A 230,686-nucleotide genomic window follows, 5' to 3' on the forward strand; every position below is an offset into this window, starting at 1 on the left:
ACGTAGCTACCCAGCGATGCTCCTGGCGGAACAACTGGTACACCAGCGGTGCGTCCATCCCGGTCCTCTCGTACTAAGGACAGCTCTCCTCAAATTTCCTGCGCCCACGACGGATAGGGACCGAACTGTCTCACGACGTTCTGAACCCAGCTCGCGTACCGCTTTAATGGGCGAACAGCCCAACCCTTGGGACCTACTCCAGCCCCAGGATGCGATGAGCCGACATCGAGGTGCCAAACCTCCCCGTCGATGTGGACTCTTGGGGGAGATCAGCCTGTTATCCCCAGGGTAGCTTTTATCCGTTGAGCGATGGCCCTTCCATGCGGAACCACCGGATCACTAAGCCCGACTTTCGTCCCTGCTCGACTTGTAGGTCTCGCAGTCAAGCTCCCTTCTGCCTTTGCGCTCTACGAATGATTTCCAACCATTCTGAGGGAACCTTTGGGCGCCTCCGTTACTGTTTAGGAGGCGACCGCCCCAGTCAAACTACCCGCCTGACACGGTCCTCCAGCCGGATGACGGCTGCGAGTTAGAGACTCTATGCATGAAGGGCGGTATCCCAAGGGTGACTCCTCCGAAGCTGGCGCTCCGGGCTCGACGTCTCCCGCCTATCCTGTACATCATGCACAAAGCCTCAATATCAGGCTGTAGTAAAGCTCCATGGGGTCTTTCCGTCCTGTCGCGGGTAACCTGCATCTTCACAGGTACTATGATTTCACCGGGTCTCTCGTTGAGACAGTGCCCAAATCGTTACGCCTTTCGTGCGGGTCGGAACTTACCCGACAAGGAATTTCGCTACCTTAGGACCGTTATAGTTACGGCCGCCGTTTACTGGGGCTTCGGTTCAAAGCTTCGCTTGCGCTAACCCATCCCCTTAACCTTCCAGCACCGGGCAGGCGTCAGCCCCTATACGTCATCTTGCGATTTAGCAGAGACCTGTGTTTTTGCTAAACAGTCGTTTGGGCCTATTCACTGCGGCTCTACATGTGTAGAGCGTCCCTTCTCCCGAAGTTACGGGACCATTTTGCCGAGTTCCTTAACGAGAGTTATCCCGCGCGTCTTAGAATTCTCATCTCGCCTACCTGTGTCGGTTTACGGTACTGGCGCCTTCCCCCTCACTAGAGGCTTTTCTTGGCAGTGTGAAATCGTGACCTACGTCCCTACGGGACTCCGCGTCGTTCCTTGACTTTGATGCCTGACGGATTTGCCAATCAGACGGTCTTGAAACTTGCACATGCACTTCCATCCGCATGCGTCACTATCCTCCTGCGTCCCCCCATTGTTCAAACGGTGGATCGGCGGTACAGGAATATCAACCTGTTATCCATCGCCTACGCCTTTCGGCCTCGGCTTAGGTCCAGACTAACCCTGAGCGGACGAGCCTTCCTCAGGAAACCTTGGGCTTTCGACGGAGGGGATTCTCACCCCTCTTTTCGCTACTCACACCGGCATTCTCACTTCCAAACGCTCCACTGCTCCTTCCGGTACAGCTTCACAGCGGTTTGGAACGCTCCCCTACCATTCCTTACGGAATCCGCAGCTTCGGTGGTATGTTTAGCCCCGTTACATTTTCGGCGCGGCGCCACTCGACTAGTGAGCTATTACGCACTCTTTGAATGGTGGCTGCTTCTAAGCCAACATCCTAGCTGTCTAGGCAGCGCCACATCCTTTTCCACTTAACATACACTTTGGGACCTTAGCTGGCGGTCTGGGCTGTTTCCCTCTTGACTACGGATCTTATCACTCGCAGTCTGACTCCCGAGTATAAGTTGCTGGCATTCGGAGTTTAACTGAATTCGGTAACCCTGTGGGGGCCCCTAGTCCAATCAGTGCTCTACCTCCAGAACTCTCAACCTCGAGGCTAGCCCTAAAGCTATTTCGGGGAGAACCAGCTATCTCCAGGTTCGATTGGCATTTCACCGCTACCCACACCTCATCCCCGCACTTTTCAACGTGCGTGGGTTCGGACCTCCAGTCAGTGTTACCTGACCTTCATCCTGGACATGGGTAGATCACCTGGTTTCGGGTCTACGACAACGCACTGAACGCCCTGTTCAGACTCGCTTTCGCTACGGCTCCGCCTCATCGGCTTAACCTCGCGCGTTATCGTAACTCGCCGGTTCATTCTACAAAAGGCACGCCATCACCCATTAACGGGCTCTGACTACTTGTAGGCATACGGTTTCAGGATCTATTTCACTCCCCTTCCGGGGTGCTTTTCACCTTTCCCTCACGGTACTGGTTCACTATCGGTCACTAGGGAGTATTTAGCCTTGGGAGATGGTCCTCCCGGATTCCGACGGGGTTTCACGTGTCCCGCCGTACTCAGGATCCACTCTGGAGGGAAAACAGTTTCAGCTACAGGGCTGTCACCTTCTTCGGCCGACCTTTCCAGGTCCTTCACCTACTGTCTTCCTTTTTGACTCCGTATAGAGTGTCCTACAACCCCGAAGAGCATGCTCTTCGGTTTGGGCTGTTCCCGTTTCGCTCGCCGCTACTCAGGGAATCGCATTTGCTTTCTCTTCCTCCGGGTACTTAGATGTTTCAGTTCCCCGGGTCTGCCTCACGCTACACTATGTATTCATGTAACATGTCCCATCCCATTACAGATGGTGGGTTCCCCCATTCGGAAATCTTCGGATCAAAGCATACTTACTGCTCCCCGAAGCATATCGCTGTTCGTCGCGTCCTTCATCGGCTCCTAGTGCCAAGGCATCCACCGTACGCCCTTCATACCTTGATCTAGCGTTGGTATTCTAAGAACACACGTCTAATGACATGGTTATAAAAAGTTTGATGTCTTGTTGATGTCTTCAGTTTTCAAGGTGCGAGTGTCTCTATCGAGACTGAGAGACGAGCTCTCAAAACTGAACGATGGGCATGTCCCGTAAGGGACGTTTTCCTTAGAAAGGAGGTGATCCAGCCGCACCTTCCGATACGGCTACCTTGTTACGACTTCACCCCAATCATCTACCCCACCTTCGACGGCTGGCTCCTTGCGGTTACCTCACCGGCTTCGGGTGTTGCAAACTCTCGTGGTGTGACGGGCGGTGTGTACAAGACCCGGGAACGTATTCACCGCAGTATGCTGACCTGCGATTACTAGCGATTCCGACTTCATGCAGGCGAGTTGCAGCCTGCAATCCGAACTGGGAACGGCTTTATGGGATTGGCTCCACCTCGCGGTCTCGCTGCCCTTTGTACCGTCCATTGTAGCACGTGTGTAGCCCAACTCATAAGGGGCATGATGATTTGACGTCATCCCCACCTTCCTCCGGTTTGTCACCGGCAGTCTCCCTAGAGTGCCCAACTAAATGCTGGCAACTAAGGATAGGGGTTGCGCTCGTTGCGGGACTTAACCCAACATCTCACGACACGAGCTGACGACAACCATGCACCACCTGTCACCATTGTCCCCGAAGGGAAAACTTGATCTCTCAAGCGGTCAATGGGATGTCAAGAGTTGGTAAGGTTCTTCGCGTTGCTTCGAATTAAACCACATGCTCCACCGCTTGTGCGGGTCCCCGTCAATTCCTTTGAGTTTCAGCCTTGCGGCCGTACTCCCCAGGCGGAGTGCTTAATGCGTTAGCTTCAGCACTGAGGGGCGGAAACCCCCCAACACCTAGCACTCATCGTTTACGGCGTGGACTACCAGGGTATCTAATCCTGTTTGCTCCCCACGCTTTCGCGCCTCAGCGTCAGTTACAGACCAAAGAGTCGCCTTCGCCACTGGTGTTCCTCCACATCTCTACGCATTTCACCGCTACACGTGGAATTCCACTCTTCTCTTCTGTACTCAAGCCTTCCAGTTTCCAATGGCCCTCCCCGGTTGAGCCGGGGGCTTTCACATCAGACTTAAAAGGCCGCCTGCGCGCGCTTTACGCCCAATAATTCCGGACAACGCTTGCCACCTACGTATTACCGCGGCTGCTGGCACGTAGTTAGCCGTGGCTTTCTCGTAAGGTACCGTCAAGGTACGAGCATTCCCTCTCGTACGTGTTCTTCCCTTACAACAGAGTTTTACGATCCGAAAACCTTCATCACTCACGCGGCGTTGCTCCATCAGACTTTCGTCCATTGTGGAAGATTCCCTACTGCTGCCTCCCGTAGGAGTCTGGGCCGTGTCTCAGTCCCAGTGTGGCCGATCACCCTCTCAGGTCGGCTATGCATCGTCGCCTTGGTGGGCCGTTACCTCACCAACTAGCTAATGCACCGCAAGGCCATCTCAAGGTGACGCCGAAGCGCCTTTCATCAGCGGACCATGCGGTCCGTTGAACTATCCGGTATTAGCTCCGATTTCTCGGAGTTATCCCAATCCTTGAGGCAGGTTCCTTACGTGTTACTCACCCGTCCGCCGCTCATTCCACTGCCTTCCCTCCGAAGAGTTCCGTCAGCTTCCTGCGCTCGACTTGCATGTATTAGGCACGCCGCCAGCGTTCGTCCTGAGCCAGGATCAAACTCTCCATAAAGTGTTTGACTTGCTCGTTGTTGTGACCGAAGTCACGATTGACGAAGCTTGCGCTTCATTCGTTTTTGTATTCCGTAGAATACGTTTTTGCCTCATCGTTCAGTTTTCAAAGTTCGTCCGCGCCTGTTTTGGCGACTCAATTAGAATACCAAGTCTGAAACAAGAAGTCAACAACTTTTTTAAAATTGTTTTTTACTTGTTTGCCGTAAGCGCTCGTCCTCTTGAGGACATGAATTAATATATCACGATAGTTAGACAGACGCAACTACTTTATTAAAATAATTTATAGTTTTTTAAAACATATAAAAACCGCAGACAAGAGTGGCTGCGGTTTACTTCATCATTAACGAGACGCGTCTTCTTTTCGCTTCGCTTATATAGAAGAAATACAGCGATTCCGCTAACTTCATTTGTGCTTCTAAGTCACCGTAATCGTCGTAACTGATTTCTAGAAGATGACGTTTCATTAAATAATCTTCTTTTGCTTTTGCTAATTCTTCTAACAAACGCTGATCGTACTCATTGCGAATTTTTTTTCGAAACCAACTCATAGTTCGCGGCGTCCCTCCATTGCACGAGATAAAGTTACTTCATCCGCGTATTCAAGATCTCCCCCTACTGGAAGACCATGGGCAATCCGCGTAATCCGAATACCTGTTGGTTTTAAAAGACGCGATAGATACATCGCCGTCGCTTCCCCTTCAATATTCGGATTCGTTGCTAAGATGACTTCTGTAATCGCCTCATCCGCTTGAAGACGTGTCAAAAGACTCGAGACATTGATATCTTCTGGACCGATCCCTTCCATTGGACTGATCGCCCCATGTAAGACGTGATACAATCCTTGATAATCTCGCATCTTTTCCATCGCAATGACATCTCTTGAATCTTGAACGACGCAGACGATTGTACGATTTCGGTGCTTATCTGTACATACATAACAAGGATCTTGATCCGTGATATTCCCGCAAACACTACAATAGGCAATATCACGCTTCGCACTGACTAAAGCCTTACCGAACATCAAGACATCGTCTTCTTCCATATCCAGGACATGAAATGCTAGACGCACTGCTGTCTTCGGACCAATCCCCGGTAGTTTCGTAAAACTTTCGATCAAACGACTAATCGCTTCAGGATATTGCAAGTGGTTTCCTCCTACGAATTAAAACATTCCCGGCAGATTCATACCTTGTGTGAATTTCCCCATTTTACTTGATACGAGTTCATCGACCTTCTTCAAAGCATCATTTGTTGCAGCTAAGACGAGATCTTGAATCATTTCAACATCATCTGGATCGACGACTTCTTCTTTAATGATGACATCTACGATATTTTTATGACCATCTGCAACGACTGAGACCATTTCTCCGCCTGCTGTACCTGTTACTGTTAAATCTTTTAGCTCTTCTTGTGCTTTTGCCATATCCTTTTGCATCTTTTGCATCTGTTTCATCATATTGTTCATGTTTCCCATTCCGCGCATCTGTATTCCTCCTCGAATTTAATCTTCGAACTCTACGATATCACCAAAACGACCAAGCGTCTCGGACAATAACTGATCGCTCTCCGATTCTTGTTTTGTTTCCTTCTCTTCTATACTACTACTATTTCGCTTAGCAACAAACTCTGCTTTCAGTTCATGCCAATCCTTCGAAAGAATCGCTAAAATTTCACGTTTGACGCCGCATACTTCATACAACGCTTCTTCAATGACGAAACGAGTTCGTTCATTCGTCATGACCTGTTCAAAGTGCCATCCCTTCCCATCATCAAATTCAATCAGCAACGTATCCGCTGAACAAAGAACAGGTTTACTCTCATGGAGTAATGAATAGATTGGTCCATCCTCTTTTAGGATCCACTTCAAGATGTGATCCCACCGTTCTTGAATTTCACGCAATTGGGCTTTCTCTGCCCGTCCTAACATTTGACGAATGCGCTCTTTCGCAATCCGTACAGTTGGTCGCCCTTGTTTCCGCTTCGGTTGCGCTTGCGGCGTTGTTGCTTCTTGAGCTGGAACACCGTTCGACTTCCATTGATGCATTTGTTCTTTCATCTCACGGACTTCTTGTTGCAACGATTGAACGATTTGTCCCGTCGTTCGACCTTGTTCTGCAATCTGAATGAAGGCAATCTCAACGAGGACTCGGGGGTGATTCGTTAATCGCATCTGTTGCTGGCAGTCATGCAACTGATCAATGATCGTAAAGCATGTCTCCGCTTCAATCGATTCGACGAATTGTTTGAACTCATCCGTCGGGCGAGCACGCTCTAGTAAATCAACAGCTGTAGGAGATGCTTTTAATAACAGCGTATCTCGGTAAAAGAAGACGAGATCCTCTACGAATCGCTTCAAGTCCTTTCCCGCTCGTTGCATCGTCTCAAGCGTCTGTAACAACTGGTCGACTTGATGTTCATGCAAGGCACGGGCAATGTTTAGTAATGCTTCATCTTCTACCGCACCTGTTACTTCAAGAACAGCTGCATCGTTTAGATCACCGTTTGAAAAAGCGACTGCTTGATCGAGTAGACTCAGTGCATCACGCATGCCGCCATCCGCTGCCCGAGCAATCAACCGTAAGGCCGTATCCGAATAATCGATCGATTGGTCTTTTAAGATATATTGCATCCGCTCTACGAGTTGATCGACTTCATGTCGCTTCACATCGAAACGTTGGCAACGTGAGATGATCGTCGCCGGAATTTTATGCGGTTCGGTCGTTGCTAAGATGAAGATCGCGTGTGCCGGTGGTTCTTCTAGTGTTTTGAGTAATGCATTAAAGGCACCCGTCGACAACATGTGTACTTCATCAATGATATAGACCTTGTAAGCTGCTTCTGAAGGTGGATATTTGACTTTATCCCGGATTTCTCGAATCTCATCTACGCCGTTATTCGAAGCCGCATCGATTTCGAAAACGTCCGGACTTGATCCTTCCGTGATTGCAAGACACGTCGGACATGTATTACACGGTTCTTTGACCGGAGCCTGCTCACAGTTGATCGCTTTGGCGATGATTTTGGCAAGACTGGTCTTTCCCGTTCCTCGAGGACCCGAAAATAGATAGGCGTGGGACATCCGTCCCTCCATCAATGCATTTTGGATCGTTCGGGTGATATGCGCTTGTCCAACGACTTCGTCGAATCGTTGCGGACGATATACGCGGTATAGTGCTTGATAGGCCAAGTTTGCGCCTCCTCTTTTTAAGTTCCTCATTCTATTTTACCTAAAAAAGTCTACAACCGAAACCGGCTGTAGACTTGTCTTTAAAAATTAAACTGCCGCGCACCATATTCTGAAATATGTTCAACATGCGTTACTCACGCAGCCTGCTCAGTCCAAGCACCCCTGCAACACACAGAGAGCACCACTTAAGGCTGCTTCCTTCCGGACCTGACCTGGTTCATGGGTATCTGTTGCGCAGGACTCAAACGTCAACGCTACTTACGTGAGGCAGACCACACCAATCATATCCCTCGACATGGAATTCAGTCTCGCTATAGCGGATTGCGAGTGACAGGGAACCGCTACATCCCCACCTAGCACGGCAAATGGTTTATCGATTTTTAGTGGCACCTTGTTTCAGTGCTTTTTCATTATACTGTTTCATCTGGTGTGATGCAACCCATTGCCCGCTTTCGTGCTTTCTTTTTCGCACGTAGTTCCCGAAAGAACGTCGTCAACATTTCACCACACTCTTTTTCTAATATACCGCTTGTCAGTTGCGAGACGTGATTGAACCGATCGTCTTGCACTAGATTCATCAACGTTCCGCAACATCCACCCTTCGGATCAACAGCACCAAAAATAACATGTTCGATCCGCGATAACATGATGGCCCCTGCACACATCGGACACGGTTCGAGTGTCACGTACAACTCACATCCTTCAAGTCGCCAGTTTCCGAGCTTTCGACATGCTTCTTCAATTGCGATCAACTCGGCATGTGCCGTCGCCTGTTGATCCGTTTCCCGGTGATTGTAACCAGTCGCGATGACTTCATCGTTTTTGATGATGACACATCCAATTGGAACTTCTCCAATCTTTTCTGCCTTTTTTGCCTCTTCGATTGCAAGACGCATGTAGTGTTCCTGTCGTTCCATCGATGATACTCCTCACTCTAAAAAAATTCTCCTTTTGAAACTTCAGCAAGTCGTACTTCTTTGTGCTAAAATATAAATTGCACTTTGCTGAACGGAGGGTCATTGTATATGTTCATAACGGTTGAAGGACCGATTGGTGTAGGCAAAACATCACTTGCGAACGCCATCAGTCACCATTTCTCTTTTTCTATGTTACGCGAAATCGTCGAAGAAAATCCCTTTCTTGGAAAGTTCTATGAAGATATCGAAGAATGGAGCTTCCAGACGGAAATGTTCTTCTTGTGCAATCGCTTCAAACAACTCGATGATATCGAACGTCATTACCTCAGTAAACAACGCTCTGTCGTTGCTGATTACCATATCTTTAAGAACTTGATCTTTGCACACCGCTCTCTCAAGGTAGAGCATCTCGAGAAGTACCAACAAATCTATTCGATCCTGACGACGGACATGCCAAAACCGGATGCTGTCATCTACTTGAACGCAAGCATCGACACCTTGATGAAACGTGTGGCGCTGCGCGGACGAGAAATCGAAGAAAATATGTCACGTGCTTATCTCGAACAATTGGCAGAGGATTACGAGACATTCGTCACGGAATATCAAGCTAAACATCCGGAAGTCAAAATCATCCGTTTCGATGGGGATGCACTCGACTTCGTCAAGCGACCGGAAGATCTCGAGTACGTCTTGACGACAATCCGGAACGAATTATATGAAGGAGCGAACCACGCATGAACTTGAAGCTACGCGAAAAATACAACATCCCGGCAGATGCCGTCATTACGATCGGCGGTATGGTTGGGATCGGTAAATCAACGATCACAAACGGATTAGCAGATGCCCTTGGTTTCCGGACGTCACTCGAAAAAGTCGATACGAATCCTTACTTGGATAAATTTTATCATGATTTCGAGCGCTGGAGCTTCCATCTCCAAATCTATTTCCTAGCTGAACGCTTCAAGGAGCAAAAGCGGATTTTCCAATACGGTGGCGGTTTCATCCAAGATCGTTCAATCTATGAAGATACAGGAATCTTCGCCAAGATGCATTTCGAAAAAGGAACGATGTCTCCAACGGACTATGAAACATATTCAAGTTTGTTTGACGCAATGGTCATGACACCATTCTTCCCACATCCGGATCTCTTAATCTATCTCGAAGGTTCGTTCGAGCAAGTTCTTGAACGAATTCGTCTTCGCGGACGTGAGATGGAGCAACAGACTCCAATCGAATATTGGGAAGAGATGTACGAACGCTATACGAACTGGATCAATAACTTCACGATCTGCCCGGTACTCCGTTTGTCGATCGATGAATACGATCTACTAAACGAGCCAGAATCCATCGACCGGATTCTTGCGAAGATTGAAAAACAACTCGAAGTTGCTCGCATTGCCAATACACGCTAACTGATCAGATCTGCCTCTTAGGTGGATCTTTTTTTGCACAAAAAAAAGGAGACGCGTCTCGCATCTCCCTCCTATTAACCAATCACTTGATTGATTTGTTTCATATGGTGTAAATCATGTTGAGTCATCGCTCCGAGGAACTGACCAATCGTCAACTCTTTGTCTTTAATGACGACTTTATCTTGCAGGCGATCTTCTGGAATCAATTCGACGGCACGACGCAATAAGTCACGGCTGACTAAAAACTCATCAATCGTCAAGATCCGCTGCTGCTCACGACTCATCTTCGCTGCTTCATCATTAACAGCTTGGCTATCCGGTGCGATGCGGAATGGTTCACCCGCGAGCAAATACGGGATACGTTCTGCGACCATGAACCGATCCCATGGTGATAAGTGACCAATGATTTCAGCAACCGTCCACTTATCTTCCGCATACGATGTCCGCCATGCTTCTTCCGAAATCTGTTCTAAATCTTTTACATATGTCATCGTCATCGCATAATGCGAAAGCAACGATTCTTTTGTTTGTTCGTTCATTTCGTCCACCTCTTCTTCGTTTTTCACGTAGGCAACCATAGCATGCACGAAGAAATTGATGCAACAAAAAAGCACCTCACAATGGAGATGCTTTATAAAAAGCGGAGTCGGTGGGATTCGAACCCACGCGAGCCTTGCGACCCCTAACGGATTTCGAGTCCGTCCCCTTCAGCCGGACTTGGGTACGACTCCATGATTATTGTTATTTTTGGGTAAAAAAAAAGAAGTGGAGGAGGCGGTGGGATTCGAACCCACGCACGGCTTTCGCCGCCTGACGGTTTTCAAGACCGTTCTCTTAAACCACTTGAGTACGCCTCCAAGCTATAAAACATGCATGTCGTTGTCAAAAAATAAAAATGGAGGAGGCGGTGGGATTCGAACCCACGCACGGCTTTCGCCGCCTGACGGTTTTCAAGACCGTTCTCTTAAACCACTTGAGTACGCCTCCGTACTTCTCATAACACTGTTATGATTCGGTTGTTTTCCTGACATTAATTATGATAGCATCTGGCTTTTACCGTGTAAAGCCCTTTTCTAAAAAAACTTTTTTAAAAGTAAAAAGGGGGGATCGCCCCCTTTTTAACTTAAGGTTGAATCACTTCAAGACCACCCATGTATGGACGAAGCACTTCTGGAATAACAACTGATCCATCCGCTTGCTGGTAGTTCTCTAAGATCGCAGCAACTGTCCGACCGACTGCAAGAGCAGAACCGTTTAATGTATGAACGAACTCTGGCTTCGCGTTCGCTTCGCGGCGGAAACGAATTTGCGCCCGGCGTGCTTGGAAATCTTCAAAGTTTGAACAAGAAGAGATCTCACGGTAAACGCCTTGGCTTGGCATCCAAACTTCGATATCATATTTCTTCGCAGCTGTAAATCCGAGATCGGCTGTACACATGCTCAATACTTGGTACGGAAGCTTCAGCTTTTTCAAGACTGTTTCTGCTTGTCCTGTTAACAATTCAAGTTGCTCGTAAGACTCTTCTGGTTTAACGAAACGAACGAGCTCAACTTTATTGAATTGATGCTGGCGAATCAATCCACGTGTATCGCGTCCAGCAGAACCGGCTTCTGAACGGAAACATTGGCTGTATGCTGCATAGCCGATTGGTAACTGATCTGCCGTTAAGATTTCTTCACGATGCATGTTCGTAACAGGAACTTCTGCAGTTGGTACGAGGAAGTAGTTCGTTTCTTCAATCTTAAACGCATCCTCTTCGAACTTCGGCAGTTGACCTGTTCCTGTCATTGAATCGCGGTTGACCATGAGTGGTGGCAAGATTTCTGTGTATCCGTGCTGATCTTGGTGAAGATCCATCATGAAGTTGATCAATGCCCGCTCAAGACGTGCACCGGCACCACGATAAAAGACGAAGCGGCTACCCGTGACTTTTCCGGCACGCTCGACATCGACAATTTTCAATTGCTCCATCAAGTCCCAATGTGGAACTGCTTCGAAGTCAAACGCTGGTTTGTCACCGACTTCACGTAAGACGACATTGTCATCTTCAGAAGAACCGACGGGTACGCTGTCATGTGGAATATTCGGGATACCAAGGAGAATCTGATTTAATGTCGCTTCAACGTCACGTAACTCTTCATCAAGTGTCTTGATCTCATCCCCGACACTGCGCATCGCGACGATTGCTTCATCTGCATTTTCTTTATTGCGTTTGAGTTCAGCGATTTTTTTCGTCGCTTCATTTCGTTCTGCTTTCAAGACTTCCGTCCGCGCAATTAACTCTCGGCGTTTTTCATCGAGCGCGAGGAAACGGTTCATGTCCGTTAAGTCCTCTCCTCGGTGCGCTAACTTTTCTTGAATGGCGTCAAAATCTTGGCGTAATCGTTTAATATCAATCATTTGTAATTCCTCCTTTATGTCATAAAAAAAGGCGACTCGTCTCTTTCCGGTATTTCTACCGAAAAGGGACGAATCACCTGGATCCGCGTTGCCACCCTCATTGCTAGACACATCTAGCCAACTTAAGACGCGATAACGGGCGTACCCGCACCTTGTTCGCAAGGTGTGCGATCCGGCTCGATTCAATCCATCGATCTGACTAGTTCACACCACCCACTAGCTCTCTTAACAGTATCGATACATCTACTTGGTCCGTTCATAGCATCTTTATGAGATTAGCTTTACTTTACACCATCGCCTTGGAGATTGACAAGAGCCGATTGTTGAATCGCTTGCTCAATCCGTTTCGACCAAGCTGTCCAGGCACGTACGAGACGTGTCGGTACACTTGCGAGTTGAACGGCAGTTGCACTATACAAATTCACGTGCGGTGTCTCAAATCCTGGTAGATAGACACCGTCATCCGCGACTTGCACCGTTCCGACAACTTCTTGTTTTGTTACAGGAGCTGTCGTTTTCGAGAATTCGAAACGTGGTTCACGTGTCGTCGTTTGCTTCGGTACCGTGACGTACAACGAGCCATCAGTGACGACATCTAATTTTCGAACGGTTGCGCCTTTAATCGGAAGGACGTCTTTGATGCGTTCGCCTTTTCCATAATACGTCAATGGCTCAAACGTCGCAAAACCATAGTCGAGTAGCTTTTTCGTTTCCTTGAAACGGGCTTGATCGGAATCCGTTCGCATGACGACTGTGACCAGTGTCATATTATCTCGCGTCGTCACACTCGCAAAGCAGTACCCCGCTAAATCTGTCATTCCTGTCTTCATTCCTCGCATACCATCGTAAGAAAACTTCTTCTTCGAAAGCATCTTATTCGAATTATTTAAGACCTCTCCATTAAGTCTCATTTTTGTTTTACTCGTTACATCCAGTACATCCGGGTAATCTTTAATATAGCGGATGATGAGTAATGCAATATCTGTCGCCGTCATTAAATTTGTTCCAGGAAGTGTCGCATCGACTGCATCAAGACCAGACGCATTTGCATATTCTGTATCGTTCATACCAAATTGTTTCGCTGCCTCATTCATTTTTTCAACGAACGTCGCCTCCGAACCGGCTACGGTCTCGGCCAACATGACGGCTGCATCATTTGCAGATTGAATGAACGCCGCGTTATACATTTCGCGAACCGTATACGCTTTTCTTTTAACTGGTACACGAGTGATACCAGACGTTTTTGCTAGTTTCAAGACTTTCTCGCTAGGTGTAATTTTTTGATCCCACGTCAGTTTTTTTAGTTCGATTTGTCGTCGGACGAGGTAAAGCGTCATCAGCTTCGTCATCGAAGCCGGTGGTAGAGAAACATCCGCTTCCGATTGAAGGAGGATTTTCCCTGTGACCGCATCGGCCATTATGTAAGACTCTGCTTGAATCGAAGGTGCCGCTTGTCCCGTTGTAGGAAAACCTACGACTAGTAGGATACTTAAACAGAGTAGCAAGATTCGTTTCATCGTGTCTCTCCTTCACTCAATCATTCATTTTACAAATAGTGTAGCACAAAAGAAGCACCTGACAGTAGAACCTGTCAGATGCTTCCACGCTTTACGAACGGATCGATTGACGCTGTTTAATTTTTTGTAAAAAATAGCGATGTAGTCGATTGTCCTCTGTTAATTCCGGATGAAACGAACACGCCAGGTGAAGCGATGTCTCAACGGCAACAATCTGTTCTTCAACCGTTGCGATGATACGTGTTCCTTCGCCGACAGATAGAATCAAAGGTGCCCGAATGAAGACTGCCTCAATCGGCTCTTCAATCCCCTCAACTGGCAATAGTCCTTCAAACGAGTCGATTTGCCGACCAAAAGCGTTACGACGGACCGTCATTGAAATCGTATTAAGGTGACTTTGCCCTGCTTCAACGACGGTTGCGAGTAAAATCATTCCAGCACATGTCCCGAACATCGGTAACGATGTCGCTCGCTCCCGAAGCGGTTCAAGTAACTCATAGCGTTCGATGAGTCGACGCATCGCTGTCGATTCGCCTCCCGGTAAGACGAGTCCATCGAGTCCGTCAAGATCGCTCACTTGTTTAACGAGAACGACATCGACACCAAGACCTTCAAGCTGCTGTTGATGTTCGCGGACAGCACCTTGAACATCCAGAATACCGATTACCATCCGCGTGTCGCCATCCGTTCCTCAAACGGCATCGATGTGACATCGATTCCCTTCATCGCTGTTCCAAGCCCTTTTGATAAAGAGGCAATCCGTTCAAAATCATCTTTATAGGTGACAGCCTCGACGATCGCGCGAGCGACACGTTCCGGATGCTCCGATTTAAAGATTCCCGATCCGACGAAGACGCCATCTGCTCCAAGATGCATCATCAAGGCAGCATCTGCCGGTGTTGCGACCCCGCCTGCTGCAAAATTAACGACCGGTAAACGTCCCTGCGTCCGAATATCGCGTAATACTTCGTACGGAGCACCCCATTCTTTCGCAAATGTCATCAATTCATCAGAACTGACATGCAAAATCTGCTTCAATTGCGCTTGAATTTGTCGCATATGGCGAACGGCTTCGACGACGTTTCCGGTTCCCGGCTCACCTTTCGTCCGAATCATCGCAGCTCCTTCGGCAATACGACGGGCAGCTTCCCCAAGATCACGTGCGCCACAAACGAACGGCACCGTAAACTCTGACTTCAATAAATGGTATTGCTCATCTGCCGGTGTCAGGACCTCACTCTCATCAATGAAATCAACCCCCATTGATTCGAGAACACGCGCTTCGACGATATGACCGATCCGGCATTTCGCCATGACTGGGATCGAGACCGCTCCAAGTACCTCTTCCGTAATCAATGGATCTGCCATTCGCGCGACACCCCCGTCGCGACGAATATCAGACGGCACACGTTCGAGCGCCATGACTGCAACAGCACCTGCTGCTTCCGCAATCTTCGCTTGTTCCGCATTGACGACATCCATGATGACGCCACCCTTTTGCATTTCAGCCATTCCACGTTTGACACGATCCGTTCCTTGTTGACGTTCCATATCCATTCCCCCTTGGTTGACTTTCACCCCTTTAGTATACGGAACGTTGACACTTTTAAAAGTATCAGTTTATGATGATTTCAACAGGTCAGATTATTATAAAGGAGTATACAAGATGGATATGCTATCGTTTCAACTTACACGCGATCAAGAGAAACCACTTTATGAACAACTTTATCAACAGATCCGAAATGAAATCATCGCTGGTCGTTTAGCGTACGGCACGAAATTACCATCTAAACGAAAACTCGGTCAATTTTTGAACTTAAGTCAAACGACAATTGAACTTGCCTATCAGCAACTCGTCGCAGAAGGGTATGTCGAATCCATCTCACGTAAGGGGTACTTCGTGCTCGCCTATGAAGAACTTGCCTACGTCAAAACCTCACCCGTCATCCAACCGCGCGTGATTACGGAAAGACCAGTCATCACATATGATTTTCATCCAAGTAAGATTGAAGGGATCTCTTTCCCGTTCGCGCGTTGGCGAAAGTATGCAAAAGACATCATCGATACCGATCACCACCCCCTTGTCTCACTCGGTCATCCGCAAGGCGATCTAGCGCTACGCGAAGAGATTGCAACCTATCTCTATCATTCACGTGGTGTCGTCTGTTCTCCAGAACAGATCGTTGTTGGTTCTGGGGTTGAGCAACTCTTACCGCTTGTCCTCTTCTTATTAGGGCGAAATGTCACGTACGGCATCGAGGATCCCGGTTATCATACGACACGTCTCTTACTCGAAAATCATGAGCGGATGATTGAGCCGATTCGTGTTGATGCAAATGGCTTACGGATCGATCAATTACAGGAATCAAACGTTGATGTCATGTACGTCACACCGGCGCATCAATTTCCATCCGGCAGTATCTTGTCCGTCAACCGAAGACACCAGTTATTGAACTGGGCGGCGATGGATCCGACCCGATTTATCATTGAAGACGATTACGATAGCGAATTCCGCTACAGTGGTAAATCGATTCCGTCTCTGCATAACATGGACAGTAACCGTGTCATTTACATGAGTACATTCTCAAAATCCCTCATGCCTTCGCTACGGATTGGTTATATGGTCTTACCAGAAGTCTTACGTGCACGGTATCAAACAGAATTATCACATTATACATGTAGTGTCTCGCGCTTTGATCAAACGATTTTAACGCGTTTCATGAAAGAAGGTGATTTTGAACGACATCTCAATCGGATGCGTAAAGTCTATCGAAGAAAACTGGATGTCCTCATTCAATCCCTTCGTCGGATTCCCGCCTTACGACTGACCGGGGAAAGTGCCGGACTCCACGTCGTCGTATCCGTCGCGAACGGAATGACAGAGCAAGAGCTCGTACAGCGAGCACAACAACAAGGGATTCAAGTTTACGGTCTCTCTCAATATGCGCAACTCCCTCTACTCTCCAATACACCTCAAATCGTCCTTGGATTTGCGAGTCTATCGGAGCAAGAATTAACTGCTGGATTACGATTATTGATGGATGCGTGGGACTTACGTATATCATCATGAGAAAAGCCTCGTCTTTCTACTGGAGAAAGACGAGGCTTTTACTTATTGACGTGTATAGTTAGATGCTTCTTTTGTAATTTGGATGTCGTGTGGGTGGCTTTCTTGCAACCCAGCACCTGTCATACGGATGAACTGTGTTTCTTCACGTAACTCTTCTAACGTTGCAGCACCACAGTAGCCCATACCTGAACGAATTCCGCCAACGAGTTGGTAGACAGAATCACCGAGTTTACCACGGTAAGCGACACGTCCTTCGATGCCTTCTGGAACGAACTTCTTGTCTGCTTCTTGGAAGTAACGATCTTGGCTACCACGTTTCATCGATGCTTCAGACCCCATGCCGCGATACGTCTTGAATTGACGTCCTTGGTAGATTTCCATCTCACCTGGACTCTCTTCTACCCCTGCAAGTAAGCTTCCGAGCATGACTGCATGTCCACCGGCAGCGAGTGCTTTCACGATATCGCCAGAGTACTTGATACCACCATCAGCGATGATCGAGACACCATGTTTCCGTGCTTCTGTCGCGCAATCGAAGACAGCCGTAATCTGTGGTACACCAACGCCTGCAACAACACGTGTCGTACAGATCGAACCTGGTCCAATACCGACCTTGATGACTGATGCACCTGCTTCAATCAAATCGCGTGTCGCTTCTGCTGTTGCAACGTTACCCGCAATGATTGGTAAATTTGGATATTCTTCACGTAATTCACGTACCTTGACGAGTACACCTTCTGAATGACCGTGAGCCGTATCAACGACGAGTGCATCAACACCTGCATCGACTAGGAACTTCGCACGTGTCGAAGCGTCTTTTGTCACACCAACAGCTGCTGCAACGAGTAAACGACCGAACTGATCTTTCGCAGCATGTGGATACTGTTCGACTTTTTCGATATCTTTTGTTGTGATTAATCCTTTTAGTACACCGTTCTCATCAACGAGTGGTAACTTTTCGATGCGATGTTTGTGGAGAATCTGTTCTGCTTCAACGAGGGACGTACCAACTTTTGCTGTTACGAGTTCTTCCGTCGTCATTACCGTTTCAATGACAGTCGAGTAATCCTTGACGAAACGGAGATCACGGTTTGTCAAAATCCCTACTAGTTTGCGCTCTGTTTCATTATTAACAATCGGAACACCTGAGATGCGATACTTACTCATTAAGTACTCTGCATCGTAGACTTGACGCTCAGGCGTCAAATAGAACGGATTCGTGATAACACCATTTTCAGAACGTTTGACGCGATCGACATGTTCTGCTTGTTCTTCCATTGACATGTTCTTATGAATGACACCAAGACCACCTTGGCGCGCCATAGCGATTGCCATTGGTGCTTCCGTGACGGTATCCATACCAGCACTGATCAACGGGATATTAAGTGTAATCCCTTCGCATAGCGTAACAGATAAATCAACGTCGCGCGGTAAGACGCTCGAACGACGGGGTACGAGTAAGACGTCATCAAACGTCAAACCCTCTTTAGCAAATTTGTTCTCCCACATGTTATCCACTCGCTTTCTCTTTTATAAAAGAATATTGATGTTATGGTAACAAGCAGAGGGTGTCATGTCAATGACTCGACCAATAATCAGAACAGTCTGAAGTTTCACATAACACAAAAAGACCGACCTGCAATCTGCAGATCGGTCAAGTGCCTGGCAACGTCCTATCCTCACAGGGGGAAGCCCCCAACTACTTTCGGCGTTCAAGTGCTTAACTTCCGTGTTCGGCATGGGAACGGGTGTGACCACTTGGCTATCGTCACCAGACGACGGGCTCGCGCCCTCAAAACTGAAGTCATCAACAAGCATCTGCTAGAACAAGGCCTCGACCGATTAGTATCACTCAGCTCCACATGTCGCCATGCTTCCACCCGTGACCTATCTACCTCATCGTCTCTGAGGGGTCTTTCTTGATTACTCAAAGGGAAATCTCATCTTGGAGGGGGCTTCATGCTTAGATGCTTTCAGCATTTATCCCGTCCGCACGTAGCTACCCAGCGATGCTCCTGGCGGAACAACTGGTACACCAGCGGTGCGTCCATCCCGGTCCTCTCGTACTAAGGACAGCTCTCCTCAAATTTCCTGCGCCCACGACGGATAGGGACCGAACTGTCTCACGACGTTCTGAACCCAGCTCGCGTACCGCTTTAATGGGCGAACAGCCCAACCCTTGGGACCTACTCCAGCCCCAGGATGCGATGAGCCGACATCGAGGTGCCAAACCTCCCCGTCGATGTGGACTCTTGGGGGAGATCAGCCTGTTATCCCCAGGGTAGCTTTTATCCGTTGAGCGATGGCCCTTCCATGCGGAACCACCGGATCACTAAGCCCGACTTTCGTCCCTGCTCGACTTGTAGGTCTCGCAGTCAAGCTCCCTTCTGCCTTTGCGCTCTACGAATGATTTCCAACCATTCTGAGGGAACCTTTGGGCGCCTCCGTTACTGTTTAGGAGGCGACCGCCCCAGTCAAACTACCCGCCTGACACGGTCCTCCAGCCGGATGACGGCTGCGAGTTAGAGACTCTATGCATGAAGGGCGGTATCCCAAGGGTGACTCCTCCGAAGCTGGCGCTCCGGGCTCGACGTCTCCCGCCTATCCTGTACATCATGCACAAAGCCTCAATATCAGGCTGTAGTAAAGCTCCATGGGGTCTTTCCGTCCTGTCGCGGGTAACCTGCATCTTCACAGGTACTATGATTTCACCGGGTCTCTCGTTGAGACAGTGCCCAAATCGTTACGCCTTTCGTGCGGGTCGGAACTTACCCGACAAGGAATTTCGCTACCTTAGGACCGTTATAGTTACGGCCGCCGTTTACTGGGGCTTCGGTTCAAAGCTTCGCTTGCGCTAACCCATCCCCTTAACCTTCCAGCACCGGGCAGGCGTCAGCCCCTATACGTCATCTTGCGATTTAGCAGAGACCTGTGTTTTTGCTAAACAGTCGTTTGGGCCTATTCACTGCGGCTCTACATGTGTAGAGCGTCCCTTCTCCCGAAGTTACGGGACCATTTTGCCGAGTTCCTTAACGAGAGTTATCCCGCGCGTCTTAGAATTCTCATCTCGCCTACCTGTGTCGGTTTACGGTACTGGCGCCTTCCCCCTCACTAGAGGCTTTTCTTGGCAGTGTGAAATCGTGACCTACGTCCCTACGGGACTCCGCGTCGTTCCTTGACTTTGATGCCTGACGGATTTGCCAATCAGACGGTCTTGAAACTTGCACATGCACTTCCATCCGCATGCGTCACTATCCTCCTGCGTCCCCCCATTGTTCAAACGGTGGATCGGCGGTACAGGAATATCAACCTGTTATCCATCGCCTACGCCTTTCGGCCTCGGCTTAGGTCCAGACTAACCCTGAGCGGACGAGCCTTCCTCAGGAAACCTTGGGCTTTCGACGGAGGGGATTCTCACCCCTCTTTTCGCTACTCACACCGGCATTCTCACTTCCAAACGCTCCACTGCTCCTTCCGGTACAGCTTCACAGCGGTTTGGAACGCTCCCCTACCATTCCTTACGGAATCCGCAGCTTCGGTGGTATGTTTAGCCCCGTTACATTTTCGGCGCGGCGCCACTCGACTAGTGAGCTATTACGCACTCTTTGAATGGTGGCTGCTTCTAAGCCAACATCCTAGCTGTCTAGGCAGCGCCACATCCTTTTCCACTTAACATACACTTTGGGACCTTAGCTGGCGGTCTGGGCTGTTTCCCTCTTGACTACGGATCTTATCACTCGCAGTCTGACTCCCGAGTATAAGTTGCTGGCATTCGGAGTTTAACTGAATTCGGTAACCCTGTGGGGGCCCCTAGTCCAATCAGTGCTCTACCTCCAGAACTCTCAACCTCGAGGCTAGCCCTAAAGCTATTTCGGGGAGAACCAGCTATCTCCAGGTTCGATTGGCATTTCACCGCTACCCACACCTCATCCCCGCACTTTTCAACGTGCGTGGGTTCGGACCTCCAGTCAGTGTTACCTGACCTTCATCCTGGACATGGGTAGATCACCTGGTTTCGGGTCTACGACAACGCACTGAACGCCCTGTTCAGACTCGCTTTCGCTACGGCTCCGCCTCATCGGCTTAACCTCGCGCGTTATCGTAACTCGCCGGTTCATTCTACAAAAGGCACGCCATCACCCATTAACGGGCTCTGACTACTTGTAGGCATACGGTTTCAGGATCTATTTCACTCCCCTTCCGGGGTGCTTTTCACCTTTCCCTCACGGTACTGGTTCACTATCGGTCACTAGGGAGTATTTAGCCTTGGGAGATGGTCCTCCCGGATTCCGACGGGGTTTCACGTGTCCCGCCGTACTCAGGATCCACTCTGGAGGGAAAACAGTTTCAGCTACAGGGCTGTCACCTTCTTCGGCCGACCTTTCCAGGTCCTTCACCTACTGTCTTCCTTTTTGACTCCGTATAGAGTGTCCTACAACCCCGAAGAGCATGCTCTTCGGTTTGGGCTGTTCCCGTTTCGCTCGCCGCTACTCAGGGAATCGCATTTGCTTTCTCTTCCTCCGGGTACTTAGATGTTTCAGTTCCCCGGGTCTGCCTCACGCTACACTATGTATTCATGTAACATGTCCCATCCCATTACAGATGGTGGGTTCCCCCATTCGGAAATCTTCGGATCAAAGCATACTTACTGCTCCCCGAAGCATATCGCTGTTCGTCGCGTCCTTCATCGGCTCCTAGTGCCAAGGCATCCACCGTACGCCCTTCATACCTTGATCTAGCGTTGGTATTCTAAGAACACACGTCTAATGACATGGTTATAAAAAGTTTGATGTCTTGTTGATGTCTTCAGTTTTCAAGGTGCGAGTGTCTCTATCGAGACTGAGAGACGAGCTCTCAAAACTGAACGATGGGCATGTCCCGTAAGGGACGTTTTCCTTAGAAAGGAGGTGATCCAGCCGCACCTTCCGATACGGCTACCTTGTTACGACTTCACCCCAATCATCTACCCCACCTTCGACGGCTGGCTCCTTGCGGTTACCTCACCGGCTTCGGGTGTTGCAAACTCTCGTGGTGTGACGGGCGGTGTGTACAAGACCCGGGAACGTATTCACCGCAGTATGCTGACCTGCGATTACTAGCGATTCCGACTTCATGCAGGCGAGTTGCAGCCTGCAATCCGAACTGGGAACGGCTTTATGGGATTGGCTCCACCTCGCGGTCTCGCTGCCCTTTGTACCGTCCATTGTAGCACGTGTGTAGCCCAACTCATAAGGGGCATGATGATTTGACGTCATCCCCACCTTCCTCCGGTTTGTCACCGGCAGTCTCCCTAGAGTGCCCAACTAAATGCTGGCAACTAAGGATAGGGGTTGCGCTCGTTGCGGGACTTAACCCAACATCTCACGACACGAGCTGACGACAACCATGCACCACCTGTCACCATTGTCCCCGAAGGGAAAACTTGATCTCTCAAGCGGTCAATGGGATGTCAAGAGTTGGTAAGGTTCTTCGCGTTGCTTCGAATTAAACCACATGCTCCACCGCTTGTGCGGGTCCCCGTCAATTCCTTTGAGTTTCAGCCTTGCGGCCGTACTCCCCAGGCGGAGTGCTTAATGCGTTAGCTTCAGCACTGAGGGGCGGAAACCCCCCAACACCTAGCACTCATCGTTTACGGCGTGGACTACCAGGGTATCTAATCCTGTTTGCTCCCCACGCTTTCGCGCCTCAGCGTCAGTTACAGACCAAAGAGTCGCCTTCGCCACTGGTGTTCCTCCACATCTCTACGCATTTCACCGCTACACGTGGAATTCCACTCTTCTCTTCTGTACTCAAGCCTTCCAGTTTCCAATGGCCCTCCCCGGTTGAGCCGGGGGCTTTCACATCAGACTTAAAAGGCCGCCTGCGCGCGCTTTACGCCCAATAATTCCGGACAACGCTTGCCACCTACGTATTACCGCGGCTGCTGGCACGTAGTTAGCCGTGGCTTTCTCGTAAGGTACCGTCAAGGTACGAGCATTCCCTCTCGTACGTGTTCTTCCCTTACAACAGAGTTTTACGATCCGAAAACCTTCATCACTCACGCGGCGTTGCTCCATCAGACTTTCGTCCATTGTGGAAGATTCCCTACTGCTGCCTCCCGTAGGAGTCTGGGCCGTGTCTCAGTCCCAGTGTGGCCGATCACCCTCTCAGGTCGGCTATGCATCGTCGCCTTGGTGGGCCGTTACCTCACCAACTAGCTAATGCACCGCAAGGCCATCTCAAGGTGACGCCGGAGCGCCTTTCATCAGCGGACCATGCGGTCCGTTGAACTATCCGGTATTAGCTCCGATTTCTCGGAGTTATCCCAATCCTTGAGGCAGGTTCCTTACGTGTTACTCACCCGTCCGCCGCTCATTCCACTGCCTTCCCTCCGAAGAGTTCCGTCAGCTTCCTGCGCTCGACTTGCATGTATTAGGCACGCCGCCAGCGTTCGTCCTGAGCCAGGATCAAACTCTCCATAAAGTGTTTGACTTGCTCGTTGTTGTGACCGAAGTCACGATTGACGAAGCTTGCGCTTCATTCGTTTTTGTATTCCGTAGAATACGTTTTTGCCTCATCGTTCAGTTTTCAAAGTTCGTCCGCGCCTGTTTTGGCGACTCAATTAGAATACCAAGTCTGAAACAAGAAGTCAACAACTTTTTTGAAATTGTTTTTTTCGTTTGTTTCAAGCGCTTGTCGTTGTTAAGGACATGTAATAATATATCATGCGTTTTATTATTGCGCAACACTTATTTTAAATTATTTTTAAAATCATGAGTAAGCCTCTTAAACCCTATAACAACGTCTTAAGAGGCTGCTCATTTTTACCATCAATCCATTAACTGAATAATACTATGTTGCCGTTCTTCCATTAAATCAATAATCGTCATCCGTCCTTGTTCTTCGTAGGAAATAACAGGTCGATCAAAAATCGGATTCTTTCGAACGATTGTTGCAATCTTCCCATTACTCATTAACACACGATCTCCGACTTCTATTGGTAGAAGTAACTGCCCGAGCAATAAGACATACTTCGAACAATATTGCATCGGTCGTGCTTTTAAGTGACGGTATGCGTCAAACGGTGTATAAGCTTCTCGGTACGGACGCCAGCTCGTCATCGCAGCAAAAACATCTGCGACAATAAAAAGTCGACTATGATCCGTAATCTTATCTCCTTTTACCTTTAAAGGATAACCGGTCCCATCTAAACGTTCATGATGTTGAACAATCAAACGATTAACCGTATCGGAGATGATCGTCTCCTTTTGCAATGCTTGATATGCCATTGCCGGGTGACGTTGAAAAATTTCTTGTTGCATTGCTTCATATCGTTTCGTGTGACGCCACTCCATGATCCGCGCTAGTCCGTAATCGGCAAAATAGGATGCCGTCCATAGCTCATGAATCATTTTCCGGTCTTTTCCGACTGCTTCAGCAAGCATTTGTGCAACGGCCCCTCGATAAATGGCATGTCGAACTGTATAAGCTTCTGTTCCACGCTCGAGGAAGAATGGTAAGACATCCTTTCTCGTAATTCGTTCTGGAACAGATTGTTTGACCCAGCTCAACGCGTCATACACATTCGGCTTCATTCCTTGTTCCCATGACATGAAGACTTTATTGTAAGAGCGAATGAATTCTTCAAAAGGGTGTTCCGTGTGGGCTTCAACTGTTTCTACCTGCACCTCTTCACCTTCTACAAGATCTGGTCGATCCTCAATGACGACTTCCTTGATCAAAAAACGTTGAATGCGTCGTAACTCATCGTTTCCTATTTTCTTTCCTGCTTCTACGATCGGATGATCCGTATGTAAATAGATGGATTCAGTCAAACGATCCCCGATGCGTAACTGGTTACTCGCTACTCGCATATCGCTTCGTTCCTTTCTCTTCTTTCTATATATGTAGATAAAAACAGCAGAGTGGCATCACTCTGCTGTTACAGTACTAACATCTTGCTTACTCTTCAGTCTCTTCTGAAGTATCCGATACGACTTCGTTCTCTTCTGATACGATGTCTGCATCGTCTTCCATCTCATCGGTCTCTTCTCGTTTTAGTTTTGCAACCGTTGCCACACGGTCACCTTCTTCAATTCGAATGACCTTCACCCCTTGGGTATTCCGACCGACACGTGAAATGTATTGCGAGTCTGTCCGAATGACGATACCGCTCTCTGTCATGATCATGATATCATCGTCGACATCAACGATTCGCATGGCAACGATTTGACCGACACGCTCCGTCACCTTACTCGCGATCAATCCTTTACCACCACGAGACTGGCTACGGAACTCTGTCATCGGAGTTCGTTTACCGAATCCTTTTTCGGTAATGACAAGAACATCTTGTGCATCACGTGCGAGTTCCATCCCGACGACAAAATCGTCTGGGCGTAACGTCATCGCTTTGACACCACGAGCTCCACGTCCCATCGAGCGGACATTCGTGATTGGGAAACGAATCGCTTTCCCGCTTGTCGAAACAGCAAAGACTTCATCATCCGTCGATGCAAGACGAACCGATGTCAACTCGTCGTCTTCAAACAACCGAATCGCAATCAAACCATTTTTATTGATCCGTGCGTAAGCAGACAACGGTGAACGTTTTACACGTCCTTTACGTGTCATGAAGATCAATGATTTTTGCTCATCTTGAACGACTTCTTCCGTTTCGAGCGCTTCTTCCGTCTCTTCAATTTCCCCTTCAATCACCTCGACAGGTGCTTCAGCAGCTTGTTGCTCTTCGAGGTAACGCTTGAAGTTGACCGGAATCATCGTCTCGACCTTTTCATCGCGTTCAATTTGGATGAGGTTGATGATCGGTACACCTTTTGATGTCCGGCTCATCTCTGGTACTTCATATCCACGAATCCGGTAGACTTTCCCACGGTTCGTAAAGAATAGGATCGTATCGTGTGTCGAACAAGACAAGAGACGCGTGACGTAATCCTCATCGTTCGTTCCGATCCCTTGAACGCCACGTCCACCGCGACGTTGTGTCCGGTACGAATCCGTCGTCATCCGTTTGATGTAGCCACTGCTTGTCAACGTGATGATGATATCCTGTTCCGGAATCAAGTCTTCATCTTCGAATTCGATATGATCCATCCGGATTTCTGTCCGACGTTCGTCGTTGAAACGTTCCTTCAACTCCTCAAGTTCTGTCCGGATCAAATCAAGCAAAACTTCCTCACTCGCAAGGATGCGGTTGAGTTCCGCGATCAATTGCATGATTTCGTCATATTCTGCTTCAATCTTCTCACGTTCAAGACCTGTCAGGCGTTGTAGACGCATATCGAGAATCGCTTGTGATTGTTTCTCAGATAATGCAAAACGCTCCATCAACTGTTCCCGTGCTGCGTCCGCTGTTCGGTTACCGCGGATGATTTGAATGACTTCATCCAAATGATCGAGTGCAATCCGTAGACCAGCGAGTAAATGCTCACGTGCTTCAGCTTTTTCGAGATCGAACTGTGTCCGACGACGGACGATTTCTTTTTGATGCTCGAGGTAATGATAGAGCATTTCCTTGAGCGTCAATGTTTTCGGACGTCCGCCAACGATCGCTAGCATGTTGACACCAAATGTCGTTTGCATCGATGTCTGCTTGTACAAATTGTTTAAAATAACACTTGCATTCGCATCACGACGAATTTCCATGACAACTCGCATACCACGGCGATCTGACTCATCGCGTAAATCCGTGATCCCTTCGATCTTTTTCTCACGGACGAGATCGGCAATCTTTTCAACGAGACGCGCTTTGTTGACTTGGTAAGGCAGCTCCGTCACGATGATTCGTTCGCGATCTTTTTTCGTCTGTTCGATTTCAGCTTTCGCACGAACGATGATCGAACCACGTCCAGTTTCGTAGGCACGGCGAATTCCGCTTCGTCCAAGAATCTCACCAGCTGTCGGGAAATCGGGTCCCGGAATGTGCTGCATTAATTCTTGAATCGTGATTTCTGGATCGTGAGACAGTGCTAGAACACCATCGATCACTTCACCAAGCTGATGCGGTGGAATGTTCGTTGCCATCCCGACCGCGATCCCGCTCGAACCGTTGACGAGTAAGTTCGGGAAACGTGACGGTAAGACTTCTGGTTCTCTTTCCGAACCATCGTAGTTATCTTTGAAATCAACTGTGTTTTTATTGATATCGCGGACGATTTCCATTGCGATTTTTGACATACGGGCTTCCGTATATCGCATTGCAGCCGCTGAGTCACCATCGACAGAACCAAAGTTTCCGTGTCCATCGACAAGTTCATAGCGGTAACTGAAGTCTTGCGCCATACGGACCATCGTGTCATACACAGCAGAATCCCCGTGTGGGTGATACTTACCGATGACTTCCCCGACGATACGGGCAGACTTTTTATGTGGTTTATCGGCACGAATACCGAGATCGTTCATCGCATAGAGAATCCGGCGGTGTCCGGGTTTTAAGCCGTCCCGTACGTCCGGAAGAGCACGTGCGACGATGACGCTCATCGCGTAGTCCATGAAGGACGTACGCATCTCTTGACTGATATTAATATCCTTGATGATTCCGTGATTTTGTTCGGACATGCTTCTGGCCACCCTCTCTGTTCAGCGTTAAATATCCAGGTTCTTGACGTAATGTGCGTGTGATTGAATGAAGTCGCGTCGTGGTTCGACTTGATCTCCCATCAAGATATCAAAGACTTCATCTGCTTCGATTGCATCTTGAAGCTCGACACGCAACATTTGACGACCACTTGGATCCATCGTTGTTTCCCAAAGTTGCTCTGGATCCATCTCTCCAAGACCTTTATAGCGCTGAATGTCGTACCGTGCGTTTTCAGGAAGTGCTGCAAGCGCCTCTGTCAATTCGCGTTCGTTATGCACATACGTGATGTTTTTCCCTTGCTTGATACCGTATAGCGGTGGCTGAGCGATATAGACATAGCCATGCTCGACAAGCGGACGCATGTAACGGTAGAAGAACGTCAACAAGAGTGTCCGGATGTGGGCACCATCGACGTCGGCATCGGTCATGATGATGACTTTATGATAGCGCGCTTTTTCGATGTTGAACTCAGAACCAATACTTGTTCCGAGTGCTGTAATGATCGTTCGGATCTCATTGCTTCCGAGAATCTTATCAAGACGTGCTTTCTCAACGTTCAAGATTTTACCGCGAATCGGTAAGATGGCTTGGAAATGACGATCACGTCCGGATTTTGCAGAACCACCCGCTGAGTCACCCTCAACAATGTACAGTTCAGAAATCGACGCATCACGTGACGAACAGTCCGCAAGTTTACCTGGTAGTGAGCTGACTTCAAGAACACCTTTACGCCGTGTTAGTTCACGTGCTCGTTTTGCTGCCATACGAGCGCGCGACGCCATCATTCCTTTTTCGACGATTGCTCGTGCGTTCGTCGGATTTTCAAGCATGAACTGTTCAAACGCACCAGAGAAGAGTGAATCCGTCACTGTACGTGCGTCAGAGTTACCGAGTTTCGTTTTTGTCTGTCCTTCGAACTGTGGGTTCGGGTGTTTGACGGAAACGATTGCGGTCATTCCTTCACGCACGTCTTCACCAGATAACGTACCGTCTGCATCCTTCATCAGACCAAACTTCTTCGCATAGTCATTGATGACGCGTGTCAGAGCCGTCTTGAAGCCTGTCTCGTGCGTACCACCCTCATGCGTCGGGATGTTGTTCGTGAACGAGTAGATGTTTGACGCAAATCCGTCGTTATACTGCAATGCGACTTCGACTTCAATGCCATCTTTTGTTCCGTGTACATAGACTGGTTCCGCGTGAACGACTTCTTTCGAACGGTTCAAATGTTCGACGTAAGATTTAATCCCACCTTCGTAGTGGAAACTACGCGTCATCGGCTCATCCGCACGATCGTCTGCGATGATGATCTTCAAGCCTTTGTTCAAGAAAGCAAGTTCACGAAGACGTGTCGCGAGTAAATCATAGTCATACTCGAGCGTCTCTTGGAAAATTTCAGCGTCTGGGAAGAAACGAATCGTCGTTCCTGTCTCTTCTGATGTTCCAATCACTTCGAGGTCTTGCGCTGGTACACCGCGATGATACGCTTGGTAATACAGCTTTTCATTCCGTTTGACGAATACTTCGAGTTTCGTCGACAATGCGTTAACGACCGAAGCCCCAACACCGTGTAGTCCACCCGATACTTTATATCCACCGCCACCGAACTTACCACCGGCGTGAAGGACTGTCAGGATGACCTCAACGGCTGGACGCCCCATCTTTTCTTGAATGTCGACTGGAATACCGCGTCCGTTATCTTCGACTAAGATCGAGTTCCCTGGTTCGATCGTGACCTTAATCGTGTCACAGTAACCAGCGAGCGCCTCATCGATCGAGTTATCAACAATCTCCCATACGAGGTGGTGGAGACCTTTTGATGCCGTCGAACCGATATACATCCCTGGACGTTTACGTACTGCTTCTAATCCTTCAAGTACTTGAATCTGATCGGCACCGTACCCTTGTTCCAATTCCATATCTTCATGATTACTCATCGGTTTTCTCACCTACTGTTTCTTTATATGATGTCTCTTCCAAATCGACCGTCCCTTGTTTCACGTGGAACAACTTCGCTTGGTTGATCGTTTCATGCGCAATCCCATCGACGCTTGTCGTCGTTAGAATCGTCTGGACCTTTTGTTGCATCGTATCGAGCAAATGTGTCTGACGATGATCATCAAGCTCGGATAAGACATCGTCGAGTAGAAGAAGCGGATATTCCCCCACTTCCTCATGAATCAATTCGATCTCCGCAAGCTTTAAAGACAGGGCTGCTGTTCGTTGTTGTCCTTGTGAACCATACGTTTGGACGTTTCGTCCATTGACTTCCATCTCAAAGTCATCGCGATGTGGTCCAAACAACGTAACCCCTCTTCGGATTTCATTTTCTTTTATTTTACCAAACTTCCGCGTGTAGGACGCAGTCATTCCTTCGACATCGAGTAATTCGTCGCCGAATGTGTCCGAACGATAGATGAGCGCGAGTTCTTCCTGTCCCCGACTGATTCCGTCATGAATCGGTCGTGCCCACTTTTCGAGCTGGGCCATGAAATGATGGCGGCGCTGAACGATTTTAACGGCTAGCGTAATCATCTGCTCCGTCAAGATATCAAGAAAGGTCTCGTCTCCTCCCTTCATGGACAGTTGTTTCAGTAGCGCATTCCGCTGCTTCAACACTTTTAGATACTGGCTCAATTCATGCAGATAGACCGGACTGACTTGACCGATCTCCATATCGAGAAATCGTCGGCGGACTTGTGGACTGCCTTTGACGATATGCAAATCTTCCGGGGCGAATAAAACGATGTTCAGTGCCCCGACGTAATCACTTAAGCGCCGTTGCTCTAGATGATTCAGCTTTGCTTTTTTCCCGCGACCCGAGATGACGATTTCTTGGACATGGGAACCCGTCCGTTTGACGACACGTCCTTCAACGCGCGCCGTTTCCTGATCCCAACCAATCAGTTCCTTATCATGCGTCGTCCGATGCGACTTCGCGAGAGCGAGAACATAGATCGCTTCCAATAAGTTCGTCTTCCCTTGTGCATTTTCACCAATCAGGACATTCGTTTTTTCGGAGAATGACAGTTCGAGTGCGTCATAGTTGCGATAATGACTGAGTCGGACTGAATCCAGCCGCACGTTAGTTGCCCTCGTTCTTGATGATGAACTGACCGTAGTCTTCTACATCAATGATATCTCCATCCCGTAATTTACGACCACGTCGCTGATCGACTTCGCCGTTGACTAGAATTGGCACCTCTGCTAAAAATGGTTTGGCTTGTCCTCCGCTTGAGATGATATCCGATAGCTTCAAGAACTGCCCTAACGTGACATATTCCGTTGTAATTCTGATTTCTTGCATGGATTGACTCCTCCTACCTACATATTATAAATGACGTACTCTTTATTGTACTAAACATTGGACGATTTAGCAAAATCCCCGAACGTATATACGGTATACGAAAAAGACGGATCCGATGTCGAAACAATCGAACCCGTCTTGTCGTGTGTTTTATGTTGATGCTTACGCTGTTCGGACTGGAAGAATCAGTTGCAGAACGTTGTCTTGATCGACTGGGTGCAAGATGAACGGACGAATCGAACCCGTAAACTGGATTTCGATATCAGTTGCGTCAAGTGCTTTCAAGGCGTCCATCATGTACTTCGAGTTGAACGAGATTTTGAGCTCTTCTCCTTCAAGTGAAAGGATGCTGACTTGCTCCGAGACTTTCCCGACCTCTGGTGAATGGGAAGAGATCTCGACAGCTGTCGTTCCTTCAGCAGCGAACTTGATGACGTTGTTACGGTCCTCACGTGCAAGAAGTGACGCACGATCAATTGCTTGGAGCAATTCTTTTGCGTTCATCCGGACGGCTGTCCGGTACTCTTCTGGAATCAAACGTGATGTATCTGGATAATTTCCGTCAAGTAGACGCGAGAAGAATAGAACATGCTTCATCTTAAACAGAATCTGTTGGTTCGTGATCGTGATATCCACATGACCATCCCCAAGCAACTTCGATAATTCGTTTAGGCTCTTTCCTGGAACGATGACGTTCTGGAACGAGATGTCCGTATCTGTCTCGAACTGAGCACGACGGAGGGCGAGACGGTGGCTATCTGTTGAAACACACGTCAAGATGCCTTTATCGGCTGAGAAGTTCACACCTGTTAGAACAGGACGTGTTTCTTGAACAGCGACGGCAAAACTCGTTTGGCGGATCATCGAACGTAAGAGATCAGCCGGTAAACGGAAACGTTGTCCCCCATCTACTTGTGGAAGACGTGGGAATTCATCTGGATCAAGACCGTTTAAATGGAATTCTGCAGTTCCTGACTGAATCCGTGTCATGAAGTTTGGTGAGACTTCGAGTGTCACTTCGTCTTTTGGCATCTTTTTGACGATATCGCCGAAGAAGCGAGCATTCAAGACGACACTACCAGCACGGTGGACCGTGACGTAAGACGTTCCGTTCTCTTCTGCATAGATTGTCCGTTCAATCGAGATTTCTGTATCGCTTCCTGTCAGCGTCATGCCATCTCCATGAGCTTCGAGTTTGATCCCTGTCAGAATCGGAATCGTCGTGCGGGATGAGACCGCTTTGGCTACATCTTGTACTGCTTGAATTAAAGCTTCGCGTTGAATGGTGATATGCATATCGTCGTTAGACTCCTCTCGAAAATAATGGGCATGCGCCCATCATAACATAATAATATATTTTTTTAATAATAGTCTTAGGGGCTGTGGATAGTGTGGATAAGTCGGTGGATAACTTGATATAAAGCCAAAAACGGTGTGGATAAGTTGTGGATAACTACCCTACTTTATCCACATGTTTATCCACAGTTTTACGAATGCTTCAATTCATGTTTGATTTGTTCGATGACTTTTCCCGTTTCACCATCTGATTTGATCAACATACTGATTTTTTCATGGGCATGGATGACCGTCGTATGGTCGCGTCCCCCGAACTCTTCCCCAATCTTCGGTAAAGAGCTCTCTGTCATCTCACGCGAGAGATACATCGCAATTTGACGGGGAAAAGCAATCGATTTTGTCCGTTTCTTCGCTTTAAGGTCATCAAACGGCAAATTGAAGTGCTTACTGACCGATTCCTGGATGTCACGAATCGTGACTTTACGCGGTTCAGCGACCGGCATGATGTTATGCAAGGCTTCTGCAGCTACATTTGGGTCGATTGGTCGTCCGACGAGATTCGCATAAGCAATGACGCGGGTTAACGCCCCTTCGAGCTCACGAATATTCGTATCAATCTGACTTGCGATGTAGAGCATGACTTCGTTTGAGACATCAAGTTGCTCAGCATTCGCCTTTTTACGTAAAATCGCGATTCGCGTTTCGAGATCCGGTGGCGTGATATCTGTGATTAATCCCCACTCAAAACGTGACCGAAGCCGATCTTCAAGCGTTGGAATCTCTTTAGGTGGTCGATCGCTTGAAATGATGATTTGTTTTTGGTCGTTATGCAGTGCATTGAATGTGTGGAAAAATTCTTCTTGCGTCTGTTCTTTGCCCGCAAGGAACTGGATGTCATCAATTAAGAGGACATCGATGTTGCGGTATTTATTTCGAAACTCAACCGTCTTATTATCGCGGATTGAGTTAATGAAGTCATTTGTAAAGCGTTCAGAAGAGACATAGGCAATTCGTGTCCCGAGATTTTGATCTTGAACATACTGTCCGATGGCATGCATCAAATGGGTTTTGCCAAGACCAACGCCACCATAGATGAAAAGCGGATTGTATGCTTTAGCAGGTGCTTCTGCAACAGCCAGTGAAGCGGCATGCGCAAAACGGTTCCCCGATCCGATGACGAATGTATCGAATGTGTACTTCTCATTTAATTGTCCGAGTTCACTCATCGTCAGCTCATCTGTTGGTCTGCGCATGTTCGATGGACGCGATTTTGGAGCCGGTGTTGCCTCAATCCGTTCCTCTTCTTGTCGATCGAGCATTTTCTTCGCTTGTCCCTCTTCAATGAACTGAATATCGAGTCGGCTTCCTGTTACTTCCTCAACTGTGTCTTCGAGTAAAGATAAGTACTGGCGCTCGAGCCATGTCACCGTGAATGCAGCTGGTGCTGAAACGAGTAGTGTCGTTCCATTTAGCGTGACGCCTTCTGTGGATTTCAACCACATATCATAACTAGCTTTCGGTGTTCGTTCTTCTTCCTCGATCACAGATAAGACATTATGCCAAAGTTCGGCAGCGTTTTTCATAAATACCCCCCTTTTTTTATCAAGATAGAAAATTTTTGTACACAGGCTTATACACAGACAAAGTTAATGAAGAAACTCGACTTATCCCCATAACGTAAAAACTGTGGATAACGTTATCCACAGGCAGTTGAATCTGTGTATAAAGTTATCCACAGGGTGTGTATAACTTGTTTTGTCCTGAACGATCAGGATCATGTTATGCACAATTAGTGTATCAAAAGAAATGAGCCCTGGCAATGGTTGGAATGATTTATCCACAAGTAAATTAAACCGTCCACAGGTAGTTACCCACAAGCTGTGGATAGTGTGGATAAATTGTGGATAAGAGGTGGATAACTTTTCGAAAGAGGAAGCGTCAAAAAAGAGTTATTCACAAAATGCAAAAGAAGTCGAAAAAGGGAATCCAAAATCGAGGATTGACGTTGATTTTAAAAAATACTATTGTAGACAAAGTGAAGAGTTATCCACGGAAAGTGTGGATAATGTGGATAAGTCTGTGGATAGGTGGATAAGTCTACAAGTTACCCTTTCATGATCCAGTCGCATTCTATCGCGTAATAAAGTTTACGCAGTGGAATCCTATCGCCTGTTTTTGAATCAATCTTCCCTTGAGCAGGACGAGAAATCTTCCGAACTTTCATTGACAATGCCACAATCAGTTTATATAATGTACAAGACTGCCTTAAAGTAGAAAATAACAATTGGTTATAAAGATCTTTTAAAGGAGGTGCAGACGAATGAAACCAACTTTCAACCCAAACAACCGTAAGCGTAAAAAAGTTCACGGATTCCGTGCGCGTATGGCTACGAAGAGTGGCCGCCGTATCTTGGCTGCTCGCCGTCTTAAGGGCCGCAAAGCCTTGACTGTCTAATGCATTGATGCATCCATCACTTCGGGCATGATCCGAGGTGATTTTTTTTTATGTTTTTTCGTGTGTTCCTGCTTTTGTCACATGCGCCCTATCGCGTCGCATGTTTATTCTATGATATGATGAGAGACGACGAATTTTCGTAGTGTCAGGATGGAGTGTGAATAAGGTGAAGAAGGAATACCGCGTTAAGAAAGACAAGGAGTTCCAAGCGGTGTTTACTAAAGGAGCCTCTGTCGCAAATCGGCAATTTGTCGTGTATGCCTTGAAAAAGGAGCAACAGGCTCACTTTCGGGTTGGTTTATCCGTCAGTAAGAAAATCGGGAATGCCGTCGTCCGGAATCAGGTAAAACGGTATCTTCGGGAAGCATGCCAGCAGCATGAGGCCTCGATTGCCCCGAATTATGATTTGGTGATCATCGCGCGCAATCCGGCCGCTAAGATGACCGCGCAAGAAGTGGCTGACAGTCTCCGTCACGTCCTTAAACGTTCCGGTGTCTGGATGCGATCAAAAAAATGAATCGTAGCAATGCATCCTGTTGATTTGTACGGCGCTCCCTTTCCTTGCCTTACTATAGAAGAAGATGGCGTTCGACAAAGCGTAAACAATTTCTAGGAGGAATTATGAACAAGAGAACTAAGATTTGGTTAACTCTCGGACTCATGTCCGTGCTCGCGATCGTATTATCCGGTTGTACACCTAGCACATACGGAACTGGTGAACCGATCACAGCAGATACAGAAGGTTTTTGGAAACATTACTTCGTTTGGCCAATGGCGTGGTTGATTCGTGAGATTTCACAGTTCTTTAGCGGTGATTACGGAATTGGAATCATCATCACGACACTTCTCGTTCGTCTTGTCATCCTTCCATTGATGATTAAACAAACGAAGAGTATGGGTGGGATGCAAGTCATTCAGCCTGAGATGGTGAAGCTTCGTGAGAAATACAGCTCAAAAGACCAAGAGACGCAACAGAAGTTGCAACAGGAAATGATGAAGCTCTACCAAGAGCATAATGTCAATCCACTTGCAGGCTGTTTACCAATCTTGATCCAAATGCCGATTTTGATCGCATTCTACAACGCGATCATCTATACACCGGCTATTTTCCAACACACATTCCTCTGGTTCGACCTTGGGAAACCGGATCCATTCTTCATTTTGCCAATCATGTCTGCGGTACTGACGTATCTGCAACAAAAGATTTCGATGGCTGGTCAAGAAGACAATCCACAAATGAAAATCATGCTCTATGTTTTCCCGATCATGATCTTCGTCATGGGTGTTACACTCCCATCTGCCCTTTCTCTTTACTGGGTCGTCGGTTACATCTTCTCGATCGTCGTCACGATCGTCATCATGAAACCAATGCGTGAAAAGATTAAGTTGCAGACAGAAGCAACACTTGCAGCGAAACGTGACAAGGAAACGGTACAAGCAGCACCGGCTCCTAAAAAGCCGAAAAAGAAACGCTAATATTTGAAGAGCGACGCTTTGTTTTGACAGAGTGTCGCTCTTTTTCTTTTGCGTCATTTCGTGTATAGTTGTTTCGTTATACCCATTGCAACGATTAAGGATTGAATACTCATAAAAAGACAGAAGAAAAACGAGGTGGAAAAACGGATGATGGAATTTGATACGATTGCCGCGATTTCGACGCCGATGGGAGAAGGGGCGATTGCGATCGTGCGCTTATCAGGTCCTGATGCAGTCGCTGTAGCCGACCGTGTCTATAAAGGGAGTAACCGCTTGACGGAAGTACCAACCCATACGATTCATTACGGGAAATTGGTCGACCACGAGGCGGATCGTGTCGTCGATGAAGTAATGGTGAGTGTCATGCGCGCACCAAAGACGTTTACACGTGAAGATGTCATCGAATTGAATTGTCATGGGGGAGTTGTCGCGGTCAATCGTGTCCTCGAACTCATCCTCGCCCAACCGGAAGTCCGGTTAGCGGAACCTGGTGAATTTACGAAACGTGCTTTTCTAAACGGACGAATCGACTTGTCGCAGGCGGAAGCCGTCATGGATCTCATCCGGGCGAAGACGGACCGAGCGATGCATGTCGCCGTTAGTCAGATTGAAGGGCGTCTTTCAAAACTCGTCCAAGACTTACGTCAACAATTGCTACAAACGATTGCTGCGATTGAAGTTAACATCGATTACCCTGAATATGATGCAGAAGAGATGACACAACAGATCGTTGAACGCGATGCTGGTGCTGTCCGTGCGATTCTGGCAGAGTTATTAACAACGGCACGCCAAGGAAAAATCTTGCGCGAAGGGTTATCCACAGCGATTATTGGTCGTCCGAACGTCGGAAAATCGTCTTTGCTCAACACATTGGTGCAAGAAGCAAAGGCCATCGTCACCGATATCGCCGGAACGACGCGCGATACGATTGAGGAGTACGTCAATGTTCGCGGTGTACCGCTGAAGTTGATTGATACGGCAGGGATTCGTGAAACGGAAGATATCGTCGAACGGATGGGTGTTGAAAAGTCACGTCAGGCTTTAAAGACGGCCGATTTGATCTTACTCGTCTTAAACGGAAACGATGTTCTGACGGATGAGGATGTCTTGCTGTTTGAAGCGATCAAAGGAATGAACGCGATCATTATCGTCAACAAGAGTGACCTGACGCAACAGATTGATTTGGCGCGTGTCACGGAGCTTGCTGATGGTCGACCAATCGTTACGACATCCTTGCTCGAAGAAGCAGGAGTCAACGATCTTGAAGCCGCGATTGCGAGTTTATTCTTTGAACAGGGTGTCGAGAGTCAGGATATGACATACGTCTCGAATGCACGACACATCCAGCTGATCAAACGAGCGAGTCAAATGATTGAAGATGCTCTCGGGGCAGCAGAAGCGGCGATGCCGATTGATATGGTACAGATTGATTTACGACGAGCGTGGGATACGCTTGGCGAGATCAATGGTGATACAGCACAGGATAGTTTATTGGATCAGTTGTTTTCGCAGTTCTGTCTCGGGAAATAATCCAAGACAACTGCGTGTGGAATAAGAAGGAGGAACCAGTACTATGGCTTATCAAGCAGGTGAATTCGACGTTATCGTCGTCGGAGCCGGACATGCCGGCATCGAAGCCTCTCTTGCTGCGGCACGAATGGGCTCGAAAACGGTCATGTTGACAATGAATCCCGATATGGTCGGATTCATGTATTGCAACCCGTCGATCGGTGGTCCTGCAAAAGGGATCGTCGTCCGGGAAATCGATGCGCTCGGTGGGGAAATGGCACGTGCGATCGATGCAACGTATATTCAAATGAAAATGTTGAACACGTCTAAAGGTCCTGCGGTGCGTGCACTCCGGGCCCAGGCAGATAAATTCGAATACCAAAACCGGATGAAAAAAGCGCTCGAAGATGAACCGAATCTTCTTTTGCGTCAAGCACTCGTCGAGCGGTTATTGATTGATGAAGAAGGACGCTGTGTTGGTGTTGTCACGAACACAGGGGCAGAGTATCGAGCAAAAGCGGTCATCATCACAACAGGGACGTTCATGCGCGGAAAAATCATCATCGGTGAATTGTCGTATGAGAGTGGTCCGAACAATCAGATGCCGTCGATCAATCTATCGAAACATCTTGAAGAACTCGGATTCGAGCTCGCACGTTTCAAAACAGGTACACCACCGCGAATCGACGGAAAAACGATCGATTATTCGAAGACTGAGATCCAACCAGGCGATGAGGTAGCACTTCCGTTTAGTCATGAAACGACACAGATGATTACGGAACAAATTCCATGCTGGTTGACGTATACGACGGAGTATACGCATCAGTTGATTGATGCGAACTTACATCGTTCACCGATGTTCTCTGGAATGATTAAAGGAACGGGTCCACGTTATTGCCCATCGATCGAAGATAAGGTCGTCCGGTTCAACGATAAACCGCGTCACCAAATCTTCCTTGAGCCAGAAGGTCGCGATACGGAAGAAGTCTACGTTCAAGGGTTATCAACAAGCTTGCCGGAAGACGTCCAACACGATATTCTCCGCTCAATTCCAGGGCTTGAAAACTCTGAAATGATGCGTCCTGGTTATGCGATTGAATACGATGCCGTCGTTCCGACACAACTTTGGCCAACGCTTGAGACAAAACGTGTTCCTGGTTTATTCACAGCAGGTCAAATTAACGGAACAAGTGGCTATGAAGAAGCAGCTGGACAAGGAATCATGGCAGGGATCAATGCTGGACTTCAAGTCCAAGGCAAAGAACCGCTCATCTTATCGCGTTCACAAGGCTATATTGGCGTCATGATCGATGATCTCGTCACGAAAGGTACGAACGAACCGTACCGTCTTTTGACGTCACGTGCCGAATACCGATTGTTACTCCGTCATGATAATGCGGATCTACGTCTATCAGAAATCGGACATGAACTCGGTCTGATTTCGGACGAGCGCCAAGCGAAATTGCTTGATAAACAGGAGCAAATCCGTCTTGAGATGAAACGTCTTGAGAAAGTCGTCATCAAAGCGACACCAGATGTGAATGCACAGCTAGAAGCGATTGGTGCGTCACCACTCAAGGAAGCTCTCCATGCCATTACGTTGTTGAAACGTCCAGAAATCACGTACGCGATGATCGCGCAAATGACGCCACCGGAAACACCTCTGTCTGCAGAAGCAGCGGAACAAGTCGAAATCCAAGTCAAATATGCCGGCTACATCGATAAACAACTCGATCAAGTCGAAAAAATGATGCGGATGGAGCAAAAACGGATTCCGGATCGTCTCGATTACGATGCGATCAGCGGATTAGCGATTGAAGCGAAACAAAAACTAAACCAAGTGCGTCCGCTCTCGATCGGACAAGCATCCCGGATCTCAGGGGTTAACCCGTCTGATATCTCGATTCTGCTTGTCTATATCGAGCAAGGCCAATACGCATTGACTGCGGAGTGAACGAGATGAACCAACAGCAATTCGTAACAGCATTGGCAGCACAGGGACTTGAGGTCTCAGAACATCAATTGCAGCAATTTAAACGATATTATGAACTGCTCGTCGAGTGGAATGAAAAGATGAACCTAACGGCGATCACGGATGAAGAAGATGTGTATCTCAAGCACTTCTATGATTCAATCACAGCAGCTTTCTATTTTGATTTCACGACAGTCACGACAGTGTGTGATGTCGGAGCGGGCGCTGGTTTCCCAAGTCTGCCGATCAAAATCATGTTCCCGCATCTCCAAGTAACGATCGTCGATTCACTCAATAAACGAATCGGCTTCTTGAATCATTTGGCGACGGAACTCGGACTTGAAGGTGTGGCATTCCATCATGGACGCGCCGAGGAGTTCGGTAAAAACAAACAGTTCCGAGAACGGTTCGACGTCGTGACAGCACGTGCTGTTGCTCGGATGTCCGTTCTAGCGGAATATTGCTTACCACTTGCAAAAGTCGGTGGACAATTCGTTGCCTTGAAGGCAGCGAAAGTCAGTGAAGAGCTCGAGGATGGTGCAATTGCCTTAAAAGTACTCGGTGGGAATTTACGGGAAAGTTTCCAGTTCCAATTGCCAGGCGAGGAAAGTGAGCGTAATATCGTTATTGTAGATAAAAAACGAACAACACCCGGGAAATATCCGCGTAAAGCGGGAACGCCTGCAAAAGATCCATTAAGCTAAACACCGTTTCACGTGAAACGATGACTGATAAAGGTGAGGTGCGCCAACGTGAGAAATGCATTTGCCAAGCTGCTCGGTAAGGGAGGACAACCTGCTGCGATCGAGCTTGATCCACAAGAGACGGTTCAGGAATTACCATTGACAGAACTTGTCGCGAACCAGTTCCAACCACGGACAGTGTTTGATGGGGACCGAATTGAAGAGCTAGCCGTTACGATCGCAGAGCATGGTTTACTCCAGCCGATCGTCGTTCGAAAACAAGGAACAGGATACGAAATCATTGCTGGAGAACGACGGTATCGAGCAGTGCGCTCGCTTGGTTGGGAAACGATTCCTGCCATCGTCAAAGAGATGACGGACGAGACGACTGCTTCACTAGCATTGATTGAAAATCTGCAACGCGAAGATTTGACACCAATCGAAGAAGCAGAAGCTTATGAGCGCTTGCTTGTGTTACAAGAGATCACGCAAGAAATGTTAGCTCGTAAGCTCGGACGTAGTCAATCGACGATTGCCAACAAGTTGCGTTTGCTTCGATTGCCAACGGATGTCCGTGAAGCATTAAAGCAACGGACGATCACGGAACGTCATGCCCGTGCGCTGTTACCGCTCAAAGATGAAGCGTTACAAGTAACGGTACTCGCTGAAATTCTCGAACGGGAGTGGAACGTCAAAGAGACGGAGCGTCGCGTGGAACGATTGATGACACCACAGCCACCGAAGAAAAAACGTCATAAGAGTTTTGCGCGGGATACACGAATTGCCTTAAACACACTTCGTGATTCCGTTGATATGATTGAGCAGACTGGATTGACGATCGAAAAAGAAGAAGTCGATTGCGAAGAATATGTAGAGGTGCGAATTCGCATCGTGAAGGCACGTCCGGAATAAGCGGTCGTGCCTTCCGCTACGTTTAGGAGAGAAGGCAAGTGAACGAATTACCTATTCGGGCGATTCGCCCGAATCCGACTCAACCTCGGAAACGATTCAATGAAAAAGCATTAGAAGAGTTAGCCCAATCGCTAGTCCGGCACGGGATGATTCAACCGATCGTTGTCCGACCGCGTGATGGTTACTATGAGATCATCGCCGGCGAACGGCGTTATCAGGCGGCGAGTCGCGCAGGACTTAAACGTGTACCGGTTCTTGTGATCGAAGCAGACGAGACACGCGTGATGGAACTCGCACTGATTGAAAATATCCAGCGGGCGGATTTATCGGCGATTGAAGAGGCGATGGCCTATGCAGAGATGATCGAGGAATTCGGCATCACGCAAGCACAGCTTGCGCAGCGTGTCGGCAAAAGTCGTTCGCACATTACGAACAGTCTTCGGTTACTGCAATTACCGCTCCTCGTTCAACAAGCTGTGATGGACGAACAGTTATCGATGGGGCACGCCCGCGCGCTCCTGTCATTAAAGCATCCGAAGAAGATCGAGCAGATGGCGGAACGTGTCATGGCTGAGAACTGGAATGTCCGTCGGTTGGAGCAGGCACTTCGGGAGCGGAAGGAATCGGTCCGTCCGCAGCAGGCGACGGCCGTTCAATTCGTCGAAGAATCACTTCGAGAAAAGTACGGTGCGACGGTCCGGATTAAACAAGGGAAACAGTCAGGGAAACTGGAGATCGATTTTGTAGATGAAGACGATCTCAACCGATTGCTCGACTTGTTATTGCCCGAATTAGATCAATAAAAAGAAGCGATCCGGTGACGGTTCGCTTCTTTTTGATTACATCGAACGCGGTGTAAAGGAAATCGTCGTCCGTGTGGATTCAGCGGATAGTTTCGCATCAAGTAAGTGGAAACTGTTCGCGACAAGTTCTGCTAATTCATAAACGAGATGTAGGCGTGTATTCTGGAGAATCATCATCTCCATGAACCCACTGACGTTGACGACAGCCTTAATGTTGAAATCACCGACCGCGGGTAATTCTTTTTGGACGCCAGCTCCTGGTGCAAGTGGACCTTCTGAGAAGAAGACATGTCCGACGCTTGAAAGTCGACCGAGACACGCATCGATCGCAATGACGAGTGGCCGGTAATGTGTCGTTTGGATCGAGTGAATCGTTTCAGCGAGATTGAGTGCATGGACAGGTTTAGCGAGTGTGCCGTAGACGTGGAGATGAGCAGGTGCTTGTTTTTCAAGAAATGTCCCGACGAGTGGACCGAGCGAGTCGCCCGTCGAACGATCAGAACCAATACAGACGAGTACGATCGGACGTTTTTCTTGGACAGCGGAGACTTGTTCGAATAGTTGTTCGGCTAAGCGTTCTTTCGCGAACGGTTCCGTATATTCTAAAAAGAAAGAATAGGGCTTGGGCTCGTGCGAATGAAAGCGGAAATTCATCGAAATCATCCTTTCTTCTCTTGGTGTCGGTGTCGTGGTGGGTTGGCAAGAGTGAAGGGTTCTTAGATGATTTTCCTTTCCCGGTTTTTCCAAAAATCTAACGTCAAAATCGGCTCTTTGGTTGAAACTCAACTAAAATCACGTATACTGTCGTAATAGAGAGAACAAGAAAGGATGGAGAGAATGGCTACCAATCAAGATGTACAAGAATCCGTCGCCCAAGTCGATAAACTAATCAATCAAGTAATGGATGCGGATATGTGGATTCGTTTTGGGATGAAACTACTGATTGCGCTCATCATCATCGCGGCGTTCTATGTATTAACGCGCGTTTTGACTGGGGCAGTCTCACGTCTCTTTACGATTAGGAAAATCAATGAACAGGACTATTTGGCGCAACGTCAGAACGAGACCCTGCTGAAGCTGCTCCAAAATGCAATCCGTTATGTGCTTGGAATCGTCATGTTGTTGACGGTACTCAGTCAATTCGGAATCAATATCACCGGTCTTGTCGCCAGTGCCGGAATCGCCGGTCTTGCGATTTCGTTCGGTGCGAAGAACTTAGTGCAAGATATCATTACCGGAGCGTTCATCATCTTCGAACGGCAGTTTAAAGTCGGAGATTATGTACGCGTCGGTGTGATCGAAGGTGTCGTAACGGAACTCGGGATTCGGACGACGAAATTAAAAGGACTCAATGGTGAGATCCACATCATCCCGAACGGTCAGATTTTGCAAGTCACGAACTATTCGGTCGACAACAGCTTTGCGCTCGTTGATGTTCAAGTCTCATATGACGAAGATCTCGAACGTGTCGAACAAGTCTTGCATGAGATTGCGGACCGGACGACGAAGAAGTATGTCGATATGTTCGTCGAACCGATTCAAATGCTCGGCGTCCAGACGCTTGGTCCTTCTGAAGTTGTCTATCGTTTGATGGCAGAAGTACCACCGATGCAGCATTTCCAAGCGGGTCGTCTCATTCGTAAGGAATTGAAGCAAGGACTAGAAGAAGAGAACATCAAGATCCCGTATCCACGGATGGTCATGATGAATCCAGAACAAAAGAATGGTGGACAGACTGATGATTCCAAAAACGTATCAACTCCATGATTATGTTGAGATGAAGAAGCAGCATCCATGTGGTACGAACCGATGGCAAATCATCCGGGTCGGCATGGATATCCGAATCAAATGTCAAGGTTGTGGGGCGAGCATCTTGATGCCGCGACGTGATTTTGATAAACGGTTGAAAAAAGTCTTACCAGAGTGACGAAAAGCGGATCTGATCTTTGTGATCAGATTCGCTTTTTGATTGTCTTTTGTAAGTCGAGCAGTTGCTTTCGTTTAAGGTGTGATTAAAAAAGACGGTCGAGCTCCTTGCTTAAAAAAATTGAACTATCTATAATTGTGAAAGATGTGCTGACGTGGTGTAATCATTCTACCCACTGCGGCCGCTAGCACGGATTTCCTAGGAAATACCGAAAAGGAGGAATTCCAAGTGGGATTAACAGCAGGAATCGTTGGCTTACCAAACGTAGGAAAATCAACACTTTTTAACGCCATCACACAAGCAGGTGTAGAGGCGGCGAACTACCCGTTCGCAACAATTGACCCGAACGTCGGTGTCGTTGAAGTACCAGATGCACGTCTTCGGAAATTGACGGAACTCGTCAACCCGAAAAAGACGATCCCGACAGCATTCGAATTCACGGATATCGCTGGTATCGTAAAAGGAGCATCAAAAGGGGAAGGGCTCGGAAATAAATTCCTCGCGAACATTCGTGAAGTAGATGCGATCTGTCAGGTCGTCCGTTGTTTCATTGACGAAAACATCACACACGTTTCAGGAAAAGTCTCACCGATCGATGATATCGAGACGATCAACCTCGAATTGATCCTTGCTGACCTCGAGCAGGTTGAAAAACGGATCCAGCGCGTTCAAAAACAAGTTAAGTCGCGCGATAAAAACGCAGCGGCTGAACTCGAAGCACTTGAAATCGTGTTGGCATTGCTCGAAGACGAGAAACCAGCACGTCTCGCTGAATTGAACGAAGATCAAGCAGCAATCGTCAAACACTTCCAGTTGTTGACGATGAAACCGATGCTTTACGTCGCAAACGTCGGCGAAGATGAAGTCGCAGATGCGGACAGTAACGAGAACGTTCGTCTTGTTCGTGAGTTCGCAGCTAAAGAAGGTGCAGAAGTCATCGTCATCTGTGCACGCATCGAAGAAGAGATTGCGGAGCTTGAGCCAGAAGAACGTCAAGAGTTCCTCGTCGATCTCGGAATCGAAGAGTCAGGTCTTGATCAATTGATCCATGCTGCTTACAGCACGCTTGGTCTTGCGACATACTTCACAGCAGGGGAAAAAGAAGTACGCGCTTGGACATTCAAAAAAGGCATGAAGGCTCCACAATGTGCGGGTGTCATCCACTCGGACTTCGAACGCGGATTCATCCGTGCAGAAGTCGTCGCGTATGACGATTTAGCAGCTGCAGGTAACATGACGACAGTCAAGGAACAAGGACGTTACCGTTCAGAAGGTAAGGAATATGTCTTCCAAGACGGCGATGTCGTCACATTCCGCTTCAACGTCTAATCGAAAACGAATCGTTATTGCATAAAGCAAAATACTTTGGTAGTATTAACGAATGTGAGTAATGAATTATTGCTCCTTGCTCGAACATTCGAGCCGCCAGTCCAAGAGGAGGTGACAGATATGCGTAAATACGAAGTACTTTACATCATCCGTCCGGAACTTGATGAGGAAGCACGCAAAGCAACAGTGGAGCGTTTTAACAAAGTCCTCACTGATAACGGTGGTACAGTTGATAAAACAACTGAAATGGGTAAACGTCGTTTCGCTTACGAAATCAATGATATGCGTGAAGGGTTCTACGTTCTTCTTAACGTTTCTGCTGAACCAGCAGCTACAAAAGAACTTGACCGTCTCATGAAGATCAGTGACGATATCGTTCGCTTAATGATCACAAAAGACGAGAAATAAGCTGAAACAGGAGAGTGATTCTGATGATTAACCGCGTCGTTTTAGTCGGTCGGTTAACTCGTGACCCGGAAATGCGTTATACGCAGAGCGGGATTGCGGTAACGCGATTCACACTCGCATGTGACCGTCCTTTCACAGGGCAAGATGGGAAGCGAGAAGCTGATTTCATCGATTGCGTCGTTTGGCGCAAGCAAGCAGAGAACGTTGCTCAGTATTTGAAGAAGGGTAGTCTTGCTGGTGTAGAGGGTCGCCTCCAGATTAGCAGCTACGACGATAAAGAAGGGCAACGCCGTTACCGTGCGGAAGTCGTCGCTGATAGCGTCCGCTTCCTTGAGTCACGTAACGCGAGCCGTTCATCGGATGGTAGCGAAGGCTACGCTTCATCTACTGGTGGAAACGGGAATGCTGCAGGATGGGGTTCACAGCAACAGCAGAACAACTCTTCCTCGCCAGCACCCGCTTCATCGAATTCGGGCTTCGGCGCTGATCCGTTCAGCGGCGGTAGTTCGATCGACCTTTCAGATGACGATCTCCCGTTCTAAGGAAATCGTCCTGAAAAATTTAACTTAAAAAGGAGGTTAATCACATGGCACGTCGTCCAGGTGGAAAACGTCGTCGTAAAGTATGTTACTTCACGTCGAACCACATCACTCATATCGATTATAAAGACGTAGAACTTCTCAAACGTTTCATTTCGGAACGCGGTAAGATTCTTCCACGTCGTGTGACTGGTACTTCAGCGAAATACCAACGTCCACTTACAATCGCAATCAAACGCGCACGTCAAATGGCTTTAATCCCATACGTGGCTGACTGATTTCGTAGCACCATCCTCATACGTGAGGGTGGTGCTTTTTTTCGCTTCTCTTTCATCCCCTCCTGCTTTTCGGTTATAATAAACAAGTTACTAAAAATTTAAATGAACCCTATAGAGCATAGAAGGAGGACACGATGGAGTCAGGTCAACAAGTATCACCGGAACGAGAACGGCGCATCGTTCGCTTCATTCCATATTTATTAATCGTCGGTCTGCTTCTCGTCGTCGCTGTACGTGAACCGATCATCTCTGCCATCGGAGCCGTCGTGACTGCCCTCCTCTTCGGACTGCATCTATTCGAAGAACGCCGTGCACGCAGAGCATGGGAAATGTACGTCGCTGGAATCTCGATGCAAGTCGAGGAGACAGGACAAGATGCGTTAACGAACATGCCAATCGGGATTTTGTTATACGATGAGGAAACGCTCGTCACGTGGTTTAATGATCCGATGCGGGAAATCTTCGATGATGTTTCGATGGGACAGACCCTCAATGAGCTCGATCCCCTATTCATCGAGATGGTTGCGACAAATGAGGATCAAGCGACGCTTGAAATCGGCGATGCCGTGTATCGCGTCTTTTCGAATCATGAGAATCGAACTTTTTATCTATTCGATATGACGGAAGAAGCACAAGTCGAACAACAACTCGTCGATAATCAAACGGTCATCGGTGTCATCTATCTTGATAACTACGATGAGATGACACAAGGTATCGAAGATCAGTTGCGCAGTGAGCTGAACAGTCGGGTTACCCAACTGTTGAATCACTGGGCAGCCGAACACGGAACGTATATCAAACGGACAGCGTCTGATCGGTATTTCATCGTCACGACAGAAGAGAATCTGCGGATCCTCGAACGATCGAAGTTCACGATTCTTGATACGGTTCGGGAAGAGACGAGTCAACGGGGTGTCCAGTTGACATTATCGATCGGAATAGGTTGCGGAAGTGACCCGATTCCAGCACTTGGTCTGATGGCCCAGTCGAGTCTTGATCTTGCGTTAGGACGGGGAGGCGACCAAGTCGTCATCAAACGGGATGGGAAAGTCCGCTTTTATGGCGGGAAGACAAATCCGACAGAAAAACGGACGCGTGTCCGGGCACGTGTCATCGCTAACTCACTTCGCGACTTGATGCAGGAATCGAGTCGTGTCCTAATCATGGGTCACCGGAACCCGGACATGGACTCACTTGGATCATCAATCGGAATCTTGAAGCTTGCGGAAATGAACGATAAGGAAGCCCATATCGTCTTACCGCCAGAAGAAATCGGGCGTGGGATCCGCCGGATGATGGATGAGATCGCTGAGGTACCGCAACTCGAGACACGTTTCGTCAATGCGTTTCAAGCCGATCAATTGATTGACGATCAGACGTTACTCGTCGTCGTCGATACACACAAACCGTCGCTCGTCGTTGTGCCGACGTTACTCGATCGATTCGAGCACATGGTCGTCATTGACCATCACCGGCGTGGTGAGGATTTCATCGAAGATGCGGTCCTCGTCTATCTCGAGCCATACGCGTCGTCGACGTCAGAACTCGTGACTGAGCTGATCGAGTATCAACCGACGAATCAAAAGCTATCGATGCTTGAGGCGACGGCGTTACTTGCCGGAATCATCGTCGATACGAAAGGCTTCGCCCTTCGGACCGGCTCCCGGACGTTCGATGCTGCATCCTACTTGCGTTCACAAGGCGCTGACACGGTACTCGTGCAAGAGTTCCTCAGTCAGGACCTTGAAACGTACGTTGAGCAGTCGCATATTCTCGAGCGATCTGAGGTCTACACGGAAGGGATGGCGATTGCGACAGCAGAACCTGGTGTCATTCACGACCAGGTCTTGATTGCACAAGCAGCCGATCAACTGCTGTCGCTTCAAGGCATCCGTGCCGCTTTCGTCATCGCGGAACTCCAAGATGGACGGACAGCGATCAGTGCTCGTTCACTTGGTGAGGTCAATGTCCAGTTAATCATGGAGACGCTCGGTGGCGGTGGTCATTTGACGAATGCGGCGACGCAGATGTCAGAATCGGTCATCACGGTTGCAGATGCCTTGCGCAAAGCAATCGATCAATATCTAGAAGATGAGACAAAAGGAGAGGAATCAGAATGAAGGTTATTTTCTTACAAGATGTAAAAGGACAAGGTAAAGCAGGAGACGTCAAAGACGTCGCCGATGCTTATGCAAATAACGTACTCTTCAAGAAAAAGTTGGCGCGTCCTGCGACGACTGGCAACTTGAAACAACATGAAGCGCACGAACGTAAAGCAGCAGAAGAAGCAAAACAGAACTTACTTGACGCGCAAGCGTTAAAAGAAAAGATCGAAAAAGAGACGATCGTCGTTTCGACGAAAGCCGGAGAAGGCGGTCGCGTCTTTGGTTCGGTCACAAGCAAACAGATTGCTGAAGCACTCAAGAGCATGGGCTACAAGATCGATAAACGCAAAATCGAGCTCGAGCATCCGATCAAGGCACTCGGCTTTACGAAAGTACCATTGAAGTTACACAACGAAGTGACAGCGACGCTGAACGTTCAGGTCAAAGAGGCGTGAGTAGAAAAGGGGATCGGTGATGAGTGAAGTCATGCAAAATATGCCTCCCCAAAGTATCGAGGCAGAACAAGCCGTCCTAGGGGCGATCATGATTGATGCGGATCGTTTGATCAGTGCATCGGAACGTTTGTTACCGCAGGACTTTTACCGTGCCTCTCACCAACGGATCTTCGAAGCGATGCTCGTGTTGTCCGACCGAGGCGAAGCAATCGACCTCGTCACAGTGACAGCCGAGCTAAGCACGCTTGGGATCTTAGATGAGATCGGTGGTCTACCGTATCTAGCGGAACTAGCCGAAGGTGTACCAACCGCAGCCAACATCAATTACTACGTCAATGTCGTTGATCAGAAGTCGACGCTTCGACGTCTGATTCGGACGGCAGGCGAAATCGTCACTGACGGATATGAGCGACAAAATGAGGTCGATGTCCTGCTGAATGAAGCAGAGCGGAAGATTCTCGAAGTATCACAAGGAAAAGGAAGTGCGAGCTTCATTCCGATCTCGGACGTCTTGACGAGTGCCTATGCAACGATTGATAAATTGCATAAGCAAAGCGGCGAGACGACGGGTATTCCGACAGGTTTCCAAGATCTCGATAAGATGACGGCTGGGTTCCAGCGTAACGATTTAATCATCGTTGCAGCACGTCCATCGGTCGGGAAGACCGCCTTCGCCTTGAATATCTCGCAAAACGTCGCAACACGTGCTGACGAGAATGTCGCCATCTTTAGTCTTGAGATGGGTGCCGAGCAGCTCGTCATGCGGATGCTCTGTGCCGAAGGAAACGTCGACGCCCAGCGTCTGCGGACCGGTCAACTTGAAGAAGAGGACTGGGGTAAGTTATCGCTTGCGATGAGTAATCTCTCTCAAGCCGGTATCTACATCGACGATACACCTGGTATTCGTGTCAACGACATCCGGGCAAAATGCCGTCGTTTGAAGCAGGAGCATGGTCTTGGCATGATCATGATCGATTACTTGCAGTTGATTCAAGGGAATGGTCGCTCAAGCGACAACCGCCAACAAGAGGTTTCGGAAATTTCCCGTTCCTTGAAATCGCTCGCGCGGGAACTCGAAGTCCCTGTCATCGCCCTATCTCAGCTCTCTCGTGGTGTTGAGAGTCGTCAAGATAAGCGACCGATGATGTCGGATATCCGGGAATCGGGAGCGATCGAGCAAGATGCCGATATCGTCGCCTTCTTGTACCGTGACGATTACTACAATAAAGAAACGGAAGATGCGAATACGATTGAGATCATCATTGCGAAACAGCGGAATGGTCCAACCGGTACCGTCAAACTTGCCTTCCGAAAAGAATTCAACAAGTTCGTGGATCTCGAGCCAAGCAACTCGTACGCGCCACCAGCTTAATCTAAGCTACGTCTTGTCTTCGATTGATCGGAGACAAAACGTAGCTTTTTTTGTTTTCACCTAAAGATTCTCAGTTTATTCATCAAAAACGATAATTAAACGAACGAAAGAGAATTGTAACAATTAATTGTTCGGTATTTGGTTGACTTCTTTTTTTTATCGCGTTACACTTAGTCGTGGTTTTGAATCGTACGTGGAGGTGGATGATAAGATGTCATCAGTAGTAGTAGTCGGAACACAGTGGGGCGACGAAGGAAAAGGGAAAATTACCGATTTTCTTTCAAAACAAGCCGATGTCGTAGCACGTTATCAAGGTGGAGACAATGCAGGACATACGATCGTATTCAATAACGAGACGTACAAATTGCACTTGATCCCATCAGGTATTTTTTACTCGGATAAGAAATGTGTCATCGGGAACGGTCTTGTCGTTAACCCGAAATCACTCGTCAAGGAATTGAAGTATCTACACGATCGTGGTGTCTCAACGGATAACTTGTTAATTTCGAATCGGGCGCATGTCATCTTGCCGTATCATCAGTTGCAGGATCAGTTAGAAGAAGAAGCGAAAGGCGACGCGAAAGTCGGAACGACGCTAAAAGGAATCGGACCGTGTTACATGGATAAAGCAGCACGAATCGGCATCCGGATGGCAGACTTGCTCGACAAAGAAACGTTCGCTGAGAAGTTGAAGATCGTTCTCGATCAAAAGAACCGGATGTTCACGAAGATGTATGACGCTGAACCTATCGCGTTCGACGAGATCTTCGAAGAGTACTACGCGTATGGACAAGAGTTCGCGAAATACGTCTGCGATACATCCGTCGTCGTCAACGATAGCCTTGATCACGGCGAAAAAGTGTTGTTTGAAGGTGCGCAAGGTGTCTTACTCGACCTTGACCACGGAACGTACCCGTTCGTTACATCATCGAACGCATCTGCCGGTGGTGTCGCATCAGGTGTCGGTGTCGGTCCAGCCCGGATCGACCACGTCGTCGGTGTCTGTAAAGCATACACGTCACGTGTCGGTGATGGTCCGTTCCCAACTGAATTGTTTGATGATATCGGTCATCAAATCCGTGAAGTCGGTCGTGAATACGGTACGACAACAGGACGTCCGCGTCGTGTCGGTTGGTTCGACTCAGTCGTCGTTCGCCACTCACGTCGTACAAGTGGTTTGACGGACCTTGCGCTTAACTCGATCGACGTTTTGACAGGACTTGAAACGTTGAAGATCTGTACATCATACGAATTCAACGGTAAACAGATCGATGAGTACCCAGCAAGCTTCCGTGATCTTGAAGCATGTGTGCCAGTCTACGAAGAACTGCCGGGCTGGAAAGAGGACATCACAGGTGTCCGTCGCTTTGAAGATCTACCATTAAACGCACAGAACTACGTTAAGCGGATTGCAGATCTCACAGGGATCTCACTCGTCACATTCTCGGTCGGACCAGGTCGTGAACAGACAGTCGTCTTACGTGATCTCTACGAAGAAGCATAAGTCGTTTCGACAGTCTCTTGCACCCTGCAAGAGGCTGTTTTTTGTGCAGAATGGTTCACAAACGGAAGCAAAAACAGGTATACTAGATACAGTGTTTCACGTGGAACCTCTCCCGTGAGACGACGAACAGCAGAGAGAGTGGCGCCGGGAGTTTCCGTCGCCACCTTTCTATATGCCGAAAAAACAGGTAAAATAGATTGAACAGAAATTTTTAAGGGGGCACACCCAGTGACGGAACGTAAAATTCTAGTCGTCGATGACGAGTTACCGATTGCAGATATACTCAAGTTTAAATTAGAAAAAGAAGGCTACCAGGTCGCAATTGCAAACGACGGCGTGGAGGCATTAGAAAAATTCGAAGAGTTCAAACCCGATTTGATGTTACTTGACATCATGCTTCCATTAATGGACGGGATGGAGGTCTGCCGGGAAGTCCGGAAGACGTCGAAGATTCCAATCATCATGTTGACAGCGAAGGATTCTGAGATTGATACGGTGCTTGGTCTTGAGCTTGGCGCGAACGATTACGTGACGAAGCCATTTAGCTCGCGTGAATTACTTGCCCGTGTCAAAGTCCACCTCCGTAACACGAGTCCGGAAGCAACACCACAACCTGCTGGTCCAGGTCCACTCAAGGTTGGAGAACTGTATATCGATACGAATTCGCATACAGTGACACGCAAGGATCAAAAAATCGAGCTGACGCAACGTGAGTTCGAATTGTTGCACTACCTCGCGAAAAACATCGGTCAAGTCATGACACGTGAGCATTTGCTGCAAACGGTCTGGGGCTATGACTACTTCGGTGATGTCCGGACGGTTGACGTCACGGTGCGTCGTCTCCGTGAGAAAGTCGAAGACAACCCAAGTACGCCAGTCTATATCATGACGCGTCGTGGTGTTGGCTACTATCTCCAAGACGGGGAGAATGAATAACGATGTTAAAAGGAACGAACTTCTTTAAATCCATCCAATGGAAACTCGTCGTCATCTATGCCTTATTGATTTTAGTGGCGATGCAGGTCATTGGCGTCTATTTCGTTCGTTCCCTTGAAAAGCAGTACATTACGAACTTCTCGAAGTCGGTCGAAGACCGGGCAGGTCTTGTCGCCTATAACGTCGGGAAGGAATTCGATAAAACAGGCGATGATGACGCCTCCAAGCGGCAGTTGTCCCAATCACTAGGGCAACTGCTGTCTGAGTTTAGTAATGGCTCCACCTCAAGGAACGACATCCTCGAAGTCCAGATCATCGACCAGGACTCGATCATCCAAGCGACATCGGATAACGAGAACCAATCAGCAGTCGGACAACGGGCGACGAATTCACTGATTAAAAAAGCGCAGGCAACGAGTTCGACCCGGACGGACACTGTGCTCGATCCGGAATCAGAGGATAAGATCCGAATCTTTGCTGTACCGGTCACCTCGGAACGAGATGGTGTGACGACCGGGATGATTTATGTCCGTGCCTCGATGGAGTCGATCTATTCGCAGATGCAACAGGTCACGCGCATTCTTGCGACCGGAACGGTCATCGCCCTCGTCATCACGTCGATTCTCGGTGTCTTGCTGTCGCGGACGATCACGCGCCCGATTTCTGATATGCGACGTCAAGCAATCGAAATGCGACGCGGGAACTTCTCGCGGAAGGTTAAGGTCTATTCGGACGATGAGATCGGGCAACTTGCTCGTTCCTTCAACGAATTAACAGATGAACTACTCGAAGCGAACGCGACGACGGAAGCCGAACGACGGAAGTTGACGAGCGTCCTCGAGAACATGACGGACGGCGTCATCGCGACGGACCGGACGCTTCGCGTCATCTTAATGAACGATCAAGCAAAGGATATCGTTGGTGCGGATGATGCGAGCGTCGTCGGAACGAACTTGAAGGACTTACTGGCACTTGGTGACGATTTCATGATTCCAGAAGACGGTACGATGCCACCGCGTCTACTTGATTTCAGTAGTGAGGATGAATTGTTCCTCGTCCGGGCATTCTTCTCGCCTGTCAAGAAACACAGTGGTCCGATTACCGGGATGATCGTCGTCTTGCATGACGTCACGGAACAGGAGCAGGTCGAACAGGATCGTCGCGAATTCGTCGCGAACGTCAGTCACGAGCTTCGGACACCGCTGACGACGATGCGCAGCTACCTCGAAGCCTTAGCAGAAGGAGCGTATCAAGACGAGGAACTCGCACCACGTTTCCTTGAGACGACACAAAACGAGACGGAGCGGATGATCCGCCTCGTCACCGATCTCTTACAACTGTCGAAGATGGACAGTAAGGAATACAAGATGAACAAGGTCCGCTTCGATTACATTCAGTTCTTGAATGAGATTCTCGATCGCCATGACATGACGAAACCGGAACGGATTCGTTTCCGTCGTAAGATCATGAAGCGGAAAGTCTACATCCGCGGCGATCAGGATAAACTGATCCAAGTCGCAGACAACATCCTGACGAACGCGATCAAGTACTCACCGGAAGGCGGAACGATCACCGTCCGGACGATGCTCCGGGCAAAACGGATCGTCATCAGCATCAAGGATGAGGGTGTCGGGATCCCGAAAGCGAATCTCCAAAAAATCTTTGAACGCTTCTACCGTGTCGATAAAGCCCGTGCCCGTAAAATCGGCGGAACCGGTCTTGGTCTGTCGATTGCGAAAGACGTCGTTTCCGCACATGGTGGCGACATCTGGGCAGAAAGTGAATGGGGACGCGGCACGACGATTTACTTCACGCTTCCGTATGAGGTGATCGAAGAGGTGGATGCCGGATGAAAAAACAACACTGGAGTTCGCTGTTACTCGTTCTGCTCGTTGCCGGTTCGATCGCTCAGACAGCGATGCTCTGGACCTATCATCCAAGCAGTGAATCGATCGAGCGGGAACAGGTCTCGTTCAACGAGATCGATGCCTCAAAGACGATTGAAAGCAACCAACTGATTAATCCAGAACTACTCGTCTATACGGATCAGGAAGGGATCTATCAGACGCAAATCATCGGTCGGACCTTCCTCAACCGAATCGGTGCGTCGTTTAACATCGGTGTTCTTGTCCTGACCGATAAAGCAAATAACATTCCGGTCGGTGACCGAAGTGTCGAGATGATTTTTCCAACGCCGATCAGTGCGACAATTCTTGAAGAGTTGCTCGGCGAAAAACAGATCGCCTTCTCGGAACCGATCAAACGGCTTTATTTGCTTGATTACGATGGACCAATCCTCCGTCTCGAATCAGCGACAGGTCGCCTGAAGGACTTTAAGCTCGTCGGCGATGAGACGGTTCTGAAACGATTGTTCGCGCACGATAAGAAAAAACCGATGATGCGTGTCGAACTTAAAGGTGGCGATTATACGTATGTCGCGAGCGGCACGACACGTCTGGAGCAAGTCTTCGTCTACGACGAGGTCGGGCAATCGCCAAAACCGCTCGACCGCATCCGCAGTGCCTTTTTTGCAGAGAATTCGAACGTCCAGCAAATCAAGAGTCGGGACGATCTCGACGTCTTGACGGACGGCGTCAGTGTTTCGACGTATGACCGAAACTACAATGTATACCGTTTCAATACGTTATCGCCAAACACCCAAAGCTCGACCGTCGATTACAGCACCCTCGTCAGCTATGTCAACATTCATGGGGGTTGGCTCGATCAAGATACGCAACGCAGTGGCTTCCGGTATTACTTCGATCAGATGAGTAAGAAGGATGATGAACAGACAGCAACGTTCCGGTTGTACTTGAACCGCTATCCTGTGTTCGGAGAGAGCGGTCCGCTACTCGAACAAACGAAGTTCGATCTTGCGACACTCAAGATCATGTATGAGGAAAATCAAGTCCGGTCGCTCAGTCGTAGCATGCTTCGGGCGAAGCGGAAGCTCATCCTTCGGGAAGAGACGGTACCGGCTGTTGAAACGGTCCTCGAACGTCTCAAGCGCGCCGATCTCTTGACAGAGATCAGTGGAATCCGGATCGGATATGAGATGACGTATAAGATTTCAACGAGTCGCTACGCCGTTTTTGAGCCAACATGGTTCATTAAGGTTGATGGTGTCTGGCAATCGATCAATCAAGCTGTCGGGAATGAGGGGTGAGGATGAATGGACTGGAGTAAAGCGAAGACCTTATTGATGCTGACCTTTTTGATCCTGAACGTCTACCTCGCCATTCAATTGATGGACCGGATGGTCGAGCCGCGGATCGTCGCAACGAGCGCGACCGGTAAATCAATCTTGAAGGATCGCCAAATCGATGAGAAGAAACTGCAGCCGGTCACGCGTGACATTGGTTATTTAACAGCCGAAGTCGACGCGCGGACGCTGGCACCACTTGCGAGTTCACCGATTCGGGACGCGGTCGCCTCCGTCAAAAATGATGTCGAGTGGTCGGTTCGGTTAACGAAACCGTACCCACTCGAAGCGAAGACGATGCGGGATTCCGCCTCATCATTCGTGCAAGCATCAGTCCGGTACGGCGCCGAATATACATTTTGGAAGTATGATAGTAAGTATCAGGAGATGACATTCGTTCAGACGTATAAAGGACAACCGCTCTATTCGACACCACAACAATCGCGTGAAGATGATGCGATGATCGGACCGTCCTTACTCGTCTTGCAGCTGAATGATGCGAAGGAAATCGTCAGCTACAAACAACGCCACTTGAACAAGGTCGTCCGTCAAGCACAGGACGTGACGTTATTATCGGCAAGTGAAGCCATCGTCCAGTTGTCGGAGCAAGGCTTGTTCCCGGCATCGAAGCGGTTAACGAGTCACAAGCTCGGTTATTTCTGTCTCGTCACGGAAGGAACGGAATCCGTCCAAATCCTACCGCCGACGTGGCAAATCGAACTCGATAATGAAGAAGTCTACTTCGTCAATGCGATTGACGGCGGTGTCCAGACCGTCGAACGATTGGATACAGTCTCAAAGAAATGAGGAATGTACGATGAGCCTACACTACAGCGTCATGGCCAGTGGCTCGACGGGGAACGCCCTCTATATTGAAAGTGAACAGACCCGGTTGCTCGTCGACGCGGGACTGACCGGCAAGGCGATGCTCGCCTTGTTCGACCAGATCGATCGGTCGCCGCATGGCATCGATGGTCTGTTCGTCACCCATGAACACTCCGACCATATCAAAGGCGTCGGCATCATGGCACGCAAGTACAATATCCCGCTCTATGCCAATGAAAAGACGTGGGCGGCGATGGAAGCGAAGATCGGCAAAATCGATCCGGCGCTGAAGTTCCTCTGGGAAGTCGGAGAGATCAAGCAGTTCGGTGACATCGAAGTTGAATCGTTCAACGTCAGTCACGATGCGGCGGACCCGATGTTCTTCCAGTTCGCGCATGAAGGAAAACGCTTGGCACATATCACCGATACCGGATACGTCTCGGACCGGATGAAAGGTGTCATTCGCGGCGCCGATGCCTATATCTTCGAAGCGAACCACGATATCGGCATGCTGCAAATGGGACATTATCCATGGAGCGTCAAACGGCGGATCCTTGGTGACTACGGACACGTCTCGAACGAGGACGCCGCGATCGCGATGAGCGAGGTCCTTGATGACCGGACGAAACGGATCCACATGGCCCACTTGAGCAAGGACAACAACATGAAGGAACTCGCCCGGATGAGTGTCTCCCAGACGCTTGCGAGCCGTGATGTTGATCTGAGTAAGATTCAGCTTCTCGATACGGATCCGGTCATTCCAACTCCACTCCTGAAGCTTTGATTATGGGAAATTACTGAATATGCTCAAAAGACCCCCACATTTGGCTCACTTGCCACGTGATGGGGGTATACTTGTGTAAAGAGAGTCATAAAGGAGGCGTATGTCGATGGATCGACCGGAAGAACCACGGAACGAATCCGAACAGCATGAATCATCATCCGATGAGAGCGGCTTCCCGCCCCGTCAGCCGGCAACGAGCGAACCGGTCAGCCCTTATCGTGAACCATATGAAGAACAACCAGAACCACCGCGTCGTCGCGGTGCCGGAAAAGCCTTTTTCGTCGGTCTGATTGGCGGAATCGTCGGAGCCTTGTTGATTGCGCTCGTCGCGTGGCCGTTCGTCCGTGATGAGATGACGAGTCCGACTTCCGTTTCATCGACGACAGCGGAACAGACCGCGACACAGACGACAGAGGATGAAGCCGACATCGTCGGTGCTGTCGGTAAGACGAAGGAAGCCGTCGTGAGCGTGACGAACCTTCAGAGCTCGTTTCAAGGAACGGATCAGGAAACGGGTGCGGGGTCCGGCGTCATCTATAAAAAAGACGGGAATAAAGCCTACGTCGTCACGAACTACCATGTCGTTGAAGGCGCGAGCCGCTTGTCTGTCACGTTATCCGACGGAACAGCACTCGAGGCAAAAGTCCTCGGGGAAGATCCGACGTATGATTTAGCCGTCTTGTCGATTGATTCATCGAAAGTGACACAAGTCGTAAAACTGGGGGATTCGGATACGTTACGTGCCGGTGAAACGGTGCTTGCGATCGGAAACCCGCTCGGAATCTTTGCAAACTCAGTCACACGTGGTGTCATCAGTGCGCAGGAACGGACGGTTCCAGTCGATACGAACAAGGATGGACAGCAAGACTTCAATACGGAAGTCATCCAAACGGATGCGGCAATCAATCCGGGTAACTCGGGTGGAGCGCTCATCAACACTGCTGGTCAATTGATCGGGATCAACTCGATGAAGATTGCGGAAGCGAGCGTCGAAGGAGTCGGGTTTGCGATTCCAATTAACGAAGCGTTACCGATTATGCGTGATCTTGAGCAAAACGGTGAAGTCGTTCGTCCACAGCTCGGAATTCAGATTCGCGACGTGCAGGAATTCCCAAGCGGGTACCGGGAAGATCGGTTGAAATTACCGAACGATGTCACGAAAGGGATTGTCGTCGTCGGTTTGACGCGTAATAGCGGAGCCGAAAAAGCGGGTATGAAAGCAAACGATGTGATTGTTGAGATCAACGGAAAAGCAATTGCATCGTTCGCTGATCTAAAAAGTGTTCTGTACCGGGATGCAAAAGTTGGTGAAACGGTCAAAGTCACGTTCTACCGGGGCGGTGAAAAGCAGACAGCAGATGTGAAGTTGTCCGCGCAGTCTCCGACCGTTCAGTAAGGCGTAATCTCAAAACCATCCACAGGTCCGACCTGTGGATGGTTTTTTTTGAGTGAGGAAACCTGCGGCTTTTTCGGTCAGGAAGGTTGATATTTGTTATACTGGAAGCGGATAAATGTGGATAAGTGAAAGGAGGAGACAACCTGTGGATAAGTACGTTTGTTTAGAACATGTCGAGCTCGCACTTGACGAAATCGTAGATGAAACAGAACAATACCCGATTCTCGATCAGCTAAATCCAGAAAAAAACATCACCTGTGAATACTGCGAGGCGCCGGCAACATATCTTGTGTCAAGCAAAAAATAAATATCAACATGTGGATTTGTGGATAACTCTGTGGATAACTCCTGAATTTTCTGTCAGAAAGCGAGAAAAAAGATGCAAATTACCATTATTACGGTCGGGAAGCTAAAAGAGAAGTATTTGAAGCAAGGCATCGCCGAATATACGAAGCGTCTCGGCGCCTACTGTTCGATCCAAGAAATCGAGGTCGCGGACGAAAAGGCACCGGAGCAGTTAAGTGAAGCGGAGATGGCGCAAGTGAAGAAAAAAGAGGGCGAACGGATTTTAGCGAAGATCGGACCGGACGTTCACGTTCTCGCACTTGCTATCGAAGGAAAACAACGGACGAGTGAACAGTTCGCGAAAGAACTTGATCAACTCGCGACGTATGGCAAGAGCAAGATTGCCTTCGTCATTGGCGGATCGCTTGGTCTCGCACCAGAAGTGATGCAGCGTGCGAACGATACGATTTCATTTTCGAAGATGACGTTCCCGCATCAGTTGATGAAGATGATCCTCTGTGAACAGATTTATCGGGCGTACCGGATTAATCGGAATGAACCGTACCATAAGTAAATGAGGTTTTAACTAAAAAAGTAAAAAAATAACTCAGCAAGAGTAATCTATATTACTCTTGCTGAGTTTATTAATTATTAAAATAATCTTTTAAAAAGCATAAGAGTTTGTCAAAATGTTCTGGATTTGCAGTAGAGGTAAAATGAGAGTTATCAAAAATAGTAGAAGTTACTTTATGTCTTTTAACAAAACCAGCCCCATCAATAATATAGACTAATCTATGGTTAGCATCATCGATACTTCGATATAGTCCATTAACTGCTTGCTTTGCTTTCCTCTCGATAACAGAGTTTGTTGTTTCTTGGAAGGCAGTCTCAATAACGACCCATTTCCAATCCCTCTGTTCTGTACTCTCGTTTCTTTTTAAAAGAACTAGGTCAAATTGTTGCACTCCTAAATATCGATTGTTACTAGCAATTTCAACACCTAGCCCAGTTAGTGATTCAACAATTTTATTTTTCATATTTCTTTGAAGACCGTTACCATATGAAACAGCTCTAAGTTGCTTTATTTGTGAACTATTTTCAATTGAACGACTTAAATAAAATTCTGATAAAGCTTCAACATCTCCTGCGAGAGTAGCTAATCGGAATCCTTTGAAACTAGTATATCTACTAAACTCATTAGATACATCAGCATATAACATTAAGTTGATTACGTCTTCAAAAAAGTCATCATTTGAAATAGCTAACTTGTAAATATTATCATTTGATAATGCTCTTGAAAAGCTAGGACCGAATATTTTGAACTCATAATTACCAAAACTACCGCTTAACTGAGTAATATTATTGTGATAACAGTATAAAGCTACTCTATCAAGAATCTCAGCAGAAACATCAAGTAAAATCATCAGATTTTTAAGAATAAGGGAACGAGGAACATAATTTCCTTGCTCATCTTGAAGTACCTTAAAAATAGTAACGAGCTGTTGAGGTTGATGGTTTTCTAAAGTTTCTCGAATTAAAGGAGATATTTTTAACATCTCTTCTGCCAAAGTGTGTTCTTGTTGTTCTCCAATCAAATCTGAGGACCAAAACCAGCTTGCTTCTTTCAAAAAATCCTTAAAAGTACGCTGTTCATTTAAATTCTTCATTTTTATATTCCTCCTTAAATAAAGTTACAATATCAATTTGTAGCAAAAAGCATATTTTCAATAGAGTATCTAGCTGTGGATTTCCTTCTAAGTTTACAAGACGATAAAGAGCCTTTTTTGAGAGTGGAGTCCAGCTAGAATCTTGCGAAGTATGATGCATCCAGCTTTGTTGAAGATGTAAGTCATGTAATGAAGTAAATCCTTTTTGATGAATCACTTCACTAATTTCTTTTCTTAACAATCGTAGATGTTTTTTATAATATTCATCATACGTAGTCACGTTTTCACACCCTTATTTATTTGTAAAATTTTCTATATTTATACTTTATCATACTTTGATGAGGATATTAATAGCCAGTAGTTTCTTAAAAGAAACTACTGGTCGTTAGTGTCTGACAATTTTCATTAAAATAAAAATCATGTATATTTAATATCTAGGTATTCATCAGGGGGTTATTTTTAATATGAAACATTTAGCTGAAGTTAGTGAAAACTTCATTCAAAAAAATATAGTGGTAAGTAATAAAAAAGAATTAGAAGAAGAACTGCTAATCGTTGAAAAAAACGCAGCTGTTGTACTAAATCTTTCTCTTATAAAAGAAAGTCCAAATTTAATTTTTAAAAATTTAAAAGAATCAATATCAAAAATGCCGAAAAATTCAATTATCTGCTTAATAGGAAATAACAAGCAAATTGCAATTCTTGCGTATTTACTTTCAGAAGGAATCAATTTGAATTATCAGTATTGGATAACGCTTAGAACCCAATTGAAAAAAGAAGAAGGAAAAGTGTTACCTTCAGAAACAATGTCAGTTTTGGTAATTTCAAAAAAGAAAAAAATTAAAATCAAACGTGTACTTTTACCGTACACATATTGTCCGGTGTGTGGGAAAACTACAAAAGATTATGGTGGAAAAAAGCATACATTCCATGATTTCGGAACTACTATGAGTGATGTTTGGAAGGATATATATTTTGATGAAATGACTTCACTATCTAGTGAAAAAAATAGAATTATTGTTGAAAGATTAGCTTTGATGCTGTCTTCTGAAGAAAGAACTATCTATGCATTGGATTTTTCACAAGAATTCTTATGGAATAATAATGAAATTGAATTTATTGAAGAAGTAAAGTTTCCAACTATAATAGAAACCACAGGACATTATGATGAAAGCTTTGATTTAGGTTCACGTATTGTTCAGGGAGACTCATTAAAAACATTGAAAACTATTCCTGATAACACTATCGATTATGTATTTGTAGACCCACCATATAATTTAGAAAAGAAATATGGTTCTTATAGTGATGATTTAGAAATTCAAAATTATTTCACATGGTGCGATGAATGGATACAGGAAAGTATAAGAGTATTAAAAGAAGGAAGTTATTTCTCGATTCTAAACATTCCTCAATGGTCTATTCGCCATTTTGCTTATTTGATACAAATAGCAGAATTTGAATCTTGGATTACTTGGGATTCTTTATCAAAGCCTTCAGGAAATATAATGCCAGCAAACTATACAATATTAACGTTCAAAAAAAGAAGCGAAAATTCTGAACAAGTAAAACAGGTTAATAATGAGCCAAAATATATGAAGCCTCTTGCAGACACGTACTGTTTAAGAGCAGGCTGCGTGAAGAAAAGAGGGGATAATTTTCATAAGCCCTTAACAGATTTATGGACAGATATTCATAGACTGAAGCACAATAGTTCTAGATATGACCATCCTTGCCAACTTCATCCTGATTTAATGAAGAGAGTATTTGAAGTATATTCAAAGCCAGGAGACTTAACTCTAGATTTCTTTAATGGTGTAGGAACTAGTACTCTTGCGGCGGAGCTAGTTGGAAGAAAATATATTGGGATTGATTTAGATGAAAAATATGTTTCAGTAACTCGCGAGCGCCATAAAATGATACTAGAAGGAGAAGACCCTTTTGGTAAAAATAATCAAAAAGCTGAAAATAAGACTAAAAATAATACAATAAAAAGAGTAAAAGTTAAAAAGAAAGAGCATAATCATCTTAGTAAAAAAGATGTACAAATGAAAATAAAAACACTTGCAATTGAATTAGGAAGAAATCCGATTATTGAAGAAGCTTTAATGAGATATCCTGAGATTCCTAAAGAATTTTATGACTTGTATTTTAACTCTTGGTCAGAAGTTTTGGCAGCAGCAAGGGTAAAAGGTGTTAATGAGAATAAAAACATTGAAGATAACTACAAAGGAAACTTAAGCAAAAAAAGAAACGTTCAACAATCTTGGAAATTAGAAAATTAAAATATGCAAAAGAAGAGACTTATATCCATCAGAATATGAGTCTCTTCTTTGTGTATTTAAAGTATTGTATTTTAGGAGGTTAAACTATGAATTTATACAGTGATAAATATTTTATTAAATCTTTGTTCTTAAAATTTGGAATAGATATAGGAAACGAAAATGTTGGAGAAGAATCAATTCTTTTAGACAAAGAAGAGATTGATGAATTTCTTGTTTCAGAAGAACTGCTTATTATCACCCCAAAAGTAGTAATGATACATTCTTATATTTACAATAATGAAGAACATGAGTGGTTGGTTTGTGTAGCATCTGATGCTAATACGAATCAACCACTCTTTTTGTTATGTCTAAAAAATGGATTAAAGGTCTATGAAGAAATTCTAATAGGAGGTAATGATAGTGGAAATGATTCAAAAGAAACGTTCTAATAGATGGCACGTACTCATCAGTGAATTAGAGGAACGCTCTTTTCAGAATGTTCAATTTGATATGGAAGATATGTCCTTTGTGTACTTTTTAGCCAAAGAAGAAAATGAGGTTATTGAAATAGAAGTATGCTTTGAAAATTGTAATATCTATAAAAGAAAACTAGGCTTCGAAGATTGGTGGTATGTAGGTTATTCAGAAACACTTCTTTCTTAATGAACGAAAATAAACTAGGGTAAATGTCCTTCACCCTAGTTTATTACGTTATTCACCATTAAACAGCTCCAAAAACTCCTCTGTAATTTCATCTTCGTCTGCAAAAATCATAATACTATCCAAGTCGATTATGGTCTTTAGGACAATCTCATCAAAAACCTCCTCTATAAGTATCGAAAGCTCCTGTGCTTTTCCTTTATCTGTTTTAATAAAAAATGTTTTGACGTTCCTGCATGTCGCTGCATTGTTGCTATGAAGTAGTTCATAAAGAGTACTAAGAGCATATTTTTTTTGTTTTTCTTCAGAAAGTGAAAAATAACCATGATTGTTTTTTTTAAAACCAAGTGTTTGTAAATCTCTTTGTACGGTTGATTGACTAGTAACAATCCCTTGATTTTTTAGTTCTTGTAAAATGTCGTCATGGGTAAAGAAATCATTCCTATCCAACATATTTCGAAGGACTTTTTGCCGAGTATTTTTATCAGAATTTCTTTGTTCATTAATAGATTTGATACTTGAATCCATGAAGTATATCCTCCTTTTGGAAAATTCACATTTTAGACACATTCAATAGAATATCGTTTAATTACCTCTTTTTATTATCAATTGTGGATTCCCGAATGAATAATCGTCAACACATAAGGGACTCATTGAGTTTACTCAAAAGAGACGACAAATGAAAGTCATAAATGAATATTTTATTGAATAATATATAAAAAAATGAATTTTAATTTTTTTTATATATTCGTACGTAAGAAATCAATTGGTCAAAAGATGAATAATTTGATGTATATTCATTTGGCAGGAGAAAACGAATGGAGGAATTAAAATGAAAAGTAACAGAACAAACTTTGAAATTGCTAACTCAGCTATGAGTTATGCAAGAAGCGACCACTATAATGGCGTAAACGCAATCTATCGTTTAGCGGCATCTGTGCCACTTTCCCAAAAAAACTGTACAGATAGTGGAAAAAATCAAGTGAAGTGGTTAGTGGGAAAACTGTCAGAGTTAAAAGTTAAAGCTAATCGAGTCAATGTTCTTGAAGAGACCTTAGAAATAGACTTTTATCCCAAAGGATTTCAAATGGTTATGACTAAGGGGCAATACGTTGGACTGCTGCTAGAGTTTGCTGAGTTTCTCGACAACTCAGGTATCTTGGGAATTAAAATTCAGGAGAATTGTTACAATGATGCACCTGACGATTCAGTAAAAGGCGTTAGAAATAATCAAATTAACTTTTTCCCGGAATTCGATTCTAATTGTTTTGGCTTGAATGACCACGAAAAAATTAAAATCAGAGACTGTTACTTGAATATACTTAGTAAGGAGGTGGCGTAATGGCACTTAAAAAGGTGAAACGTCAAACCATCCATAGAGATGAATCAGAAATGAAAGAAAAGATTCCAGGTATGTTTGATTTCAGAAACAAGACGGAAAAAATGTCGAACCTAAAAGAAAATATTGAAGAAAAAAATATGCATGATTTTTTATCATTTCATACAATTCGTAAAGTAAGATTGCTCCAAACATCTCATAGTCTTAAGGGCATCATCAGCGAACTTCACATCTCTGAAAAATACTCATTGTTGGTTACTGCAATTCGAATGGTGGCAAATGGTGAAGAGGAATCGACTTTTATCGCTTTGATGGAGCATGTGAACGAAGTCACCATCCTTAAATCAATTGAAAAATTTAGAGAGTGTCAAACCATTTCAGAATCATTAGTTCCAGAAGGGTTGCTTGTGGAAATAAGACAAGTCATAAAAATCGGAAAGGCGGAGGAACGAGGATTTATTTATGATGAAAGTAAAAAACGATACGCTTTCAATGCCAACATCTTTGCCAAGCATTTTCTGGAGCGTTGTCACATGCGTTCTACTAAAGATGGAAGACTTTTTATCTACAACAAGATGGGTGTGTATGAAGAACTTATCGACATTGTTCTTGGAAAGATAATTAGGACAGTCATGCATGAAGGCAAAAAAGATAGTTGGAAAAGCACCTATGAATCAGAAATTATTCGAGTTCTTCAACGCGAAGCACAGGTTGTGGACGAGATGAATGAAGACCGTAGCTATATTAACGTGAAAAACGGTATGTTAAATCTTTCAACCTACAAATTACATGTGCATTCACCAAAGTATCATTCAACCATACAAATTCCTATCTATTTTGATATCAATGCTACCGCAACAAAGTTTGATTCATTTATGCGTGACATCACATTGAATGATGATGAGTTAATAGCGATTCATCAAGAGCTAATTGGTTACTGGCTTACCGGTGAGACTAAAGCCGAGAAAGCAGTCTACTACTACGGAAGTGGAGCAAATGGTAAGAGTGTACTAGCATCCATCGTTACTGAGCTTGTTGGAACCCAAAATGTCAGTAGCGTTCCCTTATCTAAGTTTAACGACCAGTTTGGAATGGAAAGTATGGTGGGGAAATCACTCAACATATCTGCTGAAAATGAGATGGGGGGAAAAGCACTCAAAACTGAGAATTTTAAAGCCATCGTTAGTGGAGATAACATCACGATTAACATCAAATATCGTTCTGCTATCAATTATCGTCCGTATTGCAGATTGGTTTTTCTAGTCAATAATCTTCCCGATTCTTCGGACGTAACGGAGGGGTACTTCCGAAAACTTATTATCGTTCCCTTTCCAAGAACTTTTAAGAAAGAAGAAAGAAATGTGAATTTGAAAGAAGAGTTGCTAAGTGAATTACCAGGGATTCTTAACTGGTCACTGAGAGGATTACAGAGATTAAGAAGCAATAACTATCAGTTTAGTGCGTGTAAAGCAATTGAGGAAACTGAACAATCTTATCACAATGAACAAAATCCTGTGAGAGATTTTTTCCAAGCCCATGTGCTCCAAGGCGATGGATATCGCACGAAACAGGCTGATTTTTATAATTTGTATAGTCGATGGCTAAATGTTCAAGGAATTGACGATAAGGGAACCAAGTCTCGCCAAGTCTTTTGGCGTTATTTCAAAGTGATTCTAGAGAGTCAAAACATCCCTCTTGTAAAGAAAAAAGTAAAAGGAATCGTTTATTTTGATGGCATTAAGCTAAAGGACGTAGAAGAGTTTAAGTTCCCTGCTTTAGAAATGGAAGACATTTAAGCTTAAGGGGGGGAAGGGTGGCAGAGCCAATGGTAAAAAGACCAATGCAAAGAGGTTGAGAAATAAAAGTCATGCATAAATTTTCGTTTTGCCTGACCACCCATGCCCCCGTTTTTACAGTGAAATCAAATATATATTATTGATTGGATGAGGAGAAATTTCGATGGAACATAAAGAAGATTTTAATTATGAACACCAGAACGTTGTAGACATATTAGCAGAAATGGTTTCAAAGGTCATTTTAGAAAAGTTACAGGGAGAGAAATCCAATGATTAATAGAAATGAGTTATCTAGGCTTGAAAGAGAGCTTATTAAAGATGATGTGGAACTGTTTTCTGAATTTGAAAACGTAGATATTTCTACGCTAGAAGGAAGAAAAGTTTTTGAGTGCATGTGTCAGTTAATCAATACGAAGCATGTAAGATTAGCAGCCATTCAAGAAATCCCATTGTCCCAAGTAGCGAAGTGGCAGATTGAAGATGGTAGTTGTAGTGGGGGTGAGATGCATGTTGAATCAAGCTCGACAGTCGAACCATCGGCTTAACGAACCAAATCGAACAGGAACACAGAAAAGAGCAGCAATTTATGCTCGAGTCTCTACATTGGAACAAGCAGAAGAAGGATACAGCATCGATGAGCAAGTTCGAGTATTGAGAGAAATGTGTGAACGAGAAGGTTTTATTGTCCATAGGGAATATGTAGACCGAGGAAAAAGTGGGAAAAATATTAAGGGGCGACCTGCATTACAACAGTTGCTCCATGATGCTAAGAGCAAAGAATTCGATTTAGTACTCGTTTGGAAGGTGAATCGCTTTTCTCGTAAGACGAAAGATTTACTGAATATTGTTGAAGAACTTGAAACGAGAAATATTGTGTTCCACTCTTTTACGGAGCATTATGAAACGGAAACACCAGCAGGAAAGATGCAATTTCGTATGTTAGCAGTCATCGCTGAGTTTGAACGCGATAATATTGCTCAAAACGTAAAAATGGGAATGTTAGCACGAGCAAAGGAGGGTTCTTGGAACGGTGGACAAGTTCTTGGATACGACGTCGTGAGTGTTACAGGAGAGAACCGTAAGCGCAAGGTCTCCACACTCGTAATTAATCTTTCTGAAGCACAAACGGTTCGAAAAATATTTGACCTTTATGTTGAAGGAAATGGCTACAAATCTATTGCGAACAGACTCAACAAAGAAGGGTATCGTACTAAGCAGAACAAGGATTTTTCAATCAATGGTATCAAAACAGTTCTTTGCAATCCTCTGTATGCGGGATTCATCCGTTACAACGTTCGGAGAGACTGGAATGAAAAAAGAAGAAACAACATCAATCCTAATCCTGTGATTGAGAAGGGGAAGCACGAAGCTATTATTTCAAAAGAAGTATGGGAAAAAACGAAAACAATCATGGCAAGCAGAAGTGGAAAACCTAATCGAATTCATGATGGGGAATTTCCACTCACCGGCATTATGAAATGCCCTGTTTGTAACGCTGGAATGGTGATTGGAAGAACAACAAATAAGCGTAAGGATGGTACTAAGAGAGTCCTAGAGTATTATGTATGCGGAGCTTGGAAGAACAAAGGTACAGCCGTTTGTCGTTCAAATGGTGTAAGAACAGATTATGCAGATAAGTATGTACTTGAAAAATTATCAACTTACGCTACAAATGAGACCCTTATGAAGCAAATTGTTGAACGAATCAATAACAAGAAGGAAAGAGATTCCGAACCCCTCCATCACGAATATGAGACGTTAAAAAAAGCGTTGCAGGTCAATCAACAAAAGAAAGAAAAGGTTCTTGGTCTGTATGAAGATGACTTGATTCAAAAGGCAGACCTTGTTCATCGATTGTCCACGTTGAATGAAGAAAAAGAAAGACTAGAAGAGCGAGTTTTGCCGATTGAACTTCAAATGGGGCAAGGTGGCAAGCGACAGGTAGACTTTTCTATGGTTAAGCAGGTCATGCAGAGCTTTAAAGGTGCTTACGAAGAAGCATTGACTAGAGAGCAACGTAAAAGGCTGATGCATCTTCTTATTCGTCAAATCACTATTGGTCAGGACCGAAAAATTGAAACGATTCAAGTACAACTAAACAAAGAAGTTACTAAGCACTTTACTTTAAAAGGAGGAGAAAATTCATCCATCACGGATGAATTTTCTCCTCCTTTTTCTATATTAATCGACTTATGAAAAGGGGCTAATCAAAATATGAGCGTTATTAATGTGTTTCGAACCTATTTAGAGAAACACCATCCACACTTAGCTGAAAACGATTGGCAGGCAGATGTTAGGACTCTTTCAGTAGATGATATAAGGAACACGAAAGTTAAAGCATCTATTCCGGATGAAGATAAAGCAAGACTAACATGTTGGATATTTTTCTACGATGGTGGTACGTCGAACGTAGTTTACCTATTACAGGATGTACAAGGTTTGAAAAACATCGGAATTGGTCTTTTGAGGGATGGCGAACTCATCAAACCCGTTAGCTTTGTAAACATGGTATGAAAAGAAAAAATACAACAATCAGACAATCTTCATATTTTTTAAAGGAGGTGAAATTTATGAAACCGATTGAGTTATTTAAAGCTGGTGTTGCATTTGGAGTATCTGTCTACTTTCATTTAAAGAAAAATGGTACGACTAATAAATAAAGGAGGAATTGAAATGCAATACTTTTTAATGGGAACGGTGGTAGGCATCGTAACTTGTTTAGCATCAGAAGTACTTCAAAGTCCTTTGCAGAACTATCGTTAATATTAAGAACTGTCAAAAAATATGTTGAAAATGAAATCCATATATTAAAAAAAGATATTGAGCTAATGGTCAGCCTGTTGTTTGAAATAAGAGTGACTGAAAGAATTAAAGTATAATGAGTTAAGACTTGAAATAGCGAAAAATATTAAGGAGGAAACGAAATGAAATTTGTTTACTACAATGATACTGGAAGAAGAGTAGGCATTCACCCAGCTACTGAAGAACATGGTACAACGTGTAATATGAATACTATTGAACCATTGGAAGAAAGAATTTTTCATTTACCAGAAAACACATACCCATGGGTTAAGATGTGGGATTATGGACAAGAGCGGGGTCTGAGTATATTGGTTTCTCCAAGACAAAACGATTGAACTAGAAATCAAAAGTTTCCTAACGCTTTATTGCCAAAGAAGTAATTTTAACTGTTAATTCAACTAAAAACCTCATTTAGATGTACTACGGAGAGCCGTATCATAAGTAAATGAGGTTTAAAGAGCTATCAATGAATATTCAGACTGAAGGAAGTACAAATCTACTTACAAATATTGAATAAGTTACGTATTTACTGTTTATGAAAGGCTTAGATGAAAGTGAGCTGGCTAAAGAGTCGGATGCTGAGTTACTGGGATTAGAACATGAAAGTATCTTTCTAAAAGATAAGTCATATTTATGCTGACACATACTCAAGAATCTTGGAGACGCTCCGGTCTGTATACCATTATGATGAGTGGGAGATATCCCCATTCATCAAAGGTCTTGAACGAAAAGGTTGAACACTATCTAAAATCAACATCAAGATTAATTAGCTGTATACAAATTGTGCCACAACGAACTACTGATAAAACAAGACACGGATACTCTCAAAAGATTGATTTAGGAGGAAATGGAAATAGGGGAACAGTATGAGAAGGATTATGGTGATACATCAATCACTAGTATGGTAAGTATCATCGTCGATCTTTACCGACAAGCAGCTTTTGAAGTTTTTTTTAGTGTTTCTTTCTGATAATTGACTAAATATGAAACAAGCCCATTTTGTTCGCCTCATCGTTGATTATGTAGTGAAAAATGAAATTTTAGATAAACGAATTCTTCAAGAAAATCCTTTCAGGACTTTAGGGAGTATTGCATCTTTTTCAAAGAGAATATCATCGATGCTGAGCGAATTTTGAGTATTGTTGATCAGATCAATCAAAATGCGGATGTTGTTTTATAAGAACAAAACATAGTATTTAAAATTTACAAATCGACTGTCCAATAGTATCATTGTGCAAAGCGTCATATAGAAACGAAAGAAATATTTTTATGATTTTTGTCAATATTTCATCTGTAATATTATGTTTTATAAGAGAAATTATATTAAAGATTAAAAGGTTTTGACGACTAAATATTTAATATAGTTTAGTAAGGGGTAATCATGTATTCTGAAATGTTATTTCATGGTTCTAATAAACGTAGGGGAGAAGCATTGCTTCAGACTCAGATAATGCCGATTACTAGAGGGAGTACGCACTGGTTAGGAGACGGAAGTTATTTCTTCACTGAGGAAATTCATGCTTATAAATGGATAGTGGATATGTATAAAAAAAAGTACTTTGGTAGTTTGAATCATACTAAATTACTCACCCATTATATAATTGTAGAAACTCTTTTAACCGTCCCTAAAGTGAGAGTATTTGATTTAACAAAAGCGGAACATAAAATAATATTTGATACAACTCTTAAACTAATGATGGAAAAGAAACAAATTCCATCAAACGAGATGGCTGAAGGGGTAGTTTTAAATTATTTATTTAATAGTATTGGTTACTCAAAAGATTACGATATGGTGAGAGCTCTATTTGAGATGAATAGAAACAAATATAAAGGTGTTAGATCTAGATTAGGGTACTTACCACAAGAGCAAATATGTATAAAAAATGTAAACGTTCTTGACCAAATTAGAGAATACGATTTCGCACCTAAGATTAAATCATTTGACACTATTTTAGAGAATTACTATTTTTGATATTAATGAATAAGTATCATACAATGAAGAGAGAAAGAGATAATAAGTTTCTTGTTCTATATAAACGATGTATAAATTCATTTAAGGAGGTTTTTAATATGGATTTATCTAAAAAATTGAGAGAAATTGAACAGCATTTCGAAAAAATAACTAATGAAGAGTTTGAAAGAAATCTTTTAAAAGCGGGGTTTGACGAGATAGAGCATAGTAGTTCTTCTCATATGCAAATGCTAGCTATAGGAGAGTTTCAAACATTAGGAATGGAACAAGTTGAGAATACAGTAACTTATTCAAGTAATAGAATAAATTATAAATTTGATATACTTCCTAATAAGACTACAGAAAGTCTCTCTATTTTGGTGGCATCGTAATGAAAGAAAGTATAAAAAGCGGTTTAAGATTCGTAAATTATCAAGTAAATGATGTTAATTTTCATTTAAATAATCGTTATGTAGATAATTCTCATACAGTCGAGTTTAATATTGAGAGATACGTGCAATATTTAGAAGATGAAGAGAATACAATGTATGTTACTTTAATTCTCAATATATTTGAAAATGCTGAAGAGAATAATTATCCGTTTTCTATTTTTTTAGATGTTACCGGGATATTTCAATTAGACAATATCGAGAGAGAACGTAGAGAAGATTTTGCAGAAGTTAATGCAGTAGCAATTTTATTTCCTTATCTAAGATCTTTAGTTTCAACCTACACTGCTAACTCTAATGTTCCAGCTTTGATCCTTCCTCCAATTAATGTGATGAAGTTACTTGAGAGTCAAGAAAATAAATTTAAATCTGAATAATATGATTTTAAAGGAGGGATAGTTAATATCCCTTCTTTTTATTGTTACTTATTTAACATTCTAAAGAGATTTATTGTTAGTAGTGAGGGAAAAAATAATAAGTTTTTTAGTAAAAAAAGAATAGGAATTCATTTAGAACTAACACAGTGAACCATATCATAAGTAACTAAAAGTATGTGTTTTCTATAGATTCAGTCAATATTGAATGGATCTCTTCTTATAAATATTCATACACTAACTGTAAAAATTGAAATATAGCTGTATAAAAAAAAATCTAAAGGGAAAAGTATAAGATCCGAAGAAATAAAGCTATAAGCAATAAAACTATTTCTAAAAGATTTGCTAGCAATAACATTCTTAAATTGAATAGGATGATCTAATTGAAGAATCAATATATGTTGATTGATTACAATAAAAATGTTCAATCTAAAATTGAAATTAAATTCAATTCTAAATTGAAAGTGTTTGAGTATAAATTAAATCAAACACTTTTTGACGGCGCCGTGATTAGAGACATTTTATATTTCGTAAATAACTTGGAACAAAAGTTTGGCAGAGCTAAACTTCCAGTGTACTTCGATCTAGGTTTGATTGAAATTAAAGATAAGCTGACTTATATTATTTTTGAATGTATTTGCGAATATTTAATCAGGGTTAAAAATAGAAAGGTACTTGTAGATTTTAAAGCCGATAAAAATATAGTAACTGATGGTATAGCCTCATCTCCTTTAAAATTTTTAAGTATAGGGTACAAACAAAAAAATAAATTTGAATTATATGGTGAGAAATTTAAAAAAGAAATTCATAATTCTCATTACAGAAGATTGATAGCCGTGGAAGAGGAAGAAGATCCTTATTTATTATCTAAGATTATGGGAGATATTGATTCCTTTTTGAAACCATTTAATGTAAATAAAGATAATAGACATACGATTGCTGAAGTAATTACTGAATTAGTAGGTAATGCTTTAGAGCACACTAAAACAGATTGTCTAATAGATTTAGATGTTGCTAGTGATTATATAAAAGAAAAAGAACCTGGAAATTTTTATGGTTTGAATATAACAATTGTTAACTTTTCAAATCAATTATTAGGTCATTCTATATCTCAAAAGTTAAAAAATATAGATATATTAAACGAACGACATCTTTGTTTGTTAGATGCTTTTCAAGAACATAAAAGAAAATTTGATAATGATTATATTGAAGAAGACTTTTACAACATAGCTTCTTTTCAACATAAAATAACAGGTAGATCTAAAAATGAAACCACTGGAGGAACTGGACTAACAAAGCTAATTCAACGACTTGAAAAACAATCAGATGATTATTCTTGTTATATGATAAGTGGAAAAAGAGCACTTTTTTTCCATCATGAGTATCTATTTTATAACGAAGATAATTGGATTGGCTTTAACAATACAAGAGACTTTTTTAATGAAATTCCTAACGAACGTACATTTGGTCCAAACAATATCAACATGCCCGGTACAGCTTATAACTTACACTTTGTCATGAAAGTTGAGGATTAATAAAAATGAATAATACTTTTGAATTAAATATTGATAAAATAATAACAAAATTAGCTGGTAATCCCTTAGGAAAAAGAATTTTTCAAGAACAGATAAAAAGTGAAATTAATTATAGTGAAGATATTGTAATAATAATCCCAGATAGGATTGATTCAATAGCGTCTTCGTTTATTCAAGGTTTTTTTGAAGAGATAGTTAAGAATATTGGGATTGCAGGAATTGAAGAAAAAATAACTATCCAATCTTCGATTCCGAATTTAAAACAATTGATAATTCAAAACTTAATATAATAGTTTTTATCGGGGGTATTAGTATTGGCATTAGTAGCTATAATTATATCTGTAATATCTGTAATAGTTACAATCTATTTTAGTGTCGTACAACATTTAAGAGAAAATAGACTGAATCAAACAAATTTGGAGTCGGTCTATTTTAACGATATCTATAAAAAAATACTCATAAAAGACATTCCTACAGGTCTTAAGTATATGCACATTAGTACAACAGGAGATATAAAAGACACTAAAAGATTAAGGGAATCATTACAACAAATGTTTCAAGTTTCTGTGTATTATCAATATAATGATGAAAATTTTTATAATACATTAAGATCAAAATGTGAAGAAATAGAGGATTATATTTTAGAAAAGCAGGAGCGACCTTTATCAACAACTGATATAGAAATATTTAATACTAAAATTCGGCGTCAAATAAAAGAATTGTACCAAATAGTAAATGATAAATTTTTAGGAACTAAAAAATATAGATTGAGGTTTTTTAAAGTGTCTCTTAACAGAACCAAATTTATTTATAAAATTACCTCTATCTTATTTATCTTTTTAATTTTATCAACAATAATAATTTCTATTCAGCGTCATTATAATTCTATTGAGATCAAAAGATTAATTCGATACTCCCAAGAAAATAATCTTGAATATAAAATAAAAATAAATAACTCTATAACTAAATCATTTTATTTTGAAACTAGTTCTACAAAGTAGTGTAACTATTTTTTATCCTAATATAATGATTAGTAATCGAAAATAAACTACGCTTATCTAAATGCGTAGTTTATTTTTATTTATGAATTTCTTTCTAATACACTTATTAGTATTTTATGAATGACTTCATGATCCCGAACGTCATGGACACGATAAGTGCCGGGTAACGTATAGACGTCTATCGCCCCGACGTAAGCAATCTTTAGTTCTAACGTTCCGTCCTCTTGACAGATCGTCCGGAGTTCCAGTTCACCGCTGATGACACCGACTTCTTGCGTCATGACACCATGTGTGGCGGTAAAAGTAGAGGTTTTCGTTTCCATCGAATCGACTCCTTTTTAGTATGTACATGTGTTCAACATTGTTTGTAAGGCTGTTTTTTCACTCGACTGTAAGCTGAGGTTCCATCGGCTCTTCGTATTGATCCACATCTTCGAGTAGGCACAACTCGCACCTGCCCGTGTCGGCTTCCATGTCGACGGATCCTGGTCCCCTTTTGAACGGTTCGAGCTTGCAGAGACAGCGATCAACTGTGGACCTGTCAAATCGTTTGCGAACGCTTGACGTGTCGTCGTCGTCCAGCTGCTTGCTCCTGAGCGCCATGCTTCCGCAAGCGGTACGACGTGATCAATGTCGAGGTCAGACGGGTTCGTGAATGTCAGTCCGTCATAGTAACTATACCAAGACCCGGATGTAACGGGGCACGTTCCGACATATGAATCAGCATCACGTTTTAAGACGACTTGTCGTGTATCACAGCCGCCTCCTTGACTGCTCCAGTGCGGGAACAAGTCACGCGAATAACCAGTCATGCTGCCTTCTGTTTTAACCGTTAAAGCATCGAGTTGAGACTGAGCCGTCGCTTTCGACGAGATACCTGAGGGTAGTGCAGAAACGGATGTCGTATCGAACTGGAAAGCGGTCAGGCAGACGAGTGCAGTGATGACGATGGACTTGATGGCTTTGAACACGTGTCATTCCTCCTATGTATGAGACGAGATGATGTGAAGACACCCTTCACATTTTTTAGTATGGCATCACTTATTTAGGAAAAAATAAATATCGTGTAAATGTTACTAAAATTAAATTTTTGTCATTATATAGAAGGGTCTGATGTTAGGATTTAGGTGGAGAAGAAAGGGGACTACATAATGAACGAACGAATCAGAGGATGGTTGATCGTGTTCGGCGTATTTTTAGTCGTAAGTGGCACATTGACGGAAGCACAGCGTTATTTCAATACGAAAGAACTAGATAATTGCATCGCACAAGCTCGCGCTGCCCACCAAGAATATGAATATGAGATCGTTAATCCCGTCACACGCGCTTATTCGTTCAGTGCACACTGATTTCCTAAAAGATGTCGGGTCATCTCGCATATGGTACGCTTTTCAGGAAGCAGGATTTTAATGATTCGAGGAGCTGGTATGCATGAATAAAAAAGACATCGCCGACATCCGTCGTCACTTCAAGATGGATGCCGATTTACTAAAAATCCATGAAATCTACAACGTCTATATCCGAAAAGAGACGAGCGAAATCTATCATGAGGAAGCCCGACCATTTCCATTGCTTGATCCGGAGCAACAGGAACTTTTCCTCGCGAACTTCAAGAAGGTACTAGGTGGAAAACTCGACGTCAAGCTGTTCGAGGTCAAGTTCACCCATCCGGAAGAAGGGGAGACGGGTCATACGCAACAGCTCCTTTATGAAGGACTGTATGCGGAAGAGCCGGAGGACTGGGTCGAGCAGATGCAGACGATGGCGCTGAAGATGGTTCAAGACGTCCAGTATGAGAATGATCTCGTCGTCACGTTCATTCGTGGTCAATACTATAAAACGACAAAACGCCAAGCGGATGAGACGGAAATCGATCCGAATGACGACGTCTATACGACACCATTCATTCTCGGTAGCCTGAACTTAACAGAGCTACCGAAGCAATCGCTCGTCTTTGATTTTGTCGAACGGGAATTCAAGTCGAACTTATTCATCAATCCGGTTATCAAACTCGCGTCACCGATTGGTGGATTCCTCTTCCCGACCTTCACGGACAACGCAGCAGACGTCAATCACGTCTTGTATGCAGCAGGTAAGCCGAATAAACCGGATTTCGGCTTCCTTGAAAACGTCTTGAACGGTCTACCGATCGTCACAGCAGATGAGGATAAAGCAATTTTCGAGGAAATCGTCAAATCGGTCGTCGGCGAATCGATGGATACGAAGACGCTAGCCGGTGTCTATGAAAACATCAATCAGTTGATCGTTGTCGAAGAGGATCAAGATGAGGAAGAAGTACCGATGCTCGACGTCCAGGAAGTCGAGCGTGTTCTGAAGGCGAGTGGTGTCGAAGACGTCAGCACGGAGCAGGTCGAACGAGCGTTCAAGACGGTCGTCGACGATCCGACGTACGAGATGAAGGCGAGCAACATCGTTCCGAACTATGAAGCGAAATCGATTAAAATTAATACGAAGGTCGCAAACATCGCGATCAGTCCGCAAGACTTGAAGTACGTCAAACAGGTCAACTATCAAGGTAAACGCTGCCTGTTGATCGAGGTCGAGGAAGATACAGTCATCGATGGCTTTACGATCGTTTCACAAGAACAATTACGATGAAGATCAGCGCAGGCGACTGCGCTGATTTTTTTTGGATGAAACATTTGCTTCTCCTGTCAAAGACAGGTATATTGTGATGTAAGCGGTCTCTTTTTTGAAAAAGAGGCATTCGAAATTTTTTTAACGGTTATCGAAAGCGCTTTCGATAACTATTTGATAAGAAAGGAAGCGATCTATTTGTCTACCACATCAATGCAAGATTTACTGCGGGAGTTACGAAATTGTTCACCTATCTATCAAGATGGTCTTGAAATCGTCGATAAGCCGATTCCCGACGTCTCGACTCCAGGAACACTTGATCCGCGTGTCCGTGAGGTCGTCCTCACGCAGCGTCCATCGGTCTCGATTTCAGAAGGTGCGTCGCCAGTCGAACTGGCGCGTGCCGGCATGGGCTGGGACAACGAAGACGTGACGACACGGCAGATCTCAACGGACGTCCTCGCAATTCCAAGACCCGGTACCACGATTGAAGGACGACTGTATCGTCCGGAAGCGGCACGTCCGCTCCCGCTCGTCGTCTACTTCCACGGCGGTGGTTTTTTCGGTGGCACGCTCGAGACAGTCGAGAATCCATGTAAGGCATTAGCTGATAAGGGGAACGTCGCCGTCTTATCGGTCGGCTATCGATTGGCGCCAGAGCATCCGTTTCCAACAGGGCTCGAGGATTGTCATACGGCGATCGATTGGGCAGTCGAACACGCCGATCGACTCGGAATCGATCCAAGTGCGATTGCTGTCGCCGGCGATAGTGCGGGTGGGAACTTAGCGACGGTCTGTTGTCTGCTCGACCGCGAGCGTCCGACGCCGTACATTCGCTATCAAGTCTTATATTATCCGGTCGTTAATGTCGGCGAACATCCGAATCCGGAATATGACTGGACGCTTAAAGCATACGACCGACAAACGGAACCCGAGCTACTCGAACAAATCATTCTCGCGCTTCAAGATGCAGAAGGTGTCCTCGAGCAATGGTATGTCCAAGCAAGTGATTCGACGGATCGCCGGATCTCGCCGTTGTTCGCGACGCTCAACGATTTACCAGAGGCACTCGTCATTACAGGAGAGTTTGATTACTTACGTCTTGAAGGTGAAGCGTATGCGAAAAAGCTCGCGCGCGCCGGCGTCAAGACTCGTTATCTCCAGTACCGCGGGATGGAACATGCTTTTCTTGATAAACTCGGTCTGTATCCGCAAGCCGAAGACAGCTTAGACGAAATCGCGAAAGACTTAAAACGACTTTTTTCTCAAACTAACTAACAAAGGTGGATGACGCATGACATACACGCTCGAGTGGCAAGCCTATACAAAGCTCGCACGACAAACCGTTGCGGAAGGAGCGGTGCTCTTACAAAACGATGGTGTACTCCCGTTGCAACCCGCATCGACGGTTGCGGTCTTCGGACGCAATCAGTTCAACTACTATAAAAGTGGCACAGGATCAGGCGGAATGGTCAACGTCACGAACGTCGTCAGTCCGCTCGATATGCTAAGCGAAGACGTGACGTTGAACACGGACGTCCTCAAAACGTATGAGACATGGCTTGAAGACCATCCGTTTGATCAAGGTGAAGGCTGGGCAGCCGAGCCATGGTCACAAGAAGAGATGTCGCTTGACGCGACACTCGTTCAGCAAGCAGCACTTGATTCCGATGTTGCTGTGATCATGATCGGTCGCACGGCTGGGGAAGACCGTGACAATACAGCGGATCCAGGAAGTTACTTCCTGACGGAGACGGAACAGGAGATGCTTCGTCTCGTGACGACACACTTCAAACGGACCGTCGTCGTCTTGAACGTCGGAAACATCATCGATATGCGCTGGGTCGAAGAGACGGCGCCAAGTGCTGTCCTCTACGCGTGGCAAGGGGGAATGGAAGGGGGAACTGGACTGAGTGATCTCTTACTCGGACGCATCTCGCCGTCTGGGAAACTACCGGATACGATTGTTCGTTCACTCGATGATTACCCGTCAACACCACACTTCGGTCACGCCGATCGCGCGTTGTATCAAGAAGACATCTATGTCGGATATCGTTATTTCGAGACGTTCGCACCGGAAGCAGTCTTGTATCCGTTCGGGTATGGATTATCGTATACGTCGTTCAACCTGACGACAGATGTGACGACGTCAGCTGATGCCTGGACGATTACAGCGACGGTGACGAATACCGGGCAGACGAACGGGAAGGAAGTTGTACAAGGATACCTTGAGAAACCACAAGGACAACTCGGGAACCCAACGCGTCAACTCGTGACGTTCGGAAAGACAAAAGAACTCGCACCAGGTGAGCAAGAGATTCTCACGCTCGTCGTACCGTGCGCTTCGTTTGCGAGTTATGACGATAGTGGCGTCACTGGACATAAGTCGTCTTATGTCGTTGAACCCGGGACGTATCAGCTCTATCTCGGAACGGACGTCCGGTCGGCGGTTCTAGTCGCAAGCCATTCTGTCGAGACGCTTGACGTCACGGACGTCTTAAGTGAGAACATGGCACCGGTGACGGCATTCGAACGCATCAAACCGCAAGCGACCGAAACGGGATATACGGTGACGTATGAAGCGACACCACTGCGGACGATCGATCCGGAACAGCGTCGTCAACAGGAGCGTCCCGTTGAACGGACGCAGACGGAAGATGCTGGTTGGAAGTTAAGCGACGTTAAAGAAGACCGAGTCACGCTTGAGACGTTCCTCGATCAATTGACGGATGCGGATCTCGCGGCAATCGTTCGGGGTGAAGGGATGAACTCACCGCGTGTTACACCAGGAACGGCGGGCGCTTTCGGTGGCGTGACGACAGAACTCGAAGCACTCGGTATTCCGGCAGGCTGCTGCGCGGATGGTCCGTCTGGAATCCGGATGGATATCGGGACAAAAGCCTTCTCGTTACCGAACGGAACGTTGCTTGCCTCGACGTTCAACACGACGTTGATCGCGGATCTATTTGAGATGACAGGTCTTGAGTTGCGGAAGAACGAGATTGATACGTTGCTTGGACCCGGGATGAACCTCCATCGTCATCCACTCAATGGACGGAACTTCGAGTATTTCTCGGAAGATTCATATCTGACTGGAAAAATGGCAGTAGCACAGCTCGACGGGATGCACCGTGTTGGTGTGACAGGAACGTTGAAGCACTTCAGTGCCAACAACCAAGAGTTCCACCGGCATGATCTGGATTCGATCGTGTCAGAACGGGCGTTACGTGAGTTGTACCTGAAAGGGTTCGAGATGGCAGTCAAGGAAGGGCAAGCGTACTCGATCATGACGACATACGGTGCCGTCAATGGCATCTGGACTGCTGGCTTGTACGATCAGAACACACGGATCCTACGTGATGAGTGGGGCTTTGACGGAATCGTCATGACCGACTGGTGGGCGAAGATCAATGCGGAAGGATTAGAAGCAAATCGTCAGCAAACGGCGACGATGGTCCGTTCGCAAAACGACCTCTATATGGTCGTCGGGGAACCAGGAACGAACCCGTTCGAGGATGATACGTTGACGGCTCTTGCCGACGGGACACTTCGACGTTCGGAGTTACTGCGGAGTGCCGCGAACATCTGTCAGTTCTTACTTCAGTCACCGGTCATGGACCGGGTGATGGGAACCGCGACATCGATTGATGTCCTCGGGGCACCGGTCGAAGAAGAGACACTCGAAGAGCAAGCCGTCTCGCACCAACGTCTCGTCAGTGGAGATGCCTTCCCGTTAACAGACGTTACGACGACGACAGGTAGTAGTCACGTCTTCGCTGTTACAGCAGAAGAGACAGGGATGTATCAGGTCACGTTGACGGCACGTTCGAACGCCGGCGAACTGGCGCAAATGCCGGTGACACTGTTTGCAAATAACATGCCGGTCGCAACGTTCACCTTCAACGGAACGAACGGCGAGTGGGTCAGCCAGACGAAGGACGTCTTCGTCTTCAACCCGCACAACTATTTAAAACTCTACTTTGCACTCGGTGGTCTGGAGTTAAAAGAGTTGACGTTTACGCTTGCGGAATCGTTTCATATGAAGAACGGCTAATTGCATTAGCTGGACGGAAAGGACGGATCGCTTGCAGTTTTCCATCATCAAAAAACGGGTCGAGCAACTGCTCGCCCCGTCATTACAAGGACGGGTTGCTTTTCACGCCGCCGTCTACCGGATTCAAGACAGTCCTAGTCGCGTCTGGGTGGCGTTTGACGGAGAAGAGATTCTCAGAGCGGACGACTTTCGTTTCGAACGAGAAGTCGAGCGGCGTTATGCATTACAAGCTACACAATTACCGGAAAGACCAAATGGATCGTTTCAAGAACTATGGCAGTCCGACTGGTTGAAGCAGTCGCATGCGTTATCGGCTGACATCGAACGACAGGTCAAACAAGACGGGTATCTAGAGAACTATGAGATGCAGCAAGATTTGTTACAGTACCCGAATCTCGCGTTTGAACAAGCGCTCGTTCATCCACATCCTTTCATCCGCGGTATCGCGCGGCTCGATCGACGACTCGGGAAACGACGTTTCTTGTTACTGACACATGCTTCAGACTTTGAACAGTGGTGTGCGCATACGCGCCAAACAGTTGAAGGCTGGTGACACCAAAAAGCACGCTTCCTCAAGAAGAGGAGGCGTGCTTTTTATTCCATCATGGCGTTTGTTTCGTGATCGCTAACGCGACTTCGCGAACAGTGACGTCTTGTGGCATAGAGTAGATGAAGAAGACCGTATCTGCTACATGACGTGGATCAAGCGTCGTGCCACCAATCGTTGATTTCCACTCTTCGATTCCTGAGACGAGTGTGTCATTCGTGACATGATTCAGTAATTCCGTTTCGGCGTATCCAGGAGAGACGAGTGAAACGCGGACATTGTGCTCGGCGACTTCTTGACGAATCGTTTCCGTTGCTCCGTGAACACCGAACTTACTTGCGACATATGCAGCATGATTCACGAACGCTTTGAAGCCGGCAATGGAAGACATGTTGAGGATCGTTCCATGCTGACGTTTTTTCATATCTTCAAGCACGATTTGCATCCCGTTCAATACACCTCGGACATTCGTATCCAGCATCGTCTGCCATTCGTCTGGTTGTTGCGTCTCGATGTTACCGAGTAACATGACACCGGCATTATTGATGAGGAGATCGGTTTTTCCATACCGTTCTTCTGCTTCCCGGACGGCAGATTCAAAAGCGGTAAGATCTGTCACGTCGACTTGTTTGAGAAGAACATGCTCAAAATCGAGTGGAAGTTCCTCCATTTTCTCAAGACGTCTTCCGAGTAATAAGAGTGGGAACCCTTCCTGGTTAAAACGTTTGGCAATTTCAGCACCGAATCCTGAGCTAGCACCTGTAATGACGACTAATGGTTTATTCATGAGATAAATCCCTTCTTTCTGTGTGATTATCTCGACCTTATCGGTTAAACCTTAGTTTAAGTCAACCCCTATGCTCATCAAGACGGGTTAAAGCGTCGATGGATTGTTCCGTTGCTAAAAGACGCTCGAATTGTTCTTGAAGATCCGGTTGGAATAGGGTCGTACCTGGTATGAAGTGAAGTGATTCCGTTCCAGCTTCGATGGCTGTTTTGTAATACCACTTCTTGAAGCGAAGAAAGGCTTGTTGTGCTTGCAATTCTTCGATTTTTGCTTGTAAATGTTGTTCCTCTTCATCCAAATAGTCGTATCGCTGACGAAGAGAGGCATCGCCTTGCATACATAATTCAATGAATGCCGCGATCGTTTTAATCGGCACACCACTCCGTTTCAGACAATCAATTGTTTCGATATAGTTGAAATCATTTTCCTTGAACTGTCGTCGTCCGTGCTCATCCCGGTCGACGAACGGGAGTAACCCTTTTCGATCGTAAAATCGGATTGCGGAAGTTGAAATCCCCATTCGTTCTGCTACTTCACCGATGCGCATACTCATTTGTTAGCCCTCCTATTCAAAAAAGAGAAGTCGGACTCGACTTCTCTTTTACGTATTATGAAATTGAAAACGAGTTGACCTCGTGAATGCCTTCTTCTTCAACGAAAGCGTCGAGTAAAGCACGCACTTCGTCCGTTGAGTTCGTCTCCATCAATTTGACACGCAGTTCACTCGCACCGCGGAATCCGCGGACGTAAATCTTGAAGAACCGGCGTAATGGTTTGAAGAGGCGTGGCTCGAATTGAGTCGAATAGTGATCGTGTAGATCAAGTTGTAGACGTAACAAATCGAGGAGTTCTTGGCTCGAATGTTCTTTTTTCTCGACTTCGAACGCAAACGGGTTGTGGAAGATCCCGCGCCCGATCATGACGCCGTCGACACCGTACTTCTCGACGAGTTCAAGACCATGTTGGCGATCATTGATATCTCCATTGATCGTCAGTAACGTCTGTGGTGCAATCTCATCACGTAACTTCTTGATTTCCGGAATCAATTCGAAGTGCGCTGGAACGGCACTCATCTCTTTACGTGTCCGGAGGTGAATCGAGAGGTTCGCGATATCTTGCTCGAGAATGTGGCGCAACCAATCGTGCCACTCTTCGACCTTCGTGTACCCGAGACGCGTTTTGACGCTGACTGGGAGACCGCCTGCTTTTGCAGCTTGGATCAATTCAGCCGCCACTTCCGGACGATTGATCAAGCCAGAGCCTTTTCCGTTAACAGCAACGTTATGGACGGGACAGCCCATGTTGATGTCGATTCCGCTAAAGCCCATCTCTGCCATACCGATACTCATTTCGCGGAAATATTCTGGTTTGTCGCCCCAGATATGAGCAACCATTGGTTGTTCATCTTCCGTGAACTCGAGACGTCCGCGGACGCTCTGTTTGCCTTTCGGATGACAATAGCTTTCTGTATTCGTAAATTCCGTGAAGAACACGTCCGGACGCGCCGCTTTTGCGACGACGTGACGGAAGACGACATCGGTGACGTCTTCCATTGGTGCTAAGACGAAAAATGGTCGTGGTAGGTCCTGCCAAAAGTTCTTTTTCATAGTATATTAAACCCTTTCCTTAAGGTAATGCACATGTGTGATTAAAGAATTTCATCAACTATACACTTTAAGCGCTCTCGCTAAAAAGTGCAAGTGAGTGCTATTCGTTACCTCGAGGAAAGAGAGTGGTGTACCATATGCCGTGCCATCCAGTCTGGTCCCGAAATCAGGTGTCCGGCTTCATCCTTGTAGATGACGTGCTCCGGGCGAAGTTCCGTCGGTGAGACGAGTCCTGCTGCCGCCGTCAGGTTATAGAGACCTTCTCTTAACGAAATGATGTAGTTCGTCACGCGGAAACTCTTTTCGTCGACAATCAGCGCCTTTTGTAGTTTTGGATCGGTCGTCGCGACACCGACTGGGCAATGATTCGTATGACAGACTTGGGCTTGGATACAGCCGACATTAAACATCAAACCACGCGCGATGTTGACGAAGTCAGCGCCGAGGGCGAGGGCGATCGCAATCTTATCAGCACTGATCAGCTTACCGGACGCAAACACTTTGACCTTGTCGCGTAAACCGGCTTCTGTCAGGAGTTGATGGACGAACGGCAAGGCGGAAAAGAGCGGTAGACCGGCCGCATCGGCGAGTTCCTAGAACGTCGCACCGGTTCCCCCTTCGCCACCGTCGACCGTCATGAAGGCCGGATGACGTCCAGATTCTTTCATATAAGCAATCAACTGCCGCATATCTTCGAGATTACCGACGACGACTTTAATCCCGACCGGTTTGCCGCCGACTTCGCGGAGACGTTCGACCCAGTCGAGCATCGTCTCTGGTGTCGTGAACTCGTTAAAGCGATTCGGACTATCGATGCCAACACCGACTTTGACTTTCCGGACAGCAGCAATTTCTTCTGTGACCTTTGCACCTTCTAAATGTCCGCCGCGCGTTTTAGCTCCTTGGGCGAGCTTGAGTTCGAAGGCTTTGACTTGCGGTAACTCACTTTTTTTCTGGAATTCGTCGAATGAGAAATCACCGTCCTCCGTCCGGACACCGAACAGACCGGGACCGATCTGACAGATGATATCGACGTCACCTTTGAGATGAAAATCGGACAAACCACCTTCACCAGTATTCATCCAGCTGCCTTTAGCGCGACCGAGTCCGATCGAGAGCGCAGTGATGGCCCGGTCACCGAGTGCTCCAAAGCTCATTGCCGATTGACCGATCAGCCCTTGGATTTGATAGGGGTGTCGACATGTCGTCGCGCCAATGACCGGTGCATCCTCCATTTTCAAGAGATAGGGTGAGATTTGCTTCGCAACGAGATGTTCTTTACGTGTAAATAGTTCGTCACGGTCGATTTGATAGATGTGCGTATCAACACGTTCTGATTGATCGATGCGTAGTTCATTTCGATTCGTTGGAAAGAGGGCGTTTTGTACATAAAAACCGGCTTCTTCAAAGTCACGTTCCGATCCAAAACCGAGAATCCGACTTTGGTATTTTCCAGAAAGGACGGCTGTCTTGTATTCATTGCGGGAGAAGGGCTTGCCTTCGTTATTGTTGAGAAATAAGTATTGGCGGAGTTCCGGTCCCATGTTCTCGAGGATGTAGCGCATCTTTCCGAGGACGGGGAAGTTGCGCAGGACCGCGTGTTCTTGCTGGCGACGATCGGCTCGCCAGACATGCCAAAAGAGAAGGGGCGGGACAAGGATGATCAACAGGGCGATGGCGAGCAGAATGAAGAGAACAATCGTATCGATGGACATCAGAATTCCTTCTTTCCCGTAAATTCGTGGTATGTAAGTTGATACCACTGAAAGTCCGGACACAAACGATAATTTCCAGATATTGAATCTTTTCCGTCAATGATCGCGTAAATGAAACTATACATTAAAGGAGGAGACCGGTATGCATACACTCTATATGAAACAAAAAGCCTTCAGTTTACGTGGACGATTTGCGATTCAGGACGAAGCGGGACACGATGCGTATCACATCGAAGGCAGTTTTATGAAATTACCGAAGACCTTTTCCGTAACGAACCGAAACGGAGAAGTCGTCGCCGAAATCGAGAAGAAAACGTTTAGTTTCCGCCCTGTCTTTTATGTCGAAGCAGCAGGACAATCATTTGAAATCATTAAAGAACTTACCTTCTTCAAGGACCGTTATACGATCAACTCGGATCAGTTCGAAGTGACGGGCGACTGGTGGGATGTTGATTTTGAAGTCCTACAACAAGGGCAACGGATTGGTCGCGTTCAGAAGAAATGGATTTCTTGGACTGATCAGTACATGATTGAAGTCGAAGATGAAGCGATGGAAGAGTTATTGATTGCCCTTGTCGTCGCGATTGATTGCGTCAAGGCGGAGGAAAGTTCAAACAACTCGTCTTTCATCAATTGAAAAGGGGAATGATGCAAGATGGAGCAATGGGATGTATACACAGCGGACCGCAAGAAAACAGGACGGCTCTGGACACGGGGAACACCGCATACAGCGGGCGATTATCACATGACGATTCACGTCTGTGTCTTTAACGCCAAGGGAGAGATGCTGGTCCAGCAACGGCAACCGTTTAAATCCGGCTGGCCGAACATGTGGGATTTGACGGTCGGGGGTAGTGCGATCAGCGGGGATACGAGTCAGATGGCAGCGCAACGTGAACTGTCGGAAGAACTAGGACTCGATATCGATTTCACGGGTGTCCGTCCCCATCTGACGATTCCTTTTGAAATCGGTTTTGACGATTATTATCTCGTCGAGCAGGAAGTGGATTTGACGACGCTAACGTTACAGGAAGAAGAAGTCCAGCGCGTCGCCTGGATGACAGAAGAAGCGATCGTTAATGGAATCGAAGAAGGCTGGTTCATCGGTTATCATGAATCATTGATTCGACTGTTATTTGCTCTTCGTCATAGCTACGGCGCGCATAACGAAGCATAAAAACAAGCCCTTCCGGTGATTCCGGAAGGGCTTGTTGCTTGATTAAGCGGATTTTCGAACTGCATTCGTCCGTTTTGGTTTCGTTTCTGGTAAGAAGAACGTGAAGAACAGGTAAACGGAACAGCAGAGGAAGAAGACGATCATCGAGACCGTATATCCAGCATGTCCGAGTGCGTAACTCCAAATGATCGTAAAGATCGTCTGCGTCGCATAGGCGATCGCCCAGAAGAGACCGAACAAGACAGTGATTTTTTGCGGCGTCATGCCTTTTCGTTCGTGTGCCAAGTTCATGAAAATCGGATACTGGATGTACATCGCAAATCCGGAAATGAACGCAAAGACATACGAAACGAGTGGCGAGATGTTTCCGAACAAGACAGTGACAAGGAAGCTCGCAATCATGACCGTCCCGCTGATTAATAGAATCGGTTTACGTGGTGTGCCCTTGTTACCGATCCGTAGACCGACGAACGTACCGATGATTCCAGCACCTGAAACCAACAGGTTGACGAGTGAACCGTTCAACTGCGTATACGTATCGAAAACGGGTTTCAAGCCGACGAGCGATAAGATATAGAGCGTCAAGAAACCACCGAAGGCGATTGCATATTTCCAGAGGAACGAATCGCGGACAGCGTCTCCATAACCGTAAGGCGTTTCGTCCGCGTCCGAAGCATCGTTCAACTCGAACGACTCACTACCGATCCACCACGCGAAGAAGAGAATCGCTGTCAGACTCGCGAAGATCGTCAACGTCAGTTTCCAGTCACTGACGAATTGATCGGCGAACAACGTGAACAAGAGCGAAACGACGAATGCACCGACGTTATAGGAGACGGTGTTGAAGGCATTGATCCGTAATTTTTCAGCTGGATCTTGAACGTAACGTGTCACGACTGGGTTCATGTAAACGATGACCATTGAACCACCGAGTCCCATGACCATGCGAGCGACCGTATACGCCCAGTAGTTCGGCAGATAGATGGCGACAATCGACATCATCAGGAACAACAGTGCGAGTAGCGGTGCTTTTTTCGGACCGAGCTTCATCAAGATGAGCGCGGCGAGAATGTTGGCGAAGACACGTGCCGTCGTGATCGAATAGTTGACGAGTTGTGAGATGAGAGGGTCAACGGTCTGATTACCGAAGAAATGCGCCGTGATTTGTGGCGTCAACGACGAACCGGCGACCCAGTTCATGGCGAAGGTCGCATAGGCGAACCAGAGGACGATCATCATGAAATAGCCTTTTTTTGTGGTAGACATAAAAATCCCTTCTTTTCTGAAGTTCCGCTTCATACATGAATCGAAAACTACTTAACTTTGTTATCAATTCGTTTAATATAAAGCCGTTTTGAAGGGAAGTAAAATAGATAGTTCTTATGAAATCTATAAGCAAATTGAATGAGTGGAGTTCGTTATTATTCTTCAAAGGAATAATAATAGAAAGTTAAATGGTTATAATTGTAATAAAAGGAGGTATTCGCTTGAAACCTAATATTTTTGATTATGCCACCAGTGAGTTATCGCAAGATGCCTTTCTATGTTGGTTATTGAAGTGGGCGGAAGAAGGAGTACGAAGTCACGATCCACAACTCCATGCGATGGCGAATGAGTTTGTACGTGAAATGTTCCACCTTCATGATTGCCCATTGCGGGAACCCATTCACAGTGTCCGTATTAGAAGACAGTTCAATAGTCTAGATATATTAGCGGTCATCAATGAGACATATGCCATTCTGATCGAGGATAAAGTCTTTACGAAACATCATTCGAACCAATTAAATCGATATCTTGACATGGTCAAAACGCATCCCGAGACATGGCATTTGAAGCCGATACCGATTTATTACAAAATCGTAGAACAAGGCGATTACTCCGGTGTGACAGGAGCAGGATATCAAGTATTCACACGAACGAAGATGATCGAAGTACTGAGCGGCTTTCATCCTTCGACGACCAATGAGATTTTGAATGATTATCTTCAGTATCTCAAGCAGATCGACACCTCAATCGAATCCTATAAATCACTACCTCTCACGGAATGGAGCAATTTCTCTTGGCAAGGATTCTTTAGAGATCTGCAAAAAGAATTGCAGAACGGAAACTGGGGGCGCGTGGAAAATGCCCGCGGTGGATTTTGGGCATTTTGGTGGAAAGGGAAATGCAGTCAGCACTATTGGCAGTTAGAAGAATCAACGTTAAAAGCAAAGGTAGAGGCTACTGATAGTCAAAATATGAGAGCGTACCGAGATCAGTGCATGCAGGCGTTATTAGAGTATTCTCAAACGAATGAGTTGAATTTAAGTCGACCGAAAAGTGTTCGTAGCGGAAAAACGATGACGATTGCACAACGCTCCGATTACATACAAGTCTTTGATGATCAAAAAATTGATTTTGACCAAACCGTATTCGAATTGAAGCGTTATGCACATTTAAGTCAGACTCCGTTAGTATAGATCGATTTGTTGAAAGGATATGACACCATCGATTTGTGTCACCTTAAAAATATCCGGATTCTTCAGCTGTAAACTTTCTTCAAATCCGAACGTTGGGTCGAGCGCATGTAAATAGAGAGATAACAAATTCCCGTGTGTCACGAGGATCGATACATCGTGTTGCTGCAAGGCTTCTTCGACGACACGGATGATGCGACCCGTTGCTGTCCGACTGGATTCACCACCAGGACACGTATAGTCTGGATCGACGAATGTTCGACGAAGATGATCCTGCCAATCTTCAAGTGGAACAGCACTTAACCGTCGCTCTTTTAAGTCATCTTCTTGTATGATCGATAGTTGTAGGGCAGTCGCAAGTGGTTGAATCGAGTCAATGGCACGGCGATACGGACTTGAAATGATGTGACTGATCGGAAGCTCAAGTAGTTGTTCGCACAGTCGTTGTGCTTGGTCCTCTCCTCGTGACGTTAATGGGGCATCAGGTGCCTGACCGGTCGTTTCGCAGTGGCGAATCATGTAAATCGTCGACATGAATGTTTCATCCTTTCGTGATGAAGTAGTGCTGTATGATTTCTGGAAAAGATGGTAAAGTCCTTTTCATGAATTGAAAAATCATTTTGAGAAAGGCGTTGACAAACGCTGTCGAGATTACTAGAATTAGAAACAATTCATCGATGCAGCGACGCATCGGATAATCAAATAAAGAGAAAGCTATGATTGTCATGGGTCACACTATGGCAGGAGCAGCTTCTGGAGAGACCGTGTTGACACGGCGCCGAAGGGTTCACAATCTCAGGCAAACGGACAGAAGAGTAATCACATGCAGCGACGGGCATTCATAGAATGTCGTAGTGGCGTGTATGGGTTATTCCTTTGATTTTGTTGAGATTGGACATTCGTCCAGTCTCTTTTTTTCTTTTTCAGGACCGACAGAACGGTCTGAAGTGTAGAGAAATCATCACAAGGAGGAGTTCAGGTTTGGAACAGCAAGGATTAAAGCGGGATTTATCGAATCGTCATGTACAGTTGATTGCCATTGGTGGAACGATCGGAACAGGTTTATTTTTAGGATCAGGAAAAGCGATTCAACTCGCCGGACCATCGATTGTTTTTGCCTATTTACTCGTCGGGATCGCGATCTTCTTCGTCATGCGGGCACTTGGAGAATTGTTATTGTCAAAAGCAGGTTATCAGTCACTTACGGATATCGCAGAAGATTATCTCGGACCACGTGCCGCGTTCGTGACGGGTTGGACGTATTGGTTCTGTTGGATCATGACCGCGATGGCAGACATCATCGCCGTCGGTGTCTACGTTAAGTATTGGTTTGATATCCCGCAATGGATTCCAGCCGTTCTTGCGCTCTTGATTTTACTGGGCTTTAACTTGTTGACCGTTAAATTGTTCGGTGAACTCGAATTTTGGTTCGCGTTGATTAAGGTCGTGACAATCCTTGCTTTGATTGGTGTCGGAATCGTCTTGCTCGCGATCGGGTTTAAAACAGACGCGGGTCCCGTGACCGTCTCGAATCTCTGGTCACATGGTGGCTGGATGCCAAACGGAATTACAGGATTCTTGCTATCGTTCCAAATGGTCGTCTTCGCCTATGTCGGTGTTGAGCTCGTTGGGGTATCCGCAGCAGAAACAGCGGATCCGAAGAAGAACATTCCATCCGCGATCAATAAGATTCCACTTCGGATCTTATTCTTCTATGTCGGTGCCTTACTCATTCTCTTGATGATCAACCCATGGACAGGATTAAATGCGACAGAGAGCCCGTTCGTCAAGACATTCAGTTTGATCGGGATTCCGCTTGCAGCAGGAATCATCAACTTCGTCGTACTGACGTCCGCTGCTTCGGCGTGTAACAGCGGGATGTTCTCGACGAGCCGGATTCTATATAACCTGGGAAATCAACAGCAAGCGTCGAAAAAGTTCTCGAAGTTGAACAAAAACCATGTCCCAGCAAACGCCTTGTTCGTTTCGACGATTGTTGTCTCGGTCGGTGCCTTACTCAGTAAACTGTTACCGGGTCAAGCGTTCAGTATCGTTACGACGATCAGTGCGATCTGCTTTATCTGGGTCTGGGGTGTCATCCTTGTCTGTCATCTTCGGTACAAGAAACAAAATCCAGAATTACATGCGGCGTCGACATTCAAAGCGCCACTGACACCACTCGTCAACTATCTCGTGCTTGGATTGTTTGCAGTCATTCTCGTCGTCATGCTGTTTGCTGACGATACACGTCCTGCCTTGTTGCTGACACCGGTCTGGTTCCTCGGACTATTCGGACTGTATCATCTCCGGAAAAAGAAACAACAAACAGCTAATCAAAAAAGTGCGTAAGCTAAAACAAGCCGGTCGGATATTCATCCGACCGGCTTGTTTTATGGTGTATCGAAAACACCGTCCTGTAGTTGTTTCCGAAGTGCTTTGGCTTTCTTGCGAATATCGCGTTTGCTGTCGGCATCCCGTTTTTCCCATTGTCGATACATCATCGACATTCGTGGATTATCAGCGAAGCGCTTTTCGTGCCGATCGATGAAATCCCAGTACAAGGCGTTAAACGGACAGGCGTCTTCGCCAAGCATGTCTTTCTGATGGAACGGACATCCCTTGCAATAATCACTCATCTTATTAATGTAATTCGCCGAGGCAATGTACGGTTTGGTCGATAACGTTCCCCCATCGGCATGAAGCGCCATTCCGAGGACGTTCGGTAAGACGACCCAGTCGTAGGCATCAATGTACATCTCATTAAACCAGTCTGCTGTCTGTTGTGGTGAGATTGCAAACAGATTGGCAAAGTTCCCGAGCACCATCAAGCGCTGGATATGGTGATTGTGCGCATGTTCGACGACGGGACGTAACGATTCAGCGACACAGTGCATATTCGTTTTTCCGGTCCAGAAAAAGTCTGGTAGATCCGCTTCGTGATGCAGCGCATTGACGGAAGCATAGTTCGGCATCTCGGCTAGATAGACGGCGCGCATGTATTCGCGCCAGCCGAGGATTTGACGAATAAAACCTTCAACCGCATTGAGCGGAGCATCTTGATCTTCGAGTGCTGCCTCGACTTGACGAATGACCTCTTCCGGTGTCAGTAAGCCGAGATTGATTGCTGCCGATAAAAGCGAGTGCGATAGCGTATCTTCACCAGTCAGCATGGCGTCTTGGTACGTCCCAAACGTCTCGAGCCGTTCGTCAATGAAACGATGGAGAGCCCGCGTCGCTTCTTTGCGTGTGACCGGCCAATGAAACGCGTCAAGTGCTCCCGGGTGATCAGAAAAATCCCGTTCGACCTTTTCAATGACGTCCTTTGTGATGCGATCCGGACGAAACTGAATTGGATCCTTAAACGTCGTACCGGACTTCGCTGGTTTTCGATTATCGGCGTCAAACGACCATTTTCCACCGATCGGCTTGGAGCCGTTCATGAGAACGTTTCGTTCCTTGCGCAGTTTGCGATAAAAACGATCCATCTTGTATGGCTTGTCACCGATTGCTTCAATCGCTTCTTCCTGCGTCAGTAAAAACAACGGCACGTCGGAACAAACCTCGACCGTGATTTTCTTCGGTAAACTGTCTTGCCACTTGTGCATCGCCTTGCGCATCGGTTCATCCGTGATCGCCGTATAGAGTACATGATTTGGATCATGCTCTTTACGATGCGCCTTGAATGCCTGATCGAACGAGTCGGCTTCCCGGTAATCAACGGTGAAGCCTTTCTCGCGTAGTTCTTCCGCGAAATGCCGCATCGCCGAGAAGACGAGGATGAGCTTTTGTTTATGATACGTCTTCCATTTGGAGCGTGAGGTCGCTTCGACCATCAGGATGACGTCATCTTGTTTGTTTGCTTCCTGCAATAAGGGGAGATCGTGATTCAATTGATTACCAAATATCCAGCGTGTCGCCATTAGAGTTCCTCCTTTACCTTTGCTATATGATTACCGTTTTTGGATAAATTTATACGTTGGCATGTGTTCAAACCACGCTTGCAGAATCGTAAAATTTTATTTATACTATGTATATTTTACATTTAAAACCATTATCGTTTATAAATTGAATCACCTTTGCGAACGAGGAGTGAGACACGTGGGATCGAATATTTCATCACTACCGAAAGACTATGAGGTGCTCAATAAAAAACGATTGAGACGTCATGTCGCTATTACAGTCATCATTCCAGTGTACGACGCGATTATCTATCTTGAACGAACGATTAACTCCGTTTTAGTACAGACAATCGGTATTCGAAACGTGACGATCATTGCGGTAGATGATAAATCCACAGATGGCTCACGTCGCCTTTTACGACGCTTATCCGCCTTATATCCTCAACTTGTCAGCGTACTGCTGAAAAAAAATACAGGTACGCCTGCGATGCCACGTAATCTAGGTTTGACTCTGGCACGATCGAAATATGTCACGTTTTTGGATGCCGACGATTGGTTAGCACATGACGGATTACGGATTCTAAGTGAGACGATGAATCGAACCGGAGTAGACTATGCCGTCGGGCGTACCATTCAAGTATCGACGAATCAACCGAATCGAATCATTGGTGTTCACGAATCCAATCGCGATCGTGATCACGTCTCTCCGTATACTTTAAAGCACGCTTTTTATCATCTCGGCCCACGTGCCCGCATGATGCGTCGAGATTTCCTGTTACGTCATGCTATTCAATTTCCTTCGATGAAATTCGCCGAAGATAAACAATTTTTTATCGATGTCTTAGTACGAACAGATATGATCTCGACAGTTACTGCCCCCATCTATTATTTGAATCGTCTCGACGAGAATGACTCATTAACGAAGCAGACCGACATTATGGAAAAGATGGAAACGAATCTTATCGTCTTACGTCGTGTGTTGGAATATGACTTATCTGCTGAAAAGGAACGACTTATCCTCAATCGACTGATTGAGTTTGACTGTATCACACGCTTTTATGATCGTAAGCACTTTCTCAAAAGTAATGATCCATCAGTCTATCATCAGATGTTTGCGCGTGTCGTCGCCTTGTTTACGCAATATCGTTCCTATCCTATCGATTCATTGATTGAAAAGCCGTTCAATCGTCTGTTGTATCACTATTGGAAAGCTGAACGTTTTGATGATCTTTTGGATGCTGTTAAGTGGTCGAAATCGAAAGAAATAAAGAAAGTCGAATGGGTGAATGATCAACCTTATTGGAATATTCCATTAGGCAATGGTCAGACACAAATGCTAGCGCTCCCTCTATATGTGAAGGTACACAAATTAGAACGGACAGAAGATGGACTAAATCTAACGGTTCAAACACTTGGAGATCGACAAATTCGAGTAGAAGGGATTACGTTACAACATCGTACATGGATGGAAGAAACACATCTTTTGACGACGCATGTTACAGATCTTGAAAATCATTATTATCACTTACGGATAGAACTACCCAAACAAATCGAAAAGGGGAGTTATCTTGTTTATTTACGCTTTGATGACTATGGACAGCAGGTGATGGCTATTACGATGGATGAGCCAGTAATTCAACAATGCCACCATACATTTCGCTGGTATGAAACCGTTAAAGGAAACTTAGGATTACGAATCAAATGAATGCAATCGTCTGCTTCGAAAAGAGGCAGACGATTTTGTAAAATCGGCTACTGCAGCACATTTCTGAATGTAAAAGAAGTTCCTTTCTGTGCAAGCTATGATAGGGTTATAATGGAAAGGTAAGTTGTCGTCATGAGGGGGAAGTTTTTCATGACAGGTAGTCCATAATATCAACGGGGATAGGAAGGATATCATGAGCAGTATGCCTAAAAAAACAGACGTTATTTTAATTGGTGCCGGAGTCATGAGCGCGACGTTAGGGGTCTTATTAAAAGAACTCGCGCCTGAGATGAACATCAAGGTATTCGAGAAACTCGCGAGTGCCGGGGAAGAGAGCTCGAACGAGTGGAACAATGCAGGAACAGGTCACGCCGCACTGTGTGAACTGAACTATACGACGGAAAACGCCGATGGTTCGATCGATATTAGTAAAGCGGTCAAAGTCAACGAACAGTTCCAACTGTCGCGTCAATTCTGGTCGCATCTCGTCAAGGAAGGGGTCTTGCCGAATCCGAAAGAATTCATCATGCCGATTCCACATATGAGCATGGTCGAAGGGACGGAAAACGTCGAATTCCTGAAAAAACGATTGGAAGCGCTCTCAGCAAATCCGTTGTTTGCAGGGATGGAGTATTCGGAAGATCCAGCAAAATTAGCCGAGTGGATTCCACTCATCATGAACGGTCGGACGTCACCAGAGCCGATCGCTGCGACAAAAATCGATTCAGGAACGGACGTCAACTTCGGTGCGTTGACACGGATCCTGTTTGAATATCTCGCACAGCACGATGTAGAGATCAACTACCAGCACGGTGTCGAGGACTTGAAACGTGTTGACGGTGGTTGGGAAGTCAAAGTGAAGAATGAGCGCGATCACCGGATCGAGCATCATAAGGCGCAGTTCGTCTTCATCGGGGGCGGCGGTGGTAGTCTACCATTGCTCCAAAAAACAGGCATCGAGGAATCGAAGCAAATCGGTGGTTTCCCGGTCAGCGGCTTGTTCCTCGTCTGTAAAAATCCTGAGATCATTGAACAGCACCATGCGAAAGTCTACGGAAAAGCGAAAGTCGGAGCACCACCGATGTCAGTACCGCACTTGGATACACGATACATCGATGGAAAGAAATCGCTCCTCTTCGGACCGTTTGCTGGCTTCTCACCGAAGTTTCTCAAGACAGGATCAAATCTTGATTTGATCGCGTCCGTCAAACCAAACAACGTCTTGACGATGCTTGCTGCGGGAGCAAAAGAGATGGGATTGACGAAGTATCTGATCGAACAAGTTCTCTTGTCGACGGAACAACGAATGAACGAATTACGAGAGTTCATTCCGAATGCGAAGACGGAAGACTGGGATGTCGTCGTTGCTGGTCAACGTGTCCAAGTTATCAAGGATACACCGCAAGGAAAAGGAACACTCCAGTTCGGAACAGAGGTCGTCAGTGCTGCCGACGGATCTGTTGCTGCTTTACTTGGAGCTTCTCCAGGTGCTTCAACAGCGGTTCCAGTCATGCTCGAAGTACTCGGCAAATGTTTCCCGTCCGAATTACCGGCGTGGGAAGCAAAAATCAAGGAGATGATTCCGTCTTACGGGATCTCACTCGTTGAACATCCGGAGTTGTTCGAACAGATCCATGCAGAAACAGCAAAAACGCTTGAGCTTGAACAAGGTCAACCGATTCGCTAAACGAAAACCGTCCGACTCTACAAGAGCCGGACGGTTTTTTTGATTTAGCGGAAGTTACGGAAGAAGCGCGTTTTCTTCAGTGCGATCCCGACTGGAATCGCGACAAGGATTCCGAGGACGTTTTGAATAATGTTTCCTGTAATTGAACCGAATGGTGCGACCCAGTTGCTGAATGCAATTCCTTCATGCACGAAGTAAACGAGTAGCATAACAGGAACGGAAGCGATCATCCCGATTAAGTTGAACGTGACATTCGTTCCGTTACGACCACCTGACCACGCGATGTAACCAACAATCAATCCTTGAAGTCCGCGTGCGATGATTGTACCAGGGGCCCAAATCGTATAGCCCAATAGAAGATCAAACAAGCCCATTCCAACAGCACCGGCAAGCAGTGCTGTCCGGGGACCGAATAAAATGGCAACAAGAAAGAGCATCGCTGTTCCCATATGAATGAGACCACCGTTTGGAGCGATGGGTAATTTGATATTGATGAACATTGTTGCAACAAGAACAAGTGCGATCGACATCGCAGTGATGACAAGCTGGCGGGTACGAGTGCTAGAGTACGGTGCTGCTTTTTGCATGTGGCTAACCTTCTTTATGATAGATTTTAAGATATCTTCAATCTATCAGATGACTGGACTAGTCAAAAGTGTCAACTTTGAATTATTTATAGGGGTCAGATTGACTGAACAATCGTCATTCGTTCTTAATTCCAGAAGAGTTTAATCTATTCATACAATCTTGAATGAAAAAATCTTTAAAACGGTTATCATTTTCGAATCTATTCCTCGTTTTTTTCGTACAATGAACAGCGAAAGGAAGGGGAAGTCTATGAAATACCAGATCGCGACAGCCGTTGTCATACTTGCTTCGTTGTCACCAGTCACTTCAGAGGCAAAGGATCAGACGACACAACATCAACGTTATTACGCGGCATACGAGAAAATCGTGCGAGAACTGAATCGGACACATGAAAATGCGGACGTCACGTTGCTTGCAGCGGATCAGTTCGCAGATGAGGACTGGGTTTCACCGGAACGTTTTCAGGAACGGGCAATCAAACGGTTAAAGCCATTACATGTCCAAACGAGCTTAGAGTGGGATAGTGAACGAACGCTTGAACGCATGGAACGTGGAAACGATGTCCGGATCATGGGAAATTTCGAGACGGAACTCTTGGAACAGAGTAAACGACAACGATTATCCGATGTCTTTTCGATGACGTCTCTTGCAATCGATGGTGGAAAATGGACGCAAACCGGATTCTCTGGTACTCCAATCGATGCTTGGCAAACAATGGTCGTAACAGTCAGTGGTACATACGCGAAGCAGGGCATCTTAACAAAACACCACATCACGAAAGAATATCATTGTACCTGGTACGGTGAAATCTACTATTGAGATAGAAAAAGAGCGAAACTCGGACGAGTTTCGCTCTTTTCGTATTAATTCCGAATCAAGTGATCGAAAGCACCCAGTGCAGCGGTTGCACCAGATCCCATCGAGATGATGATCTGTTTATATGCGCTATCCGTGCAGTCGCCTGCAGCGAAAACACCTGGTACGTTCGTTGCGCCGTGACGATCAACTTGGACTTCACCGAACTTGTTACGGCTCACCGTTTCACCGAGCCAGTCCGTGTTTGGTACGAGACCGATTTGGACGAAGACACCTTCGAGCTCAACATGACGTTCGACGTTCGTTTCGCGCTCGATATAAGTGATACCGTTCACTTTATCCGTTCCTGTGATTTCCTTCGTCTGTGCGTTGACGACGACCGTGACGTTCGGAAGCGAAGCGAGGCGTTCTTGAAGAACAGCATCGGCTTTTAGTTCCGGTGCGAATTCAAGGACCGTGACATGCTTGACGATTCCCGCAAGATCGATTGCTGCTTCGATCCCTGAGTTTCCGCCACCGATGACTGCGACACGTTTTCCTTCGAACAATGGACCGTCACAGTGTGGGCAGTACGCGACGCCTTTGTTCTTGAATTCGAGTTCACCTGGGACACCGACGTTACGCCAGCGTGCTCCTGTTGAAAGGATCAAACTCTTCGTCTTCAAGACGGCACCGTTCTCAAGCTCAAGCTCAAGGAGGTCCTTCTTCTCAAGACGAGTTGCTCGTTGCAGGTTCATGACGTCGATGCCATATTCCTTAACGTGCTCCTCAAGACTTGCGACGAGTTTTGGTCCTTCTGTGTACTTCATGCTGATGAAGTTCTCGATGCTCATCGTATCCATGACTTGTCCACCGAAGCGTTCTGCGACGATTCCTGTCCGGATCCCTTTACGGGCTGCATAAATCGCAGCACTCGATCCAGCAGGACCACCACCGACGACGAGGACGTCGTACGGATCTTTGTCGGCGAAATCAGCAGCATCGGCACCTGTGCCAAGCTTCGCCAAGATTTCTTCAAGTGACATCCGTCCGTTACCGAACGCTTCACCGTTGACGAAGACCGTCGGAACAGCCATGATCTCTTTTTGTTCGACTTCTGCTTTAAATGCCGCACCATCAATCATCGTGTGACTGATGTTCGGATTGAGGACGCTCATGACGTTCAACGCTTGTACGACATCTGGGCAGTTATGGCAGCTCAAGCTGATGTACGACTCGAAGTGGTACGTTTCTTGAATGCCTTGAATCTGCTTGATGACGTCCGCGTCGACCTTCGGTGCTCGACCGCTGACTTGGAGAAGTGCGAGAACGAGGGACGTGAACTCATGACCGAGTGGAATTCCCGCAAACGTGATGCCGCTCGTTTCACCGACACGGTTGACTGTGAAACTTGGTGTCCGGGGAAGACTTGCCTGCTCGACGGAGATGCGTGGTGTCATGCTTGCGATCTCTTCGACGAGTGCGCTCATCTCAAGCGAGACGGCGTCTGTCCCAGCACTAACAGCTAGGACGAGATCGCCTTCGAGAAGCTCGAGGTATTGCGCGAGTTGTGCTTTAATGTCTGGGGCTAAAGCCATCGCGAATCCGCTCCTTAAATTTTTCCGACGAGGTCAAGGCTTGGTGTAAGTGTTGCAGAGCCTTCTTCCCATTTCGCTGGGCAAACTTCGCCTGGATTGTTACGTACATATTGTGCTGCTTTGATTTTGTTGACGAGCGTGCTCGCATCACGACCGATACCGCCTGCGTTGATCTCAACTGTTTGGATGACGCCATCTGGATCGATGATGAACGTACCGCGGTCAGCAAGACCATCTTGTTCGTTCAAGACTTCGAAGTTACGTGAGATGACGTGTGATGGATCACCGATCATGACGTACTCGATTTTACCGATTGTTTCTGACGTTTCGTGCCATGCTTTATGTGTGAAATGCGTATCTGTTGAAACAGAGTAAACTTCAACGTCAAGCGCTTTGAGTGTTTCGTATTGGTTTTGAAGATCTTCGAGTTCTGTCGGGCAAACGAATGTAAAGTCTGCAGGGTAGAAACATACGACACTCCATTTACCGCGAAGGTTGGCATCCGTTAGGTCAACGAATTCTCCGTTGTGGAATGCTGATGCGCTAAATGGTTTTACTTCACTTCCGATTAAAGACATGATAAAAATCCTCCTCAAGGGTTCTATATTTAGAATCTGTCCTAGTGCATACAGTTAATCTGTATTTATCACACTAGAATAATTCTAATCTAATACTAATTTCATATAGACCAACACTTTTGTCAAGGTATAATCGGTAAATTCTTATTTCAATAAAGATTGTGTGAACAAAAAAAGAAATCCCGACGCCTAAATGAAACAGGAGTCGAGATCTGTATTCCTTATTGCCAGTCTGTATGGAAGATGCCTTCGCGGTCTGTTCGAGCATACGTGTGAGCGCCGAAATAATCGCGTTGCGCTTGCAACATGTTGGCATTTGAATTTGCTGTCCGGTAGCTATCATAATACGTCAACGACGTTGATAGACATGGTAGGGCGAAACCAGACAGAGCACCCTCAGCGACAACATGGCGTAACGATTCTTGATACGCCTGTACTTTCTCAGCGAAGAACGGTGCAAGCATCAAGTTTGAGAGATTCGCATCATTTTTGAACGCTTCACTGATGACGTTCAAGAAGTCTGCTCGGATGATACAGCCGCCACGGAAGATCAAGGCAATCTCTTCAAGCCGTAGATTCCAGTCGTACAATTCAGACGATGTCCGGTACTGGGTAAAGCCTTGCGCGTAAGCTGCGACTTTCCCCATATAAAGCGCTTGACGAATCCGTTCGACCCACGCGTCTCGCTCAAGCGATGACAAGTCTTCTGGTCCCTTCAAGACAGCAGACGCTGCGACGCGTTCTTCTTTAACAGCCGAGAGGTAACGCGCGAATAAGGCTTCCGTAATGATCGAAGAGGCGATCCCATTATCAATGGCTTGCAGGCTCGTCCATTTTCCGGTTCCTTTTTGACCGGCTTGATCGAGAATGACATCGATTAACGGTTGTCCTGTCTCGTCATCCGTTTTCCGGAGGATATCCGCTGTGATCTCGATCAAGTAACTTTTCAGTTCGCCTGCATTCCACTCAGCGAAGATGTCTGCGACTTCCGTGACATCAAGTCCGAGACGGAAGCGAAGGAAACTGTACGCTTCTGCAATCAGTTGCATGTCGGCGTATTCAATGCCATTATGAACCATCTTGACGAAGTGACCAGCGCCTTTCGGTCCGATATAGACGCAACATGGATCACCTTCGACGTGAGCGGCGATTTTCGTCAAGATCGGTGCCACATGGTCGTACGCTTCTTTTGATCCACCCGGCATGATCGCAGGACCGGTCCGTGCACCGACTTCACCACCCGATACGCCGACGCCGATGTATTCGATCCCGTGGCGTTGTAGTTCATCAAAACGACGCTCTGTATCGAGGAAGTGCGAGTTCCCACCATCCATGATGATATCACCTGTTTCGAGATGCGGAAGTAATGATTCGATGACCGAATCAATCGCGCTACCAGCCGTAACCATCATGAAAATTTTACGCGGGCGAGCGAGTGACTGAACGAATGCTTCAATGTCGTAGTACGGATGGAGTGGTAATCCTTCATCATGTGCGACGAGATCATCCGTTAAATCACGTGTGTAGTTATAGATGGCGACTTCTTCTTGATGACTCGCCATGTTCAATGCTAAGTTGCGGCCCATGACACCAAGACCGATGACTCCAATAGAATGTTGCATAAGTAGAACGACTCCTTTTTTTAGACGACGAGGCTGAGGAGAAGAACGAAACCAAGTCCACAAACGGAAATGATCGTCTCAAGCACAGTCCATGTCGCAAACGTTTCTTTTAATGATAATCCGAAATACTCTTTAAACATCCAGAAACCAGCATCGTTGACGTGTGAAGCGATCAGACTACCTGCACCAGTCGCGAGAACGACGAGCGCTAAGTTGACGTCGGATTGCTCAAGTAGCGGAATGACGAGACCTGCCGTTGATAGGGCAGCGACTGTAGCGGAACCGAGTGAGATCCGCAGAATCGCAGCGATCAACCAAGCGAGTAGAATCGGAGATAACGCTGATCCTTCAAATAATTGGGCGACGTATTTCCCGACACCACCATCAATCAAGACTTGCTTGAATGCACCGCCACCACCGATGATCAATAGCATCATCCCGATTTGGGCGATCGCCGTCGTACAAGATTCCATGACCGATTGCATCGGAATCTTGCGGGCGATTCCCATCGTGTAGACCGCGACGAGTAGTGAAATCAACATCGCCGTTGAAGCGTTCCCGATGAATTCAATCGCTGAGATGACACTGTTTTCACCCCAACCGAGTGTTTCTTGTAAAAGTGTGAAGATTGTTGCGATCGACATTAAGAGGACCGGTAGCATCGCAGTGAAGACACTGATGCCGAAGCCTGGTGTCTCTTCTAAATCAAATTCTTTTTGTTCCCCGAGTGACGCGATGTTTCCTGTCCGTGTAAACGATTCAGGTACGAGTCGTTTCGCGATTTTCGTAAAGACTGGACCGGCGATGATGACGGTTGGAACAGCAACGATGAAACCATACAATAAGACTTCCCCGATATTTGCTTTATACTCCCCAGCAATGACGGTCGGACCTGGGTGAGGTGGTAAGAATCCGTGCGTGACGGATAGGGCAGCGACCATCGGAATCCCGAGATATAAGATCGAGACACGAAGTTGACGTGAAATCGCAAAGACGATTGGAATCAACAGAACGAGGCCGACTTCGAAGAAGAGTGCGATCCCGATGATGAACGAAGCGACGACGACTGCCCATTGGATGTTCTTTTCCCCGAATCGTGCAACAAGTGTCATGGCGATTCGCTGCGCCCCCCCGGCGTCAGCGATCAGCTTTCCAAGCATGGCACCAAGACCAAAGATCAGTGCTAGGTGACCGAGCGTTCCTCCGATACCAGCTTCGATCGTTTTGACGATCTGATCGAGCGGCATGCCGAGTAACAGTGCAACGCCAAAGGACACGATGATGAGTGAGACGAACGTATTTAATTTCAACCCCATGATGAGAACGAGCAACGCAACGATCCCAATTCCTACGATGACTAAAGGCATGATGACTTCCCCCAAAAGATTAAGTTAGTTTTCTTCTTGAATCAAGCTCCGTTGATACGCAGCAATCCGTTTATGATCCGCGGACAATGTCCGCGCCAAGCTAATGAAGATCGGTAATAACTGACGGTATTCATGCATCGCTTCTTCATTTGGTACATGGCGATGTGTTTCCCCAATCATCTCGGAGACGACTTCGAACGAATCGACTTCCCCAGTCGCGTACAGTCCGAGAATACAAGCACCGAGACATGAACTTTCAAAACTTTCCGGAATGACGACTTCCGATTCAAAGATGTCCGCCATCATTTGGCGCCAGACTTCAGAACGAGCAAAGCCACCCGTCGCCTGAATCCGTGTCACGGGACCGTCCATGCACTCAATTAGAGCAAGGAAGACGGTATACAGATTGTAGATGACACCTTCAAGTGCTGCCCGGATCATATGCTCTTTTTTGTGCGAGAGCGTCAAACCGAAGAATGAACCACTGACATCCGGATTCCAAAGCGGTGCTCGTTCACCGGACAAGTAAGGGTGGAACAACAGTCCATCAGATCCCGGACGGACGCGCTCGGCAATCTTCGTCAGGACAGCGTACGGATCGATGCCGAGACGTTTCGCTGTCTCGACTTCTGCTGAAGCGAGTTCATCTCGGATCCACCGTAAAACCATTCCACCGTTATTGACAGGTCCGCCGATGACCCAGTGGTCTTCGGTCAGGGCGTAACAGAACGTCCGTCCTTTTTCATCGGTCTGCGGTCGATCAATGATCGTCCGGATAGCACCGCTTGTTCCGATTGTGATCGCAATTTCCCCCTTGCGAATCGCGTTGACACCTAAGTTAGAAAGGACACCGTCACTGGCACCGACTAAAAATGGTGTATCAACGGACAGTCCCATTTGTCGTGCATAATCGGCATTCAGTCCGGTGCATGACGTCGTCGTCGGTACAGGTTCCGATAAATAGCTCGCATCGATTCCGGCGACGTGTAACGCGCCCGTATCCCAGGCTAATTCATGAATATTGAAGAGACCTGTTGCTGAAGCGAGAGAATGATCGATGACATATCTGCCGAATAGTCGTTGGAAAACGAATTCCTTGATCCCGATATATTTTTTCGTCTGAGCATGGAGTTCCGGACGATCTTCGACGAGCCAACTGATTTTACTGAGCGGTGACATCGGATGAATCGGTGTACCGGTCCGATGATAAATCGACAGACCGTACTGTTCCTTAATTTTGTTCGACCATGCTTCACTCCGACTGTCCGCCCACGTGATACAGGCAGTCAATGGTTGGTGTTGTGCGTCCATTGCAATCAAACTGTGCATGGCACTGCTGAATGCGACGAACTTCGGTGGCATGCTCGGATGACGTTTTGTGATCAAGCGGATCGATTCGAGTACGGCATCAAAAATTTCTTCCGGATCTTGTTCTGCCGTCGAACGATTCGGCGTATGGAGTGGATAACCGACATTCGTTTGTCCGATGACCTCTCCTTTTGTCGTAAATAAGACCGCCTTCGTGCTCGTCGTTCCGATATCGACGCCTAACATGTATTCAGTCATGTGAATCGACTCCTTTCGACATCATTTGTTGCGTTTTCCAGAGATCTTCGACTTCCTGGACATCATCAAAGTTCTGATGCAAGGAAGCGACCATCCGTTCACGATCTCCTGTCTCGATCGCTTCGATGTACAGGGCGTGGTTCGCGAGGATGCGTTCGAAGTCTTCGATGTCTTCCTCGAATCGTACCCGCATCGATAGGAGGATGAAACTTTCCATGACCGGTTTAAGGTTTTGCCAAATCATACTGACATACCCGTGGTCAATCGAGCGAATGATTGTTTCGTGAAACAGCACATCTTGGAATGAAAATTCATCGGCATCCTTATATTTAATAGCGACCTTCATCATTTCGAGAATTTTGCTGAGTTCACGAACGAGCTCCGATCGTTCGATCTTGACGAGTCGCTCAAAGACGAACGTCTCGATGAGCAGCCGGACATCATAGATTTCCTGGATATCGCGCTCGGATAAACCGACGACGACCGCCCCCATCCGTTCCAATCGAATCAACTGTTCGGATGCAAGGATCTTTAACGCATCACGGATGGGTGAGCGACTAACGGAAAAGTCAGAGGCTAACTTGTTTTCAGATAAAATGGTACCGCTTTCAATACTTCCTGAAATGATGCGCATCCGTAGCTCGTATGCAACACGATCGCCAGCGGAAGCTTTTGATAACCATTTCAAGGGATATAACAGTTCTGACATGGAATCACCTGATTTCTAAAGTTAGTATACTTGTATACAAGTTAGTATAAACGTTTTTTTCTGAAATGCAAACGCTTAACTTAAATTTTAGTGATTCAAGCAGGAATCAGGAAAATCGTTTTCGATATGTTAGGGTGAAGAAGTAAGTGACGTGTAGAACAAATAAGGAGGAGATCGTACATATGCATATTTTAGTCGTAGGTGCAGGGGCAGTCGGAGGATATTTCGGAGGTCGTCTTGCTGAAAAAGGTGAACAGGTGACATTCCTCGTTCGTCCGAAACGTTATGAACAGCTACAAAAAACAGGACTGCAAATCACTAGTCCTCACGGTGATATCACGATCACGCCTCAGTTAGTGACGCGCGACATGCAACCGGATCATACATTCGACGTCGTCTTGCTTTCGACGAAGGCTTATCACTTAGATGACGTATTGAAGGATCTTGCGCCATTCGTTTCGGAGGATACATATATCATTCCGTTATTAAACGGGATGCAACATATTCGCCGGTTAACAGAAGTCTTCGGAGAAGATCGAGTGCTCGGTGGTCTTTGCTTCATTGAATCGACGCTTGATACAGAAGGGCGTATTGTACAGACAAGTCCGTCACACCGGCTGTTATTTGGTTCACGGATCGGTAAACCAACAGCTCGTCTGGAGGAAATTGCAACACGTTTTGCGAAAGCAAAGGCGCCGATGGCGTACTCAACGCACATCATGGATGACATGTGGCAAAAATATCTGTTCATTTCGACATTCGCTGGCGTGACGACACTATTTCGCTCTGCCATCGGTCCGATTCGGCAAGAACCTGTCGGGCGTCAGATGATCATAGACGTCATGAAGGAATCGAAACAGGCAATGGAAGAACAGGGTGCGGTCTTCAATGATGATGTAGAAGCTGTACTGATGAAACAAATGAATGCAATGGAAGATAAGATGAAATCGTCGATGTTGCGGGATATGGAAAAAGGTCAACGAGTAGAAGTTGATCACTTTTTTACTACTTTACTAAAAACAATGTCTCAACGTCATCTTCAACTCATCGAGTCAAATTTAGGAATCTATCAAAAAAATCAAGAAATGCATGTTGACTGAATTATCTGCATTCTGATATGGTTAGGAACAATTACATACTTATCCAGAGAGGTGGAGGGACTGGCCCTATGAAACCTCAGCAACAGGTCGAAAGATACTGTGCTAATTCCTGCGGGTGCTGCACCCGATCGATAAGATTTCCGAATTGTCGACCGACGCATCCGTGAGGATGCGTTTTTTGTTTGAAATAGGTGGAATGAGGAGGAAATGGATTCATGAAAACGAGCGGGGCTTTTCGACGAAAGATGGAATCACGTCATCTGATCATGCTGTCGTTAGGTGGTGTTATTGGAACAGGATTATTTTTAAGTACGGGTTATACATTGGAACAAGCAGGGCGCGTCGGAACGATTCTGTCTTACTTAATTGGGGCCGTCGTCGTTTATCTCGTCATGTTAAGTCTCGGTGAACTGGCTGTACATATGCCGGAAACTGGTTCATTCCATAAATACGCGACAAAGTATATCGGACCCGGCACAGGTTATACAGTGGCTTGGCTCTACTGGCTGACGTGGACGGTCGCCCTCGGTTCAGAATTCACGGCAGCAGGCATTTTGATGCAGCGTTGGTTCCCATCCGTTCCTGTCTGGGTGTTCAGTGCATTATTCGCTACGATGATCCTTGGTATTAACGTTTTGAAGGTCCGTGTCTTTGCTGAAGTCGAATTTTGGTTCTCCGCTATTAAGGTCGTAACGATCATTGCTTTCATTTTACTTGGTGCAGGAGCCATCGTCGGCTTCATTCCACTGCAAGATGGTAGTCCAGCCCCATTCTTTTCTTCGTTAACCGAAGGTGGATTGTTCCCGAATGGCGCTTTCGTCATCTTCATGACGATGCTCGCAGTGAACTTTGCTTACTCGGGCACAGAATTAATTGGTGTAGCAGCGGGTGAAGCAGTCGATCCGAAACGGACGATTCCGCTTGCAATCCGGACGACGATTCTACGATTGGTTCTCTTTTTCGTTGGTACGATCATCGTATTAGCCGTCTTGTTGCCAACGGAAGGAAAGGGCGTACTCGAAAGTCCATTTGTAGCCGTATTTGAACGGATCGGTATTCCCTACGCAGCAGACGTGATGAACTTTGTCATTTTGACGGCGATCTTATCGGCAGCGAACTCGGGACTTTACGCGGCCTCACGGATGCTTTGGTCGCTTGCGAACGAACGGATGATTCCGCGCTTCTTCGCCCAGGTGACGCCAAGCGGAGTTCCACTTCGAGCTGTATTGTTCAGCATGCTCGGTGGAGGACTTGCCTTGCTGTCTAGCATCTATGCAGCAGGAAGTGTCTATATCGCGCTCGTCTCGATTTCCGGACTTGCTGTCGTCGTCGTCTGGATGAGTATCAGCGTTGCGCAATATCGCTTCCGGAAACAATTCCTCCGCGAAGGGCATACGGTCGACGAATTGGTCTATCGTACACCACTGTTTCCATTCGTACCGATTGCAGCCTTCGTTGTCTGTTTGATTTCCCTAATTGGGATCGGATTTGATCCGACACAACGTATTGCTTTGTACTGCGGTATTCCATTCATCGTGATCTGTTATGTCGTTTATGCGTTCACGAATTCTTCTCAGAAACGGAGTGTTGAAGATGTCCCGAATCAAAAATCCAGTTGACCAACGATTACAGAAAGTTCCCTTCCTGATTTTAGATGGAGCGCTTGCGACCGAACTCGAACAAAAGGGATTTGACCTGAACGATCCGCTCTGGTCAGCGCGTCTCTTGATCGAAGCACCAGAACAGATTGAGCGTGTCCATAACGATTACTTCGAAGTAGGTGCCGATGTCGCGATCACCTCAAGCTATCAAGCAAGTATCGAAGGGTTCAAGCAACGTCACATCACAACCGAGGAAGCAGAGAAACTGATCCGACAAACGGTCACTCTTGCGCAAGACGCACGGACGCGTAGCGGAAAGAATGCCGCACTAATCGCGGGATCTGTTGGTCCTTATGGTGCCTACTTAGCAGATGGATCTGAATATCGCGGTCATTATGGTGTGTCAGCTGATGTGCTAGAAGCCTTCCACAGACCGCGGATCGAAGCATTGATTGAAGCGGGTGCGGATCTGCTGGCGTTCGAGACGATTCCGTCACTTGAGGAAGCTGTCGTGTTGTTCCAGATTCTCGAAGCGTATCCGGAAGTATCTGCTTGGCTGACGTTCTCGCTTCAAGATGCGACGCACATCAGTGAGGGAACACCACTTGCGACATGTATCGAGACGATCGGACAACATCCGCAACTTGCAGCGATTGGTGCAAATTGTTTTCCGGCATCTTACACGACCGATTTCATTCTTCATGTCAAAGCATTGACGAACGTACCGATCATCGTCTATCCGAACTCCGGCGAGGTTTATGATCCGGTCGCGAAGACATGGTCGGGTACGAATCAGTGCACATCGTTCCAAACTGTCGCAAAGACGTGGTATGAAGCTGGGGCACGATTGATTGGCGGTTGTTGCCGGACGTCACCCGAACATATTGCGCAAATTCGTTCGGTCTGCCGAGTTTCTCAAACATGATGAATGATGGACGAAAAAAGAACGGACGCGAAATCAATCGATTTCGCGTCCGTTCTTTTAGATAAGGTGTGATTCCGTTACCGTTCGCGCAAGGCGCGATTGAATTGTTGCAACAGGCGTCCGAAATCTTCCGCATCATCCGAAGGCCAATCCGTCAATAGACGTTCGATGCTCGCGAGACGTGCTGTTCGATAAATCGTGAGTTCTTGTTGTCCTTTATCCGTGATGTGATAGAAGAAGGCCCGTCCATCCATCGGATCTTTTACTTTTTCAACGAGTTGTTTCTGATCGAGTGCCGCTGCTTGGCGACTGACGGTCGAAACATCGAGCTGAAGTTCGCGGGCAAGTGTTTTGACACCGACGTTGCCGGAATCTGATAGTTGACGCAGTAAGAGATAGGAAGCACGATCCAAATTGCGATTGTCTGCCGTCGCTGTCGTTAAGCGCCGGATCAGAATCGCTAACTCCAATTCAATGGTTTCGAGTGATTGTTGAGACATCGGGTATCTCCCCTTTCGAAAAGTCTCTCTGTCCCTCATGATTACCCAATGTGGATAAGCTGTCAATGCGAAAAGCAGGAGGCTTGACAGAGTTGTAGTTGTATTATACAATCATTTTTGTTCTTTTAATTGTATCATACAACTTTAGTAGATGAGAAACGAACGACAAAGGAGAATTCAGATGAAAGCTTATGAGTCGATGAAACAAGAGGTCATCACAGTAAACGATACAGATCCGATTCGTACGGTCATCGAACGATTCATTCAATCTGGTATTAGCGGCGTACCCGTCATCAATGCACAGCAGGAGGTCGTCGGGTATATCAGTGACGGAGATATCATGCGAGCGATCGGGAAACACAAGGACATCATCGTCGATACATTCTTATATGTAGATGTTATCAAAGGAGACGAAGAAGATTATGAAGATCGGATTCGTCATATCTTGAATCGATCTGTCATGGAACTGGCACGCCGGAAGGTCGTAACAGCGGACGCTGACACAGAAATGGAAGAGATTGCAGCGACACTCGGCGCAAAACGAATTAAAAAACTTCCGATTCTCAAAGCAGGACGTCTTGTTGGAATCATCAGTCGAGGCGACGTCATTCGCCATTCGTTTAAACAATTTATGTAACACATTCAATAGAAAGAAGGGACACTATGGCACTTGCTGAAAAAACAACTACGCTTGAGCCGGAAACGGTATTAGCAGAAAGCAAACACGGATTATTCCATCAGCCAGTTGCTGTCTGGGCAGTCTTTTTTGCCAGTATCACAGCATTCATGGGAATGGGGCTCGTCAATCCGGTCTTACCAACGATTGCCGAGAATTTAGAAGCATCCAAAAGTGAAGTAACGCTCTTATTTACAAGTTATAACGCTGTCATGGCATTCGCGATGTTAATTACAGGCGCGATCTCATCACGGATTGGTCAAAAAGGAACATTGATGCTCGGGATCGCTGTGATCGCAACTGTTGCTGGTTTCGCTTCACAAGCAGATAGCATTTGGACACTCGTCGCGTTACGCGGTGGATGGGGACTTGGGAATGCTTTGTTCGTAGCAACAGCGCTCGCTGCGATTGTTTCCTTATCATCCGGTGGAACAGCAAAAGCTATTATTTTGTACGAAGCAGCGGTTGGTCTTGGGATTTCAATTGGACCACTGTTAGGCGGAACGCTCGGATCGATTACATGGCGCGCCCCGTTCATGGGTGTTGCGACAATCATGGTCATCGCGTTTCTCGTCTTGCTCTTCTTGATGCCAAAACCAGCAGCATCTGCTGCACCGAAACAGAAGTTATCATTAAAAGCACCGTTCCAAGCGATGAAGCATCGTTCGCTGCTGACACTCGGAATCGTTGCGGCACTTTATAACGTCGGTTTCTTTACAATCATGGCTTATGCACCGTTTGTTATGAAATTACCAGCTAAAGGACTCGGATTCGTCTTCCTCGGCTGGGGTATGTTACTTGCGATCACATCAGTCTTGACAGCTCCGAAATTGAAACAATGGTTCGGAACAATCAAAGCGATGGTCATGATGTTGGTTTTATTCGCGATCTTACTTCTGTTGATGGGGATTTTCACAGAAACACCAGCTGTCGTCATCGTCTGTGTCATCTTGGCGGGAGCTGTACTTGGGAATAACAACACACTCATCACAACAGCTGTCATGGACGCAGCACCTGTCGAACGTTCGACAGCATCTGCGGCATACAGTTTCCTACGTTTTCTCGGGGCAGCCATTGCGCCATTCATGGCCGGTAAATTGGCTGAAATCTTCAACGCAAACCTACCGTTTTATGTCGGAAGTGGATTCGTTCTCTTATCCGTCATCATCATCGGGGTCAATCTCAAACACATTCGCCATATCGACCGGACAGAAGGCGGACATTAATTCGATAACAGGACAGCCGAAGCGAATCCGCTTCGGCTGTTTTTGAGTAAAATCAAGAAGGGTATATAGTTTTTAACGTATGGATCGAGTGCTCAATCATCGCTCGCAACACGTCTAAGTCGATGTCAGTCAGTTTTTTTACGTAGATGCAGGACTTACCGCGTCGATACGTACCGAGAGTGGTAAGCAGTCGTTCTGATATGTCGTCTTCACCAAGTGCGAGATAAAGGACGAGATTCGTCTTACGCGGAGAAAAGCCGACATAGAAGCTGTCGCCCTCGCGACCTGAGGCATAGCGATAATGATAGGCACCATAACCAATCAAGGAAGAATCCCAAAGAACGGCTTCATATCCCGTCACATCTTCGAAAAACTGACGCAAGGTAATACCATCTGCTTGACGTTGCGGCGGTTCGACTTGTGCTAGAAAAGCGTCGACGGACTGTTCAGTAGGACCTGTTTTTGGAGGATCAGACATAAGCAGTCTCCTTTCGCATTGAGAAGATATCGGTTACTTTCGAGAAAAGGAAGCGAATATCCTGTATAGGGAAGGGAGAGAATCGGATGGTGCATCGAATCGCATTCAGAGGAGAAGGACATAATGTAAAGTGGGAGATTTTAGACGTAGATTCAGTCAAAGAGGAATTGACGATTCGGATGACAGGAGAAAACAGTGAACAACGGTTTTCCATCTCGTTTGTAGCATACGATGCGTTCATTCGCGATTTTGCCCGCATTCATGAGTCGTTACAGGGGGAAGTTATATTTGAGCAGGATATGATTCATCTTAGCTTACGTTACGACCGACTTGGTCATGTCTTCATCACTTGGTCTGACGGGGAAACAAATCATCAGTTTCGCAGTGACCAAAGTTATGTAAGTGAGGCGTTGGCTCAGCTTGGTGTGTACGAATAGATACTAAAAAAAGAAGAAGGGACGATTTTCGATATGTCATCCGAAAATCGTTCCTTCTTTGTTTAGTGCGAGTGAAGTGGTGTTTTGATCAAGTTGAAACAAAACGCAATCGTTTGTTCATATTCCGACAACGGAATCGATTCATCCACTTGATGCGCAAGACGGAAATCATGGAAAGAAGCGATCGCAATCGGGAATGATTTTTTCGATTGGCTGAACATGGCACCGTCCGTACCACCCGGAATAGCGATTTTTCGTGGTGTCACGCCGCTGACCTGCTCCATCGTATCTGCGACCTGTTGTAAGAAAGGCGCGTGTTCGTCCGTTTCACAGGAAGGGATATCCTTGATGACCGTCACATTCATTGCGAAATCGGGATCTTCTGCAACAAGACGACGTTCGATATCTGTAAAGGTAGCAAGAACATCCGCTCGACCGAACCCGGGAATCGTCCGGATATCCATATAGAATGAAGCCTGACTCGGAACGACGTTTGGTCCTTCGCCTCCTGAAATCGAGGTGATTGACGCAACGACTGGACCGAGTGCTGCGTGATGATTCGTCGTGATCGAGAAGCGTTCCGATTTCACTTCCTGAATGACGCGATACATATCATCAATCGCATTGCGTCCGAGTTGCGGGGCAGAGCTGTGTGCACTTTTCCCGCGGCATGTCACTTCGATCCCAACGACACCTTTTTGTGCATAACCGATCATCCCACTTGTCGGTTCTGTGATCAGTAGAGCATCTAAATCGTCCGCATGCCCTTGTTCGGTCAAATGACGAGCCCCTGTCATCCCGTTTTCCTCATCGGATGTAATCAGAAGTTTGACGGTGTTAGGACGGTCTTGGCATTCTCTATATTGAATCAGTGCTTGCACCATCGCCATGACACCTGATTTCATATCTGAAGCACCGCGACCATAAATGCGTCCGTCTTCGATTTCACCACCGTATGGATCTTTCGTCCAGCCGTCTCCTTGGACAGGAACCGTATCGAGATGACCAGATAATCCGAGTACAGTAGGACGTGAAACCTCCTCGCTTGCAGGAACGGTCGCGACGAGACAGATTCGTTTTGGTGAGACCTCAATCCATTCTGTCGCGATTTGATGATCCACCAGTACATCGTACACATAACGTGCGACGGCTTCTTCTCCGTCCATCGGATTGACGCTTGGAATTTGAAGACACCGTTGTAAGTAAGTAAGTGCTGTTTGCATAAGTATTTCCCCCTTTACCTATCATTTACCCTGATAAAAATACTTCAGGGAGGTAAACGAATTCGGAAAATAATTTACTGGGCTGAACGTCTTGAGATAAAAGAAAACGGTGCAACCAGAGGGTTACACCGTACCTTGCTCATTCACTTTTTTCTGCTTCATCTTTCCACTTTGAATCGATTAACATTTCCCCCGGCCATGTATAAGCCATGATGCCGCCGTCTGCTGTGATGTCCTCACCTGTGACATATGAGCTGTCGTCAGAAGCAAGGAAGAGGGCGACCGTTGCCATCTCACGTGGTTTACCGAGACGTCCGAGTGGTGTGATCCAAGCGTTCGCATCGCGGAATTGTTTACCTTGCTCTTTTTCTTTTTCACCGACGAGCGTATCGATGAGCGGTGTTTCGATCGTTCCTGGTGATAATGAGTTGACACGAATGCCGTGACGCGCGTAATCAATTGCCATCGCGCGAGTAAAGTTCGCGATCCCGCCTTTCGCTGCGTTATAACCGGACCGGTTCAAGTCAGCTGCTCGACCAGACATTGATGATGTATTGATGATTGAGCCACCATTATCGAGCATGAGTGGAATCAAAAACTTACTGACGAGGAACGTTCCGCGTAAATCAACAGCGATGATCCGGTCGAAGAGATCGATTGGATACTCGTGAACTTTCCCGCCTTGTTCATCGATTCCGGCATTGTTGAAGAGGACGTCGACCGTACCATATGTGTCTTTGACGTGCTTCGCAAGTTGCTCGACACTCTCGACATCTGAGACGTCGACGTGGACTGCTTCCGCTTTTCCACCCTGTTTTGTAATTTGTTCCACTGTTTGTTGTGCTTTTTCAAGTGAGACATCGGCACAGACGACCGTTGCTCCTTGTTCTGCGAAGACAAGCGCGGTCGCTTGTCCAATTCCTGTTGCCGATCCTGTAATAACAGCTACTTTTTGCTCGAGTCTACCCATTGCTAAATCCCTCCTAAGTCGTATCGTTCACCTTATGAAACATTATGAAACATTCCCGGAGAAATGGAGATTAAACCCATCGATGCGTCTAGTGATAGAGGATAGGGGGTACATCTACAACAACACAATCGTTGTATAAAAGGAGATGAGAACGCTGACATCTGATCAATGGCAACTTGCCAAAAAATTATTACAAGAAGCCGTTCAGTATCAAATGACACTTGAAAAGAGTGCTTTTTCAAGCGAGTTGATTGACCAAACGACACCTGTCCTCTGGTTTGGTGATGCGACGCAGAGTAGCTGGTTGACGATTGCAACAAATCCGTCCCGAGCACAGTTTTTAGACCGAACGGGAGCGCTACGGTTCGATGAGTATGGTCCGCTTTTCATACGTCCACAATCCATGATATGGGATGATTATCTACAAGAGGAGGTACTGACGGAATCGATTCGGCGCTTCAACGATTATTTCAAACAACCGAATATTTACCGGACATGGTTCGGGCGACCAGGTGGCGGTAAACTTGAAGGATTCTTGAATGGATTTAGTGCATCGTTTTATGAGAAAACACTTGATCCAGTCATTCATCTGGACTTTTTTCCGTTTCCGACGCACCACTACATGGGAGCGATCAAGGAACGTGGCGTGTTAGAAGATGGTCCATTCGGTCAGACATTCCTATTGCGCCTGCTTGAACTGTTTTCGATAAAAGGAATCATCCTGCTTGGAAAGGAACACACGGAACGATTTGCAAAGCTTGAACCAGACATCGATTGGACGACCTATCAACCGACGGATTATCCAGACGCGATCTTTCAAATCGGTTTTTCGTCACAATTTCAGGTACCTGTGATCGGACTCCACTTCAAACCAAGTGAGCAGTTCATTGGTCTTGGAAATCGGAAGGATAAAAACGACATTAGCCACGGCACATATGGGGCAGCAGAACACTTGTGTCAAATCGGACGATTCGTCCGTGAAAAAGTCGCGAAGTATAGTGAAAAAGGAGATTGACAGATATTTTGAACTCCCTAATAATAGGAGATGAAATTAGCACTCTATATAATTGAGTGCTAAAAAAGGGAGGCTGAAATAGTATGGAAACGAAACAATTTAAGGCGGAATCAAAACGATTGCTCGAGATGATGATTCATTCCATCTATACGCATAAGGAGATTTTCCTGCGCGAATTGATTTCGAATGCAAGTGACGCCATGGATAAGATGTACTATAAAGCGTTGACGGACGAGACGATTTCGTTCGAGAAAGAACACTACAAAATTACGATTGAACCAAATAAAGAAGCGCGTCAACTCATCATTCGTGATACTGGAATCGGAATGACGAAGGATGAACTAGAAGAGAATCTCGGTACGATCGCGAAGAGTGGCTCGCTTGCCTTCAAGGCAGAAAACGAGGCACAAGATGGTCATGATATCATTGGTCAATTCGGTGTCGGATTCTATTCCGCATTCATGGTCGCAGACGTCGTCACTGTCGTTACGAAACCATTCGGTAATGCAGTCGCTTATAAATGGGAATCGCGTGGTGTCGAAGGCTATACGATCGAGGAAGTCGACAAAGAAACCGTCGGAACGGAGATTACGCTCCACATCAAGGCGAATGAGGACGAAGAATCGTATGACGAATACCTCGAGACGTATCGTCTGCGCAGCATCATCAAGAAATACTCCGATTTCATTCGCTATCCAATCGAGATGAAGGAACTCGAACGTCAGCCAATCGAAGGCAGTGACGAGACGGAAGATGTCGAAGTCGTCAAGACAATCAACAGCATGGTACCGATCTGGCGGAAGAACAAACGGGAATTGACAGACGAGGACTATACGAACTTCTACCAAGAGAAACGGTATGGTTTCGACAAACCGGCAAAACACATTCATATCAGTGTCGATGGTGCCGTTCGTTATCAATCAATCTTATTCATTCCAGAGCAGGCGCCGTACGATTATTATTCGAAGGAATTTGAAAAAGGCCTAGAGCTTTACGCGAACGGTGTCTTGATCATGGAAAAATGTAGCGACTTGCTGCCGGACCATTTCAGTTTCGTCAAAGGAATGGTCGACTCGGAGGACTTATCGCTCAACATCTCGCGTGAACTTCTACAACACGATCGTCAATTGAAGCTGATCGCGAAAAATATCCAAAGTAAGATTAAGACACAACTTGAAGCCCTTCTGCGCGAAGATCGCGCGAAGTACGAAACGTTCTATCAAGCGTTCGGACGTCAGCTGAAGTTCGGTATGTATAATGATTATGGCATGCACAAAGAACAAGTGCAGGACCTCATCCTCTTCTACTCAGCGAAGGAGAAGAAGTTGATCACGCTTGCGGAATACGTCGCAGCGATGCCGGAAGATCAAGCGCATATCTACTATGCGGCTGGTGAGAGTACGAATCGTTTAGATAAGTTACCGCAATCCGAGCTCGTTCGTGATAAAGGGTACGACATCTTGTACTTCACGGAAGAGATCGATGAGTTCGCGATCCAGATGCTCGTGACGTACAACGAGAAGACGTTCAAGTCGGTCACGAGTAGCGACTTAGGGATTGAAGCAGAAGAAGCAGAGACGACGGACGCACAAGCGGAGATGTTCCAAGCGATGCAGGAAGTGCTAAGTGGACAAGTCAAGGAAGTCAAAGCATCGACGCGTCTAAAATCTCATCCCGTCTGTTTTGCGACAGACGGCGCCGTCTCGATCGAGATGGAGAAAATCCTTAAGGCAATGCCGAATAACGAAGGAGTAGAGGCGGTCAAGATTCTCGAATTGAACCCGTCACACGCAGTGTTCCAATCCCTTGAAACAGCGTATCAAAACGATCGTTCGAAATTCGAACACTATACAAAATTAATGTATCAGCAAGCGTTGCTTGTTGAAGGACTTCCGCTTGAAGACCCAGTAGCGTTCGCAAATGATGTGTGTTTATTGATGGTGTGAAACGAATGAGTATAAGAAAAGGCATTGGATGCGCGCATCCAATGCCTTTTTTCGTACAGTGTTACATTAATCCGTCTGTAAATCCGAAGCGGTTTCTCCTTTTTTCGAGAGAACGTTTAAGACGACGACGAAGAGTGCGAATGTGACAAGAGCTCCGATGAAACCGAAGACCGAAGACTCCGTGAAACCGATGACTAAATAACCAACAGCGGCAGTAACTGCACCGACTAGCGCATACGGTAACTGTGTCGTGACATGATCGATATGATGGGATCCAGCCCCAGTCGAACTGAGAATTGTCGTATCAGAAATCGGTGAACAATGGTCACCGAAGACAGATCCGGCAAGAACAGCAGCAAGCGTCGGTAACAAGAGAGAAGCGTCGACCGCCATGACGAGATCCGCACCGATTGGCAACATGATCCCGAATGTGCCCCAACTTGTTCCTGTCGAGAATGCCATCAAGCCGGCAATTAAGAATAATAAGAACGGCAAGTACGAAGCAGAAATCGAGTTGCTAACGAAACTTGCGAGATAGTCACCTGTTTTCATATCACCGATGACAGCGATGATCGTCCAAGCGAACAACAGGATGACGACTGCCGGCCACATCGAACGCATACCAGCAACGATGCTTGCACGGTAATCGCGTCCCGGAATCTTCCGTCCGATCAACATCAGGAAAGCAACGATTAAACTAATGACAACACCAGCGACGAGTGAACGTGTGACATCTGTTGCTTCAAACGCGCCGATCAAAGTGAACGGGCGATTGTCGGCTGCAAGTGCCTGAGCACCTGTTCCGAGTAACGCGCTGATCGTAGCTATGACGAGAACAACGATTGGAACGACGAGATCCCGAACTTTTCCGTTCGTGTGTTCCTTGACCTCTTTTGCCATCCCCATCGGTGTGCCTTTTGAGGCATCGAAGAGTTCACCTTTTGCAGCACGGCGTTCGTGTTGTTTCATCGGTCCGACAGAGATGCCAGAGTAAGCGATGTAAAGTGTTAACAGAAGAGCAAAGATTGCATAGAAGTTCATTGGAACGATCATCATGAAGGCGCTAAACGCCGAGTAATCCGTAATCGAGTGCGTCGTTAAGATACCAGCAATGATGGAGATGATAAATGCTCCCCAGCTTGAAAGCGGACTGATGACACAGACAGGTGCAGCCGTTGAGTCAATCAAATAGGCAAGTTTTGCACGTGATACACCACGACGATCCGTAAGCGGACGACTGACGTTTCCGACGGCGAGACTATTGAAGTAGTCATCGATGAAGATCAAAATTCCGAGGCCGAATGCGACCAAACGAGCACCACGTGCCGTTTTGACGTGCGTTGCTGCCCATTCTCCGAAAGCGCGTGCACCACCTGACGTTTGGATCAACGTCGAAAGGACACCAAGCAATAACAAGAAGACAAGCAATAAGACGTTCCATTCGTTCAAGGCACCATCTGCCCAAAATAGGCTGAAGATGTTCTTACCAAGATAGGTCACCGTATCGATCGGGTTAAAACGGTGGAGTAGTAGGGCACCGACGAGAATGCCGACACCTAGCGAAAGAACGACCTTTCGCGTAAAGATTGCCAACAAGATAGCTAATAAAGCAGGTACAAGGGCGATGATGGAATCTGAATAGTTGACCATAAAAAATATCCTCCTCTTTAATAAATAACTTAAAGATGAGACCCCGCGGCATAAAAAAAGCAAGGGCACCGGCAACAAAGCCGACACCCTCGCTGGATGCGTCTTTCTTAGCCGAATTGGAGCGCTCCATACAACTGCTATGTATGGCAATCGATCGGGTGTTTCCCGAATCGACCAACGACGATATGTTGGACACATATTATCATTTCGGCGATGTCACCTTTCCTGTAGTCGTCTTCGTTGTCATCCTCGGACCAAGTACTGATTGAAATCGCGCCTCTACCTCATCGATAGAATAGTCATATTCTGTTCTTATGGACACTTTATCATGTATTTCAGAAGCGATTCAACCATATATTCTGATAATTTAAGATAAAGTTATTTATTCGGCAAAATGTTGAATAAGCTGTTTCATTAAGTACGGTTGATTCTCTTCAAACTGTTTTTTTCGATGACCGTTTGCACCAGAGGGATGAGGGAAGCCGGAAAGAAGCTGATGCTGTTCAATTCGTCCGTCATGAATCAAGCTACGAATTTGTGCTTCGACGACACGACCGAGCGGAATCAACAGCGCTGATTCATGTAATTGATTGATCTCAGCAACGAAATGTTCCTCTGCATAGTGTCTCAACAAAGGACTACGATTGATTTTCGGTTGATGCCCTGAATAATTTTTTTCTCGATAAAAGACGGGTTGTTTTAATAACGACGTCGGATGCAGTAATTGCTGATGTTGATGAAATAAGGTAGCCGTCGTCTCGATTCCGAGTAATGCTGGAAGTTCGAGTGTATCAAGCATTTGGACGAGGTTGCGTCGCATCGTTCCAGCAAAGCTTGCCGTATATTTGACGAGGCGTGCCGTCTCTTCCAATGAAACGCTATGATGAAGTGCATCCGTCGCTTCTTCGAAAGCGATTCGCATCTGTTCAAATCCTGGTGTGATCCCGATGATGACGACTTTTGCTTTGGTATTGACGTACTCACCAATCGGAGAATAATAAACGGTCAGTTCGTTCTCCTGTTGCAATAAAAAGGCATCCGTCCATAATTCATCACGTCGTAATGTACGGTCGTCAGGTAAGGCACGAATAGCATGTTCAAATATAGTTAACGAATTCATGTAAGATCCTCTCTCTCTGTAATGGCATTATGATAACAAATAATACCATTTGAGACAATTAAACCCTTTCTCTTTTTTTTATACAGGTACATAAAAAGGACTCATATCGAGTCCTTCTTGGTTTATTGCGCGCGTTCTTTTACGGAAGCGACTTCATAAGTCAGAATTTCGCTGCCGAGCATCGGAGATTCTCCAGCTTCACTACTCGCAGGTCGACTATGTGACGCTTTGAAATCGTCACTCTCCCGCCACGCTTGAAAACTCTTCATGTCTTCCCAGTACATGTTGACGTTCATCTCATCATGCTCTTCGATGTTTTGTGTCAATAAGACTTCGACACGGATGAAACCATCCATCGTATCGAGTCCACTTGGACGTGTAAAACGAGGAGCGAGGGCAGCAGCCATCCCTTTTTTGACTTTAATCCGGTTCGTAACGACGATCATCATAAAATCCCCTTTCAAAAAACGAGTAACGTACTTCTTCAGTATAGTACGATGAGGGAAAGAATGCCGGAAAGAAGGAACAAAATACAATGAATGAGCAAGAATACGATCAACAATTACGAATCGAGACGATCGAGATGCAACACCTTTATGGTGTATTTAGTCACTACAATCGCTATGAACCAACGCCTTATGCAGCACTAGACGAATTATGCGAAACCTATCTGTTTCAAAAACAAGACACTGTCATTGATTTTGGTTGCGGAAAAGGACGATTGAACTTTTACTTACACGATCGTTTTGACTGCTCCGTCATCGGAATCGAGATGAATGGACAATTTTACGAAGATGCGCTCCGGAACATGGCGAATTACGAAAGTCGACGTAAGCGACGTTCGGGAAGTTTACGATTTGAACAGGCGTATGCCGAACAATACGTCATTCCGGCGGACGCGAACAAGTTTTATTTCTTTAATCCGTTCTCTTCCCAAATTTTCATGAAAGTGATCGATCACATTTTAAGTTCGGTCGAGCGGTCCTCGCGTTCGGTTGATCTCATCTTGTACTACCCAACCGATGAATATCGAGAATATTTGGAGCGACATACCGTATTCGAGCAAATTGATGAGATTCGATTACGAGACTTTTATGACAAAAATCACGACGAACGATTTGTCATCTATCGTTTTGATCCGAAGAAACTGCTTCAAAACGGGTATGAATACAGTGATGAGAGAAATGGAAAATAAGGAGGTCGGATGATGATTCGCTTGGAGCATGTCACGAAAGAGTTTGCACCGGGGCGTGGAATATTCGATGTCAGTTTTACGGTTGAGCCGGGAACAATCTTTGGTTTCATTGGACCAAACGGATCCGGAAAATCAACGACGCTCCGACATTTGATGGGATTGATGGCTGCGGATGATGGAAAGGCGACGATTGGCGGCTTTGATTGCTGGACACAAAGTAAAGAAGTGAAGCAGTTGGTCGGTTACTTGCCGGGCGAGATTAGTTTACCTGGAGATATGACGGGAGCAGACATGCTGGATTTGATGCAACGGTTGCATGGCAGTGATCCGGCACGACGACAACTGTTGTTGAAACGATTTCCGTTTGAGACGAAGACAAAAATCCGTAAGATGTCAAAAGGGATGAAACAAAAACTGGCACTCGTCGGTTGTTTCATGAAGGATGCACCAGTTTATCTACTCGATGAGCCGACCAGTGGACTCGATCCTTTGATGCAAGAGCGTTTTTTAGAGTGGATCGAACAGGAGAAGCAAGCGGGAAAAGCGATTTTGATGAGTTCGCATCACTTTCCGGAGATGGAAAAGTCTTGCGATCGAGCGGCTTTAATCAAAGCGGGTCGTATCATCGTCGAATCGGATATCCATGAGTTGGTTCGATCGAGTCGCAAGACGTACACAATCGTCTTCCGAACTGAGGTGGAGGCGGCACAGTTCGCGATGCAGATCGGTACGGAATCGAAGCGAACAGAAGTCAGTTTTCAAACGGACGAGACGCTGAGCTTAAATCAGGCGATTGCTTACCTAACCCAATATGATGTACAACTGATCCGTCCGTCAGCAGATGATTTAGAACAGGTCTTTTTGCATTATTACGGAGAGGAGGAGTCATCGTGATATTGTTGATCCGTTCGTTGTTCAAGCAAGTCAGAAAGCCCGTGCTTGCTTATGCGATTGGAACGAGTCTCTACTTATTGATGCTTGCGCTACTTTATCCATCGATGATGAAGACGGGTTTATTAGAAGCAAAACTGGAAGCATTACCCCCCGAGGTCTTGAAAGCTTTCCAGTACGATAAGGTGACAGGGTTTGATAACGTGCTGGATCTACTCGGCGGCAACTATTACGGACTGATCTTCCAAGTCATTGTGAGTCTCTTCCTGCTCTCATTAGCGGCACGCTTGGTTGCCCGACCAATTGATAATGGGGAACTGATCGTTTATCTCGCAGCACCTATAACGCGACATGCATACACACTGGCTGTTGCTGTCGTCATGGGCATCGCTAGTACGCTTCTCGTAGGACTAAACGGACTTGTACTGATGGTTGCTGACTGGTGGATGACCGGTATTTCAATCGATGATGTCATCTTATGGCGGATTCAAGTCAATGCTCTCTTTTTACTCTTTGCGATGGGTGCCTTTACGTTATTCATTGCGACGTTATTCGACGAAGAACGACGTGCTTTTTCACTTTCAGGTAGTGTATTAGTCCTCTCTATCGTTTTGACAATCCTATCCGAATTGAGTGACAAGACAGAGTGGCTCCGTTATCTATCCGTCTTCTCCTTATTTAATACGACGCAGTTATTAGAAGGAACGGACCATTTTCTTATCCACTCGGTTTCCTTACTCGTCCTTTGTCTTGTTTTCTTGACGGGAGCGTTCGTTCAATTTGGACGTCGTAGTCTATCGATTTGATCGAAAGTGACGAAAAAACTTTACAGAAAGTGAACATTTAGGATTTGAACGTTGCGTCAAGCGCTGATTTTTACTAAGATAAAGGAATGTTGTAGTTCTGGAAAAAGAAATGAGGTCTTTTGAAATGAATAAACCATCCATTTATGGATTAACGCTTGAGCAGATGACAGAATGGTTATCGAATCAAGGGCACAAACCATTCCGTGCCAAACAAGTATGGGATTGGCTCTACCGTAAACGTGTCACGACTTTCGCGGAAATGACGAATGTCAACAAGGATTGCCTTGAGTTGTTAGATCAGAGTTTTACGATTGACTCGATGACAGAAGCGGTCAAGCAAGAATCAGCAGACGGAACAATCAAGTTCCTCTTCAAATTATATGATGGCAACTTGATCGAAACGGTTTTGATGCGTCATAAATACGGTCTTTCTGTCTGTGTTACGACACAGGTTGGCTGTAACATTGGCTGTAGCTTCTGTGCAAGTGGTCTCATCAAGAAGAGCCGCGACTTGTCGGCAGGCGAAATCGTTGAACAGATCATGAACGTTCAACATCACCTCGATGCAGTCGGTAACGAAGAACGTGTCAGCCACGTCGTCGTCATGGGTATCGGTGAACCGTTCGATAACTTCGACAACATGGTCGACTTCTTGAACGTCATCAAAGATCACAATGGTCTTGCGATCGGTGCACGTCACATCACGGTTTCAACAAGTGGTTTGGCAGACAAGATTTACAAGTTTGCTGACTTGAAACTCCAAGTCAACTTAGCAATCTCGCTTCACGCACCAAACAACGAATTGCGTACGCAAATCATGAAAATCAACCGGGCGATCCCGCTTGAGAAATTGATGCCAGCGATCGATTATTACGTTCAAACGACGAACCGTAAAATCACGATCGAGTACATCTTGCTCCGTGGCGTCAACGACCAAAAAGAACACGCGGTCGAACTTGCGAAATTGTTCGAAGACAAACGTCACCTGACGTATGTCAACTTGATTCCGTACAACCCAGTTGATGAGCACGGTCAATATCAACGCAGTACGTCTGAAGACATCACGACGTTCTACGATACGTTGAAAAAGAACGGCTTGAACTGTGGTGTTCGTCTTGAACACGGAACAGACATTGATGCTGCGTGTGGTCAATTACGTAGTAAGCAAATCAAAAAAGATAAAGTAGCATCCAAATAATTCGTTGGGCTTCTCATCGTTTCGGTGGGAAGCTTTTTTTACGATAAGAAATGAGGACATCCTATGACACGTACACGATTCAATGATTTTAACTTAAGCGCACCGATTCTCGATTCAATCGAGCAACTCGGTTATACGACACCAACCGAAGTTCAGCAATCCGTCATTCCAGTCGTATTGTCTGGAAAAGACGTCATCGTCAAATCACGGACAGGGAGCGGGAAAACGGCATCGTTTGCGATTCCGCTGTGTGAACTCGTCGAGTGGGAAGAAAATAAACCACAAGTTTTAGTCTTAACACCAACACGTGAGCTTGCTTTGCAGGTCAAAGAAGATATTATGAACATCGGACGCTATAAGCGGATCAAAGCGACTGCTGTCTTCGGAAAACAACCGTTCCGCGGACAAGTGACAGAGCTCAAACAAAAGACACACATCGTCGTTGGCACACCAGGACGCGTACGCGATCATATCGAGCGGGGCACGTTATCACTTGAGAAAGTGCGTTACGTCGTTTTAGATGAAGCGGACGAAATGCTGAACATGGGCTTCCTCGATCAAGTCGACGCCATCTTGTCCGAGTTACCGAAGGAACGGATGACACTATTGTTCTCTGCGACTTTCCCAGAAGACATCGAACAGTTGAGTGACCGTTACATGGAGGCACCAAAACGAATCGAAGCAGGTGAGACGGTCGTCTCAACGATCACGCATAGCTATATTCCGGTGACGGATAAGACGAAGTTCGCCATTTTAAAAGATGTCCTCGTCGCTGAAAATCCGGATCGTTGCATGATTTTCTGTCGGACGAAAGAACATGTCGATTTCGTCGCGAATGGCTTGCGCGCACATGACTATCCGGTTGAAGCGATTCACGGTGGAATGGAACAAGATGACCGACTCGATGCGATGAAAGCGTTCCGTGCCGGTAAGTTCCGGATTCTTGTTGCAACAGACGTCGCGGCACGCGGAATCGATATCGAGAACATCACACACGTCATCCAGTACGATCTCCCTGTCGAACGGGAAAGCTACGTTCACCGAACAGGTCGGACAGGTCGTGCGGGAGCTACTGGACAAGCAATTAGTCTTGTCACACCAGCAGACGAACGTCGCCTGAAGGAAATCGAGCAATATCATGGGAAGCTGACACGTCGACAAGCACCGACGGAAAAGGACTTGATGCGGACAGCGGATGCGTTCGAGGAGAAGATGGCGACGGAAGATACGCGTTCATCGAAAACGGAACAGCTCGATGCCGACATCATGAAGTTGTTCTTTAATGGTGGGAAGAAGAAGAAACTCCGTGCCGTCGACTTCGTTGGAACGATCGCGAAGATTGAAGGCGTCACAGCAGACGACATCGGAATCATCTCGATTCAGGATACGTTGACGTATGTCGATATCCTGAACGGGAAAGGTCCGCTTGTCTTACGAGCAATGAAGACGACGAAGGTCAAAGGGAAACAATTGAAAGTGTACGAAGCATTCAAGAAATAAGACAAGCCGGTCATTCTCCGCTTAGGCGAAGAGGGACCGGCTTTTTTGTGTCAAGGCATGTCCAAGATGGAGTCCGCTAGCGGCTGCCTGAGCAAGAGAGTGTGTTGCACCGGAACAATCACCGATTGCATAGACACCGGGACACGTCGTCTCAAACGTTTCGGACGTTTCAAGCATCGGTGCGTAAAACTTACCATCTAGTCCGTAAAGTAACGTATCTGCAGGGAGTTCCGTCTCAAGAAGTCGTTCGAGGCGTTCTAAAAAACCTTCTAAGACGAGACAATCTTCTACAGGAACTTCCGCGTGTAAATCTCCCGGGGAAGCACTTAGAGAAGGAATGATTTCGTTACGAGTCAATTGCTCCATTGTCGTCGCTTGTAATTTTCGAAAATCACCGAGTCGTTGGACGACGATGCGATCCTGTCCTTGGTTGATCTTGCCGATGACACGCGTCGCATACGCATTGGCTTTCGCTAGTGTCGAAAAATAACGTGGGAGAAACAGTGTAAAGTTCAGATTCGTCGATCCGTCTGCTGTCTCGTGGACGTTTTGACCGTCCGGCATGACGAGGCCTTCTTGATATTTTCGAATGATCCGTCCACGCGGATTCATGCAATAAGTGACGGCTTGACCATGAGGAGAGTCGTAGCCGAGCTTCGTCTCGAACGTGTCCTGTAGCAACGTTCGAAAGAGGACTTCCTCTGTTTCAATCCGCACACCGAGATCAAGTCGAGTTCGCTGTGGCGTGACACCAAGCGTAGCTAACTGGTGCAGTGTAAAGTCTGCACCGGAACGACCTGTCGCGAACACGATCCGTTGACTGACGAATGTCTCGTTCGTTGTTTTGATTGTAAACTGCTCGGACTTCGTGATCTGCTCGATTGTCGCTTCGAAGCGAGCATCGAGTCGCGGTAGTAAGGCATCCTCAAACGCTGTAAAGACGGTAGCAGTCCGTGCTGTGCCTAAATGACGTACCGTTGTTTCGACTGTGTGGAGACCGGCACGACGGGCACGAGACGCTACAGTAGGCGAGTGAGTGGAATAGCTTTCGATTGTATCTGCACCATATGTACATAAGAGGTCATCGACTTCTCGGAATAGTTGTTGCGTCGTTTCTACGCCGATTTTTGAGACGAGCTCTCCACCGAATCCCGTTGCATAATTGAATTTCCCTTCTGATTTTCCGAGCCCAGCGAATCCAAGATACGCATCTTCTGCCGTTCGTTCACGAATCGGTTTTCCGGCATCGAGCAATAAGACACGCTGTCCATGTTCAACGAGCTGATGAGCAAGAAAAATTCCCGCTACACCAGCTCCGATAATCGTGACATCATACATCAAAGACGCCTCCTTTTCTCTGAGTATACAAAAAAGCCGGATTCCTGTGAAAGGAATCCGGACTGGTTGATATTGCTTATTTCCATTCTGTGATGTCAGCGATTGGTAGACGAACAGATGGGTATCCTGCGTCAACTGCTTTACCGATTGAAAGCAACATGACTGGGAGGTAACGCTCTTTTTCAAGACCGAATGCTTCTGCAATTTGGTCTTTTTCGTAACCACCGATTGGGTTTGTATCATAACCATGTGCACGAGCCACGAGCATCAATTGCATTGAAACAAGACCTGAATCAATCAAAATGCTATCACGTAATGTTTCAACGTCTTCTGGACGGTAGAAACCTTTGATTGCTGGTACTTGGCGATCGCGTACTTCTTGTGGCATAAGACCTTTTTCAACAGCCATATCGTAAATTGTCTCGATGCTATCGACCGCGTTCATGTCACCGAAGACAGCGATGACAGCAGAAGATGTCTCGACTTGGACTTGGTTGAATTTCGCGAGTGGTGCAAGTGTTGCTTTGCCTTCTTCGCTATCGATGACAAGGAAACGCCATGGTTGCATGTTAACTGAAGATGGAGCAAGTGTTGCTTCTTCAAGGATTTGTGTCATTTCTTCTTTTGAAATTTTTACGTTTGTATCGTAGTTACGGATCGAGCGACGTCCTTTGACGATTTCCATGAAGTCCGTAGTTGTTTGAGTAGTCATAATTATTCAATCTCCCTTGTGTGTGTTCTCTGTTTTATAGTGTGAAAAACTTATTTCCAGTCTGCGATGTCAGCGATTGGCAGACGAACAGATGGGTATCCTGCATCAACTGCTTTACCAATCGATAGCAACATAACCGGTACGTAACGCTCTTTTTCAAGACCGAATGCTTCAGCGATTTGATCTTTTTCGTAACCACCGATTGGGTTTGTATCATAACCATGTGCACGAGCGACGAGCATTAATTGCATTGAAACGAGACCTGAGTCAATCAAGATGCTGTCTTTCAAATCGTTCGCTGATACGCTGCTGTACATCCCTTGAATTGCTGGTACTTGGCGATCGCGTACTTCTTGTGGCATAAGACCTTTTTCAACAGCTGTATCGTAGATGTTCTCAAGTTGATCAACGGCGTTCATATCACCGAAGACAGCGATGACAGCAGAAGATGTCTCGACTTGAACTTGGTTGAATTTTGCGAGTGGTGCAAGTGTTGCTTTGCCTTCTTCGCTATCGATGACGAGGAAACGCCATGGTTGCATGTTGACGGAAGAAGGTGCAAGTGTTGCTTCTTCAAGGATTTGTGTCATTTCTTCTTTTGAGATCTTCACGTCTGTATCGTAGTTACGGATTGAACGGCGTCCTTTGACGATTTCCATGAAATCTGTTGTAGTTTGCGTTGCCATATTAAATCGACTCCTCTTTTAGTTTAGGTAATGTATCAGCGTTCGCTTCGATGCGTTGAATCATCTCAGCTAACGTCCGTTGTTCTTGAGCAGAGAATCCTTCGAGTAAATTCTCGAGGAACTCATCTTTTTGTTCGCGTAATTGTGCGATGCGCGTCGCTCCTTGTTCCGTTAAAGAAACAAGAATCACCCGATTGTCAGCGGCTGAACGCTCGCGCGCAATCATCCCGGTCGATTCCAGATGCTTCAGGTGACGGGTCACTGCCGCATGATCGACATTAACGCGTTTTTGTAATTCTTTTTGACTGATCGTTTGATCAACTTGCAGTTGAGCGAGCAAATCCATTCGAGTCTGACTGAATCCGTCCGTACAGAGATCGAATTTTTGAGCAATCGTCTTATTGACGGAGACGAGTGCATAAATCAAACGTCCTTTTTCGTTGCAGGAAATACTCAATCCATCACATCCTTCCCTTCGTTCGAAGAAACCTTTGACGTATCAAAGATTGATATGTAAACGAATATAACGTGTTTAATTTGATGACGCAACTTATCTGCTTTCAACATAAAAAAAGATATCATTCGCGCGGAATGATATCGAGTCAGGCGACTTAGCTAATTTGGCGTTCAGACGCCGGAAGTCCTTTTGCATCAATCGCTGCGATAATACGACGGAAATAAAACAACCAAAATTGCAAGAATGGTCCGATTAAGAAGATCGAGAGAATCGTACCGAAGAAAACAGGACCACCGAGCAACCAGCCGATGCCGCATGCCGTAACTTCCATAATTGTCCGCATCAGGCGAATCGAGGTTCCAAAACGCTCTGCAAGCGTCAGCGTCAAACCATCACGTGGACCAGCCCCGTAACCGACGGCGACATATAGACCGGCACCCATGCCGATGATGAAGATCCCGAAAACGAGCCAGAGTGTATTCAACCAGATCGACTCAAAAGACGGTAAGAGATGAGAACCAAGCACAAGATTCATAAAGACGCCGACGAAAATCGCGTTAACAAGTGTACCGATTTGCGGCGTGACGCGGTCTAATGCGTACTTAACGAAAACGAGTAAGAGACCAACAAGCAAGATGATCGTTCCTACGGATAGCGGTGTTTTCTTTTGGAGGCCAAGATGTAACACATCCCACGTCGAGACACCGAGTTCCGCTGTGATCATCATCGATGAGCCAAGGGCGAGTAAAAATAAACCGAGTAGGAAGAGTCCCCACTTTAACGTAGCGCGTAATAACCAGGAAGCACGATGACGCGTCATGTCTGGCACCTCATTTCTTAAAAATAATTGATTCGTTAACTGTATCATGAGGAAAGTGGAAGAAGAAAGACGAAATTTTCCGTTTTTTCCATCCTAAGAAGGAGGGGAAGGGTGAAAGAGAAACGTATACTGGAGAAAAAAGGAGGTAACAGGATGAAAGCGATCCGACATCTGATTCGTTTTACATATATAGAAGCCATCTGTTGTGTCTTTCCTGTGATGATTTTCGCAGCGCTTGCTCTTTCGCGTTATTTGCCGACTGAACCGATCGCGCGATACGATCTCTTGTTGCTGTGGTGTATTCTCGTTCAAATCGCGTTACTTGTCAGTCGTTATGAAACGAAGGAAGAATTCAAACTGATTTTATTGTTTCACGTTATCGGTCTAGCACTTGAACTATTCAAGGTGAACGTCGGATCGTGGAGTTACCCAGAAGATGCTTGGACAAAAGTAGCAGGTGTTCCACTGTATGCAGGGTTCATGTACGCAAGCGTCGCAAGTTATGTGTGTCAGGCGTTCAGGAGATTTCATTTACGATTCACAGCATTTCCTCCCCCATGGCTTGCGATTAGTGTCGGGAGTCTCGTCTATTTAAACTTCTTCAGCCATCACTGGATTTTCGATGCGAGGTGGCTGCTAATGGTCCTCGTCGTTTTCGTCTTCTATAAGTCATGGGTTCACTTTACAATCGAGCAGACGGTTTACCGGATGCCGCTTGTCCTGTCCTTTTTACTGATTGCTTTCTTCATTTGGATTGCTGAGAACATCGTGACTTTTTTCAAAGGCTGGGTCTATCCGCATCAAGAAGGAGGCTGGGCAGTCGTTGATTTTGGTAAATTGTCTTCTTGGTTTTTACTTGTCATCATCACCGTCCTGATCGTCATCGTTGCGAAATACAAGCGTCATGATCCGGCTGTGGAAATCAATCAACGGACCTAGTTAAAAAAACAACCTGGTTATTTATTTGATCTACTTCCGCGTTTTTCCGTTGCTATAGTGTAAAAAAACGCAAAGGAAGTGGTTACGGATGATGCAACAGGTGATGGAACGGGCAACTGAATTGGTTCAAATGAAGTTAGCAGTCGTCGAACGATACGAAGACTGGCAACTTTGGCTCGACGAAGTAAACGGAATCGATGAGTGGGTCAAGATGTCAGCTTATTATGCACCACGCCACGTACAGGAAACAACGTTCGTCGACGAAGTGGTAGGGGTAATGCCAGAGCAAACTATCGAAGTGCCGTCACAAACATCTATCGAACCTGTACGAAAGCTGCGTTATGCTTACACGTTTCAGCGAGGGTTAAAAGGTGGCTCTTTACTAGAATGGTCCGGTAGTCATATTTCAGAACGAGACGTGCGTGACTGGAATCTCGAGCATGGCATGGAGGTCCGTGTCCGTGTCGATCGTCAGGATGACCAGAAAACGGTGTGTCGCATCGAAGCTGTCGTCTCAACGGAACGGATGAAAGAGAACCCGGAACGTGTCGTGTTTGAACAAGCGATCGTCAAAGTACACGGCATTGTTGAAGAGACGGTTAACGGTCCGCTACAAGATGAAGCAGGAAAACCGTTCTACTATGTCGTACCGGTAGAGGACATGCGCTATTTTCGACTAGAAGCAGGACAACTCGTCGATCTCGTCATGTGGCGGGGACGGAAAGAGAGCTTGACGATTGTCTGGAAGCATCAGTTTACCTACGAAAAACCGGTTGTCAACGAACCATCAGATCGCCCGATAAAATTAGAACAACTAGTAGAGAAGGTAACTGTTACAGCGAAAAAATCGGACCGGTATGCACGAAAAATGAAACGGCAAACGGCTCCAAAACCTAAAAAAGCGCAGCGTCGCATTCGTGTTCAAAAAGAGCGAAAGATTGAACCAATCGTGACGACAGCTGTACCTGGACAATTGATGGATTTCGTCGATAAGACACCACTTGATTTCACGCGCTTCACAGGTATGCGCCTCGTCATCGTTGGAAACGAACAACAAACAGCTGTCTATCGTGAGTTCTTTGCGCCAACTGGAATTGAATTGATTCATCTCGCAGGAGACGCACAATCCGCGAAAAAGATTGCCTGTCTCGCCAAAAAGACGGATGCGATCGTCGTCGTGACGAGCCGTGTCTCTCATGCAGCGAGTGCGCATGTCATCGCACAGGCGAAAAAACATAGTATTCCGTTCGCGATGGAACGCCTCGATGGTCGTCGTTCATTATATACAGCATGTGAGCGACAACTTGAGCGTGCTTGGCTCAAACAGCAACAAGACGGGAAATTATTGAAAAAAGAGTGAAACATTAGAAGTTATTAGCCGTAGAGTAAGGTGAGAACTTATTTTTCAAGGAGGACCTTACTCATGTCATCTCAATTAAAAAAAGCGGCAAAGGCGTCGTTAAGCGGTCGTTGGGGATTCGCAGTCCTAACATTTATTCTGTTTAGTATTATTCAAGGTGTACCTGGGTTATTTGGATCAGATATGGATGAACCAGCTAATACCATGGATCTCGTCGTATCGTTGGTATCGATTTTATTGATTCCGGTTGGAGTCGGTTGGACTTGGATTGCGATGTCAATTGCTCGTGGAGAAGAAACGAAAGTAACGGATTTATTTGAACCATATGGCATGTTTTTCAAAGTGATTGGTCTAGCCATCGTACAATTCTTTTTTATCTTCCTATGGTTACTGCTATTAGTCGTACCGGGAATCATTAAATCATTTTCTTATATGCTAACGTTCTATATTTTGCGAGATGAACCATCAATTGGTATCTTAGAAGCCATTACACGCTCTCGGAAAATGATGGACGGGCATAAAATGGAAGCATTCATGCTCTTACTATCGTTTATTGGTTGGGCTCTTTTAGGAATCGTTACCTTAGGTCTAGCATTCCTGTGGATTACACCGTATTTCAGCGTCACCTTTGCAAAATTCTATGATCGTGTTCGTGGTGAACAAACGCCAGAGCCGACATCAGATTTCGTCGCACCATATTAATACCGGATCCCGACATCATGTCGGGATTTTTTTGTCTAAAACAATTCCGATGGGAAAAGACGGTTTAATGGTTGCTTTAGTTCAATGAATTCTGTACGATGAATGCAACACATCTTATCTAGAGAAGTCGAGGGACTGGCCCGAAGACACTTCAGCAACCCCGCCATGGCGGAAGGTGCTACTTCCAGGAAGGGATACCTTCTGAAGATAAGAGCGGACAGGACAAGATACCGTCGCTCTTTTCGAACTTCGAAAAGGGCGCTTTTTATTATAAGGGGGATGATGGAGTGGAGTATGGTTTTTGGTTACCGATTTTTGGGGGATGGTTACGGAATGTCGAAGATGAACAGATGCCGGCGACATTCGATTATGCAAAACAAGTCGCACAAACAGCTGAACGCATCGGTTTTTCGACGACATTGATCGCAGAATTGAACTTGAACGATATCAAAGGAATAAAGGAACCGAGTCTTGAGGCATGGACGACGGCAGCGGCAATCGCTGCAACAACAGAACGCCTTGAAATCATGACAGCGGTTCGTCCCGGGTTCCATAATCCGGCGACGACGGCGAAGATGGCAGCAAACATCGATCAGTTGAGTGGGGGACGTTTTACGCTGAATGTCGTCTCGGCCTGGTGGGCAGAGGAAGCGAAACAGTATAACGGTATCTTTACAGCGCACGATGAACGCTATGCGCGGACGGAAGAATTCGTCACGGTCATGAAAGGACTATGGGCAGACGCTTCGCCGTATAGTTTCTCAGGCAATCACTATACGATCGAGCAGGCAGAATTACACCCGAAGCCGGTTCAGCGTCCGGGGATTAAGCTCTACGCCGGTGGAGAGAGTGAAGCCGGAAAACGAACAATCGTCGAACACTGTGATGCGTATGTCATGCACGGGGGCACGGTCGAAGAAGTCGCTCACAAAATCAACGACATGAAAGTACGCCGGGAAGCGACGGGACAAGCTCCACTCGAAAGCTTTGGTCTTGCGGCTTACATCATTTGCCGGGATACGGAAGAAGAAGCGCTTCTAGAATGGCAACGGATTACGGATGTAAAAGAAGATAGCGCTGGTTATGCCGGTTATCAAGACTTCATTAGTAAATCGCAACTGGAACAACAGGTCGAGCGAAATGATTATTCCGTCTCAAACCGCGGTCTACGACCGAACTTGATCGGCACACCGGAACAGATTGCGGAACGTATTCTAGCGTTCGAAGCTGTCGGTGTCACGTTGCTCTTGTTACAATTCTCACCACAACTTGAAGAAATGGAACGCTTTGCTCGTGACGTAATTCCACTTGTCGAAGCGAAACGAAAGGTAGGTCAACAATCATGACAAAAATTCATATTCTCCACGAAAATCAAGAATGGACGGACCATCTCATCAAACGACTCGAAGAACTCGAGTTACCGTATGAACAGTGGCACTTGAATGAAGGAATCGTGCCACTCGATGAAGTACCACCAGAAGGTGTCTTTTACAGCCGAATGAGTGCCTCTTCGCATACACGTGGACATCGCTATGCACCGGAGTTGACGGAAGGAGTCCTCGCTTGGTTAGAAGAACATGACCGGACTGTCTTTAACGGAACGCGTGCACTCCGTCTTGAAGTCAGCAAAGTCAATCAGTATACAGCACTACGCAAAGCAGGCATTCGTGTACCGAAGACGACAGCTGCCGTTGGACGTGATCAAATCGTCCAAGCAGCAAAAGAGATTGGTGTTTCGTCATTCATCACGAAGCATAACCGTGCCGGCAAAGGACTCGGTGTCCAGTTGTTCCACTCGATTGAAGCACTTGAAGCTTATCTCGACGGTCCGACATTCGACGAACCGGTCGATGGCATCACGTTGATTCAAGAGTACATCCAAGCACCAGAACCGTACATCACACGTTGTGAATTCGTGGGTGGAAAATTCGTTTATGCGGTTCAAGTGGATACGTCAGAAGGGTTTGAGCTCTGCCCAGCGGATGCGTGTGTAATTGACGATTTATTCTGCCCAGTTGGGGAAGAAGCGCCGCAAACACCGATGAAGTTCCAAATCGTTGAAGGTTTCAATGATCCAATCATTGAAAAGTACGAAGCGTTCCTCCAAGCGAACCAAATCGCGGTCGCCGGCATTGAGTTCATCAAGGATGCGTCAGGTACGATCTATACGTACGACGTCAATACGAATACGAACTATAACTCGGACGCTGAAGCAGCGGCAGGACGTTACGGTATGCTCGAACTAGCGAAGTTCCTTGGAGCAGCACTTGAAACAAGCACAGTAAAATAAGAATTGGCTCCCGCCCTGTCACCGGACGTTACAAGACCGGATGACGGGGTATTTCTATATAAAAGGGGGCAGGTGTATGATTACGTGGAAAGAAGAACGACAGCTCGATATTCCAATTGAAGAAGCATGGCACTTGTTTGATCATACGCGGCTACAACGTTTGATTCCAAATGTCGTCCAACATGAGGTGATTGAACGAAAACCGGGTGTCGTCGGTTCGACGTATCGTCAAACGTATATGCAGGGTAATCGACTTGAAACCTATATTGTGACCGATTTAGCCTATACGAATGAACCTGACTTCAAACAAAATACGATTGGATTCACGTTAGCACGGATTTTCAAGATCGAGATGACCTTTACACTCAAACCACTCGGACCTGATCAATGTCTGTTGATTTATACGGGAAAAAATGAAGGAGCGAACTTTGTTGGGAAAAGTCTGTTGTCACTCGGTGGCGAACGAGAGAACGAGAAAATCGTTCACGGGTTGTTGCAACGTGTCGAAGAAGAAGCGGCGAAACAAAAGAAGAACAATGCATGAAAAAACGGATTCCCGTGCTTGGGAATCCGTTTTAGCATCTTATCGATTCGTATACGATTTGTGACCACTTGGTAAACCAGAGAGGTAACCGACACCACCTGTTTTTTGAATACCGATGCCGTCTTTCATCGCTTGTTCAAGCGCCTTTGGATCGACGGCAGTGATTTGTTTTCCTGTCAATGCCTCACCTGGGTGCTGGTAGTTGCTTAAAAGATAGCTATATCCACCAACATGATCAAGTGAACGAAGACCAGTTGCTTCCGCTCCGACTGGAACTGACAGGATACGTGATAACTTTTTCGTTTTCAGGTTATACGCCCAGACGAAATTGTTCGTGTGAAGGGCACTGTCTTCTCCGATGAAGAGCGTATCGGATGTCGCAGAGTATGCAAGGTTATCCGGATTCGCAACAAGATCAGGGTTCGCTGTGTTACCGTAAGCATCTGGCTTCGCTAAATCTTCGCCAATGACGAGTGCTTGCATATTCGTTGGTACATAACGGCTGTCGATGCCTTTTGCACGTCCGAGATTGATTTCGAATGTCGCACCCGATTCACGTTTTTCAAGCTGGATATCGTCTTGGACAGCACCTTCTTGTTTTTCGGTACTACCTGACACATAAGACAAGGCGATGTAGGCTTTTTTGTCCTGTTCGTTGACCGTGATGCCTTCCATCTTGTTGAATTCTGACGTCGCGCCAAGCAACGCACCGTAACGACGTGATTCGAGGAAGGCAGCTTCTTTTTCCTTACCAGGCTTTAGCTTCAAGTATTCGACTTTTTTGCTGGCAGCTGTTTTGACCGCTTTAAAGCCAGGTGTAGGTGCATCAGCTGTTTCGAAGATATCGCTGAATTTTGTTCCTTTATCAATCAAGCGTTTGACTTCTTTATCAGAAGCATGACCAAGCTTGATCCACTCAAGATCACCGGCTCCACCTTCTGTTGCACGTGTCTGTTTGAACTTCGCCGCGTAGAGCGTTCCTTTAGAGAAATCACGTTTTTTATCTGCGACGTACATGAACATCATCGTGTTGTTGCCATCGTCACCGAAAATCGCCGTCTTTTGATCCGGAAGAATCTGCATCATCTCGTGCGAGAAGCGACCTGTGCTGTAATGTTTGACCGCTGTCGCCTTTCCTTTACGGTCGACTGAGATTTCAGGTGTATAGCCGTAGAAGTACGGATTCGCTTTTTTAGTCGTTCCGAAATAACGCTCAGCGAAGGCATTGACTTCTTTATAGGCAGACGAAGTCTTATCTGACTCGAAAGCACGGGCATCTGGTTCATATTCCTCTGATCCAAGGTGCGTTCCCCATGGCGTCGTGGAACCGTTACATGGTGTCCAGAGTCCATTGACGTTTTCAAAATCAATTTTGCTCGCTTTTTTGACAGCCAATTTTCCTGTCTTTTTGTCTTGGACGACTTCCGTTAATGTCATCGATGCCGGAAGTCCTTTGACTTCATTGCCAGCGTTATCGATTGAGTCATATTCGAAGTGAGACACCATATATTTTTTTCCGTGCACTTCAAGTAGGCTGTTCGAGTCTGGTGCGTCAGAAACGAATGCTTCCGGTTTGTCCGGTACACTGCGGTCGATGATTGGATTACCTTTGGCATCGATTGGTGTTCCCGCTGCAATCATTTCACCTTTGTTTTCGACGATTTTGTCTTGCGAGAGGAATAATTGATTATAGTTCAACGGCTTTACTTCTGTTTTACCGTTCGTATAGGTGACTTTGACTTTTGCTTCTGTATAGGTTTTCACCATTTGATCGATTTTCGTCGGTGCATTCATCGACAAGAATTCGACCTTCTTGATGTTGCGTGTAGTATGAGAAGAGCTGTGGGCATCCGCGAACATCGGGACCATACTTGATGACAAGACCGCTGCTGATAGACCAACCATGAGTGTTCGTTTCATTTTCGTTTCCCCCAAATGAGTTTGTATTGTTGCTACATTTCCATTTAATCAGTCGATTGTGTAGAGGGTGTAAAGAAACCTAGTCAGTTATGTCTCACTTAGTTAATGTTTCCTTTACAGTAAGTTCAGTAAACGAGCAATCTGTGGATCATCTTGCATATCTTTCAATGGTCGGAAACGGACGGCTCGTAATTCCTGTTGATCAAGTGGTAGTTCGGGATCAATCCCGAGCCGAGGTACGGAACTATTCGTGACACGTTGGACGAGAAAACACGTCTCCGTCCCTTGACGGATCGAAATCTCGTAGAGTTGTCGTTCGACCGTGACGTGAAGATGTGTCTCTTCTAATACTTCGCGTACAATAGCTTCTTCTTTTGTTTCATTTCTCTCGACACCACCACCCGGTAATGTCCAAAATGCCCGGGAAGAGGTGTGTAACTCAACCATTAATGCTTGTTGCTTTTCAATCAACGCCGCGCATACCCGATGACGCATGACTTATTCCTCCTCCAACGTATTCAAAAAAGAGACCGAAACGACAGTTCCGGTCTCTTTTAACATCATTGTGCGTATAACGCTGTTAATTGCTGCTGGATCGTATCATTGTTCAAGTACTCGTCGTATGTCGTTTCTTTATCGACGATACCGTTCGGCGTCAATTCGATGATACGGTTCGCGATCGTTTCGACGAACTGATGGTCATGCGAGCTAAAGAGCATTGCGCCTTTATAAGCGATCAACCCATCGTTGAGTGCTGTGATTGATTCGAGATCCAAGTGGTTCGTTGGATCGTCGAGCACGAGGACGTTTGCACCGCTAAGCATTGCTTTTGAAAGCATACAACGGACTTTTTCGCCCCCAGATAAGACAGATGCTTTCTTCATGACTTCTTCACCTGAGAAGAGCATCCGACCGAGGAATCCACGGAGGAACGTATCACTCTCATCTGCCGGTGAATACTGACGGAGCCAATCGAGGATCGTTTTATCCGAGCCTTCGAAGAATTCCGAGTTATCTTTCGGCAAGTAGGACTGAGAAGTCGTGACGCCCCATTTGAATGTACCGCTATCCGGCTCCATCTCACCCATGAGGATTTTGAACAGTGTCGTGATCGCGATATCGCTCTGACTGATGAACGCAACTTTGTCCGTCTTGTTCAACGAGAAGCGGACGTTATCGAGGACTTTGACGCCATCGATCGTCTTCGAGATACCGTCGACCATCAAGAGATCATTTCCGATTTCACGTTCTGGTGTGAAACCAACGAACGGATACCGGCGTGACGATGGACGAATGTCGTCGAGTGTGATTTTATCAAGCAACTTCTTCCGTGACGTTGCTTGCTTCGCTTTCGAAGCATTCGAGCTGAAACGCGCGATGAAGGCTTGAAGTTCTTTGATTTTCTCTTCTTTTTTCTTGTTTTGATCATTTGCCATACGTGAAGCAAGCTGACTTGATTCGTACCAGAAATCATAGTTTCCGATATAAAGCTGGATTTTACCGTAATCGAGATCTGCCATGTGCGTACAGACGTTGTTCAAGAAGTGACGGTCGTGGGAAATGACGATGACCGTGTTTTCGAATCCGATTAAGAATTCTTCGAGCCATTTGACAGCCTTCAAATCGAGTCCGTTCGTCGGCTCATCGAGTAAGAGAATGTCTGGTTTACCGAATAAAGCTTGAGCAAGCAAGACTTTGACCTTTTCCGATCCAGTCAACTCTGCCATCGTCTTCGAATGAAGGTTTTCTTTGATGCCGAGTCCTTGAAGAAGCATGGCAGCTTCAGACTCCGCTTCCCAACCGTTCATTTCAGCGAATTCACCTTCGAGTTCAGCAGCACGCATGCCGTCCTCATCTGAGAAATCCTCTTTCATATAGATAGCATCTTTTTCTTTCATGACTTCATACAGACGCTTATGTCCCATCATGACAGCTTCGATGACTTGGAATTCTTCGTATTCGTAATGATTCTGACGAAGGACGCCTAAGCGTTCGCCTGGTGTGATGATGACATCGCCTTGTTGTGCCTCGATGTCGCCAGCGAGAATTTTCAGGAATGTTGACTTACCGGCACCGTTTGCACCGATTAGACCATAACAGTTACCTGGTGTGAACTTAATGTTGACGTCTTCGAATAATTTGCGGTCTGCAAAGCGAAGACCGACATTTTGTACTGTAATCATATAGAGATGAACCCTCGTTTCTAGTAAGTGATGTGCTCATTCGAGTGTACCACAAATCGTGATCTGTCGTAGAGCAGGCAAAGTTCCCTCCATATTAGGACAGAATTTAAAAATAAGCAACCAGACTTTTAAAAAAATGAAACATTTTCCAGATGGTTGCGTAAAAGAAGATAAGGAATTCGTTAGAGGAGGGTTTAGATGGCTATCTTTTTCACTGTATTATTTTTCGCCCTCATCGTTTTGCTTGGCATGGAACTCTACCGCTATATCCAAGAAAAAATCGATAAAGGAGATTCAGAATGAGAGAAATCAAACCGAAGAAAAAAATCCGCCCATCGATGATCATTGCCGGTGTGCTCGTATTAGCGTTACTGGCAACGACACCGTTCATCGTCGAACAAATCGAACCCGGACAAGTAGGTGTCGTCTATACACCATCAAGTGGTGTTAAAGACGAGACGCTCTCACAAGGCTGGCATGTCGTTTCACCGATCACGCGTGTGACGGAGTACCCGATTCGGACACAGACGAAGTCGCTTGAAAACATGACGCTTGCGACCAAAGACGGAAAAAACATCGTCGTCGACTTTACATACAGCTTCTCCGTCTCACCGGATAAGGTGACGAAAGTCTTCAACAAGTTCGGACCGATCGAAATCGATGAGATTGCAAAAGGTTATTTGAAACAACGTCTTTATGACGCATCACGTGAGCAGATCTCGAAAGTCACGGTCCTTGAACTATTTGGTGAAAAGTCAGGAAACGTTTCGACGAGCATTCAAACGCAGTTTGCGGAAGACGTCAAAGAGATTGGTTTCATCATTGAAGATGTCGCACTTGGTGCGCCAAAACCAGATGAGAAGACACAGGAAGCGATTGATGCACGTGTCAAAGCATCGCAGGAACTCGATAAAAAGAAAACAGATCTTGAAATCGCAAAAGCAGAAGCAGAACGTCTGCGCGTCGAAGCCAAAGGGGCAGCCGATGCCCGTTTGATCGAAGCGCAAGGTTTGGCAAAAGCTCAAAAAGAATTACAAAAGACGTTGACGGAAGAAATGATTCAATATGAAGCCGTCAAGAAGTGGGACGGGAAGTCACCACTCGTTAGCGGATCAGGGAGTATGGTTCAATTACCGATTCCAGATGCTACAACAGAAGAAAAGAAATAAAGTAGACCTAATTTTTAGGTCTATTTTTTATGCTTTAATAGTAAATCAGTAGATTAGAGATAGATATGTTACTAAATTTTAGTATATAGATAAAAAAATTTTTATTTTATATCTTTTAAATGTAAATTTTATGGTTTAATTTCCTTATTTAGAAGGAAAACGAACGTAAAAGAGGATGGTTTAATTGAAATAGGAGGGGATAATTTTTGTATAAAAATCGATCACCAAATACATTTATTATCTTCATGATTCTATTTGCGACAAGTTTTTCGATTCCGCACAGTCATGCGACGATTGAGGAGCTAGAAATATCAAACCCTTTGACGTCATCGTTTTGTGAAGAGACGTTGAATGATCCAATGAAAGAGGACTTGTTGAAGAAAGAAGAACGGATACAATGCGAAGAACTCTTAGAACTAGAGCAGACATCCCCACCTGAGAGTGAAGATCTACCAACATTCGAGACATCCCCACCTGAGAGTGAAGATCCACCGACATCCGAGACATCCCTACCTGAGAGTGAAGATCCACCGACATCCGAGACACCCTTACCTGAGAGTGAAGCCCCATCGACATCTGAGACACCTCCACTTGAGAGTGAAGCCCCACCGACATCCGAGACATCCCCACCTGAGAACGAAGACCCAACGACACCTGAGACTTCGCCAACTAAAGAAGACGAAACAACAGTAATTGAGCAACCTCAGTCAAATGACAACGAAGAAAACACACCTAATTCTGAAACATCGAAATCAGACAAAGGAAAAAATACAGTAGTTCCTAACTTACTTTCCATAAGTTTATTAGGTACTTCAAGCTTAACCGCAAGCTACCAAGAGGTTCAAATTGAAAATGACGGTACTAGAAAAACGATTGAATTAACGAATCGATTTTCCGCACTTCTTAGTTTGGGATTGGGGCTTTCTGATAAACAATATATTGTTTTTATTATTCCACCAAGTATCATGGATAAAATTAAAACAGAGAGTGCTTATTTAGAATATTCCAAGTCAGGAAATATTGTTAAAAAGGAAGATGTTACCATTGATAAGATAAATAATTCAATTTATTGGAATACGTCTTCGATCATTTCGGTAGGGTTGCTAGGGTTATTAAACAATATCGACTATAAACTGGTTTTCGAAATAAACAATTTAAATATCAATTCTACAAACAAATATACATTTAAAAGTGCTGTCATCGATGGAGCGATTGATTTAAGTATTTTAAGTAATAGTACAGCATCAGCGGATTTAATGATTGGCTCAACATTTCGTTTGACGACTCCGAACACTCTTGATTTCGGTAGTCATGAGTTGACGGGGCAAGAGAAGATTATTCCTCGTTTATCCCCAATGACGATTGCGATCTCTCACGAAAACGCCACAGGATCTAACTGGAAGTTACAAGCAAGTCTCAGTCGTCCTTTAACGAGTACAACAGGTGATGTCTTAACTGATGTTCTTTATTTTAAGACCGCTTCGAAAACCCAATTGCTGCAAGCAACCGCTATTGAAGTGGCTACGGGAACGATGTCAGCGAGTTCGAATCAGACACCTTTGACGTACGCTGAAAATGAAGGCATTGTTCTCGATTTAACAGGAAAATATCCGAAACCTTTATCGTATAGCGCAGACATTCAATGGAGTTTAGTCAATGCACCATGAAAAGGGGAGAACAAAGATGAAAAAACGCTTTGCTTTTTCAACAATCTTGATAAGTACTGCTTTCATGTTAGGAACGACTTCTGCGTGGGCTGCAAACACCTCAACGGGAACATCCAAGGCTGAAATCACATTTACGACGAATGCAGCACCTATCATCGTCAATCCAGACTCACCAAACCCGAATACTCCATATAAACCTCAGGATAACGGAGGAAATACACCAACCGGAAACACAGGACCGCTCACACTCGATTATGCGCCTAACTTCAATTTTGGCTCGAACGAATTACTTGTTAATAAAGCACTTTTTAAAGCAAAAGATCAAAAGCCCTTTTTACAAGTAACGGATCGACGTATTCTCTCTACGAAATGGGATGTCAAAGTAAAACTCAGCACCTTTAAAGATAGTGGTGGGAAAGATTCCTTGGCTGGATCAACGTTAACGATCAATGCGGGTGATGTACAAACCTTGATTGGAATGTCGAATACCGCAAAACCTACTACAGGCGATATTACCTTAACACCTGGTAATCCGGGAGATGCAAAAGTTATTCTAGCATCAGCTGCTGGAACGTTTTCGACGTGGCAAATTTATTGGAAGGGAAACGGGACGGATAACGAACGCATTACGCTGAACGTCCCTGTCAACGCTCAGGTCGAAGGAACACACACTGCTACGCTCGATTGGACGCTCTCTGATGTCGTAAATTGATGAGAAAAATGGGGGGAGAGAGATGAAACGATGGGGAGTCGGTTGTCTAATCGTTTTGCTTTATGGATTCTTTGTCTGGATGACACCTTCAGATAGTTTCGCGGAAGATCGTGTTAATTTTTCGGTCGAAGCGGTTCCGAATGCGTATCAGGTCGATTCCGGTGTGACCTATTTCGATTTAAGGATGACAGCGCAACAAAAGACGAATCTTCAAGTTCGAATCTATAATCATGGACCCGCTGATCATACGTTTTTAACTTCAATCCGAAATGCTACAACGAATAATAACGGTTTGATCGTCTATGATCAGAAAAAATCCGTTCCATTAGCATCGACTTCGTTGACGGATCTCATTAAGCCGAATACGCAATCAACATTCATTAAAGGCGGAGAATCGAAAATCGTTTCTTTACCACTTGAAGTGTCAAATGAGTTGGATGGGACATTGCTTGCCGGTATTCGGATTGAGAGCAAGCCGGAAGGTGAAACGACCAACGACAATACAATCGGCATTCAAAATCGTCATTCCTACGTCATTGGATTAAAAGTTCGTTCTTCAATCAAAGAGACTGCACCCGTCATCACATATGAGGGAGTGCAGGCAAAGTCCTCTTTTTCAAGACCTACTGTTTTCGTTAAATTAGCGAATCAAGCACCGACCATTAGTAAAACGATGAAATTCGAAGCAATCGTCACGAAAGGAAAAAAAGTCGTGGTTCGAAAACAAATGGACGTTCGATTCGCACCATCGATTTATATGAAAACACCGATTGAAACGACAGGAATCCTAGAACCTGGCACGTATCATATTAGTATCCGCGTTGAAGGAGAAGAAAAGACATGGAAGTGGAAAGATAGCTTTAAAGTTACAAAGCGTCAAGCGAATCAGATGAAAGAACAGATACCCGATCGAGATATCGAAGAAAATTCTAATTCATTCGTCGGAGAATGGTCGAAGGAACTCATGATTGCATCGACCTTAATCATCTTCCTATTAATCGGTTATATCTATCGTTTGAAAAAACAGCAACGCCAAGCATGAAAAAAGCAGATTCTCAGAGCTGAGAATCTGCTTTTTGATTAGCGTGAGGTTTGTTCGAAACCTTTAGCAATGGCGATGATGACTTGCGTCGCTTTCACCATGTTATCAACGGAGATAAATTCGAACTTACCGTGGTAGTTCTCGCCACCAGTGAAGATGTTGGGCGTCGGAAGACCCATGTAAGAAAGTTGTGATCCATCCGTTCCACCACGTATTGGTTTGATGATTGGCTCGATATCAAGAGATTCCATCGCTGCATGAGCGATATCGACGATTTGCATATGAGGCTCGATTTTTTCACGCATGTTGTAGTACTGATCATGTAAGTCAATTTCAACACTACCAGCACCATATTTTTTATTCCATTCCTCAACGAGTGCAGACAAGAAGTGTTTGCGCCCTTCGAATGCTTCACGATCAAAATCACGAATAATGTAGTTGAGCGTTGTCTTTTCAACAGAACCGTCAAACGAAATCAGATGGAAGAATCCTTCGAAACCGTCCGTGAATTCAGGAGACTCCTCTCCAGGCAGACGATCGTGGAACGCCATCGCATGCTTCTGCGAATTGACCATCTTATCTTTCGCTGTTCCCGGATGAACATTCGTTCCGTGGAAGACGATTTTAGCAGCCGCTGCATTAAAACTTTCGTATTCCAGTTCTCCAAGTGGTCCCCCATCAACCGTATAGGCGTACGTTGCATCGAAGGCTTCGACGTTGAAATGATGTGGTCCGCGACCAATCTCTTCGTCTGGTGTGAAGGCAACACGAATACGACCGTGCTTGATTTCTGGATGTGTGATTAGATAGTGCATCGCTGTCATGATTTCTGCGATACCGGCTTTATTATCGGCACCGAGTAATGTCGTCCCATCTGTCGTCATCAACGTATGACCAACATAGTTGCCTAATGCTGGGAAATCAGTTGGTGATAGAATCACGGATGGTACTTCACTTAACGTGATCGGATTTCCGTCATATGATTCGACAAGTTGCGGACGGACATTCGTGCCTGTGAAGTCCGTTGCCGTATCGAGGTGAGCGAGGAAACCGATTGTTGGGATGTCTGCGTCTGTGTTGGCAGCTAATGTTGCCATGACATAACCATTGTCATCGACAGTTATTTCTTCCATGCCAATTGTTTTTAATTCCTCTACGAGCAATCGAGCCAGTGTCCATTGTCCTTCAGTCGTTGGAACTGTCGTACTTTCATAGTTCGACTGTGTATCGACTTTCACGTATGTAGTAAGACGATCAATCAATTCTTGTTTCAAATCAAAAACGTCCCTTCTCGTCATAAGATATATTCATCATAGCATGAAGACCTAATGTGAGAGAATTTTGAATCATGATAGACTAATAACGATAAGGGGGAATTTTTCATGAGAGCATTCGTAGTCGATCAGTACGGAAAAGACGCATCACTTACAGAAAAAGACGTCACACCTGAAAAAGCGGGGAAGTACGAATTACGCATTCAAGTCGAGGGATCGAGCATCAATCCACTTGATACGAAGATGTTCTTCGGACATGTGGCAGCGGCATCGACGACTGGAATTCTCCAGGGCGATGTAACGGGGAGAGTCATTGAAATCGGCGAGGGTGTGACGTCTTTTTCTATCGGCGATCGTATCGTCGCATTCGGTGGTGGACTTGGAACACGTGCCGGTGCGTTGGCAGAGGAAATGCTTGTGCCTGAACAGATGGCAGTCTTGCGGCCGGAAGGAGTCTCGGCTGAAGTTGCTGGGTGTTTACCGGTGATCGGGTTGACGGCGATGGAGATTTTAAAGGAGCGAATCGCGATTCAACCTGGTATCCGTATATATGTAGCAGGAGGAACAGGTGGGGTAGGACATCTGACCGTTCAACTCGCTCGTCATTATGGATGTGACGTCACAGCAAGTGCCTCTTCTGACGAGAAGGCAGCTTGGCTAGAAGCGAAAGGAATTCGCGTTCACCGGTACAAGGAAGAATCAGCTGAAGCGTTGATCAAACGACTGAATCTCGACGGATTTGATGTCATCATTGATACAGTCGGTGGCGATCATTTGCAAGAATCGTTCATACTCGCAAAAGAGCGTGGACGCATCGTTTCAATCGCAACACGGACAACGCAAGATTTAACGATGATGCATAGTAAAGCCTTATCACTTGAAGCTGTGTTCGTTGCGCTTCCGTTACTCAAAGGAAAAACGGATGAGATGAAGCAACAGCAAAAGCATCTAGCAGAACTTGTACAATTAGTAGAAGAAAGTATAATCGAGATTCGGATTGAAGAGCAGATTCCTTATGAGCATGATGCGTTAAATGATCTCTATCAACGATTTGATCAGACATCACATTTTGGTAAAGTAAGTGTGCATTCAAGTCTTAAAAAATGATTCTCCATTTATTTTACATTTCCTGTTAAAAAAATAAAAAATCCGCTACTGAAATTTTCGGTAGCGGATTTTTTAGATAACACGTCATTTACGGCGAACAAGAATACTTTTTGGAGCGAGTTGCGGCATGGAAGGAGGAATCGGGAAATCTTTCTGCTCCGGTTGCTCCCAAACAACCTCGAATTTTTGGCGCAATTTGTTGAAGGCCTGCTCTACAGCTTTTTTCAATTGTGAAGCATCAAGAGCAGGACTGTCTGTCGTAATCGCAAGGAGTCCTCCGCGATTCGTCAAATGAATAACTTTTTGGATCCAAAGGGAAAGATCCTGCTCCGTTCGAAACTGACGCGTCCGTGTATTGACTTGTACGGGCGGATGGAACAAGACGACGTCAAAACGAGTCTTTTTATCTGCTTGTTCGATATAGTCGAACGCATCTTGGATTAAAATTGTTTGTTTTTCAGGAGTAAAACTGTTCAACGCAAGATTATCTATTGTCTTATTTCGACTACGTGTCGAGAAATCAACACTTGTTGTTTGAGAGGCTTCACCCTGAAGTGCAGCTACTGTCAAAGTTCCTGTATCAGAAAAGAGATTCAGTACGTTCTTTTCTTTCACTGAATCTATCAGAACTTTACGGAGTTCACGTTGCGCGATATCGAAGCCTGTCCGCATGCCTGCGTCAAGATCATATGCATATCGTGCCTCAAGTTCCTGCAGCATTTCTGGAAAATCACCACGTTCCCCTACTAAAAAATCGTCGCCTTTGACGGGTTGGAGATCGATGAGAAAATCGCGTTTTTCATAAATACTCTTATAGTGAACAAGCGATTCAAACGCCTCAAGAATCATTGGACGAAATGTATAGATTCCCTCATTTTCGAATGTGATGAGGTAATGATGGTCATAACAATCAATCGACAGTCCACCGATACCATCACCTGCACCATTAAAGATACGGAAAGCTTCGGACTCTTCTTCAAAAAAATCGTTTCTTTTGTCTAGAGCTTGTTCAAAAAGCTGTTTGAAGAAAGCAACATCAATCGTGTCCTGTTCATCCATCGAGAGTGTCCAACCAACACCTTTTTCTTGCTTGCCAAAATAGCCAGTCGCGAGGTATTCTTTATGTTCTGTCATCAGATGAAGCAGTCCGCCTGCATCTTTGACATGTTGCAAGGACTCGAACATTTCCTTGCGTAACGCGGGATAACCGCTTTGAATCGTTTCAATCCATTCGGGTTTGACGACGATGGGATAGAGTTCACGGGACATCTAATTTCCTCATTTCTACTTGTGGATAAGTGCCATTAGTATACCATAAATGGGGTTATCCACATGTGGATAACTAGATATAAAATAAAACCGCTATCCCTTGTATGAGTCAAAGGAATAACGGTTTTTGTTATGATAAGCAAAGATCATAAAACTTATAATAACTTGGAGTGAAAAAAATGAAAAAACATGTTCAAGTTGTGGGAGCGGTTATTCGCAACCATCGTAATGAAATTTTATGCGCACTTCGTAGTAGCAAGATGTCATTACCAAACTTATGGGAGTTTCCTGGTGGGAAAATTGAGTTACATGAAACGCCATCACAGTCTTTAATTCGCGAGATCAATGAAGAGTTAAAATGTAATATTAAGGTTAAACACCCCGTAGAAAAAACGACTTATGAGTACGATGCTATTATTGTTACGCTTCATACGTTTGAAGCTGAAATCGTAACAGGAGAACCGATTGCTGTAGAACATGCAGAGCTTCGCTGGGTGTCTGTTTCAGACCTTGATCAGCTTGAATGGGCTCCTGCCGATATTCCTGCAGTTGAGTACATTAAGAAAGAGTTTGCCACTCCTTAAACAGTTCAATTGATAGTGGAGAATGAAGTGACCAAGTCACACTAATCGGTTTAGAGCCTGTACTTTGAAGATGCTTTAACTGGCCAAAGTATGTGAACGGTAGCGTTTTTCCTTGTTCTTTATCTGCTTTACGCATAAACAAATGAATACGAATTCCTTCGCTCTCATGGTTTTGATATAAAGTACCGGCTTTACCTGTAGCAGTTGCATTACTTTGAGACTGCCAATGGAAACGATATTGATCTAAGAAATAATCGTTATATTTTAGTTGCTCATTAATGGCTTCATCTTTGTGTAAATTCACAAATAAAATGTAGTCGTCACCAGCTTGAGCTACGCCTTCACGCCAAGAACCTTCCTGACTTGGTGAACAGAGAAGGCGTTGGATAATAGAACGATTGTATGTTTGATGTAATAGAAACGCCTGGTCTTCGATCAACCAATTAATTCGATCTGGTAGTTGATGAAATGCAAGTAGACCTGCTTGGATAAAATGCATCATATATGAACGTAATTCAGTTGATTGTTGAAGTGCTTGGACGACTGTATTTGAAAAGCGATAGCGCTCTTCTAATACAGCATCTAGCAATTGAATACGATCATTTTTAAACGCAGTAGACCAGCGTTCAAAAAGATGATGAATAATAGGTCGCTTTAAAAAAGAGTGATTCGTCGATAAGGCGAATTCTTTGAAAACTTCTTGTTCAATATCTTGTACTGAAGCAGAAGGATGATTTAGTAAATGTTTTAAAATCAATAAACTGAAGGGCTCACGAATTGGGAATAGTCCTTCGAGCTGTTCAACAATTTTGCGTGTAGTATCATCTTGTAATAAACGTAATTCTTCCTTGGTAGCATGTTTTTCAAGTTGTTTAAGACGTAATGTACTTCTCCATTGCTGAACAATACTTTCAATAGCTGGTGCGTCTTTATGCGTAACTAAATCATTTAAACTTGGAGGATTTCCGATCATGCGTGTCAGTCTTTGATAACTTTCACGGAGCTGTTTGCTAGCTGAAAACTCTATTTTTTTCATTTGTTCAATAATAAATCTTTCTGTAATTGAATCTAGAATGGCTAAAGACCCTTCCGGTAAAATCGGAAAATGCTGTTTTACAGCAGTAGCAATTTTATAACGATCAATAGAATGAAACGATTGTTGACCAGACAACACAAGTGGTGCAACAAAAGCCTTTTGACTATTTCCGATAAAATCTAAAATCGTAACAAATTCTTTTGAGCTATGTTTACGTAAGCCTCTCCCCAATTGTTGAATAAAAATAGTAGGAGACTCCGTTGGACGTAAAAATAGCATTAGATTGACTTTTGGAATATCAATTCCTTCGTTAAACAAGTCAACTGTAAAAATATATTGCAGTGGATCTTGATCGTCCTCTAGTCGGCGAATGGCCTCTTCGCGTTCATCTTCGGACTGTTTACTTGTAACAGCCATTGCTTCAATCTGATGTCGTTTAAATTCTTGCTCCATAAACTCTGCATGATTGATATTGACGCAGAATCCTAAACCAACAGCTTGATTACCACTGAATCCAAATTTACGAATCATTTCAATAATATAATCTGTTCGTGTTGATCGTTCGAGTGCAACAACAAGATCTTGTTCTACATAAAAGCCGTTTTGTTGAGGAATAAGAGAATAATCAATCGATTCATCATCTTGAATCCCAAAATAATGGAATGGTGAAAGTAAATCTTGTGCTAAAGCATCATACAGACGTACTTCGTAAGCAACATTATAGTCAACAAGCTGGAAGATATTTTGACCATCCATTCGTTCTGGTGTTGCCGTTACGCCAAGCAAAAATTGAGGTGTAAAATAGTTAAGAATGTTTTGGTAAGAAGAAGATGAAGCGTGATGGAATTCATCAATAATGATGTAGTCAAACGTATCCTGTAAAAATTGATTAAGATGAACCTCTTTTGAAAGTGTTTGAACCGTAGCGAAGGTAAATTGTGCATCTTGAATTTGTTGTGATCCTGAATATCTACCAAATGTATAACTTTCATTTGAAAAAACTTGCCTAAATGTATGCTCAGCTTGTGATAGTAACTTTCCACGATGTGCAACAAATAATACCTTTTTAGCCTGAGCTTGACGTACATCAAATGCTGCTAAGTACGTTTTCCCCGTTCCTGTTGCCGCAATGACCATTGCTTTTGTTTCTTTTCGCTCACGCAAACGATCCAGTTCTTCTAAAGCCGGAATCTGCATGAGGTTTGGTTCAATAACGGTGTAATCGACAGCGGTTTCGGCAATTGTATCGCGGATAGAAAATGATTTTATAGGTGGTGTTTCTCGTTGGTACCGTTCGTATTGAAGTAATAATTCTTCTGTACATATAGTAGCTTCGTGGCTATTCCAAAGCTGCTCAAACAAGCTTTTCGCTTGAGTGACTAATGTTGTGACGGGTGTAGAAGGTATACGAATATTCCATTCCAGACCGTGTGTTAAAGCCGACTTTGATAAATTAGAGGACCCAACAATAGCACTATCCAACTGATCAGGACGAGAAAATAAATAGGCTTTCGGATGGAACGCATGATTTTTTTTTATCGGTTCATAAATTTTTACTTCGATATTACTGAATTCCATCAACTGTCGGATAGCCTTCGCTTCTGTAATATTCATATAAAATGAAGTCAAAATGCGGATTGGTTTATTTTGAGCTTCTGCTTCTTTTAAGGCTGGGATAAGCGTCTGGATTCCAGAATGTCGTGTAAAACTCACCATCCAATCAGCAGCAGATGCTGTCCATAATTCTTGATTAATATGATGCAATAACTGTTCCTGTTCAAGTTGGCCAGGAGCAATGAGTTCCCAAGCACGCAAAGAATTTTTATATTGTGTAGGTAAAGCATGTGTTGTGCTAGTAGTGAGTTCACGATGAAGCGGCGAGTCGATCGGAGGTTGATTTAAATGCAGGAGCCATTCATTGACCGTTTCAACCATTTGATCAGATTTATCTTGTTTTTGTAAATGGTCTAAAGATTGATATAGTACTTGATTAAGATGCGTAAGCAATTCTGTTGTATAGTCATGTGCTGGTACAGAGACACTTGTGGTATCGGATTGTGAGTTAGTTTCAGTTGAAGAACGTAGTGTTTCATAATAAGACATAGTTATCCTCCGAATGATAGTAAATGGTATTTATAATGAGTAATTCATCAATAATATACCAATAAATAGATAAATAAAGTAAAAAAATCATCGTTTAACTAAAAAGTTAAACGATGATTTTTGTTTGTTAATTTGTGATTCGCTCCACGACAGCCTCAAGCGATACTTTGACATTACCAGCTAGTGCCCGCGTAATCATACATGAGCCTTCTGCTTTTTCAGCAAGACGTCGCGCCTTCTCCATATCACGATCTGACAGATCGGATGGTAATAAAAGTTTCGGACGATGAATGATCGCATCATATGTGAAGACACCGTTCGTGACATCGACGATACCTTCAGATTCCATCGTTAACGAGACTTTAGGAATGTGACTACGCTCGAGCATCGCGGCAAGCGTGATGATATAACACGTAGCAGCAGCCCCAAGTAACATTTCGTCCGGATTCGTGCCAACACCCGGACCATTCATGGCATCCGGAATTGAGATTTTTGTTTTTAACTCACCCGTCTCGATCTGACCGACGTCATTACGATTACCCGGCCAGTCTGCGGTTAAATGAAAGTGGTGCTTCATGATCAATCGCCTCCATGCCTCCATCATACGAAGTTCAGCATGATTTTTCGCCTTTTCTGCTCATCTGCATGAGGAAGCAGCACGTTAGCTAAAGATCTGATCGATTTTTTTGATATCGTCTTGCGACAACTGAACATCTAACGTACGCAACGTATCCGTCACCTGATCCGGTCGTTTTGCACCCGGAATGATGGCATCGATGCCGTCCTGTGCCAAATACCATGCGAGTACGATGTGTGCGACTTCCGCATCATGCGCTTCTGCGATCGGACGCAGTTGATCGACTTTTGCGAGGTTTTGTTCGAAAACCTCTTTTTGGAACAACGGATCGTTTTTTCGTAAATCATCAAACGTCGTCTCTTTTGTATATTTCCCAGCCAATAATCCAGCAGCGAGTGGGAAGTAAGGGACGAACGACATACCGTTCTCAACGATGTACGGTAAAAGTTCTTTTTCTGCGTCCCGTTTGAATAGATTATATTCCCCTTGATAGACATCGACATGTCCGTCTTTGTTCGCTTCCTTCAATTGCTCGAGTGAGAAATTCGAGACACCGATTGCGCGGATTTTCCCTTCTTTTTTCAGTTCTGCGAGTGCAGCAACTGCTTCGTCCTTCGGTGTTGATTCATCTGGAAAATGAATGTAATACAAATCGATATAGTCTGTCTTAAGACGTTTTAAACTCTCTTCGACCGATTGACGGAGAAAGTCTGGTGAGTTGTTCATGACGACATTCCCGTCAACAAACTGATGCGCACCTTTCGTTGCGAGGACGACATCTTCTCGAGCGACCGTGTCATTCCAGACCTCACCGACGAGTTCCTCCGAACGTTCTGGTCCGTAGATGAATGCAGTGTCCAGGAAGTTGATCCCTTGTTTTAAGGCGACGCGGACGAGATCGCATCCAGCCTGTTCGTCAAGGTTCGGATATAAGTTATGTCCACCGACGGCATTCGTACCGAGACCGATTGGATGAACGAATAGATTAGATTGACCGAGTTGAACATGTTTTGTCATGAAAATGACCTCCTTAAACGATATCGAGTGGTTCTTTTTGTGTAGGTGCTGGGAACGCTTGATCGAGTGCGGCGAGTTCTTCCTCTGTTAAATTCAGGAGTGCGGCGCGACCGTTCGCTTCGACGTGATGGGCTTGTCCTGCCTTTGGAATCGCGATAACGTCGCCTTCACGAATGACCCATGCGAGTAGGATCTGTGCTGGATCAACACCGTGTGTTTCAGCGAGTTCTTCGACGGTAGGATGATTTAAGAGTTGATCGCGTAATGAACCACCTTCAGCTAGTGGGCAATACGCCATCACTGGAATACCATGCTCGCGTAGTAACGGGAGCAGTTCGTACTCGATTCCGCGTGAGCCGAGGTGATAGAGTACCTGATTGACAGCACACTGATCACCGTTTGGTAGCGCCAACAGTTCTTTCATGTCTGATACGTCAAAGTTTGATACACCCCAACGGCGAATCTTGCCTTCTTGTTTTAAGGCTTCCAGTCCTTCGACGGTTTCTTTCAGGGGAATATCACCACGCCAGTGCAGGAGATAGAGATCAAGATAATCCGTACCAAGGCGTTTAAGCGTTTCGGAACAAGCTTTCTTTAACGCTTCTCCACCGGCGCGATGTGGGTAGACTTTCGAGACGAGAAAGACTTCTTCGCGTCGATCTGCGATCGCGTCACGAATCAATTCTTCAGAAGTACCTTCTCCATACATCTCTGCTGTATCGATGAGTTCCATCCCACTGTCGAGTCCGACACGGAGCGCTTCGATTTCAGCCTCATATTTCTCCGACTCTTCTCCCATCCGCCATGTGCCTTGTCCGAGTGCGCGTACATGTGTCTGATCGGGAAACGTCACCGTTTTTTGCTTCAATGCAGCAAGTATCAACGTCTTTTCTGTTGCGTTCATCGATTTTCCTCCTTTAAGTAGAGAGACAATAGTAGGGTTTACCACGCCAACTGCGAACAAAAACGTCTTCTTTAAGAGAATGAGACGTCACCAATGCTCAAACAAGGGACCGTGATCGCCGAATACAGGATCTTGATTTGGGCGCACGACTTGAGCAATTCGTTTTAAATTATCAGGGCGTTCATTCGCGTTGCCGGTCAACGTATCGTAGTGTTGACCGTTCGGATAGGCACCGATCACTCGAAAGTGTCGACTCGTATCGAGTGCTTTGTGTCCGGTGCCAGCAGGAAGTAAAAGAACATCTCCGCTCGTTAAAGTGAACGTCTTACCGAGCGGACCGCCGAGTTGAACGGTCGCGTGTCCTTCAAGAATACCGATTACTTCGTGCGCGATACTATGATAGTGATGAAAGTCAAAAATGCCATCCACCCAGCTGTTACGCCAGTCGTGTGCATGGAAAGTCTGTTCAATCCGTGAGGTTTCGTCAAACACATGCCGATAAATCAATACTGGAAAAGTAGGGTTGTTTGGAATGTGTCCGTCATCCTCAAAATAAAATACCTCCAAGCGCATCTTCGTTGCTCCTTTCTTTGATGTGGCACAAAGTAATAATTACCTCTGTAATTACCCGTAATTAAATATCATCAATCGTCCGAGCATCTTTATGGCATAACGAATTGGGAGGTGCTAAGATGCTTAAGTTAACGAAATTTCAAAGGAGGCTTTACGATGATTGCCATCGAAGCAAAATTAGAAGTACAACCAGCAAAACGAGAAGAATTTTTAGAAGCGACAAAAGCATTAGTGGAAGCATCACGCAATGAAGCAGGAAACATCGGCTATGATCTATTTCAAAGCACAGAAGACGAAAATGTCTTCATGATGATTGAAAAATGGGAAGATCAAGCTGCAATCGAAGCACACAACACAAGTGCTCATTTCGGACAATTCGTTGCATTTGCTCAAACGGCTCTTGCTAAACCGTTAGACGTTCAATCGTTCCAAGCATGATTGTAAGCAACTGACCTAACACATCAAAAGGAAGATATTCTAGGTTCATGACCTAGAATATCTTCCTTTTTTGTTTCATACGATATGATTGTTCAGAACATCTATTTTTATCGAGACTTTAGTTAGAAGTATTCCACTTTTCTTTTACAATCCTATGACATTTCATTGAAACTGTTAGTTTTTCCCTGAATAGGGCATTATTCTGATAAAGACACAACAAAGGAGGCTTTTATCATGAATGAACGAACGGATGCACCAGAGTCGAAGCGATCATTCTTCAAGATGCCTCATACATATGCCATCATTATGGCAATTCTCATCATCTCAGTCATCTTGACGTATACGCTCCCAGCAGGACAATTCGATCGTGAAAAGCAGGACGGACAGACTGTCGTCATCGATGGTACGTATCGCGCAGTAGAATCTGCACCGGTCAATCTCTTTGGTTTATTTGAAGCGATCCCTAAAGGAATGGAAGCAGGCGCCGCGATCATCTTTTATATTTTCTTAGTCGGTGGTGTCTTCGGAATTATTCGTCAAACAGGCGCCATTGAAGCAGGAATCAATCAATTGATTCGCAGGTTTGGTCAACAGGGGCACATCATGATTCCGATGACGATGTTCGTCTTTTCGATTGCTGGGGCGACGATTGGTATGGCAGAAGAAACGATCATCTTCGTACCGATTGGGATCATGCTCGCGCGTGCGCTCGGTTATGACGCGATGACAGGAGCCGCGATTGTCAGTTTAGGAGCGGCCGTTGGTTTTGCCGGTGGGATGTTGAATCCATTTACGGTAGGTGTTGCTCAATCGATTGCCGAAGTTCCACTCTTTAGTGGTCTCGGTTATCGGACCGCTGTCTATGTCGTTTTTTTAATCGTAACGATTCTTTATGTCATGAACTACGCTCGGAAGGTCAAGCATGACCCAACGCGTAGTTTAGTTCATGATCTTGAACAAAGTCGTGCGGAAGAAGCAGCGACGACGATTTCACGCTTTTCGAAACGTCATGCCTTCGTCTTACTCGTTTTAATCGGTGGTATCACACTCAATGTCATCGGAATCTTCGAGTGGGGCTGGTATTTGACAGAATTGACAGCTTCCTTTCTCATCATCGGGATGGTGGCAGGAATCGTCACACTTGGTGTGAATGGGACGTTTGAAAGTTTGATTGACGGTGCGAAAGCGGTAACGTTCGGTGCATTGATCGTTGGATTTGCCCGTGCGATCGTCGTCATTCTCGAAGAAGGACGTGTCATTGATACGGTCATTTACGGCTTATCGAATGCTGTAGGACATTTACCGACGTTCTTCGCCGTCATCGGGATGTACGTCGTTCAGCTGATTACGAACTTCTTCATTCCATCGGGGAGTGGACAAGCGGCGACGACGATGCCAATCATGGCACCATTGTCTGATTTACTCGGAATCGAGCGTCAAGTCGCTGTCTTAGCATTTCAATATGGAGATGGACTGACGAACATGATTTTCCCGACGAGTGCGCATTTGATGGCGTTTCTCGCAATTGCAGGAATTCCTTATGAAAAATGGCTTCGTTTCGTCTGGAAGCTCTTCGCGATCTGGATTGCCTTAGCATGTGCCGCCTTATTACTTGCTGTAACACTTGGTATTCAATGATGTTGACCTTCCGGACAGACGTCCGGAAGGTTTTTTCGTTGCAGGAATCGGGAAGCGTTATCACGAACGGATAGAGAATGACTAAAGGGGGAACTGAAGTGACATATTCAATCGTCGGTTATTGTGAAAAAGAACAAGCGTGGGGCGTTGCCGTTCAGTCGAAATTTTTAGCGGTCGGGAGTGCTGTACCGTTTGCGAAGGCGGGAGTAGGTGCTGTCGCGACACAATCGTTTGCGAACACGACGTATGGTCCAGAAGGGTTACGGATGATCGAACAAGGCGCTTCTGCTGACGAAGTGTTACGGCGATTGACGGAAGCAGACGAAGGGCGAGCCGATCGTCAAGTCGGGATCATCGATGCTACAGGAAAGAGTGCGACATTCACGGGAGAAGGATGTAATGACTGGGCAGGCGGTATCGCCGGGAAACATTTTGCAGCGCAAGGTAATATCCTCGTAGACGGCAATACGGTCAAAGAGATGGCACGCGTCTTTGAATCGACGCAAGGTCCGCTTGCAGAACGATTATTGCGTGCGTTAGCAGCTGGGCAAGCTGCAGGTGGTGATTCACGCGGGATGCAATCAGCAGCACTGCTCGTCGTCAAAGAAGGTGGCGGATACGGCGGATTTAACGACCGCTATATTGACTTACGTGTTGACGATCACCCGAGTCCAATTGAAGAACTCGAGCGCATCTATCAACTGCATACGCTCTACCTACAACCGAGTAAGCCAGAAGAAATCAAGCCGATTGATGATGCGCTTGAGTCAGAGTTGATGGATAAATTATTAGCTCTTGGTTATCGAGGTGATTTCGCAGACGCGTTCCGGACATATCTGCATACAGAAAACTTTGAGATGCGCGAACAAGAAGATCGTGCGATTGATACACGTGTTCTCGCCTATATTCGATCACAATGAAAATGACAAGATGGACTGCGGTGCGGTCCATCCTGTCATTTTGTTCATGCTTGCGTCGACTGGGCCCGAATCGGTACTTTAAATCCAGTCGCAATGAAACGTTCCATCTCCGGTTCCGATTTGGCATTCAAGCCAACTGTCCCGTCTCCTTTGAGTGCCACATTCGTTAACTTAACGCGAGTGATGTCAGGACCAATCGTAATCCCGTGCTTGGCGGAATCCTCGATTCGAATATCACGAAGGCATACATCCTCAGCACCGTTTTCTCCACCAAAGATTTGAATATCCGTTTTAGCTTGTCGGAATCCGCTCATTTTCAACTGGCTGATCGTGACGTTCCGTGCCTTATATTGAATCCCGATCATTGGTTGTTCTTGGTAGTCATAATACGGATCACCGAGTACCGTAAAATCGTGAATGACGACATTACGGTACGCCGAAACGACGAGTGCACGCGGCTTTGAATTCGCATATAACTCCGTATACTGAGGAGTCTGCGCAATCAAGCGCGTTGCGACGATATTGTAAGCCGTCTGAGACGTTGGATCACTTGCTTGATGGTGCCCGATGTGACGGAAGTTAAAAGCACGATGATCATCAATCGATAGATGACCGACGATTTTGACGGTGGAGGCGGCAGAAGAGGTCGCATGTGCCTTGATTTCGAGCCCACCGAAGCAACGGCTTGTTGCGTTATTGAATAACCAGACGTCGCGTGATCCATCATCGATTTCAATCCCGTTTGAATTGGAAAAGCCTTCTGCATGGGCGCGTCCACTCGGGTCATGCATGAAACAGTTTGAAATGAAGAGGTGGTCACTATGATGCGTCGTGATCCCGTCGTCTCCGAACCCGTAACCGGTTAATCCATCGAACCAGATGAATGAACTACTTAAGTTCGCTCGAGCCCCGTCCCCGTTGTAATTGTAATACGGTGTCGAGATATCAAAACAGTGGAGTCCTGGGTTGGCGGCTTCGACATCAAAGACCCAGCCATAGGTGACATGCGCGTAGGTGAGGCAGCTGGAGTGATTCCCCCATGTACTGCTTTTCTTCGCGTCACCGATGCGTTTAATGTTCCAATCGAGCGTCATTTTCTCAACGAGCAGATGATGATTGCCGAGGAGGTAATTTTGGTTCGTCACGAGACGACGACCTTTTGGCGAATCATCGTGCATCTTTAAGATCGTCTTTCCTTTTCCTGCCCCCGTTAAGATCGTGTAACTAGGTAAGCGAATCCCTCGAACGATGTACGTACCGGCTGGGACATGGACTTGTCGATGTCCATCACCGAGTGCGTCGATGAACGCTTGAGTATCATCTGTTTGTCCATCACCAACCGCACCGTAGGTGGTGACATCAACGAGTTCGACTTCGCTAATCAAACGTTCGAACTCATGATTGAGTCGACCGAACCAACTTGGACGAATCTCATCGCGTGGCGTTACGAAAGCCGGTGTCAACGGTAGAATATATTTATTACGATTCGTTAAAAATAATGGTGAGATCATTGAACGGAGCGTCCGACTGAGATTGGGATCACGTCGTGGTGCGACGAATGCACTATCGTGTAGCAGTTGTTCCGCTTGCCGAACAGCTTGTTCATTGGTTGACGTTTCAACGTATTCCTGAATCAACGCCGCATTTTGATACGGATCATGCGTGTGATCGAGTTTTAACATGAAATGGTTCCCCTCTCTAAATAGGTCTGTCTACCCTTTTCCCCTCTCTTTGAACAATCATTCCTCGTTTCATAACATCCATTAAAATACACATAAAATTTTAAAATGGATTATAATGGATTTTAAAAAGGGTGGGCTTCTGATGTCACTTCGCAAACGACTCGTAATGGGTATCGGACTGATTTTGCTGATATTAGGAATCGGTAAGCCGCTGACGGAAGCGGTTGTTCAAGCATTAAAGCCAAAAGCGGTTCAAACGTCCGGGACCGATACACCTAGACTATGTAAACAAGACTGTCCAGAAAACGGCAAACCGCTGAATATTCCATTTCGTTCATGGTTTTCTAAAAAACCTGTTCAGGATGACGAAGATGGGCGTGCATGGAAAACGAATCAAAAGACTGAGCCAATAAAAAAAATCAAACGAAAACCAAATAATGTGATCATTGTAGGATTCAAAAATGTCGAGCAGATCTTGAATGGAAAGGGACGATCGTCCTTATCGATGCTACTTATGAGCCTGCTTGTTCTTCCTCTAGTCATAATAAGCTATATCGTTTGGCGGAAACGTCGAAAGACCAAGAAACAAGACGAGGAATCGATAAAAGCTGACATCCCGTCACAGTCCCTAGCTAACGACTTTGTTTCAACTGAGAACCCGATCGAGCTACCAGATGCCTGGATTCGCAAACAACTCATCCAGTTCAATCACATACTCCCGGTCCGCTTACAGCGACATGATACAGAAACACTTCAGGAATGGTGCCTGCGTATCGGATTCCAACCTTCACCTATCCTAACAAAAACCTATCTCTTAGAACGCTACACAGAACGAGCTACTACGATATCGGAGATGGACAAGCAAACGATTCAGAGAGAATTCGGAGCCTTCTTCCATCAGTTTGATTGAAACTTTTTGAAACGAATGACGTAAATGGAACAGGAAAGGGGAGATGATGATGTACCTAGCAGATGCCGTGAAACTAAAGAGTATTTTGAGGAAGCAACTCGATCAACTAATCGAAGAAATGGAGCGCGTAGCGTTCATTGATTTAGAGAAGGGAGAAGCACTCCCCGCGCAACAAGGACGGACCTTAATCGACGTCGAAGCCGCAATGGATATCGTACGTCATGATATGCGAGTCTTGGATCGACTCGTCTATACGGCGAATCTAAACACCGTGATCGTGACAGATGAAGGAGAAATGCCGCTCGTCGAAGCAATCGAGTGGGCTACCCAATTGCGGGCCAAATCACAAAACTATCAGATGCTTGCAAGTCGACCGAAACGCGAGTTCCAATATGGATTTGAAGGGACGACAATCATTCGTCATGCCTTATTTGATCCCGATGCCTATCGCCTAAAAGCGGAAGAAGTGGAACGCCAAGCGCATAAAGTATCCAATGCGATTAATGCTGCGAACTACCAGACGACGATTGATTTTGACGGTGGACGTTATATGTAACTCCTTGACGCGGTGAGACTCCTCGTCAAGGGTAAGGGACGGACCTCAATTTTCCTCTGTGGAGAAGAGATGGCGACGGCAAACCGATGACCACGAACCATTGACAGAATGACCTGTTACCTTTTACCACCTATGGAACCCTGATGCTTTTTTCCGTCCCCGGTCCTTGTCGTTTCTTTGAGAAACGGCAGGGATTTTTAGTGTGTCGATGGAAACAACAGGGTATAGAGAAGCACAAGAGAAAGGAGAGAAATCATGGAACACACTTTTTCAGCATTCGTCGTACGAGAAGTAGACGGATCATATGAGGGAATAATCGAGACGAAACATGTCGATGATTTACCAGAGGGAGACGTCCTGATTCGTGTCACATACTCATGCGTCAACTATAAAGATGCTTTATCGATGTCTGGTAATCGAGGGGTGACGAAATCTTATCCACATACACCAGGCGTTGATGCAGCAGGATACATCGAACAGACGACAGATGCACGGTTTCAAACGGGGCAAGCCGTCGTCGTCAATGGCTTTGATTTTGGAATGAACACTTCTGGAGGGTTTCAAGAATACATACGTGTGTCAGCCGAGTGGGTGACGCCACTCCCGGAAGCAATCACTCCGTTAGAAGCGATGCGACATGGAACGGCAGGGTTGACGGCAGCACAATCGATCGATGAACTGTCACGAATTGTCTCGAAAGAGGCAGGACCGATCCTTGTGACAGGCGCAACGGGTGGCGTCGGTACGATTGCGATTGCTTTACTCATCCGCCTAGGATACACAGTACATGCCGTAACTGGTAAACGAGCAGAACAAGAACGGTTGCTTGAAAAAGGTGTTGCTGAGGTATTAGACCGCGCTATGTTCCTAGAAGAAACGGAACGTCCATTAAAAAAAGGAACATATGCCGGCGTCATTGATACGGTGGGTGGACCATTACTCGCATCCGTCATTCGCTTCGTACAGTATGGTGGTGTCGTGACGACATGTGGGAACGTCGGTGGAGCAGAGATGACGTTGACAGTCTATCCCTTCATTCTACGTGGCGTTCGTTTGATCGGAATCGATGCGGTCCAAACTCCGATTGCATACCGAGAAAAGTTATGGCAACGTTTAGCAAATGAGTGGCAAGTCAGTCTTGCGTCAGAAGTCGACGTCAAAGCACTAAAAGACTTACCAGAAATCGCAGAAGCCTTGCTGACTTCTCGTCATCGTGGTCGAACTGTCATCGAAATTTAAATATTTCGAGTAAACATTGGTGGTATAGTGGGAAAAAACTGTGTCGACTTTTCAGGAGGAACCATACATGAGTGAACACCAACAAGAACAAGAACGACAGTCTCGTCGAGAAAGACGGAAACAGAAACGCAATCGTCGAGGGATTGCTTTCGGCGGTATTCTAGCGACGGTATTCATCGTCGGTGGTTGGTTGTATATGTTAACGAATAACGATGCTTCTCAAGCAACATCCACGCTTGAAAAGCCGAAAACAACGGATCAAGCAACGAAAAACGATGAGTCAAAGAAAGAAACAGCGGCGACGAAAGATAAAAAAGAAGCGAAAACAGAGAAGAAGAAAACAAAGAAAAAAGCAGCGGAGTATGCGCAAGCGGCTTGGGTGACGCGTCCGTTCGCGAACGTCTACGGCGATACGAGTCGTAGTAGTGTCATCTACAAAGCGGATTTAGGTGATGTCTATGAGGTACTAGATGCAAAAGACGGCATGGTCCATCTCAAGCTCAATGACAGTATCGAAGGGTACTTACCGGAAAGTGATGTTCGTTTGGAAGCACCGAAAGGAACATCAGACAAAGCAGTCCTTACGGCACTCTCGCAAGCCGTTGCTAACCAACCCATCGACAAGCCGGAGCAGTATCTCGGAAAACCGATTGCTGAATTCGAAGCGAAATACGGTGCTGTCGGTAATACACAAAAGGATGCCGTCAATACGTATTATTTCTCGAATGCAGGGTATTTGCTCGTCGTCTCGGATGGAATCATTGAAGCAATCGACTGGACGAACGCTTCAACGAGCGCGCTGTCAACGCTTGGTGAGCCCGTCGTTGATACGAGCTATGGGACATGGTATGAGGGAGATTCATTACAACTAAAAGTGTTCCCAGATAACGGCAAGATGCGTCTACGCCTTGCGCGTGATCCTGGTCAAGAATGAATGAAAGACGAATTCGCTTCAAGCGAATTCGTCTTTTTTTTTGCACAAAAAACCTCCCGAGTCCGACACTCGGGAGGAAATATGAAAATCCTTTGGGAGGAGATTTTCTTAGTAGACGCCTACTGCATCAAATGATTTCGCTGCAGCTGTTGCTTCTGCACTTGTTGAACCGTAAAGGTCTTTCGCCGATTGAACGACTGCTGCACGGAGTGAGCTGAAGTTCGAGTTCGGAGTCAAGTAAACAGTGAGAGCACGGTAGTAGATCGCACCAAGTTTTGGTACACCGACACCTGTTACAGTTACGCCTGTGTGTGTTCCACCGTTACCGAGGAGGTAAGCGGCTTTGTTGACGATACCAGAGTTCGTGTGGACACCACCGTTATCCTGTGTACCTGTGTAGCGTTTTGAGTAGTGATCAGGATCGCCGTAAGCAGCTGGGTTCGACATCGAACGGAGTGCGTCACCGCTGACTCCTGGTGTGTAGATGTCTTCCCCTACGAGCCAGTCGAAGTTCGATCCGACAGAGTACTCAGCTACTGTACCCATGATATCAGAGATCGCTTCGTTGATTGCACCTGACTCGTTTTGGTAAACGAGACCAGCCGAGTATTCTGTGACAGCGTGTGTCAATTCGTGAGCGACGACGTCAAGTGCGCCTGAGAGGTACGTGAACGTTGAACCGTCACCGTCACCGTAGACCATCTTCGTTCCATCCCAGAATGCGTTGTTGTAGCTCGTCGAATAGTGAACAGATGAGTTCAAGCGTGCGCCAGCATTGTCATAACTGTTGCGGCCATATGTGTTCTTATAGAAGTCATATGTTTTCGCAGCGTTGACGTGTGCACTGACAGCAGCGCGATCGTATGTTGCGTTAAAGACGTTATCTGCGTCAGCCCAGAGTGTTCCTGGAAGTGACGTACGGTTTTTCGCGTCGTATGTGTAGATGCCTTTACCGCGTGTCGTATCTTGGAGGTAGTACGTTGAACCGCTGAGTGTCGTGTTGAATGTGACACTGCGTCCGAGAACGTCTGTACCTGTTGCGTGAGCGAGTTGATCGAACTTGTTAAGTACTTTACCAGAGTTCGCATCGATGAAGTACGTCCAACGTGATGGCTCTTTGCCAGCGAGGACAGTCGATGTGACTTTATACGCATAGACAGCATCATCTTTTACTGGATAGATGACGAGCTCTGCTTTTGGAGCGACTTCGAATTTAGAAGCTTTGATTGCTTTTTGATAAAGCTTGATGGCTTTCTTTTCAGAAAGTGTCGCTTTTTTTGCGAGACCAGGTTTTCCTTTGACGTTGACCGCATCGTTTACGACCGCTTTCAAAGTACCGTCTTTCGCAACGTTCCCGACGACGACACTACCAAAGACAGGGACGCCATCCACTTCTTGTTGGAGACGTACGATCTGTGAAGATCCGTCTTTTTCGACATTCTGTACAGCGAAATCACCTTTTTTGTTCACGAAATCTTTAACGATCGTTGCAGCGGGTTCTGATGAAGCTTTTGTGAGCTTACCAGACTGAAGTCCTTCTGCACCTACGACCGTAGGAACAACAAGTACACTTGCGACAAGCGATGTAGCGAGAAACTTTTTCAAAATAAATCGCCTCCTTGTTTGGGTTGAGTCTAACTATGCCAAAGAATCAAGAAAGCGAGAATAAGTCATTCGGATTAAATAGAATTTTCTGAATATAGTCCGTAGTACCTGTACTGAATTATTAAGTGTAAAAGATATTTCAGCACAAAAAAGAACCATTCAAGAGAATGGTTCAGAGAATCCGTTGATAGAGATGATGAACGTCATCTCGTGTCTCATCAATCTTAAAGTCATGTGGATCGAGTTCGATTCCTTGTTTTGAAGCAAAACGTTGGATTTTCTCAAATGACTTCCAAATTTCGATATCCGGTCCTTCGTGCTTCCAAAAAACATAACGTGCAGCAGGAATCCGGTGACCTTTCATACCTTTGGGAATCTGTTCGAGCGACGAAACAGGATATCCGACGCATTGCGAATATTTGGTTCCATGTCGTTCGAGCGAGATGTCGAGCGGATAACTGTCCAGTTTTGCAGGTATCTCATGCGAACGTCTTGAAAATTCACGCCAGAGTTCCGGCATCAATGTATGCAACTCGTTCTCTTCACAAGTCAGTCCAAGTCCAACAAAATAAAATTCATGGCGTTCAACAATTTTTGGATGCATCAGAAACTCCCTTCCTTCTTATGACACGTCCTCGACGGGCGAACGCTTCAAGCTTAGAAATAAACGCGTAAAGGTGGCGTCCCATTGTGTGCCCATACCTTCTTCTAAAATCGATAAGGCTTTTTCTGCGGGCATTCCCTTACGATAAGGACGGTCGGATGTCATCGCATCATATGCATCAGCAATAGCCATGATTCGACCGAAGAGTGGAATGTCCTCTCCTACAAGACCTTCCGGATACCCCTTTCCGTCATAGCGTTCGTGATGGTACTTTACCCCGGGAAGAATCGGTTGTAACGTCTTTGGAAGTTGAACTTGCGATAGAATGTGCACGCCGATGACTGGATGTTGCTGTATGATTTGAAATTCTTCGTCAGTAAGACGACCTTCTTTTAATAACACATCGTCCCGAATACCGATTTTTCCAATGTCGTGTAATAGCGCTGACTTACGTAACAATTCAATTTGTTCAATCGGTAAATTAGCAGCGGTAGCGATTTCAACTGAGTAGGCGGCAACACGAACAGAATGACCTGCCGTGTAAGGATCTCGGGCATCCAGTGTCGCAGCGAATAAGGTGAACAGGCTATCGAGTAACTGTTCATTTTCTGTATCCCGCTTTTTGATTCCTTCCATCATCAGGTTAAAACCCGAAACGAGGTGGGAGAACTCGTCCGAATACGGATTCGGCAACGAGACGAGTTGATTATTTTCGACATCTTGAATCCCTTGTTGAAGAGTAGCAATGGGTTTACGGATGTTTTCATAGAGAAGCAAGCTACAAAACGTCGCAACGGATAAGATGACGACTAAAATGAGCGTCGCCCAACTCCAGTAGGAACGAAGGCTTTCATTTTCTGTTAGCTGAACAGCTGAAGCGAGGACGAACAGCATGATCGGAAAAACACCGATGATCAGTGTACTAATGAGCATTTTTTGCCTTAGCGTGACGACCGTCGTTTTTCTAGGGAAATCAAATCCGTGTTCGAACGCGTACTTCTCTAGTGTGAGTAGCATGTGTTCAGTAACACGATAAGTAAGAAAAAATTCAATTAAAGCATGCAGAATTGCGACAAGAACGGCACCAAAACAAGCAAGACCAATCAAATAATACGGCATCTGTAACCACCCTTGAGAAATCGCGAGTGCTGTTAGCAAAGATGAGGGAATCGACAGACCTAAAAAATGTGGCCCCATGATACGTCGGACAGTCAAGACCGGAAAACGATGTACCGTTTGATAAGCTTCTTGAAAAGAGACGAGTGAAGGAATGTCGTTTTGAAAAAATCGGCGTAAAGAAGCGACATGTCGGGAGTAGACTGTGTACTCCAGTAAAAACATCAGGCTAATAGACACGGTCATGATACCGATTAAAGTCAATTGTTCTATTCCAGTGAAGGTAAGCGTCTCAAAAATAAACAGACACCCGACGCCGAACACAGCGACGAATGAACCAATCAGATAGTTTCTAAGTAAGTGACGTTCAAAACGTTGTAAAGTGCTCATTGTATTCTCCTTATTCTGTAATCAAAGTGCTTTCAGCGTACCGTGAAATAAAGTATGAAACATGGTCATTTTTACAAAAAAGGAAAGTGATTTTAAAAACTGATTAATTTAAATTCCAAAAAATAGGTCTGGTCGAAAAGAACTAATTATCTTAAAAGAGATTGATTAACGAAATAAAATAAACTAAGATTTGAATATTCAGAAAAGTATAGTAAACACGTACTTTTCACTACTACATAGGGGGTCAATTCACGTGGGGAAAAAGAAACAGCTTAGCGTAGCCGTGTTGTCTGGAATTACGGCAGCAGCCTTTGCTGTTGGTCCGGTCTTACCTGGTGGGCAGGTAACATCGGTACAAGCAGCAGAAAAGGCAACAGTCGGTGCACCAATGGATTTAAACACGATCGATCAGGATCGACTAGCGAAGGTGCTTGAAAAACGTGGGGTCATTTCAAAAGCAGCATCAGCAGAAGCGAAGCAACAAGCCGTCCAAAAGTATCTGGACAAAAAAGCAAACGGTAAACCAGCAGGTGATCATGAACACGAATCAAGCAAGGAAGCAGCTTTTGATAAAAAAACGAAGGACTTTTTGACGAAACAAAAAGATAAGCTTGCGAAGCAATTGAAGAAGAAGCATGGTAACTATAAAAAAGGCAATCCAAATGGCTTCGTCAAAGTGGACAAAGCAAAACAGGCAGCCTATAACGGTGCAACACGAACGGATAAAGTCCTCGTTCTTCTCGTTGAATATAGTGATTTTAAGCATAATAACGTCGTTCAAGAGCCAGGATATATGTATTCGAATGACTTTAATCAGAAACACTATCAGGATCTTATGTTCGGAGACAAGGAGTTTGAACTCTTTAACGGAGATAAGGTAAAGACGTTTAAACAATTCTATGAAGAACAATCTGGTGGAAGTTACACAGTAGACGGTACGGTTTCAAACTGGTTGACGGTTCCGGGAACGGCGAAGGATTATGGTTCTGATAATCCAGCTGGTGGAAATGATAACTTACCGGGAGCAAAAGGACCACGTGGTCTCGTTAAGGACTCCTTAGCTGCTGCTGTTAAAGCTGGAGTTAATTTAGCAGATTATGATAAGTTCGACCAATATGATATGGATGGAGACGGCAACCTGAACGAACCAGATGGTCTTGTCGATCACTTGATGATCATCCATGCTGGTACAGGACAAGAAGCAGGTGGCGGTACGCTTGGTGACGATGCAATCTGGTCACACCGATGGACGTTAGATGGTGTTCATCCAGTAGCGAATACGACAGCAAGTGTTGATTACTGGGGTGGAAAGATGGCTGCTTATGATTATACAGTGCAGCCTGAGGATGGTGCAGTTGGTGTCTTTGCACACGAATTCGGTCATGATCTCGGATTACCGGATGAGTACGATACGAAGTACACGGGGCAAGGTGAACCAGTCGCTTCATGGTCTATCATGAGTGGTGGTAGTTGGAACGGAAATATCGCAGGAACAGAACCAACAAGTTTCTCACCACAAAATAAAGAATTTTTCCAAAATGTGATGGGCGGGAACTGGGCGAATATCCAACAAATCGATTTTGATTCTCTCGATAAGTTAGGAACAGCTTCGTACCTCGATCAAAGTGTTACAAAATCGAAAAACCCAGGCATTATCAAAGTCAACCTACCGAAAAAACCTGTAAAAGGTATTGCACCGGCATTTGGTAAAAAGTACTACTATAGTACGAAAGGAAATGATTTGCATACGTCGATGACATCACCAGAGTTTGATTTGACGAATGCAAAAGAAGCAAAGTTTGATTTCAAAACACTTTATGATGTCGAGTACGATTATGACTTCTTGACTGTTACAGCAACTGCGGATGGTCAATCGAAAGTCATCGATACGATTGGTGATGAAGATACAGATGGCGATCAGCGTGCAGAATCAACAAAAGGAGCATGGGTGGATAAATCCTATGATTTGAGCGAATTCGCTGGTAAGAAAGTCACATTGAAATTTGATTACGTTGGGGATGCTGGACTTGCACTTGACGGATTTGCGCTTGATAACGCGAAGTTGACAGTCGACGGTAAAGTCGTCTTTGAAGACGATGCAGAAGGTACACCGAAATTCACGCTTGACGGTTTCGTTACATCAGACGGTTTTTCTTACGCAGATAACGCATACTATCTCGAATGGCGTAACTATGCAGGTTCGGATAAAGCACTCGAACATGCACGCGGCGTGAAGTATAACACAGGGCTTGTCGTTTGGTACGGTGATTCAAGCTTCGACGATAACTGGGTTGGTGTACACCCAGGTGAAGGATTCCTTGGAGTTGTTGACTCCCATCCTGAAGCAATCGTCGGAACACTCAATGGTAAGCCGGTTACGACAGGAAGCACACGTTACCAAATCGCAGATGCTGCGTTTAGCTTTGATAAAGCACCTGCATGGTTGATTGATTCCCCATCACGTGGAACGTACGACTATAAAGGTCTTCCAGGTGTGACGAAATTCGATGATTCAAAATCGTACATCAATCAGTTAATTCCGGATGCAGGAAAATTGCTTCCGAACAACGGCTTGAAGATTGAAGTCATTGGTGAAGCAAAAGATAACTCTGCTGGAGCTGTCTGGATCCACCGTTAAAATAAAAAACTGGTTCAGTTTCGGCTGAACTGGTTTTTTATTTTAGTTACGTATAATAAGTGGAATCAATTGGAAAAAACATTGGTCTGACAACTTGACTTTTAAAGCGCATCCATTCTATACTTACGTTAGCTTAATATTGTTATTGTCATTACGGATTCACATCGTGTCACGAACAATCTTTTCGTTGCTCCATGTATTTCGGGACAATAATGAATTCTTTTCATATGCTCAGCATATGTATTAAGTAATTTATTTTTGGAGGTTGTTCCCATGAACACAGGTAAAGTAAAATGGTTTAACGCAGAAAAAGGTTTCGGTTTCATCGAAGTTGAAGGCGGAGAAGACGTATTCGTACATTTCTCAGCAATCACTGGTGAAGGCTTCAAAACTCTTGACGAAGGTCAAGAAGTTGAGTTCGAAATCACTGAAGGCGCACGTGGAGCACAAGCTGCTAACGTCGTAAAACTTTAATTTCAACTATTCAATCGTCCCTTTTCGGAGGGACGGTTTTTTATTTGACTAATATCTTTAATTCAAGATATTAGTGCGTTATACTTCAATTACCAAATCATTAACAGGGAGTGACGAAGATGGAACTACTCGGAATTCATCATGTGTCGATCTTAACAGGCATGGCAGAACGGAATTATCAATTTTACACGCAAATACTAGGTATGCGTCTAATCAAAAAGACCGTCAATCAAGATGATACGACGTCGTATCATTTGTTTTATGGCGATGCGGAGGGGAATCCAGGAACCGATTTAACTTTCTTTGATATTCCGCATCTTGGAACGGGTGTACCGGGAGCATCAAGTATCTCTTCGACATCCCTTCGTGTCAAAACGACAGCTTCCCTTCAGTTTTGGCAGAAACGGTTTAAAGAAAAAGAAGTGGATTACGATGCGATCGTCGAACGGGCAGGTCGCCAAACACTGGCGTTTCGTGATCAGGAGGGGACGCGCTTGATTCTTGTTGCAGAAGACGGTGAAAAAGGCGTCGCAGGTGGTGTACCATGGCCGCAAGAAGAGATTCCTTCGGAGCACGCGATCGTAGGACTTGGAGCCGTAACATTGACAGTCAACGATCCGACGTTGACCGTTCGTGTACTGACGGAAGTCATGGGCTTCCGAAAAGTAGGAACATATCCATCGTTAGCAGGTGATTTTGCTCCAATCGAAGTCTATGCGACAGGAGAAGGGGGTATCGGGGCAGAGGTTCATGTCGAAACGCGTCCAGATCTCGATCGGGAACGTTTAGGCCGTGGTGGTGTGCATCATGTCGCATTCCGTGTACCGAACAGCGATGAGTATGAGAAATGGGTCGAACGCCTGAATGCCTATCACTTACCGAACTCTGGAAAAGTCGATCGTCACTATTTCCAAGCCCTTTACTTCCGAGAACCAAATCATATCTTATTTGAACTTTCAACGGACACGCCAGGATTCGCAACGGATGAGTCAGTTGAAAAGTTAGGTGAGAAACTAGCATTACCACCGTTTCTTGAACCAAAACGAGCCGCGATCGAAGCACGGTTACGACCACTCGAAATCTGACAATCCTGTGACACAGGTCACAGATGGATCGTCCATCCCGTATACTAAGAACAGGAATTAAGAAAAAGGAGTGACGGGATGTTAAGAACTACGCTTGGGCAATTCCGAATGATTGCGATATTAGAAGGAATCTCGTTTTTAGTCTTGTTGTTGATTGCGATGCCGTTAAAATATATGGCAGACATTCCACAAGCCGTATCTGTCGTCGGTGCACTTCACGGTGTCTTGTTCGTCATGTACGCTGTCTGGCTCGCAGTTGTAAAATTTAAATACGATTGGTCGATCGTCAAGGCGGGTATTGCATTTATCGCATCATTCATCCCGTTCGGTACGTTCGTATTAGACCGGAAGTTAAAACAGGAAGCAACAAACGCGTAAATTGTGTATACTGAATAGAGCACGGCTGTGGATAACTGTTTTTGTCTATGCGAAGCAGGTTATCCACAGCTTTTTTCTGTGGATAATTTTTAGGAGGATATATCATGTCAACATTTGAAACATTACACATCAGCGATCTGTGGATAAAAAAATTACAAAAACAAGGCATTAAGGAGCCGACACCAATTCAACAGCAAGCGATTCCATCATTACTTGAAGGACGCGATTTGATTGGACAGGCACAAACGGGAACAGGGAAAACATTAGCGTTTCTCTTACCGATTCTTGAGCAAATCGATGTCGAATCACAAACGGTTCAAGCACTGATCGTCGCCCCGACACGTGAACTTGCGCGACAAATTGCCGATGAGACACATAAACTGATTCGGAACACGGAGCAGTATCGTGCCCTTGCTGTATACGGTGGACAAGACGTCTTTAAACAGATTCAACGTCTGGGTCGGATGCCACAAATTATCATTGGTACACCAGGACGGATTCTCGATCATGTTGGTCGTGGAACACTTGATTTAAGTGAATTACGGACGCTCGTCTTAGATGAAGCAGACCAAATGCTGCAAATTGGTTTCTTACCAGAAATCGAAGATATCATCGCAGCGGCACCAGTTGATCGTCAATTCATGATGTTATCAGCAACGATGCCACCTAAAGTAGAAGAACTCGCGAAAACGTATTTGCGTAACCCGGTCGAAGTCCAGGTGGAAGCGGAAAGTATCACCGTAGAAGCGATCGAGCAGTTCGTCGTTGAGACGACGGATCGCCGGAAACAGGCGACACTACGGACGATGCTTGACGAGATGCGTCCGTACGCGGCCATCATTTTCTGCCGTACGCAACGTCGCGTTAGTAAATTGAACGAAGAGATGCAAATGCAAGGGTATCCGACGGATGAATTGCATGGCGGGTTGACGCAAGGGAAACGTGAAAAAGCGATGGCGAAGTTCTATCAAGGAAAAACACAATTCTTGATCGCAACAGACGTCGCTTCTCGTGGACTGGATGTGACAGGCGTGACACACGTCTTCAACTACGATTTACCAGATGATGCGGAAAGCTACGTTCACCGGATTGGTCGGACAGGGCGTGCCGGGAACGACGGGATTGCGGTCTCGATCGTGACACCAAAAGATGGTCGGACGTTCCGTGATATGGAGCGGGAATTGAACATCTCAGTCACGCCAATCGTCGTTGAATTGTCTGAAGAAGCGATTCGCGCACAGCATGACCAAAGTAAAGGAACTCGGAAAGAAACGGAAGGACGTGGAAACACACGTCGTTCGAACAACCGTCGCCCGGGACGCGCACATCGTAAATAAATAGAAACAATATAAAAAGAGCCGGTCTACTTCTTTCGTAAAAAGAGAAATAGACTGGCTCTTATTTTATTTGGCATATACCATCTGACCACCGAGGTGTCCAGTGTAAGCGAGTAGCGCACTACCGACGATCGCAACGATGAAACTGAGCAACAAGAATATTTTTTTATTCGAGCGATAACCAACTAAAAGGAATAAGAGCGAAACACCGAATGCAACGAGACTGAACAGGGCAAAATGTTCATGATTTTCAATTGCCGCATGTGTGACACTACTTAAATTTGCTTCCGCATATTCCTCTGCTCCGTCTCCTGAAAGATAGGCAGCGACTCCAGAAATCAGACCCGCGACTAACGTAAAGAGGGCGAACAGTTTGAATTGTGTCCATTTCAGACTGACGAGTAATAATACCGTTGCGAATAATAAAAGTGCGATTGGTGCATGGACGAGTAATGGATGAAGCGGTACATTTCCTAACATGACAAAGACCTCCTTGGATAAGTATGGTAAAGAATAATTTCACTTTACCCTGCTTATCTGACAGATAACTGACACGATTTAAAGAGTTGGGAAATGAATAACGAATCGCGTGCCTTCACCGAGCGTCGAATCAATAGAAATCGTACCGCCATGCTGTTCAACAATTGATTGAGCAATCGATAAGCCGAGACCGGTCCCTGTTCCGTGACGTGAATGATCGCCTCGGTAAAAACGCTCGAATATTTTTGCTTGTTGATCGGAATCGATTCCGATTCCACGATCATGAATGGTCAATTGACGTTCTGTCCCTGTTTCTTTAAGCGATACATCAATGGCATCATCGCTGTAGACGAGTGCATTCTCAAGAAAGACCGTCAATAAACGATTCAGTTGATGACCATCACCTATCATGCGTAAGTTTGGCGTAATCGAGGCATGGATGACGCGATCAGAGTAGGCGTGTTGAAAACGTTCAACGGTCTTTTGGACAAGCGAACTGAGATCAAGCTCTTGTTTTGAGGAAGATTGTCCTTCTCGAGCGAGCAATAATAAATCGGAAACTAAGTACTGCATGCCTGCTGTCTCCGCTTTAATGTCCTCTAAAATCGTTCGTCCTTCGTTTGAAAGGTGTTCGGCTTCGAGTAATTCAATTCCGCTATAGACGATTGTCAGTGGTGTCCGTAGTTCGTGTGAAGCATCGGACGTAAAACGACGTTGTCGATCAAATGCTTGTTGTACCGGAATGACGGCTCGACCGGCCAAAAAATATCCGATGAGCGTTAGAACGATTGTTGCGAGAACAGCAATTCCTGCAAGAATAGCGATCAATCGTTGTAATGTGTCTGCTGTCGACGAGATATCTTTTAACAAAAGGAGTTGTCCTTGTTCTGTATTCCGTTGATACAGCAAGAAGTGTCGATCGTCCCATTCTACTTGTTCTGTCATATCATTCGAGTTCAAGAAATGACGTAGTATCTTTGTCTCGACGTTTGGTGGCAAACTCGCATAGCGCTGTTTTCCTGAAGCATCAAGGAGTTGAAAGTAGATTGGATTTCGGATGAATTGATCTTCTCCGTGTTCGATCCGTTCGAAGATATCCCGATCCGAAACTCCCTTCAATTGATTCAATTCCATTCGATTCAACAATTGAGCGTTCGTGACATACACCCCGATTAGGATGAGAACTAATACAAGAAAAAACGAACCACTGAATAGTAACGTAAGTCTTTTTCGAATTGATTCAAGCATGGGGATCACCTAATCGATAACCGAATCCACGGACCGTCCGAATCAAATTGGGTGCTCCGACAGCATCTAATTTTTTTCGAACGAGGCGGACGAGCGCATCGAGGGCGTTATCCGTAATATCAGCACCGATTCCCCATACAACTTCGATGATCAATTCCCGACTCATTACTTGTTCGGGTCGTCTTAACAGTAAGGAAAGAAATTCAAACTCACGTCGTGTTAAATCGATTGGCTGTCGCTCGTAAGATATCGTTTGCGAGGACATGTCGAGGACTAGCCCGTGAAAAGTGACTGTCGAAACAAACGCTTTTTGCTGACGACGACTAAGCGCACGCAGTCGTGCCAAAAGTTCATTTGATTGAAACGGTTTGACGAGATAGTCATCGGCACCGCTATCAAGACCATGGACGAGATCGATTTCCGTATCGCCAGCGGTTAGCATCAAGATGCCACCTTCAAACTGTTTTTGTCGTAAGGTAGCAGCGACTTCAACCCCACTCTTACGAGGCATCATCCAATCGAGAACGAGTAAGTCATAGTGATACATCTGACATTGAAGGAGCGCCTCGGCTCCATCCTGCGCAACATCAACCTGATATCCTGCCCGCTCCAAATGGAGTCGTAACATCTTCGCAAGACGCTGATCATCTTCTGCCACCAATACCCGCATGAACATCTCTCCTCTTTTTTCTCATTATCCCATAGTTGCCGTCAGTTAGTTGTCAGTTTTTTTCGATACAGTAAACATAACAAGAAGGGAGAGGAAACAGATGAAACCAAAACCATTTGCGAAATGGCTCGTCGGACTCAGCAGTTCCGTCTTCATCGGACTTGCGATTGGTCAATTAAGTGTCAGCTCGAACGATTCCTCGACAACACCTGTTTCGACAGGGGATACGTATTCGAATGATACGACGTTACCATCCGAAGGAAATCAATATAGTGATGATGAAGGCGAGTATGGAAAAGATGATGGATACTACGAAGATGACGATGACGGTCAATGGCAAGGAGATGAATCGTCTGGCTTCAGTCAACCGGGTGGATCGAGTGATGGTCAGTCCAGTCACTCAAGGTAAGGAGGAGAAAAATGGAGCGACAATTGTATGCGATGCATAATCAGGTACGTTTCGTGACGGATCAGCCGATTGATGAAACAGAGTGGGAGGAACTCGTCCGTTTTTTCAGTTATGTGGACCGACAGTGGTCACGCTTTGATAATCAGAGTGAGGTCAGTCGTTTGAATCGATTGCGAATCGGAGACACGTTATCGGTGTCCTTACCGTTAGCACGTTTGTTAGCACGAGCGACACGATACTTCGAACAGACGGAACGTTATTTTTCTCCATTCCTGTTAGCGCAACAACAAGCCAATGGCTATCGTCAATCATTCCCTTTTACACAAGCCGTCGCGTATGACGAAGTCGATCCACCAGAAATCGCCCCTTTCATTATTGAAGGATGTGACGTAACGAGAGTCGGAGGCGGTTTTATCGATTTAGGTGGAATCGGCAAAGGCGCGGCTGCGATGATTGCAGCGCAACGACTGCGAAAAAACTGGAACCGTGGATTGATTGAAGCGGGAGGAGACGTCATCGTCTGGTCTGATAGTGAGCCGTGGAATATTACGATTACTCATCCTGAGACGGAACAACGTGTCGCAGACATTCAATTTCGACAAGGCGCTGTCGCGACATCAAACCGCGTCTATCGATCGTGGAAGACGGACAATCAAACCCATCATCATTTGTTAGATGGACGAACAGGGCGTCCGACGATAAGCCCAATTCTTCAAGTGACGGCATCTGCTCCGCAACTCTATGAAGCGGAAGTCATGACGAAGCTTGCCTTTCAGATGACAGAAACAGAACGTCAAGAAAAGCTATTTCGTTGGTTTCCAAAAGGACGATTATTAATTTTGGATACTACTGGGGAATGGCGAAGTGAACAGAAAGGAGCGAGTGAGATATGGACTGGATGAAATGGTTATTTTCGACCTGGACGATGATTCGGTTGAGTGGATTAAGTGGACACTTCTTCATGACGATTTCTGTCCTGGCTGGGTTGCTTGGTTCATATCCGGCACTCAAAAAACAAAAAGCACGATTACATCATGTCCACTTATATAGTGGCTGGGCAGGATTACTGGCAATCGTCCTACATGCGACCCTCATCATTGTGGATTCATATGCACCACTGACGATCTTTGAGGTCTTGATTCCAGGACAAGCTTCTTATGAGCCGCTTTGGAATGCGCTAGGAACAATCAGTCTCTATTTATTCGGATTCGTTCTCGTGACTTCGGATTTTTTGAAAGAGACGTTAGGTAAGACGCTTTGGAAATTGACACACTGGCTCGTCTTACCTGCTTGGCTTTTGATGACGGCACATGGTCTATTCATCGGTACGGATACCGGCACACTGTTTACAACGATTTGGTATGCCGTCTCGACATTGACGATGTTCACGCTCGTCCTATATCGAATGCGGATCCGTCCCGTGCGACGGACACCAGCAAAAGAGCGCTCAGTCGTACACTGAGCGCTCTTTTCATTGTTGGACGAGCCAAGTGGTCCATTCCTTAAAGGCAGCGTCTCGATTCTCGATGTAATTGTGGTCACTGTCGACGATCGCTTCCTCAAACGGACTGTCTGATAGCAATAAATCATGATGGAGTGCTTTGATTGAGGTTTCGTCCCGCTCGGATGTCATGAGCAACATCGAGCGATCGGCTAGACGTTCTTTTAACGTCAGTAAGTTCCATGTCGTATGATGCTGCTTTAACTCGTCAAGTAACACGTCAGCAGCGGCACCATTTAGGAAAGCAGCCCCTCGCTCGAGTACGCCGTGAAGCACGGTGTCGTATTCTGGATGTTCGAGGACAAGTTGACCGACGAGCCCGAAATTAAACGGAGAAATTCCGACATAATGTGCAGCTTCCGGTGTCTCAGCAAAGGCATGCAGACCGGCGAAGCCCCCCATGCTATGACCGACAACGGTAACCTGATCTGCTTTGATCCCATGTTCGGTTGTAAAAGATTCAGAGCAGACGTAACGTAATGTCGCCGTCGCGTCTTCCAAAACATGCTGGAATCGAAATGTTCCAGGACTACCGATTGTTCCACGATACGAGGTAACGAGCACATGATACCCCATGTTTTGCAGTTGTACTGCCCAGTCCATGTTCAACTGTTTCCCGGGAAATCCGTGGAATAGGACAACCAACGGTGCATCCTCTGTATGTTCCGGTGAATAAAGGCGGGCAATCAACTGTTCCGAGCCGCCACTTGGAACATGTAGATAGGACAGTGTTGCTTTTTTCGTGATCGTTTCCAAAAAAACACGCTCCTTCATAACCATTTTCTAAGTCCTAGTGTGCGTGAAGATGCACAATCATGCAATGATTAAGTGTATGAACTAAAAAGATGGGATCCCCTTCTGGGCATCCCATCTTTTTGTAAAGCGTCGCTTAGAATACTTTTGTCGTCCATGATTCACAGTTCCATAAGTCTGTTGCAACTGCTTCATAGAATTCTGGTTCGTGTGAGATCAATAGGACTGTTCCTTTGTACTCTTGTAACGCACGTTTTAACTCTTCTTTTGCTTCGACGTCCAAGTGGTTCGTCGGTTCATCGAGTACGAGAATGTTCGATTCCGTATTCATCAATTTACAAAGACGGACTTTCGCTTTTTCCCCACCGCTGAGCACTTCGATTTTCGATTCGATGTGTTTCGTCATCAGACCACACTTCGCGAGCATAGCGCGAACTTGTTGCTGTGTCAGAGACGGGAACGTATTCCAAATCTCTTCGATACACGTATTCGAATTCTTCTCTTTGACTTCTTGTTCAAAGTAACCGATATGCAGGTTCTCACCACGCTCAACGACACCCGATACAGCTGGGATTTCACCAAGCAAACTCTTCAGTAACGTCGATTTCCCGATTCCGTTCGCACCGTGCAAGGCAATCTTTTGTCCACGTTCGATCGTAAGATCAAGAGGACGCGAAAGTGGCTCATCGTATCCGATAACGAGACCTTTTGCTTCGAACATCAATTTACTTGGTGTCCGTGCTTGGAGAAAGTGGAATTCTGGTTGTGGACGTTCTTGCGCGAGTTCGATGACATCCATCTTATCGAGTTTCTTCTGACGTGACATCGCCATGTTCCGTGTCGAGACACGCGCTTTGTTCCGAGCAACGAAGTCTTTCAACTCAGAGATTTCCTGCTGCTGACGCTTGAACGCAGACTCGAGTTGTTTTTTCTTCGCTTCGTGGATCGTGACGAAGTTATCGTAGTCACCTACATAACGATTCAATTCTTGATTTTCCATATGATAAATCAAGTTGATGACACTGTTGAGGAATGGAATATCGTGCGAAATCAAGATGAACGCATTCTCGTATTCATTCAAGTAACGTTTCAACCATTCGATATGCTGGACATCGAGATAGTTGGTCGGCTCATCGAGTAAGAGAATATCTGGTTTTTCGAGCAGTAGTTTTGCGAGCAAGATTTTCGTCCGCTGTCCACCACTGAGTTCCTGTACATCTCGGTCGAGCCCGATCTCATCAAGACCAAGACCACGTGCGATTTCTTCGACTTTTGCATCAATCGTATAGAAGTCATTGTTCGACAGAATATCTTGTAAGACGCCAACTTCTTCAAGCATCTTTTCGAGTTCTTCTGGCTCGACTTCTCCCATTTTACCGTATAGATCATTGATTTCCTGTTCGATGTCGAACATGTACTGGAATGCACCTTTAAGTGCATCTCGAATCGTTAATCCTTTTTCAAGGACGGCATGCTGATCCAAATAACCAACACGTACATGCTTTGCCCACTCGACTTTTCCATCATCCGGCTCAAGTTGCGACGTAATGATGTTCATGAACGTCGATTTCCCCTCACCGTTTGCCCCGACGAGACCGATGTGCTCGCCTTTTAACAGGCGAAAAGAGACATTTTCGAAAATGGCGCGGTCACCGAATCCGTGACTTAAGTTAGATACCGTTAAAATACTCATAATTACTCCTTATTTCATGAATTCCTGTGATTTAGACGCCTGTCCGTTTTTTCTGGTTGTTTGCTTTTTTCGTCTGTTGGCTTGTCAATTGTTTCGTTTGTGTCCCTTGTAAGCCAGTCGGACGTTTTGTTTGCGCTTGTTTTTTTGCTTTCAAGCGTTCGACCATTGCCTCTTGCAATGATAGTTTTTTTGGTTGTTCACTCATGTTCGTTCACCTCGATTGATTCGTTCTTACCTTCTAGTATGCCAAAAAAAACGTCTCTTGGAAATGAAGAGACTTGATTTTACTTCTTAAAGTGTATCTGAGAGATAGACGACGTAACAATTCCGATCGATATCGATTTCGCAGCTGTCTCGTTCAAAAATGCCGTGTCCTTCGACTTCAATCTTGTCCTTGATCAAAAAACGCATCGCTTGAACGTGGTTTGGAACCATGGATGTTTTTAAGAGTGGTTGGGCGCTGTCTGATAGAAACTGCCTGAATTCAATATGGATTTGATGAGGTGGATAGACGCGTTCTTCTGTTGCACGTGGCGATGCTTTGATATGGTCGACGATCAATTGATCGTATTCGCCTGCCATCTCATTGGAGCGGAGCTCGTATTGATGTCCCTCGATGATATGAAATTCACAAAGTTGATGGGCGATGATTTCTTCCGGTTCAATCGCATAGCGATCGTATTGATAAATCGGATGGAATTCACCATTTTCTTCAACATAATAGGCAAGTGACATGTGTAAATCCTCCTTTTTGTTCTATAGATACTATTACCACGTTCGAGGAAAAAAAGTTCCAGCAGAACAAAGAAACTTTTCTCTCTGAAAAAGCGTATACTATCCATAACGAGAGTAAATAGAAAGGGGACTGAGACGGTGAATTGGATGAAACAAGCGACATTAGCTGCAACACTGTTGATTGGAACGACACTGAGTGGTTGCGGATCGGATGATGCACGAGCGGAACGACCAGACGATCCGGATTGTGATGACTATGAATATGATAATGATGAAGGCGTTTGGTACTGTGATGATAGCTCGTCGACCCATTCAGGATACTATTACTGGGGTGGTAGTTATTTCGCATCTCGTGCCTTGATGCATAGTGCGATGCGAACAAAAGGATATACGCCGAAATCAAAAGCAGTGAAGAGTTATAATACGAAGACAAAAGGATTCGGGACAGGCTCGTCTTCCGGCTTTTTCGGCGGATGAACAAGCGGGAAACGTTTTATGGAGATATTGATCGTTTTTGGGATGTGCTAGACGGGGAACCGTACGCTGTGACGGAAATCATGCCCATCTCAGATGAACGAATTGATCAACTGCATATTGCAGCACAAGAAGTTTACCAGATATTCGAAAAAGTCCTTCCGATTCTTCGATCGATGGATGATGAGGCACTGCTCGAGCTGGGCTTCCCGTCCGAGAGTCTCGCTTTTTTACGACTTGAGACGATGCGACCGTTGACCGTCATCGGACGATTTGATTTCATTGCGACAGATGATCGCATTTCACTCATGGAGTGGAATGCAGATACGCCGACCTTCATCAAAGAAGTATTTGAAGTCAACGATGTCGTAGCGAATAAACAAGGTTTTAAAAGCGTAAACGACGGGGAAAACAAATGGCTGAAGGCAACCGTCCATCGAGCGATCGAAGCCGCGAGACACCGGACAAAACAAAATCCGCATGTTGTTTTCACCTCACATGGTGACCATATCGAGGACCGATTAACAGCTGAGTACTTACAGTCGTTTTGGGATGAAGCGACTTACTGTCCGCTTGATGCATTAGAGATTCGTCCGGAAGAGGGCTTGTACGATGAGGCAGGTAGAAGAATTGATATCTTGTATCGTCAAACCTTTCCGATCGAAATGGCGTTACTTGACCGAGATGAAGATGGGCGAAATTTAGGGCAATTACTATTGCAACTCGTCGAGACGGGACGACTTGAAATCATCAATCCCCCTTCTGCCTTTTTAATGCAAGCGAAGTCGGTCCTTGCATTGATTTGGATGTTACACGAAACCAATCATCCGTATTTAAGCGAAACGGACCACGCGATGATTGCGCGTTATTTTTTACCGACGTACTTATCAGCTGATGCGTTCATCGCAAGCCGGCAACCCTTCGTTAAAAAACCGATATTCGGACGTGAAGGGGATACGGTGACGGTACATGATGGTCAGGGAGACATTATGCTGAAAAACGAACAGCATACGTTTCGTGATCAACCAGCTGTCTATCAAGCGTATCAAGAATTACCGATGTATCCGCTTCGTGAAGAAGGAGACGTCGCGTACATGTATGGTGTTTTTATTTTAGGAGGGAGACCAAGTGCGATCGGTGTACGTGCAGGAGAACGGATTACCGGAAACCGTTCCTATTTCGTACCAATCGGTCGACAGCAAAAAGGAGTGAGAAACGTATGAGAGCAGCAATTTTAGGAGCATCTGGTCTAGTCGGACAAGAACTCGTGGATCGTTTGTTGGCAGAAGAGGCGTATAGCGAGGTTCATGTTCTCGTTCGCCGCCCGATGCGTCGTTTTCATCCAAAACTGGAAGAATGGGTGATTGATTTTGATCGTGTGACAGAAATTGAATTACCTGTCGTCGATCACGTCTATTGTGCACTGGGTACGACGATCAAACAAGCAGGATCGCAAGAGGCATTCCGTCTTGTTGACTACACGTATCCAGTGGAGCTCGGTCGTGAATTGTTAGACCTCGGCGCGACACGATTTGCTTTAATCTCGGCACTCGGTGCCCATCCAAATGCTAAAACTTTTTACAATCGCGTAAAAGGGGATACGGAAAACGGATTACGTGTACTTGGATACGATGCGTTATTGATTTTCAGACCTTCGCTCTTATTAGGGGATCGCGATGAGTTTCGTTTCGGCGAACAGGCGGCTGCGAAAATTTCGACAGTCTTACGTCCTTTGTTGAAACGGAGTGCGATTGCTCCGATTGAAGCCGGTCAAGTCGCTACTGCGATGATTCGCGAAACGTTACATGCTCCACCCGGAATTACGATTATTGAATCGAAACAGATGCAATCTTGAGCAGCCGACTCGTCGACTGCTCTTTTTGTTATTCTTGTAATGTAAATAATATTTGACTCATCAAATGATTTGCGGTTGAATGGTAAAGTGCTGTCTCATATATAAAAAAAGTAGTGAGACAATTCAGGCAAAACAGTGTATTCGTATCCTATCTGTTTCGTCACGCTTATCGTTTGGGGAAAGCGGGAAAAGATGATGGATTATGCACTTATTCAAGGTTAGTGAAAGGAGCCGATCATATGGCAGAGTTTGATCGCGATCAGGTCTATAAGACCGTTCCGCAAAAAGGATTCTTTGGGAATCCGAAAGGGTTATTCACCCTCTTCTTCACCGAGTTTTGGGAGCGTTTCTCCTACTATGGCATGCGTGCCATCCTTATTTACTATATGTACTACTCTGTAAAAGACGGTGGTCTCGGAATCGATGAAAAGTTAGCTTCTTCGATCATGGCTATTTACGGATCACTTGTTTATATGTCTGGTGTAATCGGAGGATGGATTGCAGACCGATTACTCGGTACATCTCGCACTGTCTTTTATGGCGGTGTCCTAATTATGACGGGTCACATTGTGTTGTCTCTACCGGCAGGTGCTACAGCACTATTCTTTTCAATGGGACTTATCGTCATTGGAACAGGTTTGTTAAAACCGAACGTTTCAAATATCGTGGGAGATTTATACAGTAAGACAGACAGCCGAAGAGATGCTGGATTTAGTATCTTCTATACGGGAATCAATGCAGGTGCATTTTTATCTCCAATCGTTGTAGATGGCGTACGTCTGCAAGCTGGTTTTCATGCCGGATTTGCTGTAGCTGCCGTAGGGATGTTTTTAGGATTAGTTGTTTTTGTGCTTACTAAGAAAAAAAATCTTGGTCAAGCAGGTCAATACGTTTTAAATCCAATGTCTAAAGAAGAACGAACACGTTTTTATAAAATAGCTTCGATTTCTATAGTCGGTATCGTTATTATCGGATGGATTGCTACAACAATCGGATGGTTAACCATTAACTCCTTCTCATTTGTAGTGACGATTCTCGGGATCATTATTCCGATTTTTTACTTCTATTTCATGATACGGAGTCCCAAAATTACGTCTGATGAACGATCAAGAATCTATGCATATATTCCCTTGTTCTTAGCAGCTGTTATTTTTTGGGCTATCCAAGAGCAAGGAACATATGTCTTATCAAAATTTGCTGATCAACGCACCGAGCTAAATTTTTTAGGATTTGAATTCAGTCCTGCACTTTTCCAATCGGTGAATCCGTTGTTCATCATTGCCTTAGCTCCTGTCTTTGCGAGTATCTGGATTAAGTTAGGCGATCGACAACCTACGACACTTCAAAAATTTTCATTCGGCTTAATGTTCGCTGGATTATCCTTTATCGTCATGATGGTTCCTGGACTATTATTCGGTACAGAAGGCTTAGTTAGTCCACTTTGGTTAGTATTCAGCTTCCTTTTAGTCGTCATTGGTGAACTTCTTCTTTCTCCAGTTGGATTATCAGCTACGACTAAACTGGCACCAGCAGCTTTTTCGGCACAAACGATGAGTTTATGGTTCATGACGAATGCTACAGGACAAGCAGTTAATGCACAAATCGTTAAATTTTACGATCGAAATACAGAAGTGATGTATTTTGGTATTACTGGTCTAGTCGCTGTCTTTTTCGGTTTATTATTACTTGCATTCTCGAAAAAACTGCAAGTTCTAATGAAAGGTATACGTTAAAAAAAGTCCTTAGAAATTAGAGGATTAATTTCTAAGAGAACTTCATAATCCCTTTAACACGATGCAGTGTGAACTACACGATTGCTTGCTGTTAAAGGGATTTTTTAATAAAAAAATAACCCTAGACATATGACTAGAGTTATCTCGAAGAAAAAATAAAATTAGCGTTTGATTATTTGGTGACGCTGATTTTACTTTCTATATCTGATTTTCTTTTGATTTTAATCGTCTTTGTTTTCCCTGTTTTACTACGGTGACCGTCTGTAGTAAACCATTGATCATATTTTTGCGTATAGTGCTTGTAAACAGAACGCTTCTTAAATGTTCCTTTTTTTCCTTTTGGAATCGAACGCGAAGCAGTAGTCGTTAATGTTTTTTCTTTTCCGAAGAATAACTCTAAATTGCCATCAATGGTTCCGCGAGAAATTCCTCCTGTACCTGTGACGCTCCAGTTCGTTTTAGTTGTAGTACTTACTTCCATTTTTATTGGACCACGCATCGCGCCAGGTTGCGCTACCCAAGATCCATAACTAGTGGATTTATAGACAGGCTTTCCTGCAGGCGTATAGTAAAAATAAGAAGGTTCATTACCATTTAATGCTTCTGTTTGATGGGGGCTCGCGAATGAGAATGAGATAGACAAAACGAGTGGAACCCCGATAACTTTCGCTACTTTTTTCATCATTTACCTCCTTTTTAAATTACCAGTTCAATATAACAGATAATGTTAAAAATGACAAATCAGTCGTTCGTCCGGATATGACGTAATCCTTCTGCGAGCAAAGCGACTAACGTTCCGAGAACGAGACCGTTTGACATCAGAGTCGTCACGAGTGGTGGTAAATCGGCCGTTGCGCCTTTTGGTAATAACAACGCACCAATGCCAACAAGGACCGGAAGACCGACCGTGATCATCGCCGTTTGGCGATTTAAATCACGGGCTGCTTCGGTGACACCGATGATTGCCATACCGGCAACGATCGGAGCGACCATCGCATAACCAACGGCGACGGGAATTTTAGCGATCAATCCGACGAATGGTGACACGATACTGAGGAAGAGACATGTAATATTTGCATATATGAAGGCTTTGCGGTCTGTGTTATCTGTTGAGGCAATGAATCCAGCTGTTCCAGAAATGGCAACAGGACCAACCGTTCCGAATAGACCAGCAAATAGTTGACCAATGCCGGCAGTGATACCGGCCGTACCAACTTGTCCTTTAACCGTCTCACCGCGCTTCGCGCTGATGATTCGTTCGATGACTTTAATGTTTGCTAAGACGTTCGTCATCAAGAGTAACGAAATGATGAGGGCAGTCGGTAACAGACTCCAATCGACATGAATACCACCGAACGGCAATAGACTCGGTAAAGTGAACAGTGGACCATCGAAGCTTGGCATTTCAGCTCGTCCAATCAGCGCGAACATACTCCAACCAACAAGTAAGGTGATCAATAAAGCGTATTGGCGTAAGCGATCACTCCGTTCTAAATAAAGCGAGATCAAGACGGTTAGAATCGAGATAACCGCAGGTAATACTTGAATTCGTCCATCTTCGATATTAAGCAATCCTTTCATGACGGAACCTGAAAGTTGTGCCGACAACAATAGCATATAAACACCGATGACTTGGGGAGTGAAGAGCGGAACTAAGCGTCGTAAGACACCTGTCACCGTCAAGACGATACAGATGATTCCACTAAGTAGGAGTAAGAATCCAAGCGATTGCAACGTGTTCGAATAACTGCCGTACAGCGTGACACCAATCGATGAATAGAGAGCGAACACGCCCCACCAAATTCCAGCAGGACCTTCCATGATCGGCAGACGGTGTCCGAGCAGGACTTGAAATAGACTTAAGATGGCAAATACGAATAGACAACGAGATAAGAAGGATAGCGTCTCGGCACCCGAGAGTTCAAACGATGCTGCGATAGCGAGGGGCGGGGCAATGTTGGTACAGATGATGAATAAAAACCACTGAATCGTAGACACAAGGGTACGCGGCAAAACGTGAATCTCCTTTCGAAAAAAGCAATATTGATTTTATCTTAAACCAATTCATGAAAAAGAGATAGGGATGCTTACAATGACTGAAAATTCTATTATTTGTTTTCATATGTGATTTAACACATAATAGTGAGTATAATGCTATAGGGAGGGAATAACATGAAAAAATGGAGTAAACGAATCCTTGGAACGATTGTTGCAGTACTTGCGCTACTCATATTTGCCTTTATGATTTGGGCACAATTCGATTATGATGCTTCGCAGCAAGCAGTGTCTTACGTGGAGACGGAAACTCCACGTGAAGTGACGTTTGGAAAAGAGACGAGTGAAGTCGGATTCATCTTTTATCAAGGGGCAAAAGTCGATGCTGCTGCCTACAGTTATTACGGCAATCAACTAGCGAAAGACGGGCATTTTGTCATCATACCGAAGCTACCGTTTCGGATTGCCTTGCTTGATGCAAATGAAGGACTTGATATCATCGAGGATTATCCACAAGTCAAACGGTGGTATCTGATAGGGCATTCACTCGGCGGAAGTGCAGCTTCAACGATCGTCGAACAGAATCCAAAAATCAAAGGAATGATTTTCCTCGCCTCATATCCGATTGATTCGATTGATGTGCCTTCCTTGACGATTTATGGTGGGCGAGATGGTGTCTTACCAGTCGCTGATATTGAAAAAAGTAAACAGGACGTTCGAAAAGATGCGATCTTCCATGAAATCGAACAAGGAAACCATGCGAACTTTGGTATGTACGGTCCACAAAAAGGGGACAACAGTAGTCCATTGACGCCAAAAGAGCAACAAGATGAGTCGTTAGACGAAATCAAACAATTTATCGATACGCCTTAATTGATTTTCTTTAGGAAGAAACAATTCATTGATTAAACGAAAAGGATGGAGAGATTCCGGCACTGCGTCCGGAAACTTTCCATCCTTTTTCTACGGATTTATCGATTTAACTCAAGCGATGCGCGACTTCGTCAAGCGTTGGCAAAGCAGCCATCGCGCCTTTGACAGAAGCAGCAAGTCCACCTGAAATCGCTGCGAATCGACCGATATCACGAAGTTCATCTTCAGACCAATCAAACGAAAAATCGCGTAACGCACACTGGTAGAGTAAACCGGACATGAAAGCATCCCCAGCTCCTGTCGTATCGATGGCGTCGACAGGAATCGCATCGATGACAGCCATCGCACGATCCGTATAGAGAATCGATCCTTCACTTCCTCGCGTGATGGCAAGAAGACGGATCGGATATTCTGCTAACAATTCGGCAGCCCCATCATCAAGATCCGTTTGTCCGGTCAAAAACGTCAACTCTTCCTCAGCAAGCTTGACGATTTGAGCATCCGGTAAAACAGACCGGATCGTCGTTCGTGCGTCGTCGAGACTTGGCCAGAGCGATTCTCGTAAGTTCGGATCATACGAGACTGGTACTTGATGTGCTTTGGCACGTTCGATTGCTTTTCGTGTCGCTTTGACTGCTTCACCGGTGATCAAAGAGATCGAACCGATGTGCAATAAGTCGACAGAGGAGAAGTCTTCTGGAACGTGTGTCTCATGAAAATTCATATCGGCGCGCTCTGCGTTAATGAACTCAAACGATCGTTCACCATCCTGACCGTTCGTAACGAGTACAAGTCCTGTTTTTTGTGTCGCATCGTGGACGAGATGATCAGTACGAACGCCGTAGTGATGTAACGTATCCTTTAAGAAATGTCCCATCGAATCATTTCCGACGGCTCCAAGAAAATAACTGTCAGCACCTAAACGAGCGAGTCCGACAGAGACATTAGCAGGAGCACCACCTGGATTTTTTTGAAATGTCATGTTTTCGGCATCAAGAGGAATCAAATCAATCAATGCTTCCCCTAAACTAAAGATTTTCATACGTAGAACTCCTTTCAAGATCGGGACGAATTCGTTCAATGTGTAAAGCCATATAGCCGATTTCTGATTCCGGTACACGCGTCTCGAGTTCGATCGTTAGCCAATTCCCCATCTGACTCGCACAGGCATATGCATCGGCGTAACGAGTTTTGACGGCAGATAGAATCACATCATCCATGTCGTGTAGTGTTTCTCCCTGTTCGATTCGGGCAAGGACTAATTTCATATGCGTGAAGAAACGATAATACGTCATCGATGAGGTTTCGATGGTTTGTCCAAAAAAGACTTCGATCTGTTCGCGCAGTTCATTGAGTAACGTGACCGCCTGCAGTGCAGTTGCCATGTTCGGATGGGTTTGGCGTGCATTGTATAAGTGAAGCGCGATATTCGCTGCTTCTTCTTTTGGGAGAGTGACCTGTAAGGCACGTTCGAGTTCAAGAACTGCCCATTCCCCGATTGCGTATTCCGGTCCATATAAAAGGCGAATCTCTTCAGCTAATCGGTTATGAACGACGAGTTGTTCACGTGCGAGCCGGACGGCATGAGCAAGGTGGTCCGTCAGACTGACATGAATATAGTCATGAAACGGCGTCTGGAGTTCACCTTCTGCATGCGAGATGATCCGTTCCGATAAATCAATGATCTCAAGTGGTGTTGTCGTTAAAATTTCTTTGAATTGTTCCGCATTTTCAAATGAAGGGATGAACATTTTTTCAATCTTCGTCGCTTGAATCGGGTCTTTTTTCTTTTTTCCAAAAGCGATTCCAGGTCCCATGACAATCCGTTCCTGTCCATTTTCTTTGACGACAACAGCATTGTTATTAAGGATTTTATGAATAATCAGCCTGACGTCCTCCTTTCCATTCTTTTCTTTATTATAAAGCGAATTCTGATCCTTTGCGAACCGACAAATGCGACCACCGAGTCAGTGGACTCGGTCTGGTCGCATGAAGGATTAAGCAGCAACGTCCGTTTCTTTTTGTTTCCGTGCATCAAGACGCATAAGAACGACAGTCGAGACGAAAGCAGTGACGACAGCAATTGCGAACCCAACGAGATAGTTGATCAAGTTCGTAGCACCGAGTGGCGCGACGATTGCGATCATCGGAATTCCCGTCAATCCGTAGGCGTTTGCAGCGACTTGCGTCAAGACGACATAACCACCGCCGATTGCGCCACCAATCGCACCACCGATGAACGGTTTTCCGAGACGTAAGTTGACGCCGTAAATGACAGGTTCTGTAATTCCTAAGAATGCCGAGAATGCAGACGGTAGGGCGAGTGCTTTGAGTTTCACGTTCTTCGTCAAGAAGTAAACAGCAAGTCCAGCGCCACCTTGAGCGACGTTTGCCATCGACCAGATTGGTAAAAGGAAGTTCTTTCCGATACTCTTATCGGCAAGTAGACCTGCTTCGATCGCATGGAAACTGTGGTGCATCCCTGTGATGACGATTGTCGAGTAAAGACCACCGAAGAGAAGACCAGCGACGACCGAGAACTGTTCGTAGAAGAAGACGAGTACGAATGAAATCCCTTTTCCGAGTAATGTTCCGATCGGACCAATGACGATCAAGGCTAGGAATCCAGTGACAAGTACCGTGACGAATGGTGTGACAAGTAGATCGAGTGTTTCTGGCGTCCGCTTCCGGACTTGTTGTTCGATTTTTGCCATAACCCAAACCGTTAAGAGCACCGGGAAGACTGTTCCTTGATACCCGATCAACTCGATGTTCATACCGAGGAATTTCATGACTTCAGGATCACTGTTACCAAGCGTCCATGGGTTCAAGAGGGACGGGTGCGTCATGATTCCCCCGATGACGGCACCGAGATATGGGTTCGCGCCAAATTCACGAGCTGCCGAGAAACCGATTAGAATCGGTAAGATGATGAAGGCAGAAGACGAGAACATATCGAGCAATTGGACGATTGGCGAATCGCCATTTACCCAACCGAATGCTTTGATCATACCGAGTAGCCCCATCAAGAGACCAGCAGCGACGATTGCCGGAATGAGTGGAACGAAGACGTTCGAAAGGGAACGAGCAAGACGAGCGAACGGATTTAATTTTTGAGACGCAGCCTTTTTGACGTCGAGTGGTTCTTCTCCATCGACTTGTACACCAGCTAACGGTGCAAAAGCAGCGAATACCTTATTGACGGTACCCGTTCCGAAGATGATCTGGTATTGACCAGAGCTCGAGAATGCACCACTGACACCATCCAAGTCCTCAAGTGCCGCTTGAACGACCTTTGATTCATCGTGCAAGACAAGGCGTAAGCGTGTTGCACAATGAGCAGCAGTGATGATGTTCTCGCGTCCACCGACGAGTTCGAGCACACGTTTAGCAGTTTGTTGATAATCCATCGGGAAGTCCTCCTTTTTCGTGAAACGTGCGAGATGAGACAAAAAAAGGCAAGACCGAATGACACCTCTCCTAACGAGGTGTCATTTCGGTCTTGCCAGCCGTACTGTCACAATCCGCACTATTGATTTGATTTCATCATAAAGGAGAAAAGAAAGCGTTGTCAACAATCAATTTTCATTTTTTTGAATCAAGATATCAACCTCAACACCATAGTGATCAGAAACGACGGCACCGTGAACCCCATCGAACACAACACCGACGCGTTCTACATCAATCTTACGATTCGATAAGACGAGATCGATTCGTAATCCTTGTTGATTATCTTCCCAGCCATCAATGTTGCCGTTGATTGTCTCAATCCCGACTGTTTCCTTTGCAAGGAGGAAGACATCGTGTAATCCTCGTTGCATCATATAGTCGTACCCTGTATTTCGTTCTAAGGCATCGTTGTTGAAGTCACCGAGGAAAAACGTCCATTCGAGTGGATCCATCCGAGCCATCAAGTGGTTGAACTGTTCCTGGAACGGTTCGACTTCATCTGCCCACCAGCCGAGGTGGCAGGTATTGAACGTGATTGGTGTTCCGTCGACTTGGATCGTGGCACGGACGATTTTCCGTGATTTCCAATCGAGTGTATCCTGACTACGACTGACATAATAACTGTCCGACTTCAAGATCGGGTGTTTCGTCAACAAGGCGAGTCCTTCTTCGTATTTATCGTATCCGATATGGGCGAAATCCCAGACGAGGGAGTAGATGTGACCTTGTTCCTTTAAGGCTTGCTGGATTAAATAAGCAAAATTATCGTTGCGCACATCATCATGGACAATCGGTGTATCCATCAATTGACTAACTTCCTGCAACGCGATGACATCATACTCTTGAGCGAGGATTTGTTGGACGATCTGGTTTAATTTTTCGAGTGGCTGATTTTCTTGCCATGAATGACAGTTTAGTGTGAGTAGACGCATGAGTGGTCCTCCTGATTTTTCAAATAAGAAAGGTGAAACTCTTATGAAAGAGCTTCACCTTTAGATAGTTCCCTAATCGCGCAGGTTTATGCGCCAATCCGGTCTTGGATATCTGATTTTAAGATATCGGCTTTTGGACCATAGATGGCTTGCACGCCATTGTTTTTAAGGATTAGACCGAGTGCACCGTTTGCTTTCCAGTCTGCTTCTTTTGCGACAAGCGCTGGATCTTTGACGGTAACACGGAGACGTGTCATGCAGGCATCGACATCCTCGATGTTCTGCTGTCCACCAAGTAAATCAATGATTTGTGAAGCTTGTGAACCATCAGCAGGAGCGGATGTCGCAGCAGCCTCACCTGAAGCCTCAATAGTTGATACGTTGATATCGTCCAGATAGTTCCCATTACGACCTGGTGTCGCATAATTGAACTTCTTGATGACGAAACGGAACGTAAAGAAGTTCAAGAAGAAGAAGAAGACACAGACACCGATGAAACGAATTAAGTCACCAATCAATCCAGCTTTTGCAATCAATGGGATCCGTGTCAGAAGTTCAATCGCACCGAATGCATGAATCCGAAGATGCATGATATCAGCAAGTGCGAAAGCCACACCCGTCAATACAGCGTAGATGACATAAAGAACAGGAGCGATGAACATGAACATGAATTCGATCGGCTCTGTGACACCTGTTAAGAAGACGGCGAGTCCAGCAGATAAGAAGACCGGCTTGTACGCCTTTTTCTTATCTTCATCGACTGACATGTACATTGCGACAGCGACACCAATCAAAGAGGCAAGTGACGTGACGACTTGTCCTTCTTTGAAGCGGGCAGGAACGACGCTGTTGATTAAATCATTGTATCCTTGTGTGTTGCCAGCTTGTTTCAAGTTGACAAGGTCAGTGATCCAAGCGAGCCAAAGCGGATCTTGTCCTGCAACGGTTGATCCTTGAGCAGCACCTGTCAGGATTTTGTACGTTCCACCTAATTCCGTGTAGTTCATTGGTACAGTCAACATATGGTGCAAACCGAACGGAAGCAATAGACGTTCAAGTGTTCCGTAAACGAACGGTGCGACGATTGGTGCGGAATCACGCGAAGAGGCGATCCAGCGACCGAAGTCATTCAATAATCCTTGGACGAACGGCCAAACGAGTGACAGTACGAATGCTGCAACTACCGATCCACCGATGACGACGAATGGGACGAAACGCTTTCCGTTGAAGAAGGCAAGCGCATCCGGTAGCTTGCTAAAGTTATAAAATTTATTAAAGAGAACAGCACCTAGGAAACCGGAGATGATTCCGACGAAGACCCCCATGTTCAGTGCGGGTGCACCGAGTACAGAAGTGAAATAATCTTTTACGATAAGCTCAGAACCAAGTAATGAATTGACGGTTGCTTTCGGATCCGTGACCATTGCGGCGTTGACACCAAAGATAGCTCCAGTGACACGGTTGATCAGAATGAAAGCAAGTAAGGCAGCGAAGGCACCGCCAGCACGCTCTTTTGCCCACGATCCACCAATCGCGACGGCGAATAGGACGTGGAGATTCGTAATGATAGCCCAACCTAAATCCTCAACAATCCGAGCAATCGTTTGCATTAATACGATGTCGCCACCATACATACCGATCAATTTACCGACCGAAATCATGATACCTGCAGCAGGCATGACAGCGATGACGACCATCAACGCTTTACCGAGTTTTTGCCAAAAATCGAACGAAATAGCATTTTTCAAGATCATTCACTCCTTTTTTATCTCTTTTTCTCTAATATGTGTGTAAGAACAGTGCAATAATGTAAGCGATTAATGCAACCGTTTGCATATAGAATTGTAAGCGATAACTTTTTAAAAAGCTAGTGTTTTACAAGAAAAATATTTGAAATTAAATTTCGATAGAAAAATGTTAATTCGGAAAGGTATTCAAATTTTAAAAAAGTGGGAATAAGACTACAGTGAACGTTGTCTGGTTTCAAAAAAGAAAGGATGTTTGGCGGATGAAAGAAGTGATTCAACCAATCGGGCAGTATGGTCAGCGGATTCGTACATTACGAGAACGTCACCAATTCGATCAGCATACACTGGCTGAATTGACCGAAACGACACCCGAGATGATTCAACGTATCGAAAATAGCATTGCGCATCCGTCTTTTTCGATGATTGAGCGACTGGCTCGTGCCTTACATGTTCCTTCGGATCATTTGCTTCGACACATCTGGCCACCTGAAGTCATCCGTCAGCAAAACAGTACGACCTTGATTGACATCCCATCAAGTTAATATGTATGAAAAAGAGGAACAGTGGAAAAATCCACTGTTCCTCTTTTAGTTGCTTAACGATTATCAATAGTCTCAGGATAGAGATCGTGATTAAACAGGCGGTGCTCTGCCATCTGCTCATATTTTGTACCAGGTTTCCCATAGTTGTAGTACGGGTCAATCGAAATTCCACCACGTGGCGTAAATTTCCCCCATACTTCGAGGTAGCGCGGTTCCATCAACTTCACGAGGTCTTTTCCGATGACGTTGATGCAGTTCTCGTGGAAGTCACCGTGGTTGCGGAAGCTGAATAGATACAATTTGAGTGACTTTGATTCGACGAGTTTTTCATCCGGGATATACGAGATGTAGATTGTCGCGAAGTCCGGTTGATTCGTGATCGGGCAAAGGCTCGTAAATTCTGGTGCATTGAATTTTACGAAGTAATCATTTTCCGGGTGACGGTTCGGGAATGCTTCGAGAACTTCAGGTTGGTACTCAAAAATGTATGGGACGGCTTTTTGGCCGAGTAACGATAAGTCGTTTAAATCTTCAGGGCGCATGAATCATTTCTCCTTAGACGCCACGATCGTTCGCGAAAACGAGGGCGTGTAGTTGTGGTAGGACACGTGCATGATTAAAGCGTTCATCACGAGCAACGCGTTCCCATAGTGTTTTTAAATCATGTAGCATACGTGGAGCGATCGTTCCTTCTTCGTGCGGATCGGGATTTCCGAGTGATAAATAGAGTGTTTTTAAAGCATATCGCTCTGAAATCATCGCTGCGAAGTCAAGGTCTGCCTCATCAAAAATGACGATTTTAACGGCGCGTTGTTGTTCCGGTAAACGTTTGAAAAAGACATCCAAACGATCAAAATCAATCTTCATCCCACTAGAAGGTGGTTTAGGGCTGAGCGTGACGTCATCGATATCGAGTAACCAATTTTGCCAGTAGGAACCTTGTGTCTCAACCGACATCGTGATATTTCGTTCTTTTAATGCTAAAACCAATGTACCGATTGAAGCATGAAGTAACGGATTCCCGCCAGAAATCGTGACATGTCCGTAAGAGCCGAGCGCATCAAGGCGTTCAATGATCGTCTCAGCCGTTAACAGTTCTGGTTTTTCAGAACCATCCCATGTGAAGGCAGAGTCACACCACGAACAGGAATAGTCGCAACCACCGGTCCGGACGAACATCGTCTTTTGACCAATCGAGCGTCCTTCTCCTTGAAACGTTGGTCCGAAGATTTCGAGAACTGGAATTTTTGGCGTTTTCGTTAAGGCACTCATGCTTCGTTCATCCACTCACGACGGACTTCAGCAAAAGCAGTCGGTGTCTCATAGAGTTTGACGAATTCGACACGAAGTCCACGTTCGTCTGGAAGGTGTTGACCGAGTGTCTCAAAAATCCACGCCGCCATGTTTTCAGCTGTCGTATTCATGTAAGGTAACGATTCATTCAAATAGCGGTGATCGAGAAGCGGCTCAAGATGCGTTTTAAAGATTTTTTTAAGATCGCCAAAGTCGAGTGTCATACCGCGGTGATCCAGAAAACCACTAATCCCCATATCGACATGGTATGTGTGACCGTGAAGCGCACGGCATTTTCCATCGTAATCATAGAGGTGGTGCGCTGCGTCGAACGTCAGTTTTTTGACGATCATAACGCGAGATTTTGTATAGATAAGCGAGTCGCCAGTCGGGCGCTCGACCGTTTCGGGTGCTTCGTAATTGAATGTCATGTGTGTTGAACCTCCTTGATGTATGCATCTAATCCATTTTTACGTAATTCACAGGCTGGGCATTCACCGCAACCATCTCCAATGACGCCGTTGTAACACGTCAATGTCCGATTCCGAACGAAATCAAACGCACCGAGTGAGTCAGCAAGCGCCCATGTTTCCTTTTTGTCGAGCCACATGAGTGGCGTGTGAAGTACGAATGGATAGTCCATCGCAAGGTTCAATGTCACGTTCAGTGACTTGATGAAGGCATCACGGCAGTCGGGATAACCGGAAAAGTCCGTTTCACATACGCCAGTAACGATGTGACGAATCCCACGTCCTTTAGCAAGGACGGCTGCGAACGAAAGAAACAGGTGGTTCCGTCCATCTACAAAAGTAGAAGGGAGACCATCTTCGTTCGTCGTGATGGTTTGGCTGTGGTCAGTCAAGGCGTTACTCGTTAGTTGACTGAGAAGAGAGAGATCAAGCTCATGGTGTTTGACACCGAGCTCTGAGGCGATGTCGCGTGCGACTTCGAGTTCTTGTGCATGACGTTGTCCGTAATTAAACGTCACGACTTCGACTTCTTCGTACTGTTTCAATGCTTGAAACAGACAAGTCGTTGAGTCTTGGCCGCCACTAAAGACGACAAGAGCACGTTCTTTTTTCATAATGTACACTTCCATTCCTAGTTTTTATAACGGAGGAGGTTACGAACTCCGGAGACGTAGTCTCAACTATTCACACTAGCAGAAGCCGTTCGAAAAGTCGACGTTTTCTGAAGAAGACAAAAAAAGAGATGCGTATCGTCGATCTGACGATACGCATCTCTTAAAAAGAAGATTACAGCGGATAGTGATAATAACGTTCTTTGACGAGCAGGTCACGAATGTTCGAGTCTTGCGAGATGACTTTCATCAGTCCACCTGTTTGTGAAGCATGTGCTTCGAGTGCTTTAATTTTTTGATCCGTGTAGGCACTGACATCATGAATGAATGTTCCTTCTCCGAGCTCTTCTTTTGTATTATTTGCAAAAGCGACAGCAAGGAATTCTGGGCGATCGGAAGCATCCATCATCCGAAGTGCACGAACGACGGCGCGAGCTGTCGCTTCATGATCGGGATGGACCGCGTAACCCGGATAGAATGAAATTAAACGAGTCGGTCGTGTCTGTTGAATCAAGGCAAGGATCCGGTCAGCAAGCGCCGCTTCATCCTCGAATTCAACCGTTTTATCGCGAAGTCCCCACATTTGGAGATCCGAGATTTTCATTTTTTCAGCAGCATCAATCAACTCACGCTTCCGGATCGTCGCGAGCTGTTCCCGGTTCGTAAAGACAGGACGTCCCATGTTGCGTCCCATCTCACCAAGCGTTAAACAAGCATACGTGACAGGACCGCGATTTTCTGCGTGTTCGATGATCGTTCCGGCAGAACTGAATGCTTCGTCATCCGGGTGAGGGAAGACGACAAGTAAATGATCTTCGTGTGTCATGCGTCTACCTCCTCTGCACCTAGAGCGAATGGAGTCGGGCTGAGTTCAAAAGCAATTGCAAGGCGTCCTTCGACATCATGTCCCGCGATCAACAATTGATCACCAGCGAATTCGAAGTCGGTCAAGCCTTCTCCATATAACCAACCATGTGCTAGCTTAAGACCAATCCGGTAAGGTCCGTTTCCTGTGATCAAACCGCGTTCGTAAGTGATTTCCGCGTTACGGAAAAACATACCTGCACTATGGAATGTTGGATCTTGGTGCGTGGCGTATGCCCCGTTCGTCGTTTCGACATGTACATATAACGGTGTATTCGCATGCGCGTCGATATAGCGTTGAATCTCTTGTAAATCAATGGCTTGCATAAATTATTCTCCTCTCCTATACAGAAAGAAGCCCGCGGATATCGCGGACTTCTTGAGCGGATCAAGACTGGACTGTACGATGTGCAGCGTGATCAGTTGGTCCAACGTATTCATTCAAACGGAATGAATGACGAATCGCAGAAGTGATGAAAGATTTTGCTGTACGGACAGCAGCTTCTACCGATGCACCTTTTGCGAGTTCGGCCGTGATTGCTGCAGAGTACGTGCAGCCAGCACCGTGCGTGTACGGTGTCTCGATTCGTTCGTCCTCAATCAGGATAAACTCTTTTCCGTCATAAAGCACGTCAACTGCTTGTGGATGGTCAATCTTACTGCCACCTTTGACAAGAACGTATTGCGCACCTTTTTCGTGAATCCGCGCTGCTGCGAGTTTCATCTCGTCAATCGTTGACGGCGTTTTGCCGAGACCAGACAATTGTCCTGCTTCGAAGACGTTCGGTGTAACGACAGTCGCAAGCGGTGTCAAAACATCACGAAGCGCATTCGCTGTATCAGGGTTCAACACCTCGTCTTCGCCTTTACAGACCATGACAGGATCAATCACGACGTTTTGGACGCCAGAAGATTTAATTTTTTCGGCAACAGCTTCAATGATTTCGACAGTCGGGAGCATTCCCGTTTTCATCGCATCAACACCAATACCTCCAAGGACCGTGTGGATTTGTGTCCGGACGAGTTCTGTGTCGATTGGGTAAACCGCATGGTGCCAAGAGTGATCAGGGTCTTGTGCGACGATGACCGTCAAGGCATTCATTCCATAGACACCAAGTTCTTGGAATGTTTTCAAATCAGCTTGAATACCAGCTCCACCACTCGTATCGGAACCAGCAATCGTTAAGGCTTTACGTTTTGTCATGGGGCATTCCTCCTAAAGAAATAGACAATCCTTCTTGCTCTTCATCATAGCGAATTATGGGAAAAACAACAACTGTCGACGCTTTTAATATGCACAAAACCCCACCTGTTTTGACTAGGTGGGGCAAGTCTTTATTTAATGAATAAGAAGTCGAGAATGTAGTAAATCATAGCAGCTAAAGCCATTGAAATCGGCAATGTGATGACCCACGTAATGAGCATACGTTGGGCAGTTCCCCATTTGACACCTTTCTTACGGTGTGATGTACCTACACCCAAGATGGCAGAAGAGATGACGTGTGTCGTCGAAACCGGAAGATGAATCGCTGTTGCCCCAAAGATGATCGCTGCTGATGTTAAGTCAGCTGCGACACCATTGACTGGACGAATTTTCATGATTTGACCACCGACAGTTTTAATGATGCGCCATCCGCCGACAGATGTTCCGAGACCCATTGCAATCGCACAAGAGAGTTTAACCCAAGTAGCAACTTCGTGATCTGTTTGGAAACCAGACGAAATCAAGGCGAGTGTAATGATCCCCATCGCTTTTTGTGCGTCGTTCGTACCGTGTGTATACGACTGCAAAGCAGCAGTTGCAATTTGAACATGACGGAAGCGACGATTCGTCTTCGCCAAGTTCCCTTTTTTAAAGATGACCTTAAAGATTGCATAGACGATGAAACCAAGTGTGAATGCAAGAACTGGTGAAATGAGCAAGGCTTGAACGATTTTCAAGAAGCCTTTTGCTTCGATTCCACCGAACCCGACAGATGCCACAGCGGCACCGGCAATTGAACCGATCAGTGTATGCGACGAACTTGACGGAATACCGAAGTACCAAGTCAAAAGGTTCCAGGCAATCGCTGAAAGTAAGGCAGCGATGACGACATAGCTCCCATGTTCAAGCGTTGACGGGTCAACGATATCACCGGAAATCGTTTTTGCGACTCCAGTGAACGTGATCGCACCTAGGAAGTTCATCGATGCTGCCAAAACGATGGCATGACGTGGTTTCAAAGCACGAGTCGATACAGCAGTTGCGATTGAGTTCGCCGTATCGTGGAAACCGTTGATGAAGTCAAAGCTAAGTGCGAGAATCACGATTATGGCGGTGATAATAAACAGGCTATCCATCTCGTTAGCTCCTCACTTAAGCGTTTTTCATGATGATCGTTTCAATGACGTTAGCTGCATCTTGGCAGTAGTCCGCGATTGATTCGAGCGATTCATAAATTTCTTTGTATTGAATGATTTTGATTGGATCTGTTTCTGTTGCGAACAATGCTTTGATTGATTTACGACGTAAGTTATCACAAATCGTTTCTTGTTCTTTGATTTTAATGACGTGTTCACGCATCGGTTGCAATTTACGGGCAACAAGAAGATCCATCGCCATTGCGAGTTCTGAGACAGCGATGTTGATTTCATCGACGAATTTGATCATGTGTTCGTCTGCTTGAACGATATTGTAGATTTCAAAAATAGCTGAACATTCTTCAAATCCGTCTAAGACGTCATCGAGTGCGTTAGCAAGCGCGAGTAAGTCTTCACGGTCGATCGGTGTGATGAACGCATTGTTCAAGTCGATGATCAACTGGTGCATCAAGTCGTCTCCAGCTGTTTCGAAGTCTTTTACTTTATGGGCAAATTCTTTTACATCCGCGATGCCGTTGATTTTAAAGTCAACGAAGAATTGCGAAGTCGTTTTTAAGTGTCCTGCGATTTCTGATAATTTCACTGCAAATGGATCTTGTTTTTTACTAAACATTTCTTCTGCCTCCATATTAAGAACAAGAATAGAATATAGTGAAGTCACTTCACGAGTTCGATTGTAGCAGACGATATTGTAAAAGAATACATTTATGAAGCGTCTTTACGAAATCTTAATAAATCTTAATGTGAAGAGGATTGTAGATTTAATAAATTGTCTGACAATAGACGTTGTATTATGTACTCTGTTGAAATTGGTTGTATTGTATTGTAATTGCAAGAGATTGTCTTGTGATTGTAAGAGTAGAATCGCATGAGAAGTGGGAAAAGAGGATATAGCGCACGAAAATCGAATGGTATGATTAAGTCTGCGTAAGTAGGTAAAAGAGGAGGTTTTTATTATGCTCGTTCAAAGTTTATGTATCCCAAAGCATCAATGTGTCACGATTTCTGAAACCGCAACGATCCGCGAAGCACTCGACACGCTTGAAAAGACCGGATATCGTTGTGTTCCTGTTCTTGATCAAACAGGCCAAGACTTCAAGGGGAACATCTATAAAATGCATATCTATCGGCATGGGATGAATGGTGGCAGTTTAGACGATAACGTCATGTCGCTGATTAAGAATACATCCAAATATATCTATACAGGAAGTAATTTCTTTGAAGTCTTTTTCTCGATCAAAGAATTACCGTATATTGCGGTCTTAAATGATGATGGTCATTTCTTCGGTATCTTACCGCATGGAAAGATGCTCGGAATGCTTGAAGAAGCGTGGAATCGTGATTCTGGAAGTTACGTTCTGACAGTAGCATTAAGTGAACAAAAAGGGGCACTCGAGAAGATTTCGAAGATCGTCAACAAGTATTCAACAGTTGCGAGTCTCATGACGCTTGATGCAAAAAGTAGTGTCATGCGTCGGGTATTGATTACGTTACCGACGGATTGTGACGAAAAGACGAAGAAGAAAATCGTCAAGAAGCTCGACGAAAAGGGACTTCGTGTCGTCGCTGTCGAAGATTTAGCCGTTCGTGTATAATGGACCCGCACAAGACCAGTTCATGACTGGTCTTTTTTTGAGGGAAAGGAAGGATAGACGATGAAATTATTAGTAGTAGGAGCTGGCGCAATGAGTGAGGCGCTCGTTCAAGGATGGGTCGCTTCTGGATTTGCCCGAGAAGATATTACGATGACGAATCGAAGTGGTGGAACACGCCTGACGGAAGTAGCAGCACGACACGGTGTTCAGACGGTCGAACAGGAAGACGTCACTTTGTACGATATCGTCATGCTTGGTATGCAACCAGGCGGCGTTCTCGACTACGTAGCAAGTCAACAATGGACGAACCAGACGATTGTTTCGATTGCAGCACATATCACACCGAATGAAATCGAACAGTTGGCAAAATGTCCGACAGTCGCTGCCATGCCGAATACACCGGTTTCGCATTGCCTAGGAATGACTGGACTATGGTTCGGCTCACGTGTGAACGAAGAGAACCGAAGTGTAGTCGAGGCATTATTTGAACGGGTCGGAGAGATTGCAGAGGCAAATGAAGCAACGATGCCAGCGTTCATGGCGGCGGCTGGATGTAGTCCTGCTTTCTTCTATGAAATCGTAGCTGGCATGGTACCTGTTTTAACGGATGCTGGTTTTGACTCAGGAAATGCACGTCGGATTGTTGCTCAAGCGATGAAAGGTTCGGCTGAAATTCTTATGCGATCCGAAGCGAGTACGGATCGTCTCATTGCAGATGTTGCGGCACCTGGTGGACCGACGGATCGTGGGGTACAAGTACTACGGGAGCGTCATCTATTCGAAACGATGCAAGCGGCGTTACGAGAAAGTGCACGAGAAGCAGACGAATAATCTACTTAAAAACGCTTACGTACAATGAGAGACGTAAGCGTTTTTTTTTGTTCACGAAAGTTTCACGTGAAACATAAGCAAAGCGATTGCATCTCGAAATGAGAATCCGTACACTGTAAAAAGAAACCGTCCAGACGGTACAGTAAAAAACAAATAAGAAAAGGGGGAGACTTTTGGCTAGTGCAAAAGCACAAGAGACACGTCGCCGGATTCTCGAAGCAACGACGGCGATCATATTACATCAAGGCTTTACGCAACTAACGCTCGATGAAGTCGCGAAACAATCGAATGTCTCTAAGGGTGGATTGTTGTATCACTTTGCTTCGAAAGAAGCGCTGCTGATGGGAGTCATCGAAGCGCAAGAAGCACGTCAATTCGAACTGTATGAACAGCATCAGTTGACGATGGGACCAATGGAAGCGTTCGTGACGCTGCAAATCCAGCAACAAGAAGAGTTCCATCTCGATATGGATGCGCTTCTTTACTTATTGTCCTTGTTAAAAGATCACGCGACGTTCGTCGAGGAGCGAAAGCGACAAGTTGAGCATTTTTTCCGCCAACTGACAGAACAGATGGATCCGGTTGAAGTGTTATCGATTCGCTTTACATTAGACGGTTTGAAACTGTCAGAGCATTTTCAGTTTGGTGCACCGTCACCGAGTGTCCGACAACGATTGATTCAGCAATTAATAGAACGTGCACGACAATTAGATAAACAAATTGAAGAGTGAGGGAGAACCATACGATGAAAAAGATCATCCAGTTTTCGGTGAACAACAAGTTTGCCCTCTGGCTCATGACGATCATCATCACGGTTGCCGGCATTTATGCGGGAACATCGATGAAGCTTGAGACGTTGCCAGACATCACGACACCAACTGTGTCCGTGACGACGATTTATCCAGGTGCTACACCCGAACAGGTTTTAGATGAAGTCAGCCGAGAACTTGAAAGTAAGGTCGAAAATTTACCAGGCGTCGATACCGTACGTTCGACGTCCTTCCAAAATGCATCGAACTTACAAATTGACTACAACTTCAGTACGGATATGGAAGAGGCAGAGCAAAAGGTAAAAGAAGCTCTTTCAAACGTAGAGTTACCAGAAGGTGTCCAGGAACCACAAGTTTCACGGATTTCCTTTGATGCATTTCCAGTCATCGGATTCGCTGTCTCAGACAAGGAACGCTCTCTATCTGAGTTGACGAAACTCGTCGAAAACGAACTCCAGCCAAAACTTGAGGGAATCGAAGGCGCTCAAACGGTTCAAGTCGCAGGTCAAGAAATTCGTCGAATTGAGATTCAATTTGATGAGAAAAAACTCGAACGTTACGGTTTAACAGAAGAGAATGCGAAACAATTAATTCAAGCTAATGATTCACGTTTAGCGCTTGGCTTATACGAACTAGGGGATAAGGAACAAGCGGTCGTACTGGATGGAAAAGCAACGACGGTCAAGGAATTAAAAGATCTTCGTCTTCCATATACACCGCCAGTAGCGAATACTCCTGAAGCAGGACAAGCAGGACAAGCAGGACAAGCAGGACAAGCAGGACAAGCAGGACAAGCAGGACAAGCAGGACAAGCGCCATCAGCAACAGGAGAGGCAGCATCCCAAACGACACCGTCGACAGGTTCTGCGTCGGCACAAGCAACTCAAGCACCAACACAAGTACCAACTGTCACGTTGTCGCAAGTCGCGACGATTGAAGACAAAGGGATTGAAGAATCGATTTCTCGTTCGAATGGCGAACGATCGATTGGTGTTCAAGTCACAAAGTCGCAGGACGCAAATACGGTTGATGTCGTCAACGCAGTGAAGCAGACGATTAAAGACTTTGAAAAAGAAAACGGTTCAGTCAATGCATCTGTGACACTTGATCAAGGGAAACCAATTGAGGAATCTGTTTCAACAATGATTAGCAAGGCACTGATTGGTGCATTATTTGCCATCGTCATCATCTTACTGTTCCTTCGAAACATCAAGTCAACAATCATCGCAGTCATTTCGATTCCACTATCTCTTCTGATGGCGATTCTGGTGTTAAAGCAGATGGATATTTCTTTAAATATCATGACGCTTGGAGCAATGACGGTCGCAATCGGTCGAGTCGTTGATGATTCCATCGTTGTCATCGAAAATATTTACCGCCGTTTGACGGATCCGACAGAAAAGTTAAAAGGAAAAGAACTGATCATCAGTGCAACACGAGAAGTATTCATTCCAATCGCATCGTCAACGGTCGTTACGATTGCTGTATTTTTACCACTCGGATTTGTTACTGGATTCGTCGGAGAACTCTTCTTACCGTTCGCATTGACAGTCGTTTTTGCACTGTTCGCGTCCTTGATCGTAGCGGTCACGGTCGTTCCGATGTTTGCGGACTCGCTCTTTAAGCGCGGTAAGGCACCAAAACCAGAAAAAGAAGAAGGCGGAAAGCTAGCGAACGGCTATCGTCGTATGCTGAATTGGTCGTTGAACCATAAACTCATCGTCTTTGGTCTTTCCGTCCTACTATTGATCGGAAGTTTTGCACTTGTACCAACGATTGGTATCAACTTCTTGAATCAAGAAGGCGAAAAAACACTCTACGTCACGTACAATCCAAAACCAGGTCAAACACTTGATGATTCATTAAAAGCAGCTGACCAAGCAGAAGATTATTTCAACACACAAAAAAATATTGATAATCTTCAATTCACGGTCGGTGGAGAAAATCCATTGAACCCAGGGAATACAAAACAAGGTGTCTTCATCGTCCAGTATGATCCGGACACAGAAGATTTTGCAGATGTTAAACAGACAGCGATCAAGCAGTTGAATGCTGATATTCCGACAGGGGAATGGAAAGAGCAAGACTTTAGTGGTGGAGCTGCGTCATCAGGTGTATCGTACTCGATCTTCGCGAATAACATTGAAGATTTAGAAAAAGTTACACCGAAATTCGTCGATGCGATTGAAGGCGAAACGAAATATGTTCGAAAAGTAACGACAAATCTAAAAGAAGCTTATACGCAGTATACGTTCGAAGTCGATCAGCAAAAAGCAGCTGAATTCGGTGTATCAACAGCACAACTCGCACAGGGTATCGCGAATGTCCAAGGTGAGGAAAAACCACTTTCTACTATTAAGGTAGATGGGAAGGAACTCGATGTTATCGTTCCAAACGAGCAGACGACATATGATTCGATCCAAGACTTGGAGGAGACGGATGTCGTGACACCGCTTGGCGTTCGTAAATTATCCGATTTCGTCGAAGTGAAGAAAGGGACGACACCTGACTCGCTCAACGAACGCGATGGAAAACTTGTCGCTACCGTGACAGCAGAACTGAAAACGGACAAAGCGACAGAAGCTTCCCAAGCGATTGAAAAATCCGTCAAAAATATCGATCGTCCGACGGGTGTCTCGTATGAGCAAGGTGGAGTTACTGAACAGATCCAAGAATCATTCACACAACTCGGTCTAGCAATGGCAGCAGCTGTAGCCATCGTCTATCTCGTCCTTGTCATTACGTTCGGAGGAGCATTGACGCCACTCGTCATCTTGTTCTCACTTCCGTTCGCAATCATCGGTGGGCTCGTTGCCCTTCTGATTACAGGCGAGACAATTTCTGTATCGTCCTTAATCGGTGCCTTGATGTTGATTGGGATCGTCGTGACAAATGCAATCGTCTTGATCGACCGTGTCATTCATAAAGAAGCAGAAGGTTTATCGACGCGTCAAGCACTACTCGATGCAGCAGGTACACGTTTACGTCCAATCTTGATGACAGCCCTTGCGACGATCGGCGCACTGGCACCACTCGCCCTTGGACTCGAAGGCGGCGCATTAATTTCAAAAGGATTAGGCGTGACGGTCATCGGTGGACTTACAAGTTCGACATTGTTGACACTTCTTATCGTTCCAATCGTGTACGAATTCTTAGCACGTTTCCGAAAAAAGAAGTCAATTGATTCTTGAAAAAACGATTAAATCACTAAAACGGACAGATATGTAGAAATGGTGAGAATAAGCCATTCTACATATCTGTTTTTTTGTTTTATTACAAAAGTATTACAAGAAAGGATCTACGTTAAATAACTGTAACATGATGAAAATCTGGAACATGATAGGATAAGAACATAAATTATCTGACAATTCAAATGCACATCATACTTATACATAAGAGGAGAATGAACCCATGAAAGCTGTCACTCGTGTTTTGTTAACTTTAACGTTACTGATCAGTAGCTGGACGCTCGTTCCGTCATCGTCGCAAGCTGCAACAAGTAAAAAAGTAGTTGTATCGGTGGATGTATTGAATATTCGTGCAAAAGCTGCTGTATCTAGTAAACGAGTTGGACAATTGAAACTCGGTCAAGCCGTGACAGTCGTGGGTCAGGTCAAAGAATGGTATCAAATTCGTCATCAAGGGAAAGCTGCTTACATCGCATCTACATACACGAAAGCATATAACGCTAAAGTAACAAAAGGATTGAGCAAAACAGGGGCAACAATCGTATCGGTAGCGGAAGGTCTTAAAGGACGTCCTTATGTTTTTGGTGCGACAGGACCAGTTAGCTTCGATTGCTCAGGGTTCACAAGTTACGTCTATCGAGCGCTTGGGAAATCACTTCCGCGTACGGCAGCTGCTCAGTATTCATCGACGAAACGTACAGCTCCTGGTGCAGGGGACCTCGTCTTCTTTACACACGGTAGTGGTATTCAGCACGTTGGGATCGCTGTTGATGGCAGTACGATGATCAATGCGAACTCGTACTATGGAAGAGTCGTCAAAGAATCGTTCCGTGGCGGCTATTGGGGATCACGGTATGTAGCGGCAGGAACACTTTAAACAAAATAAAGCGGCGAATTCAAATCGATGAACTCGTCGCTTTTTTATATGGATTCATGTATGAGGCAGGACGGTCGTTCCAGAAACGAACATCGAGGGAACTTCAATTTGTGGACGAGCACTCGTATCTTTTCGAACTGTTAGTTGAAAAGCATGTCGTCCAATCGTCGCATATGGAACCGCAATCGTCGTCATCGATAAGACTTCAGCAAGTTCGCTTCCGTCAAAACCGATCACCGAAAGATCTCCTGGAACCTGGTAACCTTGTTTTCGTAGTTCTAAAATGAGACCCGCTGCGACATGGTCGCTTGCGGTCAAAATAGCGGTCGGTCGTTGTTTTTGTTGCATCCAGCGCCTCGCGACGGTCGCACCATCTTCGATCGTCAAGGTTTGTTCGTAGACGAATTCGTCACTGACAACTTCTTGATACGCATGCTTGCGCGCCAGGCTATTCGTACTGTCAGGTCGTCCAAGACAAATTCCGATGCTTGTATGCCCTTGCTGTCGCAGATGTGAAAGTCCTTGTTGAAAGGCCATGTAATGATCGATATAGACGGCAGCGACGTCTTCGTGGTGTTCACAAAAGACAATTGGTCCATAACGTTCGTATGGCAGAATCGCTGATAAAGGAAGACTGTGCGAGACGACGATGAGTGCATCGATCTCCTGTTGAGCGAGCGCATCAAGAGCTAGTTGCTCATGCGTTTCCACATAATTCGTTTGCCACGTCAAGAAACGATAACTGGCGTCAAAAGCAGCTTGCGCGATGCCTTGAAGAATGGCAGCATGGTACGGATGATCAACGAATGGAAGCATGACTCCGACTGTTTTCGTCATACCCGTCGATAGATGGACGGCAGTCTGATTTCGAATGTATCCAAGTTTTTCAATCGCTTCTCGGACAGCTTGTCGTTTATCATTTGCTACGTAAGGGTGATCATTTAGTACACGTGAGACTGTCGTAACAGACACGTTGGCTTCGCGTGCCAAGTCTCGGATGTTCGTCATCGCGTATCCCTCCTGGATTACATCTTAAGAGATAATCGTCGTTCAAGTCGGCGCCAATCCTGTCGAGAGACGGGAGCCGTGAATGAAGCTGACTGTTCGGCTAGTTCATTAATCTTTGAGAGTAGTCGTATTTTTTCTTGAGGAGACAAATCAGGGTATTGATCAACCAACGTGTGCTGGCATAAATAATAGTCTGCTGGTGTATGCAATTGTTCAATAGCCCACTCAAACGCTACATTGTGCTTAAATAGCTCGGTTAACCGTGTATGGATCGACATGATGATTACCTCCTTTTTAGTGTATATCAAGACGATAGGCTATGAAACGCGTTTCACGGCAAGAACTATTTGTGAGATATAAATCGTTTGGAAAAATTCAACAAGAATTGACCAGGTAGACAAAGAAGTCTATGATTGTGACGATACAACACAAAGAGGGGCGAACGTAAAATGGAATCGACAGACTCGAAGCTGGCATTGAAAATGCTCGTTGTTCTATCTCGGACGATGCATGCAGTGACGGAGCAAGTGAAGGCAGACATCAAAACACATCAGTTGAATTTATCAGAATTCGGAGTTCTTGAATTGCTGTACCACAAAGGGGATACGCCTTTACAACAGATTGGCGATAAGATTCTGTTAACAAGCGGCAGTGTGACGTATGTCGTTGATAAACTTGAAAAGCGTGGATTGATTGCGCGAAAATCATGTGCGACAGATCGTCGTGTCACGTTTGGAACCTTAACAGAAGCTGGACGCGAACTGATGGAAGAAACATTCCCGAAACATGAAGCCTTTTTAGCAGACTTATTCAAGGATTTGTCGGTTTCTGAAAAGGAACAGTTGATCGATCAGCTGAAACGAATCGGTTTACGAGCCGAACATTATACGCCGCTCGAAAATGTATAAGGATTAGCACTCATAGGATTATAGAATTGAGGAAGCCCAAGTCGTCGACTTGGGCTTTTTTTATGAATTGAAAGTCAAACTAATTGACAAACGAAAAGACGGTTGGTATGTTTAGTTACAGAATTTACTTTAAATAAAAGGGAGAAATAATAATGACTAAATTACTTTATGTAACTGTTAACCCGAAAGCTACAGAACATTCATTCAGCCTTCAAGTCGGTGAAGCATTCCTCGAAAGCTACAAAGCAGCGAATCCTTCGGCTGAAGTAGAAGTTCTTGACCTATACAACGAAACAGTCCAAGAAATCGATACAGACGTCCTTAGCGCATGGGGCAAATTCGCAACAGGCGAAGAATTAACAGAAGTGGAGATCGCAAAAGTCGGTACGATGACAAAACATCTCGAGCAATACATGGAAGCAGATGAGTATGTCTTCGTTACACCAATGTGGAACTTCTCTTTCCCAGCACGTCTCAAAATGTACATCGACAGCGTACTTCTTGCAGGTAAAACATTCGCTTACACTGCAGAAGGTCCTAAAGGTTTGATGGAAGGCAAAAAAGCACTCCACATCCAAGCGACAGGTGGCGTTTACGCAGGATCTGGTCTTAACTTCGGTGACGACTACCTCCGTCAAGCACTTGCTTTCACTGGCGTAACAGACTACGATGCACTCTTCATCGAAGGTATGGCAATGAACCCAGAAAAAGCAGAAGAAATCAAAGAAGCGGCAATCGCAAAAGCGAAAGAACTCGGTCGTTCATTCTCGACTGTCAACGCGTAAGACAAGCGCATCAAAAAAGGCTCCCGCATTTGCGAGAGCCTTTTTTGTGTACGGATGATTTAAGAAAGCGTCGACTTTTTTCGAAGGACGAGCGTCAGAAAAAGTAACAAATCTTTCAGTTTCTCAAAGCCACGTGGGTGAGTCGAGATACGATAGAGCCATTCCAGTTTTAGGCGACGAAATAGTTTTGGAGCGCGTTTACTATGTCCGGACCAGACATCGAATGCACCGCCGACACCGATGAAGATGCCATGATCGACTTGATCGTAAACGGAAGCAATCCATTCTTCTTGTTTTGGGGCACCGAGTGCGACAAGAACGAGGTCGGCATCTGCTTCTACAATCGCCCGTGTAGCCTCCTCTGTCTTACCAAAACCATGAAATGTTCCAACAAAGCGGATGTTCGGAAAACGAATCGATAGTTGGCGAATCAGCGATTTCATGACTTCCGGACGTCCACCAAGCAAAAAAACACGCTTTTTTAGTGCATCTGCCGTCCGTAAGAGTTCACGCGCCGTCTCGATTCCAGGCAACGTCGCTGTTAAAGGAGATCCCATCCGCTTGCTAGCAGCAGTCACACCGATTCCGTCCGGAGTGATGAATGTTGCTCGCCGTAAGATGGCTTCATATGAAGGTTCGCGCAGTGCACGCAACACGAGCTCAGGATTAGCTGTGACAAGAAAGGCTTTTCCTCGATCGTGTAAGATTGTTTTAATATGGGTATACCATTGCGAAGGTGTGGCATCCACGAATGGTAGTCCGAATAATTGTTTTGTCTGAATCATAGTTTTCCACCTCATCATCCATCATAGCAGAATCAAGACTGACGAACAGCGACTTGAGACTGAAAAAGGAGCGGATTCACGTGCATCCATCTTGGCAAACGGTGTTAAAAGAAGAAAAGGAAAAACCATACTTTCAGGAGCTCTGGACGTTTCTAAAGGAAGCTTATCAAACGACGATCGTCTATCCTCCGAAAGATCGGATTTTTCATGCGTTTGATGCGGTTGCTCCAGAAGATGTCCGGTGCGTCATCTTAGGACAAGATCCCTATCATGGTCCAGGTCAGGCGAATGGACTAAGTTTTTCCGTTCATGACGGTGTTCCGATTCCCCCATCCCTCCGAAACATGTACAAAGAACTGGTGACGGATATCGGTTGCTCCGCGCCGACATCTGGGAATCTAGAATCCTGGTCGCGACAAGGTGTATTTTTACTGAATACATCATTGACGGTTGAAGAAGGGAAAGCGGGGTCGCATGCGAAAAAAGGCTGGTCGCAGTTTACGGACCGGGTCATCGAAGTATTAGGCACACAGACGCAACCGATCGTGTTCATCCTATGGGGGAATCACGCGAAGAGTAAGAAGGCATTGATCGATACGAATCGTCATCTTGTTCTCGAAGCGGTACACCCAAGTCCGTTATCAGCGAGTCGTGGATTTTTCGGTAGTAAACCTTATTCACAGACGAATGCCTGGCTCAAAGAGCAGGGGAGAGAGCCAATCGATTGGTGTTTATCCTAAATCAAAAGCGTGTGTTCCGTTGAATGCGGAACACACGCTTTTTGGTTTGCTTAACGGTTTGAAACACTTGGTTCTTCATCCATCATGAACTTTTCGACGACGAGAGCAACACCGTCTTCATCGTTCGAAGCTGTCATGTACTGTGCTTTTTCTTTGACGGTATCGGCTGCGTTCGCCATTGCGACGCCAAGACCCGCCCATTCGATCATCGATAAGTCGTTGTTCCCATCGCCACAGGCGATGACTTCTTCTTGAGCGATTCCTAGTTTTTCAGACAATAAGGCAAGACTTGTTCCTTTTGTGACACCGTCTTCCGTGAATTCGAGGAAAAATGGCTTTGAGCGTGCGACTGCGAGTTCACCAGCCAGTTCTTGTTGAAGTGTCTGCTCGACACGAGCAAGTTTTGTCTCTTCTGCCATCATCAAACACTTGACGACAGGTGTTTGAATCGCCGCTTTAAAATCAGTGACGGGAATGACGTCCATACCAGTCAGTTGTCCTTCGAGCGTCGTATACTCGTTCGGTTGCTCTGTCAGAATCTCATGTCCGACATACGTGTGGATATAGACACCTTCTCGTTTACTTAAATCGTCGAGACGATGGACTGTCTCCGGAGAAAGGGTACTGAGGAAGAGCGATTCGTTCGTTTGGCAATCGATGATCGAGGCTCCGTTGAAGCTCAGAATATAACTTCCGTATCGAGCGAGTTCAAGCTCTTTTGCAAGGTCGAGCATCGCGAAAGTCGGACGACCACTAGCGAGGACGACCTTCTTGCCACGACGCTGAGCAGCGAGCAATGCTTCTTTTGTGCGTGATGAAATCGTATGGTCACTTGTCAACAAGGTATCATCTAAATCGAGAACAATCATTTTGTACGTCATACATTCAAACCCCTTTCAATTATCTGTATATCGTAACAACTTGTCTCCCGTTCGACAATATACTCTCCTCGAAGAGAGTGTGATAAAGTGGAAACAGAGCCCGTACGGAAAGGATTCCAACTTTATGAAATATCTCTTCATGATCATATCAAGTCTATTATTAGCGGGATGTAATACGATGTTTCCGCACCCAGCCTCTCTACTCGAACATCCGTCTCTTCCGGCATGGGAGCAGTCGTTAAAAGAACGAATCGAAATTGATTTACCGAAACAGGCAGAAATCGTGGCGCCACGTAATCAAGCAGTGTCACGTTTATATGAACTCATCGATTTAGACCAGAACGGTAAAGACGAGGCGATTACTTTCTATCGTAGCGAGCAAGAGGGACGATTCACGATTCATCTTCTCGTCCATGAACGGCAAGGCGAAAAATGGCGACTCGTGACACGACAGATAGTTGCAGATGGTCGCGCCATCGATCGACTCGAAGTCGTAGCCGACCCGCGACATAAACAAAATCATCTAGTCATCGGGATTACGAGCTATGGTGAAAATACGTTGTATATCATTGAGCAGTTGCTGTCAAAACAACGGAACGTCACAAAAGTCGATCAGTACGATCGCTTGTCAGTGGCTGATTTGAATCAAGATCGAGAGCGGGATATGGTGCTCCTGCAAAAGGGCAGTCCATCTCGTTTGATTTATTATAAAGATATTTTGTCGAAAAAGAATCAAGAGACGACGCTTTCGACGCAAGACGGCGATTTATTTGCAGAACATGATTTATTTGAAGTGGATACGATTAATGCTGCTCGTAATAAAGGCTTGATCGTTTCGTATACACGAGATGCTAAAATGCACATCTCATTATTCCGTTTAGCGAATAGTACGTTGGAACAGGTGCGTTTCGGTCAGGTCGATGAAATCGTTGAACCGATGTATACGTTCCCGAAAGATGTCGATCAAGATGGAATCGTTGAGTTCGGTCATCAATATACACCTGAAGATAGTAAGGGGCGTGAGGGTGAATCAAGACCACGCATCACGGCATACTATACATGGAATGGATCGAACAATCCGCCGTTTCTTGAAAGTGGCTTCGAACTGCGGGAAGAACAATACATTGATCAAGAATACAATTTCGTGATGCGTTTCCCTGCTAACTGGGCGACACGTGAAACGATCGAAAAACGCGAAAATCGAGTTCGTTTCATTAATCAGGAAACGAAACAGATTGATTTCGAATTAGAAATCATTCCGAAGAATCAATACATTGCCAGTGATCAAAAAAGAAAAATCAAAGAAGGTATCGATTATGTCTATGTGATTGATGCGACGAAGGATTATGAAGGTTTTGTCAATCGTGTCACACTCGTGGAATAAAGAATCAGGGGGAAAAGAGAATGACCAAAATACTAGTAGCCGAGGATGAACATGCGATTCGCAGTTTCATTGTCATTAATTTGAAACGGGCAGGCTATGATGTCATCGAAGCGGAAAATGGTAAAGAAGCACTTGCTCAATTTGATCAACAAACGTTTGATATTCTGTTACTCGATATCATGATGCCAGAAGTCGACGGTTTTGCTGTCTGTGAACAGGCACGGGCGAAGGATGAAGTCGTTGGTATCATCATGTTGACGGCACGGACGCGAGAAGAGGATAAAGTCATGGGACTAAGCGTCGGGGCGGACGACTATATCGCGAAGCCGTTCAGTCCAGCAGAATTACTCGCGCGCATCCAGTCGCTCTTGCGACGCGTAGAGACGTTACGTCGTCGGAAACAGCCGCGTGAGCTCGTTTCTGGACCGTTCCGGATTGATTTAGGTGCGAAGCGTGTCCAAAAAGAAGGTATCGATGTCGAAGTAACACCGACAGAATATGATTTGCTTTGTCACTTTATTAAGAATGAAGACCAGGTCATGTCACGTGATGAATTACTCGATGCGGTATGGGGCGAGAACTACTTTGGCGACCGGAAGACAGTGGATGTCAACATTCGCCGTCTGCGTCAAAAAATCGAAGAGAATCCAGCAGAACCTAAGTTCATCGAGACATTGTGGGGACATGGATACAAGTGGCGTAACGAAGAATGAAGCGCCAGATATTGATGCGGTTCATGACGATCATCACGGTGACAGTCTTACTTGTCATCGGGATTCTTTCGTTCGTAACCTATAACTACTACTACGTAACGGCGACAGATGTCTTAAAGCGCCATGCGAACGCGAGTGCAGTTTTGTTTGCGAATAGCGGTCTTGCTTACGATTACACGGATTCTGAAGCAACGATTCATGATGTGTTGGATTCCTATGCCTATCCGGACGCAGAAATCGAAGTCTTGGATGCGACGGGTATTCCGCGCTACTCCTCGACCGGATTCATCTCAGAACGTAAATTGACGCGTGAGGCAGTCAATCAAGTGCGAGGCGGACAGACCGTCACGAAGCGCTACGACGATGAGGCGACAGGGGAACATTTGCTTGAGGTGACGGAACCTGTCGTTTCGTTCGGTCAGACGACGGGAGCACTTCGTTATACGACTTCCCTTGAGCGGATTGACCGGCGTGTGATCGAAATTTGTTTAGCGATTGTCCTCCTGGGTACAGTAATCTGGGGACTTGCCTTCATTTATTCCTCACGTCTTGTTTCGTCGATTGTTCGACCGATTCAGGAAGTCATCGGTGCGTCCGATCAAATCGCGAAACAGCACTATGACGTCAAGGTGAACGAGGAGTATTCGTTCGAACTTGGAGAACTAGCACGGACGATTAATTATATGGGGCAACAGATCAAACAACAGGAAACGCTGAAAGATGAATTCATTTCTGGTATCTCCCATGAATTACGGACGCCATTGACATCAATCAAAGGCTGGAGCGAGACATTACTCGTCGAACAGGATCAGTTGCCGGAAGAGGCATCGCTTGGTATGGGGATCATTCATTCGGAGACGGAACGTTTGATTTCGCTCGTCGAGCAGTTGCTAGACTTCTCAAAACTCGAGACAAGTCGTCTCGTCTTATACCGTCAAGAAGTCAACTTGACGGAAATCATCGAGACCGTGACGGCGCAACTTCGTCAAAAGTTAGAAGAAAAAAATGTCCAAATCGTACAGAAGTTACCGTCACAAGTCGCCGGTCTGTACGACGAAAACCGACTGAAGCAAGTCTTTTTGAATCTGCTCGATAATGCGATTCGCTTTTCACCGATCGACGGGACGATTACCATTCGCCTTGTTCGTTCGGAGCGTGTGTTGTTCCTCTCCTTCAGCGATGAAGGTCCTGGTATTCCAAAAGAGCACTTACGTCATGTCACAGAAAAGTTCTATCAAGTGCAAAAAGGAAAGGGCGGAACAGGACTCGGTCTATCGATTTGTCGAGAACTCGTCGAAGCACATGAAGGTAAGCTATTCATTGATAATCAGCCGGAAGGTGGCGTCATCGCAACGATTCTGCTACCTGTCACGAAAGCGTAAACACTGAGACGGGCAGAGTGAAACAGAAACTGTTAAAGTTAAATGGATTATAGTACGAAATGGATTATAGTACGAAATGGATTATAGTACGAAATGGATTATAGTACGAAATGGATCAGATGATAGGAAACGGAGGAATCAGTCATGGCACTTGGTGTTTCAAATGGTACGCTTCAACCGCTCTCCGGAAAACCGAACGCGGTATCTACTCAAACCGATCTACAAGAAATGAAAATGCGACCGCTCCCGTTTAAAGGAACGCTTGCAGATTCGAAGTTTCAACTATTACGTATCCTTCAAAGCCTCGACCGCGTCAAAGTCGTCAAGGAAGAAGGGACATACATTCATGCCATCTTCACAAGTAAAGTCTTTCGTTTCAAGGATGACGTCGAATTTTACTTCGATGAAGCGGCACAAGTGATTCATTTCCGTTCTGCGTCACGTGTCGGGTACTCTGACTGGGGTGTCAACCGTAAACGCATGGAAGACATTACACGCCGTTATGAGGAGGGGTCACGATGAAGAACTATCAATTAGTTGTCATTGGTGGCGGTGCAGCAGGAATGACGATCGCTGCTGGTGCAGCAAGTCTTGGTGCACATGTTGCCTTGATCGAACGCCATACACATCTAGGTGGAGATTGTCTTCACTATGGTTGTGTGCCTTCAAAAGCGTTGATTGAAGCAGCACACGATGTACATGTCATGAAACGGACGGCAGAGAAGTATAACGTAACGTTGAATGGAGATGCCGTCTATTCAAAAACGAAAGCAAGTGTTGATCGAGCGCGCAACATCATTCAATCACATGATGGAACAAAACGGTTCGAGGACTTGGGTGTCGATGTCTACATCGGAGAAGCGACATTCCTTAGTGCACACGAAGTCGAAGTGGCAGGACAGCTTGTCGTTGGTGAGAAGTTTGCGATCTCGACTGGGTCTCAACCGATTATTCCACCGATTGAAGGACTTGATACGATTGATTATTTAACGAACGAGACGATCTTTGAATTGACGGAACGTCCCGAGCGTCTCCTCGTCATCGGTGGTGGTGCAATTGGTCTTGAGTTGTCGCAAGCTTACGCGCATCTCGGAACAGAAGTCACAATCATCGAAGGCATGAAGACGTTGCTCGGAAAAGAAGATCGTGACATGGTCGAAGTCATTCAACGCCAGCTCGAACAAGAATTGACGTTACATCTCGATACGAAGGTCACACATGTCCGCAAGTCAGCGGGAGGCATTGAAGTCACAGTTGAAGCAAACGGCGAATCACGTGTCATCGAAACAGATGCCGTTCTTGTGGCCGTTGGTCGGAAGCCGCGCATCGATGCGCTACGTCTTGACCGCGCTGGTGTGCACGTCGAGAAAGGATTCGTTCAAGTTGACGGTTCACTTCGGACAAGTCAGCGACACATCTTTGCGGTCGGGGATACGATCAACTCGCTTCCCTTTACGCATGTTGCAGGACTCGAAGGAAAAACCGTCGTCACGAATGCTTTATTCGGTCTACGGACGAAGCCTGATTATCGGGCGGTCCCTTGGGTCACATTTACGACACCAGAGCTGTTCCATCTTGGTTTAACGGAAGAGGAGGCACGCAAGAAACATGGCGAGATCCAAGTCTATCAGACAGGTCTCGATGAAGTCGATCGTTTCGTCATCAATGGTCAGACGGAAGGACGCGTCAAACTCATCGCTGATAAACGAGGTAAACTAATCGGAGCGCATGCGATTGGAGAACAAGCTGGGGAATGGATGCAAGAAGTCGTCTATGCGATGGCACGTAAAGATAAGGTCGGTCAATTGTCGCGCGTCGTCCACCCGTATCCGATTCGTGGTGCTGCCGTTCAGCGTGCTGCTGATATTTACTGGCGTGAACGTTTATTCGCTGGTCCGATCCCAAAATGGTTGAAACGTTATTTCGACTGGAAACAAGGAGAATGATTCATGCAACAACCTGCTACTAAACGGAATTTCGTCCCGCTCGTCATCTTGTTGACACTCGTCATCAACTTGCTTGTGGCGCTCTTATTCTTTGCACCACCCGTACAAGTTGATTCAGGATTCGACTGGACGTTACTTCCTTTTTTCAATGCCATCTTTAATAGTTTTACCTTCATGCTGTTGCTCGGTGCTTGGATTTCGATTCGTCGAGGGAACCGTGTGAACCATCGTCGCTTCATTGGTGGCGCGATGACGACGACGACGTTGTTCTTGATTTCTTATGTCACGTATCATGCCGTCAGTGAATCAACGAAATTCGGAGGCGAAGGTTTTGTGCGTCCGGTCTATTTCTTCATCTTGATTACGCACATCATACTAGCGGCAGTGATCGTTCCGCTCGTCTTGATGTCACTCGCACATGCCGTGAATCAAAATTTCGAGAAACATAAGAAATGGACGCGCTTTACGATGCCGCTTTGGTTATACGTCAGTTTGACCGGTGTCATCGTCTATATCATGATTCGTCCATATTATTAAAAAAATCCTTCGTGGCAGTTCGCCACGAAGGATTTTTTTATGGTTAGGACTTCACTTTTGTTTCGTCGAGTACGTTCGCTTTTAAGTCGATCAATGGTCGAATCAATACTTCAACGCGTCGATTTTGGCTACGACCCGCCTCTGTTTGATTGGAAGCGATTGGTTGGAATTCTCCGTAACCACTAACCGTAAAACGTTTTGGTTCAAGTTTGGCATTCCGTTGTAGAGCACGCATGAAACTAATCGCTCGGTCAGCGCTTAGTTCCCAGTTCGATGGATATTGAGCTGTGTTGATTGGAATGTTATCTGTATGACCAGAGACTTGAATCTGACGTTGTCCGGCTTTGACGAGAAGGTCGCTCATTCCTTTGGCAATTTGAATGGATCGGCCTCTTACTTCTGCCTGGGCTGGCGAGAACAGTGCCCGGTCACGAATCGTAAAGACAAGACCTTCATTCGTGATTTCGACCTTGATGTCTTTTTCGAGTTGTTCATCTTTGATGTATTTGTTTGCTTCTTCTTTGATCTTTTCGAGTTCTGCAATTTCATAGCTTTGTGCTTTTGTCCGCGCGTCTAGCTTTTTCGAATCCTCTTCTTCTTGAGTAGAGAGTGAGCTGTTCGTAATCATCCCTGAGCCGCCGTTGAAGACAGAACTAAACGACTGAGACATCGCTTTTAATTTGACAGCATCGACATTACTCGAAGCGAAGAGAACGATGAAGAGCGCGAGAAGCAAGGTCAATAAGTCGGCGTAGGGAATCAACCAGCCTTCGGAAATATGTTCGTCATGCGGCTTCTTTTTCCGCTTCATAATTCGCACGCTCCTTCGGTGTCAGGTACACGAGTAGCTTATCTTCTAAGTTTTTCGGTGATTCACCGTTTTGAATTGAGAGAATGCCTTCAATCATCATCTCGTACAATTGAATCTCGCTCGCTGATTTTTGCTTCAGTTTTGTTGCGAAGGGGAACCACAGCACATATCCGGTGAATATTCCGAATAGCGTCGCAATGAAAGCACCTGAAATCGCGTGACCTAATTTTTCGATATCCGATAAATCGGATAAGGCGGCGACTAGTCCAACGACGGCACCGAGAACCCCGAGTGTTGGCGCATAAGTTCCGGCTTGCGTGAAGATGTTTGCGTTCGCATGATGGCGTTCCGTCATATTTTCGAGATCGCGTGTCATGACGTCCTCGACATATTCAGATGGCTGTCCATCGATGACCATCATGACGCCGCGCTTCATGAACGCATTATCGACTTCTTCGAGTGCTGATTCGAGAGATAAGAGGCCTTCTTTACGCGCTTGCGTTGAGAGTGTCAGAAATTGTCCGAGCAACACTTGTTTTGTCATCAGCTTTTGTTCGAAAAAGATGACTTTAAATAAGGCAGGTAGTACTTTTAATCGTTCCTTCGGGAAGGAGATCATGATGGCAGCTGCCGTTCCGACAAAGATAATGACAAGGGCTGCAGGGTTGAGTAGAGCGACTGGAGGCGCACCTTTTAAGATCATACCTCCGACTAGTGTGATGAGACCAAGGATGATCCCGATAATCGACACGATATCCATGATTGATGTGTGCCACCTTTCTGTATGTAATCCGTATAAGAACGAAAAATAAAAGAGCAGAAGACACTTCTTCTGCTCGGAAATCCAAAAACCGAGAATTAAGCGCCGTTTTCGTCGATTAGCATTTGAATGCTTTCGTTTCGTTCGTCACGCTCTATATCGGTCAGTACATCGTATTTTTTTAACACTTGATACAATTCATTTAGAATTGGTTGCTCCAAATGTAATGATAAGAGTTCCTCGAATTGATAATACAATTGCGCAGGCATCCATTGTGATTGCCGTTCCAGCCTTCGCCAGACATCCTCAATCGAATGATCAGCCGTCTTAGGGTCCACTGTTTCCCTCAACCTCCTTTAATGATTACACGTCCACTTTTATCTAGTTTACCAAAAAAATACGAAAACGTTTAGTCGATTGCATATTTCGATAGAACTTCTTAATTCAAGAGAGTATGATAAAGACAATTCTGTCTGAAAACAATCTAGGGGGAGTAAGATGTTCTCGCATAAAAGACGTTCACCACTGGCGCGCTTCGGGCGTTTAGGTGAATTGATGTACCATCAGTTGTTCGATAAACCAGCACGCTTCATCGCGACGGGCTTTACATTGACGATTTTACTAGGTGGTTTTTTATTGTGGCTTCCGATTTCACAACAAGAGGGGCAAGATGTTTCCTTCATTGACTGCTTGTTCGTCGCGACTTCTGCCGGAACCGTTACGGGTCTATCGACGATTAATATCGCTGAAGCCTTTAATCTGCTCGGTCAACTCATCATGATGCTCTTGATTCAGGTAGGTGGGCTTGGATTCATGACGATTGCGCTTGTCTTGCTCAGCGTAACGGGACGAAAGATCGGGATTCGTCAGCGGATTATTATTCAAGAGATGTTCAATCTCGATAGTCCGGGTGGAACGATTCGTCTTGTTCGAAACATCATCGTCACGACAGTTCTCGTCGAGATCGTCGGCATGTTTTTGATTGCGCTTGATTTGTTCATTCAATACAAATACAGCTTCGGAAAAGCACTCTATTACGGTTTGTTCCACGCCGTATCTGCCTTCAACAATGCGGGGTTCGCGCTTTGGGGTGATAACTTGATTGGTTTCCAACAGGACACGACGTTCATCCTGACGATCGCCGCTCTCTTGATGATTGGTGGATTAGGCTTTACCGTCATCGCTGATATCGCGGGAAAACGAAGCTTCAAAAAAATCTCCCTGCACTCGAAATTGATGGTGCTATCTTTATTCGTCATCAACGGACTCGGTGTCTTAGCGATGATGCTCTATGAATGGGTGTCTCATCTTGGCTCATTGCGAGACGAGTCGTTCTTTCATGCGCTCCACATCGTATTTTTCCAAGTCGTCACAACACGGACGGCTGGTTTCCAGACAATCGATCTAACGACGATGGTACCGCTCTCGATCGGTTTGATGATGGTCTTGATGTATATCGGAGCAGGTTCAGCGTCGACGGGTTCTGGGATCAAGGTCACGACGGCAGCGGTCATCCTAAAGAATGTCTGGACGTATCTACGAGGACAGCGTGAGACCGTTCTGATGCGACGGACGGTTCAAGCACAGGCGATCCAAAAAGCGTATGCGATTGCTGTCTTCAGTTTGTTATTCATCGCTTTGATCACGACGCTCCTTGCATTGAGTCAACCGAACCTATCGTTCATCGGTCTGTTCTTTGAGACCGTCTCCGCATTCGGGACGGTCGGTCTATCATTGAATGTGACACCGGAGTTAAACAGCTTTGGGAAGTTCTTGATCATGTTCATGATGTTGCTCGGACGTGTCGGATCGTTGACGATCCTGTTCACGTTTGCGACGCAACGAGACCGGACGATTCGTTATCCAAAAGAAAATATGTTGATCGGCTAATTAATCAAAAAGTCCAATCGACCTTCCGATAGGAAAGGCGATTGGACTTTTTTTAATGTGGGACATGTGTTTGATAGTACTGAACAAGCCGAGGCATCGTTTCTGCTAGATCCGGACAAATGATACCGGTATCCCGTAAATCGCGTAAGGTATGTGTTGTATCGTATTGAACGGAATGGATGAAATAATCGAGTGTCTGACGTTGCATCTGAAGACGTTTTGCAATAGCTGGAGTCAATGCCGTACTGACGAGTCGAAACGGTACGATACCACGTGGATACCGTCCATAATAGGCGACATGTAACATCTCAAAAATCGCACGTGCCCCATGTGGGAATGGATCCGTCAGATGATACGTCTTATTTTTACCAACGGGTGCATGACTGAGGTAAGCGGTCGCTTCGATGACATAATCATATGGGACGAGATTAACGAGTGCATTCGCACGTCCGGGATACGGAAGAGGAGCGAAAGATTGCAGAAGACGCATCGCGTTCAAAACGAAATAGACACCATCCCATTTCGGAGTTTCTCCCGTTTCGGAATGTCCGACAACAATTCCGGGGCGAATGATCGTATAAGGGATCGTCCCAATTTCTTTACGGAAACGCACCTCGGCTAAATACTTTGTCTCTTCGTAAGCATTTTTAAAGTAACTTGCCTGTAAATCGTCCTCAAGAACCGTTCCTGTACGTAGACCTGAGACGTACGCTGTGCTGAAGTAGATATAGCGCTCTAAAGCGCGGCATGTATGAGCGAACTGTGTCACATTCGCAGTACCGATGACATTGATCCGGAAGGCAGGTTCATATGCCGTAGCTAAATCGTATAGCGCCGCGAGATGAAAGATGTGTGTGACATCTTGTTGCAAAATCATCCGTGTATCATCAGGTAAAGCAAGCTGTTCGACCGTGATGTCGCCCTCATGTAATACGAGTTGGTCCGGTCGTAAGGATGTCCGCTCTAGAAGAGCATCACGTCGCTCAGCGGCCATGTTCCGCTCTGACGATAAGTGAAGCAAATGAAAACAAGCGATTTGATCCGGAACACGTGCCAGTTGTTCAATCAGTTTTGTTGCTAAAAAACCGGGGAAACCAGTCATAAAATAGGTCCGCATCAATTCCAGTCCTTTCTTGGGTCGCGTTCAAGCATGACAGTGAATGTCGAACCAGCATTGATTTCTGATTCGACTGAAATCGCTCCACCATGCGATTCAATGATTTCCTTGCAAATGGCAAGACCGAGTCCTGTACCACCAATTTTTCGGATGTCTGAGTTATCGACGCGGTAAAATTTCGTAAAGAGCTTTTCAAAAGCATTTTGTGGAATGCCTAGTCCATGATCCGTTACAGATAACGTTGCTTGTTCCGAGTTTACTGAAAGATTTACTTGTATATGATCCGCCTGTGGAGAATATTTAATGGCGTTAGACAGTAAGTTTAAAATGACTTGCTTGATTTTATGCTCGTCCGCAAAAATCAGGACAGAATCCTCTGGTAGTTCCAGATCAATGCGATGTGAATCGACGGTCTCGCCATAAGCATCGACGGTCGCTACTAGAAGCTCGCGTAATGAGAACGATGAAAAGGCATATTCTTGCTTTCCACTTTCTAGTCGCTGGATGTCTAAAAACTCATTTAACAGAGTTGTCAGTCGTTTCGTTTCTTCGTGGACGATCTCAACATAACGTTCGATTCTAGCAGGTGGTTGCTCTTTATATCGGAGTAATTCCATATAACCAAGGATGGAAGACAGTGGTGTCCGCAACTCATGTGATACCGTACTGACGAGTTCATCCTTTACTTGATCCATCTTTGCTTCCTCCGTCCGGTCACGGAAAACGAATAAGAAACCATGACGGGAAATACGACTCTTCTCCTTCTTAATCGCCGTTGCATAAAATTCAAAATAAAGCGGACTCGATTCGTTCGGTCGCTGTAATGTGAAACGAAACGATAGTTCAGAATGTTTTCCGGCGAGTAGCTCCTCGACTTGGCGGAGCATATCGAATCGAGTAGTCAGATCAAGGTTCGGAATCAAGCTGATCCGTTCTTGGATTTTACTTGGTGCAATACCTGGAACATCAAGTAACTTACGCGCTTTGACGTTCATGAAGATAAAACTTCCATCCTCTTCTGTCAGTAAGAAGCCTTCGTTGGACGCTTGAAGAATCGATTGTGTGATGTCACGTTGGCGCATGATAGCATTTTTTTCGCGCTCGAGCATTTTCTCGATTTTTTTTCGTTCCGTGATATCACGGACGACGGCGACACGCATACGGATATTGTTATAGATGATTTCACGCGGGAAGACTTCGATTTCGACAGAAGTTCCATCGGCACGTTGACCGAGCACTTCGTAAGGTTCTTCACGATGCTGCTCGATGCGCTGTAAGACGCGTGCATGATGATCCGGATGAATCAATTCAAGTGTCGTTTTTCCTTTCATCTTCTCGAGTTTTGTGCGGAAGATGACTTCTGCTGCGCGATTGGCATCAATGATAATGCCATGATCATGAAAGATGACGGCTTCGACGACAGATTCCGAGAAGAGTCGGAATCGACGCTCGCTTTTCGTTAGGTGCCATTCGATTTGTTTTTGCGTCGTGATGTCTTGAATGAGTAGGAAATACGTATCGTTCGGTAAACGTGTCATATAAAGTCGTCCATGAAACGTTGAACCATCCAAGCGATGGTACGTCCAGTCGTTTTCAGCTTCCCGTCCATGAAGTAGGAGGAGTTGAGCATCCGATAAATCCTTTAAGTTCAGTTGTTCGAGATGTTGACGGCGGGTAGCCATTTCCTTTGCATCATGTAAGATCGTTGGTTGAAGACCGATGATATCTTCGGCGTGATCAAATTGAAACAAGGTACTTGCTACCTCGTTACATGCCTGGATCCGAAATTCTATATCTGTAATGAATAAAGCGACATCAAGTGATGAACCGAATAAGTCATCGACTTTTAGAGGAGCGACATGGACGAGGAAATAGTCGGTCGCTTCAATCGCTGTGATTGTTAATTGATGCGTCGTTGAAATGACGGCTTCCTTCTGTAACGGAAAGAAATCATCCGTGATCGGAAAAAGTTCCTGGACTGTTTCTATTTTCGGAGCGGTCATGAACTGATGTTGAAAGGCGTCATTATGAAATTGAATCTTTCCATTTGCATCGATAAGAAGAACGGGGTCTTTCATAGCACGTAACGTCGCATGGATGATTCGTAAAGATGAGGGGGATGAATGTTCTGCCATGAGCTACCTCCTGACTGGTCCTTGACCATGGATTTTAAGACGGACTTTCTTCGTTAGCTTACTTCTGCAACAGAAGTAGTGTTTCCTGTCGAAGAAAGCAACCAATGAAGAATTTTAGTATAGTGAAAAACAGATCACGACAAAGTAGAGGAGAAACGTACGATGAAACGATTGAAACGAAAACGTTTATTACTGGCAACTTTGTTTGCAATGGTAGGAATTTTCGGAACTTATTTTTTTTCGAGTTCTTGGGAACCTTTAATCTTAATCGTCAGTATAGTAGGATGTATCCTTTTTCTTCTTTTGTCCATTTTAACGCCGTCGCTTGAAAAGCAACTCGATCGAATGGAAGGACGAGAATTTGAAGAATGGCTTGCCGATTTGTTTGAAACAGCAGGATATCGGGTTGAGCTGACACCTGCTTCGCGCGACTTCGGAGCAGATTTGTTGATAGAGGATGAACGAGGGTATAAGATTGCCATCCAGGCAAAGCGATATAGTGCGGCTGTAGGGCTCGAAGCGGTTCAACAGGTCGCTGCCTCTGTTCCATTCTATGGAATGGACGAGGGATGGGTCGTTACGAATTCGACCTTTACGGAAGCCGCGTATCAACTGGCAGAACCGAATCAGGTTCGCCTCATCGATCGGGAAGAATTGCTCGCATTTGCAAAGGAGATGAACCTGCATTAAGCATGTCGAATGATTGTCGACAAAAGGGGGTTGTCAATTTGGAGAAACGGTGCAATAATCATTTTCGTTAACGAAATATCATACAGATAAAGAAAGTTAAACTATACAGGATGTCTAAATAAACTGGGGACGAAAAACCAGCACGTTTTAGCAGTGAGAGGAGAATATCTGTTGCGCAAAGTTGTCTATGTGCAGGGTTGCGTTTTTTCGCAAGGTCATGCCGCGATTTATGATGAAGCACACCAAATGATTGGTGCGGTTCAACACGACGAAAACGGTCGTGTTCAAGTAATGAATGGTGAAGGTAGAGGGGTAGCGTTTGGTAAGTTCATTCCGACATGTAAGAAATGGGTCGTGATGAACCATGATGGACAAGAGGTAGGTCAAATGCGTGAGAAGTTTTCGCTCTTCTCGAAGAAATGTGAGTACAACGTGTATGAGCGTGGTACGTTCACGATTTCCTTCGACCTGACAAAAGGAAAATTCTCCGTCCGGAGTGCCGCTGGAGAGGTCGTAGCAGAATTGTTGCAAGACGGTGATGAGTACCGTCTCGTCAAGGATGCTGACAAACTCTCGATGTACGAATTACTCTCTGTCTTGAAAAGTCTAACGAACAATGTCCACTATAAATCACTGACAGCCGTCTAAATAAAAAAAGATGCCTTCCATGACATGGATGGCATCTTTTTTTCATCATGTCGTTTGAAGAACATGATAAAGGCGTTGTTTGGCTTCGTGCGTCAGATGCGACACACGACGGGCATAGAGACAGAGTTGCAGGACATGGACAGTTTCAGGGCGATACGCGTTAATACGCTCGAGCGAGCGTCTGAGACGCTTCTCCGTCAATTCAATCGGTCCGCTCGTCTCCGCATGTTGTGTATAGACGAGATAAAAATTGAGTGGGCTGATCAAATCATCCTCATCGATGTTCGGGTTCTGGAAGACAATCGTCAGCAGTTCCCGTGTTTCTTCTAGCGAGAAGAGATGTTTTAAATCGTCCAGTAGGTAGATGATAGAGGCCTGATTGATTGAGTATTTCTTTCCGCGATGCGGTACACCGATGATGTCCCGTACTTCACGTTTCGTCCAGTTCTGAATCGTCGTTGCTGACATGTGTTCTCCAATCAAGGCATTTGCCAAATGAACGATTTCATTGATGGATAGACCATTTTTCAATGGATCGAATTGTTTCAGACGATTGATGACCTTCGGCAATTCTGTTCCTTCTGTTGCAACGAGTGGCTCGATTCCTTTGCCTTCATTCAAACGTTGCAGACAACTTGATAATGTTTGGACTGCTTGAGCATCATACATTTCCAAAACTTCCTCTCTAGGACGTCATTTGACCTTATGTTATCAAATGAAGGTTCAATAGGGCAAATAGCAACTAAAACAACGTACAATAATAAGAAAGGGGGAATCAGAATGGAATGGCTTGCTGCCCTTGGTACGATCGTCATCGTTGGGCTGGTTCTCGTCATCCTTGAATTCATTGGACGCCGCTTCGGTTTTTCTCCCGAAACGGTTCGGAAATGGATTCATATTGCTGTCGGTCATTGGGTATTTCTTGCACTTCTATGGCTTAATCACTGGTACGTTGCCATCGTACCGTTGTTATTCTTTGCTGCTGTTAATTTATTGACACTACGCAAAGGAATCGGACAGATGCACGACGTCGATCGTCCTTCTTATGGAACGGTCTATTATCCGCTCGCTCTAGCAGGACTCGTCCTGTTCTTTTTCGAACGACAACCAATGGCGCTCATAGCTGGAAGCATGGTACTTGCCTGGGGAGATGGACTTGCCGCCTTGGTCGGAAAACGCTACGGAAAGACGTTTTACGTTCGCGGTGAGACGAAACGTTCCTTTGAAGGGAGCATCGCGTTGTTTTTAGCATCATTTCTCGTTCTTACAGTAACATTTTTGTTTTACGAACAACCTGTTTGGCTCGCTGTCAGTTATGGCTTTTTACTTGCGAATATCGCCGCTCTGATTGAAGCCATTTCATATCGCGATCTCGACAACTTAATCTTACCGTGGACGATCGCGGCGCTCGTCGCATTTGCTTTTTGACGTTTAATCACGTAGCAACAATTGTTTAAAATAGAGCAAACGTAGTCGAATGTAGTCCGGATACGCGCGCCATCCTGCATGACGAATAGTCATATCCCGACACATGTCACGGAAAATATGTCGATAGATTTTTTCTTCAGAATCATCATAAACAGCTGCGTATAAGCCGTGTTCGAGCATATTGGAAAGTCGCTCATCGAGCTGAGTGTAAAGCTCCTCATCGCTGTCTTCTCGTAAGGCAGAATGTAGCATCTCATACTGAATGCCTTGATTGGTAGAAGCGGTTGCATGAAAGACGGCTGTTTTATCGTGATGAGATACACCGATGATTAACGCATAGAGTGTTTCCAACATGTCGATCGAATGACCGTCCAGTTGTTGGATGGAATCAATAGCCATCAGCGTATCGATTCCAGATGCACCAATTTTCTTTAAGTATGTAAACGCATGAACAGCTGATTCACCATAATATTGACGATGATTGTAATGGACGGCAAGGGAGCGGTGTCCTGCCGGCTCTTCAGGGAACCGTGTGATGGCCGATAAGAAAAACTGTTCCGCTTCGTGCATATATCCTTCCTCTTCACTGATGATCCCAAGAAGAATATACCCTTGAACGTGCTCACCGATTTGTTGGTGTGTCTCTTCAATAAGTCGGCGCGCTTGCGTGAGTTCGTTCTTGAAATAAAGGGAGTAGGCTGTCGCAATGTTGAGCAATGGATGGGATGGGACAAGAACACGTAAGCGTTCGGTTGCGGCAATCCGTACGTTCTCTTCTGTATCGGATGTCAGTGCTTCGAGTAACGCAACTTCAGCGACGTGACTCTTAAGTTCATGGGAATGGGCGGTTACAGTTTGTGTCATGTAATGAAATCACCTCTACTAGTTCAAAATCATATGTCTTCATTCTCATCATATGACAAGCAGAATGGTGCCTCAAGAAATAATAGAGAAATTCGTTCTTTTTATAAAAAAGTAGCCGATGGTTCCTAAAAAAGGAATCATCGGCTACTTCTACTATTGAGATTATGCGTGAAGGTGAAGAACATCTTCCACGGATTTATACGTGTATCCGAGATCGCGTGCGACCGCTTCATAAGTGACGAATCCTTGTGCGACATTCAATCCTTTTTCAAGAGCATCATTTTCAGCAAGTGCACGATGTGTGCCTTTGTTTGCGAGTTCAAGAACATAAGGAAGTGTTGCGTTCGTCAATGCCAGTGTAGACGTACGTGGAACGGCACCAGGCATGTTTGCAACAGCGTAATGAACAACACCGAATTTTTCATACGTTGGATCATCGTGCGTTGAGATACGATCGACCGTTTCGAAGATACCGCCTTGGTCGATAGCGACGTCAACGATGACAGCACCCGGCTTCATGCGTTTCACCATATCGGCAGTGACGAGTTTCGGTGCTTTAGCGCCTGGAATCAAGACAGCCCCGATGACAAGATCACTTTCAGCGACTGCTTCAGCAATCGTGTAAGGGTTTGAAATCAATGTGTTGATTGAGTTACCGAAGATATCATCAAGCTGGCGAAGACGTTCTGGACTGACGTCGATGATCGTGACATCTGCGCCGAGACCAACAGCGAGTTTCGCAGCATTCGTTCCGACAACACCACCGCCGATGACTGTTACTTTTCCACGACGGACGCCAGGGACGCCAGCAAGCAAGATTCCCATACCACCGTGTGGTTTTTCTAAGAACTGTGCACCGATTTGCGATGCCATACGTCCTGCTACTTCACTCATTGGTGTTAACAATGGCAGTGTGCGGTTCTTCTCGACTGTTTCATAAGCGATTGCTGTGATGTTCGAGTCAACGAGTGCACGTGTCAGTTCTGGCTCAGCAGCTAGATGGAGATACGTAAATAATGTCAGATCTGGACGGAAGTATTGGTACTCAGAAGCAATTGGTTCTTTGACTTTTAAAGCAAGTTCAGCGGTTGCCCAGACTTCAGCAGCGGTTGCGATGATTTCAGCACCCGCTTTGACGTACTCTTCGTTCGTGAAGCCACTCCCCATACCTGCCATTGATTCAATGACGACACGGTGTCCTTGTGCATGTAACGCTGCTACCCCGGCAGGTGTTAATGCAACACGGTTTTCGTTATTTTTAATTTCTTTTAATACTCCAATGATCATGTGAACGCGATCCCCTTTCGCAAATAAACAAATCAATTTCTCTTCTTCTTCAGTATACGAGAAATGAAAGCGTTCTACTTTATCGGCGTTTTCAAAAATAACCGATATCCTTTGTGTAAAATCACAAAGGATATCGGTCTGCTTTAAGATACAAATAAAGTAAGGAGCGTTCAGGTAAGGATTCCATTCGAATACCGGCTTCCTCCTCGATTCGTCGCATCCGATAGAGGATCGTATTCGGATGAACATGGAGATGAGAGGCGACTTGTTTAACGTTCCCGTCATAATGAAGAAACCACTCTAATGTCTCACATAAAGAAGAGGCATGTTTGACATCGTAAGCACGCAGTCGTTCGATTTCTTCGAGACGAACCGTTCGGCGTCGCAGACGTTCTGAGAAAATCGGTAAAAGTTGAAACAAGCCGAGGCGTTCATAACGCGTGACGTTCTT

219 protein-coding genes, 3 tRNA genes, 5 rRNA genes, 1 other RNA gene, 1 pseudogene, 4 riboswitches and 1 other annotated feature (2 of these 234 running past the window's edge) are annotated in these 230,686 nt (G+C 45.6%); of the genes and pseudogenes, 120 read left to right on the forward strand and 109 right to left on the reverse strand.

The annotated features are described in order from the left end of the window. From ACV3PA_RS02390 to tadA, 8 genes are all read right to left on the reverse strand, one after another. Positions 1–2,743, reverse strand: a 23S ribosomal RNA gene (locus ACV3PA_RS02390) (it extends 171 nt beyond the left edge of the window). Positions 2,744–2,907: 164 nt separating this feature from the next. Next, positions 2,908–4,469: ribosomal RNA gene (locus ACV3PA_RS02395) — 16S ribosomal RNA — on the reverse strand. The 16S and 23S rRNA genes sit together here, the layout of an rRNA operon. Positions 4,470–4,800: 331 nt before the next feature. Continuing rightward, positions 4,801–5,019, reverse strand: a complete 219-nt coding sequence (locus ACV3PA_RS02400) for a YaaL family protein (RefSeq protein WP_053451761.1) — start codon at positions 5,017–5,019, stop codon at positions 4,801–4,803. Continuing rightward, positions 5,016–5,615 carry a recombination mediator RecR gene (gene recR, locus ACV3PA_RS02405; RefSeq protein WP_023469882.1) on the reverse strand — a complete coding sequence of 200 codons (600 nt, stop codon included), beginning with the start codon at positions 5,613–5,615 and terminating at the stop codon, positions 5,016–5,018. Before recR ends, ACV3PA_RS02400 begins: the two co-directional genes overlap by 4 nt. 18 nt (positions 5,616–5,633) lie before the next feature. Beyond that, positions 5,634–5,954 carry a YbaB/EbfC family nucleoid-associated protein gene (locus ACV3PA_RS02410; protein ID WP_029343040.1) on the reverse strand — a complete coding sequence of 107 codons (321 nt, stop codon included), beginning with the start codon at positions 5,952–5,954 and terminating at the stop codon, positions 5,634–5,636. Between the two features lie 18 nt (positions 5,955–5,972). Continuing rightward, positions 5,973–7,658, reverse strand: coding sequence for a DNA polymerase III subunit gamma/tau (gene dnaX / locus ACV3PA_RS02415; protein ID WP_456125544.1), 1,686 nt, complete (start codon positions 7,656–7,658; stop codon positions 5,973–5,975). Positions 7,659–7,753: 95 nt separating this feature from the next. Continuing rightward, an RNA gene (ffs, locus tag ACV3PA_RS02420) (signal recognition particle sRNA large type) lies at positions 7,754–8,020 on the reverse strand. A gap of 48 nt (positions 8,021–8,068) precedes the next feature. Next, positions 8,069–8,575: a tRNA adenosine(34) deaminase TadA gene (gene tadA / locus ACV3PA_RS02425; protein WP_053451764.1), complete on the reverse strand. Its 507-nt coding sequence runs from the start codon at positions 8,573–8,575 to the stop codon at positions 8,069–8,071. A gap of 108 nt (positions 8,576–8,683) precedes the next feature. Between tadA and ACV3PA_RS02430 the strand changes: the two genes are divergently transcribed. Together ACV3PA_RS02430 and ACV3PA_RS02435 are read left to right on the forward strand one after the other, a co-directional pair. Further along, the gene (locus tag ACV3PA_RS02430; protein ID WP_053451765.1) at positions 8,684–9,313 is read left to right on the forward strand and encodes a deoxynucleoside kinase; all 630 of its coding nucleotides are present in this window, start codon (positions 8,684–8,686) and stop codon (positions 9,311–9,313) included. Next, positions 9,310–9,987 (forward strand): deoxynucleoside kinase, encoded by a 678-nt coding sequence (locus tag ACV3PA_RS02435; RefSeq protein WP_023469877.1) that lies wholly within the window; start codon positions 9,310–9,312, stop codon positions 9,985–9,987. The genes ACV3PA_RS02430 and ACV3PA_RS02435 overlap by 4 nt, the downstream gene beginning before the upstream one ends. A gap of 74 nt (positions 9,988–10,061) precedes the next feature. Here ACV3PA_RS02435 and ACV3PA_RS02440 read toward each other — a convergent pair whose 3' ends face one another. From ACV3PA_RS02440 to pdxS, 8 genes are all read right to left on the reverse strand, one after another. Then, positions 10,062–10,526: a DinB family protein gene (locus ACV3PA_RS02440; protein WP_053451766.1), complete on the reverse strand. Its 465-nt coding sequence runs from the start codon at positions 10,524–10,526 to the stop codon at positions 10,062–10,064. A 102-nt stretch (positions 10,527–10,628) separates the two neighbouring features. After that, positions 10,629–10,718: transfer RNA gene (locus ACV3PA_RS02445), tRNA-Ser, on the reverse strand. A 35-nt stretch (positions 10,719–10,753) separates the two neighbouring features. Then, positions 10,754–10,844: transfer RNA gene (locus ACV3PA_RS02450), tRNA-Ser, on the reverse strand. Between the two features lie 39 nt (positions 10,845–10,883). Then, positions 10,884–10,974: transfer RNA gene (locus ACV3PA_RS02455), tRNA-Ser, on the reverse strand. A gap of 136 nt (positions 10,975–11,110) precedes the next feature. Further along, complete coding sequence (gene serS, locus ACV3PA_RS02460; protein ID WP_456125545.1) at positions 11,111–12,388, reverse strand: serine--tRNA ligase; 1,278 nt, start codon at positions 12,386–12,388, stop codon at positions 11,111–11,113. A 61-nt stretch (positions 12,389–12,449) separates the two neighbouring features. After that, positions 12,450–12,657, reverse strand: a binding site (T-box leader). A gap of 12 nt (positions 12,658–12,669) precedes the next feature. Further along, on the reverse strand, positions 12,670–13,905 hold the full coding sequence (locus ACV3PA_RS02465; protein WP_053451768.1) for a D-alanyl-D-alanine carboxypeptidase family protein: 1,236 nt from the start codon (positions 13,903–13,905) through the stop codon (positions 12,670–12,672). Between the two features lie 91 nt (positions 13,906–13,996). Beyond that, positions 13,997–14,575, reverse strand: coding sequence for a pyridoxal 5'-phosphate synthase glutaminase subunit PdxT (gene pdxT, locus ACV3PA_RS02470; RefSeq protein WP_456125546.1), 579 nt, complete (start codon positions 14,573–14,575; stop codon positions 13,997–13,999). Beyond that, positions 14,569–15,456, reverse strand: coding sequence for a pyridoxal 5'-phosphate synthase lyase subunit PdxS (gene pdxS / locus ACV3PA_RS02475; protein ID WP_053451770.1), 888 nt, complete (start codon positions 15,454–15,456; stop codon positions 14,569–14,571). The genes pdxT and pdxS overlap by 7 nt, the downstream gene beginning before the upstream one ends. A gap of 115 nt (positions 15,457–15,571) precedes the next feature. Here pdxS and pdxR point away from each other — a divergent pair, with 115 nt between their 5' ends. Further along, positions 15,572–16,975, forward strand: a complete 1,404-nt coding sequence (gene pdxR, locus ACV3PA_RS02480) for a MocR-like pyridoxine biosynthesis transcription factor PdxR (RefSeq protein ID WP_053451771.1) — start codon at positions 15,572–15,574, stop codon at positions 16,973–16,975. A 42-nt stretch (positions 16,976–17,017) separates the two neighbouring features. On the opposite strand, the gene guaB is transcribed toward pdxR, so the two are convergent. The 11 genes from guaB to dnaA form a co-directional block, all read right to left on the reverse strand. Further along, entirely contained in the window at positions 17,018–18,484 is a 1,467-nt protein-coding gene (gene guaB / locus ACV3PA_RS02485) for an IMP dehydrogenase (RefSeq protein WP_053451772.1), read from the reverse strand. A 151-nt stretch (positions 18,485–18,635) separates the two neighbouring features. Further along, positions 18,636–18,751: ribosomal RNA gene (rrf, locus tag ACV3PA_RS02490) — 5S ribosomal RNA — on the reverse strand. Positions 18,752–18,797: 46 nt separating this feature from the next. Beyond that, a 23S ribosomal RNA gene (locus ACV3PA_RS02495) occupies positions 18,798–21,711 on the reverse strand. 164 nt (positions 21,712–21,875) lie between these two features. After that, positions 21,876–23,437: ribosomal RNA gene (locus ACV3PA_RS02500) — 16S ribosomal RNA — on the reverse strand. Between the two features lie 347 nt (positions 23,438–23,784). Next, entirely contained in the window at positions 23,785–24,828 is a 1,044-nt protein-coding gene (locus ACV3PA_RS02505) for an HD-GYP domain-containing protein (RefSeq protein WP_053451958.1), read from the reverse strand. An 88-nt stretch (positions 24,829–24,916) separates the two neighbouring features. Then, positions 24,917–27,529: a DNA gyrase subunit A gene (gene gyrA, locus ACV3PA_RS02510; RefSeq protein ID WP_456125547.1), complete on the reverse strand. Its 2,613-nt coding sequence runs from the start codon at positions 27,527–27,529 to the stop codon at positions 24,917–24,919. 27 nt (positions 27,530–27,556) lie between these two features. Next, entirely contained in the window at positions 27,557–29,470 is a 1,914-nt protein-coding gene (gyrB, locus tag ACV3PA_RS02515; protein WP_200904877.1) for a DNA topoisomerase (ATP-hydrolyzing) subunit B, read from the reverse strand. A gap of 10 nt (positions 29,471–29,480) precedes the next feature. Continuing rightward, the gene (recF, locus tag ACV3PA_RS02520; RefSeq protein ID WP_023469866.1) at positions 29,481–30,635 is read right to left on the reverse strand and encodes a DNA replication/repair protein RecF; all 1,155 of its coding nucleotides are present in this window, start codon (positions 30,633–30,635) and stop codon (positions 29,481–29,483) included. Position 30,636: 1 nt separating this feature from the next. Next, positions 30,637–30,858, reverse strand: a complete 222-nt coding sequence (gene yaaA / locus ACV3PA_RS02525) for a S4 domain-containing protein YaaA (RefSeq protein ID WP_023469865.1) — start codon at positions 30,856–30,858, stop codon at positions 30,637–30,639. 162 nt (positions 30,859–31,020) lie between these two features. Then, entirely contained in the window at positions 31,021–32,154 is a 1,134-nt protein-coding gene (gene dnaN, locus ACV3PA_RS02530) for a DNA polymerase III subunit beta (protein WP_023469864.1), read from the reverse strand. A gap of 191 nt (positions 32,155–32,345) precedes the next feature. Further along, positions 32,346–33,737, reverse strand: a complete 1,392-nt coding sequence (gene dnaA, locus ACV3PA_RS02535; protein WP_053451961.1) for a chromosomal replication initiator protein DnaA — start codon at positions 33,735–33,737, stop codon at positions 32,346–32,348. A gap of 737 nt (positions 33,738–34,474) precedes the next feature. Between dnaA and rpmH the strand changes: the two genes are divergently transcribed. From rpmH to ACV3PA_RS02575, 8 genes are all read left to right on the forward strand, one after another. Beyond that, on the forward strand, positions 34,475–34,609 hold the full coding sequence (gene rpmH / locus ACV3PA_RS02540) for a 50S ribosomal protein L34 (protein WP_012371910.1): 135 nt from the start codon (positions 34,475–34,477) through the stop codon (positions 34,607–34,609). Between the two features lie 166 nt (positions 34,610–34,775). Continuing rightward, positions 34,776–35,126 (forward strand): ribonuclease P protein component, encoded by a 351-nt coding sequence (rnpA, locus tag ACV3PA_RS02545; RefSeq protein WP_053451962.1) that lies wholly within the window; start codon positions 34,776–34,778, stop codon positions 35,124–35,126. A 104-nt stretch (positions 35,127–35,230) separates the two neighbouring features. Next, positions 35,231–36,085: a membrane protein insertase YidC gene (yidC, locus tag ACV3PA_RS02550; RefSeq protein ID WP_456125548.1), complete on the forward strand. Its 855-nt coding sequence runs from the start codon at positions 35,231–35,233 to the stop codon at positions 36,083–36,085. A gap of 147 nt (positions 36,086–36,232) precedes the next feature. Then, entirely contained in the window at positions 36,233–37,615 is a 1,383-nt protein-coding gene (gene mnmE, locus ACV3PA_RS02555; protein WP_058713714.1) for a tRNA uridine-5-carboxymethylaminomethyl(34) synthesis GTPase MnmE, read from the forward strand. 43 nt (positions 37,616–37,658) lie between these two features. Then, entirely contained in the window at positions 37,659–39,548 is a 1,890-nt protein-coding gene (mnmG, locus tag ACV3PA_RS02560) for a tRNA uridine-5-carboxymethylaminomethyl(34) synthesis enzyme MnmG (RefSeq protein ID WP_456125549.1), read from the forward strand. Between the two features lie 5 nt (positions 39,549–39,553). After that, positions 39,554–40,270: a 16S rRNA (guanine(527)-N(7))-methyltransferase RsmG gene (gene rsmG / locus ACV3PA_RS02565; RefSeq protein WP_053451966.1), complete on the forward strand. Its 717-nt coding sequence runs from the start codon at positions 39,554–39,556 to the stop codon at positions 40,268–40,270. A 48-nt stretch (positions 40,271–40,318) separates the two neighbouring features. Then, a complete protein-coding gene (gene noc / locus ACV3PA_RS02570; RefSeq protein WP_053451967.1) occupies positions 40,319–41,161 on the forward strand; it encodes a nucleoid occlusion protein in 843 nt (280 codons plus the stop codon). 38 nt (positions 41,162–41,199) lie between these two features. Next, positions 41,200–41,964: a ParB/RepB/Spo0J family partition protein gene (locus ACV3PA_RS02575; RefSeq protein WP_456125550.1), complete on the forward strand. Its 765-nt coding sequence runs from the start codon at positions 41,200–41,202 to the stop codon at positions 41,962–41,964. 36 nt (positions 41,965–42,000) lie between these two features. Here the strand turns inward: ACV3PA_RS02575 and yyaC are convergent, their stop codons facing one another. Next, the gene (gene yyaC / locus ACV3PA_RS02580; RefSeq protein WP_035412220.1) at positions 42,001–42,618 is read right to left on the reverse strand and encodes a spore protease YyaC; all 618 of its coding nucleotides are present in this window, start codon (positions 42,616–42,618) and stop codon (positions 42,001–42,003) included. Positions 42,619–42,801: 183 nt separating this feature from the next. On the opposite strand from yyaC, the gene ACV3PA_RS02585 reads away from it, so the two are divergent. The 18 genes from ACV3PA_RS02585 (at position 42,802) to rlmH (ending at position 59,883) form a co-directional block, all read left to right on the forward strand. Continuing rightward, positions 42,802–43,731 (forward strand): mechanosensitive ion channel family protein, encoded by a 930-nt coding sequence (locus ACV3PA_RS02585; protein WP_023469854.1) that lies wholly within the window; start codon positions 42,802–42,804, stop codon positions 43,729–43,731. Next, positions 43,703–43,891 carry a DUF951 domain-containing protein gene (locus tag ACV3PA_RS02590; RefSeq protein WP_023469853.1) on the forward strand — a complete coding sequence of 63 codons (189 nt, stop codon included), beginning with the start codon at positions 43,703–43,705 and terminating at the stop codon, positions 43,889–43,891. The genes ACV3PA_RS02585 and ACV3PA_RS02590 overlap by 29 nt, the downstream gene beginning before the upstream one ends. Positions 43,892–44,119: 228 nt before the next feature. Next, the gene (ychF, locus tag ACV3PA_RS02595) at positions 44,120–45,220 is read left to right on the forward strand and encodes a redox-regulated ATPase YchF (protein ID WP_456125551.1); all 1,101 of its coding nucleotides are present in this window, start codon (positions 44,120–44,122) and stop codon (positions 45,218–45,220) included. Between the two features lie 120 nt (positions 45,221–45,340). Beyond that, the gene (gene rpsF, locus ACV3PA_RS02600) at positions 45,341–45,628 is read left to right on the forward strand and encodes a 30S ribosomal protein S6 (protein WP_023469851.1); all 288 of its coding nucleotides are present in this window, start codon (positions 45,341–45,343) and stop codon (positions 45,626–45,628) included. Positions 45,629–45,651: 23 nt separating this feature from the next. Beyond that, positions 45,652–46,170, forward strand: coding sequence for a single-stranded DNA-binding protein (gene ssb / locus ACV3PA_RS02605; RefSeq protein ID WP_023469850.1), 519 nt, complete (start codon positions 45,652–45,654; stop codon positions 46,168–46,170). Between the two features lie 44 nt (positions 46,171–46,214). Further along, entirely contained in the window at positions 46,215–46,445 is a 231-nt protein-coding gene (rpsR, locus tag ACV3PA_RS02610) for a 30S ribosomal protein S18 (RefSeq protein WP_023469849.1), read from the forward strand. Between the two features lie 134 nt (positions 46,446–46,579). Next, entirely contained in the window at positions 46,580–48,565 is a 1,986-nt protein-coding gene (locus tag ACV3PA_RS02615; RefSeq protein WP_053451971.1) for a DHH family phosphoesterase, read from the forward strand. Further along, positions 48,562–49,005 carry a 50S ribosomal protein L9 gene (gene rplI / locus ACV3PA_RS02620; RefSeq protein ID WP_023469847.1) on the forward strand — a complete coding sequence of 148 codons (444 nt, stop codon included), beginning with the start codon at positions 48,562–48,564 and terminating at the stop codon, positions 49,003–49,005. Before ACV3PA_RS02615 ends, rplI begins: the two co-directional genes overlap by 4 nt. Positions 49,006–49,024: 19 nt before the next feature. Further along, positions 49,025–50,377 (forward strand): replicative DNA helicase, encoded by a 1,353-nt coding sequence (dnaB, locus tag ACV3PA_RS02625; protein WP_023469846.1) that lies wholly within the window; start codon positions 49,025–49,027, stop codon positions 50,375–50,377. A gap of 211 nt (positions 50,378–50,588) precedes the next feature. Next, positions 50,589–51,881, forward strand: coding sequence for an adenylosuccinate synthase (locus ACV3PA_RS02630; protein ID WP_053451972.1), 1,293 nt, complete (start codon positions 50,589–50,591; stop codon positions 51,879–51,881). A 228-nt stretch (positions 51,882–52,109) separates the two neighbouring features. Continuing rightward, positions 52,110–52,817 (forward strand): response regulator YycF, encoded by a 708-nt coding sequence (yycF, locus tag ACV3PA_RS02635; protein WP_053451973.1) that lies wholly within the window; start codon positions 52,110–52,112, stop codon positions 52,815–52,817. Between the two features lie 2 nt (positions 52,818–52,819). Then, entirely contained in the window at positions 52,820–54,670 is a 1,851-nt protein-coding gene (gene walK, locus ACV3PA_RS02640) for a cell wall metabolism sensor histidine kinase WalK (protein WP_029343019.1), read from the forward strand. Then, on the forward strand, positions 54,667–55,983 hold the full coding sequence (gene yycH / locus ACV3PA_RS02645) for a two-component system activity regulator YycH (protein ID WP_456125552.1): 1,317 nt from the start codon (positions 54,667–54,669) through the stop codon (positions 55,981–55,983). Before walK ends, yycH begins: the two co-directional genes overlap by 4 nt. A gap of 6 nt (positions 55,984–55,989) precedes the next feature. Further along, positions 55,990–56,826 (forward strand): two-component system regulatory protein YycI, encoded by an 837-nt coding sequence (locus ACV3PA_RS02650; RefSeq protein WP_456125553.1) that lies wholly within the window; start codon positions 55,990–55,992, stop codon positions 56,824–56,826. 10 nt (positions 56,827–56,836) lie between these two features. After that, a complete protein-coding gene (locus ACV3PA_RS02655) occupies positions 56,837–57,628 on the forward strand; it encodes an MBL fold metallo-hydrolase (protein WP_053451976.1) in 792 nt (263 codons plus the stop codon). Between the two features lie 106 nt (positions 57,629–57,734). Then, positions 57,735–59,024 carry a S1C family serine protease gene (locus tag ACV3PA_RS02660; RefSeq protein WP_456125554.1) on the forward strand — a complete coding sequence of 430 codons (1,290 nt, stop codon included), beginning with the start codon at positions 57,735–57,737 and terminating at the stop codon, positions 59,022–59,024. 145 nt (positions 59,025–59,169) lie between these two features. Continuing rightward, entirely contained in the window at positions 59,170–59,331 is a 162-nt protein-coding gene (locus ACV3PA_RS02665; RefSeq protein ID WP_069201504.1) for a CxxH/CxxC protein, read from the forward strand. A 72-nt stretch (positions 59,332–59,403) separates the two neighbouring features. Then, entirely contained in the window at positions 59,404–59,883 is a 480-nt protein-coding gene (gene rlmH, locus ACV3PA_RS02670; RefSeq protein ID WP_023469837.1) for a 23S rRNA (pseudouridine(1915)-N(3))-methyltransferase RlmH, read from the forward strand. Between the two features lie 70 nt (positions 59,884–59,953). Here rlmH and ACV3PA_RS02675 read toward each other — a convergent pair whose 3' ends face one another. Further along, the gene (locus ACV3PA_RS02675) at positions 59,954–60,976 is read right to left on the reverse strand and encodes a hypothetical protein (RefSeq protein WP_456125555.1); all 1,023 of its coding nucleotides are present in this window, start codon (positions 60,974–60,976) and stop codon (positions 59,954–59,956) included. Continuing rightward, positions 60,960–61,256, reverse strand: coding sequence for a hypothetical protein (locus ACV3PA_RS02680; protein ID WP_456125556.1), 297 nt, complete (start codon positions 61,254–61,256; stop codon positions 60,960–60,962). Before ACV3PA_RS02680 ends, ACV3PA_RS02675 begins: the two co-directional genes overlap by 17 nt. Positions 61,257–61,440: 184 nt before the next feature. Between ACV3PA_RS02680 and ACV3PA_RS02685 the strand changes: the two genes are divergently transcribed. The 3 genes from ACV3PA_RS02685 to ACV3PA_RS02695 all read left to right on the forward strand — a co-directional run bounded on the left by ACV3PA_RS02685 (position 61,441) and on the right by ACV3PA_RS02695 (position 63,900). After that, entirely contained in the window at positions 61,441–63,258 is a 1,818-nt protein-coding gene (locus ACV3PA_RS02685) for a DNA-methyltransferase (protein WP_456125557.1), read from the forward strand. Positions 63,259–63,344: 86 nt separating this feature from the next. After that, complete coding sequence (locus ACV3PA_RS02690; RefSeq protein ID WP_456125558.1) at positions 63,345–63,686, forward strand: hypothetical protein; 342 nt, start codon at positions 63,345–63,347, stop codon at positions 63,684–63,686. Continuing rightward, positions 63,658–63,900, forward strand: coding sequence for a hypothetical protein (locus tag ACV3PA_RS02695; protein WP_456125559.1), 243 nt, complete (start codon positions 63,658–63,660; stop codon positions 63,898–63,900). Before ACV3PA_RS02690 ends, ACV3PA_RS02695 begins: the two co-directional genes overlap by 29 nt. Positions 63,901–63,948: 48 nt before the next feature. Here the strand turns inward: ACV3PA_RS02695 and ACV3PA_RS02700 are convergent, their stop codons facing one another. Further along, positions 63,949–64,425: an arginine repressor gene (locus tag ACV3PA_RS02700; RefSeq protein WP_456125560.1), complete on the reverse strand. Its 477-nt coding sequence runs from the start codon at positions 64,423–64,425 to the stop codon at positions 63,949–63,951. A gap of 304 nt (positions 64,426–64,729) precedes the next feature. Here ACV3PA_RS02700 and ACV3PA_RS02705 point away from each other — a divergent pair, with 304 nt between their 5' ends. The 12 genes from ACV3PA_RS02705 (at position 64,730) to ACV3PA_RS02760 (ending at position 75,144) form a co-directional block, all read left to right on the forward strand. Then, positions 64,730–65,239 carry a hypothetical protein gene (locus ACV3PA_RS02705; RefSeq protein ID WP_456125561.1) on the forward strand — a complete coding sequence of 170 codons (510 nt, stop codon included), beginning with the start codon at positions 64,730–64,732 and terminating at the stop codon, positions 65,237–65,239. Further along, positions 65,239–67,032 carry a DNA primase family protein gene (locus ACV3PA_RS02710; RefSeq protein WP_456125562.1) on the forward strand — a complete coding sequence of 598 codons (1,794 nt, stop codon included), beginning with the start codon at positions 65,239–65,241 and terminating at the stop codon, positions 67,030–67,032. The genes ACV3PA_RS02705 and ACV3PA_RS02710 overlap by 1 nt, the downstream gene beginning before the upstream one ends. Positions 67,033–67,301: 269 nt before the next feature. Further along, positions 67,302–67,577, forward strand: coding sequence for a hypothetical protein (locus ACV3PA_RS02715; protein WP_456125563.1), 276 nt, complete (start codon positions 67,302–67,304; stop codon positions 67,575–67,577). Beyond that, complete coding sequence (locus ACV3PA_RS02720; RefSeq protein ID WP_456125564.1) at positions 67,540–69,228, forward strand: recombinase family protein; 1,689 nt, start codon at positions 67,540–67,542, stop codon at positions 69,226–69,228. The genes ACV3PA_RS02715 and ACV3PA_RS02720 overlap by 38 nt, the downstream gene beginning before the upstream one ends. Before the next feature lie 18 nt (positions 69,229–69,246). Continuing rightward, entirely contained in the window at positions 69,247–69,546 is a 300-nt protein-coding gene (locus ACV3PA_RS02725; protein ID WP_456125565.1) for a hypothetical protein, read from the forward strand. Positions 69,547–69,956: 410 nt separating this feature from the next. Next, positions 69,957–70,169 (forward strand): hypothetical protein, encoded by a 213-nt coding sequence (locus tag ACV3PA_RS02730; RefSeq protein WP_456125566.1) that lies wholly within the window; start codon positions 69,957–69,959, stop codon positions 70,167–70,169. 1,046 nt (positions 70,170–71,215) lie between these two features. Then, positions 71,216–71,806 carry a hypothetical protein gene (locus tag ACV3PA_RS02735; protein ID WP_456125567.1) on the forward strand — a complete coding sequence of 197 codons (591 nt, stop codon included), beginning with the start codon at positions 71,216–71,218 and terminating at the stop codon, positions 71,804–71,806. Positions 71,807–71,904: 98 nt separating this feature from the next. After that, positions 71,905–72,177 (forward strand): hypothetical protein, encoded by a 273-nt coding sequence (locus ACV3PA_RS02740; RefSeq protein WP_456125568.1) that lies wholly within the window; start codon positions 71,905–71,907, stop codon positions 72,175–72,177. After that, complete coding sequence (locus tag ACV3PA_RS02745) at positions 72,177–72,611, forward strand: protein-export chaperone SecB (protein ID WP_456125569.1); 435 nt, start codon at positions 72,177–72,179, stop codon at positions 72,609–72,611. Before ACV3PA_RS02740 ends, ACV3PA_RS02745 begins: the two co-directional genes overlap by 1 nt. 380 nt (positions 72,612–72,991) lie before the next feature. Then, positions 72,992–74,143, forward strand: coding sequence for a hypothetical protein (locus tag ACV3PA_RS02750; RefSeq protein ID WP_456125570.1), 1,152 nt, complete (start codon positions 72,992–72,994; stop codon positions 74,141–74,143). Between the two features lie 5 nt (positions 74,144–74,148). After that, entirely contained in the window at positions 74,149–74,433 is a 285-nt protein-coding gene (locus tag ACV3PA_RS02755) for an STAS-like domain-containing protein (RefSeq protein WP_456125571.1), read from the forward strand. Between the two features lie 24 nt (positions 74,434–74,457). Beyond that, complete coding sequence (locus tag ACV3PA_RS02760) at positions 74,458–75,144, forward strand: hypothetical protein (protein WP_456125572.1); 687 nt, start codon at positions 74,458–74,460, stop codon at positions 75,142–75,144. Positions 75,145–75,224: 80 nt separating this feature from the next. Here the strand turns inward: ACV3PA_RS02760 and ACV3PA_RS02765 are convergent, their stop codons facing one another. Further along, positions 75,225–75,467, reverse strand: a complete 243-nt coding sequence (locus tag ACV3PA_RS02765) for a hypothetical protein (protein WP_456125573.1) — start codon at positions 75,465–75,467, stop codon at positions 75,225–75,227. A 15-nt stretch (positions 75,468–75,482) separates the two neighbouring features. Continuing rightward, a complete protein-coding gene (locus ACV3PA_RS02770; RefSeq protein WP_456125947.1) occupies positions 75,483–76,103 on the reverse strand; it encodes an HNH endonuclease family protein in 621 nt (206 codons plus the stop codon). 192 nt (positions 76,104–76,295) lie between these two features. Between ACV3PA_RS02770 and ACV3PA_RS02775 the strand changes: the two genes are divergently transcribed. The 5 genes from ACV3PA_RS02775 (at position 76,296) to ACV3PA_RS02795 (ending at position 82,349) form a co-directional block, all read left to right on the forward strand. Then, positions 76,296–76,493 carry a hypothetical protein gene (locus ACV3PA_RS02775; RefSeq protein WP_456125574.1) on the forward strand — a complete coding sequence of 66 codons (198 nt, stop codon included), beginning with the start codon at positions 76,296–76,298 and terminating at the stop codon, positions 76,491–76,493. A gap of 82 nt (positions 76,494–76,575) precedes the next feature. Beyond that, complete coding sequence (locus ACV3PA_RS02780) at positions 76,576–77,763, forward strand: DUF4317 domain-containing protein (protein WP_456125575.1); 1,188 nt, start codon at positions 76,576–76,578, stop codon at positions 77,761–77,763. A 177-nt stretch (positions 77,764–77,940) separates the two neighbouring features. Next, positions 77,941–79,020, forward strand: a complete 1,080-nt coding sequence (locus tag ACV3PA_RS02785; RefSeq protein WP_456125576.1) for an alpha/beta hydrolase — start codon at positions 77,941–77,943, stop codon at positions 79,018–79,020. A gap of 16 nt (positions 79,021–79,036) precedes the next feature. Beyond that, positions 79,037–81,796: a glycoside hydrolase family 3 protein gene (locus tag ACV3PA_RS02790; protein WP_456125577.1), complete on the forward strand. Its 2,760-nt coding sequence runs from the start codon at positions 79,037–79,039 to the stop codon at positions 81,794–81,796. A 31-nt stretch (positions 81,797–81,827) separates the two neighbouring features. Then, positions 81,828–82,349, forward strand: a complete 522-nt coding sequence (locus ACV3PA_RS02795; protein ID WP_456125578.1) for an SF0329 family protein — start codon at positions 81,828–81,830, stop codon at positions 82,347–82,349. A gap of 49 nt (positions 82,350–82,398) precedes the next feature. Here the strand turns inward: ACV3PA_RS02795 and ACV3PA_RS02800 are convergent, their stop codons facing one another. The 4 genes and pseudogenes from ACV3PA_RS02800 to ACV3PA_RS02815 all read right to left on the reverse strand — a co-directional run bounded on the left by ACV3PA_RS02800 (position 82,399) and on the right by ACV3PA_RS02815 (position 86,452). Further along, entirely contained in the window at positions 82,399–83,130 is a 732-nt protein-coding gene (locus tag ACV3PA_RS02800) for an SDR family oxidoreductase (protein ID WP_456125579.1), read from the reverse strand. Between the two features lie 61 nt (positions 83,131–83,191). Then, positions 83,192–83,683, reverse strand: coding sequence for a MerR family transcriptional regulator (locus tag ACV3PA_RS02805; protein WP_456125580.1), 492 nt, complete (start codon positions 83,681–83,683; stop codon positions 83,192–83,194). Between the two features lie 55 nt (positions 83,684–83,738). After that, complete coding sequence (locus ACV3PA_RS02810; RefSeq protein ID WP_456125581.1) at positions 83,739–84,737, reverse strand: tRNA dihydrouridine synthase; 999 nt, start codon at positions 84,735–84,737, stop codon at positions 83,739–83,741. Positions 84,738–84,844: 107 nt separating this feature from the next. Next, positions 84,845–86,452 (reverse strand): annotated as a pseudogene (locus ACV3PA_RS02815) (FMN-binding glutamate synthase family protein). A gap of 142 nt (positions 86,453–86,594) precedes the next feature. On the opposite strand from ACV3PA_RS02815, the gene ACV3PA_RS02820 reads away from it, so the two are divergent. Then, positions 86,595–87,089, forward strand: coding sequence for an LURP-one-related/scramblase family protein (locus ACV3PA_RS02820; RefSeq protein ID WP_053451990.1), 495 nt, complete (start codon positions 86,595–86,597; stop codon positions 87,087–87,089). Positions 87,090–87,107: 18 nt separating this feature from the next. Further along, complete coding sequence (locus ACV3PA_RS02825) at positions 87,108–87,629, forward strand: NUDIX hydrolase (protein ID WP_053451991.1); 522 nt, start codon at positions 87,108–87,110, stop codon at positions 87,627–87,629. A gap of 42 nt (positions 87,630–87,671) precedes the next feature. Here ACV3PA_RS02825 and ACV3PA_RS02830 read toward each other — a convergent pair whose 3' ends face one another. Beyond that, the gene (locus ACV3PA_RS02830; RefSeq protein ID WP_053451992.1) at positions 87,672–88,895 is read right to left on the reverse strand and encodes an MFS transporter; all 1,224 of its coding nucleotides are present in this window, start codon (positions 88,893–88,895) and stop codon (positions 87,672–87,674) included. 221 nt (positions 88,896–89,116) lie between these two features. On the opposite strand from ACV3PA_RS02830, the gene ACV3PA_RS02835 reads away from it, so the two are divergent. Next, positions 89,117–90,088, forward strand: coding sequence for a PD-(D/E)XK nuclease family protein (locus ACV3PA_RS02835; protein ID WP_456125582.1), 972 nt, complete (start codon positions 89,117–89,119; stop codon positions 90,086–90,088). Here the strand turns inward: ACV3PA_RS02835 and ACV3PA_RS02840 are convergent. Beyond that, positions 90,080–90,619 (reverse strand): histidine phosphatase family protein, encoded by a 540-nt coding sequence (locus ACV3PA_RS02840; protein ID WP_456125583.1) that lies wholly within the window; start codon positions 90,617–90,619, stop codon positions 90,080–90,082. The genes ACV3PA_RS02835 and ACV3PA_RS02840 overlap by 9 nt on opposite strands. 209 nt (positions 90,620–90,828) lie before the next feature. Next, a riboswitch (glycine riboswitch) is annotated at positions 90,829–90,906 on the forward strand. Between the two features lie 160 nt (positions 90,907–91,066). On the opposite strand from ACV3PA_RS02840, the gene ACV3PA_RS02845 reads away from it, so the two are divergent. Further along, entirely contained in the window at positions 91,067–92,434 is a 1,368-nt protein-coding gene (locus ACV3PA_RS02845; RefSeq protein ID WP_456125584.1) for an amino acid permease, read from the forward strand. Positions 92,435–92,475: 41 nt separating this feature from the next. Here ACV3PA_RS02845 and ACV3PA_RS02850 read toward each other — a convergent pair whose 3' ends face one another. Continuing rightward, positions 92,476–94,005: a cryptochrome/photolyase family protein gene (locus ACV3PA_RS02850; RefSeq protein WP_456125585.1), complete on the reverse strand. Its 1,530-nt coding sequence runs from the start codon at positions 94,003–94,005 to the stop codon at positions 92,476–92,478. A gap of 178 nt (positions 94,006–94,183) precedes the next feature. Here ACV3PA_RS02850 and ACV3PA_RS02855 point away from each other — a divergent pair, with 178 nt between their 5' ends. Together ACV3PA_RS02855 and ACV3PA_RS02860 are read left to right on the forward strand one after the other, a co-directional pair. Further along, a complete protein-coding gene (locus ACV3PA_RS02855) occupies positions 94,184–95,689 on the forward strand; it encodes a glycosyltransferase family 2 protein (RefSeq protein WP_053451997.1) in 1,506 nt (501 codons plus the stop codon). Between the two features lie 193 nt (positions 95,690–95,882). Continuing rightward, the gene (locus ACV3PA_RS02860) at positions 95,883–97,376 is read left to right on the forward strand and encodes a malate:quinone oxidoreductase (RefSeq protein ID WP_456125586.1); all 1,494 of its coding nucleotides are present in this window, start codon (positions 95,883–95,885) and stop codon (positions 97,374–97,376) included. A gap of 44 nt (positions 97,377–97,420) precedes the next feature. On the opposite strand, the gene ACV3PA_RS02865 is transcribed toward ACV3PA_RS02860, so the two are convergent. Next, positions 97,421–97,963 carry an ECF transporter S component gene (locus tag ACV3PA_RS02865; RefSeq protein WP_053451999.1) on the reverse strand — a complete coding sequence of 181 codons (543 nt, stop codon included), beginning with the start codon at positions 97,961–97,963 and terminating at the stop codon, positions 97,421–97,423. 250 nt (positions 97,964–98,213) lie between these two features. Here ACV3PA_RS02865 and ACV3PA_RS02870 point away from each other — a divergent pair, with 250 nt between their 5' ends. Further along, the gene (locus tag ACV3PA_RS02870; RefSeq protein ID WP_456125587.1) at positions 98,214–98,783 is read left to right on the forward strand and encodes a hypothetical protein; all 570 of its coding nucleotides are present in this window, start codon (positions 98,214–98,216) and stop codon (positions 98,781–98,783) included. A 44-nt stretch (positions 98,784–98,827) separates the two neighbouring features. On the opposite strand, the gene ahpF is transcribed toward ACV3PA_RS02870, so the two are convergent. From ahpF to ACV3PA_RS02900, 6 genes are all read right to left on the reverse strand, one after another. After that, positions 98,828–100,357: an alkyl hydroperoxide reductase subunit F gene (gene ahpF / locus ACV3PA_RS02875; RefSeq protein WP_053452001.1), complete on the reverse strand. Its 1,530-nt coding sequence runs from the start codon at positions 100,355–100,357 to the stop codon at positions 98,828–98,830. A 14-nt stretch (positions 100,358–100,371) separates the two neighbouring features. Next, the gene (gene ahpC / locus ACV3PA_RS02880; protein WP_023469815.1) at positions 100,372–100,935 is read right to left on the reverse strand and encodes an alkyl hydroperoxide reductase subunit C; all 564 of its coding nucleotides are present in this window, start codon (positions 100,933–100,935) and stop codon (positions 100,372–100,374) included. A gap of 221 nt (positions 100,936–101,156) precedes the next feature. Beyond that, positions 101,157–102,557, reverse strand: coding sequence for a decarboxylating NADP(+)-dependent phosphogluconate dehydrogenase (gnd, locus tag ACV3PA_RS02885; RefSeq protein WP_053452002.1), 1,401 nt, complete (start codon positions 102,555–102,557; stop codon positions 101,157–101,159). Positions 102,558–102,577: 20 nt separating this feature from the next. After that, entirely contained in the window at positions 102,578–103,924 is a 1,347-nt protein-coding gene (locus ACV3PA_RS02890; RefSeq protein WP_053452003.1) for a GntP family permease, read from the reverse strand. Positions 103,925–103,948: 24 nt separating this feature from the next. After that, complete coding sequence (gene gntK / locus ACV3PA_RS02895; RefSeq protein ID WP_053452004.1) at positions 103,949–105,490, reverse strand: gluconokinase; 1,542 nt, start codon at positions 105,488–105,490, stop codon at positions 103,949–103,951. Then, positions 105,483–106,199 carry a GntR family transcriptional regulator gene (locus ACV3PA_RS02900; RefSeq protein WP_053452005.1) on the reverse strand — a complete coding sequence of 239 codons (717 nt, stop codon included), beginning with the start codon at positions 106,197–106,199 and terminating at the stop codon, positions 105,483–105,485. Before ACV3PA_RS02900 ends, gntK begins: the two co-directional genes overlap by 8 nt. Before the next feature lie 182 nt (positions 106,200–106,381). On the opposite strand from ACV3PA_RS02900, the gene ACV3PA_RS02905 reads away from it, so the two are divergent. From ACV3PA_RS02905 to mmuM, 3 genes are all read left to right on the forward strand, one after another. Next, positions 106,382–107,299, forward strand: coding sequence for a ketopantoate reductase family protein (locus tag ACV3PA_RS02905; RefSeq protein WP_456125588.1), 918 nt, complete (start codon positions 106,382–106,384; stop codon positions 107,297–107,299). Between the two features lie 36 nt (positions 107,300–107,335). After that, positions 107,336–107,437, forward strand: a riboswitch (SAM riboswitch). A gap of 77 nt (positions 107,438–107,514) precedes the next feature. Then, positions 107,515–108,918: an amino acid permease gene (locus ACV3PA_RS02910; RefSeq protein WP_053452007.1), complete on the forward strand. Its 1,404-nt coding sequence runs from the start codon at positions 107,515–107,517 to the stop codon at positions 108,916–108,918. After that, positions 108,893–109,825 (forward strand): homocysteine S-methyltransferase, encoded by a 933-nt coding sequence (gene mmuM, locus ACV3PA_RS02915; RefSeq protein WP_456125589.1) that lies wholly within the window; start codon positions 108,893–108,895, stop codon positions 109,823–109,825. The genes ACV3PA_RS02910 and mmuM overlap by 26 nt, the downstream gene beginning before the upstream one ends. Before the next feature lie 77 nt (positions 109,826–109,902). On the opposite strand, the gene ACV3PA_RS02920 is transcribed toward mmuM, so the two are convergent. Then, positions 109,903–110,325, reverse strand: coding sequence for a MarR family winged helix-turn-helix transcriptional regulator (locus ACV3PA_RS02920; protein ID WP_053452009.1), 423 nt, complete (start codon positions 110,323–110,325; stop codon positions 109,903–109,905). 181 nt (positions 110,326–110,506) lie between these two features. On the opposite strand from ACV3PA_RS02920, the gene ACV3PA_RS02925 reads away from it, so the two are divergent. Both ACV3PA_RS02925 and ACV3PA_RS02930 read left to right on the forward strand, forming a co-directional pair. Then, positions 110,507–110,962 carry a CBS domain-containing protein gene (locus ACV3PA_RS02925; RefSeq protein ID WP_053452010.1) on the forward strand — a complete coding sequence of 152 codons (456 nt, stop codon included), beginning with the start codon at positions 110,507–110,509 and terminating at the stop codon, positions 110,960–110,962. A 26-nt stretch (positions 110,963–110,988) separates the two neighbouring features. Beyond that, positions 110,989–112,227, forward strand: a complete 1,239-nt coding sequence (locus ACV3PA_RS02930) for an MFS transporter (RefSeq protein WP_053452011.1) — start codon at positions 110,989–110,991, stop codon at positions 112,225–112,227. Positions 112,228–112,279: 52 nt separating this feature from the next. Here the strand turns inward: ACV3PA_RS02930 and ACV3PA_RS02935 are convergent, their stop codons facing one another. Beyond that, a complete protein-coding gene (locus tag ACV3PA_RS02935) occupies positions 112,280–112,705 on the reverse strand; it encodes a DUF1801 domain-containing protein (protein ID WP_456125590.1) in 426 nt (141 codons plus the stop codon). Between the two features lie 86 nt (positions 112,706–112,791). On the opposite strand from ACV3PA_RS02935, the gene ACV3PA_RS02940 reads away from it, so the two are divergent. Beyond that, entirely contained in the window at positions 112,792–113,142 is a 351-nt protein-coding gene (locus ACV3PA_RS02940) for a hypothetical protein (RefSeq protein ID WP_456125591.1), read from the forward strand. A 62-nt stretch (positions 113,143–113,204) separates the two neighbouring features. On the opposite strand, the gene ACV3PA_RS02945 is transcribed toward ACV3PA_RS02940, so the two are convergent. Both ACV3PA_RS02945 and ACV3PA_RS02950 read right to left on the reverse strand, forming a co-directional pair. Then, positions 113,205–114,365 carry a M20 family metallopeptidase gene (locus tag ACV3PA_RS02945; protein ID WP_456125592.1) on the reverse strand — a complete coding sequence of 387 codons (1,161 nt, stop codon included), beginning with the start codon at positions 114,363–114,365 and terminating at the stop codon, positions 113,205–113,207. A gap of 139 nt (positions 114,366–114,504) precedes the next feature. Further along, the gene (locus ACV3PA_RS02950) at positions 114,505–115,335 is read right to left on the reverse strand and encodes an SDR family oxidoreductase (RefSeq protein ID WP_456125593.1); all 831 of its coding nucleotides are present in this window, start codon (positions 115,333–115,335) and stop codon (positions 114,505–114,507) included. A 145-nt stretch (positions 115,336–115,480) separates the two neighbouring features. Between ACV3PA_RS02950 and ACV3PA_RS02955 the strand changes: the two genes are divergently transcribed. Both ACV3PA_RS02955 and htpG read left to right on the forward strand, forming a co-directional pair. Beyond that, positions 115,481–116,350, forward strand: coding sequence for a PDZ domain-containing protein (locus tag ACV3PA_RS02955; protein ID WP_456125594.1), 870 nt, complete (start codon positions 115,481–115,483; stop codon positions 116,348–116,350). A gap of 83 nt (positions 116,351–116,433) precedes the next feature. After that, positions 116,434–118,296 carry a molecular chaperone HtpG gene (gene htpG / locus ACV3PA_RS02960; RefSeq protein ID WP_053452017.1) on the forward strand — a complete coding sequence of 621 codons (1,863 nt, stop codon included), beginning with the start codon at positions 116,434–116,436 and terminating at the stop codon, positions 118,294–118,296. Positions 118,297–118,362: 66 nt separating this feature from the next. Here the strand turns inward: htpG and ACV3PA_RS02965 are convergent, their stop codons facing one another. The 3 genes from ACV3PA_RS02965 to ACV3PA_RS02975 form a co-directional block, all read right to left on the reverse strand. Further along, positions 118,363–119,946, reverse strand: coding sequence for a Na+/H+ antiporter NhaC family protein (locus ACV3PA_RS02965; protein ID WP_053452018.1), 1,584 nt, complete (start codon positions 119,944–119,946; stop codon positions 118,363–118,365). A gap of 111 nt (positions 119,947–120,057) precedes the next feature. Then, positions 120,058–120,236: riboswitch (Lysine riboswitch) on the reverse strand. Positions 120,237–120,328: 92 nt separating this feature from the next. After that, the gene (locus ACV3PA_RS02970; RefSeq protein ID WP_456125595.1) at positions 120,329–121,066 is read right to left on the reverse strand and encodes a uracil-DNA glycosylase family protein; all 738 of its coding nucleotides are present in this window, start codon (positions 121,064–121,066) and stop codon (positions 120,329–120,331) included. A gap of 122 nt (positions 121,067–121,188) precedes the next feature. Further along, positions 121,189–121,512 (reverse strand): heme oxygenase, encoded by a 324-nt coding sequence (locus ACV3PA_RS02975; protein ID WP_053452020.1) that lies wholly within the window; start codon positions 121,510–121,512, stop codon positions 121,189–121,191. 89 nt (positions 121,513–121,601) lie between these two features. Here ACV3PA_RS02975 and ACV3PA_RS02980 point away from each other — a divergent pair, with 89 nt between their 5' ends. From ACV3PA_RS02980 to ACV3PA_RS03000, 5 genes are all read left to right on the forward strand, one after another. After that, positions 121,602–122,261 (forward strand): methyltransferase, encoded by a 660-nt coding sequence (locus ACV3PA_RS02980; protein ID WP_082318473.1) that lies wholly within the window; start codon positions 121,602–121,604, stop codon positions 122,259–122,261. A 9-nt stretch (positions 122,262–122,270) separates the two neighbouring features. Continuing rightward, positions 122,271–123,155, forward strand: coding sequence for an ABC transporter ATP-binding protein (locus ACV3PA_RS02985; RefSeq protein WP_456125596.1), 885 nt, complete (start codon positions 122,271–122,273; stop codon positions 123,153–123,155). Continuing rightward, complete coding sequence (locus ACV3PA_RS02990) at positions 123,152–123,958, forward strand: ABC transporter permease (protein WP_456125597.1); 807 nt, start codon at positions 123,152–123,154, stop codon at positions 123,956–123,958. The genes ACV3PA_RS02985 and ACV3PA_RS02990 overlap by 4 nt, the downstream gene beginning before the upstream one ends. Positions 123,959–124,082: 124 nt before the next feature. Further along, positions 124,083–125,156, forward strand: a complete 1,074-nt coding sequence (gene rlmN, locus ACV3PA_RS02995) for a dual-specificity RNA methyltransferase RlmN (protein ID WP_023469793.1) — start codon at positions 124,083–124,085, stop codon at positions 125,154–125,156. A 63-nt stretch (positions 125,157–125,219) separates the two neighbouring features. Beyond that, positions 125,220–126,656 (forward strand): DEAD/DEAH box helicase, encoded by a 1,437-nt coding sequence (locus ACV3PA_RS03000; RefSeq protein WP_053452023.1) that lies wholly within the window; start codon positions 125,220–125,222, stop codon positions 126,654–126,656. Positions 126,657–126,677: 21 nt separating this feature from the next. Here the strand turns inward: ACV3PA_RS03000 and ACV3PA_RS03005 are convergent, their stop codons facing one another. The 5 genes from ACV3PA_RS03005 to ACV3PA_RS03025 all read right to left on the reverse strand — a co-directional run bounded on the left by ACV3PA_RS03005 (position 126,678) and on the right by ACV3PA_RS03025 (position 130,669). After that, positions 126,678–127,994 carry an NAD(P)/FAD-dependent oxidoreductase gene (locus tag ACV3PA_RS03005; protein ID WP_053452024.1) on the reverse strand — a complete coding sequence of 439 codons (1,317 nt, stop codon included), beginning with the start codon at positions 127,992–127,994 and terminating at the stop codon, positions 126,678–126,680. A gap of 76 nt (positions 127,995–128,070) precedes the next feature. Continuing rightward, positions 128,071–128,706 carry a nitroreductase family protein gene (locus ACV3PA_RS03010; protein WP_053452025.1) on the reverse strand — a complete coding sequence of 212 codons (636 nt, stop codon included), beginning with the start codon at positions 128,704–128,706 and terminating at the stop codon, positions 128,071–128,073. A 50-nt stretch (positions 128,707–128,756) separates the two neighbouring features. Continuing rightward, entirely contained in the window at positions 128,757–129,392 is a 636-nt protein-coding gene (locus ACV3PA_RS03015) for a nitroreductase family protein (RefSeq protein ID WP_456125598.1), read from the reverse strand. A gap of 1 nt (position 129,393) precedes the next feature. Beyond that, the gene (locus tag ACV3PA_RS03020) at positions 129,394–129,849 is read right to left on the reverse strand and encodes a MarR family winged helix-turn-helix transcriptional regulator (protein WP_456125599.1); all 456 of its coding nucleotides are present in this window, start codon (positions 129,847–129,849) and stop codon (positions 129,394–129,396) included. Positions 129,850–130,003: 154 nt separating this feature from the next. Then, entirely contained in the window at positions 130,004–130,669 is a 666-nt protein-coding gene (locus ACV3PA_RS03025) for a YczE/YyaS/YitT family protein (RefSeq protein WP_053452028.1), read from the reverse strand. A gap of 153 nt (positions 130,670–130,822) precedes the next feature. Between ACV3PA_RS03025 and ACV3PA_RS03030 the strand changes: the two genes are divergently transcribed. The 6 genes from ACV3PA_RS03030 to ACV3PA_RS03055 all read left to right on the forward strand — a co-directional run bounded on the left by ACV3PA_RS03030 (position 130,823) and on the right by ACV3PA_RS03055 (position 136,504). Further along, complete coding sequence (locus ACV3PA_RS03030) at positions 130,823–131,608, forward strand: DUF817 domain-containing protein (RefSeq protein ID WP_456125600.1); 786 nt, start codon at positions 130,823–130,825, stop codon at positions 131,606–131,608. An 88-nt stretch (positions 131,609–131,696) separates the two neighbouring features. Next, on the forward strand, positions 131,697–132,968 hold the full coding sequence (locus ACV3PA_RS03035; protein WP_456125601.1) for a DUF2325 domain-containing protein: 1,272 nt from the start codon (positions 131,697–131,699) through the stop codon (positions 132,966–132,968). 63 nt (positions 132,969–133,031) lie between these two features. Further along, on the forward strand, positions 133,032–133,670 hold the full coding sequence (locus tag ACV3PA_RS03040; protein WP_053452031.1) for a DUF975 family protein: 639 nt from the start codon (positions 133,032–133,034) through the stop codon (positions 133,668–133,670). A 111-nt stretch (positions 133,671–133,781) separates the two neighbouring features. Next, positions 133,782–133,884: riboswitch (SAM riboswitch) on the forward strand. 73 nt (positions 133,885–133,957) lie between these two features. Next, positions 133,958–135,016, forward strand: a complete 1,059-nt coding sequence (locus ACV3PA_RS03045) for an LLM class flavin-dependent oxidoreductase (RefSeq protein ID WP_456125602.1) — start codon at positions 133,958–133,960, stop codon at positions 135,014–135,016. Then, complete coding sequence (locus tag ACV3PA_RS03050; RefSeq protein ID WP_053452033.1) at positions 135,013–135,960, forward strand: ATP-grasp domain-containing protein; 948 nt, start codon at positions 135,013–135,015, stop codon at positions 135,958–135,960. The genes ACV3PA_RS03045 and ACV3PA_RS03050 overlap by 4 nt, the downstream gene beginning before the upstream one ends. A gap of 76 nt (positions 135,961–136,036) precedes the next feature. Beyond that, positions 136,037–136,504: an SRPBCC family protein gene (locus ACV3PA_RS03055; protein ID WP_053452034.1), complete on the forward strand. Its 468-nt coding sequence runs from the start codon at positions 136,037–136,039 to the stop codon at positions 136,502–136,504. 39 nt (positions 136,505–136,543) lie between these two features. Here the strand turns inward: ACV3PA_RS03055 and ACV3PA_RS03060 are convergent, their stop codons facing one another. The 3 genes from ACV3PA_RS03060 to ACV3PA_RS03070 form a co-directional block, all read right to left on the reverse strand. Further along, entirely contained in the window at positions 136,544–138,424 is a 1,881-nt protein-coding gene (locus ACV3PA_RS03060; protein WP_456125603.1) for a PhoX family protein, read from the reverse strand. Between the two features lie 114 nt (positions 138,425–138,538). Next, the gene (locus ACV3PA_RS03065; RefSeq protein WP_456125604.1) at positions 138,539–138,919 is read right to left on the reverse strand and encodes an NUDIX domain-containing protein; all 381 of its coding nucleotides are present in this window, start codon (positions 138,917–138,919) and stop codon (positions 138,539–138,541) included. A 65-nt stretch (positions 138,920–138,984) separates the two neighbouring features. Beyond that, positions 138,985–140,607: an ABC-F family ATP-binding cassette domain-containing protein gene (locus ACV3PA_RS03070; protein WP_050678786.1), complete on the reverse strand. Its 1,623-nt coding sequence runs from the start codon at positions 140,605–140,607 to the stop codon at positions 138,985–138,987. Positions 140,608–140,906: 299 nt separating this feature from the next. On the opposite strand from ACV3PA_RS03070, the gene ACV3PA_RS03075 reads away from it, so the two are divergent. From ACV3PA_RS03075 to ACV3PA_RS03090, 4 genes are all read left to right on the forward strand, one after another. Continuing rightward, positions 140,907–141,776, forward strand: a complete 870-nt coding sequence (locus ACV3PA_RS03075) for a prohibitin family protein (RefSeq protein WP_053452038.1) — start codon at positions 140,907–140,909, stop codon at positions 141,774–141,776. 206 nt (positions 141,777–141,982) lie between these two features. Beyond that, the gene (locus ACV3PA_RS03080; RefSeq protein WP_456125605.1) at positions 141,983–143,443 is read left to right on the forward strand and encodes a hypothetical protein; all 1,461 of its coding nucleotides are present in this window, start codon (positions 141,983–141,985) and stop codon (positions 143,441–143,443) included. 16 nt (positions 143,444–143,459) lie between these two features. Beyond that, a complete protein-coding gene (locus tag ACV3PA_RS03085; RefSeq protein ID WP_053452040.1) occupies positions 143,460–144,155 on the forward strand; it encodes a WxL domain-containing protein in 696 nt (231 codons plus the stop codon). 22 nt (positions 144,156–144,177) lie between these two features. After that, positions 144,178–145,197, forward strand: coding sequence for a WxLIP family cell surface protein (locus ACV3PA_RS03090; protein WP_053452041.1), 1,020 nt, complete (start codon positions 144,178–144,180; stop codon positions 145,195–145,197). Between the two features lie 38 nt (positions 145,198–145,235). On the opposite strand, the gene pepT is transcribed toward ACV3PA_RS03090, so the two are convergent. Beyond that, a complete protein-coding gene (pepT, locus tag ACV3PA_RS03095; RefSeq protein ID WP_053452042.1) occupies positions 145,236–146,471 on the reverse strand; it encodes a peptidase T in 1,236 nt (411 codons plus the stop codon). A 108-nt stretch (positions 146,472–146,579) separates the two neighbouring features. Between pepT and ACV3PA_RS03100 the strand changes: the two genes are divergently transcribed. Continuing rightward, the gene (locus ACV3PA_RS03100; RefSeq protein WP_053452043.1) at positions 146,580–147,578 is read left to right on the forward strand and encodes a zinc-binding dehydrogenase; all 999 of its coding nucleotides are present in this window, start codon (positions 146,580–146,582) and stop codon (positions 147,576–147,578) included. Between the two features lie 84 nt (positions 147,579–147,662). On the opposite strand, the gene ACV3PA_RS03105 is transcribed toward ACV3PA_RS03100, so the two are convergent. Continuing rightward, positions 147,663–148,847 carry a class I SAM-dependent methyltransferase gene (locus tag ACV3PA_RS03105; RefSeq protein ID WP_456125606.1) on the reverse strand — a complete coding sequence of 395 codons (1,185 nt, stop codon included), beginning with the start codon at positions 148,845–148,847 and terminating at the stop codon, positions 147,663–147,665. Between the two features lie 179 nt (positions 148,848–149,026). Between ACV3PA_RS03105 and ACV3PA_RS03110 the strand changes: the two genes are divergently transcribed. Further along, positions 149,027–149,431: a (deoxy)nucleoside triphosphate pyrophosphohydrolase gene (locus ACV3PA_RS03110; protein WP_053452045.1), complete on the forward strand. Its 405-nt coding sequence runs from the start codon at positions 149,027–149,029 to the stop codon at positions 149,429–149,431. Here ACV3PA_RS03110 and ACV3PA_RS03115 read toward each other — a convergent pair. From ACV3PA_RS03115 to ACV3PA_RS03135, 5 genes are all read right to left on the reverse strand, one after another. Continuing rightward, complete coding sequence (locus tag ACV3PA_RS03115) at positions 149,406–152,570, reverse strand: DEAD/DEAH box helicase (protein WP_456125607.1); 3,165 nt, start codon at positions 152,568–152,570, stop codon at positions 149,406–149,408. The two genes, ACV3PA_RS03110 and ACV3PA_RS03115, sit on opposite strands and share 26 nt — an antisense overlap. 127 nt (positions 152,571–152,697) lie before the next feature. Then, entirely contained in the window at positions 152,698–153,147 is a 450-nt protein-coding gene (locus ACV3PA_RS03120; RefSeq protein WP_456125608.1) for an OsmC family protein, read from the reverse strand. Between the two features lie 84 nt (positions 153,148–153,231). Continuing rightward, on the reverse strand, positions 153,232–154,164 hold the full coding sequence (locus ACV3PA_RS03125) for an aldo/keto reductase (protein WP_456125609.1): 933 nt from the start codon (positions 154,162–154,164) through the stop codon (positions 153,232–153,234). Positions 154,165–154,177: 13 nt separating this feature from the next. Beyond that, on the reverse strand, positions 154,178–155,068 hold the full coding sequence (locus ACV3PA_RS03130) for an aldo/keto reductase (RefSeq protein ID WP_456125610.1): 891 nt from the start codon (positions 155,066–155,068) through the stop codon (positions 154,178–154,180). Positions 155,069–155,155: 87 nt separating this feature from the next. After that, a complete protein-coding gene (locus ACV3PA_RS03135) occupies positions 155,156–155,641 on the reverse strand; it encodes a cupin domain-containing protein (protein WP_053452050.1) in 486 nt (161 codons plus the stop codon). Positions 155,642–155,797: 156 nt separating this feature from the next. Here ACV3PA_RS03135 and ACV3PA_RS03140 point away from each other — a divergent pair, with 156 nt between their 5' ends. The 3 genes from ACV3PA_RS03140 to ACV3PA_RS03150 all read left to right on the forward strand — a co-directional run bounded on the left by ACV3PA_RS03140 (position 155,798) and on the right by ACV3PA_RS03150 (position 158,637). Continuing rightward, a complete protein-coding gene (locus tag ACV3PA_RS03140; protein ID WP_053452051.1) occupies positions 155,798–156,079 on the forward strand; it encodes a putative quinol monooxygenase in 282 nt (93 codons plus the stop codon). A gap of 234 nt (positions 156,080–156,313) precedes the next feature. Then, complete coding sequence (locus ACV3PA_RS03145; RefSeq protein WP_456125611.1) at positions 156,314–157,717, forward strand: YfcC family protein; 1,404 nt, start codon at positions 156,314–156,316, stop codon at positions 157,715–157,717. A 98-nt stretch (positions 157,718–157,815) separates the two neighbouring features. Continuing rightward, positions 157,816–158,637: a DUF1028 domain-containing protein gene (locus ACV3PA_RS03150; RefSeq protein ID WP_053452053.1), complete on the forward strand. Its 822-nt coding sequence runs from the start codon at positions 157,816–157,818 to the stop codon at positions 158,635–158,637. 44 nt (positions 158,638–158,681) lie between these two features. On the opposite strand, the gene ACV3PA_RS03155 is transcribed toward ACV3PA_RS03150, so the two are convergent. Beyond that, complete coding sequence (locus tag ACV3PA_RS03155; RefSeq protein WP_456125612.1) at positions 158,682–160,319, reverse strand: glycosyl hydrolase family 28-related protein; 1,638 nt, start codon at positions 160,317–160,319, stop codon at positions 158,682–158,684. 142 nt (positions 160,320–160,461) lie between these two features. Here ACV3PA_RS03155 and ACV3PA_RS03160 point away from each other — a divergent pair, with 142 nt between their 5' ends. The 4 genes from ACV3PA_RS03160 (at position 160,462) to ACV3PA_RS03175 (ending at position 163,958) form a co-directional block, all read left to right on the forward strand. After that, the gene (locus tag ACV3PA_RS03160) at positions 160,462–161,229 is read left to right on the forward strand and encodes a hypothetical protein (RefSeq protein WP_053452055.1); all 768 of its coding nucleotides are present in this window, start codon (positions 160,462–160,464) and stop codon (positions 161,227–161,229) included. A 43-nt stretch (positions 161,230–161,272) separates the two neighbouring features. Then, a complete protein-coding gene (locus tag ACV3PA_RS03165) occupies positions 161,273–161,785 on the forward strand; it encodes a hypothetical protein (protein ID WP_456125613.1) in 513 nt (170 codons plus the stop codon). A 255-nt stretch (positions 161,786–162,040) separates the two neighbouring features. After that, positions 162,041–163,024 carry a YhdH/YhfP family quinone oxidoreductase gene (locus tag ACV3PA_RS03170; RefSeq protein ID WP_456125614.1) on the forward strand — a complete coding sequence of 328 codons (984 nt, stop codon included), beginning with the start codon at positions 162,041–162,043 and terminating at the stop codon, positions 163,022–163,024. 67 nt (positions 163,025–163,091) lie between these two features. Then, positions 163,092–163,958 carry a hypothetical protein gene (locus ACV3PA_RS03175; RefSeq protein ID WP_456125615.1) on the forward strand — a complete coding sequence of 289 codons (867 nt, stop codon included), beginning with the start codon at positions 163,092–163,094 and terminating at the stop codon, positions 163,956–163,958. Between the two features lie 108 nt (positions 163,959–164,066). Here ACV3PA_RS03175 and ACV3PA_RS03180 read toward each other — a convergent pair whose 3' ends face one another. The 3 genes from ACV3PA_RS03180 to ACV3PA_RS03190 all read right to left on the reverse strand — a co-directional run bounded on the left by ACV3PA_RS03180 (position 164,067) and on the right by ACV3PA_RS03190 (position 167,673). Next, a complete protein-coding gene (locus ACV3PA_RS03180) occupies positions 164,067–165,563 on the reverse strand; it encodes a M4 family metallopeptidase (RefSeq protein ID WP_053452059.1) in 1,497 nt (498 codons plus the stop codon). Positions 165,564–165,735: 172 nt separating this feature from the next. Next, on the reverse strand, positions 165,736–166,167 hold the full coding sequence (locus tag ACV3PA_RS03185; RefSeq protein WP_053452060.1) for a GyrI-like domain-containing protein: 432 nt from the start codon (positions 166,165–166,167) through the stop codon (positions 165,736–165,738). An 18-nt stretch (positions 166,168–166,185) separates the two neighbouring features. Continuing rightward, on the reverse strand, positions 166,186–167,673 hold the full coding sequence (locus tag ACV3PA_RS03190; protein WP_053452061.1) for an HD domain-containing phosphohydrolase: 1,488 nt from the start codon (positions 167,671–167,673) through the stop codon (positions 166,186–166,188). Positions 167,674–167,926: 253 nt separating this feature from the next. Here ACV3PA_RS03190 and ACV3PA_RS03195 point away from each other — a divergent pair, with 253 nt between their 5' ends. The 5 genes from ACV3PA_RS03195 to ACV3PA_RS03215 all read left to right on the forward strand — a co-directional run bounded on the left by ACV3PA_RS03195 (position 167,927) and on the right by ACV3PA_RS03215 (position 173,585). Continuing rightward, on the forward strand, positions 167,927–170,311 hold the full coding sequence (locus ACV3PA_RS03195; RefSeq protein WP_053452062.1) for an immune inhibitor A domain-containing protein: 2,385 nt from the start codon (positions 167,927–167,929) through the stop codon (positions 170,309–170,311). Between the two features lie 273 nt (positions 170,312–170,584). Then, entirely contained in the window at positions 170,585–170,785 is a 201-nt protein-coding gene (locus ACV3PA_RS03200; RefSeq protein WP_023469752.1) for a cold-shock protein, read from the forward strand. A 119-nt stretch (positions 170,786–170,904) separates the two neighbouring features. Beyond that, on the forward strand, positions 170,905–171,870 hold the full coding sequence (locus tag ACV3PA_RS03205; protein ID WP_456125616.1) for a ring-cleaving dioxygenase: 966 nt from the start codon (positions 170,905–170,907) through the stop codon (positions 171,868–171,870). A 78-nt stretch (positions 171,871–171,948) separates the two neighbouring features. Then, a complete protein-coding gene (locus ACV3PA_RS03210; RefSeq protein ID WP_053452064.1) occupies positions 171,949–172,248 on the forward strand; it encodes a DUF3817 domain-containing protein in 300 nt (99 codons plus the stop codon). Positions 172,249–172,352: 104 nt separating this feature from the next. After that, complete coding sequence (locus ACV3PA_RS03215) at positions 172,353–173,585, forward strand: DEAD/DEAH box helicase (protein WP_053452065.1); 1,233 nt, start codon at positions 172,353–172,355, stop codon at positions 173,583–173,585. A gap of 66 nt (positions 173,586–173,651) precedes the next feature. Here the strand turns inward: ACV3PA_RS03215 and ACV3PA_RS03220 are convergent, their stop codons facing one another. The 3 genes from ACV3PA_RS03220 to ACV3PA_RS03230 all read right to left on the reverse strand — a co-directional run bounded on the left by ACV3PA_RS03220 (position 173,652) and on the right by ACV3PA_RS03230 (position 175,983). After that, the gene (locus ACV3PA_RS03220; RefSeq protein ID WP_053452066.1) at positions 173,652–174,065 is read right to left on the reverse strand and encodes a DUF2231 domain-containing protein; all 414 of its coding nucleotides are present in this window, start codon (positions 174,063–174,065) and stop codon (positions 173,652–173,654) included. A gap of 78 nt (positions 174,066–174,143) precedes the next feature. After that, positions 174,144–175,313 carry a sensor histidine kinase gene (locus ACV3PA_RS03225; RefSeq protein ID WP_053452067.1) on the reverse strand — a complete coding sequence of 390 codons (1,170 nt, stop codon included), beginning with the start codon at positions 175,311–175,313 and terminating at the stop codon, positions 174,144–174,146. Continuing rightward, positions 175,306–175,983, reverse strand: a complete 678-nt coding sequence (locus ACV3PA_RS03230) for a response regulator transcription factor (RefSeq protein WP_456125617.1) — start codon at positions 175,981–175,983, stop codon at positions 175,306–175,308. The genes ACV3PA_RS03225 and ACV3PA_RS03230 overlap by 8 nt, the downstream gene beginning before the upstream one ends. Before the next feature lie 100 nt (positions 175,984–176,083). Here ACV3PA_RS03230 and ACV3PA_RS03235 point away from each other — a divergent pair, with 100 nt between their 5' ends. The 3 genes from ACV3PA_RS03235 to ACV3PA_RS03245 are packed head-to-tail and all read left to right on the forward strand — an operon-like array spanning position 176,084 to position 177,854. After that, entirely contained in the window at positions 176,084–176,392 is a 309-nt protein-coding gene (locus tag ACV3PA_RS03235; RefSeq protein ID WP_456125618.1) for a hypothetical protein, read from the forward strand. Positions 176,393–176,403: 11 nt separating this feature from the next. Further along, positions 176,404–177,294, forward strand: a complete 891-nt coding sequence (locus ACV3PA_RS03240; protein ID WP_053452070.1) for an FAD:protein FMN transferase — start codon at positions 176,404–176,406, stop codon at positions 177,292–177,294. Continuing rightward, on the forward strand, positions 177,282–177,854 hold the full coding sequence (locus ACV3PA_RS03245) for a ferric reductase-like transmembrane domain-containing protein (RefSeq protein WP_053452071.1): 573 nt from the start codon (positions 177,282–177,284) through the stop codon (positions 177,852–177,854). The genes ACV3PA_RS03240 and ACV3PA_RS03245 overlap by 13 nt, the downstream gene beginning before the upstream one ends. Before the next feature lie 9 nt (positions 177,855–177,863). Here the strand turns inward: ACV3PA_RS03245 and ACV3PA_RS03250 are convergent, their stop codons facing one another. The 4 genes from ACV3PA_RS03250 to ACV3PA_RS03265 all read right to left on the reverse strand — a co-directional run bounded on the left by ACV3PA_RS03250 (position 177,864) and on the right by ACV3PA_RS03265 (position 181,074). Next, on the reverse strand, positions 177,864–178,649 hold the full coding sequence (locus tag ACV3PA_RS03250; RefSeq protein ID WP_053452072.1) for an alpha/beta hydrolase family protein: 786 nt from the start codon (positions 178,647–178,649) through the stop codon (positions 177,864–177,866). 133 nt (positions 178,650–178,782) lie between these two features. Next, positions 178,783–180,339: an ABC-F family ATP-binding cassette domain-containing protein gene (locus tag ACV3PA_RS03255; RefSeq protein ID WP_053452073.1), complete on the reverse strand. Its 1,557-nt coding sequence runs from the start codon at positions 180,337–180,339 to the stop codon at positions 178,783–178,785. A gap of 31 nt (positions 180,340–180,370) precedes the next feature. Further along, positions 180,371–180,544 carry a hypothetical protein gene (locus tag ACV3PA_RS03260; RefSeq protein ID WP_197499335.1) on the reverse strand — a complete coding sequence of 58 codons (174 nt, stop codon included), beginning with the start codon at positions 180,542–180,544 and terminating at the stop codon, positions 180,371–180,373. 86 nt (positions 180,545–180,630) lie between these two features. Next, complete coding sequence (locus tag ACV3PA_RS03265) at positions 180,631–181,074, reverse strand: hypothetical protein (protein WP_053452074.1); 444 nt, start codon at positions 181,072–181,074, stop codon at positions 180,631–180,633. A gap of 147 nt (positions 181,075–181,221) precedes the next feature. Here ACV3PA_RS03265 and ACV3PA_RS03270 point away from each other — a divergent pair, with 147 nt between their 5' ends. The 4 genes from ACV3PA_RS03270 (at position 181,222) to ACV3PA_RS03285 (ending at position 185,136) form a co-directional block, all read left to right on the forward strand. Continuing rightward, positions 181,222–181,551 (forward strand): hypothetical protein, encoded by a 330-nt coding sequence (locus ACV3PA_RS03270; protein WP_053452172.1) that lies wholly within the window; start codon positions 181,222–181,224, stop codon positions 181,549–181,551. Continuing rightward, a complete protein-coding gene (locus ACV3PA_RS03275) occupies positions 181,548–182,771 on the forward strand; it encodes a glutathionylspermidine synthase family protein (RefSeq protein ID WP_053452075.1) in 1,224 nt (407 codons plus the stop codon). Before ACV3PA_RS03270 ends, ACV3PA_RS03275 begins: the two co-directional genes overlap by 4 nt. Next, entirely contained in the window at positions 182,768–183,403 is a 636-nt protein-coding gene (locus ACV3PA_RS03280) for a Rossmann-fold NAD(P)-binding domain-containing protein (protein WP_053452076.1), read from the forward strand. The genes ACV3PA_RS03275 and ACV3PA_RS03280 overlap by 4 nt, the downstream gene beginning before the upstream one ends. Positions 183,404–183,642: 239 nt before the next feature. After that, complete coding sequence (locus ACV3PA_RS03285; RefSeq protein WP_053452077.1) at positions 183,643–185,136, forward strand: peptide MFS transporter; 1,494 nt, start codon at positions 183,643–183,645, stop codon at positions 185,134–185,136. A 172-nt stretch (positions 185,137–185,308) separates the two neighbouring features. On the opposite strand, the gene ACV3PA_RS03290 is transcribed toward ACV3PA_RS03285, so the two are convergent. Together ACV3PA_RS03290 and ACV3PA_RS03295 are read right to left on the reverse strand one after the other, a co-directional pair. Next, complete coding sequence (locus ACV3PA_RS03290) at positions 185,309–185,818, reverse strand: hypothetical protein (RefSeq protein ID WP_053452078.1); 510 nt, start codon at positions 185,816–185,818, stop codon at positions 185,309–185,311. A 59-nt stretch (positions 185,819–185,877) separates the two neighbouring features. Then, positions 185,878–187,149, reverse strand: coding sequence for a purine/pyrimidine permease (locus tag ACV3PA_RS03295; RefSeq protein ID WP_053452079.1), 1,272 nt, complete (start codon positions 187,147–187,149; stop codon positions 185,878–185,880). A gap of 159 nt (positions 187,150–187,308) precedes the next feature. Here ACV3PA_RS03295 and ACV3PA_RS03300 point away from each other — a divergent pair, with 159 nt between their 5' ends. Beyond that, a complete protein-coding gene (locus ACV3PA_RS03300) occupies positions 187,309–188,004 on the forward strand; it encodes an alpha/beta hydrolase (protein WP_456125619.1) in 696 nt (231 codons plus the stop codon). Between the two features lie 106 nt (positions 188,005–188,110). Here the strand turns inward: ACV3PA_RS03300 and ACV3PA_RS03305 are convergent, their stop codons facing one another. The 5 genes from ACV3PA_RS03305 to ACV3PA_RS03325 form a co-directional block, all read right to left on the reverse strand. Then, complete coding sequence (locus ACV3PA_RS03305) at positions 188,111–189,046, reverse strand: carbohydrate kinase family protein (RefSeq protein ID WP_053452080.1); 936 nt, start codon at positions 189,044–189,046, stop codon at positions 188,111–188,113. Beyond that, complete coding sequence (locus tag ACV3PA_RS03310) at positions 189,033–189,890, reverse strand: PRD domain-containing protein (RefSeq protein ID WP_235504818.1); 858 nt, start codon at positions 189,888–189,890, stop codon at positions 189,033–189,035. Before ACV3PA_RS03310 ends, ACV3PA_RS03305 begins: the two co-directional genes overlap by 14 nt. 111 nt (positions 189,891–190,001) lie before the next feature. Then, positions 190,002–191,414 (reverse strand): sucrose-specific PTS transporter subunit IIBC, encoded by a 1,413-nt coding sequence (locus tag ACV3PA_RS03315; protein WP_456125620.1) that lies wholly within the window; start codon positions 191,412–191,414, stop codon positions 190,002–190,004. 168 nt (positions 191,415–191,582) lie between these two features. Then, positions 191,583–192,386 (reverse strand): endonuclease/exonuclease/phosphatase family protein, encoded by an 804-nt coding sequence (locus ACV3PA_RS03320; RefSeq protein WP_456125621.1) that lies wholly within the window; start codon positions 192,384–192,386, stop codon positions 191,583–191,585. An 86-nt stretch (positions 192,387–192,472) separates the two neighbouring features. Then, positions 192,473–194,083 carry a PTS transporter subunit IIBC gene (locus tag ACV3PA_RS03325; protein ID WP_235504819.1) on the reverse strand — a complete coding sequence of 537 codons (1,611 nt, stop codon included), beginning with the start codon at positions 194,081–194,083 and terminating at the stop codon, positions 192,473–192,475. A gap of 311 nt (positions 194,084–194,394) precedes the next feature. Here ACV3PA_RS03325 and ACV3PA_RS03330 point away from each other — a divergent pair, with 311 nt between their 5' ends. Continuing rightward, entirely contained in the window at positions 194,395–194,676 is a 282-nt protein-coding gene (locus tag ACV3PA_RS03330; RefSeq protein ID WP_456125622.1) for a helix-turn-helix domain-containing protein, read from the forward strand. A 53-nt stretch (positions 194,677–194,729) separates the two neighbouring features. Here the strand turns inward: ACV3PA_RS03330 and queF are convergent, their stop codons facing one another. The 9 genes from queF to ACV3PA_RS03375 all read right to left on the reverse strand — a co-directional run bounded on the left by queF (position 194,730) and on the right by ACV3PA_RS03375 (position 200,888). After that, on the reverse strand, positions 194,730–195,218 hold the full coding sequence (gene queF, locus ACV3PA_RS03335) for a preQ(1) synthase (RefSeq protein WP_023469726.1): 489 nt from the start codon (positions 195,216–195,218) through the stop codon (positions 194,730–194,732). Positions 195,219–195,231: 13 nt separating this feature from the next. After that, positions 195,232–195,948, reverse strand: coding sequence for a 7-carboxy-7-deazaguanine synthase QueE (queE, locus tag ACV3PA_RS03340; protein ID WP_053452085.1), 717 nt, complete (start codon positions 195,946–195,948; stop codon positions 195,232–195,234). Continuing rightward, positions 195,945–196,400, reverse strand: coding sequence for a 6-carboxytetrahydropterin synthase QueD (gene queD, locus ACV3PA_RS03345; protein WP_023469724.1), 456 nt, complete (start codon positions 196,398–196,400; stop codon positions 195,945–195,947). Before queD ends, queE begins: the two co-directional genes overlap by 4 nt. Further along, complete coding sequence (queC, locus tag ACV3PA_RS03350) at positions 196,397–197,053, reverse strand: 7-cyano-7-deazaguanine synthase QueC (RefSeq protein WP_053452086.1); 657 nt, start codon at positions 197,051–197,053, stop codon at positions 196,397–196,399. The genes queD and queC overlap by 4 nt, the downstream gene beginning before the upstream one ends. 172 nt (positions 197,054–197,225) lie before the next feature. After that, positions 197,226–197,876: a bacillithiol biosynthesis deacetylase BshB2 gene (gene bshB2 / locus ACV3PA_RS03355; protein WP_053452087.1), complete on the reverse strand. Its 651-nt coding sequence runs from the start codon at positions 197,874–197,876 to the stop codon at positions 197,226–197,228. Beyond that, a complete protein-coding gene (locus tag ACV3PA_RS03360) occupies positions 197,873–198,241 on the reverse strand; it encodes a YojF family protein (RefSeq protein WP_053452088.1) in 369 nt (122 codons plus the stop codon). Before ACV3PA_RS03360 ends, bshB2 begins: the two co-directional genes overlap by 4 nt. Before the next feature lie 61 nt (positions 198,242–198,302). After that, entirely contained in the window at positions 198,303–199,118 is an 816-nt protein-coding gene (pdxK, locus tag ACV3PA_RS03365; RefSeq protein ID WP_053452089.1) for a pyridoxine/pyridoxal/pyridoxamine kinase, read from the reverse strand. A 131-nt stretch (positions 199,119–199,249) separates the two neighbouring features. Then, positions 199,250–200,254, reverse strand: a complete 1,005-nt coding sequence (locus tag ACV3PA_RS03370) for an inorganic phosphate transporter (RefSeq protein WP_053452090.1) — start codon at positions 200,252–200,254, stop codon at positions 199,250–199,252. 16 nt (positions 200,255–200,270) lie between these two features. Beyond that, positions 200,271–200,888, reverse strand: a complete 618-nt coding sequence (locus ACV3PA_RS03375) for a DUF47 domain-containing protein (protein WP_053452091.1) — start codon at positions 200,886–200,888, stop codon at positions 200,271–200,273. 343 nt (positions 200,889–201,231) lie between these two features. Here ACV3PA_RS03375 and cbpA point away from each other — a divergent pair, with 343 nt between their 5' ends. The 5 genes from cbpA to ACV3PA_RS03400 all read left to right on the forward strand — a co-directional run bounded on the left by cbpA (position 201,232) and on the right by ACV3PA_RS03400 (position 207,536). Beyond that, positions 201,232–201,870: a cyclic di-AMP binding protein CbpA gene (gene cbpA / locus ACV3PA_RS03380; RefSeq protein WP_053452092.1), complete on the forward strand. Its 639-nt coding sequence runs from the start codon at positions 201,232–201,234 to the stop codon at positions 201,868–201,870. A gap of 60 nt (positions 201,871–201,930) precedes the next feature. Beyond that, on the forward strand, positions 201,931–202,701 hold the full coding sequence (locus ACV3PA_RS03385) for a pyrroline-5-carboxylate reductase family protein (protein ID WP_053452093.1): 771 nt from the start codon (positions 201,931–201,933) through the stop codon (positions 202,699–202,701). A gap of 173 nt (positions 202,702–202,874) precedes the next feature. Further along, positions 202,875–203,432, forward strand: a complete 558-nt coding sequence (locus ACV3PA_RS03390) for a TetR/AcrR family transcriptional regulator (protein WP_053452094.1) — start codon at positions 202,875–202,877, stop codon at positions 203,430–203,432. A 14-nt stretch (positions 203,433–203,446) separates the two neighbouring features. Then, positions 203,447–206,662: an efflux RND transporter permease subunit gene (locus tag ACV3PA_RS03395; protein WP_456125623.1), complete on the forward strand. Its 3,216-nt coding sequence runs from the start codon at positions 203,447–203,449 to the stop codon at positions 206,660–206,662. A gap of 220 nt (positions 206,663–206,882) precedes the next feature. Continuing rightward, positions 206,883–207,536 carry a C40 family peptidase gene (locus tag ACV3PA_RS03400; RefSeq protein ID WP_456125624.1) on the forward strand — a complete coding sequence of 218 codons (654 nt, stop codon included), beginning with the start codon at positions 206,883–206,885 and terminating at the stop codon, positions 207,534–207,536. A gap of 54 nt (positions 207,537–207,590) precedes the next feature. Here ACV3PA_RS03400 and ACV3PA_RS03405 read toward each other — a convergent pair whose 3' ends face one another. Both ACV3PA_RS03405 and ACV3PA_RS03410 read right to left on the reverse strand, forming a co-directional pair. Then, positions 207,591–208,544: a LacI family DNA-binding transcriptional regulator gene (locus tag ACV3PA_RS03405; protein ID WP_456125625.1), complete on the reverse strand. Its 954-nt coding sequence runs from the start codon at positions 208,542–208,544 to the stop codon at positions 207,591–207,593. Positions 208,545–208,561: 17 nt separating this feature from the next. Continuing rightward, positions 208,562–208,822 carry a hypothetical protein gene (locus ACV3PA_RS03410; protein ID WP_456125626.1) on the reverse strand — a complete coding sequence of 87 codons (261 nt, stop codon included), beginning with the start codon at positions 208,820–208,822 and terminating at the stop codon, positions 208,562–208,564. A 171-nt stretch (positions 208,823–208,993) separates the two neighbouring features. Here ACV3PA_RS03410 and ACV3PA_RS03415 point away from each other — a divergent pair, with 171 nt between their 5' ends. Both ACV3PA_RS03415 and ACV3PA_RS03420 read left to right on the forward strand, forming a co-directional pair. Beyond that, a complete protein-coding gene (locus tag ACV3PA_RS03415) occupies positions 208,994–209,452 on the forward strand; it encodes a MarR family winged helix-turn-helix transcriptional regulator (protein ID WP_029342913.1) in 459 nt (152 codons plus the stop codon). A 152-nt stretch (positions 209,453–209,604) separates the two neighbouring features. Continuing rightward, a complete protein-coding gene (locus tag ACV3PA_RS03420; RefSeq protein ID WP_053452099.1) occupies positions 209,605–210,237 on the forward strand; it encodes an NAD(P)H-dependent oxidoreductase in 633 nt (210 codons plus the stop codon). 59 nt (positions 210,238–210,296) lie between these two features. Here ACV3PA_RS03420 and ACV3PA_RS03425 read toward each other — a convergent pair whose 3' ends face one another. Then, the gene (locus tag ACV3PA_RS03425; RefSeq protein WP_053452100.1) at positions 210,297–211,022 is read right to left on the reverse strand and encodes a WecB/TagA/CpsF family glycosyltransferase; all 726 of its coding nucleotides are present in this window, start codon (positions 211,020–211,022) and stop codon (positions 210,297–210,299) included. Positions 211,023–211,102: 80 nt separating this feature from the next. Between ACV3PA_RS03425 and ung the strand changes: the two genes are divergently transcribed. Further along, complete coding sequence (ung, locus tag ACV3PA_RS03430) at positions 211,103–211,762, forward strand: uracil-DNA glycosylase (protein WP_456125627.1); 660 nt, start codon at positions 211,103–211,105, stop codon at positions 211,760–211,762. Positions 211,763–211,812: 50 nt separating this feature from the next. On the opposite strand, the gene ACV3PA_RS03435 is transcribed toward ung, so the two are convergent. Beyond that, positions 211,813–212,643 (reverse strand): Cof-type HAD-IIB family hydrolase, encoded by an 831-nt coding sequence (locus ACV3PA_RS03435; RefSeq protein WP_456125628.1) that lies wholly within the window; start codon positions 212,641–212,643, stop codon positions 211,813–211,815. Between the two features lie 124 nt (positions 212,644–212,767). Here ACV3PA_RS03435 and ACV3PA_RS03440 point away from each other — a divergent pair, with 124 nt between their 5' ends. From ACV3PA_RS03440 to ACV3PA_RS03465, 6 genes are all read left to right on the forward strand, one after another. Then, the gene (locus ACV3PA_RS03440; protein ID WP_456125629.1) at positions 212,768–214,027 is read left to right on the forward strand and encodes a hypothetical protein; all 1,260 of its coding nucleotides are present in this window, start codon (positions 212,768–212,770) and stop codon (positions 214,025–214,027) included. A gap of 20 nt (positions 214,028–214,047) precedes the next feature. After that, positions 214,048–214,740 (forward strand): response regulator transcription factor, encoded by a 693-nt coding sequence (locus ACV3PA_RS03445; protein WP_053452103.1) that lies wholly within the window; start codon positions 214,048–214,050, stop codon positions 214,738–214,740. Then, positions 214,737–216,122 carry a sensor histidine kinase gene (locus tag ACV3PA_RS03450; RefSeq protein WP_456125630.1) on the forward strand — a complete coding sequence of 462 codons (1,386 nt, stop codon included), beginning with the start codon at positions 214,737–214,739 and terminating at the stop codon, positions 216,120–216,122. The genes ACV3PA_RS03445 and ACV3PA_RS03450 overlap by 4 nt, the downstream gene beginning before the upstream one ends. A 144-nt stretch (positions 216,123–216,266) precedes the next feature. After that, a complete protein-coding gene (locus tag ACV3PA_RS03455; RefSeq protein WP_029342907.1) occupies positions 216,267–216,644 on the forward strand; it encodes a DUF1499 domain-containing protein in 378 nt (125 codons plus the stop codon). Continuing rightward, entirely contained in the window at positions 216,641–218,068 is a 1,428-nt protein-coding gene (locus ACV3PA_RS03460) for a dihydrolipoyl dehydrogenase family protein (protein WP_456125631.1), read from the forward strand. Before ACV3PA_RS03455 ends, ACV3PA_RS03460 begins: the two co-directional genes overlap by 4 nt. Before the next feature lie 3 nt (positions 218,069–218,071). Further along, complete coding sequence (locus ACV3PA_RS03465) at positions 218,072–218,605, forward strand: DUF420 domain-containing protein (RefSeq protein WP_053452106.1); 534 nt, start codon at positions 218,072–218,074, stop codon at positions 218,603–218,605. Between the two features lie 43 nt (positions 218,606–218,648). Here the strand turns inward: ACV3PA_RS03465 and motB are convergent, their stop codons facing one another. The 3 genes from motB to ACV3PA_RS03480 form a co-directional block, all read right to left on the reverse strand. Further along, positions 218,649–219,416, reverse strand: coding sequence for a flagellar motor protein MotB (gene motB, locus ACV3PA_RS03470; RefSeq protein WP_456125632.1), 768 nt, complete (start codon positions 219,414–219,416; stop codon positions 218,649–218,651). Further along, the gene (gene motA, locus ACV3PA_RS03475; RefSeq protein WP_053452108.1) at positions 219,391–220,176 is read right to left on the reverse strand and encodes a flagellar motor stator protein MotA; all 786 of its coding nucleotides are present in this window, start codon (positions 220,174–220,176) and stop codon (positions 219,391–219,393) included. Before motA ends, motB begins: the two co-directional genes overlap by 26 nt. 98 nt (positions 220,177–220,274) lie before the next feature. Continuing rightward, the gene (locus ACV3PA_RS03480; RefSeq protein WP_023469697.1) at positions 220,275–220,514 is read right to left on the reverse strand and encodes a hypothetical protein; all 240 of its coding nucleotides are present in this window, start codon (positions 220,512–220,514) and stop codon (positions 220,275–220,277) included. 160 nt (positions 220,515–220,674) lie between these two features. Here ACV3PA_RS03480 and ACV3PA_RS03485 point away from each other — a divergent pair, with 160 nt between their 5' ends. After that, positions 220,675–222,066, forward strand: a complete 1,392-nt coding sequence (locus ACV3PA_RS03485) for a TrkH family potassium uptake protein (protein ID WP_053452109.1) — start codon at positions 220,675–220,677, stop codon at positions 222,064–222,066. A gap of 52 nt (positions 222,067–222,118) precedes the next feature. On the opposite strand, the gene ACV3PA_RS03490 is transcribed toward ACV3PA_RS03485, so the two are convergent. Beyond that, positions 222,119–223,183 carry an SDR family oxidoreductase gene (locus ACV3PA_RS03490; protein WP_456125633.1) on the reverse strand — a complete coding sequence of 355 codons (1,065 nt, stop codon included), beginning with the start codon at positions 223,181–223,183 and terminating at the stop codon, positions 222,119–222,121. Then, positions 223,183–225,318, reverse strand: coding sequence for a PAS domain-containing sensor histidine kinase (locus ACV3PA_RS03495; protein WP_456125634.1), 2,136 nt, complete (start codon positions 225,316–225,318; stop codon positions 223,183–223,185). The genes ACV3PA_RS03490 and ACV3PA_RS03495 overlap by 1 nt, the downstream gene beginning before the upstream one ends. A 162-nt stretch (positions 225,319–225,480) precedes the next feature. Here ACV3PA_RS03495 and ACV3PA_RS03500 point away from each other — a divergent pair, with 162 nt between their 5' ends. Together ACV3PA_RS03500 and ACV3PA_RS03505 are read left to right on the forward strand one after the other, a co-directional pair. After that, complete coding sequence (locus tag ACV3PA_RS03500) at positions 225,481–226,008, forward strand: restriction endonuclease (protein ID WP_053452112.1); 528 nt, start codon at positions 225,481–225,483, stop codon at positions 226,006–226,008. Positions 226,009–226,179: 171 nt separating this feature from the next. After that, positions 226,180–226,656, forward strand: a complete 477-nt coding sequence (locus ACV3PA_RS03505; RefSeq protein ID WP_023469691.1) for an LURP-one-related family protein — start codon at positions 226,180–226,182, stop codon at positions 226,654–226,656. A gap of 45 nt (positions 226,657–226,701) precedes the next feature. On the opposite strand, the gene ACV3PA_RS03510 is transcribed toward ACV3PA_RS03505, so the two are convergent. Further along, complete coding sequence (locus tag ACV3PA_RS03510; RefSeq protein ID WP_053452113.1) at positions 226,702–227,325, reverse strand: DUF1836 domain-containing protein; 624 nt, start codon at positions 227,323–227,325, stop codon at positions 226,702–226,704. Positions 227,326–227,436: 111 nt separating this feature from the next. Between ACV3PA_RS03510 and ACV3PA_RS03515 the strand changes: the two genes are divergently transcribed. Continuing rightward, positions 227,437–228,084: a diacylglycerol/polyprenol kinase family protein gene (locus ACV3PA_RS03515; protein WP_456125635.1), complete on the forward strand. Its 648-nt coding sequence runs from the start codon at positions 227,437–227,439 to the stop codon at positions 228,082–228,084. Between the two features lie 3 nt (positions 228,085–228,087). On the opposite strand, the gene ACV3PA_RS03520 is transcribed toward ACV3PA_RS03515, so the two are convergent. From ACV3PA_RS03520 to ACV3PA_RS03530, 3 genes are all read right to left on the reverse strand, one after another. Beyond that, positions 228,088–228,948 carry a tetratricopeptide repeat protein gene (locus ACV3PA_RS03520; protein ID WP_456125636.1) on the reverse strand — a complete coding sequence of 287 codons (861 nt, stop codon included), beginning with the start codon at positions 228,946–228,948 and terminating at the stop codon, positions 228,088–228,090. Positions 228,949–229,110: 162 nt separating this feature from the next. Beyond that, complete coding sequence (gene ald, locus ACV3PA_RS03525; protein ID WP_053452116.1) at positions 229,111–230,235, reverse strand: alanine dehydrogenase; 1,125 nt, start codon at positions 230,233–230,235, stop codon at positions 229,111–229,113. Positions 230,236–230,356: 121 nt separating this feature from the next. Beyond that, positions 230,357–230,686, reverse strand: the end of a protein-coding gene (locus ACV3PA_RS03530) for a PucR family transcriptional regulator (protein ID WP_053452117.1). It continues 888 nt past the right edge of the window; the window shows 330 of its 1,218 coding nt (coding positions 889–1,218); its start codon lies beyond the right edge, outside the window — the gene reads right to left on this strand; it ends in the stop codon at positions 230,357–230,359.

It is taken from the genome of Exiguobacterium sp. EA-TM-5, from assembly GCF_053878415.1.

Coding starts and splice junctions, on each gene's coding strand:
- ACV3PA_RS03190 (WP_053452061.1), bottom strand. CDS start 167,673: ATGAGCACTTTACAACGTTTTGAACGTCACTTACTTAGAAACTATCTG.
- ACV3PA_RS03265 (WP_053452074.1), bottom strand. CDS start 181,074: ATGTCACTTGCCTATTATGTTGAAGAAAATGGTGAATTCCATCCGATT.
- ACV3PA_RS03115 (WP_456125607.1), bottom strand. CDS start 152,570: ATGTCTTATTATGAAACACTACGTTCTTCAACTGAAACTAACTCACAA.
- ACV3PA_RS02980 (WP_082318473.1), top strand. CDS start 121,602: ATGAATGAGCAAGAATACGATCAACAATTACGAATCGAGACGATCGAG.
- ACV3PA_RS03105 (WP_456125606.1), bottom strand. CDS start 148,847: ATGTCCCGTGAACTCTATCCCATCGTCGTCAAACCCGAATGGATTGAA.
- ACV3PA_RS03455 (WP_029342907.1), top strand. CDS start 216,267: ATGGCACTTGGTGTTTCAAATGGTACGCTTCAACCGCTCTCCGGAAAA.
- ACV3PA_RS02615 (WP_053451971.1), top strand. CDS start 46,580: ATGGAGTCAGGTCAACAAGTATCACCGGAACGAGAACGGCGCATCGTT.
- ACV3PA_RS03330 (WP_456125622.1), top strand. CDS start 194,395: ATGAAAGAAGTGATTCAACCAATCGGGCAGTATGGTCAGCGGATTCGT.
- ACV3PA_RS03405 (WP_456125625.1), bottom strand. CDS start 208,544: ATGACGAACATCCGAGACTTGGCACGCGAAGCCAACGTGTCTGTTACG.
- guaB (WP_053451772.1), bottom strand. CDS start 18,484: ATGTGGGAGAACAAATTTGCTAAAGAGGGTTTGACGTTTGATGACGTC.
- ACV3PA_RS02800 (WP_456125579.1), bottom strand. CDS start 83,130: ATGAATAAACCATTAGTCGTCATTACAGGTGCTAGCTCAGGATTCGGT.
- ACV3PA_RS02430 (WP_053451765.1), top strand. CDS start 8,684: ATGTTCATAACGGTTGAAGGACCGATTGGTGTAGGCAAAACATCACTT.
- ACV3PA_RS02985 (WP_456125596.1), top strand. CDS start 122,271: ATGATGATTCGCTTGGAGCATGTCACGAAAGAGTTTGCACCGGGGCGT.
- ACV3PA_RS02775 (WP_456125574.1), top strand. CDS start 76,296: ATGAACGAACGAATCAGAGGATGGTTGATCGTGTTCGGCGTATTTTTA.
- ACV3PA_RS03060 (WP_456125603.1), bottom strand. CDS start 138,424: ATGAAACGAACACTCATGGTTGGTCTATCAGCAGCGGTCTTGTCATCA.
- ACV3PA_RS02755 (WP_456125571.1), top strand. CDS start 74,149: ATGAATAATACTTTTGAATTAAATATTGATAAAATAATAACAAAATTA.
- pdxR (WP_053451771.1), top strand. CDS start 15,572: ATGGATATGCTATCGTTTCAACTTACACGCGATCAAGAGAAACCACTT.
- serS (WP_456125545.1), bottom strand. CDS start 12,388: ATGATTGATATTAAACGATTACGCCAAGATTTTGACGCCATTCAAGAA.
- ACV3PA_RS02650 (WP_456125553.1), top strand. CDS start 55,990: ATGGACTGGAGTAAAGCGAAGACCTTATTGATGCTGACCTTTTTGATC.
- ACV3PA_RS02655 (WP_053451976.1), top strand. CDS start 56,837: ATGAGCCTACACTACAGCGTCATGGCCAGTGGCTCGACGGGGAACGCC.
- ACV3PA_RS03135 (WP_053452050.1), bottom strand. CDS start 155,641: ATGCGCTTGGAGGTATTTTATTTTGAGGATGACGGACACATTCCAAAC.
- ACV3PA_RS03270 (WP_053452172.1), top strand. CDS start 181,222: ATGAAACAAGCGACATTAGCTGCAACACTGTTGATTGGAACGACACTG.
- ACV3PA_RS03000 (WP_053452023.1), top strand. CDS start 125,220: ATGACACGTACACGATTCAATGATTTTAACTTAAGCGCACCGATTCTC.
- ACV3PA_RS02705 (WP_456125561.1), top strand. CDS start 64,730: ATGAAAAGTAACAGAACAAACTTTGAAATTGCTAACTCAGCTATGAGT.
- ACV3PA_RS03055 (WP_053452034.1), top strand. CDS start 136,037: ATGATTACGTGGAAAGAAGAACGACAGCTCGATATTCCAATTGAAGAA.
- gnd (WP_053452002.1), bottom strand. CDS start 102,557: ATGCAACATTCTATTGGAGTCATCGGTCTTGGTGTCATGGGCCGCAAC.
- ACV3PA_RS03420 (WP_053452099.1), top strand. CDS start 209,605: ATGACTAAATTACTTTATGTAACTGTTAACCCGAAAGCTACAGAACAT.
- motB (WP_456125632.1), bottom strand. CDS start 219,416: ATGAAGCGGAAAAAGAAGCCGCATGACGAACATATTTCCGAAGGCTGG.
- ACV3PA_RS02890 (WP_053452003.1), bottom strand. CDS start 103,924: ATGCCTTTAGTCATCGTAGGAATTGGGATCGTTGCGTTGCTCGTTCTC.
- ACV3PA_RS02870 (WP_456125587.1), top strand. CDS start 98,214: ATGAAATACCAGATCGCGACAGCCGTTGTCATACTTGCTTCGTTGTCA.
- ACV3PA_RS03240 (WP_053452070.1), top strand. CDS start 176,404: ATGGAGCGACAATTGTATGCGATGCATAATCAGGTACGTTTCGTGACG.
- rsmG (WP_053451966.1), top strand. CDS start 39,554: ATGAACCAACAGCAATTCGTAACAGCATTGGCAGCACAGGGACTTGAG.
- ACV3PA_RS02965 (WP_053452018.1), bottom strand. CDS start 119,946: ATGGTCAACTATTCAGATTCCATCATCGCCCTTGTACCTGCTTTATTA.
- ACV3PA_RS02465 (WP_053451768.1), bottom strand. CDS start 13,905: ATGAAACGAATCTTGCTACTCTGTTTAAGTATCCTACTAGTCGTAGGT.
- ACV3PA_RS03435 (WP_456125628.1), bottom strand. CDS start 212,643: ATGACGTACAAAATGATTGTTCTCGATTTAGATGATACCTTGTTGACA.
- ACV3PA_RS03375 (WP_053452091.1), bottom strand. CDS start 200,888: ATGTTTAGTAAAAAACAAGATCCATTTGCAGTGAAATTATCAGAAATC.
- ACV3PA_RS03210 (WP_053452064.1), top strand. CDS start 171,949: ATGTTAAGAACTACGCTTGGGCAATTCCGAATGATTGCGATATTAGAA.
- ACV3PA_RS02900 (WP_053452005.1), bottom strand. CDS start 106,199: ATGTCAGAACTGTTATATCCCTTGAAATGGTTATCAAAAGCTTCCGCT.
- ACV3PA_RS03175 (WP_456125615.1), top strand. CDS start 163,092: ATGAGTGAACACCAACAAGAACAAGAACGACAGTCTCGTCGAGAAAGA.
- ACV3PA_RS02410 (WP_029343040.1), bottom strand. CDS start 5,954: ATGCGCGGAATGGGAAACATGAACAATATGATGAAACAGATGCAAAAG.
- ACV3PA_RS03410 (WP_456125626.1), bottom strand. CDS start 208,822: ATGTCGATCCATACACGGTTAACCGAGCTATTTAAGCACAATGTAGCG.
- ACV3PA_RS02590 (WP_023469853.1), top strand. CDS start 43,703: ATGATTCCAAAAACGTATCAACTCCATGATTATGTTGAGATGAAGAAG.
- ACV3PA_RS02765 (WP_456125573.1), bottom strand. CDS start 75,467: ATGGAAACGAAAACCTCTACTTTTACCGCCACACATGGTGTCATGACG.
- ACV3PA_RS03495 (WP_456125634.1), bottom strand. CDS start 225,318: ATGGCAGAACATTCATCCCCCTCATCTTTACGAATCATCCATGCGACG.
- ahpF (WP_053452001.1), bottom strand. CDS start 100,357: ATGGCTTTAGCCCCAGACATTAAAGCACAACTCGCGCAATACCTCGAG.
- ACV3PA_RS03275 (WP_053452075.1), top strand. CDS start 181,548: ATGAACAAGCGGGAAACGTTTTATGGAGATATTGATCGTTTTTGGGAT.
- ACV3PA_RS02790 (WP_456125577.1), top strand. CDS start 79,037: ATGACATACACGCTCGAGTGGCAAGCCTATACAAAGCTCGCACGACAA.
- ACV3PA_RS03035 (WP_456125601.1), top strand. CDS start 131,697: ATGATGCAACAGGTGATGGAACGGGCAACTGAATTGGTTCAAATGAAG.
- ACV3PA_RS02730 (WP_456125566.1), top strand. CDS start 69,957: ATGAAATTTGTTTACTACAATGATACTGGAAGAAGAGTAGGCATTCAC.
- htpG (WP_053452017.1), top strand. CDS start 116,434: ATGGAAACGAAACAATTTAAGGCGGAATCAAAACGATTGCTCGAGATG.
- ACV3PA_RS02955 (WP_456125594.1), top strand. CDS start 115,481: ATGAGAACGCTGACATCTGATCAATGGCAACTTGCCAAAAAATTATTA.
- ACV3PA_RS03005 (WP_053452024.1), bottom strand. CDS start 127,994: ATGTATGATGTCACGATTATCGGAGCTGGTGTAGCGGGAATTTTTCTT.
- ACV3PA_RS03040 (WP_053452031.1), top strand. CDS start 133,032: ATGTCATCTCAATTAAAAAAAGCGGCAAAGGCGTCGTTAAGCGGTCGT.
- ACV3PA_RS03315 (WP_456125620.1), bottom strand. CDS start 191,414: ATGGATTATCAACAAACTGCTAAACGTGTGCTCGAACTCGTCGGTGGA.
- ACV3PA_RS03200 (WP_023469752.1), top strand. CDS start 170,585: ATGAACACAGGTAAAGTAAAATGGTTTAACGCAGAAAAAGGTTTCGGT.
- queC (WP_053452086.1), bottom strand. CDS start 197,053: ATGAAAAAAGAACGTGCTCTTGTCGTCTTTAGTGGCGGCCAAGACTCA.
- ACV3PA_RS03165 (WP_456125613.1), top strand. CDS start 161,273: ATGATGATGTACCTAGCAGATGCCGTGAAACTAAAGAGTATTTTGAGG.
- ACV3PA_RS02690 (WP_456125558.1), top strand. CDS start 63,345: ATGAATTTATACAGTGATAAATATTTTATTAAATCTTTGTTCTTAAAA.
- rpsR (WP_023469849.1), top strand. CDS start 46,215: ATGGCACGTCGTCCAGGTGGAAAACGTCGTCGTAAAGTATGTTACTTC.
- ACV3PA_RS03285 (WP_053452077.1), top strand. CDS start 183,643: ATGGCAGAGTTTGATCGCGATCAGGTCTATAAGACCGTTCCGCAAAAA.
- ACV3PA_RS02660 (WP_456125554.1), top strand. CDS start 57,735: ATGGATCGACCGGAAGAACCACGGAACGAATCCGAACAGCATGAATCA.
- walK (WP_029343019.1), top strand. CDS start 52,820: ATGTTAAAAGGAACGAACTTCTTTAAATCCATCCAATGGAAACTCGTC.
- ACV3PA_RS02745 (WP_456125569.1), top strand. CDS start 72,177: ATGAAAGAAAGTATAAAAAGCGGTTTAAGATTCGTAAATTATCAAGTA.
- ACV3PA_RS03485 (WP_053452109.1), top strand. CDS start 220,675: ATGTTCTCGCATAAAAGACGTTCACCACTGGCGCGCTTCGGGCGTTTA.
- ACV3PA_RS03520 (WP_456125636.1), bottom strand. CDS start 228,948: ATGACACAAACTGTAACCGCCCATTCCCATGAACTTAAGAGTCACGTC.
- ACV3PA_RS02400 (WP_053451761.1), bottom strand. CDS start 5,019: ATGAGTTGGTTTCGAAAAAAAATTCGCAATGAGTACGATCAGCGTTTG.
- ACV3PA_RS02920 (WP_053452009.1), bottom strand. CDS start 110,325: ATGTCTCAACAATCACTCGAAACCATTGAATTGGAGTTAGCGATTCTG.
- ACV3PA_RS02865 (WP_053451999.1), bottom strand. CDS start 97,963: ATGCAAAAAGCAGCACCGTACTCTAGCACTCGTACCCGCCAGCTTGTC.
- ACV3PA_RS02975 (WP_053452020.1), bottom strand. CDS start 121,512: ATGATCGTCGTTACGAACCGGATTAAAGTCAAAAAAGGGATGGCTGCT.
- ahpC (WP_023469815.1), bottom strand. CDS start 100,935: ATGTCTTTAATCGGAAGTGAAGTAAAACCATTTAGCGCATCAGCATTC.
- yycH (WP_456125552.1), top strand. CDS start 54,667: ATGAAAAAACAACACTGGAGTTCGCTGTTACTCGTTCTGCTCGTTGCC.
- mnmE (WP_058713714.1), top strand. CDS start 36,233: ATGATGGAATTTGATACGATTGCCGCGATTTCGACGCCGATGGGAGAA.
- ACV3PA_RS03225 (WP_053452067.1), bottom strand. CDS start 175,313: ATGCTTGAATCAATTCGAAAAAGACTTACGTTACTATTCAGTGGTTCG.
- ACV3PA_RS03440 (WP_456125629.1), top strand. CDS start 212,768: ATGAAATATCTCTTCATGATCATATCAAGTCTATTATTAGCGGGATGT.
- tadA (WP_053451764.1), bottom strand. CDS start 8,575: ATGGAACGACAGGAACACTACATGCGTCTTGCAATCGAAGAGGCAAAA.
- ald (WP_053452116.1), bottom strand. CDS start 230,235: ATGATCATTGGAGTATTAAAAGAAATTAAAAATAACGAAAACCGTGTT.
- ACV3PA_RS03215 (WP_053452065.1), top strand. CDS start 172,353: ATGTCAACATTTGAAACATTACACATCAGCGATCTGTGGATAAAAAAA.
- ACV3PA_RS02735 (WP_456125567.1), top strand. CDS start 71,216: ATGTATTCTGAAATGTTATTTCATGGTTCTAATAAACGTAGGGGAGAA.
- bshB2 (WP_053452087.1), bottom strand. CDS start 197,876: ATGACACACGAAGATCATTTACTTGTCGTCTTCCCTCACCCGGATGAC.
- ACV3PA_RS03145 (WP_456125611.1), top strand. CDS start 156,314: ATGAATGAACGAACGGATGCACCAGAGTCGAAGCGATCATTCTTCAAG.
- gyrA (WP_456125547.1), bottom strand. CDS start 27,529: ATGTCCGAACAAAATCACGGAATCATCAAGGATATTAATATCAGTCAA.
- ACV3PA_RS03230 (WP_456125617.1), bottom strand. CDS start 175,983: ATGCGGGTATTGGTGGCAGAAGATGATCAGCGTCTTGCGAAGATGTTA.
- ACV3PA_RS02830 (WP_053451992.1), bottom strand. CDS start 88,895: ATGTCTACCACAAAAAAAGGCTATTTCATGATGATCGTCCTCTGGTTC.
- ACV3PA_RS02825 (WP_053451991.1), top strand. CDS start 87,108: ATGGAGCAATGGGATGTATACACAGCGGACCGCAAGAAAACAGGACGG.
- ssb (WP_023469850.1), top strand. CDS start 45,652: ATGATTAACCGCGTCGTTTTAGTCGGTCGGTTAACTCGTGACCCGGAA.
- ACV3PA_RS03425 (WP_053452100.1), bottom strand. CDS start 211,022: ATGATTCAGACAAAACAATTATTCGGACTACCATTCGTGGATGCCACA.
- ACV3PA_RS02935 (WP_456125590.1), bottom strand. CDS start 112,705: ATGTCTGATCCTCCAAAAACAGGTCCTACTGAACAGTCCGTCGACGCT.
- ACV3PA_RS03050 (WP_053452033.1), top strand. CDS start 135,013: ATGACAAAAATTCATATTCTCCACGAAAATCAAGAATGGACGGACCAT.
- ACV3PA_RS03500 (WP_053452112.1), top strand. CDS start 225,481: ATGAAACGATTGAAACGAAAACGTTTATTACTGGCAACTTTGTTTGCA.
- ACV3PA_RS02440 (WP_053451766.1), bottom strand. CDS start 10,526: ATGAACGAACAAACAAAAGAATCGTTGCTTTCGCATTATGCGATGACG.
- ACV3PA_RS02725 (WP_456125565.1), top strand. CDS start 69,247: ATGAGCGTTATTAATGTGTTTCGAACCTATTTAGAGAAACACCATCCA.
- ACV3PA_RS03300 (WP_456125619.1), top strand. CDS start 187,309: ATGAAAAAATGGAGTAAACGAATCCTTGGAACGATTGTTGCAGTACTT.
- ACV3PA_RS03065 (WP_456125604.1), bottom strand. CDS start 138,919: ATGCGTCATCGGGTATGCGCGGCGTTGATTGAAAAGCAACAAGCATTA.
- yyaC (WP_035412220.1), bottom strand. CDS start 42,618: ATGAATTTCCGCTTTCATTCGCACGAGCCCAAGCCCTATTCTTTCTTT.
- rpsF (WP_023469851.1), top strand. CDS start 45,341: ATGCGTAAATACGAAGTACTTTACATCATCCGTCCGGAACTTGATGAG.
- ACV3PA_RS02905 (WP_456125588.1), top strand. CDS start 106,382: ATGCATATTTTAGTCGTAGGTGCAGGGGCAGTCGGAGGATATTTCGGA.
- gyrB (WP_200904877.1), bottom strand. CDS start 29,470: ATGGAATTGGAACAAGGGTACGGTGCCGATCAGATTCAAGTACTTGAA.
- ACV3PA_RS02585 (WP_023469854.1), top strand. CDS start 42,802: ATGGCTACCAATCAAGATGTACAAGAATCCGTCGCCCAAGTCGATAAA.
- dnaA (WP_053451961.1), bottom strand. CDS start 33,737: ATGAAAAACGCTGCCGAACTTTGGCATAATGTCTTATCTGTGATCGAG.
- ACV3PA_RS03400 (WP_456125624.1), top strand. CDS start 206,883: ATGAAAGCTGTCACTCGTGTTTTGTTAACTTTAACGTTACTGATCAGT.
- yidC (WP_456125548.1), top strand. CDS start 35,231: ATGAACAAGAGAACTAAGATTTGGTTAACTCTCGGACTCATGTCCGTG.
- ACV3PA_RS03515 (WP_456125635.1), top strand. CDS start 227,437: ATGGAATGGCTTGCTGCCCTTGGTACGATCGTCATCGTTGGGCTGGTT.
- rpmH (WP_012371910.1), top strand. CDS start 34,475: ATGAAACCAACTTTCAACCCAAACAACCGTAAGCGTAAAAAAGTTCAC.
- ACV3PA_RS03070 (WP_050678786.1), bottom strand. CDS start 140,607: ATGATTACAGTACAAAATGTCGGTCTTCGCTTTGCAGACCGCAAATTA.
- motA (WP_053452108.1), bottom strand. CDS start 220,176: ATGGATATCGTGTCGATTATCGGGATCATCCTTGGTCTCATCACACTA.
- ACV3PA_RS02930 (WP_053452011.1), top strand. CDS start 110,989: ATGGCACTTGCTGAAAAAACAACTACGCTTGAGCCGGAAACGGTATTA.
- ACV3PA_RS03100 (WP_053452043.1), top strand. CDS start 146,580: ATGAGAGCATTCGTAGTCGATCAGTACGGAAAAGACGCATCACTTACA.
- ACV3PA_RS02810 (WP_456125581.1), bottom strand. CDS start 84,737: ATGAAAAAGAACTTTTGGCAGGACCTACCACGACCATTTTTCGTCTTA.
- rplI (WP_023469847.1), top strand. CDS start 48,562: ATGAAGGTTATTTTCTTACAAGATGTAAAAGGACAAGGTAAAGCAGGA.
- ACV3PA_RS03370 (WP_053452090.1), bottom strand. CDS start 200,254: ATGGATAGCCTGTTTATTATCACCGCCATAATCGTGATTCTCGCACTT.
- ACV3PA_RS03140 (WP_053452051.1), top strand. CDS start 155,798: ATGATTGCCATCGAAGCAAAATTAGAAGTACAACCAGCAAAACGAGAA.
- ACV3PA_RS03445 (WP_053452103.1), top strand. CDS start 214,048: ATGACCAAAATACTAGTAGCCGAGGATGAACATGCGATTCGCAGTTTC.
- ACV3PA_RS02910 (WP_053452007.1), top strand. CDS start 107,515: ATGAAAACGAGCGGGGCTTTTCGACGAAAGATGGAATCACGTCATCTG.
- ACV3PA_RS02740 (WP_456125568.1), top strand. CDS start 71,905: ATGGATTTATCTAAAAAATTGAGAGAAATTGAACAGCATTTCGAAAAA.
- ACV3PA_RS02970 (WP_456125595.1), bottom strand. CDS start 121,066: ATGAATTCGTTAACTATATTTGAACATGCTATTCGTGCCTTACCTGAC.
- pdxT (WP_456125546.1), bottom strand. CDS start 14,575: ATGGTAATCGGTATTCTGGATGTTCAAGGTGCTGTCCGCGAACATCAA.
- ACV3PA_RS03320 (WP_456125621.1), bottom strand. CDS start 192,386: ATGCGTCTACTCACACTAAACTGTCATTCATGGCAAGAAAATCAGCCA.
- queD (WP_023469724.1), bottom strand. CDS start 196,400: ATGACATTCAATTACGAAGCACCCGAAACGGTCGAGCGCCCGACTGGC.
- pdxK (WP_053452089.1), bottom strand. CDS start 199,118: ATGACAAAACGTAAAGCCTTAACGATTGCTGGTTCCGATACGAGTGGT.
- ACV3PA_RS02820 (WP_053451990.1), top strand. CDS start 86,595: ATGCATACACTCTATATGAAACAAAAAGCCTTCAGTTTACGTGGACGA.
- ACV3PA_RS03280 (WP_053452076.1), top strand. CDS start 182,768: ATGAGAGCAGCAATTTTAGGAGCATCTGGTCTAGTCGGACAAGAACTC.
- ACV3PA_RS03025 (WP_053452028.1), bottom strand. CDS start 130,669: ATGACGCGTCATCGTGCTTCCTGGTTATTACGCGCTACGTTAAAGTGG.
- ACV3PA_RS03090 (WP_053452041.1), top strand. CDS start 144,178: ATGAAACGATGGGGAGTCGGTTGTCTAATCGTTTTGCTTTATGGATTC.
- ACV3PA_RS03395 (WP_456125623.1), top strand. CDS start 203,447: ATGAAAAAGATCATCCAGTTTTCGGTGAACAACAAGTTTGCCCTCTGG.
- ACV3PA_RS03385 (WP_053452093.1), top strand. CDS start 201,931: ATGAAATTATTAGTAGTAGGAGCTGGCGCAATGAGTGAGGCGCTCGTT.
- mnmG (WP_456125549.1), top strand. CDS start 37,659: ATGGCTTATCAAGCAGGTGAATTCGACGTTATCGTCGTCGGAGCCGGA.
- ACV3PA_RS02710 (WP_456125562.1), top strand. CDS start 65,239: ATGGCACTTAAAAAGGTGAAACGTCAAACCATCCATAGAGATGAATCA.
- ACV3PA_RS03110 (WP_053452045.1), top strand. CDS start 149,027: ATGAAAAAACATGTTCAAGTTGTGGGAGCGGTTATTCGCAACCATCGT.
- ACV3PA_RS03085 (WP_053452040.1), top strand. CDS start 143,460: ATGAAAAAACGCTTTGCTTTTTCAACAATCTTGATAAGTACTGCTTTC.
- ACV3PA_RS03120 (WP_456125608.1), bottom strand. CDS start 153,147: ATGAAGCACCACTTTCATTTAACCGCAGACTGGCCGGGTAATCGTAAT.
- mmuM (WP_456125589.1), top strand. CDS start 108,893: ATGTCCCGAATCAAAAATCCAGTTGACCAACGATTACAGAAAGTTCCC.
- ACV3PA_RS02780 (WP_456125575.1), top strand. CDS start 76,576: ATGAATAAAAAAGACATCGCCGACATCCGTCGTCACTTCAAGATGGAT.
- gntK (WP_053452004.1), bottom strand. CDS start 105,490: ATGACTGAATACATGTTAGGCGTCGATATCGGAACGACGAGCACGAAG.
- yaaA (WP_023469865.1), bottom strand. CDS start 30,858: ATGCAAGAAATCAGAATTACAACGGAATATGTCACGTTAGGGCAGTTC.
- queF (WP_023469726.1), bottom strand. CDS start 195,218: ATGCGCCCTGAAGATTTAAACGACTTATCGTTACTCGGCCAAAAAGCC.
- ACV3PA_RS03290 (WP_053452078.1), bottom strand. CDS start 185,818: ATGAAAAAAGTAGCGAAAGTTATCGGGGTTCCACTCGTTTTGTCTATC.
- ACV3PA_RS02685 (WP_456125557.1), top strand. CDS start 61,441: ATGAAACATTTAGCTGAAGTTAGTGAAAACTTCATTCAAAAAAATATA.
- ACV3PA_RS03130 (WP_456125610.1), bottom strand. CDS start 155,068: ATGAACGCAACAGAAAAGACGTTGATACTTGCTGCATTGAAGCAAAAA.
- ACV3PA_RS02720 (WP_456125564.1), top strand. CDS start 67,540: ATGTTGAATCAAGCTCGACAGTCGAACCATCGGCTTAACGAACCAAAT.
- ACV3PA_RS03415 (WP_029342913.1), top strand. CDS start 208,994: ATGGAATCGACAGACTCGAAGCTGGCATTGAAAATGCTCGTTGTTCTA.
- ACV3PA_RS03170 (WP_456125614.1), top strand. CDS start 162,041: ATGGAACACACTTTTTCAGCATTCGTCGTACGAGAAGTAGACGGATCA.
- ACV3PA_RS03030 (WP_456125600.1), top strand. CDS start 130,823: ATGAAAGCGATCCGACATCTGATTCGTTTTACATATATAGAAGCCATC.
- ACV3PA_RS03490 (WP_456125633.1), bottom strand. CDS start 223,183: ATGCGGACCTATTTTATGACTGGTTTCCCCGGTTTTTTAGCAACAAAA.
- ACV3PA_RS02945 (WP_456125592.1), bottom strand. CDS start 114,365: ATGCAAACAGCACTTACTTACTTACAACGGTGTCTTCAAATTCCAAGC.
- ACV3PA_RS02940 (WP_456125591.1), top strand. CDS start 112,792: ATGGTGCATCGAATCGCATTCAGAGGAGAAGGACATAATGTAAAGTGG.
- ACV3PA_RS02675 (WP_456125555.1), bottom strand. CDS start 60,976: ATGAAGAATTTAAATGAACAGCGTACTTTTAAGGATTTTTTGAAAGAA.
- ACV3PA_RS03010 (WP_053452025.1), bottom strand. CDS start 128,706: ATGACTACTCAAACAACTACGGACTTCATGGAAATCGTCAAAGGACGT.
- ACV3PA_RS02715 (WP_456125563.1), top strand. CDS start 67,302: ATGATTAATAGAAATGAGTTATCTAGGCTTGAAAGAGAGCTTATTAAA.
- ACV3PA_RS02805 (WP_456125580.1), bottom strand. CDS start 83,683: ATGAGTATGCGCATCGGTGAAGTAGCAGAACGAATGGGGATTTCAACT.
- ACV3PA_RS03260 (WP_197499335.1), bottom strand. CDS start 180,544: ATGAGTGAACAACCAAAAAAACTATCATTGCAAGAGGCAATGGTCGAA.
- ACV3PA_RS03255 (WP_053452073.1), bottom strand. CDS start 180,339: ATGAGTATTTTAACGGTATCTAACTTAAGTCACGGATTCGGTGACCGC.
- ACV3PA_RS03220 (WP_053452066.1), bottom strand. CDS start 174,065: ATGTTAGGAAATGTACCGCTTCATCCATTACTCGTCCATGCACCAATC.
- dnaB (WP_023469846.1), top strand. CDS start 49,025: ATGAGTGAAGTCATGCAAAATATGCCTCCCCAAAGTATCGAGGCAGAA.
- ACV3PA_RS02840 (WP_456125583.1), bottom strand. CDS start 90,619: ATGTCGACGATTTACATGATTCGCCACTGCGAAACGACCGGTCAGGCA.
- ACV3PA_RS03450 (WP_456125630.1), top strand. CDS start 214,737: ATGAAGCGCCAGATATTGATGCGGTTCATGACGATCATCACGGTGACA.
- ACV3PA_RS02630 (WP_053451972.1), top strand. CDS start 50,589: ATGTCATCAGTAGTAGTAGTCGGAACACAGTGGGGCGACGAAGGAAAA.
- ACV3PA_RS03185 (WP_053452060.1), bottom strand. CDS start 166,167: ATGCATCCAAAAATTGTTGAACGCCATGAATTTTATTTTGTTGGACTT.
- ACV3PA_RS03205 (WP_456125616.1), top strand. CDS start 170,905: ATGGAACTACTCGGAATTCATCATGTGTCGATCTTAACAGGCATGGCA.
- ACV3PA_RS03015 (WP_456125598.1), bottom strand. CDS start 129,392: ATGGCAACGCAAACTACAACAGATTTCATGGAAATCGTCAAAGGACGC.
- ACV3PA_RS03305 (WP_053452080.1), bottom strand. CDS start 189,046: ATGAAAATCTTTAGTTTAGGGGAAGCATTGATTGATTTGATTCCTCTT.
- cbpA (WP_053452092.1), top strand. CDS start 201,232: ATGCTCGTTCAAAGTTTATGTATCCCAAAGCATCAATGTGTCACGATT.
- ACV3PA_RS03245 (WP_053452071.1), top strand. CDS start 177,282: ATGGACTGGATGAAATGGTTATTTTCGACCTGGACGATGATTCGGTTG.
- ACV3PA_RS03360 (WP_053452088.1), bottom strand. CDS start 198,241: ATGCAAGCCATTGATTTACAAGAGATTCAACGCTATATCGACGCGCAT.
- ACV3PA_RS03460 (WP_456125631.1), top strand. CDS start 216,641: ATGAAGAACTATCAATTAGTTGTCATTGGTGGCGGTGCAGCAGGAATG.
- rlmH (WP_023469837.1), top strand. CDS start 59,404: ATGCAAATTACCATTATTACGGTCGGGAAGCTAAAAGAGAAGTATTTG.
- ACV3PA_RS02850 (WP_456125585.1), bottom strand. CDS start 94,005: ATGGCGACACGCTGGATATTTGGTAATCAATTGAATCACGATCTCCCC.
- ACV3PA_RS02950 (WP_456125593.1), bottom strand. CDS start 115,335: ATGGGTAGACTCGAGCAAAAAGTAGCTGTTATTACAGGATCGGCAACA.
- ACV3PA_RS03160 (WP_053452055.1), top strand. CDS start 160,462: ATGTCACTTCGCAAACGACTCGTAATGGGTATCGGACTGATTTTGCTG.
- ACV3PA_RS02860 (WP_456125586.1), top strand. CDS start 95,883: ATGAGCAGTATGCCTAAAAAAACAGACGTTATTTTAATTGGTGCCGGA.
- ACV3PA_RS03510 (WP_053452113.1), bottom strand. CDS start 227,325: ATGTATGATGCTCAAGCAGTCCAAACATTATCAAGTTGTCTGCAACGT.
- ACV3PA_RS03155 (WP_456125612.1), bottom strand. CDS start 160,319: ATGTTAAAACTCGATCACACGCATGATCCGTATCAAAATGCGGCGTTG.
- queE (WP_053452085.1), bottom strand. CDS start 195,948: ATGAGTGCCTTAACGAAAACGCCAAAAATTCCAGTTCTCGAAATCTTC.
- ACV3PA_RS02925 (WP_053452010.1), top strand. CDS start 110,507: ATGAAAGCTTATGAGTCGATGAAACAAGAGGTCATCACAGTAAACGAT.
- ACV3PA_RS02700 (WP_456125560.1), bottom strand. CDS start 64,425: ATGGATTCAAGTATCAAATCTATTAATGAACAAAGAAATTCTGATAAA.
- dnaN (WP_023469864.1), bottom strand. CDS start 32,154: ATGCATATCACCATTCAACGCGAAGCTTTAATTCAAGCAGTACAAGAT.
- ACV3PA_RS02435 (WP_023469877.1), top strand. CDS start 9,310: ATGAACTTGAAGCTACGCGAAAAATACAACATCCCGGCAGATGCCGTC.
- ACV3PA_RS03125 (WP_456125609.1), bottom strand. CDS start 154,164: ATGACAAAACATGTTCAACTCGGTCAATCTAATCTATTCGTTCATCCA.
- ACV3PA_RS03325 (WP_235504819.1), bottom strand. CDS start 194,083: ATGGTCGTCATCGCTGTCATGCCTGCTGCAGGTATCATGATTTCGGTC.
- ACV3PA_RS03235 (WP_456125618.1), top strand. CDS start 176,084: ATGAAACCAAAACCATTTGCGAAATGGCTCGTCGGACTCAGCAGTTCC.
- ACV3PA_RS03075 (WP_053452038.1), top strand. CDS start 140,907: ATGAGAGAAATCAAACCGAAGAAAAAAATCCGCCCATCGATGATCATT.
- ACV3PA_RS03465 (WP_053452106.1), top strand. CDS start 218,072: ATGCAACAACCTGCTACTAAACGGAATTTCGTCCCGCTCGTCATCTTG.
- ACV3PA_RS02505 (WP_053451958.1), bottom strand. CDS start 24,828: ATGCGAGTAGCGAGTAACCAGTTACGCATCGGGGATCGTTTGACTGAA.
- rlmN (WP_023469793.1), top strand. CDS start 124,083: ATGAATAAACCATCCATTTATGGATTAACGCTTGAGCAGATGACAGAA.
- pdxS (WP_053451770.1), bottom strand. CDS start 15,456: ATGGAACGTCAACAAGGAACGGATCGTGTCAAACGTGGAATGGCTGAA.